At 71.7% G+C, this 230,686-nt stretch carries 202 protein-coding genes and 4 tRNA genes (1 of these 206 cut by a window edge); 140 read left to right on the plus strand and 66 right to left on the minus strand.

Translation table 11 applies throughout. The features are described 5' to 3' along the window. Positions 1 to 289: 289 nt before the first annotated feature. The 12 genes from MSA03_RS02100 to MSA03_RS02155 all read left to right on the plus strand — a co-directional run bounded on the left by MSA03_RS02100 (position 290) and on the right by MSA03_RS02155 (position 21,960). A complete protein-coding gene (locus tag MSA03_RS02100; protein WP_147049480.1) occupies positions 290 to 2,395 on the plus strand; it encodes an acyl-CoA dehydrogenase family protein in 2,106 nt (701 codons plus the stop codon). Positions 2,396 to 2,433: 38 nt separating this feature from the next. Further along, positions 2,434 to 3,003 (plus strand): DNA-3-methyladenine glycosylase I, encoded by a 570-nt coding sequence (locus tag MSA03_RS02105; RefSeq protein WP_147049481.1) that lies wholly within the window; start codon positions 2,434 to 2,436, stop codon positions 3,001 to 3,003. Between the two features lie 82 nt (positions 3,004 to 3,085). Continuing rightward, complete coding sequence (locus tag MSA03_RS02110; RefSeq protein ID WP_147049482.1) at positions 3,086 to 5,443, plus strand: ATP-binding cassette domain-containing protein; 2,358 nt, start codon at positions 3,086 to 3,088, stop codon at positions 5,441 to 5,443. A gap of 182 nt (positions 5,444 to 5,625) precedes the next feature. Next, positions 5,626 to 11,673, plus strand: a complete 6,048-nt coding sequence (locus tag MSA03_RS02115; RefSeq protein WP_147049483.1) for an Ig-like domain-containing protein — start codon at positions 5,626 to 5,628, stop codon at positions 11,671 to 11,673. Between the two features lie 55 nt (positions 11,674 to 11,728). After that, positions 11,729 to 12,700 (plus strand): AAA family ATPase, encoded by a 972-nt coding sequence (locus tag MSA03_RS02120; RefSeq protein WP_028496682.1) that lies wholly within the window; start codon positions 11,729 to 11,731, stop codon positions 12,698 to 12,700. Next, the gene (locus MSA03_RS02125; RefSeq protein ID WP_147049484.1) at positions 12,700 to 14,067 is read left to right on the plus strand and encodes a DUF58 domain-containing protein; all 1,368 of its coding nucleotides are present in this window, start codon (positions 12,700 to 12,702) and stop codon (positions 14,065 to 14,067) included. The genes MSA03_RS02120 and MSA03_RS02125 overlap by 1 nt, the downstream gene beginning before the upstream one ends. Continuing rightward, positions 14,064 to 16,370, plus strand: a complete 2,307-nt coding sequence (locus MSA03_RS02130; RefSeq protein ID WP_147049485.1) for a transglutaminase-like domain-containing protein — start codon at positions 14,064 to 14,066, stop codon at positions 16,368 to 16,370. Before MSA03_RS02125 ends, MSA03_RS02130 begins: the two co-directional genes overlap by 4 nt. Next, a complete protein-coding gene (locus MSA03_RS02135) occupies positions 16,367 to 17,479 on the plus strand; it encodes an RDD family protein (protein ID WP_244946285.1) in 1,113 nt (370 codons plus the stop codon). Before MSA03_RS02130 ends, MSA03_RS02135 begins: the two co-directional genes overlap by 4 nt. Next, positions 17,476 to 18,303, plus strand: coding sequence for a PP2C family protein-serine/threonine phosphatase (locus MSA03_RS02140; RefSeq protein ID WP_028496678.1), 828 nt, complete (start codon positions 17,476 to 17,478; stop codon positions 18,301 to 18,303). Before MSA03_RS02135 ends, MSA03_RS02140 begins: the two co-directional genes overlap by 4 nt. Next, on the plus strand, positions 18,303 to 19,631 hold the full coding sequence (locus MSA03_RS02145; protein WP_147049486.1) for an FHA domain-containing protein: 1,329 nt from the start codon (positions 18,303 to 18,305) through the stop codon (positions 19,629 to 19,631). Before MSA03_RS02140 ends, MSA03_RS02145 begins: the two co-directional genes overlap by 1 nt. Then, positions 19,628 to 21,211 (plus strand): serine/threonine-protein kinase, encoded by a 1,584-nt coding sequence (locus MSA03_RS02150; RefSeq protein WP_147049487.1) that lies wholly within the window; start codon positions 19,628 to 19,630, stop codon positions 21,209 to 21,211. Before MSA03_RS02145 ends, MSA03_RS02150 begins: the two co-directional genes overlap by 4 nt. Then, complete coding sequence (locus MSA03_RS02155; protein WP_036272901.1) at positions 21,208 to 21,960, plus strand: FHA domain-containing protein; 753 nt, start codon at positions 21,208 to 21,210, stop codon at positions 21,958 to 21,960. The genes MSA03_RS02150 and MSA03_RS02155 overlap by 4 nt, the downstream gene beginning before the upstream one ends. Before the next feature lie 6 nt (positions 21,961 to 21,966). On the opposite strand, the gene MSA03_RS02160 is transcribed toward MSA03_RS02155, so the two are convergent. From MSA03_RS02160 to MSA03_RS02170, 3 genes are all read right to left on the minus strand, one after another. Continuing rightward, positions 21,967 to 22,383, minus strand: a complete 417-nt coding sequence (locus MSA03_RS02160; RefSeq protein ID WP_147049678.1) for a recombinase family protein — start codon at positions 22,381 to 22,383, stop codon at positions 21,967 to 21,969. Between the two features lie 118 nt (positions 22,384 to 22,501). Continuing rightward, entirely contained in the window at positions 22,502 to 24,250 is a 1,749-nt protein-coding gene (locus MSA03_RS02165) for a cation:proton antiporter (RefSeq protein ID WP_147049488.1), read from the minus strand. Between the two features lie 3 nt (positions 24,251 to 24,253). Continuing rightward, positions 24,254 to 25,264, minus strand: coding sequence for a malate dehydrogenase (locus MSA03_RS02170; protein ID WP_028496672.1), 1,011 nt, complete (start codon positions 25,262 to 25,264; stop codon positions 24,254 to 24,256). A gap of 89 nt (positions 25,265 to 25,353) precedes the next feature. Here MSA03_RS02170 and ypfJ point away from each other — a divergent pair, with 89 nt between their 5' ends. From ypfJ to MSA03_RS02185, 3 genes are all read left to right on the plus strand, one after another. Beyond that, a complete protein-coding gene (gene ypfJ / locus MSA03_RS02175) occupies positions 25,354 to 26,220 on the plus strand; it encodes a KPN_02809 family neutral zinc metallopeptidase (RefSeq protein WP_147049489.1) in 867 nt (288 codons plus the stop codon). Further along, positions 26,217 to 27,194 carry a prolyl aminopeptidase gene (gene pip / locus MSA03_RS02180; RefSeq protein ID WP_147049490.1) on the plus strand — a complete coding sequence of 326 codons (978 nt, stop codon included), beginning with the start codon at positions 26,217 to 26,219 and terminating at the stop codon, positions 27,192 to 27,194. The genes ypfJ and pip overlap by 4 nt, the downstream gene beginning before the upstream one ends. A gap of 233 nt (positions 27,195 to 27,427) precedes the next feature. Then, a complete protein-coding gene (locus MSA03_RS02185; RefSeq protein WP_147049491.1) occupies positions 27,428 to 28,963 on the plus strand; it encodes a DEAD/DEAH box helicase in 1,536 nt (511 codons plus the stop codon). Positions 28,964 to 30,030: 1,067 nt separating this feature from the next. Here the strand turns inward: MSA03_RS02185 and MSA03_RS02190 are convergent. From MSA03_RS02190 to MSA03_RS02220, 7 genes are all read right to left on the minus strand, one after another. Continuing rightward, positions 30,031 to 31,623, minus strand: a complete 1,593-nt coding sequence (locus MSA03_RS02190; protein WP_244946286.1) for a GMC family oxidoreductase — start codon at positions 31,621 to 31,623, stop codon at positions 30,031 to 30,033. Positions 31,624 to 31,715: 92 nt separating this feature from the next. After that, positions 31,716 to 33,401: an aldehyde dehydrogenase family protein gene (locus MSA03_RS02195; RefSeq protein WP_147049493.1), complete on the minus strand. Its 1,686-nt coding sequence runs from the start codon at positions 33,399 to 33,401 to the stop codon at positions 31,716 to 31,718. A gap of 61 nt (positions 33,402 to 33,462) precedes the next feature. Further along, positions 33,463 to 34,920, minus strand: a complete 1,458-nt coding sequence (locus MSA03_RS02200; protein ID WP_147049494.1) for an MFS transporter — start codon at positions 34,918 to 34,920, stop codon at positions 33,463 to 33,465. A gap of 62 nt (positions 34,921 to 34,982) precedes the next feature. Continuing rightward, positions 34,983 to 35,240, minus strand: coding sequence for a glutaredoxin family protein (locus tag MSA03_RS02205; protein WP_028496665.1), 258 nt, complete (start codon positions 35,238 to 35,240; stop codon positions 34,983 to 34,985). Between the two features lie 4 nt (positions 35,241 to 35,244). Next, the gene (locus tag MSA03_RS02210) at positions 35,245 to 36,387 is read right to left on the minus strand and encodes a glycosyltransferase (protein ID WP_147049495.1); all 1,143 of its coding nucleotides are present in this window, start codon (positions 36,385 to 36,387) and stop codon (positions 35,245 to 35,247) included. 78 nt (positions 36,388 to 36,465) lie between these two features. Further along, positions 36,466 to 36,849, minus strand: coding sequence for a hypothetical protein (locus tag MSA03_RS02215; RefSeq protein ID WP_371863053.1), 384 nt, complete (start codon positions 36,847 to 36,849; stop codon positions 36,466 to 36,468). Between the two features lie 232 nt (positions 36,850 to 37,081). Next, positions 37,082 to 37,558, minus strand: coding sequence for a MarR family transcriptional regulator (locus tag MSA03_RS02220; RefSeq protein WP_170245438.1), 477 nt, complete (start codon positions 37,556 to 37,558; stop codon positions 37,082 to 37,084). A 159-nt stretch (positions 37,559 to 37,717) separates the two neighbouring features. On the opposite strand from MSA03_RS02220, the gene MSA03_RS14710 reads away from it, so the two are divergent. The 4 genes from MSA03_RS14710 to MSA03_RS02235 are packed head-to-tail and all read left to right on the plus strand — an operon-like array spanning position 37,718 to position 39,971. After that, on the plus strand, positions 37,718 to 37,840 hold the full coding sequence (locus tag MSA03_RS14710; RefSeq protein WP_503826265.1) for a DUF8730 family Cys-rich protein: 123 nt from the start codon (positions 37,718 to 37,720) through the stop codon (positions 37,838 to 37,840). Further along, positions 37,837 to 39,528, plus strand: coding sequence for an FAD-dependent oxidoreductase (locus MSA03_RS02225; protein WP_147049497.1), 1,692 nt, complete (start codon positions 37,837 to 37,839; stop codon positions 39,526 to 39,528). The genes MSA03_RS14710 and MSA03_RS02225 overlap by 4 nt, the downstream gene beginning before the upstream one ends. Continuing rightward, the gene (locus MSA03_RS02230; RefSeq protein WP_147049498.1) at positions 39,521 to 39,784 is read left to right on the plus strand and encodes a metal-sensitive transcriptional regulator; all 264 of its coding nucleotides are present in this window, start codon (positions 39,521 to 39,523) and stop codon (positions 39,782 to 39,784) included. The genes MSA03_RS02225 and MSA03_RS02230 overlap by 8 nt, the downstream gene beginning before the upstream one ends. A 25-nt stretch (positions 39,785 to 39,809) precedes the next feature. Continuing rightward, positions 39,810 to 39,971 (plus strand): DUF8730 family Cys-rich protein, encoded by a 162-nt coding sequence (locus MSA03_RS02235; RefSeq protein ID WP_147049499.1) that lies wholly within the window; start codon positions 39,810 to 39,812, stop codon positions 39,969 to 39,971. A gap of 21 nt (positions 39,972 to 39,992) precedes the next feature. Here MSA03_RS02235 and MSA03_RS02240 read toward each other — a convergent pair whose 3' ends face one another. Next, positions 39,993 to 40,292 carry a metal-sensitive transcriptional regulator gene (locus tag MSA03_RS02240; RefSeq protein WP_147049500.1) on the minus strand — a complete coding sequence of 100 codons (300 nt, stop codon included), beginning with the start codon at positions 40,290 to 40,292 and terminating at the stop codon, positions 39,993 to 39,995. 77 nt (positions 40,293 to 40,369) lie between these two features. Between MSA03_RS02240 and MSA03_RS02245 the strand changes: the two genes are divergently transcribed. After that, positions 40,370 to 42,829, plus strand: coding sequence for an HAD-IC family P-type ATPase (locus tag MSA03_RS02245; RefSeq protein WP_147049501.1), 2,460 nt, complete (start codon positions 40,370 to 40,372; stop codon positions 42,827 to 42,829). 75 nt (positions 42,830 to 42,904) lie between these two features. Here the strand turns inward: MSA03_RS02245 and MSA03_RS02250 are convergent. From MSA03_RS02250 to MSA03_RS02260, 3 genes are all read right to left on the minus strand, one after another. Continuing rightward, a tRNA-Phe gene (locus MSA03_RS02250) sits at positions 42,905 to 42,977 on the minus strand. Between the two features lie 71 nt (positions 42,978 to 43,048). Continuing rightward, positions 43,049 to 43,122 (minus strand) — tRNA-Asp (locus MSA03_RS02255). 26 nt (positions 43,123 to 43,148) lie between these two features. Continuing rightward, positions 43,149 to 43,221: transfer RNA gene (locus MSA03_RS02260), tRNA-Glu, on the minus strand. A 220-nt stretch (positions 43,222 to 43,441) separates the two neighbouring features. Between MSA03_RS02260 and MSA03_RS02265 the strand changes: the two genes are divergently transcribed. Beyond that, positions 43,442 to 44,857 carry a M23 family metallopeptidase gene (locus MSA03_RS02265; RefSeq protein WP_244946287.1) on the plus strand — a complete coding sequence of 472 codons (1,416 nt, stop codon included), beginning with the start codon at positions 43,442 to 43,444 and terminating at the stop codon, positions 44,855 to 44,857. 72 nt (positions 44,858 to 44,929) lie between these two features. Here the strand turns inward: MSA03_RS02265 and MSA03_RS02270 are convergent, their stop codons facing one another. Continuing rightward, positions 44,930 to 45,463, minus strand: coding sequence for an inorganic diphosphatase (locus MSA03_RS02270; RefSeq protein ID WP_028496649.1), 534 nt, complete (start codon positions 45,461 to 45,463; stop codon positions 44,930 to 44,932). Between the two features lie 155 nt (positions 45,464 to 45,618). On the opposite strand from MSA03_RS02270, the gene tilS reads away from it, so the two are divergent. After that, the gene (gene tilS / locus MSA03_RS02275; protein ID WP_147049503.1) at positions 45,619 to 46,620 is read left to right on the plus strand and encodes a tRNA lysidine(34) synthetase TilS; all 1,002 of its coding nucleotides are present in this window, start codon (positions 45,619 to 45,621) and stop codon (positions 46,618 to 46,620) included. On the opposite strand, the gene MSA03_RS02280 is transcribed toward tilS, so the two are convergent. Continuing rightward, on the minus strand, positions 46,617 to 47,147 hold the full coding sequence (locus tag MSA03_RS02280; RefSeq protein WP_028496647.1) for a DUF937 domain-containing protein: 531 nt from the start codon (positions 47,145 to 47,147) through the stop codon (positions 46,617 to 46,619). The two genes, tilS and MSA03_RS02280, sit on opposite strands and share 4 nt — an antisense overlap. Before the next feature lie 148 nt (positions 47,148 to 47,295). Here MSA03_RS02280 and hpt point away from each other — a divergent pair, with 148 nt between their 5' ends. The 11 genes from hpt to lysS all read left to right on the plus strand — a co-directional run bounded on the left by hpt (position 47,296) and on the right by lysS (position 57,175). Then, positions 47,296 to 47,847, plus strand: coding sequence for a hypoxanthine phosphoribosyltransferase (hpt, locus tag MSA03_RS02285; protein WP_028496646.1), 552 nt, complete (start codon positions 47,296 to 47,298; stop codon positions 47,845 to 47,847). Between the two features lie 67 nt (positions 47,848 to 47,914). Further along, the gene (gene ftsH, locus MSA03_RS02290) at positions 47,915 to 49,924 is read left to right on the plus strand and encodes an ATP-dependent zinc metalloprotease FtsH (RefSeq protein ID WP_147049504.1); all 2,010 of its coding nucleotides are present in this window, start codon (positions 47,915 to 47,917) and stop codon (positions 49,922 to 49,924) included. A 9-nt stretch (positions 49,925 to 49,933) separates the two neighbouring features. Further along, positions 49,934 to 50,524, plus strand: coding sequence for a GTP cyclohydrolase I (gene folE, locus MSA03_RS02295; RefSeq protein ID WP_147049505.1), 591 nt, complete (start codon positions 49,934 to 49,936; stop codon positions 50,522 to 50,524). Then, positions 50,521 to 51,318: a dihydropteroate synthase gene (folP, locus tag MSA03_RS02300; RefSeq protein WP_147049506.1), complete on the plus strand. Its 798-nt coding sequence runs from the start codon at positions 50,521 to 50,523 to the stop codon at positions 51,316 to 51,318. Before folE ends, folP begins: the two co-directional genes overlap by 4 nt. Continuing rightward, positions 51,315 to 51,683, plus strand: a complete 369-nt coding sequence (gene folB / locus MSA03_RS02305) for a dihydroneopterin aldolase (RefSeq protein ID WP_028496642.1) — start codon at positions 51,315 to 51,317, stop codon at positions 51,681 to 51,683. Before folP ends, folB begins: the two co-directional genes overlap by 4 nt. Then, positions 51,680 to 52,219: a 2-amino-4-hydroxy-6-hydroxymethyldihydropteridine diphosphokinase gene (gene folK, locus MSA03_RS02310; protein WP_028496641.1), complete on the plus strand. Its 540-nt coding sequence runs from the start codon at positions 51,680 to 51,682 to the stop codon at positions 52,217 to 52,219. Before folB ends, folK begins: the two co-directional genes overlap by 4 nt. Beyond that, positions 52,216 to 52,710 carry a DUF3180 domain-containing protein gene (locus MSA03_RS02315; RefSeq protein ID WP_028496640.1) on the plus strand — a complete coding sequence of 165 codons (495 nt, stop codon included), beginning with the start codon at positions 52,216 to 52,218 and terminating at the stop codon, positions 52,708 to 52,710. Before folK ends, MSA03_RS02315 begins: the two co-directional genes overlap by 4 nt. Next, entirely contained in the window at positions 52,655 to 53,281 is a 627-nt protein-coding gene (locus MSA03_RS02320) for a PH domain-containing protein (protein WP_028496639.1), read from the plus strand. The genes MSA03_RS02315 and MSA03_RS02320 overlap by 56 nt, the downstream gene beginning before the upstream one ends. Before the next feature lie 83 nt (positions 53,282 to 53,364). After that, positions 53,365 to 54,924 (plus strand): PH domain-containing protein, encoded by a 1,560-nt coding sequence (locus MSA03_RS02325; protein WP_307725221.1) that lies wholly within the window; start codon positions 53,365 to 53,367, stop codon positions 54,922 to 54,924. After that, entirely contained in the window at positions 54,921 to 55,628 is a 708-nt protein-coding gene (locus MSA03_RS02330; protein ID WP_147049507.1) for a DUF2520 domain-containing protein, read from the plus strand. Before MSA03_RS02325 ends, MSA03_RS02330 begins: the two co-directional genes overlap by 4 nt. Before the next feature lie 26 nt (positions 55,629 to 55,654). Beyond that, a complete protein-coding gene (lysS, locus tag MSA03_RS02335; RefSeq protein ID WP_147049508.1) occupies positions 55,655 to 57,175 on the plus strand; it encodes a lysine--tRNA ligase in 1,521 nt (506 codons plus the stop codon). A 10-nt stretch (positions 57,176 to 57,185) separates the two neighbouring features. On the opposite strand, the gene MSA03_RS02340 is transcribed toward lysS, so the two are convergent. After that, positions 57,186 to 58,316 (minus strand): DUF4192 family protein, encoded by a 1,131-nt coding sequence (locus MSA03_RS02340; RefSeq protein WP_147049509.1) that lies wholly within the window; start codon positions 58,314 to 58,316, stop codon positions 57,186 to 57,188. Between the two features lie 161 nt (positions 58,317 to 58,477). Between MSA03_RS02340 and MSA03_RS02345 the strand changes: the two genes are divergently transcribed. The 3 genes from MSA03_RS02345 to MSA03_RS02355 all read left to right on the plus strand — a co-directional run bounded on the left by MSA03_RS02345 (position 58,478) and on the right by MSA03_RS02355 (position 61,418). Next, entirely contained in the window at positions 58,478 to 58,669 is a 192-nt protein-coding gene (locus MSA03_RS02345; RefSeq protein WP_147049510.1) for a hypothetical protein, read from the plus strand. Between the two features lie 48 nt (positions 58,670 to 58,717). Next, a complete protein-coding gene (gene cls / locus MSA03_RS02350; protein ID WP_147049511.1) occupies positions 58,718 to 60,190 on the plus strand; it encodes a cardiolipin synthase in 1,473 nt (490 codons plus the stop codon). 280 nt (positions 60,191 to 60,470) lie between these two features. Further along, a complete protein-coding gene (locus MSA03_RS02355; protein WP_147049512.1) occupies positions 60,471 to 61,418 on the plus strand; it encodes an endonuclease domain-containing protein in 948 nt (315 codons plus the stop codon). 258 nt (positions 61,419 to 61,676) lie between these two features. Here MSA03_RS02355 and MSA03_RS02360 read toward each other — a convergent pair whose 3' ends face one another. After that, positions 61,677 to 61,907, minus strand: coding sequence for a helix-turn-helix domain-containing protein (locus MSA03_RS02360; protein ID WP_028496631.1), 231 nt, complete (start codon positions 61,905 to 61,907; stop codon positions 61,677 to 61,679). Further along, on the minus strand, positions 61,904 to 62,662 hold the full coding sequence (locus MSA03_RS02365; RefSeq protein WP_147049513.1) for a hypothetical protein: 759 nt from the start codon (positions 62,660 to 62,662) through the stop codon (positions 61,904 to 61,906). Before MSA03_RS02365 ends, MSA03_RS02360 begins: the two co-directional genes overlap by 4 nt. 232 nt (positions 62,663 to 62,894) lie before the next feature. Between MSA03_RS02365 and MSA03_RS02370 the strand changes: the two genes are divergently transcribed. Continuing rightward, positions 62,895 to 65,417: an ATP-dependent Clp protease ATP-binding subunit gene (locus tag MSA03_RS02370; protein WP_028496629.1), complete on the plus strand. Its 2,523-nt coding sequence runs from the start codon at positions 62,895 to 62,897 to the stop codon at positions 65,415 to 65,417. A 61-nt stretch (positions 65,418 to 65,478) separates the two neighbouring features. Here the strand turns inward: MSA03_RS02370 and MSA03_RS02375 are convergent, their stop codons facing one another. Then, positions 65,479 to 66,360, minus strand: a complete 882-nt coding sequence (locus MSA03_RS02375; protein WP_147049514.1) for a transglutaminase family protein — start codon at positions 66,358 to 66,360, stop codon at positions 65,479 to 65,481. Beyond that, positions 66,357 to 68,870 (minus strand): circularly permuted type 2 ATP-grasp protein, encoded by a 2,514-nt coding sequence (locus MSA03_RS02380; protein WP_147049515.1) that lies wholly within the window; start codon positions 68,868 to 68,870, stop codon positions 66,357 to 66,359. The genes MSA03_RS02375 and MSA03_RS02380 overlap by 4 nt, the downstream gene beginning before the upstream one ends. Before the next feature lie 151 nt (positions 68,871 to 69,021). On the opposite strand from MSA03_RS02380, the gene MSA03_RS02385 reads away from it, so the two are divergent. The 3 genes from MSA03_RS02385 (at position 69,022) to MSA03_RS02395 (ending at position 70,953) form a co-directional block, all read left to right on the plus strand. Then, positions 69,022 to 69,522 carry an amino-acid N-acetyltransferase gene (locus tag MSA03_RS02385; RefSeq protein WP_028496626.1) on the plus strand — a complete coding sequence of 167 codons (501 nt, stop codon included), beginning with the start codon at positions 69,022 to 69,024 and terminating at the stop codon, positions 69,520 to 69,522. Between the two features lie 46 nt (positions 69,523 to 69,568). Continuing rightward, positions 69,569 to 70,237 (plus strand): hypothetical protein, encoded by a 669-nt coding sequence (locus tag MSA03_RS02390; protein ID WP_187266713.1) that lies wholly within the window; start codon positions 69,569 to 69,571, stop codon positions 70,235 to 70,237. Positions 70,238 to 70,548: 311 nt separating this feature from the next. Continuing rightward, complete coding sequence (locus tag MSA03_RS02395) at positions 70,549 to 70,953, plus strand: hypothetical protein (RefSeq protein WP_028496624.1); 405 nt, start codon at positions 70,549 to 70,551, stop codon at positions 70,951 to 70,953. Positions 70,954 to 70,960: 7 nt separating this feature from the next. Here MSA03_RS02395 and radA read toward each other — a convergent pair whose 3' ends face one another. The 3 genes from radA to MSA03_RS02410 form a co-directional block, all read right to left on the minus strand. Beyond that, entirely contained in the window at positions 70,961 to 72,319 is a 1,359-nt protein-coding gene (radA, locus tag MSA03_RS02400) for a DNA repair protein RadA (RefSeq protein ID WP_147049516.1), read from the minus strand. 87 nt (positions 72,320 to 72,406) lie between these two features. Beyond that, entirely contained in the window at positions 72,407 to 73,360 is a 954-nt protein-coding gene (locus MSA03_RS02405; RefSeq protein WP_147049517.1) for an L-lactate dehydrogenase, read from the minus strand. 4 nt (positions 73,361 to 73,364) lie between these two features. Next, positions 73,365 to 74,027, minus strand: a complete 663-nt coding sequence (locus MSA03_RS02410) for a TetR/AcrR family transcriptional regulator (RefSeq protein ID WP_147049518.1) — start codon at positions 74,025 to 74,027, stop codon at positions 73,365 to 73,367. 86 nt (positions 74,028 to 74,113) lie between these two features. Here MSA03_RS02410 and MSA03_RS02415 point away from each other — a divergent pair, with 86 nt between their 5' ends. From MSA03_RS02415 to MSA03_RS02445, 7 genes are all read left to right on the plus strand, one after another. Beyond that, on the plus strand, positions 74,114 to 74,812 hold the full coding sequence (locus MSA03_RS02415; RefSeq protein WP_147049519.1) for a DUF899 domain-containing protein: 699 nt from the start codon (positions 74,114 to 74,116) through the stop codon (positions 74,810 to 74,812). A 48-nt stretch (positions 74,813 to 74,860) separates the two neighbouring features. Beyond that, a tRNA-Ser gene (locus tag MSA03_RS02420) sits at positions 74,861 to 74,951 on the plus strand. A 198-nt stretch (positions 74,952 to 75,149) separates the two neighbouring features. Then, the gene (locus MSA03_RS02425; protein ID WP_218028794.1) at positions 75,150 to 77,921 is read left to right on the plus strand and encodes an AAA family ATPase; all 2,772 of its coding nucleotides are present in this window, start codon (positions 75,150 to 75,152) and stop codon (positions 77,919 to 77,921) included. Positions 77,922 to 78,013: 92 nt separating this feature from the next. Then, positions 78,014 to 78,838, plus strand: a complete 825-nt coding sequence (locus MSA03_RS02430; RefSeq protein ID WP_147049520.1) for an alpha/beta fold hydrolase — start codon at positions 78,014 to 78,016, stop codon at positions 78,836 to 78,838. Positions 78,839 to 78,876: 38 nt separating this feature from the next. After that, a complete protein-coding gene (locus tag MSA03_RS02435) occupies positions 78,877 to 79,710 on the plus strand; it encodes an alpha/beta hydrolase (RefSeq protein ID WP_147049521.1) in 834 nt (277 codons plus the stop codon). Between the two features lie 65 nt (positions 79,711 to 79,775). Beyond that, positions 79,776 to 80,522, plus strand: a complete 747-nt coding sequence (locus tag MSA03_RS02440; RefSeq protein ID WP_371863060.1) for an MBL fold metallo-hydrolase — start codon at positions 79,776 to 79,778, stop codon at positions 80,520 to 80,522. 320 nt (positions 80,523 to 80,842) lie between these two features. Then, positions 80,843 to 81,025, plus strand: coding sequence for a hypothetical protein (locus MSA03_RS02445; protein ID WP_147049522.1), 183 nt, complete (start codon positions 80,843 to 80,845; stop codon positions 81,023 to 81,025). Positions 81,026 to 81,061: 36 nt separating this feature from the next. Here the strand turns inward: MSA03_RS02445 and MSA03_RS02450 are convergent, their stop codons facing one another. From MSA03_RS02450 to MSA03_RS02480, 7 genes are all read right to left on the minus strand, one after another. Then, positions 81,062 to 81,382, minus strand: coding sequence for a carboxymuconolactone decarboxylase family protein (locus tag MSA03_RS02450; RefSeq protein WP_244946288.1), 321 nt, complete (start codon positions 81,380 to 81,382; stop codon positions 81,062 to 81,064). 72 nt (positions 81,383 to 81,454) lie between these two features. Next, positions 81,455 to 82,708: a metal-dependent hydrolase family protein gene (locus MSA03_RS02455; RefSeq protein ID WP_147049523.1), complete on the minus strand. Its 1,254-nt coding sequence runs from the start codon at positions 82,706 to 82,708 to the stop codon at positions 81,455 to 81,457. Then, entirely contained in the window at positions 82,705 to 83,958 is a 1,254-nt protein-coding gene (locus MSA03_RS02460) for a metal-dependent hydrolase family protein (protein ID WP_147049524.1), read from the minus strand. The genes MSA03_RS02455 and MSA03_RS02460 overlap by 4 nt, the downstream gene beginning before the upstream one ends. Then, positions 83,955 to 85,574, minus strand: a complete 1,620-nt coding sequence (locus MSA03_RS02465) for a dipeptide ABC transporter ATP-binding protein (RefSeq protein WP_147049525.1) — start codon at positions 85,572 to 85,574, stop codon at positions 83,955 to 83,957. The genes MSA03_RS02460 and MSA03_RS02465 overlap by 4 nt, the downstream gene beginning before the upstream one ends. Continuing rightward, the gene (locus MSA03_RS02470) at positions 85,571 to 86,476 is read right to left on the minus strand and encodes an ABC transporter permease (RefSeq protein ID WP_147049526.1); all 906 of its coding nucleotides are present in this window, start codon (positions 86,474 to 86,476) and stop codon (positions 85,571 to 85,573) included. The genes MSA03_RS02465 and MSA03_RS02470 overlap by 4 nt, the downstream gene beginning before the upstream one ends. 1 nt (position 86,477) lies before the next feature. Beyond that, positions 86,478 to 87,458: an ABC transporter permease gene (locus MSA03_RS02475; protein WP_147049527.1), complete on the minus strand. Its 981-nt coding sequence runs from the start codon at positions 87,456 to 87,458 to the stop codon at positions 86,478 to 86,480. Positions 87,459 to 87,529: 71 nt separating this feature from the next. Then, a complete protein-coding gene (locus MSA03_RS02480) occupies positions 87,530 to 89,074 on the minus strand; it encodes an ABC transporter substrate-binding protein (RefSeq protein WP_170245439.1) in 1,545 nt (514 codons plus the stop codon). A 442-nt stretch (positions 89,075 to 89,516) separates the two neighbouring features. On the opposite strand from MSA03_RS02480, the gene MSA03_RS02485 reads away from it, so the two are divergent. Together MSA03_RS02485 and MSA03_RS02490 are read left to right on the plus strand one after the other, a co-directional pair. Continuing rightward, positions 89,517 to 90,272 (plus strand): helix-turn-helix transcriptional regulator, encoded by a 756-nt coding sequence (locus MSA03_RS02485; protein ID WP_147049529.1) that lies wholly within the window; start codon positions 89,517 to 89,519, stop codon positions 90,270 to 90,272. Positions 90,273 to 90,298: 26 nt separating this feature from the next. Then, positions 90,299 to 91,486: a MalY/PatB family protein gene (locus tag MSA03_RS02490; protein WP_244946289.1), complete on the plus strand. Its 1,188-nt coding sequence runs from the start codon at positions 90,299 to 90,301 to the stop codon at positions 91,484 to 91,486. 48 nt (positions 91,487 to 91,534) lie between these two features. On the opposite strand, the gene MSA03_RS02495 is transcribed toward MSA03_RS02490, so the two are convergent. Together MSA03_RS02495 and MSA03_RS02500 are read right to left on the minus strand one after the other, a co-directional pair. Then, positions 91,535 to 91,954: an alpha/beta fold hydrolase gene (locus MSA03_RS02495; RefSeq protein WP_244946290.1), complete on the minus strand. Its 420-nt coding sequence runs from the start codon at positions 91,952 to 91,954 to the stop codon at positions 91,535 to 91,537. A gap of 152 nt (positions 91,955 to 92,106) precedes the next feature. Further along, the gene (locus tag MSA03_RS02500) at positions 92,107 to 92,514 is read right to left on the minus strand and encodes an NUDIX hydrolase (RefSeq protein ID WP_244946291.1); all 408 of its coding nucleotides are present in this window, start codon (positions 92,512 to 92,514) and stop codon (positions 92,107 to 92,109) included. A gap of 49 nt (positions 92,515 to 92,563) precedes the next feature. Between MSA03_RS02500 and MSA03_RS02505 the strand changes: the two genes are divergently transcribed. The 4 genes from MSA03_RS02505 to MSA03_RS02520 all read left to right on the plus strand — a co-directional run bounded on the left by MSA03_RS02505 (position 92,564) and on the right by MSA03_RS02520 (position 95,649). Further along, entirely contained in the window at positions 92,564 to 94,042 is a 1,479-nt protein-coding gene (locus MSA03_RS02505) for an SDR family oxidoreductase (RefSeq protein WP_147049531.1), read from the plus strand. After that, positions 94,036 to 94,257 (plus strand): putative acetyltransferase, encoded by a 222-nt coding sequence (locus MSA03_RS02510; protein ID WP_147049532.1) that lies wholly within the window; start codon positions 94,036 to 94,038, stop codon positions 94,255 to 94,257. Before MSA03_RS02505 ends, MSA03_RS02510 begins: the two co-directional genes overlap by 7 nt. A 204-nt stretch (positions 94,258 to 94,461) precedes the next feature. Beyond that, positions 94,462 to 95,262 carry a DUF1206 domain-containing protein gene (locus MSA03_RS02515; protein ID WP_147049533.1) on the plus strand — a complete coding sequence of 267 codons (801 nt, stop codon included), beginning with the start codon at positions 94,462 to 94,464 and terminating at the stop codon, positions 95,260 to 95,262. A 105-nt stretch (positions 95,263 to 95,367) separates the two neighbouring features. After that, on the plus strand, positions 95,368 to 95,649 hold the full coding sequence (locus MSA03_RS02520; RefSeq protein ID WP_028496597.1) for a GlsB/YeaQ/YmgE family stress response membrane protein: 282 nt from the start codon (positions 95,368 to 95,370) through the stop codon (positions 95,647 to 95,649). 75 nt (positions 95,650 to 95,724) lie between these two features. On the opposite strand, the gene MSA03_RS02525 is transcribed toward MSA03_RS02520, so the two are convergent. The 3 genes from MSA03_RS02525 to MSA03_RS02535 are packed head-to-tail and all read right to left on the minus strand — an operon-like array spanning position 95,725 to position 98,558. Then, a complete protein-coding gene (locus MSA03_RS02525) occupies positions 95,725 to 97,374 on the minus strand; it encodes an MDR family MFS transporter (RefSeq protein WP_147049534.1) in 1,650 nt (549 codons plus the stop codon). Then, positions 97,371 to 98,015 (minus strand): TetR/AcrR family transcriptional regulator, encoded by a 645-nt coding sequence (locus tag MSA03_RS02530; protein WP_147049535.1) that lies wholly within the window; start codon positions 98,013 to 98,015, stop codon positions 97,371 to 97,373. The genes MSA03_RS02525 and MSA03_RS02530 overlap by 4 nt, the downstream gene beginning before the upstream one ends. A 42-nt stretch (positions 98,016 to 98,057) precedes the next feature. Then, positions 98,058 to 98,558: an SRPBCC family protein gene (locus tag MSA03_RS02535; RefSeq protein WP_371863054.1), complete on the minus strand. Its 501-nt coding sequence runs from the start codon at positions 98,556 to 98,558 to the stop codon at positions 98,058 to 98,060. A gap of 142 nt (positions 98,559 to 98,700) precedes the next feature. Here MSA03_RS02535 and MSA03_RS02540 point away from each other — a divergent pair, with 142 nt between their 5' ends. After that, complete coding sequence (locus MSA03_RS02540) at positions 98,701 to 99,606, plus strand: glycoside hydrolase family 43 protein (protein ID WP_244946292.1); 906 nt, start codon at positions 98,701 to 98,703, stop codon at positions 99,604 to 99,606. On the opposite strand, the gene MSA03_RS02545 is transcribed toward MSA03_RS02540, so the two are convergent. Next, a complete protein-coding gene (locus MSA03_RS02545) occupies positions 99,596 to 100,018 on the minus strand; it encodes a GIY-YIG nuclease family protein (protein WP_244946293.1) in 423 nt (140 codons plus the stop codon). The two genes, MSA03_RS02540 and MSA03_RS02545, sit on opposite strands and share 11 nt — an antisense overlap. A 47-nt stretch (positions 100,019 to 100,065) precedes the next feature. Here MSA03_RS02545 and MSA03_RS02550 point away from each other — a divergent pair, with 47 nt between their 5' ends. The 3 genes from MSA03_RS02550 (at position 100,066) to MSA03_RS02560 (ending at position 102,988) form a co-directional block, all read left to right on the plus strand. Beyond that, entirely contained in the window at positions 100,066 to 101,064 is a 999-nt protein-coding gene (locus tag MSA03_RS02550) for a tocopherol cyclase family protein (RefSeq protein WP_147049538.1), read from the plus strand. A 70-nt stretch (positions 101,065 to 101,134) separates the two neighbouring features. Next, positions 101,135 to 101,776, plus strand: a complete 642-nt coding sequence (locus MSA03_RS02555) for a hypothetical protein (protein WP_147049539.1) — start codon at positions 101,135 to 101,137, stop codon at positions 101,774 to 101,776. Positions 101,777 to 102,298: 522 nt separating this feature from the next. Continuing rightward, positions 102,299 to 102,988, plus strand: coding sequence for an SDR family oxidoreductase (locus MSA03_RS02560; RefSeq protein WP_147049540.1), 690 nt, complete (start codon positions 102,299 to 102,301; stop codon positions 102,986 to 102,988). On the opposite strand, the gene MSA03_RS02565 is transcribed toward MSA03_RS02560, so the two are convergent. Further along, complete coding sequence (locus MSA03_RS02565; RefSeq protein WP_147049541.1) at positions 102,954 to 104,150, minus strand: ROK family protein; 1,197 nt, start codon at positions 104,148 to 104,150, stop codon at positions 102,954 to 102,956. The two genes, MSA03_RS02560 and MSA03_RS02565, sit on opposite strands and share 35 nt — an antisense overlap. Before the next feature lie 136 nt (positions 104,151 to 104,286). On the opposite strand from MSA03_RS02565, the gene MSA03_RS02570 reads away from it, so the two are divergent. From MSA03_RS02570 to MSA03_RS02585, 4 genes are read left to right on the plus strand one after another with little or no spacing between them, the layout of a single operon-like run. Further along, the gene (locus MSA03_RS02570) at positions 104,287 to 105,564 is read left to right on the plus strand and encodes an extracellular solute-binding protein (protein ID WP_244946294.1); all 1,278 of its coding nucleotides are present in this window, start codon (positions 104,287 to 104,289) and stop codon (positions 105,562 to 105,564) included. Positions 105,565 to 105,569: 5 nt separating this feature from the next. Continuing rightward, positions 105,570 to 106,535 (plus strand): carbohydrate ABC transporter permease, encoded by a 966-nt coding sequence (locus tag MSA03_RS02575; protein WP_244946295.1) that lies wholly within the window; start codon positions 105,570 to 105,572, stop codon positions 106,533 to 106,535. Further along, entirely contained in the window at positions 106,535 to 107,428 is an 894-nt protein-coding gene (locus MSA03_RS02580; protein WP_028496587.1) for a carbohydrate ABC transporter permease, read from the plus strand. Before MSA03_RS02575 ends, MSA03_RS02580 begins: the two co-directional genes overlap by 1 nt. Next, positions 107,425 to 109,743: a beta-xylosidase/alpha-l-arabinosidase gene (locus MSA03_RS02585; protein ID WP_147049543.1), complete on the plus strand. Its 2,319-nt coding sequence runs from the start codon at positions 107,425 to 107,427 to the stop codon at positions 109,741 to 109,743. The genes MSA03_RS02580 and MSA03_RS02585 overlap by 4 nt, the downstream gene beginning before the upstream one ends. Positions 109,744 to 110,088: 345 nt before the next feature. Here MSA03_RS02585 and MSA03_RS02590 read toward each other — a convergent pair whose 3' ends face one another. Then, positions 110,089 to 111,093 (minus strand): LacI family DNA-binding transcriptional regulator, encoded by a 1,005-nt coding sequence (locus MSA03_RS02590; RefSeq protein ID WP_092896996.1) that lies wholly within the window; start codon positions 111,091 to 111,093, stop codon positions 110,089 to 110,091. A gap of 178 nt (positions 111,094 to 111,271) precedes the next feature. Between MSA03_RS02590 and xylA the strand changes: the two genes are divergently transcribed. From xylA to MSA03_RS02625, 7 genes are all read left to right on the plus strand, one after another. Next, the gene (gene xylA, locus MSA03_RS02595; RefSeq protein ID WP_147049544.1) at positions 111,272 to 112,459 is read left to right on the plus strand and encodes a xylose isomerase; all 1,188 of its coding nucleotides are present in this window, start codon (positions 111,272 to 111,274) and stop codon (positions 112,457 to 112,459) included. Positions 112,460 to 112,594: 135 nt separating this feature from the next. Then, positions 112,595 to 113,878, plus strand: coding sequence for a xylulokinase (gene xylB / locus MSA03_RS02600; RefSeq protein ID WP_174799838.1), 1,284 nt, complete (start codon positions 112,595 to 112,597; stop codon positions 113,876 to 113,878). Positions 113,879 to 113,980: 102 nt separating this feature from the next. After that, a complete protein-coding gene (locus tag MSA03_RS02605; RefSeq protein ID WP_147049545.1) occupies positions 113,981 to 114,454 on the plus strand; it encodes a glutaminase in 474 nt (157 codons plus the stop codon). Positions 114,455 to 114,508: 54 nt separating this feature from the next. Next, the gene (glgX, locus tag MSA03_RS02610) at positions 114,509 to 116,719 is read left to right on the plus strand and encodes a glycogen debranching protein GlgX (RefSeq protein ID WP_028496582.1); all 2,211 of its coding nucleotides are present in this window, start codon (positions 114,509 to 114,511) and stop codon (positions 116,717 to 116,719) included. A 4-nt stretch (positions 116,720 to 116,723) separates the two neighbouring features. Further along, on the plus strand, positions 116,724 to 119,159 hold the full coding sequence (gene treY, locus MSA03_RS02615; protein ID WP_081782760.1) for a malto-oligosyltrehalose synthase: 2,436 nt from the start codon (positions 116,724 to 116,726) through the stop codon (positions 119,157 to 119,159). Between the two features lie 151 nt (positions 119,160 to 119,310). Continuing rightward, positions 119,311 to 121,044, plus strand: a complete 1,734-nt coding sequence (gene treZ / locus MSA03_RS02620) for a malto-oligosyltrehalose trehalohydrolase (protein ID WP_147049546.1) — start codon at positions 119,311 to 119,313, stop codon at positions 121,042 to 121,044. A gap of 85 nt (positions 121,045 to 121,129) precedes the next feature. Next, positions 121,130 to 122,014, plus strand: coding sequence for a TspO/MBR family protein (locus MSA03_RS02625; protein WP_222706562.1), 885 nt, complete (start codon positions 121,130 to 121,132; stop codon positions 122,012 to 122,014). Here MSA03_RS02625 and MSA03_RS02630 read toward each other — a convergent pair. Then, positions 121,968 to 122,693, minus strand: a complete 726-nt coding sequence (locus MSA03_RS02630; protein WP_028496580.1) for a glutamine amidotransferase-related protein — start codon at positions 122,691 to 122,693, stop codon at positions 121,968 to 121,970. The two genes, MSA03_RS02625 and MSA03_RS02630, sit on opposite strands and share 47 nt — an antisense overlap. Before the next feature lie 115 nt (positions 122,694 to 122,808). Between MSA03_RS02630 and MSA03_RS02635 the strand changes: the two genes are divergently transcribed. The 4 genes from MSA03_RS02635 to MSA03_RS02650 all read left to right on the plus strand — a co-directional run bounded on the left by MSA03_RS02635 (position 122,809) and on the right by MSA03_RS02650 (position 128,191). Next, positions 122,809 to 123,450, plus strand: a complete 642-nt coding sequence (locus tag MSA03_RS02635) for an RNA polymerase sigma factor (protein WP_092896993.1) — start codon at positions 122,809 to 122,811, stop codon at positions 123,448 to 123,450. Beyond that, positions 123,440 to 123,913 (plus strand): hypothetical protein, encoded by a 474-nt coding sequence (locus MSA03_RS02640; RefSeq protein WP_231478675.1) that lies wholly within the window; start codon positions 123,440 to 123,442, stop codon positions 123,911 to 123,913. Before MSA03_RS02635 ends, MSA03_RS02640 begins: the two co-directional genes overlap by 11 nt. A 64-nt stretch (positions 123,914 to 123,977) precedes the next feature. Then, positions 123,978 to 125,660 carry a S8/S53 family peptidase gene (locus MSA03_RS02645; RefSeq protein WP_051526303.1) on the plus strand — a complete coding sequence of 561 codons (1,683 nt, stop codon included), beginning with the start codon at positions 123,978 to 123,980 and terminating at the stop codon, positions 125,658 to 125,660. Between the two features lie 53 nt (positions 125,661 to 125,713). Further along, positions 125,714 to 128,191, plus strand: a complete 2,478-nt coding sequence (locus MSA03_RS02650) for a CHAT domain-containing protein (protein WP_244946296.1) — start codon at positions 125,714 to 125,716, stop codon at positions 128,189 to 128,191. Between the two features lie 295 nt (positions 128,192 to 128,486). Here MSA03_RS02650 and MSA03_RS02655 read toward each other — a convergent pair whose 3' ends face one another. Then, positions 128,487 to 129,221, minus strand: a complete 735-nt coding sequence (locus tag MSA03_RS02655; protein ID WP_036272822.1) for a LysR family substrate-binding domain-containing protein — start codon at positions 129,219 to 129,221, stop codon at positions 128,487 to 128,489. 32 nt (positions 129,222 to 129,253) lie between these two features. Between MSA03_RS02655 and MSA03_RS02660 the strand changes: the two genes are divergently transcribed. After that, on the plus strand, positions 129,254 to 129,652 hold the full coding sequence (locus MSA03_RS02660; RefSeq protein WP_276523358.1) for a DUF1304 domain-containing protein: 399 nt from the start codon (positions 129,254 to 129,256) through the stop codon (positions 129,650 to 129,652). A gap of 29 nt (positions 129,653 to 129,681) precedes the next feature. Here MSA03_RS02660 and MSA03_RS02665 read toward each other — a convergent pair whose 3' ends face one another. Together MSA03_RS02665 and MSA03_RS02670 are read right to left on the minus strand one after the other, a co-directional pair. After that, positions 129,682 to 130,266 carry a thermonuclease family protein gene (locus tag MSA03_RS02665; protein ID WP_147049547.1) on the minus strand — a complete coding sequence of 195 codons (585 nt, stop codon included), beginning with the start codon at positions 130,264 to 130,266 and terminating at the stop codon, positions 129,682 to 129,684. Positions 130,267 to 130,317: 51 nt separating this feature from the next. After that, positions 130,318 to 130,725 carry a transferase gene (locus MSA03_RS02670; protein ID WP_028496574.1) on the minus strand — a complete coding sequence of 136 codons (408 nt, stop codon included), beginning with the start codon at positions 130,723 to 130,725 and terminating at the stop codon, positions 130,318 to 130,320. Between the two features lie 96 nt (positions 130,726 to 130,821). Here MSA03_RS02670 and MSA03_RS02675 point away from each other — a divergent pair, with 96 nt between their 5' ends. Beyond that, entirely contained in the window at positions 130,822 to 131,478 is a 657-nt protein-coding gene (locus MSA03_RS02675) for a YitT family protein (protein ID WP_028496573.1), read from the plus strand. Between the two features lie 138 nt (positions 131,479 to 131,616). Here the strand turns inward: MSA03_RS02675 and MSA03_RS02680 are convergent, their stop codons facing one another. Both MSA03_RS02680 and MSA03_RS02685 read right to left on the minus strand, forming a co-directional pair. Continuing rightward, positions 131,617 to 132,390 carry a DNA-formamidopyrimidine glycosylase family protein gene (locus MSA03_RS02680; RefSeq protein WP_147049548.1) on the minus strand — a complete coding sequence of 258 codons (774 nt, stop codon included), beginning with the start codon at positions 132,388 to 132,390 and terminating at the stop codon, positions 131,617 to 131,619. Then, positions 132,383 to 137,122 (minus strand): ATP-dependent helicase, encoded by a 4,740-nt coding sequence (locus MSA03_RS02685; protein WP_147049549.1) that lies wholly within the window; start codon positions 137,120 to 137,122, stop codon positions 132,383 to 132,385. Before MSA03_RS02685 ends, MSA03_RS02680 begins: the two co-directional genes overlap by 8 nt. Before the next feature lie 141 nt (positions 137,123 to 137,263). On the opposite strand from MSA03_RS02685, the gene MSA03_RS02690 reads away from it, so the two are divergent. Next, positions 137,264 to 137,668 (plus strand): GreA/GreB family elongation factor, encoded by a 405-nt coding sequence (locus MSA03_RS02690; RefSeq protein ID WP_028496571.1) that lies wholly within the window; start codon positions 137,264 to 137,266, stop codon positions 137,666 to 137,668. A 10-nt stretch (positions 137,669 to 137,678) separates the two neighbouring features. Here MSA03_RS02690 and MSA03_RS02695 read toward each other — a convergent pair whose 3' ends face one another. Next, a complete protein-coding gene (locus tag MSA03_RS02695) occupies positions 137,679 to 139,373 on the minus strand; it encodes an ABC-F family ATP-binding cassette domain-containing protein (RefSeq protein ID WP_028496570.1) in 1,695 nt (564 codons plus the stop codon). 248 nt (positions 139,374 to 139,621) lie between these two features. Continuing rightward, the gene (locus MSA03_RS02700; RefSeq protein WP_028496569.1) at positions 139,622 to 140,278 is read right to left on the minus strand and encodes an alpha/beta hydrolase; all 657 of its coding nucleotides are present in this window, start codon (positions 140,276 to 140,278) and stop codon (positions 139,622 to 139,624) included. A 68-nt stretch (positions 140,279 to 140,346) separates the two neighbouring features. On the opposite strand from MSA03_RS02700, the gene MSA03_RS02705 reads away from it, so the two are divergent. Then, positions 140,347 to 141,015 carry an NUDIX hydrolase family protein gene (locus MSA03_RS02705; RefSeq protein ID WP_028496568.1) on the plus strand — a complete coding sequence of 223 codons (669 nt, stop codon included), beginning with the start codon at positions 140,347 to 140,349 and terminating at the stop codon, positions 141,013 to 141,015. 208 nt (positions 141,016 to 141,223) lie between these two features. Further along, positions 141,224 to 142,552, plus strand: coding sequence for a DivIVA domain-containing protein (locus tag MSA03_RS02710; RefSeq protein WP_147049550.1), 1,329 nt, complete (start codon positions 141,224 to 141,226; stop codon positions 142,550 to 142,552). Between the two features lie 58 nt (positions 142,553 to 142,610). On the opposite strand, the gene MSA03_RS02715 is transcribed toward MSA03_RS02710, so the two are convergent. Beyond that, positions 142,611 to 143,348: an SDR family NAD(P)-dependent oxidoreductase gene (locus MSA03_RS02715; protein ID WP_028496566.1), complete on the minus strand. Its 738-nt coding sequence runs from the start codon at positions 143,346 to 143,348 to the stop codon at positions 142,611 to 142,613. 124 nt (positions 143,349 to 143,472) lie between these two features. Next, complete coding sequence (locus tag MSA03_RS02720) at positions 143,473 to 144,540, minus strand: threonine aldolase family protein (RefSeq protein WP_147049551.1); 1,068 nt, start codon at positions 144,538 to 144,540, stop codon at positions 143,473 to 143,475. Between the two features lie 82 nt (positions 144,541 to 144,622). Here MSA03_RS02720 and MSA03_RS02725 point away from each other — a divergent pair, with 82 nt between their 5' ends. Then, positions 144,623 to 146,095, plus strand: coding sequence for an MFS transporter (locus tag MSA03_RS02725; protein WP_147049552.1), 1,473 nt, complete (start codon positions 144,623 to 144,625; stop codon positions 146,093 to 146,095). Here the strand turns inward: MSA03_RS02725 and MSA03_RS02730 are convergent. After that, the gene (locus tag MSA03_RS02730) at positions 146,086 to 146,796 is read right to left on the minus strand and encodes an SDR family NAD(P)-dependent oxidoreductase (RefSeq protein WP_051526301.1); all 711 of its coding nucleotides are present in this window, start codon (positions 146,794 to 146,796) and stop codon (positions 146,086 to 146,088) included. The two genes, MSA03_RS02725 and MSA03_RS02730, sit on opposite strands and share 10 nt — an antisense overlap. Then, positions 146,789 to 148,210, minus strand: coding sequence for a DUF6421 family protein (locus tag MSA03_RS02735; RefSeq protein WP_147049553.1), 1,422 nt, complete (start codon positions 148,208 to 148,210; stop codon positions 146,789 to 146,791). Before MSA03_RS02735 ends, MSA03_RS02730 begins: the two co-directional genes overlap by 8 nt. 147 nt (positions 148,211 to 148,357) lie before the next feature. Between MSA03_RS02735 and MSA03_RS02740 the strand changes: the two genes are divergently transcribed. The 5 genes from MSA03_RS02740 to MSA03_RS02760 all read left to right on the plus strand — a co-directional run bounded on the left by MSA03_RS02740 (position 148,358) and on the right by MSA03_RS02760 (position 153,000). Next, positions 148,358 to 148,801 carry an Lrp/AsnC family transcriptional regulator gene (locus MSA03_RS02740; protein WP_051526342.1) on the plus strand — a complete coding sequence of 148 codons (444 nt, stop codon included), beginning with the start codon at positions 148,358 to 148,360 and terminating at the stop codon, positions 148,799 to 148,801. A gap of 71 nt (positions 148,802 to 148,872) precedes the next feature. Continuing rightward, complete coding sequence (locus tag MSA03_RS02745; RefSeq protein ID WP_147049554.1) at positions 148,873 to 150,030, plus strand: sensor histidine kinase; 1,158 nt, start codon at positions 148,873 to 148,875, stop codon at positions 150,028 to 150,030. Beyond that, a complete protein-coding gene (locus tag MSA03_RS02750) occupies positions 150,027 to 150,686 on the plus strand; it encodes a response regulator (RefSeq protein WP_147049555.1) in 660 nt (219 codons plus the stop codon). Before MSA03_RS02745 ends, MSA03_RS02750 begins: the two co-directional genes overlap by 4 nt. Positions 150,687 to 150,784: 98 nt before the next feature. Next, complete coding sequence (locus MSA03_RS02755; RefSeq protein ID WP_147049556.1) at positions 150,785 to 151,549, plus strand: ABC transporter ATP-binding protein; 765 nt, start codon at positions 150,785 to 150,787, stop codon at positions 151,547 to 151,549. Between the two features lie 32 nt (positions 151,550 to 151,581). Then, a complete protein-coding gene (locus tag MSA03_RS02760; RefSeq protein WP_231478702.1) occupies positions 151,582 to 153,000 on the plus strand; it encodes an FtsX-like permease family protein in 1,419 nt (472 codons plus the stop codon). A 29-nt stretch (positions 153,001 to 153,029) separates the two neighbouring features. Here the strand turns inward: MSA03_RS02760 and MSA03_RS02765 are convergent, their stop codons facing one another. Further along, on the minus strand, positions 153,030 to 153,554 hold the full coding sequence (locus tag MSA03_RS02765) for a hypothetical protein (RefSeq protein WP_028496558.1): 525 nt from the start codon (positions 153,552 to 153,554) through the stop codon (positions 153,030 to 153,032). Positions 153,555 to 153,647: 93 nt separating this feature from the next. Here MSA03_RS02765 and MSA03_RS02770 point away from each other — a divergent pair, with 93 nt between their 5' ends. Continuing rightward, complete coding sequence (locus MSA03_RS02770; RefSeq protein ID WP_147049557.1) at positions 153,648 to 156,119, plus strand: glycoside hydrolase family 3 protein; 2,472 nt, start codon at positions 153,648 to 153,650, stop codon at positions 156,117 to 156,119. Next, entirely contained in the window at positions 156,116 to 156,757 is a 642-nt protein-coding gene (locus MSA03_RS02775) for a 2-phosphosulfolactate phosphatase (protein ID WP_028496556.1), read from the plus strand. The genes MSA03_RS02770 and MSA03_RS02775 overlap by 4 nt, the downstream gene beginning before the upstream one ends. Before the next feature lie 16 nt (positions 156,758 to 156,773). Here MSA03_RS02775 and MSA03_RS02780 read toward each other — a convergent pair whose 3' ends face one another. The 3 genes from MSA03_RS02780 to MSA03_RS02790 all read right to left on the minus strand — a co-directional run bounded on the left by MSA03_RS02780 (position 156,774) and on the right by MSA03_RS02790 (position 158,790). After that, on the minus strand, positions 156,774 to 157,262 hold the full coding sequence (locus MSA03_RS02780) for a SprT-like domain-containing protein (protein WP_147049558.1): 489 nt from the start codon (positions 157,260 to 157,262) through the stop codon (positions 156,774 to 156,776). Positions 157,263 to 157,291: 29 nt separating this feature from the next. Then, the gene (locus tag MSA03_RS02785) at positions 157,292 to 157,819 is read right to left on the minus strand and encodes a hypothetical protein (RefSeq protein ID WP_028496554.1); all 528 of its coding nucleotides are present in this window, start codon (positions 157,817 to 157,819) and stop codon (positions 157,292 to 157,294) included. Positions 157,820 to 157,926: 107 nt separating this feature from the next. Then, positions 157,927 to 158,790, minus strand: coding sequence for a spermidine synthase (locus MSA03_RS02790; RefSeq protein WP_147049559.1), 864 nt, complete (start codon positions 158,788 to 158,790; stop codon positions 157,927 to 157,929). 198 nt (positions 158,791 to 158,988) lie between these two features. Here MSA03_RS02790 and MSA03_RS02795 point away from each other — a divergent pair, with 198 nt between their 5' ends. From MSA03_RS02795 to MSA03_RS02805, 3 genes are read left to right on the plus strand one after another with little or no spacing between them, the layout of a single operon-like run. Next, complete coding sequence (locus tag MSA03_RS02795) at positions 158,989 to 159,744, plus strand: LamB/YcsF family protein (RefSeq protein ID WP_147049560.1); 756 nt, start codon at positions 158,989 to 158,991, stop codon at positions 159,742 to 159,744. After that, entirely contained in the window at positions 159,741 to 161,411 is a 1,671-nt protein-coding gene (locus MSA03_RS02800) for a 5-oxoprolinase subunit B/C family protein (protein WP_244946297.1), read from the plus strand. Before MSA03_RS02795 ends, MSA03_RS02800 begins: the two co-directional genes overlap by 4 nt. A gap of 10 nt (positions 161,412 to 161,421) precedes the next feature. Continuing rightward, positions 161,422 to 161,994: a hypothetical protein gene (locus MSA03_RS02805; RefSeq protein ID WP_028496550.1), complete on the plus strand. Its 573-nt coding sequence runs from the start codon at positions 161,422 to 161,424 to the stop codon at positions 161,992 to 161,994. A gap of 28 nt (positions 161,995 to 162,022) precedes the next feature. On the opposite strand, the gene MSA03_RS02810 is transcribed toward MSA03_RS02805, so the two are convergent. Beyond that, positions 162,023 to 164,653, minus strand: coding sequence for an ATP-binding protein (locus MSA03_RS02810; RefSeq protein WP_147049562.1), 2,631 nt, complete (start codon positions 164,651 to 164,653; stop codon positions 162,023 to 162,025). Between the two features lie 313 nt (positions 164,654 to 164,966). Between MSA03_RS02810 and rpoB the strand changes: the two genes are divergently transcribed. From rpoB to MSA03_RS02825, 3 genes are all read left to right on the plus strand, one after another. Further along, positions 164,967 to 168,464 (plus strand): DNA-directed RNA polymerase subunit beta, encoded by a 3,498-nt coding sequence (gene rpoB / locus MSA03_RS02815; RefSeq protein WP_147049563.1) that lies wholly within the window; start codon positions 164,967 to 164,969, stop codon positions 168,462 to 168,464. A gap of 41 nt (positions 168,465 to 168,505) precedes the next feature. Then, positions 168,506 to 172,381, plus strand: coding sequence for a DNA-directed RNA polymerase subunit beta' (rpoC, locus tag MSA03_RS02820; protein ID WP_028496548.1), 3,876 nt, complete (start codon positions 168,506 to 168,508; stop codon positions 172,379 to 172,381). Positions 172,382 to 172,520: 139 nt separating this feature from the next. Further along, on the plus strand, positions 172,521 to 173,120 hold the full coding sequence (locus MSA03_RS02825; protein ID WP_147049564.1) for a hypothetical protein: 600 nt from the start codon (positions 172,521 to 172,523) through the stop codon (positions 173,118 to 173,120). On the opposite strand, the gene MSA03_RS02830 is transcribed toward MSA03_RS02825, so the two are convergent. Next, entirely contained in the window at positions 173,117 to 173,740 is a 624-nt protein-coding gene (locus MSA03_RS02830) for a hypothetical protein (protein ID WP_028496546.1), read from the minus strand. The two genes, MSA03_RS02825 and MSA03_RS02830, sit on opposite strands and share 4 nt — an antisense overlap. A 169-nt stretch (positions 173,741 to 173,909) precedes the next feature. On the opposite strand from MSA03_RS02830, the gene MSA03_RS02835 reads away from it, so the two are divergent. The 38 genes from MSA03_RS02835 (at position 173,910) to MSA03_RS03025 (ending at position 209,353) form a co-directional block, all read left to right on the plus strand. Further along, positions 173,910 to 174,956: an ABC transporter gene (locus MSA03_RS02835; RefSeq protein ID WP_028496545.1), complete on the plus strand. Its 1,047-nt coding sequence runs from the start codon at positions 173,910 to 173,912 to the stop codon at positions 174,954 to 174,956. Positions 174,957 to 174,960: 4 nt separating this feature from the next. Continuing rightward, the gene (locus tag MSA03_RS02840; RefSeq protein WP_028496544.1) at positions 174,961 to 175,434 is read left to right on the plus strand and encodes a DUF6121 family protein; all 474 of its coding nucleotides are present in this window, start codon (positions 174,961 to 174,963) and stop codon (positions 175,432 to 175,434) included. Positions 175,435 to 176,322: 888 nt separating this feature from the next. Further along, positions 176,323 to 176,988 carry a hypothetical protein gene (locus MSA03_RS02845; protein WP_028496543.1) on the plus strand — a complete coding sequence of 222 codons (666 nt, stop codon included), beginning with the start codon at positions 176,323 to 176,325 and terminating at the stop codon, positions 176,986 to 176,988. A 126-nt stretch (positions 176,989 to 177,114) separates the two neighbouring features. Beyond that, a complete protein-coding gene (locus tag MSA03_RS02850; protein WP_147049565.1) occupies positions 177,115 to 178,239 on the plus strand; it encodes a serine/threonine-protein kinase in 1,125 nt (374 codons plus the stop codon). Continuing rightward, positions 178,239 to 184,154 (plus strand): Ig-like domain-containing protein, encoded by a 5,916-nt coding sequence (locus tag MSA03_RS02855; RefSeq protein ID WP_147049566.1) that lies wholly within the window; start codon positions 178,239 to 178,241, stop codon positions 184,152 to 184,154. Before MSA03_RS02850 ends, MSA03_RS02855 begins: the two co-directional genes overlap by 1 nt. Positions 184,155 to 184,170: 16 nt before the next feature. Beyond that, the gene (locus MSA03_RS02860) at positions 184,171 to 185,136 is read left to right on the plus strand and encodes an AAA family ATPase (protein ID WP_028496540.1); all 966 of its coding nucleotides are present in this window, start codon (positions 184,171 to 184,173) and stop codon (positions 185,134 to 185,136) included. After that, positions 185,133 to 186,503, plus strand: a complete 1,371-nt coding sequence (locus MSA03_RS02865) for a DUF58 domain-containing protein (RefSeq protein ID WP_147049567.1) — start codon at positions 185,133 to 185,135, stop codon at positions 186,501 to 186,503. Before MSA03_RS02860 ends, MSA03_RS02865 begins: the two co-directional genes overlap by 4 nt. Further along, complete coding sequence (locus MSA03_RS02870; protein ID WP_092896989.1) at positions 186,500 to 188,938, plus strand: transglutaminase domain-containing protein; 2,439 nt, start codon at positions 186,500 to 186,502, stop codon at positions 188,936 to 188,938. Before MSA03_RS02865 ends, MSA03_RS02870 begins: the two co-directional genes overlap by 4 nt. Continuing rightward, positions 188,935 to 190,374, plus strand: a complete 1,440-nt coding sequence (locus MSA03_RS02875) for a DUF5684 domain-containing protein (RefSeq protein WP_147049568.1) — start codon at positions 188,935 to 188,937, stop codon at positions 190,372 to 190,374. Before MSA03_RS02870 ends, MSA03_RS02875 begins: the two co-directional genes overlap by 4 nt. Positions 190,375 to 190,632: 258 nt before the next feature. Beyond that, positions 190,633 to 191,001, plus strand: a complete 369-nt coding sequence (gene rpsL, locus MSA03_RS02880; protein ID WP_013584051.1) for a 30S ribosomal protein S12 — start codon at positions 190,633 to 190,635, stop codon at positions 190,999 to 191,001. A gap of 5 nt (positions 191,002 to 191,006) precedes the next feature. Then, positions 191,007 to 191,477, plus strand: coding sequence for a 30S ribosomal protein S7 (rpsG, locus tag MSA03_RS02885; RefSeq protein WP_028496536.1), 471 nt, complete (start codon positions 191,007 to 191,009; stop codon positions 191,475 to 191,477). A gap of 80 nt (positions 191,478 to 191,557) precedes the next feature. Beyond that, positions 191,558 to 193,672, plus strand: a complete 2,115-nt coding sequence (fusA, locus tag MSA03_RS02890; protein WP_147049569.1) for an elongation factor G — start codon at positions 191,558 to 191,560, stop codon at positions 193,670 to 193,672. A gap of 148 nt (positions 193,673 to 193,820) precedes the next feature. Continuing rightward, positions 193,821 to 195,014, plus strand: a complete 1,194-nt coding sequence (gene tuf, locus MSA03_RS02895; RefSeq protein WP_028496534.1) for an elongation factor Tu — start codon at positions 193,821 to 193,823, stop codon at positions 195,012 to 195,014. 184 nt (positions 195,015 to 195,198) lie between these two features. Next, a complete protein-coding gene (locus MSA03_RS02900) occupies positions 195,199 to 195,414 on the plus strand; it encodes an Rv0909 family putative TA system antitoxin (protein WP_028496533.1) in 216 nt (71 codons plus the stop codon). A gap of 760 nt (positions 195,415 to 196,174) precedes the next feature. Next, a complete protein-coding gene (gene rpsJ / locus MSA03_RS02905) occupies positions 196,175 to 196,483 on the plus strand; it encodes a 30S ribosomal protein S10 (protein ID WP_005050520.1) in 309 nt (102 codons plus the stop codon). A gap of 7 nt (positions 196,484 to 196,490) precedes the next feature. Next, positions 196,491 to 197,150: a 50S ribosomal protein L3 gene (gene rplC, locus MSA03_RS02910; RefSeq protein WP_028496532.1), complete on the plus strand. Its 660-nt coding sequence runs from the start codon at positions 196,491 to 196,493 to the stop codon at positions 197,148 to 197,150. 2 nt (positions 197,151 to 197,152) lie between these two features. Next, positions 197,153 to 197,815, plus strand: a complete 663-nt coding sequence (gene rplD / locus MSA03_RS02915) for a 50S ribosomal protein L4 (protein ID WP_028496531.1) — start codon at positions 197,153 to 197,155, stop codon at positions 197,813 to 197,815. Further along, the gene (rplW, locus tag MSA03_RS02920; RefSeq protein WP_036272814.1) at positions 197,812 to 198,123 is read left to right on the plus strand and encodes a 50S ribosomal protein L23; all 312 of its coding nucleotides are present in this window, start codon (positions 197,812 to 197,814) and stop codon (positions 198,121 to 198,123) included. Before rplD ends, rplW begins: the two co-directional genes overlap by 4 nt. A 22-nt stretch (positions 198,124 to 198,145) precedes the next feature. After that, positions 198,146 to 198,985, plus strand: coding sequence for a 50S ribosomal protein L2 (rplB, locus tag MSA03_RS02925; RefSeq protein WP_028496529.1), 840 nt, complete (start codon positions 198,146 to 198,148; stop codon positions 198,983 to 198,985). A 12-nt stretch (positions 198,986 to 198,997) separates the two neighbouring features. Next, on the plus strand, positions 198,998 to 199,279 hold the full coding sequence (gene rpsS, locus MSA03_RS02930) for a 30S ribosomal protein S19 (RefSeq protein ID WP_017201589.1): 282 nt from the start codon (positions 198,998 to 199,000) through the stop codon (positions 199,277 to 199,279). Positions 199,280 to 199,316: 37 nt separating this feature from the next. Next, entirely contained in the window at positions 199,317 to 199,712 is a 396-nt protein-coding gene (gene rplV / locus MSA03_RS02935) for a 50S ribosomal protein L22 (RefSeq protein ID WP_036272812.1), read from the plus strand. Beyond that, the gene (gene rpsC, locus MSA03_RS02940; protein ID WP_028496527.1) at positions 199,712 to 200,473 is read left to right on the plus strand and encodes a 30S ribosomal protein S3; all 762 of its coding nucleotides are present in this window, start codon (positions 199,712 to 199,714) and stop codon (positions 200,471 to 200,473) included. Before rplV ends, rpsC begins: the two co-directional genes overlap by 1 nt. After that, positions 200,473 to 200,892, plus strand: coding sequence for a 50S ribosomal protein L16 (rplP, locus tag MSA03_RS02945; RefSeq protein ID WP_018171451.1), 420 nt, complete (start codon positions 200,473 to 200,475; stop codon positions 200,890 to 200,892). The genes rpsC and rplP overlap by 1 nt, the downstream gene beginning before the upstream one ends. Further along, a complete protein-coding gene (rpmC, locus tag MSA03_RS02950; RefSeq protein ID WP_028496526.1) occupies positions 200,892 to 201,206 on the plus strand; it encodes a 50S ribosomal protein L29 in 315 nt (104 codons plus the stop codon). Before rplP ends, rpmC begins: the two co-directional genes overlap by 1 nt. 110 nt (positions 201,207 to 201,316) lie before the next feature. Then, entirely contained in the window at positions 201,317 to 201,619 is a 303-nt protein-coding gene (gene rpsQ / locus MSA03_RS02960; protein ID WP_147049689.1) for a 30S ribosomal protein S17, read from the plus strand. Between the two features lie 34 nt (positions 201,620 to 201,653). Further along, on the plus strand, positions 201,654 to 202,022 hold the full coding sequence (gene rplN, locus MSA03_RS02965) for a 50S ribosomal protein L14 (protein WP_028496524.1): 369 nt from the start codon (positions 201,654 to 201,656) through the stop codon (positions 202,020 to 202,022). A 4-nt stretch (positions 202,023 to 202,026) separates the two neighbouring features. Continuing rightward, a complete protein-coding gene (rplX, locus tag MSA03_RS02970) occupies positions 202,027 to 202,386 on the plus strand; it encodes a 50S ribosomal protein L24 (protein WP_028496523.1) in 360 nt (119 codons plus the stop codon). 2 nt (positions 202,387 to 202,388) lie between these two features. Further along, the gene (rplE, locus tag MSA03_RS02975; protein ID WP_028496522.1) at positions 202,389 to 202,979 is read left to right on the plus strand and encodes a 50S ribosomal protein L5; all 591 of its coding nucleotides are present in this window, start codon (positions 202,389 to 202,391) and stop codon (positions 202,977 to 202,979) included. Between the two features lie 67 nt (positions 202,980 to 203,046). Further along, positions 203,047 to 203,445, plus strand: a complete 399-nt coding sequence (gene rpsH, locus MSA03_RS02980; RefSeq protein WP_028496521.1) for a 30S ribosomal protein S8 — start codon at positions 203,047 to 203,049, stop codon at positions 203,443 to 203,445. 6 nt (positions 203,446 to 203,451) lie between these two features. Further along, entirely contained in the window at positions 203,452 to 203,988 is a 537-nt protein-coding gene (gene rplF / locus MSA03_RS02985; protein WP_028496520.1) for a 50S ribosomal protein L6, read from the plus strand. Positions 203,989 to 203,990: 2 nt separating this feature from the next. Beyond that, positions 203,991 to 204,350 (plus strand): 50S ribosomal protein L18, encoded by a 360-nt coding sequence (gene rplR / locus MSA03_RS02990; RefSeq protein ID WP_028496519.1) that lies wholly within the window; start codon positions 203,991 to 203,993, stop codon positions 204,348 to 204,350. Then, positions 204,347 to 205,027: a 30S ribosomal protein S5 gene (gene rpsE, locus MSA03_RS02995; RefSeq protein ID WP_028496518.1), complete on the plus strand. Its 681-nt coding sequence runs from the start codon at positions 204,347 to 204,349 to the stop codon at positions 205,025 to 205,027. Before rplR ends, rpsE begins: the two co-directional genes overlap by 4 nt. Beyond that, the gene (gene rpmD / locus MSA03_RS03000) at positions 205,027 to 205,212 is read left to right on the plus strand and encodes a 50S ribosomal protein L30 (protein WP_028496517.1); all 186 of its coding nucleotides are present in this window, start codon (positions 205,027 to 205,029) and stop codon (positions 205,210 to 205,212) included. Before rpsE ends, rpmD begins: the two co-directional genes overlap by 1 nt. Further along, entirely contained in the window at positions 205,212 to 205,811 is a 600-nt protein-coding gene (rplO, locus tag MSA03_RS03005) for a 50S ribosomal protein L15 (RefSeq protein WP_081782759.1), read from the plus strand. The genes rpmD and rplO overlap by 1 nt, the downstream gene beginning before the upstream one ends. Before the next feature lie 100 nt (positions 205,812 to 205,911). Beyond that, complete coding sequence (gene secY / locus MSA03_RS03010) at positions 205,912 to 207,237, plus strand: preprotein translocase subunit SecY (protein WP_147049570.1); 1,326 nt, start codon at positions 205,912 to 205,914, stop codon at positions 207,235 to 207,237. Next, positions 207,234 to 207,827 (plus strand): adenylate kinase, encoded by a 594-nt coding sequence (locus MSA03_RS03015; protein WP_147049571.1) that lies wholly within the window; start codon positions 207,234 to 207,236, stop codon positions 207,825 to 207,827. The genes secY and MSA03_RS03015 overlap by 4 nt, the downstream gene beginning before the upstream one ends. 2 nt (positions 207,828 to 207,829) lie before the next feature. Then, entirely contained in the window at positions 207,830 to 208,663 is an 834-nt protein-coding gene (gene map / locus MSA03_RS03020; protein ID WP_147049572.1) for a type I methionyl aminopeptidase, read from the plus strand. Between the two features lie 9 nt (positions 208,664 to 208,672). Then, positions 208,673 to 209,353 (plus strand): DsbA family protein, encoded by a 681-nt coding sequence (locus tag MSA03_RS03025; RefSeq protein ID WP_028496512.1) that lies wholly within the window; start codon positions 208,673 to 208,675, stop codon positions 209,351 to 209,353. A gap of 110 nt (positions 209,354 to 209,463) precedes the next feature. Here the strand turns inward: MSA03_RS03025 and MSA03_RS03030 are convergent, their stop codons facing one another. Next, positions 209,464 to 210,429, minus strand: a complete 966-nt coding sequence (locus tag MSA03_RS03030; protein ID WP_231478669.1) for a hypothetical protein — start codon at positions 210,427 to 210,429, stop codon at positions 209,464 to 209,466. A 467-nt stretch (positions 210,430 to 210,896) separates the two neighbouring features. On the opposite strand from MSA03_RS03030, the gene infA reads away from it, so the two are divergent. The 7 genes from infA to MSA03_RS03065 all read left to right on the plus strand — a co-directional run bounded on the left by infA (position 210,897) and on the right by MSA03_RS03065 (position 215,144). Continuing rightward, complete coding sequence (gene infA / locus MSA03_RS03035) at positions 210,897 to 211,118, plus strand: translation initiation factor IF-1 (RefSeq protein WP_028496510.1); 222 nt, start codon at positions 210,897 to 210,899, stop codon at positions 211,116 to 211,118. 68 nt (positions 211,119 to 211,186) lie between these two features. After that, positions 211,187 to 211,303 (plus strand): 50S ribosomal protein L36, encoded by a 117-nt coding sequence (gene rpmJ / locus MSA03_RS03040; protein ID WP_005050492.1) that lies wholly within the window; start codon positions 211,187 to 211,189, stop codon positions 211,301 to 211,303. A 153-nt stretch (positions 211,304 to 211,456) separates the two neighbouring features. Then, the gene (gene rpsM, locus MSA03_RS03045) at positions 211,457 to 211,831 is read left to right on the plus strand and encodes a 30S ribosomal protein S13 (protein WP_028496509.1); all 375 of its coding nucleotides are present in this window, start codon (positions 211,457 to 211,459) and stop codon (positions 211,829 to 211,831) included. Positions 211,832 to 211,870: 39 nt separating this feature from the next. Further along, positions 211,871 to 212,269 carry a 30S ribosomal protein S11 gene (gene rpsK / locus MSA03_RS03050; RefSeq protein WP_028496508.1) on the plus strand — a complete coding sequence of 133 codons (399 nt, stop codon included), beginning with the start codon at positions 211,871 to 211,873 and terminating at the stop codon, positions 212,267 to 212,269. Between the two features lie 145 nt (positions 212,270 to 212,414). Further along, the gene (locus MSA03_RS03055) at positions 212,415 to 213,404 is read left to right on the plus strand and encodes a DNA-directed RNA polymerase subunit alpha (RefSeq protein WP_028496507.1); all 990 of its coding nucleotides are present in this window, start codon (positions 212,415 to 212,417) and stop codon (positions 213,402 to 213,404) included. A gap of 56 nt (positions 213,405 to 213,460) precedes the next feature. Next, positions 213,461 to 214,036, plus strand: a complete 576-nt coding sequence (gene rplQ, locus MSA03_RS03060) for a 50S ribosomal protein L17 (protein WP_028496506.1) — start codon at positions 213,461 to 213,463, stop codon at positions 214,034 to 214,036. A gap of 79 nt (positions 214,037 to 214,115) precedes the next feature. Continuing rightward, entirely contained in the window at positions 214,116 to 215,144 is a 1,029-nt protein-coding gene (locus tag MSA03_RS03065) for a GNAT family N-acetyltransferase (RefSeq protein ID WP_147049573.1), read from the plus strand. Here the strand turns inward: MSA03_RS03065 and MSA03_RS03070 are convergent. After that, the gene (locus tag MSA03_RS03070) at positions 215,138 to 217,183 is read right to left on the minus strand and encodes an acyltransferase family protein (protein ID WP_051956223.1); all 2,046 of its coding nucleotides are present in this window, start codon (positions 217,181 to 217,183) and stop codon (positions 215,138 to 215,140) included. The genes MSA03_RS03065 and MSA03_RS03070 overlap by 7 nt on opposite strands. Before the next feature lie 659 nt (positions 217,184 to 217,842). On the opposite strand from MSA03_RS03070, the gene MSA03_RS03075 reads away from it, so the two are divergent. From MSA03_RS03075 to MSA03_RS03085, 3 genes are all read left to right on the plus strand, one after another. Beyond that, positions 217,843 to 218,736: a carbohydrate kinase family protein gene (locus MSA03_RS03075; RefSeq protein WP_147049574.1), complete on the plus strand. Its 894-nt coding sequence runs from the start codon at positions 217,843 to 217,845 to the stop codon at positions 218,734 to 218,736. Positions 218,737 to 219,979: 1,243 nt separating this feature from the next. Then, on the plus strand, positions 219,980 to 220,855 hold the full coding sequence (truA, locus tag MSA03_RS03080; RefSeq protein WP_028494764.1) for a tRNA pseudouridine(38-40) synthase TruA: 876 nt from the start codon (positions 219,980 to 219,982) through the stop codon (positions 220,853 to 220,855). 50 nt (positions 220,856 to 220,905) lie between these two features. Further along, complete coding sequence (locus tag MSA03_RS03085) at positions 220,906 to 221,592, plus strand: endonuclease/exonuclease/phosphatase family protein (protein WP_028494763.1); 687 nt, start codon at positions 220,906 to 220,908, stop codon at positions 221,590 to 221,592. A gap of 58 nt (positions 221,593 to 221,650) precedes the next feature. Here the strand turns inward: MSA03_RS03085 and MSA03_RS03090 are convergent, their stop codons facing one another. The 4 genes from MSA03_RS03090 to MSA03_RS03105 form a co-directional block, all read right to left on the minus strand. Continuing rightward, positions 221,651 to 222,202, minus strand: a complete 552-nt coding sequence (locus MSA03_RS03090) for an LPXTG cell wall anchor domain-containing protein (protein ID WP_147049575.1) — start codon at positions 222,200 to 222,202, stop codon at positions 221,651 to 221,653. Between the two features lie 184 nt (positions 222,203 to 222,386). Then, complete coding sequence (locus MSA03_RS03095; RefSeq protein WP_147049576.1) at positions 222,387 to 222,935, minus strand: cell wall protein; 549 nt, start codon at positions 222,933 to 222,935, stop codon at positions 222,387 to 222,389. Between the two features lie 25 nt (positions 222,936 to 222,960). After that, positions 222,961 to 224,769 (minus strand): DUF4012 domain-containing protein, encoded by a 1,809-nt coding sequence (locus tag MSA03_RS03100; protein ID WP_147049577.1) that lies wholly within the window; start codon positions 224,767 to 224,769, stop codon positions 222,961 to 222,963. Between the two features lie 43 nt (positions 224,770 to 224,812). Next, positions 224,813 to 226,258 (minus strand): tyrosine-protein kinase domain-containing protein, encoded by a 1,446-nt coding sequence (locus MSA03_RS03105; protein WP_147049578.1) that lies wholly within the window; start codon positions 226,256 to 226,258, stop codon positions 224,813 to 224,815. A 33-nt stretch (positions 226,259 to 226,291) separates the two neighbouring features. On the opposite strand from MSA03_RS03105, the gene MSA03_RS03110 reads away from it, so the two are divergent. Continuing rightward, entirely contained in the window at positions 226,292 to 227,758 is a 1,467-nt protein-coding gene (locus tag MSA03_RS03110; RefSeq protein ID WP_147049579.1) for a PqqD family peptide modification chaperone, read from the plus strand. Between the two features lie 82 nt (positions 227,759 to 227,840). Here the strand turns inward: MSA03_RS03110 and MSA03_RS03115 are convergent, their stop codons facing one another. The 3 genes from MSA03_RS03115 to MSA03_RS03125 form a co-directional block, all read right to left on the minus strand. Further along, positions 227,841 to 229,250 (minus strand): HNH endonuclease signature motif containing protein, encoded by a 1,410-nt coding sequence (locus MSA03_RS03115; RefSeq protein ID WP_147049690.1) that lies wholly within the window; start codon positions 229,248 to 229,250, stop codon positions 227,841 to 227,843. A gap of 74 nt (positions 229,251 to 229,324) precedes the next feature. Then, positions 229,325 to 229,885, minus strand: coding sequence for a hypothetical protein (locus MSA03_RS03120; protein ID WP_147049580.1), 561 nt, complete (start codon positions 229,883 to 229,885; stop codon positions 229,325 to 229,327). Between the two features lie 247 nt (positions 229,886 to 230,132). Beyond that, positions 230,133 to 230,686 carry the 3' portion of a hypothetical protein gene (locus MSA03_RS03125; protein WP_147049581.1) on the minus strand. It continues 73 nt past the right edge of the window, so only the last 554 of its 627 coding nucleotides appear in the window; its start codon lies off the right edge, out of view; the stop codon is at positions 230,133 to 230,135.

Below are 230,686 nucleotides of genomic sequence, written 5' to 3' on the forward strand. Positions count from 1 at the left end.
CGCCCACCCCGAGGCGAACACACGCCGCCATCCGGCCGCGCGCGCAGCAAACTGCAGGACCGGGCGTGACGGGTGAGGCGCATGGGGCTCACTGGCCACGCCAGTCACACCTCATCCTGCAGTTCGCACCGCTCGGCATCTGCGGGCGCCCACGGATGTCGGGACCGAACAACGCCGCGCGACCGCGCGACCCCGCGGCCTTGTCGAACCCATCCAAGCGACTTGGGGAGGCGTTGTGGAAGTTCTACCGTCAGGGCAGTCCACTTCTGTCAACGCCGAAAGGTTCGCGATGACCGACGCCGCCGTCCGTCCCAAGAAGCCCGCCACCGACAAGCGCACGCCCGCCGGGGGTGCGCCGACCGCTGCGCACAGCGCGGAGGAGGCCCACGAGGCCCGCATCCGCATCCCCGCCGTCACCGACCTGCTGCTCGGCACGTGGGCCGACACGCGCCGCGAGGCGCGGCAGCTGATCAAGGACCCCGCGTTCTGGCGCATCGAGGGCCAGCCGATGGCGGAGCACCGTGAGCGCGTCCTCGGGCAGCTGCGCCTGCTCGCGGAGAACGGCGGCTCGCGCCGCGCCTTCCCGAAGGAGTACGGCGGCCTGGGCGACAACGGCGCCAACCTCGCCGGCTTCATGGACCTCGTGCTGGCCGACCCGAGCCTGCAGATCAAGTCCGGCGTGCAGTGGGGTCTGTTCGGCTCGGCCATCCACCAGCTCGGCACGAAGAAGCACCACGACATGTGGCTCCGCGACGTCATCAGCCTCGACCTGCCCGGCGCCTTCGCGATGACCGAGACCGGGCACGGCTCCGACGTCGCCGCCATCGGCACCACGGCGACCTACGACGCCGATGCCGAGGAGTTCGTCATCCACACCCCCTTCCGCGGCGCATGGAAGGACTACCTCGGCAACGCGGCGCTGCACGGGCGCGCGGCGACGGTGTTCGCCCAGCTCATCACCGGCGGCGTCAACTACGGGGTGCACTGCTTCTTCGTGCCCCTGCGGGACGAGAACGGCGCGTTCCTCCCCGGCGTCGGCGGCGAGGACGACGGCGCGAAGGGCGGCCTCAACGGCATCGACAACGGGCGTCTGCACTTCGATCACGTCCGCATCCCGCGCGAGAACCTCCTCAACCGCTACGGCGACGTCGCGGCCGACGGCAGCTACTCGAGCGAGATCCCGAGCCCGGGCCGCCGCTTCTTCACGATGCTCGGCGCGCTCGTCCAGGGGCGGGTCTGCCTCGACGGCGCCTCCACGACGGCGACGGCGCTCGCGCTGCACATCGCCGTGACGTACGCCAACCAGCGCCGCCAGTTCGACTCGGGTTCGGGGACCGACGAGGTCGTGCTGCTCGACTACGGCAAGCACCAGCGGCGCCTGCTGCCCCGCGTCGCGCAGGTGTACGCGCAGTTCTTCGCCAACGACGAGCTGGTCCGCAAGTTCGACGGCATCTTCGGCGGCACGAACGATACGTCGGAGGAGCGCGAAGACCTCGAGACCCTCGCCGCCGCGCTGAAGCCGCTGTCGACGTGGAACGCCCTGGACACGATCCAGGAGTGCCGCGAAGCGTGCGGCGGCTCCGGCTACCTCGCCGAGAACCGTCTCGTCGGGCTGCACCAGGACCTCGACGTCTACGCGACGTTCGAGGGCGACAACAACGTGCTGCTCCAGCTCGTCGGCAAGCGCCTGCTGAGCGACTACGCGAAGCAGTTCCGCGGTGCGGATGCCGCGAAGCTCGCCAAGTACGCCGTCGGGCAGACGGCCGGCAAGGTCTTCCACGGCGCCGGTCTGCGCCAGCTGGGCCAGGCCGTCGCCGACTTCGGGTCGCCGGCGCGCTCGGTCGAGCTGGGCCTGCGCGACGAGCAGCAGCACGAGCTCCTCGCCGGCCGCGTCGAGCAGATGATCTCCGACATCGCGGGGCGCATGCGGCCCGCGGCCAAGGCGAGCCCCGTCGAGGCGGCGGCGATCTTCAACGCCAACCAGAGCGAGCTCATCGAGGCGGCGCGCGCCCACGGCGAGCTGCTGCAGTGGGAGGCGTTCTCGGATGCCGTCAACGCCGTCGACGACGAGGGCACGACGCAGGTGCTCACGTGGCTGCGCGACCTCTTCGGTCTGACCCTCATCGAGAAGCACCTGGCCTGGCACCTCATCAACGGCCGCCTGTCGACGCAGCGTGCGGCGACGGTCACGCGGTACATCGACCGGCTGTGCCTGCGGCTGCGCCCGCACGCGCAGGACCTCGTGGATGCCTTCGGCTTCGAGCCCGAGCACGTCCGCGCGCCGATCGCCTCCGGCGCGGAGCGCGCCCGGCAGGACGAGGCGCGGGAGTACTACGCCGCGCTCGCCGCGTCGGGCGAGGCCCCGGTCTCCGAGAAGAAGCTCCGCAAGAAGTAGGCGGCCCGGGCGTCGGGCCCGGTGCGTAGGGTGGGCGCGTGAGCGACACCCGCACCGGACCCGACGGCCTCCCGCGCTGCGCGTGGGTCGGCGACGACCCCGAATACCGCCGCTACCACGACGAGGAGTGGGGCCGCCCGCTGCACGGCGACCGGGCCCTGTTCGAGAAGATGAGCCTCGAGGGGTTCCAGGCCGGGCTCAGCTGGATCACGATCCTCCGCAAGCGCCCGCGGTTCCGAGAGGTCCTCGCGGGCTTCGAGCCCGCCGTCGTCGCGGCGTTCGGGCCGGACGACATCGAACGGCTCATGACGGATGCCGGCATCATCCGCAACCGGCTCAAGATCGAGGCGACGATCTCCAACGCCCGGCTCGTCGCCGACATGGCGCCCGGGGAGCTGGACGCCTTCATGTGGTCGTTCGCCCCGCCCGTGCACCGGCGCCCGGCGACCTTCGCCGACGTCCCGGCGACCACGCCCGACTCAGACGCCCTGAGCAAGGCGCTCCGCACGCGCGGGTTCCGCTTCGTCGGGTCGACGACGATGTACGCGCTCATGCAGTCCGCGGGCATGGTCGACGACCACGTCGACGGATGCCACCGCGCCGCGTAGCGGCATCCGCCACTCCACCGCGGACACGCCCTGTCCGCGGTGCGGGCGAGACTGTAGGGTCGCACCGATCGAGAGGACCCGCATGCCCGCCGAGCACGCTCCGCACATCGCCGATTCGCACGAGGTCATCCGCGTCGTCGGCGCCCGGGAGAACAACCTCAAGAAGATCGACGTCGAGATCCCCAAGCGGCGCCTCACGGTCTTCACCGGGGTCAGCGGGTCGGGGAAGTCCTCCCTCGTCTTCAGCACGATCGCCGCCGAGTCGCAGCGCCTCATCAACGAGACGTATCCGACGTTCGTGCAGCAGTTCATGGGCCAGATCGGCCGTCCCGAGGTCGACGCCCTGGAGAACATCAGCCCTGCGATCATCGTCGACCAGGAGCGGATGGGCTCCAACTCGCGCTCCACGGTCGGCACGGCGACCGACGCGCACGCCATGCTCCGCATCCTCTTCAGCCGCATCGGCCAGCCGCACGTCGGCTCGCCGCAGGCGTTCTCCTTCAACATCCCCTCCGCCTCCGGCAGCGGGGCGATGACGATCGACCGCGGTTCGGACAAGGGCAAGACCCAGCGCCGCAGCTTCGAGATCACCGGCGGCATGTGCCCGCGGTGCGAAGGGCTCGGCGAGGTCAGCGACATCGACATCGACGAGCTGCTCGACCGCACCAAGTCGCTCGCCGACGGCGCCATCAAAGTCCCGGGGTACAACGCGGACGGCTGGATGGTGCGCGGGTTCACCGAGTCGGGTTTCCTGGATGCCGACAAGCCCATCGCCGACTACTCCGAGCAGGAGCTCGCCGACTTCCTCTACAAGGAGCCGACGAAGGTCAAGATCCAGAACATCAACATGACCTACGAGGGGCTCGTCCCCAAGGTCACGAAGTCGATGCTGCAGAAGGACCGCGACACGCTCCAGCCGCACATCCGCGCCTTCGTCGACCGGGCGGTGAAGTTCACGGCGTGCCCCGACTGCGGCGGGACACGGCTCAACGACGGTGCACGATCCTCGAAGATCCGCGGGGTCAGCATCGCCGATGCCGCGGCCATGCAGATCTCCGACCTCGCCGCGTGGCTCGCCACGATCGACGACCCCGAGGTCGCCCCGCTCATGTCGGGCATGCGCCAGACGATCGACTCGTTCGTCGAGATCGGCCTCGGGTACCTGTCGCTCGACCGGGCGTCGGGGTCGCTGTCCGGCGGCGAGGCGCAGCGCACGAAGATGATCCGGCACCTCGGCTCGAGCCTCACCGACATCGCGTACGTCTTCGACGAGCCGACCGCAGGCCTGCACCCGCACGACATCCAGCGCATGAACGACCTGCTCCGCCAGCTGCGCGACAAGGGCAACACGGTCCTCGTCGTCGAGCACAAGCCCGAGGTGATCGAGATCGCCGACCACGTCGTCGACCTCGGACCGGGCGCCGGCCGCCACGGCGGCGAGATCACCTACGTCGGCGACGTCGCAGGGCTCCGCGCCTCCGGCACCCTCACCGGGCGCCACCTCGACCACCGCGCGACGCTCAAGCCGGCCACCCGCACGGCGACCGGCGCGCTGCCGATCCGCGGCGCGACGCAGCACAACCTGAAGTCGGTCGACGTCGACATCCCGCTCGGCATCCTGACCGTCGTCACAGGGGTCGCGGGCTCAGGCAAGTCGTCCCTCATCCACGGCAACGTGCCCGCCTTCGACGACGTCGTCGTGGTCGACCAGTCGCCCATCAAGGGGTCGCGCCGCAGCAGCCCCGCGACGTACACGGGCCTGCTCGATGTCATCCGCGCCGCATTCGCGAAGGCCAACGGCGTCAAGCCCGCCCTGTTCAGCGCGAACTCCGAGGGCGCCTGCCCCGCCTGCCGGGGGCTCGGCGTCATCGTCACGAGTCTCGGGATCACGGCGAGCGTCGAGACGACGTGCGAGCTGTGCGGCGGGACCGGGTTCAGCGACGCCGTCCTGGAGTACACCCTCGAGGGTCGCAACATCGCCGAGGTGCTGGCCCTGTCCGCCGCGGAGGCCGCCGAGTTCTTCACGAAGGGCCCCGCCCACACGACCCTCGCGAGGATGATCGACGTCGGCCTCGGCTACATCACCCTCGGGCAGTCGCTCAACACCCTCTCCGGCGGCGAGCGGCAGCGCCTCAAGCTCGCGATCGCGATGGCGAAGAAGGGTGCCATCTACGTTCTGGACGAGCCGACGACGGGTCTGCACCTCGCCGACGTCGACAATCTGCTCGCGATGCTCGACCGACTCGTGGATGCCGGCAACTCCGTCATCGTCATCGAGCACCACCAGGCGGTCATGGCGCACGCCGACTGGATCGTGGACCTCGGGCCCGGCGCCGGACACGACGGTGGCCGGATCGTGTTCCAGGGGACCCCCGCCGATCTCGTCGCGACCGGCGACTCGCTGACCGCCGTCCACCTGCGCGCCTACGTCGGCGGCTGACGCGCCCCGCCCGCAGGTGGGCACTCATGGGGAGTTCTGCCCATGTCAAGAGGCAAAACCGTTCGCGACCGTGACGTAGAGTGTCACAGTCCCACTCGTCCACCCCCCGCGAGCGGCTGATTCAGCGATCAGCTCCCGACGCAGCGCAAAGACAACACCCGACCGGAGGGGAGCCGGCCCACATGATGTCCTTCGCGTGGCTTCGTGCGCGCTCGCGCACCCTGGCATCCGTCGGCGCCCTCAGCGCTGCGGCCGTCACCATCGGCACGCTCGCCTTCTTCTACGAAGGCAAGCCGACCACCGAGGTCGACCTGCACGACGGCGGCGTCTGGGTGACGAAGCAGTCGAGCCTGCTCGTCGGACACTTCAACAACGAGTCGCGGGTCCTGGACGGCGGGCTGCGCACGAGCTCCGCCGAGTACGACATCCTCCAGTCCGGATCCCAGGTCCTCGTCGTCGACACCACCGGCTCGACGGCCACCGCGATCGACCCGGCGCGCGTCATCCTCTCCGACAGCGCCGACATCCCGCCCGGCTCGCAGGTCGCGATGGGCGGCGGCATCGCCGCGATCCTCGATCCGGCGGGGCAGCTCTGGGCCATGAAGTTCGCCGGCGTGGGATCGTTCGCGCCGGAGAAGGTCGACCCGCTCGCCGAACTCGGCAAGGGCACGGCGATCACCGTCGGCACCGACGGCGTCGTCCACGCCGTCTCCCCGGAGAAGGGCGCGCTGTACAGCTACGCGCGCGGCGACGACGATGCGATCGCGCAGACCTCCGAACGCGGTCTCGACGGCGTCGAGAAGGGTCACGACCTGTCGATCACGGCCGTCGGAGACACCGCTTTCGTCTTGGATGCCGACACCCGCACCCTGCTCGGCGGCAACGGCTCCCGCACCGAGGTCGGTCCCGACGCGGTGCTGCAGCAGGCGTCGGTCGCGACCGATGCCGTCGCGCTCAGCACCCCCACCGACCTCGTCCGCATCCCCGTCGGCGGCGGCGACGCGGCGACGCTCCCCTCGGAGGGCGCCGAGGGCACACCCGCCGAACCGGTGTTCGTCGCCGGCTGCTCCTACGCGGCCTGGTCCGGGTCCGGCCGTTTCGTCCGCGACTGCCCGGGCGAGGCGGACGACCTCCGGCAGGAGATCAAGGGCGTCGACGCCACCAGCGTGCTGCAGTTCCGCGTGAACCGCGACGTGGTGGTCCTCAACGACGTCTTCGGCGGCGCGGCGTGGATGGCCAGCGACAGCATGCAGCGCGTCGACAACTGGATGGACATCACCCCGCCCGAGGGCGAGGGCGAAGAGGAGGAGGAGACGACCGAGGAGACGGTCCAGACGACCCTCCCCGAGCGCACCGACCAGAACACCGCGCCGATCGCGAAGGACGACGAGTTCGGCGTCCGGCCCGGCCGCACCACCGTCCTGCCGGTGCTGGACAACGACACGGACGCCGACGGCGACGTCCTCGTCGCGTCGGCGGAGACCGAGCCGGGATTCGGGTCGATCGAGCCCATCCACAACGGCGCCGCCCTGCAGATCAGCATCCCCGAGGACGCCACCGGGTCGACGACCTTCACGTACCGGGTTGAGGACGGCCGGGGCGGGGAGGCCACCGCGAGGGTCACGCTCTCCGTGCACGGCTGGCAGACCAACGCCGCCCCCATCCAGAAGCGCACGACCGCGGTCACCGTCGAGACCGGTGGGGTCGCGTCGTACAACGTCCTGCCGGACTGGATCGACCCGGACGGCGACGACATCTTCCTGAAGACCGTGACGACCGACGGCGGCGACGAGGCCGACTTCACCTCGGACGGCCAGATCACCTACCGTGCGATCGGCGGCGTGCAGGGCCGCAAGGACGTGCCGATCGTCGTCTCGGACGGCACGAAGGACGGCGGCGGCATCGCCCGCTACGACATCCGGCCGCTCGGCACGACGCTCCCCGTCACCAACGCCGACCATGTCGTCACGCGCGAGGGCCGCAGCGTCAGCGTCTCGCCGCTCATCAACGACACGAGCTCCGGCCGTGAAGCCCTGCGCCTCACCCGCGTCGACGACGTCGAGGGCGCTCGCATCTCGCCGGACTTCGCCGACAAGACCTTCTCGTTCGTCTCGGACAAGGCCGGCACCTACTACGTGCAGTACCTCGTCTCGGCCGGCCCGAACTCGGTGCCCGGCATCGTCCGCGTCGACGTGCTCCCCGATGAGGACACCGACCTGCCGCCCATCGCGGTCCGGGACATCGCGCTCCTCCCCACCGGTGGCGACGTGCTCGTCAACGTGCTCTCCAATGACACCGACCCGGCCGGCGGCATCCTCGTGGTGCAGTCCGTCACCGTCGAGGCGGGGTCCGGCATCACGGCGGCCGTGCTCGGTCACGAGACGGTCCGCATCGCGGACCAGGCCTCGATCGACCAGCAGGTGCGCGTCACGTACACGATGTCGAACGGCTCGACCTCCGTCGAGGGCGAGATCGTCGTCATCCCGGTGCCGGCGCCCGCGAAGCTGCGCGCCCCCGTCGCCAACGACGACCAGGTCGTGGTCCGCGTCGGCGACACCGTCACCATCCCGGTGATGGAGAACGACTACCACCCCAACGGCGACACGATCCACGTCGCCCCCGACCTCGTCCCGCCGCTCATCGACGAGGAGGACGGGGAGATCTTCGTCTCCGAGGATTCCCTGCGCTTCCGCGCCTCCGACGAGCCCGGTACCGTCTACGCCACCTACGAGGCGGAGGACTCCACCGGTCAGCGCGACGCCGGCTACGTGACGATCCAGGTGCTGCCCCGCAACGACGAGGCCAACGCCGCGCCGCGCCCGCAGGATCTGACGGCGCGCACCCTGAGCGGCGCGAAGGTCACCATCCCGGTGCCGCTCGACGGCATCGACGAGGACGGCGACTCCGTCGAGCTCGTCGGGCTCGCCGAGGCGCCCGCCAAGGGCCGCATCGTGACCACCGACACGGCGGCCTTCACCTACCAGGCCTTCGACGAGGCGACCGGGGTCGACACCTTCACCTACCGCGTGCGCGACGCGCTCGGCAAGGAGGGGACCGCCACGATCCAGGTCGGCATCGCCCCCGCCGAGACCACCAACCAGGCGCCGTACGCCCTGCGCGATTCCGTCATCATGCGCCCCGGTCGCGAGGTCGCGCTCCCCGTGCTCGTCAACGACTCCGACCCGGACGGCGACGCGTTCGGCTTCGCGAAGGACGCCGTCGAGGTCCCGGACGTGCCGGGCCTGGGGGCCAAGGTGTCCGGCGAGTACCTCGTGATCACCTCGCCCGACGAGGAGATGAACACCAGCGTCCAGTACACGATCGCCGATGCGCGCGGCCTCCGCGCGACGACGACGGTGCAGATCACGGTCGACGAGGACGTTCCGCTGCTGCGGCCCACCGCGCGGGATGACCGCGTCCGCGCCGAAGACGTCGCCGAGGACGGCACCGCCGACGTCGCGGTGCTCGAGAACGACGACGACCCGGACGGGACGAAGAGCGCGCTCGCCGTGACGCTCGGCGCCGGCGGTTCCGCCGCCCGTGTCATGGCCGATGGCGTGGTGCGCGTGACGCTCGGCGAGAAGGCGCAGCTGATCACGTACACGGTGCGCGACCAGGACGACCAGACCGCCGCCGCCTTCATCCGCGTCCCCTCGCTCGACTCGCTGCCGCCGAGCCTCATCTCGACGGCCGCCGTCGAGGTCAAGAGCGGTGAGGAGATCGAGCTTCCGCTGAAGAAGTACGTGCGGGCCGCCGGCGGCAAGGATGTCGTCATCACGGAGGCCGGCAAGGTCTCCGCCGGCAACAGCAACGGCGCGGGGCTCGTGAAGGACCAGACGACCCTCGTCTACACGTCGAAGGACCGCTACCACGGCGCCGATGCGCTGACGTTCGAAGTCACCGACGGCACCGGACCCGACGACCCGAAGGGCCGCAAGGCGACCCTGACGATCCCGATCACGGTGCTGCCGCCGGACAACCAGCCGCCGACCATGGTCGGCGCGACCGTGAACGTCGCCCCCGGCGAGGACCCGTCATCCCTCGACCTGGCCTCGCTCGCCACCGACCCCGATCCGGGTGACAAGCTCAGCTTCTCCCTCGTCGGCGGTTCCCCGTCCGGCATGTCCGTCTCGGTCAGCGGGTCGACGTTGAGCGCGTCCGCCGAGGCGAGCACACGCAAGGGAACGAAGGCATCCGTCGTGGTACGCGTGAGCGACGGTGAGACCGAGCCGGTCGAAGCGACCATCACCGTCCTCGTGTCCGCCTCGACGCGCGAGCTGGCGAGCGTCAACGACGACGTCATCGAGGAAGCCGATCAGGGTGCGACCATCTCGGTCCCCGTGCTGAACAACGATGTGAGCCCGTTCCCGGACAAGCCGCTGAAGCTCTCCAGCGCGGTCGTGGAGACCGGCAGCGCGGACGCACGGGTCAACGGCACCTCCGTCGACGTCACGAGCGGGTCCGACTTCGTCGGCACCGTCGTCGTGCGCTACCGGGTGCTCGATGCCACGGAGGACGTCGACCGCGCCGTCGAGGGACGCATCCGGATCACGGTGCAGGGACGCCCCGACGCACCCGGAAAGCCGACGGTCTCGAGCGTGCAGAGCCGCACCGTCGTCATGTCGTGGACGCCGTCGAGCGACAACGGCACGCGCATCACCGGCTACACCGTCACCTCGACGGCGGGCAACTACTCCAAGGAGTGCGCGTCGACGACGTGCACGCTCGACGGGCTGACGAACAACGTCGAATACAACTTCGTCGTCACGGCCACCAACCGCGTCGGCACCTCCGACCCGTCGGTCCCGTCCGAGACCGCCCGCCCCGACGTCCGCCCGGAGACGCCGGCGGCCCCGTCGCTGAACTTCGGCGACCGGAGCCTCCAGGTCGCATGGGCGACGCCGCGCACCGAGGGCTCCCCGGTGGAGAGCTTCACGCTCGAGATCTCGCCCGCGCCGCCCTCCGGCGTCGTGCAGAAGACCGGCGTCACCGGCAACGCGCTCGTCTGGGACGGCCTGGAGAACGGCGTCGCCTACCAGGTGCGCGTCCAGGCCATCAACCGCGCGCCCGAGCCGTCCGGCTGGAGCCCGTGGTCGGCGACGATGGTCCCGGCGCGCGCGCCGGAGGCGCCCGGCGCTCCGACGACGGCGCGTCTGGAGCCCGTCGGCAGCCAGGCGCAGATCCAGGTCGCGTGGAACGAGCCCGCCAACAACGGCGACGCCGTGGCCGGCTACCAGCTGAACGTCATGCAGGGCTCGAGCGTCGTGCGCTCGGTCGCCGTGCCGGCCGGTCAGACGAGCCAGGCCGTCGTGGTCAACGCCTCGGAGACCGACTACACCTTCACCGTCCGTGCGCAGAACAAGGCCGGCTGGGGCGCGTTCAGCCCGCCGTCGGCACCGCGCCGCGGCTTCACGGCACTCGGCGCACCGGCGATCGGCGCGGCCAGCGCCGGGAACAACCAGGTCAGCGTCACGTGGACCGGCGGCGATCGCGGTGGCGCGAGCGCGAGCGAGGTCAGCTACCAGTACTCCGTGAACAACGGCGGCTGGCGCGGCGACTGGGTCGCCGGCGGCAACGGCAGCGGCACGATCGGCAACGGCCAGGTCAACAACAACGGCACGTACTCGATCCGCATCCGCGCCGTCGCGACGGTCGACGGTGCGACGTACTCCAGCGGGCCGTCCGCCGCGTCGAACCAGGTGGCCCCGTACGGTCCGATCGGCAGCCCGTCGGCACACGCGACCGCGAGCGGCACGACGATCACGATGAGCTGGTCGTCGCCTGCCCGCAACGGCCGCGACATCACGACCGAGATCCGCACCGGCGACGGCCGAGGGTGGCGCACGGTCGCCGCGAGCGGCAGCGAGAGCTACAACGTCGGCTACTCCACGACCCGCACGATCGACGTCCGCACCACGGCGGCCGGGCAGACGACGACGGCCTCCGACTCGGCCACCACGGGTGCGGAGCCCCAGCCGGATCCGCGCGCGTGGGTCTCGCACGGCAGCTCGGCGCCCGCCGGCTACTACTTCGCCATCAACACGCGGGACTTCGCCGCCGGCAACTACACGTACGAGTGCTGGGGTGACGGCCGTCAGTTCAACGACTGGGAGGGGCCGGTCTACCTGCCCGCGAACGGCAAGACCCAGGTGCAGTGCTACTGGGGCTACCCCGGCAAGCAGGTGTGGGTCGTGCTGAACGGCAAGAAGTACGAGACGACCACCTGGTGACGCCTTCAGCCGAAGGCGCCCGTGCCCCCATCCCCCCGAACAAGGACACGAACGAATGAGCATGACCCCTGAACAGGCGGCCTGGTTCCGCGACACCTTCACACGGCTCGTCGACAACGTCGACATCGCCCTGATGGGCAAGCGCGAGGTCGTCGGCCTCGTGCTGGCCGCGATGCTCGCCGAAGGGCACGTGCTCCTGGAGGACGCCCCCGGCACCGGCAAGACGAGTCTCGCGAAGGCGCTCGCAGCGAGCGTGCAGGGCACGTCGAACCGCATCCAGTTCACGCCCGACCTGCTGCCCTCCGACGTGACCGGCGTCACGATCTACGACCAGCAGAACCACAAGTTCGAGTTCCACCGCGGACCCGTGTTCGCGTCGATCATGCTCGCGGACGAGATCAACCGCGCCTCCCCGAAGACCCAGTCGGCCCTGCTGGAGGTCATGGAGGAGTCGCGCGTGACGGTCGACGGCGTCGCGCACGACGTGGGCCGCCCGTTCCTCGTCATCGCGACCCAGAACCCCATCGAGCAGGCGGGCACGTACAAGCTTCCCGAGGCGCAGCTCGACCGCTTCATGATCAAGACGTCGATCGGGTACCCCTCGCTCGCGATCGCCGAGCGCATCCTCGCCGGCGCCGTCGACCGGAACCCGTCCGCGCAGCTCACGCCTGTCATCACGACCGGCGCCGTCGCCGACATGGCCGACCTCGCCGCGTCCGTGCACATCGACCCGGCCGTCGCCCGCTACACGGCGCAGCTCGTCGAGGCGACCCGTGCCGCCGAGGCGACCCGCCTCGGCGTCTCCGTCCGTGGTGCGATCTCGATGATCCGGATGGCGAAGGTCTACGCGGCCGCGCAGGGCCGGCATTACGTCATCCCCGACGATATCAAGACGCTCGCCCTGCCGGTCTGGTCGCACCGTCTCGTGCTCGACCCGGAGGCGGAGTTCTCCGGTGTCACAGCCGAGAAGGTCGTCCAGCGCGCTCTGGACGACGTGGAGGCGCCGCTCGCGAGGGCGACCGCCTGATGACCCTCACGCCGGAGAAGCAGACACCGACGCGCCGCGCGCGCCGGGACTCCGGCGCGCCTCCGACTCCTCCGGACGGCGCGGTCTCCGCCCCGCAGGAGGCGGAGACGGCGCCGCCGCCCGTCGGCGCCTCCCCGCAGGTCACGCGCGCGCAGCAGCTGCGTGAGGATGCCGCGGCGTTCGCGGCACTCGCGGGACGCCGGGCCCGCGCGGTCGCGGCCGTCGTGCGACCGGTCGGCTGGGTCATCCTCGCGTCGGCGGTCGTGCTGTGGGTCGTGTCGACGATGCTGGGATGGGAGGAGGTCATGATCGCCGCGGCCGTCCTGACCGCCGTCGTCCTGATCAGCCTCGTATTCCTCTTCGGCCGCACGACCTACGACGTCGAGCTGGATCTCACGCGCTCGCACGTGGTCGTGGGGGAGCGGGCGGTCGGTGCACTGACCCTCACCAACAGCACGGGCCGTGCCATCCTCCCCTCCCAGGTCGTGCTCCCCGTCGGCAGCGGCCGCGGTATCTTCCAGGTTCCGCGCCTCGCGCCGGGCGCCGCGCACGAAGAGCTCTTCGCCATCCCCACCAGTGCGCGCGGCGTGCTGGCCGTCGGCCCGGTCAGCGTGCTCCGCGGCGACCCCCTCGGCCTCTTCGAACGGACGCACGACCGCCGTCAAGCGGTCGACCTGTACGTGCACCCGCGCACCGCCTCGCTCGAGGGTCTGTCGCTCGGGCACCTCCGCGACCTCGAGGGCCTGCCCTCCCAGCACCTGGCCCGCGACGACGTGTCCTTCCACGCGCTCCGCGAGTACCAGCCGGGGGATGACCTCCGCCACGTGCACTGGAAGTCCACGGCACGCGTCGGCTCCGTCATGGTCCGCCAGTACGAGGAGACGCGGCGCTCGCACTTCGTCGTCGGACTGTCGACCCACCCCGACGAGTACCGCGTCGCCGACGAGTTCGAGCTCGCGATCTCCGTGGCCGGGTCGATCGGCCTGCGCGCGCTGCGCGACTCCCGGACGCTCGACGCCCGCGTGCAGAAGGGCGCTCTGCGCTCTCAGAGCGGGCGGCGCTTCCTCGACGAGCTGTCGGCCCTGGAGCACTCCCGTCCCCGCGAGGGCGGCATCGTCGCGCTCGCGGGCGCGATCGCCGCGCACGCACCGCAGGCCGCCGTCGTCGTGCTGGTGACCGGGTCGAAGACCGACAGCAACGACCTGCGCCTTGCGTGCTCCCGCATCCCGTTCGGTGTACGGGTGCTCGCGGTCGTCGCCGACACCCGCGTGGATGCTCCCGCGCTGCGGCGCATCGGAGACGCCGACGTGCTCACCCTCGGCGCGCTCGACCAGCTCGGCGGCGCCGTCCGGAAGGTCCTGTCGTGACGGCCGCCACGGCGTCGAACGCCGCGCCGCTGCGCCCGCTGCGCCTCGTCGTCCTCGACCTCGCCGCCGTCGCTCTGCTGCTGCTCGTCGCCGTCATCGGGTTCGGCCCGACCTTCGAGGGTTCGCAGTACCTCGTCGCCGGTCTCGGCGGTCTCGTGATCGGCCTCGCGATCGCGTGGGGCACCGCCCGCCTCCGCTGGGGCGTGCTCGAGGCCGCCGGGCTCACGGTCGGCGCCTACTTCCTCCTCGGCGGCCTGTTCGCCCTCCCGCACACCGCGATCCTCGGCGTCATCCCCACGATCGAGACGTGGCGCCAGCTCGCAGTCGGCACGGTCACGGCCTGGAAGCAGATGCTGACGACCGTGCCGCCCCTCGCGGCCTCCGACGGCCACCTCCTCGTCCCGTTCCTCCTCACGCTGCTCGCCGCCGTGATCGCCGGGTCGCTCGCGCTGCGCGTGCGCCGCGCGGCGTGGGCGCTCCTGCCCGCGGTCGCGCTCCTCGCGGCGCAGATTCTGCTCGGCGTGACCGAGCCGGCCGCTCCGCTCGTGCAGGGCATCCTGTTCGCCGTCGTCGCCGTCGTCTGGCTCGCGCTGCGTCATGCCTGGGAGAACGACGGCGCCGCCGTGCGCGTCGAAGCCTCCGGCGCGGCCGACGAGGGTGCCGTGCGCCACTCCCGCTCGCGGCGGCTCATCGCCGGTTCCGCCGTGCTCGCCCTCGCCGCCGGCGTCGGCGTCGCGACGGCCGCGTTCGCGAGCCCGCCGGTCCCGCGCTATGTGCTCCGCGACTTCGTCGTTCCGCCGTTCGACATCCGGCAGTACCCGAGCCCACTGCAGTCCTTCCGTGCGTTCGTCCGCGACGATGCCGACGAGACGCTGTTCACGGTGACCGGTCTCCCCGAAGACGGTCGCATCCGGCTCGGCACGATGGATGCCTACAACGGCATCGTCTACAACGTCTCCGACGACGGTGCCGGATCGTCCAGCTCCTTCACCCCCGTGCGATCGAACATGTCGCCGCAGGTCGAGGGTGCCACGACGACGCTGCAGGTCGCCGTCGACGGACTGTCCGGTGTGTGGCTGCCCGATGCCGGCGCGGTGCGCGAGATCACGTTCGACGGCGACCGCGCCGAAGACCTGCGTCGGTCCGCGCACTACAACGACGCCACCGGCACCGCCGTGGTCACGAGCGGCATCGCCGCCGGCGACACCTACACGATCGACACGGTGTTCCCCGAGCTGCCGAGCGACGCGGCGCTGTCCGAGACGCCGTTCGCGCCGCTGAAGATGCCGAAGCAGACCGGCATCCCGGAGAACCTCGCCGAGTTGGCCTCGAAGGCCACCGCCGACGCCGAGACGCCCATCGAGCAGGTGCGGGCGTTGGAGAGCTGGCTCAGCACGGACGGCTTCTTCAGCCACGGGCTGGAAGGGGAGGTGCTCTCCCCGTCCGGCCACGGCGCCGCCCGCATCATGTCCGTGTTCTCCGGTGATCAGATGATCGGCGACGACGAGCAGTACGCCGTCGCCATGTCGCTCATGGCGCTGCAGCTCGGCATCCCCGCCCGCGTCGTGATGGGCTGGTACCCGGGTGAGGACGAGGAGTCCGGCCGTGTCTTCACGGCGACCGGCGACAACCTGCACGCCTGGGTCGAGATCGCGTTCGAGGGGTACGGGTGGCTCCCGTTCACGCCCACTCCCGATGAGGACAACGAGCCGAACGACCAGACCACGAAGCCGCAGGCGAACCCCAAGCCGCAGGTGCTGCAGCCACCGCCGCCCGCGCAGGAGCCCGCCGACCTGCCTCCCGCCATCGCGGAGGACCGCGAACAGGAGGACGAGGAGGACTCGCCGTTCGACTGGCTCGGCCCCGTGCTCCTGTACGGCGGCATCACCGTCGGCATCCTGGGTCTGCTCGCCGCGCCGTTCATCGTGCTCGGCGCGATCAAGGGCGCCCGGCGCACGCGCCGCCGCCGCGCGGAGCGCACCGCCGACCGGATCTCCGGCGGGTGGGACGAGCTCGTGGACTCCGCGGTCGACATGCGGGCGCCGGTCGCCCACGGTGCGACGCGCGCCGAGAGCGCCGTGGTCGTGGGCGAGTCCTTCGCCCAGCCGCGCGTCGCGACCCTCGCGCAGCGAGCCGACGCGGACGTCTACGGTCCCGGCGATCCCACGCCGGAGCAGGTCGAGGAGTTCTGGCGGGAGGTGGACGATATCGTCGGGGAGATGAAGGGTTCCACGTCGGTGTGGCAGCGGATGCAGGCTCGGCTGAGCCTGCGGTCACTCCGCCGTCGAGGGGGATCGGCGTGAGCCGGCAGCCGGCGGACCTCCGCCGTCGCATCGGCGCGTACCTCCTGGACAGCGTCATCGCCGCCGCGATCGCAGGCGTCGGCGCCGGTGTCTTCGCGGGGATCTCCCTCGGCACCGGCGGGGCGTTCCCGCTGCCGGTCGCGCTCGTCCTGGCATCCCTCGTCCCCCTCGCCTGGCTGCTCGTGTACTCCGCGATGCAGGGCGGCGACGGGTCGCTGGGCATGCGGATGCTGGGGCTCGAACTGCGCCACGCCGACGACGACGGCGCGCTCGGCTTCGGTCGCGCGCTCGGCCGCAACCTCGTCTGGGGCGTCGGCGCCGCCGTCGTCGTGGGGATGTTCTCGCCGCTCTTCGACCGCTCCCCGTGGCGGCGCGGCTGGCATGACATCGCCGTCGGCTCCGTCATGATCGACGCGCTCGACGCCCCGCCGCCCGCGCCGCCGGTGCGCGCCGAGGAGATGGCGCCGCCGGTCCCCATTCCGCCGATGGCGGGCTTCCCCTCCGCGCAGAGCGCGGCGGCCCCATCACCGAGCGCCGTCGTCCCTCCGGCTGCGCCCACCGCTCCCGCTGCCGTCCCGGCATCCCCGGCCGCGGCCGCGAGCCCGGTCCGCCCCGCCGAGACCTCGCCGGTCGCGACGACCGTCTCTGCCCCCGCCGCGGGCGGCGTCATCTCGTTCGTGCCCGGGGTGACCCAGCAGTCCGCCAAGCCGGTCGCAGCTCCCGCACCGGAGACCATCGTGCCGGCCGCCGTGCCGCTGGAGGACACCCGCATCGCGACCGGCCAGCGCGCGCTCGCCACCATGGTGTGGGATGACGGCACCCGCCAGGCCGTCTACGGGACCACGGTCTTCGGCCGCAATCCCGCCCCCGAGACCGGGGTCCACGTCGCACCGATCCGGGACGAGACCCTGTCCCTGTCCAAGACGCACTTCGAGATCGGCTCCGATGACGGCCGGCTCTGGGCGCTCGACCGGCACTCCACGAACGGTGTCGTGATCCGCCGCGGCGCGCAGCGCCAGACGCTCGTCGCGGGGCAGCGCACTCCCATCCACGCCGGCGATGTCCTCGAGATGGGCGACCGGCACGTGACCGTGGAGGTGGCCCGATGACCGCGACCCCCATCGACGTCGCCTTCGGGACGGCGACGCATCCCGGCATGCGCCGCCGCGCCAACGAGGACGCCCTGCTCGCCGAGTCGCCGCTGTTCCTCGTCGCCGACGGCATGGGCGGGCACGACGCGGGGGCTCGCGCGAGCGCGGCCGTCGTCGCCGCGTTCGCCGTGCTCGCCGGGCACGAGAGCCTGAGCGTCGACGAGATCCGGGTCGCTCTCGGTCATGCCCGCGAGCAGGTCGACGCCATCGCGAGCGGCGAGCGTGCCGCCGGCACGACGCTCAGCGGCGTCGCCATCAGCGATGTGGGCGGGGTCGGCTACTGGCTGACCGTCAACGTCGGCGACTCCCGCACCTACCGATACGCCCGCGGGATGCTGACGCAGATCAGCGTCGACCACTCCGTCGTGCAGGAGCTCATCGACGCCGGGGCGCTCGACGGCGTCTCCGCGGCCCACGACCGGCGCCGCAACGAGATCACCCGCGCCATCGGGGCGGGCAGCGACGGCGAGGCCGACTACTGGATGGTGCCCGCCGAGCCCGGCGACCGGATCCTCGTCTGCTCGGACGGACTGTCCGGCGAACTGGACGCCGCGCGGATCGCCGGCATCCTCGGCGACGAAGCCGACCCGCAGGCCGCCGCGACCCGCCTCGTGCACGAGGCGCTCGTGCACGGCGGACGCGACAACATCACGGCCGTCGTCGTCGATGCGCTGGCGGTCAACGGCCATGACGACATCTACGACACCGCCCCGGCGGGCGGTCGCGGCGGCGACGTCGATGAGGACACCCGCCCGCGCGCGGGCACGAAGGGGAACCGCTGATGGTGGATGTGCGATACCGGCCGGCCGGCTCTGCGGAGTCGTGGCTCGCGGTGGTGTCCGGTTCCGCGCTCGCGGTGCTTCCCGCCGAGGTGACGCCGCACACGGCCGAGGCCGCCTGGCGCCGGCTTGCGCAGGGCGGCATCGCCGGGCTGCTGGAGGCGCTCACGGGCGCCTTCGGCACCTCGCTCACCGCCATCCCGCCGTTCGCGCTCGTCGTCGTGGAGGAGGGCGCCGTGCGCGTCGCCGTCCGTGGCGGACTGGAGCTCGTCGTCGAGTCGGGCACCGGCGCGGAGGAGATCTCCGGTCGCGGCGTCTCGACCTGGGTCGAGCGGGTGATCCCCGATGTGCACCGGGTGTCGCTGGCACTGGATGCCGGGGCCGACGGAGCGGGCACCCTCCCGCTCGCGGACGGCATCGCCCCCGTGTCGGCCGTCGTCGTCACCGTCGGCGCCGTCCCGGCCGCGGTGGCGGCACCGGCGACCGCCGCGGAGATCCCCGCCGAGTCCCCGCCTCCCACGTCCGATGCCGTGGAGTCCGCGCCCGAGGTAGCGCCGGAGCCGGAGGCTGCGCCTGCGCCGGAGGCCGCGCCGCCCGCGGAGCCCGCCCCCGAACCGGAGCCCGCCCCCGAGCCCGAGCCTGAGCCGGAGCCCGCCCCCGAGCCGGAGCCCGTCGCCGGCGCCCCGGCCGACGACGAGACGATGATCACGGGCGTCCCCGTCGGTCCCGCGGTCGCCGAGACCTGGCTGCCGGCCGCGACCGCCGTCCCGGACGACGCCCCCGACGACGATGTCGTGTGGGGCGAGACGATCGCCCGTCCCCGCGCCGCGCACGCGGAGCCCGCGGAGCAGCAGGCGACTCCTGACGCGACCGGCGACGATCTCGGCGACCACGACGGCGAGACGATCGCCGTCGCCGACCTGCGCGCCATGCGCCAGGCGGAGCGCGAGCAGTACGAGTCCACCGACAACGTCCCGCCGCGACGGCCCTCCCGGGGTCGCATCCGCCTGTCCACGGGGCGGGTCGTCGAGCTGGAGCGCCCCGTCGTCATCGGCCGGCGCCCCAAGTCGACGCGGGCCTCCGGCGCCGACCTCCCGACGCTCATCGCCGTGGACAGCCCCGACCAGGACATCTCCCGCAGTCACATCGAGATCCGTGCCGAGGGCGAGCACGTGCTCGTGACCGACCTCGACACGACCAACGGCACCGTGCTGCTGCGCGGCGGCAACGATCCCGTCCGCCTGCACCCCGGTGAGGCGACGATGGTCGTCACGGGCGATGTGCTCGACATCGGCGACGGCATCACGGTCGTCTTCGAGGATCTGCCGTGAGTACGAAGCGCGTCCCCGCGCCGCCTCCGTCCCTCCCCGGGTTCACGTACGTCGAGCTGCTCGGCTCCGGCGGATTCGCCGACGTCTACCTGTACGAGCAGCAGCTGCCCCGGCGCCGCGTCGCCGTGAAGGTCCTGCTCCCCGACCGGATGGCGGGGTCCTCGGCCGAGCAGTTCGCGGCGGAGGCCAACGTCATGGCGCTGCTGTCGACGCATCCCGCGATCGTCACGATCTACCAGGCGGGCGTCTCCGAGGACGGCCGCCCGTACCTCGTGATGGAGTACTGCCCGCGCCCGAACCTGCAGGTCCGCTCCCGCGCCGCCGCCTTCTCCGTCGCGGAGGCGCTGCGTGTCGGGGTGCAGGTCGCCGCCGCCGTCGAGACGGCGCACCGTGCCGGCATCCTGCACCGCGACATCAAGCCCGCCAATATCCTCGTCACGGAGTACAACCGTCCGGCCCTCACCGACTTCGGCATCGCGACCACCGCGGAGGCCGCCGACTCCTCCGCCGGCATGTCCATCCCCTGGTCGCCGCCGGAGACCTTCGCCGACACCCCCGAATCGGGCGTGCGATCCGACGTCTACGCGCTGGGGGCGACCGTCTACACCCTGCTCGCCGGGCACTCGCCCTTCGAGGTCCCCGGCGGGCGCAACGGCGGCGCCGACCTCATCCGCCGCATCGAATCGCAGCCGCTCGCCCGCCTCGACCGCGCGGACGTCCCGGAGTCGCTCCAAGCCGCCCTCGAGCGGTCGATGGCCAAGCGCCCCGGCGACCGATACGACACCGCGGTCGCGTTCGCCCGCGCCTTGCAGCGCGTGCAGATCGAACTCGCGCATTCCGTCACGCCCATCGACATCCTCGACGACTCACCCGTCGACGAGGACGGCGACGAGGACGACGGGGAGCTGACCCGCGTCCGCGGGATCGTCAGCATCGAGCCGCAGACCTCGCCCGCTGCCGGACAGACCCGCCAGCGGGACACGGCCGCCTTCGCGCCCCTGCCCGGCGCGGCGCCGGCCGAGGCGCCCGTCGAGTCGACGATCCTCCGCGCCCCGACACCCATCGCCACCATCGAGGACGTCTCGGCGACGGTCCGCCGCCCGCCGGCGCCGCCCGCCGGAGACACCACCGTCCCCGAGGCGGCGGCGCCGGCGATGCCCGCCCCCGCCCGCTCCCGGAAGGGCGTGTGGGTCGGTCTCGGCGTCGGGGTCACGGCCGCGCTCATCGTCGGCGGCGTCGCGCTCGCCAGCGCGTTCACCCCGGCCCCCGTATCGACCCCCACCCCGACCGGTTCCGTCGCGCCGCAGGACCCCATCGCGGGCTACGTGCCGCCCCCGGCGGACGTCGTCGGCGACGCGGCCGACGGTCAGGTGCGGTTCACCTGGACCAACCCCGACCCCGAACAGGGCGACACGTTCGCCTGGTATCCGTTCACCCTGGAGGGCAACGGCACGACGCAGAGCACGTCCGAGACGACGGTGACCCTCCCCGCCGACCCGTCCGGGCGGACGTGCATCGCCGTCCAGCTCGTGCGGGCGAACGGCACGACCGGCGACGAGACAAGGAAGTGCGCACCGTGACCGACATCATGGACACCGTCCCCCCGCCCTCCGACACCCCGGTCGGGGTGACGGTCGAGTTCGCGGGGGAGTACTTCACCCTCGCCCCGGGGGAGCGCTTCACGATCGGCCGGGAGGGTGACCTCACCCTCGACGACAACCGGTTCCTGCACCGGCACTTCCTCTCCATCGAGGATGCCGGGGGCCTGTGGTGGCTCGTCAACATCGGGTCCCGCCTGTCGGCGACCGTGACCGACACCGAGGGCCGCGTGCAGGCCCAGCTCGCACCGGGCGCACGCCTGCCGATCGTCTTCGCCGCCACGACCGTCGTCTTCAGCGCCGGACCGACGACCTACGAGCTGTCGGTGCACACCGAGCAGCCGGCGTTCCGCGAGAACGTCCCGAGCCTCGACGACGACGGGCTCTCCACGATCGGCGCGGTGCCGCTGACGGTGAGCCAGAAGCTCCTCATCCTCGCGCTCGCCGAGCCCGTGCTCCGCCGCGAGGGCACCGGCATGAGCGAGCTGCCCAGCTCGGCGAAAGCCGCCGAGCGGCTCGGCTGGACGCTCACGCGCTTCAACCGCAAGCTCGACAACGTGTGCGACAAGCTCGACCGGCAGGGCGTTCCCGGTCTCCGCGGGGGTGTGTCCGCCTCCGCGACCAACCGGCGTGTGCGCCTCGTCGAGCACGCCATCGCCTCACGTCTCGTGGTCCGCGAGGACCTCGCGATGCTCGATGACCCGGAGCTGGTCGGCGAACGGAGCCGCTGACCGAGCTCACGCCCGGTCGTGCCCGAGCACCTTCACGATGACGCCGCGGCGGCGCAGTTCCGCCACGGTGCGGATCTCCTCGTCCACCCCGCGGCCCAGGGCGTGCTTGTCGGCGACCACGACGACGTCACCGCTCCCCAAGCGGCCGAACAGCCGGGTCAGCCGCTCGATCCAGCCCTCCCCCGTCTCCGGCGCGGGATGGCGGAATCCGTCGATCGGCACGCCGAACTGCGCGAGGGCCTCGCGCTGCGCGGCGACGCTCGGCATGTCGTCCCGCACGACGACGAGCCCGACGAGCCGGGAGTCGGCGGGGCGCGCCGCCCACCACTCGGCGCTCGGCTGCAGCGCGGGGAAGGTCGCCGCCAGCGCGTCCGCATCCGCGGGGAGGGTCACCGTGTGCGTCTCGGCGTCTTCGCCCGGCATCCCGCCGACGGCATCCACCCGGTCATCGCTCACGACGTCGCCCCTGTCCTCGGCCCCTCGGCCTGCCTCGTCGGCACCACTGTGCCCCTCCCATTGTGACGCGCCGACGCCGCGCCGGTCACTCCGACTCCGGCCCGCGCCGCAGCTCGATGCTCAGCTGATCCGCGTCGAGGACGGCGAGCTCGTGCCGGAGCGCCGCGGAGGAGAACGCCCCCTCATGGGAGAGCGTGATGAGACGCTCGCGCATCGCCTCGATCAGCAGCACGCGCAGCTCCAGGAGACCGTCGGGTCCCGGCAAATCGTCCCGGGGCTGCCCGGCGAGGCGCTCACGCGCCGCCGCGACGAGCGCCTCCGGCACCGGGGCGCCCTGCGCGTCGAGGAGTCCCGGCCGGTCCAGCCTCTCCAGCGCGGCGGCGCGCAGCTCCCGGTCGAGCTCCTCCTGCTCTTCGACGGAGAGGGTCTCGTCGCCGGCCGCGGGGATGCGCAGGAGGCGGATGACGAACGGCAGGCTCAGCCCCTGCAGCAGGAGGCTGATGAGGGCGACGAGGAAGGCGATGAGGATGAGCAGCTCGCGCGCCGGCGTCTCGGTCGGGAGCGTCTGCGCGGCGGCGAGGGTCACGACGCCGCGCATGCCCGCCCACACGATGATGGTGCCGTGCTTCCAGCCGAGCGGGGAGGCCTGGTAGTAGTCCAGGTCGTTGAGCCCGCGCGTGATGCGCGCCCGGACCTCGCCGACGCGCCGTCGCCGCGCCTCGGGGTTCTCCCGCTGCAGCCGGCGGCGCAGGAGCGGATGCCGTCCCGACCCGGAGGGCGCCGGCCGGTCGGCATCGAACGCCTCCAGGCGCTCGTCCAGGTCGAGGAGGCGTTCCCGCTGCCGCTGCCGCGCCCGATGCCCCTGCAGTGCGACGATCAGCGTGACGTAGCCGGTGCGGACGACGAGCACGATGCCCAGCGCGGCCAGCGCGAGCCCCACGGCGATCCACGGCCCGTCGTGCTTCTGCACGGTCGCCGTCACGATGTCGCGCAGCTCGAGGCCCATGATGAGGAAGACGGCGCCTTCCAGCAGCAGCTCGACGGTGCGCCAGTTGATCCCGTCGGACACGCGCTGCTCGGGGGTGGAGAAGCGGGTCGTGCCCTGGCCCGTCGTGATGCCCGCCGCCACGGCCGCGACGAGGCCCGAACCGCCGAGGTGCTCGGTGGGGAGGAAGGCGAGGAACGGGACGACGAAGCCGAGGGCGGTGTTCGCGGCGACGCTGGGGATCCAGCGCCGGACGCGGAGGTTCAGCATCCCCATGACGACGCCGATGACAACGGCGACGGTGACGCCCCACGCGAACGAGCCGACCGTCCCCCAGAACGAGAACCCCGCCGCGACCGCCGCGACGGCGCTGCGCAGCAGGACGAGCGCGGTGGCGTCGTTGAGCAGGCTCTCGCCCTCGAGCATCGTCACGACCCGCGGTGAGATGCCGAGCTTCTTCACGATCGAGGTCGCGACGGCATCCGTCGGGCTGAGGATCGCGCCCAGCGCGACGGCCAGGGGAAAACCGAGCTCGGGGAGCGTGAAGAAGAACAGCGTCCCGAGCAGCAGGGCGCTGACGGCGACGAGGATGACAGCGAGCCCCGTGATCGGGAGCGCGTCGCGGCGGAACTCGATCGCCGGCATCCGCACGGCCGCCGCGTACAGCAGCGGGGGGAGGATGCCGACGAGGATGAGCTCCGGGTCCACCGCGAACGGCGGGAGGAACAGGGATGCGATGAGGCCGACGGCGACGAGGATGAGCGGCCCCGCGACGCCGAGCCGGCGCGCCAGCACCGTGGAGATCGCGATGACCACGATCCCGACGACGAGCGCCGGCAGCAGGTCCATCGGCTAGAGCACGCCCATCTCGCGCACGGCGTCGCGCTCGGCGGCGAGCTCCGCCACGGACGCGTCCAGTCGCGCCCGGCCGCGTGCGTCGAGCTCGAGGCCCTCGACGATCCGGTAGCCGGAGCCGTCGCTCGTGACGGGGAAGGAGGAGACCAGTCCCTCGGGCACGCCGTACTCGCCGCGGGAGACGACGGCGGCCGACGTCCAGCCGGCCGTCGTGCCGAGCACGGCGTCGCGCACGTGGGAGATGGCGGCGTTCGCGGCGGACGCCGCCGACGACGAGCCGCGCACCGCGATGATCTCCGCGCCGCGCTTCGCGACGCGGGGGATGAACTCGTCATCCAGCCACGCCGCGGCGCGGTCACGACCGCCGAGCCGGTCCGCGAGGGCGTCGAGGACGGGGCGCCCGTCGACGGTCGCGTGCGCGACGTCCGGGAACTGCGTCGCGGAGTGGTTCCCCCAGATCGCGACGTCGCGGATGGCGTCGGCCGGCACGTCCAGCGCGACCGCCAGCTGACCGAGCGCGCGGTCGTGGTCGAGGCGGGTGAGGGCGTGGAAGCGGTCCTGCGGGATGTCGGGGGCGGATGCCGCGGCGATGAGCGCGTTGGTGTTCGCGGGGTTCCCCACCACGAGCACGTGCACGTCGTCGGCCGCGACCTCGTTCAGCGCGGCGCCCTGCGGGCCGAAGATGCCGGCGTTCGCGGCGAGGAGGTCGCCCCGCTCCATCCCGGCGGTGCGGGGACGCGCGCCGACGAGGAGGGCCACGTTCGCGCCATCGAACGCGGTCCGCGGGTCGTCGGTGATCTCCACGCCCCGCAGAAGCGGGAACGCGCAGTCCTGCAGTTCGAGTGCCGCGCCCTCGGCGGCTGCGATCCCCTGCGGGATCTCCAGGAGCCGGAGCCGCACGGGACGGTCGGGGCCCAGCATGGCGCCACCGGCGATCCGGAACAGCAGGGCGTAGCCGATCTGTCCGCCGGCGCCGGTGACGGTGACGGTCGTGGGGGTGGCGTTCATGGGTCGAGCCTATTGCGGTGGCCGAGCACGAGGCGTCCGCCCGTGTCAACGCCTTCGTCCGGTGTCGACGGCGGGGGTACGGTGAGCGCATGACGTTCAATCCCAACGCCGATGTCGGCGGAAACACGGCCCGGAAGCGCGGCGGCGGCGCGGTCGCCGGCGGCGTGGGAGTCGCGGGGCTCGGCGGCCTGGCGATCCTTCTGCTGCAGCTGTTCACCGGCGGCGACTTCAGCAGCCTCCTCGGCGGCGGCGGAAGCGCCCCGCAGGGGCAGGAGACCGAGATCGCCGGGTGCGAGACGGGCGCCGACGCCAACGCGAACGACGAATGCCGCATCGCCGCGACGCAGCTGGTTCTCGACGGCTTCTGGGAAGGCCAGCTCGAGGGGTACCGGGCGCCGAAGCTCGTCATCGTCGACGGGCAGACCTCCACGGCGTGCGGCACGGCGTCGAACGCGACGGGGCCGTTCTACTGCCCGCCGGAGGAATCCATCTACATCGACCCCACCTTCTTCGGCATCCTGCGCCAGCAGTTCGGTGCGGAGGCCGGGCCGCTGTCGCAGATGTACGTCCTCGCGCACGAGTGGGGCCACCACATCCAGCAGATCACCGGCGTCATGGACCGCTACCCCAGCAACGGCACCGGTCCGGAGAGCAACGGCGTGCGCACCGAGCTGCAGGCTGACTGCTTCGCCGGCGCCTGGGTCGCGAACGCGTCGCAGGAGAAGGACGAGAACGGCGTCGCCTTCCTCCAGGAACCCACCGAGGCGCAACTGCGCGACGCGCTGGAGGCGGCGGGCACCGTGGGTGACGACCACATCCAGGAGCAGTCCGGCCAGGTGAACCCGGAGACCTGGACGCACGGTTCCAGCGAGCAGCGGCAGCGCTGGTTCGCCACGGGCTACAAGTCCGGCGTCGGCGCCTGCGACACGTTCCGGGTGTCCGGGGCCGACCTGTGAGCGCCGCGGCGCACCTGGACGGCATCCTCTACCCGCCCCTCGAGCCGTACGAGACCGGCTACCTGCTCGCCGGCGACGGCCAGCGCGTGTACTGGGAGCAGTCCGGCAATCCGGAGGGCAAGCCCGTCGTCTTCCTGCATGGCGGGCCCGGGGCGGGGACGAGCGAGTGGCACCGCCGGTTCTTCGACCCCGAGCGGTATCGGATCGTCCTGCTCGACCAGCGGGGCTGCGGCAAGAGCACCCCGCATATGAGCGCGCCCGACGCCGACCTCCGCTACAACACCACATGGCACCTCGTCGCCGACATCGAGCTGCTGCGCAAGAACCTCGGGATCGAGAAGTGGATGGTGTTCGGCGGCTCGTGGGGGAGCGCGCTCGCGCTCGCCTATGCGGAGACGCACCCGGCGGCCGTGAGCGAGCTCGTCCTGCGCGGGATCTTCACGCTCCGCCGGCACGAGCTGGAGTGGTTCTACGAGGGCGGCGCCGAGGCGGTGTTCCCCGACCTGTGGGAGCAGTTCCTCGAACCCATCCCCGTGCTCGAGCGGTCGCGGCTCATCGAGGCGTACCACCGGCGCCTCACCGACCCCGACCCCGAGGTGCACCGCCCGGCCGGGCTCGCCTGGACGACGTGGGAGGCATCGACCCTGACGCTCCTGCCCGACCCCGGCCTCGTGGAGTCGATGACCGAGCCGGATGCCGCGGTCGCCTTCGCGCGCATCGAGAATCACTACTTCGTGCACGGCGGCTGGTTCCGCGAGGGGCAGCTCATCGCCGACGTCCACGCCATCCGCCACATCCCGGCCGTCATCGTGCAGGGCCGCTACGACATGTGCACGCCGATCATGACCGCGTGGGATCTGCACCGGGCGTGGCCGGAGGCGGAGTTGGTCGTCGTGCCGGACGGCGGTCATTCGGCATCCGAACCGGGGATCGCGACCGCGCTCCGGGCGGCGACGGACCGGTTCGCGAGCTGACGCTCCGGGGTGACGACGGGCGGGTTCCGTGGCATCCACGGGGTCTGCCCAGCCGCTCCTGCTAGGGTGGGAGGACTTGCAGCGCCTTCCCTGGCGTTTCTCGCGTCGTAGAACGCTTCCCTCGCCGCCGATCCACGGATCGAAGTCGGCTGACATTCTTCGTACGGCGACCCCGTGTGCGCACCCGCACCCGGGCCACCGACTCGGGCGTTCGCGCCCAGAAACACTCACTCATGTCTGAACTGACTTTCCGCACGCTCGGCGTGCCCGCCCCGCTCCTCGAGGTCCTCGCCGCCGACGGCAAGACCTCCCCGTTCCCGATCCAGGCCGACACCCTCCCCGACACCCTCGCCGGGCGCGACGTCCTCGGCCGCGGCAAGACCGGCTCGGGCAAGACCCTGGCCTTCTCGATCCCGATGGCTGCACGCCTCGGCGGCGCGCTCGCCGGCGGCTCGCGCCGCCAGGGCCGCATCCTCGGCCTGATCCTCGCCCCGACCCGGGAGCTGGCGACGCAGATCAACGCCGTCCTCGCGCCGATGGCCGCGGCCTACGGCCTCAAGACGACGACGATCTTCGGCGGCGTGAACCAGAGCCGCCAGGTCGCCGCGCTCCAGGCCGGCGTCGACATCGTCGTGGCCTGCCCCGGGCGCCTCGAGGACCTCATGAAGCAGCGGTACGTCTCGCTCGACGCCGTCGAGATCACCGTCATCGACGAGGCCGACCACATGGCCGACCTCGGATTCCTCCCCTCGGTCACCCGCATCCTGGACAAGACCCCCCGCGACGGCCAGCGCATGCTGTTCAGCGCGACGCTGGACAACGGCGTCGACAAGCTCGTAGGCCGCTTCCTGCAGAACGAGGTCCTGCACTCCGTCGACGAGGCCAACTCGCCGGTCGCCGCCATGACGCACCACGTGTTCCACGTGGAGGGCGCCGATGCCAAGAAGGAGCTCGTCCGCACGCTCGCGTCCGGCACGGGCCGCCGCATCCTGTTCATGCGCACGAAGCACCACGCCAAGAAGCTCGCGCAGCAGCTGACCGCGCAGGGCATCCCGTCCGTCGACCTGCACGGCAACCTGTCGCAGCCGCAGCGCGACCGCAACCTCGCGGCGTTCTCGACCGGGGCCGCCCGGGTGCTCGTCGCGACCGACGTCGCCGCCCGCGGCGTGCACGTCGACGACGTCGAGCTCGTCATCCACGTCGACCCGCCCATGGAGCACAAGGCGTACCTGCACCGCTCCGGCCGCACCGCGCGCGCCGGCGCCGAGGGCTCGGTCGTCACGCTCGTGCTGCCCGGCCAGGAGAAGGACGTCAAGGACCTGCTCCGCAAGGCCGCGATCACGGTCACGCCCGTCCGCGTCACCGCCGAGTCGGCCGAGGTCGCCGACCTCGTCGGCGAGGTCGCCGCGTACGTCAAGCCCGTGCCGAAGGCCGAGCCGCAGCGCGGTGGCGGCCGGAGCCAGGGCGCGAACGCGCAGCGCAAGCGCGCTGCGCGCGAGGGCCAGGGCGGCGGCGGACGCGGCCAGGGTCAGGGCGGCCGTGGTGGTGCTGCCCGCACCGACCGCTCGGGTCGCCCCGCGGCATCGGGTCGCCCGGCGGCCTCCGGCCGTCCGGCGGAGCGTTCGCACGCCGCGGACCGTCCCGCCGCGCAGCCCGCGGCATCCGGCAACGCCCGCACGGCGGGTCGCCGCGCCAGCCACGGCGGCGGTGGCCTCACGGTCGGATCGGTCGTGCGCCAGAACGGCGGCAACCGCCGCGGCGGTCGCTGACCGGCGTTTCTCATGATGCGGCGCCCCGGGCTTCGGCTCGGGGCGCTTCGTCGTTCCCGGGTGGGACCGGGGCGGGCTCGGCGGCGGCCCCGGGTGAGGGGGATCTCTTGGTTCGCCCGCGCCGAATGGGGGGTGTGCGGGGCCGCGACCCGCACTTTGGCGCGGGCGAAACGCGGGGATGCTGTTCGCCGGCGCCGAATCGCGGGTGCGGGGCGTGGGGACCCGCACTTTGGCGCGGGTGAAGATCCGAGGGGGGGAGGGGGGAGTCGCAGCCTGGGCCTTGGAAGTTGCCTGCGGGGGCTCGAGGTGGCACGGCGCGCCTCGCGGCCGCGATGTGGCGCAGGTGAAACACGGGGATGCCGTTCGCCCGCGCCGAATGGCGGGTGCGGAGCATGGGAACCCGCACTATGGCGCCAGTGAAGTTCGAGGACGCCGTTCGTCCGCGCCAAATGGTGGGTGTCGGGCGCGGCGACCCGCACTTTGCCGCGGGCGAAGTTCGGGGATGCTGTTCCCCGGCGCCGAATCGCGGGTGCGGGGCATGGGGACCCGCACTTTGGCGCGGGTGAAGTTCGGGGACGCTGTTCGCCGGCGCCGAATCGCTGGTGCGGGGCGTGGGGACCCGCACTTTGGCGCGCGTGAAGATCCGAGGGTGGGGGGAGTCGCAGCCTGGGCCTTGGAAGTTGCCTGCGGGGGCTCGAGGTGACACGGCGCGCCTCGCGGCCGCGATGTGCGCTCGTTCGTCCGCGCCGAACGGTGGGTGTCGGGCGCGGCGACCCGCACTTTGGCGCGGTCGAAATACGGGGATGCCGTTCGACCGCGCCGAACGGTGGGTGTCGGGCGCGGCGACCCGCACTTTGGCGCGGGTGAGATTCGGGCTGCCGTTGGCCGGCGCCGAATCGCGGGTGTGCGGCGCCGCGACCCGCATCTTGGCGCGGGCGAAACACGGGGATGCTGTTCGCCGGCGCCGAATCGCGGGTGCGGGGCACGGGGACACGCAATTTGGCGCGGGCGAAACGCAAGGATGGTGAACCCCGCGCTGCAGCCCAGACCAGCCTCACCCTCCGGGGTCAGCGACCGCGGCGGATGAGGTCGGCGGCGACCTCGCCGATCACGATCGCCGGGGCGTTCGTGTGGCCGCGGATGACGGTCGGCATGATCGACGCGTCCGCGACCCGCAGGCCCGTGACGCCGCGGACGCGGAGCTCCGGATCGACCACGGATGCCGCATCCCGCCCCATCCGGGCGGTCCCGACCGGGTGGTACAGGGTGTGCGAGTAGCGTCGCAGCGACAGCTCGATGCGCTCGTCGGCCGACATCCGCTCGCCGCCGACGGGCATGACCCAGCCGCCCGTCGTCACGGCCGCGAGCGCCCGCGTCGCGATGAGCCGCTCGCACTCCTCGAGTCCCTCCCGCAGGGTCCGCTCGTCGATCCCGTCCGGGTCGCTGAGATACCCCGGGTCGATGAGCGCGGCCGCCGCAGGATCCGCCGACGCCAGACGGATCGTGCCGCGACTGTGCGGCCGGAGCAGGATCGCGGCGACCGTGAGCCCCTCGGCCGGCAGCGGCACGAGGCCTTCGCCGACGTACGGCGCCGCGGCGAAGAGGATCTCGACGTCCGGCAGCCCCGCGCCATGCCCGGCCTCATCGGCCAGCGGCGTCCGGATGAACCCGTACGCCTCCGCGACGTTCGAGGTCAGCATCCCGCGGCGCTGCGCGAGGTATCGCGCGAGTTCGACGGCGCGTTCCGCGCCGAACAGCGTGCCGCCGCGCGCGGCCGGCGCGAGCCCCGCGACGAGGTGATCCTGCAGGTTCGCGCCGACGTCGGGTGCGTCCACGAGCGTACGGATGCCGTGGGCGGCGAGGTGCTCCGCCGGGCCGATGCCGCTCAGCATGAGCAGCTGCGGCGTGTTGATCGCCCCGCCGCTCAGCACGACCTCCCGCCGCGCGTTGACCTCCCGCACCACGCCGTCGAGCTCGAGCTCGACGCCCGTCGCGCGCGGGACGTCGCCAGATGCGTCGAAGAGCACCCGCCGCACCAGCGCCCCCGTCACGACGCGGAGGTTCCGGCGTCGCCGCGCGGGGCGCAGGTACGCGTCCGCCGTCGAGGCCCGCGCGCCGCGACGCTGCGTGACCATGGTCTGCGAGAACCCCTGCCCGGACGGAAGGTTCGCGGCCGTCACCTCGTGGCCCAGCTCGCGGGCGGCGTCGAGGAACGCCGCCGTCTGCGGCCGTGGATGCCGCTGATGCTCGATCGCCTGTGCGCCGTCGAGGCCCTGGCTCGGGTCCGCGGCATCCTGCGTGCGCTCGACCCGCCGGAAGTACGGCACGAGCGCGTCCCACGACCACGCATCGCCGGCGATAGTCGCCCACTCGTCGTAGTCCGCCGCGAAGCCGCGCACCCACATCATCGCGTTCAGCGACGACGATCCGCCGAGGGTCTTGCCGCGCGGCCAGTACACGCGCCGGCCCTCGAGCGCCGGCTGCGGCTCGGTGTCGTAGTTCCAGTCGTACACGCCGCGGAAGAGCTTGGAGAACGCCGCCGGGACGTGCAGCTCGAGCGCCCGGTCGGGCGGACCGGCCTCCAGGAGCAGCACCGAGACGGCCGGGTCCTCGCTCAGCCGTGCCGCGAGCGCCGCCCCGGCCGATCCCGCGCCGACCACGATGACATCGGCATCGCACGCCCGGTCCCGAGCCCCGTCCCAGGCCCCATCCCGCGCCCCGTCCCGCGCACCCCCGCGCCCCCGTACCCGGCTCATGCGCGGAACGCGCGGACGAGGGTCCCGAGGACCTTCACCCAGTTGCCGTCGGCGCGGAACCGCGTGAAGCCCTCCGACACGGCGGCGCCGGTGCGCGAGGAGACGAACCACGGCGGCTTCGGCAGCACCGAGAACGTCCCACCGCGCCGGAGCTGCCCGATCGACCGCGGGAACGGGTGGAACGGCCCGCGCACGACCGTGCGCTCGACGTCGTCGAGGAGGAACGCGTTGTGCACCACGCCGATGCCGCTCGGTGCATCCTCGACGGTCCCGCCGGGGAACGCGCCCCACGTGGCGGTCGGGGTGAGGAAGCCGAAGGCGGTCCAGGCGTTCACGGCGATCGTGCCGTAGCGCAGCTCGACGAGCGCGTCCTCGAAGTCCGCCCCGAGCTGCGCGAGCGTGTCCGGGTCGATGAGGATGTTCGCGCCCAGGGTGCCGACGAGCGCGTCGTTCGCGTGCGCGACGGCGGCGTCGACGAACTCCTGCCCCAGGCCGGGCAGCTCCACGACGCCGAGGACCGGGGCGAAGTACTCGGTCCGCTCCAGGGCGGCGGCATCCTCCCCCGCCTCCGCATGTACCAGCAGCCGGGATCCCGCGCAGACCGTCGCGTCCGGATAGTCCGCGCGCGCGGCATCCAGCTTCGCCGCCGTGTTCGGGTACCAGCCCGGCCGCTGCGGCGCGCGCTCGTACGCCGCCGTCAGCTCCCGGAGGAACTCCGCGCGCTGCGGCCAGTCGGCGCTCATCAGCACCACCTGGCCGGCGATGCAGTTGTGGCCGTTGTTCTGCAGCCGCATCGTGACGATGTGCTCCGCCTGGTAGCGCAGGTCGGCGCGCGACCAGGCGCCCGGCACCACGATGATGGGCGCCACCCCGCCGAGCTCCGCCGTGATCGGCACCGACAGCTGGGGCACGATGGCGCGGAAGGTGGCCTCGGCACCGGTGATGTGGACGTGATCGACGAGCGGATGCCGCGTGAGATACGCGCCGACCGCCCCGCCGCCGCGCACGATCCGGAGGAATCCCGGCTCGATGAGCGGCGCGAGTGCGCGCTCGAAGACGGGGACCAGGGCATCCTGGGTCGGGTTGACCTTCAGGATCGCCACGCGGTTGAACGCCAGGAGCTCGTACAGCACGTCGAGGAACGGGATCGACGTCACGTTGCCGGCGCCGAGCACGAGGCCCACCCCGCCCGGCGTCGCCGGCGTCCGCTGCCCCAACCCGGCCGCCGCGCGCGCCTGCGTGTCCGAGACGCCCGGCCTCAGCCAGACTTCGGTGGAGAACCCGGACAGCAGCACCCGGTCGGCGATCGACAGCGGCGACGTGTGCACGGCCACCCGGCCGCCCGGGGCGGCCGACGTGCGCACCGTCGCGAGGGGGCTCTTCCCCTCGGCGAGACGGGCGAGGGTGTCGGCGTACGCGTCGAGCGCGACGAGCGCCCCGTAGGGGCCGCCCAGCCACTCCTCCCCGCGCAGCGGATGCCCCGGCTCGAGGCCCTTCGACGTCGAGGCGACGTCGGCCCATTCCTCCGCGACGGCGACGACGGCCGCGCGGATGCGGAGGAGCAGCGTGCGCCGCTGGCGCAGCGTCAGGAAGCTCCACGTGCGCGCGCCGGCGCTCAGCTCGATCAGCGCGGCGTCCAGGCGCGCGCGCTCATCCGTATCGGGCTCGGCGGTCGCGGTCACGGCACTCTCCTCAGACACCCATCCGGGTGAGGATCAGCATACGTCCGCGCGACACCGCGTCTCAGACGAGGCGCGACTCGATGTCGGCGCGGCGGAGGCGGTAGCGGGCGAGCGGCACGAGGCTCAGGAGCACCAGGGCGGCGGGCAGGACGCTGAAGCTGAGCACGATCCCCGCGATCGCGCCCTCCGGCTGGACGACGGTCTCGTCGGCCGTGCGCGCGAGGTAGCCGGTGGTGGCGAGGACGATCGACAGGACGGTCGCGCCGAGCGCGAAGCCCGTCGTCTCCCCGGCCGTCCACACGCCGCCGAAGGCCCCGGCGCGGCCGGTCCCGTGGCGGGCGGCGTCGTGGCTGATGACATCCGGGAGCATCGCCATCGGCAGCGACTGCAGTCCGGCATACGCGGCGCCCGCGACGGCCACCGACACGTACAGCCAGGCCCCCGGCGACCACAGGGCGAACACGGTCGACAGCGCCGCGACGGCGAACACGCCGCTCGCGAGCCCGAACGCGCGCTCCTTCCCGATGCGGCGCGCGATCACGCCCCATCCCGGCGCCGCGATGAGGGCCGGCGCGATGAGCGCGACGAACAGCAGCGTCACGGCATCCTCGGAGCGCAGCACCCAGGTCGCGAGGTACTGCGCGCCGGCGAGCATGAGACCCGTGGCGAGGGCCTGCAGGAAGAAGGTGGCCAGCAGCGCGCGGAACGGCTGGCTGCGCTGCAGCGTCTCCCACGCGGCGCGGAAGTTGTCGCGGATGCCGCCGCCCGGCGTCGAGGCGTCCTTCCCGATCTGCGGGTCGGCCCGCTCGCCGACGCTCTCGGCGAGCATCCCGCCCTGCTCGGCGGCGCTCGTGCCGGCTGCGGCCATCGCCGAGGTCGCGCGGCGCGCGCGACCCGCGACGCCCGTGGCGATCAGCATCCCGAGCCCGATGACGACTCCCGCGACGATGCCCATGAGCAGGTAGCCCGTCGTCGGGTCGCCGGTCAGGGAGCGCAGCACCGGGCCCCCGGCGCCGAACAGGAGGATCGCGAACGTCAGGACGACGACGCGCCACGTCAGCAGCGTCGTGCGATCGTCATAGCGCTCGGTCAGCTCGGCCGGCAGCGCGATGTACGGCACCTGGAAGAGGCTGAAGGCGGTCGCGGTGAGGAGGAACGCGACGAGGACCCAGATGGCGCCGGCGACCGGGCCGATGGCCGGCGGAACCGCGAACGTCAGCGCGAACAAGACCGGCAGCGCGAGAGCCCCGACCATCATGAGGCGGCGCCGCGAGCCGTGCCGGGCGAGGTCGCGGTCGGTGAGGGCGCCCACGACGGGGTCTATGACGACATCCCAGATCTTCGCGACCGTGACGATGACGCCGGCCATGAGCGCCGCGACGCCGAGGTTGTCGGTGAGGTAATAGGTCAGGACGAGCCCCGGCAGCGTGCCGAAGCCGCCGGTGCCGATCGAGCCGATGGCGTAGCGCGCGGTCGTGCTGCGGGTCACCGTGCGGTCGGGTGGTGCGTCGATGCCCATGCGAGTCACCCTAACGGGAGGGCGCGTGGATGCCGGGAACCCGCCGACCGGAGGGGCGGGCGTCAGATGAGGGCGAGCTCGCGGAGCTTGGCGTCGACGTCGGCGTTGGACGGCTCGACGTGATGCGTGGAGTCGGGGTAGACGACCACGGGGATGTTGGTGCGACCGGAGATGTCGCGCGCGACGTCGGCGGCGGCCGGCTCGGCGACGAGGTCGACATAGGTGTAGGTGACGCCGAGGCTGTCGAGCTGGGCCTTCGTGCGGACGCAGTCGCGGCACCAGTCCGCGCCGAACACGGTGATCGAATCGGGGGAGATCATCCCTCTATTGTTCACCCGGGATCTTGAGTGGAAGCCGTGAGGGGGCCGGCTCGACCGGTACCGGCGTCTCGACGCGGGCCTTCCGGGGCGCGTAGACGACGAGCGCGTGGAAGACGAAGCGCACGACGAACGCCGCCACGAGGGTGAGGCCCGCTGCGAGGACGCTCGGGATGTGCGCGCTCTCCACGAGCACCCAGAGGACCGGGATGCGGATGACCGCCTCGGCGTTGTTGAAGGCGAACGACGTCAGGAACCGGGTGCGCATCCGGCCGGACTCCGCGCGCATGTCGGCGAAGACGAGGTATTCCAGCAGCAGGAAGTTGCCGATGATCGTGAGCTCGCTCGCGATGATCGCCGCGACGACGTAGTCGAGGCCGAGGCGGATGAGCCCCCACATGATGATGAGGTTCGCGATCGCGCCCGCACCGCCGACGAGGGCGAACGCCGACATCCGGCCGAAGCGGAGCAGCGTGAGCTGGGTGAGGAACCGGATGCCCTGCCGGAACGACGCCTTCGACGCGCCCGCGAACCGGGCCGCGAACGCGAACGGGACCTCCGCGATGCGCAGCTGGCGACGCGCGAGGATCTCCAGGAGGATCTTGAACCCGCGAGGCCGCAGCGCGTCGATGTCGACGGCCTCCCGATCGACGAGGAAGAACCCGGTCATCGGATCGGAGCACCCGTGCAGCTTCCGCGGGAACATCGACTTCGTCAGCAGCGTCGAGACGCGCGAGACGCCGGTCCGGGTGGAGTTCGCCAGACCCTTCGAATCGCCGCCGGAGATGTAGCGCGACGCGACGACGACGTCGGCATCGCCGGCCGCGGCGCGTTCCAGGAGCCGGGGGATGTCCTCGGGCGGATGCTGCAGGTCACCGTCCATCACGAGGCACCAGCGGGACGCGGCGAGGTGGAAGCCCTCCACGACGGCGCCGCCGAGACCCGCCGTCGCGACCTCGCGGTGCAGCAGCCGCACCGGGAAATCCGCGGCCGCGGCGGCCGCGACGATGATCGCCGGGGTGTCGTCGGTCGAGTCGTCGACGAAGATCACCTCGAAGTCATGACCCGCCAGCTGCGCGCCGATCCGGCGCAGAAGCTCGTCGACGTTCGGACCTTCGTTGAAGGTCGGAACGATGATCGACAGATCCATGGAGCGCTCGCGAACGGTCGGCGGGCCGGGGTCTGGAACAGACTACCCGGGGGTGCGGAGCGGAAGCTGAGCGCAGGATCAGCGCCCGCCGCTCCCGGGCTCCTCCACGACGCCGGTGACACGGATGGCGCGCCCCGCGACCCCCGCGACGCGGAACACCGTCGCGTCTTCGGGCGTCTCCAGGTCGAGCGGGACGATTCTGACCTCGATCTCGGTCTGGCGGACGGTGAGGTAACCGTGCCCGGGGCCGTCGGTGATGACCGAGTACGTCTTGGGGCGTACGGCTCTGCCGGGGCGCCGCCCGGTGTTCGCGGCAGGGGGCTGCAGGCTGCGCGGGAAGATGCGGCGCAGCCGCGTGCGGGAGAACTCGTCGGCTCGGGGGCCCGTCACCCGGAGCGGGATGAGCGCGATCACCTGCCCGACGAACAGCTCGACCCCGCCGGCATCCGTGTTCATCAGCACCGCGCGATCACAGCGCGCGTGTTCATCGCGCGCCTCCACGGCCCGTCGACTGCGTACGCATCGTGCCCCCCAGCACCCAGCGGTCGGGGCAACCGGCCGAAGCCGCCTGCTCCCCCCGAGAACGCCGTGGTCCGGGACCACCGCGACGACCCCACTCGTCTCGCGCTGCGTTCGGGGTCACTGTACCGCTCACCCCCGAGCCTGCGCACCCCCGAGCCGGCGGCGCGCGTCGTCACGCGTTCTGGTGCTCCGCCGGCTCCACCGCGCGCGCACGCTGCGCGACGAGCAGATCGTGCAGGTGCTCGAGGGCCGGAAGGGCTGCGGCCAAGGCAGCCCGCTCTCCGGCGGACAGTTCCGCGGCGGCGTCCGCGACGATGGCGGTGGACACCGCGTCGAATCTGTCGGCCAGGGCGAGCGCCTCGGCGGAGGCCACGACCTCCACGTGCCGTCGGTCGTCGGCCCGCGGTCGACGCGCCACGAGACCATTGATCTCCATCGCGGTCAGGAGGTTGCTGACGGTGGTGCGATTGAGCCCCAGGAGGATCGACAGATCACCGGGCGAGCGCACGGTGCCGCGCGGCAGGGCGCGGATGACGTCCACGTGCGAGTCCGGAATGTGCGGCAATCGATCCCGTTGCCGGGCCGCCGCGGCCAGTGCGCGGCGAAGCGGTGAGATGACGGCCGCGAGCCGTGCAGCATCGAAGCTCATGTGAACCCCCCTTGGCACACGATGAGCCATCGTCGCCCACGGGGCGCGGTTTGTCGAGGGGGCGCGTCGAGACGCGTGCCTGCGATCGTGCGAGCTCGGGGAAAGATACCCCCGGGGGTATGTTAGTCTGATGCCGAGCCGATCAGAAGGGGCGAGATCATGTGCAGTCGAGTGACGTGCGATGTGTGCGGGAAAGCGACGTGGGCCGGTTGCGGTCAGCATGTGGAGGAAGCGCTCTCGGGCGTTCCGGAAGAGCAGCGCTGCGCGGGGCACGTGCGATGAGGATCGTGATCGTCGGTGGTGTCGCCGGCGGGATGAGCTGCGCGGCGCGAGCCCGGCGCCTCGACGAATCCGCCGAGATCGTCGTCCTCGAACGGGGCGCCCACGTGTCCTTCGCGAACTGCGGCCTCCCCTACTTCGTCGGCGGTGAGATCACCGACGAGCGCGCACTGCTGGTCCAGACGCCGGAATCGTTGCGCAGTGCGCTCGCGCTGGATGTCCGTCCACGCAACGACGTCATCGCGGTCGACGCGGACGCCCGCACCGTCACCGTCCGCACCGACGACGGCCTTGAGCAGATCAGCTATGACGCGCTCGTGCTCTCGCCCGGAGCGTCCGCTTTCGTGCCGCCCATCCCCGGCGTCGACTCGCCGCGTGTGCGAACGCTGCGCTCGGTCGAGGACGCCATCGCGCTGCGGGACAAGGTCACCGGCGGAGCCCGTCGGGCGGTCGTCCTCGGGGCGGGATTCATCGGCGTCGAAGCCGCGGAAGCGCTCGCGGCGCAGGGGCTCGAGGTCTCGGTGGTCGAACTGGCGCCGCAGCCCCTGCCGCCCGTGGAGCCGGAACTGGCATGGCTGGTCTCCGAAGAGCTGCGCGCACTCGGGATCGATCTGCACGTCGGCGTCGCCGCCACCGCCATCCAGCACGGTCCGGATGCCGACACGGTCGTCCTCGCCGACGGCTCGGAGCTCGCGGCGGATCTCATCGTCATGTCCGTCGGGGTCCGTCCCGACACGGCGGTCTTCGAAGAAGCCGGCGTCGCCTGCGAACGGGGCGCGATGATCGTCGACAGCCACGGCCGCACCAGCATCCCCGGCATCTGGGCGGTCGGCGACGCGACGCTCAGCGTCGACCCGATCACCGGCACGCGACGCCCCGTCGCCTTGGCGGGCCCCGCCAACCGGGCCGGCAGGCTCGTCGCCGACGACATCGTCCGGCCGGGCACCGCGCGGGAGATCCCGCAGCCCGTCGGGACGGCCATCGTGCGCGTCGGGTCGCTCACCGCCGCGCTCACGGGGGCGAACCGTGCGACGCTCGATGCCTCCGGCGTCACCTACCGGACACTGCACCTGCACGCGAACCAGCACGCCGGGTACTTCCCGGGGGCCAGCCAGATCCATCTGATCGTGCACGTCGCCCCCGGCACCGGTCGGATCCTCGGCGCGCAGGCGGTCGGCACCGAAGGCGTCGACAAGCGGATCGATGTCCTGGCGACCGCCATCCGCAGCGGCCTCACCGTCGACGAGCTCATCGACCTGGATCTCGCCTACTCGCCGCCCTACGGGCAGGCGAAGGATGCCGTGAACCTGACGGGCATGGTCGGCGAGAACGTCCTGAACGGAACGCTCGACCTCTGGTACGCGCAGGATCTCGACGAGGTCCTCGACACCGCGCTGGTCCTGGACGTCCGGCGCCGTGACGAGTGGGTGACGGGACACCTGCCGGGCGCGCTCCACATCCCGCACACCGAGCTGCGTGAGCGCATCGACGAGGTGCGTGAGCGTGCCGAGGGGCGTCCGGTGCGGGTGATGTGCGCGTCGGGCGTTCGCTCGGCCATCGCCCACCGGCTGCTCGCCCAGTCGGGCATGGACTCCGCATCCCTGTCGGGGGGCATGCTCACGTTGCGCGCCACGCTGGGCGCGCGGGCGGCGCACATGCTCGCGACCGAAGCGGTGGTGCAGGGTGGCTGACGCGCAGCGGCTCATCTCGAACAGGCTGCGCCGAGCGCGCGGGCAGCTGGATGCGGTGATCGCCGCGGTCGACGATTCCGGGTCCTGCCGTGACGTCGTCACCCAGCTCGCGGCCGTCTCCACCGCGCTCAACCGCGCCGGCTTCGCGGTCGTCTCGACCGCGATGAAGGAATGTCTCGCCACCCCCGAGGGTGAGCGCAGCGATGCCGACCCGACCACGGAAGAGCTCGAGAAGCTCTTCCTCATGCTCGCCTGACCACTCATCAAGAGGAGAAAAGCCCATGTGCTACGCCGTCACGTGCAAGAAGTGCGGAAAGACGACCTGGTCCGGATGCGGCCAGCACGTCGACCAGGTCATGCGCGGTGTCCCGAAATCCCAGCGCTGCGAAGGCCACGCGCACGAACCGTCCAACGGGTTCTTCGCCCGCCTGTTCGCACGCTGACGGCAGGCGCGCGCCGAGGGTTCAGGCCAGCGTCAGGAAGAGCTTCTCGAGCTCTTCGGGCGTCATCGACTGGTCTTCGGGGTCGGCCAGGCAGGTGCGCATCGCCGACGCCACGATCGCGTAACCGGCCCGATCGAGCGCTTTCGAGACCGCCGAGAGCTGGGTGACGACGTCGCGGCACTCAGCTCCGGCCTCGACCGCCCTGATGACCGCGCTGAGCTGGCCCTCGGCGCGGCGCAGGCGGTTCACGATCTTGCGCTGCTGGGCCGCCATGTCTGCTGCGCGGTCGGCATCGGACACCGCTGCTTCGATGCTGTTCATGGGGATCCTCGCTCCGGTTCGTTCGGTACCGCACCAGGATACCCGCCCGGGTATCTTGCGGGGCCTAAGGTGTCGGCATGGACCCCACGGCCGCTCCCGCGCCTCCGGTACCGGCCGGCCTGACGCCCGCCGAGGTCCCGCGGCGGGTCGCCGACGGCCGGACGAACGACTTCACCGTGCCCACGAGCCGCTCGTGGGGGTCGATCGTCCGCTCGAACGTCTTCACCCTGTTCAACGGCATTGTGTTCGCGTGCTTCGCCGGGCTCCTGGTGCTGGGTCGGTGGCAGGACGCCCTGTTCGGTTTCGCGGCGATCGGCAACACGCTGATCGGGTCGTATCAGGAGATCCGCGCCAAGCGGGCGCTCGACAGACTGGCGCTGCTCAACGCGCCGCGGTCGTGTGTCCGCCGGGCCGGCGCAGAGTCCGAGATCGCGCCCTCGCAGGTGGTGCTCGACGACATCCTCGTCCTGCGGGCCGGGGATCAGGTCGCCGCCGATGCCCGCACGCTGCAGGGGCAAGGCCTCCAGGTGGACGAGTCCATGCTCACGGGGGAGTCCGACCCGGTCGACAAGCAGCCCGACGACGAGCTGCTGAGCGGCTCGGTCGTCGTCTCGGGGCATGGAGCGGCGGTCGTCACGAGGGTCGGCGCCGACTCGTATGCCAATCGGTTCGCCGCCGAGGCGAAGAAGTTCTCGATGATGCGCTCCGAGCTCAAGGAGAGCGTCAACCGCGTCCTGAGGTGGGTGGCGTGGGGTATCGGGCCGGTCGCCGTGCTGGTGACCAACGCCCCGGTGCAGGTGCGGGGGGGCTGGCGGAAGGCGTTCGCGGACGGGTCGTGGAATCAGGCCGCCGTCGACTCGATCGCCGTCATCATCGCCATGATCCCGCTCGGGCTCGTGCTGCTCACGAGCATCGCGTTCGCGATCGGCGCCGCGCGCCTCGCCCGGGAGATGGTGCTCGTGCAGGAGCTGCCGGCGGTCGAAGGGCTCGCGTGCGTGGACGTGGTCTGCCTCGACAAGACGGGCACGCTGACCCTCGGCGACATCGCGTTCGATGCCGAGTACCCGCTCGACGAACGCGGGGCGTCGGGATGGCGGGATGTCCTGGCCTGGTTCGGCGCGGCACCGGAGGCCAACGCGACGGCGCGGAGCCTCGCAGGCGGTTTCGCGGTGTCGACGCCGCTGACGCCGGCGCGGCAGATCGCGTTCTCCTCCCGGCGCAAGTGGACTGCCGTCTCCTTCACGGGCTCCCACGACGGCACGTGGGTGCTCGGCGCGCCGACCATGATCTTCCCGGATGCCGGAGACCGCTCCGTGCCGTGGGCCGGAGCGAGCGCGGCCGGCGGACTCGGATCGCTGGAGGACATCGTCGCCGAACTCGCCTCGACGGGACGGCGAACGCTGCTCATCGCCCACTCCGCACATGAGCTGGATGCCGTCTCCGAGAAGACCGAGGCGCTCCCGGAAGGGCTCGATCCCGTCGCGATCGTGACGTTGTCGGAGCGGCTGCGCCCCGATGCGGCCCAGACGCTCGGCTACTTCGCCGACCAGGGCGTCGACGTCAAGATCATCTCGGGGGACGACCCGAACACCGTGGCGGCGATCGCGCGACAGCTCGGACTCGCGGTTCCCGAGGGCATCGATGCTCGCACGCTGCCGGGCGACGCCGTCGCGCTCGGCGATGCGCTCGAACGGCACACCGTCTTCGGGCGGGTCGCGCCGGAGCAGAAGAAGGACATGGTCATCGCGCTGCAGCAGCGTGACCATATCGTCGCGATGACCGGTGACGGCGTCAATCATGCTCTCGCGATCAAGCAGGCCGACATCGGCATCGCCATGAACTCCGGCTCCGCCGCGACCAAGGCGGTTGCGCGTCTCGTGCTGCTCGACGGTCGCTTCTCGCACCTGCCGACGGTCGTCGCCGAGGGGCGACGCGTCATCGCCAACATCGAGCGCGTGTCCGTGGTCTTCCTCACCAAGACCGCCTACGCCACGGGCCTCGCGATCCTCTTCGGACTCATGCTGATGCAGATCCCGTTCCTCCCGCGGCAGCTGTCCGTCACCGACGGGCTGACGATCGGCATCCCCGCGTTCTTCCTCGCCCTCCTCCCCAATGTCCAGCGTTACCTGCCGGGCTTCCTCCGCCGCACGCTGAGCTTCGCGATTCCCGCAGGCACGGTGATCGCGCTCGCGCTCACGGCCTACTCGCGCATCGCCGGGGACGGGTGGGACGTCCCGATCGAGGAGATCCGCACGGGGTCGGTGATCCTGCTCGGCATCCTCGGCCTGTGGGTTCTCGCGCTCATCTCGCTGCCGCTCACCTGGACGAAGTTCGCAATCCTCGCCGCGATGGTGCTGGGGTTCTTCCTCGCCCTGAGCGTCCCCGTCGCCATTCGGTTCTTCGAGCTCGTCCTGCCGCGGCCGGAGGCGATGGTCCTGCTCCTCTGGGTTGCCGCTGGCGGCATCGCCCTGATCGCGATCGCGCGCATCGTGCAGCAGTCGTTCTTCCGCCGCCCCGGCACGCGGCGTCGCGGGTGAGGTGGACACGAGAAACCGCGCCTGACCGCGGGCATGAAGAAACCCCCGGGAGTAGAAGCCTCCCGAGGGTTTCAGTGGCTCCGACGGGCGTCGATCCCGTGACCTCACGATTTTCAGTCGTGCGCTCTACCAACTGAGCTACAGAGCCGAGCGGCATCCGAAGAATGTCACTCCCGAGACGAAGGGCCCTTCTCGATGAAAAGGGCCCGTCGCTCGAAGCGACCCTGACGGGACTTGAACCCGCGACCTCCGCCGTGACAGGGCGGCACGCTAACCAACTGCGCTACAGGGCCATGCTTATTCAGTTGTGTGGAAAGGGTGACCCCAACGGGATTCGAACCCGTGCTACCGCCGTGAAAGGGCGGCGTCCTAGGCCGCTAAACGATGGGGCCGAGCGAACCCGGAGGCTCACGCTTACCGACGCTCAAGCATACGCAATCCCTCGCCGAATCGGAAATCGCGGGCGCGGCAGCCGCTCTCGAGGGGCTGTCCGGGTGAGGATGTGGGTGCGCTGCACCTCCTTCGGCGAGAAGATGGCTCTGGGAAACACTGGGCTCGTGTGACAGCTGTTGCTAATGTGAAAGCTGTTGCCCGATGACGAGAGGTGGTTCCGTGCGGTCTGAAACCTCGGAATCTGCTGAGGAATGCGGTTGCGCTCCCACGCCGAAGGAATGGCGTGCCTTCCGCAGTCCCCTGTCGCGCCGCGGCGCCATCGGCCTGGGTGTCGCCGGGATCGCCGGCGCCGGCCTTCTTCTGGCATCCCCCGCGTGGGCCGCGTCCTACCCGTCATGGGACGACGTTCAGCGCGCCAAGGCCAACGAGACCAGCAAGGCATCCGAGGTCAGCCGCATCGAGGGACTGATCTCCCAGCTGCAGCGCGACGTCGCGGACAAGCAGGCCATCGCCGAGCGGCTCGGCTACGAGTACGACCTGGCGCAGCAGGCGTTCGAAGAAGCCGCGGACCGCGCCCGCTCCCTGCAGGAGCAGGCCGATGCGGAGGAGCGCCGCGCAGCTGAGGCCGCCGGCAAGCTCGGTCGCCTGGCGGCACAGCAGTACCGCACCGGCGGCGACGACACCTCGCTCCAGCTGTTCTTCTCCGACTCCGCCGCGAGCGCCGACGACCTGCTCGCACGTCTCGGGACGATGGACCAGCTCCTCGCCGCGAACAAGAACGTCTACGCGGCCGCGATGGCAGCGCGCGACAACGCGCAGAGCCTCAGTGATCAGGCCTCCGTCGCCCGTGACGAACGCGACCGGCTGCAGCGCGACGCCGAGCAGAAGATGGTCGCCGCGCAGAACGCCGCGATCGCCGCGCAAGCCGCACTGGACGCGCAGACCGAGCACCTCGACACCCTGCAGGCGCAGCTCGCCGCACTGAAGGACACCACCGCCAAGACGATCGCCGATTACCAGGCGGGTGTCGAAGCGGAGCGCAAGGCCCGCGAGGAACGCGAGCGCCGCGCCCGCGAGGAGGCGGCACGCAAGGCCGCCGAGGAGGAGGAGCGCCGTCGGCGCGAAGCCGCGGCGGCCGCGGCCGCCAATGCCGGCAACAACGGCGGCGGTGGCGGCGGTGGTGGCGGCGGCGGCAGTCCCGCCGGCGAGGTCCAGAGCTCCGGGTGGGTCCGTCCCGCGGCCGGGTGGATCAGTTCGTGGTTCGGCGCCCGCGGCACGATCTGTGCCAACGGGCACTGCACGTCCAGCGGACACCGCGGCATCGACTTCGCGCCCGGCTGCAGTGCGCCCATCTACGCCGCGGCGTCGGGAACCGTCGTCTTCGCCGGGCTGAGCGGCAGCTGGGGCAACTTCGTCAAGGTCGACCACGGCGGCGGCATCGTCACCGGGTACGCGCACATCAAGCCCGGCGGGTTCAACGTCTCGTACGGCCAGCGCGTCTCGGCCGGTCAGGTCATCGCGTACGTCGGCAACACCGGCGCCTCCACCGGATGCCACCTGCACTTCGAGGTATACAGCGGCGGCGAACGGATCGACCCCGCGTCCTTCCTCCGCGCCCGCGGCATCTCCGTCTGACGCCGGGCGGCGACCCCCGAACGCAGAAGAGCGGATGCCGTGGCATCCGCTCTTCTCGTGTGCTGAGGGGTCTCAGAGGGTCTTCGGCGCGTGGCCCTCGCCCTGCGTCGCGGTCTGCGCGTCGTGCTCCTGGAAGCGGTCGAACGCCTCGGACACGAGACGCTCCGCCTCGGCGGCGTCGCCCCACTGGTCGACCTTGACCCACTTGCCGGGCTCGAGATCCTTGTAGTGCTCGAAGAAGTGGTTGATCTCGCCCTTCGTCCACTCGTCGAGGTCGCCGACATCCTGGATGTGCGCCCAGCGGGGGTCCTTCGCGAGCACCGCGACGACCTTGTCGTCGCCGCCGGCCTCGTCGAGCATCTTCAGGACGCCGACGGGGCGGACCTTGGCCATGACGCCCGGGTACAGGTCGCGGTCCAGGAGCAGCAGGACGTCCAGCGGGTCGCCGTCCTCGCCGAGGGTGTCCTCGAAGAAGCCGTAGTTGGCGGGGTAGCCCATCGGCGTGAACAGCACGCGGTCGAGGAAGACGCGGCCCGTGCCGTGGTCGACCTCGTACTTCACGCGGCTGCCGCGCGGGATCTCGATGACGGCGTCGTAGGCGCCCATGTGGTTCTCCTTCGGAAGTGCGGAATGCCGCGCACCAGCCTAGTCGGCGGCCGTCCGGGCCGTAACTCCGCCCGGATCGACCCTTGCGGCCGCCGTGGGCAGCGCTACGACCGCAGAGGCGGAGTTACGACACCCCCCGGCGGTACCGTGGCCTCGTGGAGCACCGTCCGAGCCTCGATCCCGCCGTCGCCGAGATCCGCCGCGCGGTGCGCGCCGCCCTCGCGGAGATCGACGGCCCCGTGATCGTCGGGCTGTCCGGCGGGCCCGACTCCCTCGCGCTCGCCGCCGCCGTCGCGTTCGAGGCGCCGAAGGCCGGGCGCACCGCCTCGGCTGTCGTCGTCGACCACGGGCTGCAGGCCGGGTCGGCCGGCGTCGCCGACCGCGCCGCGCAGGCCGCGGAAGCCCTGGGGCTCCCCGCCCGCATCGTGCGTGTCGAGGTCGGCGGGGACGGTGGCCCCGAGGCCGCGGCCCGGGACGCGCGCCGCGCGGCCCTGCGCAGCGCTGCCGACGACGCCGGGGCCGCCGCCATCCTGCTCGGTCACACGCTCGACGACCAGGCCGAGACGGTGCTGCTGGGCCTCGCACGCGGCTCCGGCGCCGCCAGTCTCGCCGGCATGGCCGCGGCGCGGGACGACGACGGCGTCGTCTGGCTCCGTCCCCTGCTGGCCGTCCGGCGCGCGACGACGCGCGCGGCGTGCGCGGCGGAGGGCCTCGAGCCGTGGGAGGACCCGCACAACCTCGACCGGCGCTTCCTCCGCGTCCGGGCGCGGCACGATGTCCTGCCGCTCCTGGAGACCGAGCTGGGTCCGGGCGTCGCGGAAGCCCTCGCCCGCACGGCGGAGCAGCTGCGCGAGGATGCCGACGCGTTCGCCGAGATGATCGAGGAGACCATCGAGGACATCGTGGAGCCCGCCGAGGCGGGCATCGCCGTCTCGGTTCCCGCGCTCGCCGCGAACCCGCCCGCGCTCCGGCACCGCATCATCCGGCACGTCGTGGCGAGCGAGTTCGGCGCGAGCCTGACGCGCTCCCAGACCCTCGAGGTTGCCCGGCTCGCGACCCACTGGTCGGGTCAGGGCCCGATCGATCTGCCCGGATGCCGCGCGACCCGCAGCGGAGCGCGCATCGTGTTCACGGCATCCGGGAACGCGATCGTCTAGCGCTTCCCGCCGAACAGGCCGCCGAGCAGGCCGCCGATGTCGATCCCGCCGGCCTTCTGGCCGCCGCCGGACCCGCCGCCGAGCAGGCCGCCGATGAGGTCGCCGATGCCGCCGGAGGATTCCTGCGCGGCCCCGCCGGTCTGCTTCTTCTTCGCAAGGAGCCCGAGGATGATCGGGGCGAGCATCGGCAGCAGCTTCCCGAAGTCGATGCCGGCCGTCTGCGGCTCGGAGGTCAGCGTCTGCGCGACCTGGTCCTTCTGGCCGCCGAAGACATGTCCGAGGATCTTCTCGCCGTCGGCCGTGTCGACCTGGTCGAGGTCGACGGAGTCGCCGAGTCCGGAGTGCTTCGCGAGCGCCGCGTCGATCGCGGAGGCGCCCTCCGGGGTGGCGGCGTTGCGCTGCAGACCGCCGAGGATCGCGCCGCCGCCTTCCTGCACCGCCTGCGCCGCGGTCGCGGGGTCGACCCCGAGCTTCGCGGCCACCTGGTCGATCGGCAGCATGCCGAGGATGTCATCGAGTCCGGCCATGAGGGCTTCCTCCCGTGTCGTGAACGGGCGGCGTTGCCCGTCGCGGGTCAGCCTAGGCCCGCCGCCATCCGATCCGCCTCCCCTTGCGGGGGAGGTGCTCGCCTCGCTAGCGTCTCGGCGCCCGGACGCGAGTGCCTAGACTCGGAGCATGCGCGCGGCCGACATCGCTGACCAGCTCTCCACCGTTCTCGTCACCGAGGAGGAGATCCAGAAGAAGCTCCTCGAGCTCGCGCAGCGCGTGGATGCCGAGTACGAGGGCAAGGATCTGCTCCTGGTCGGCGTGCTGAAGGGCGCCGTCATGGTGATGGCCGACTTCGCCCGTCACCTGCAGCGCGACATCACGATGGACTGGATGGCGGTGTCGTCCTACGGCGCGGGGACGAAGTCCTCCGGGGTCGTGCAGATCCGCAAGGACCTCGACACCGACCTGCACGGCAAGCACGTCCTCATCGTGGAGGACATCATCGACTCGGGTCTGACGCTCAGCTGGCTGCTGGAGAACTTCCAGTCCCGAGGCGCGGAGTCGATCGAGGTGCTCGCGCTGCTGCGCAAGCCGGATGCCGCGAAGGTCGTCATCGACTGCCGCTACGTCGGCTTCGACATCCCGAACGAGTTCGTCGTCGGCTACGGCCTGGACTACGCGGAGCGGTTCCGCAACCTCCGGGATGTCGCGGTGCTCGCGCCGCACGTCTACAGCTGAGCGCCCGGTACGCCGTGGGCGAATGCACAGTCGCCGCATAGATGCTGCGCGGTAGCCTTTTCGGACCATGGACTTCAAGAAGCTCTCGCGCAACCCGTTCGTCTACGTGTTGCTCATCGGCGTCCTCCTCCTGATCGGCATGACGCTGATCTCGAGCCTCACCGGCGCCAAGCAGGTCACGACGCAACAGGGACTCGAGCTGCTCGAGGGCGGCACCGTCACCGAGGTGACCACCACCGACGGCGACCAGCGGGTGGACATGACCCTGTCCAAGCCGTTCGAGGGCGCCACGCAGGTGCAGTTCTACTACGTCGAGCCCCGCGCCGACGAGATCGTCGCCGCCGTCGACGCCGCCGACCCGAAGGAGGGCTTCAACGACGTCGTCCCGCGGGCCACCTGGTTCGACGGGCTGCTCTCCCTCCTGCTCCCGCTGATCCTCCTGGGCCTGCTGTTCTGGTTCCTGCTGTCCTCCGCGCAGGGCGGCGGCAACAAGGTCATGCAGTTCGGGAAGTCCCGCGCGAAGCTCGTCAACAAGGAGACCCCCACCGTCACCTTCGCCGACGTCGCCGGCGCCGACGAGGCCATCGAGGAGATGCAGGAGATCAAGGACTTCCTGAAGGACCCGGCACGCTTCCAGGCCGTGGGCGCCCGCATCCCGAAGGGCGTGCTGCTGTACGGCCCTCCCGGAACCGGCAAGACCCTCCTCGCCCGCGCCGTCGCCGGCGAGGCCGGCGTGCCGTTCTACTCGATCTCCGGTTCGGACTTCGTCGAGATGTTCGTCGGCGTCGGCGCGAGCCGCGTCCGCGACCTGTTCAACCAGGCCAAGGAGAACTCCCCGGCCATCATCTTCATCGACGAGATCGACGCCGTCGGCCGTCACCGCGGCGCCGGCATGGGCGGCGGGCACGACGAGCGCGAGCAGACGCTCAACCAGATGCTCGTCGAGATGGACGGCTTCGACCCGAAGGTCAACGTCATCGTCATCGCCGCGACGAACCGTCCCGACATCCTCGACCCGGCGCTGCTGCGCCCCGGTCGCTTCGACCGCCAGATCGGCGTGGACGCGCCCGACCTGAAGGGCCGTCAGCGCATCCTCGAGGTGCACGGCCGCGGCAAGCCCCTCTCCCCGTCGGTGGACCTCAACGTCATCGCGCGGAAGACCCCGGGCTTCACCGGCGCCGACCTCGCCAACGTCCTCAACGAGGCCGCGCTGCTCACGGCGCGCTCGAACGCGCAGCTCATCGACATGCGCGCCCTCGACGAGGCGATCGACCGGGTCATCGCGGGTCCGCAGCGCCGCACGCGTGTCATGCGCGACAAGGAGAAGCTGATCACCGCCTACCACGAGGGTGGGCACGCGCTCGCCGCGGCGGCGATGAACCACACCGATCCGGTCACGAAGGTCACGATCCTCCCGCGCGGCAAAGCCCTCGGCTACACGATGGTGCTGCCGATCGACGACAAGTACTCGATCACCCGCAACGAACTCCAGGATCAGCTCACCTACGCGATGGGCGGCCGTGTCGCCGAGGAGATCGTCTTCCACGACCCGACCACCGGCGCCTCCAACGACATCGAGAAGGCCACCGGCATCGCCCGCAAGATGGTCACCGAGTACGGCATGACCACCGACGTCGGCCCCGTCAAGCTCGGCTCCGCCTCCGGCGAGGTCTTCATGGGCCGTGACATGGGCCACGGCCGGGACTTCAGCGAGCGCATCGCCGAGCGCGTCGACGGTCAGGTGCGCGAGCTCATCGAGCAGGCGCACAACGAGGCCTACGAGGTCATCAACGCCAACCGCGACATCCTCGACAAGCTCGCCCTCGCCCTGCTGGAGAACGAGACCCTCGACCACCTCGAGCTCGAGGCCATGTTCAAGGACGTGAAGAAGCTCCCGCCGCGCCCGCAGTGGCTCTCCAGCGCCGAGCGTCCCGTCTCCACGCTGCCGCCGATCGACGTGCCGCAGCGCCAGGACGAGGCCGGGCTCGCCGCTGCGACCGAAGCGGCGGAGCAGACCGCCACGCAGAAGGCCCCCGCGCTCCGCGCGACGGGACAGGCGCGCCCCGCGACCGCCTAGGCTCGGGTCGTGGCCGTCGACCGTGACCGCGTCGCCGCTCTGGTGCGCGAACTGCTCGAGGCGATCGGGGAAGACCCGGATCGTCCCGGACTGAAGCTCACCCCGCAGCGCGTCGCCGACGCGTACGCGGAGTTCTTCGCCGGTGTCGGCGAGGATGCCGCGGCTCCGCTCGCGCACACCATCTCGGTGACCCGCGGGCCCGCGCCCGACACCCTGCCGTCCGGGGCCGTGATGCTCCGCGATGTGCGGTTCCGCTCGGTGTGCGAGCACCACCTCCTGCCCTTCGCCGGCCACGCGCACATCGCGTACCTGCCCGGCGAGCAGGTGGTCGGGCTCGGCGCGCTGCCCCGCGTCGTGGACGTGCTCTCCGCCCGGCCCCAGGTGCAGGAGCGGCTCGGCGAGCAGATCGCCGACGTCATCGCCGCGTCCCTCGACACCCGTGGTGTCCTCGTCATCCTGGACGCCGTGCACGAATGCGTGACGATGCGCGGTGGCCGGCAGCCCGACGCCTCCACGGTCACGATCGCCGCTCGTGGTGAGCTGGCCGAGCCCGCCGCCCGCGCCGAGGTCATCGCGCTCCTCGCCGGGGGCGCCGCATGACGCTCGTCATGGGGGTCGTCAACGTGACCCCCGACTCGTTCAGCGACGGCGGCCGGCATCTCCGGGAGGACGACGCCGTCGCGCACGGCGAAGCGCTCCGCGTCGACGGCGCCGACATCCTCGACATCGGGGGCGAGTCGACCCGCCCGGGCGCCCCGCGCGTGGACGCGTCCGTCGAACAGGAGCGGGTCCTCCCCGTCATCGCCCGGCTCGCCGCGGCCGGCGCGATGCTCAGCGTCGACACGATGAACGCGGCGACCGCGGTCGCGGCGGTGGCCGCGGGGGCCCGCATCGTCAACGACGTCTCCGGCGGTCTCGCCGACCCCGACATGCTCGCGGCCGTCGCCGGCACCGACGCCGACATCATCCTGCAGCACTGGCGCGGCCACTCCGCTGCCATGTACGAGCCGGCACACTACGCCGACATCGCAGCGGAGGTCATCGGCGAACTCCAGCAGCGGGTGCAGGCGGCGACGGATGCCGGCATCCCGGCGGAGCGGATCATCCTCGACCCCGGATTCGGCTTCGGCAAGCAGCCCGCCGACAACTGGGTGCTCGCCCGCGACCTGCCGCGCCTCGTGGGGCTCGGGTTCCGGGTGCTGGTCGGGACGAGCCGGAAGCGCATGCTCGCGGTCGCGACCGGCGACGATGCGACCGAGCAGGCCAAGGATCTCGCGACCGCCGTGACGAGCGTCCTGGCCGCGCAGGCCGGGGCGTGGGGCGTCCGCGTGCACGACGTGGCGGCCACCCGCATCGCCCTCGCGGTGCGCGACGAATGGGAGGGACGCGGATGACCGACCGCATCACGCTGACCGGCATCCGCGCGACGGGACACCACGGGGTGTACGACGCGGAGCGCCGCGACGGCCAGGAATTCATCGCCGACGTCGTGCTGGGCATGTCGCTGCGGGCCGCCGCGGCGAGCGACGACGTCGCCGACACCGTGCACTACGGCGAGTTCGCCGAAGAGGTCGCCGCGATCCTCTCCGGCGACCCGGTCGACCTCATCGAGACGGTCGCCGAGCGGATCGCCGACGCCGCGCTGCGGCATCCGCTCGTGGAGACCGTCGCCGTCACGATCCACAAGCCGAGTGCGCCGATCGCCGTGCCGTTCGGCGACGTCTCTGTGACGATCGAGCGGGAACGGGGCGCATCATGAGCCGCCGCCTGGCACAGGGCCCGGGCGACCCGCCGCCGCCGGCCGCCGGGACGCCCGTCCGCGCCGTGGTCGCGCTCGGCGCGAACCTGGGCGATCGCGCGAAGACGATCGTCGCGGCCCTCGCCAACCTCGGTCGGCTGCCGCTGACCGACGTGGCGGCATCCGCGGAGCCCATCGAATCCGTCGCCGTCACGCTCGACGGGCCGGACACCTCGGCCCCCGCCTATCTCAACACCGTCGCCCTGCTGGAGACGCGGCTCGCGCCGTCCGTGCTGCTGGCCTACCTGCACGCCATCGAACTGCACCACGGGCGGGAGCGCCGCGAACGGTGGGGCGATCGCACGCTCGACCTCGACCTCGTCGCCTACGGCGATGTGCGCAGCGACGCACCGGAGCTGACCCTGCCGCACCCGCGCGCCGCGGAGCGCCACTTCGTCCTGGAGCCCTGGCTGCGGATCGACCCCGACGCCGAGCTCCCCGGCGTCGGACGCGTCGCGGACCTGCTGGCCGCGCTGCGATCGGGAGGCGACGGGTGAAGCGGACCGGAGCGAGCCTCCTCCTGACCGCCGCCCTCGTCGGCGCGGTCGTCGGGTTCGTCGCCGACCAGCTGCTGACCGCCGGCGGGCGGCCGACGTTCACCCCGTCGCTCATGCTGCCCGTGCTCCTCGTGCTGCTCGGCGTCATCATCGTGGTCCTCGCGCTGCCCATCCGTCGCGCGATCACCGGCTCGGGCACGGCGCCGGTCGATCCCTTCCGCGCCGTCCGCATCGCGATGCTCGCGAAGGCGTCGAGCATCGTCGGCGCGTTCGTCGCCGGGGTGGCGCTCGGCCTCCTCGCCTTCCTGCTCACCCGACCGGTCACGCCCTCGTTAGGCTCGACGGGTGCGGTGGTGGCCGCCGTCGTCGGCGGTGTCGTCCTCGTGGCGGCCGGCCTCGTCGCCGAACACCTCTGCATCATTCGGAAGGACGACGATGACGAACAGCCCGGACCCGACGAGCCCGGCTTCGGACTCTCCCACCACGACTGAGGCGGGTGCCGACCCGGCGCCCGCCCACACGGGTGCCGACGAGGTGATGGATGCCGGAACCTTCCGGCGCATCGTGGAGCCCCGCAGCGCGAACCGGCTGCCGCTCGGCGACGGGACGTGGCACCAGGTGTCCCCCAAGTACCTCGTCGTGCAGTTCATCTCCAACGGCGTCGTCCTGGCGCTCATCCTCGCGGTCGCGCTCGTGCTGTTCTTCGCCCTCGACCAGGCCTGGGTGTGGATCCCCGCCGGCATCGCGCTGGTGGTCATCGGGCTCACCCTCGCCGTCCTCCCGCGTCAGGCGCGGTCGATCGGCTACCAGCTGCGCGCCGACGACCTCGTCTTCCGCCGCGGCATCCTGTGGCAGCGGATGGTCGCCGTCCCGTACGGCCGGATGCAGCTCGTCGACATCACGCACGGCCCTCTGGACCGCGGCTTCGGCATCGCCCAGCTCAAGCTCGTGACCGCCGCGGCATCCACCGGCGTGACCATCCCGGGGCTCAGCCAGACGGCCGCCGAGCGTCTGCGCGATACCCTCATCGACGTCGCCGAGACCCGCCGGACCGGACTGTGACCTTCCCCACCGACCCGGCGGCCCAGGCCGCGCCCCCACCAGCGCACGCCGGGGCGGGCGCCGCGGCGCCCCCGCCTGCGCGGGTGCGCTCGCCGCTCAGCGACGGCGAGTGGCACCGGCTGCACCCGCTCACCCCCGTGATGCGCGGGGGGCTCTTCATCCTGGTGCTCACCGGCATCGTCGTCACCAACCTCCGCGACCGGCTGATCGGGCTGTTCCTGCCCGCGATGGGGCCGGACGGGGAGAGGTTCGATGACTACGAGGGCGACCCCATCGACTTCATCGTCGCCAACAACCTGATCCTCGTCGCGCTCGCCGTGGTCCTCGGCGTGCTCGTCGTGCTGCTCGCGGTCTTCTGGATGTCGTGGCGCTTCCACACCTTCCGCATCACGGGCGACGACGTCGAGGTGCGCAGCGGCGTGCTGTTCCGCACCCACCGGCGGGCGCCCCTGGACCGGGTGCAGGGTGTGAACCTCACGCGGCCGATGGTCGCGCGGCTGTTCGGGATGGCGAAGCTCGAGGTCGTCGGGGCGGGCCTGGACTCGAACGTCAAGCTCGAGTACCTCTCCACCGGTAACGCCGAGACGATCCGCGGCGACATCCTCCGGCTCGCGTCGGGCCGGCAGCTCGGCGACGCCGTGGCGCCGGGGGCGGCGGGGATGCCGCTGGGCCGTGCCGCCGTCGCGACCGTCGGGGCGGGGATCACCGGGCTCATCGACGGCGCCGAGGAGCCCGTCGCCGAGCCGGCATCCGTCGTGCACATCCCGCCGGCGCGGCTCATCGTCGCGCACCTGCTCTCCGGCTCGACGATCTGGCTGGTCCTGATGGTGATCGCGGCCATCCTCGGCTCGGTCTTCGGCACCCCGTGGATCCTGTTCTCGCTCATCCCGACGATCATCGGCTTCGGCGCGTACTGGTTCCGGCAGATCACGCGGTCGCTGCGCTACTCCATCGCCCCGACGCCGGCGGGCGTGCGCGTCACGTTCGGGCTCTTCACGACCATCACCGAGACGCTGCCGCCCGGCCGCATCCACGCCGTCGAGATCCGGCAGCCCATCCTGTGGCGCCGCTTCGGCTGGTGGGCCATCCGGGTCAACCGGCTCTCCGGGCGCGCCGCGACGGACACGCAGAGCCTGCAGTTCGCCGAGGTGCTGCCGGTCGGGACCCGCGCGGACGTGGAGCGGGTGCTCGGCCTCATGCTGCCCGCGCTCGACGCGCGATGGGAGGACGTCGCCGACCACGGCCTGTGGGGGCCGACGGGCGACGACCCGTACACGACGACCCCGCGGCGCGGCCGGTGGCTGCGGCCGCTGTCCTGGCGGCGCAACGGATTCCTGCTGACCCCGGGCGCGCTGTTCCTCCGCCGCGGCTTCCTGCAGCGGGCGCTCGTCATCCTCCCGCTCGCGCGCCTGCAGTCCATCCGCGTCAGCCAGGGCCCCGTCGATCGGCGCCTCGCGCTCGCGAACATCACGGGGCACACCGTCGTGGGGCAGGTCAACGGGCACCTCGGCATCCTCGACGTCGGCGATGCGACGGGCATCTGGCGGGCGACCGCCGACGCCGCCGTCGCCGCCGCCGCGGGCGACCGCTCGCACCGGTGGGATGCCGAGGCGCCCGGGGCCGACGCGGAGGAGAGCCCGTGAACCGCGGGGGACGCCTCGGCGTCGGCGTCATCGGCGCCGGCCGCGTGGGACCTGTGCTCGCGGCGGCGCTCGCGGGTGCCGGGCACGCGCTGACCGGCATCACCGCGGGGTCCGACCCGGAGCGGGTCGAGGCCGTGCTCCCCGGCGTCCCGACGCTCACGGCGGATGACGTCGTCCGCCGCAGCGAGCTCGTCATCCTCGCCGTGCCGCACGACGAACTGCCCGGACTCGTGACAGGACTGGCTGAGCTCGGGGCGTGGCAGGTCGGCCAGCTCGTCCTGCACACCGACCCGGCGTACGGCATCGATGTGCTCGCGCCCGCCGCCGCGCGCGGCGCCATCCCGCTCGCCGTCCACCCGGCCGTGGCGTTCACCGGCACGAGCATCGACCTGCGTCAGCTGCACGACGCGTACGCCGCCGTGACCGCGCCGGCCGCGGTGCTGCCGATCGCGCAGGCGCTCGCGGTCGAACTCGGCTGCGAGCCGATCGTCATCGCCGAGTCCGACCGTCCCGCGTACGGCGAGGCCATCGCCACCGCGACGGAATTCTCGGCATCCATCGTGCGGCAGTCCGCGGCCCTCCTCGCGCAGGCGGGCGTCGACGAACCCGGCCGGTACCTCTCCGCCCTCGTGCACTCCACGATCGACCGGGCGCTCACCGACGCGGGCGGCGCAGGAGAGCCCGAGGTACCGCCGATAGACTGAAGGGTCGATTCCGAGGAGCCCTGAACATGACCGACGCGTCTGCGCCCGTGACCGCCGAGCCCGAAGAGGACGTCTTCGAGCAGAAGGCGGTGCGCCTCGCCAAGCGGGAGCGTCTCCTCGCGGAGCGCACCGACGCCGCCGGCGGCGCCTACCCGGTCGCGGTGCCGGTCACCGACACGATCGCCGCCCTGCGCGAGCGCTTCGCCGACCTCGAGGCGGGGGCCGAGACCGGTGTGACGGCATCCGTCGCCGGACGCATCGTCTTCAGCCGCAACACGGGCAAGCTGTGCTTCGCGTCGCTGCAGGCCGGTGACGGCAGCCGCATCCAGGCGATGGTGTCCCTCGCCGAAGTGGGCGAGGAGTCGCTGCAGGCCTGGAAGGACCTCGTCGACCTCGGGGACCACGTCTCCGTCACGGGCCAGGTCATCTCCAGCCGCCGCGGCGAGCTGTCGATCATGGTGTCGGACTGGACGATCGCGGCCAAGGCGCTCCTGCCGTTGCCGAACCTGTACACGGAGCTCAGCGAGGAGAGCCGTGTGCGCTCCCGCTTCCTCGACCTGATTGTCCGCGACGAGGCCCGCGCGACCGTGCTCGCCCGCGCGAAGGCCAATGCGAGCCTGCGCGCGACCTTCGCGCGCCACGACTTCGTCGAGGTCGAGACACCCATGCTGCAGGTGCAGCACGGCGGTGCGGCGGCACGCCCGTTCGTGACCCACGCCAACGCGTTCGACGCCGACCTCTTCCTGCGCATCGCGCCGGAGCTGTTCCTCAAGCGCGCCGTCGTCGGCGGCATCGACCGGGTCTTCGAGATCAACCGGAACTTCCGCAATGAGGGCGCCGACTCGACGCACAGCCCGGAGTTCGCGATGCTCGAGGCCTACCAGGCGTACTCCGACTACAACGGCATCGCCGATCTCACGCAGGAGCTCATCCAGAACGCGGCGGTCGCGATCGCCGGAACGACCGAGGTCACCTGGGCCGACGGGACCGTCTACGACCTGGGCGGCGAGTGGGACCGCATCTCGATGTACGACTCCCTCTCCGCCGCAGCCGGCCGCGCCGTCACCCCGGAGACCACGTTCGAGGAGCTGCAGGCATTCGCCGCCGAGGTCGGCGTCGAGGTGCCGGAGAAGATCGCGACGCACGGCAAGCTCGTCGAGGAGCTGTGGGAGCACTTCGTGAAGGGCGACCTCGAGCGCCCCACGTTCGTCATGGACTTTCCGCTGGACACGAGCCCGCTCGTCCGCGAGCACCGCACGATTCCGGGCGTCGTGGAGAAGTGGGACCTGTACGTGCGCGGCTTCGAGCTCGCGACCGGGTACTCCGAGCTCGTCGACCCCGTCATCCAGCGCGAGCGCTTCGTCGAGCAGGCGAAGCTCGCCGCCCGCGGCGACGACGAGGCGATGCGGGTAGACGAGGAGTTCCTCCGGGCCCTCGAGCACGGCATGCCCCCCACGGGCGGTATGGGCATGGGCATCGACCGGCTCATGATGGCCATCACGGGTCTCGGCATCCGCGAGACGATCCTCTTCCCGCTGGTCAAGTAGTCCCGGGCATTCACACGGCGCCGCCCGCGGGGCGGCGGAATGCCCAGTCCGGCAGGTGCCCGGCGGTCACGAACGACTGGACGATGTCCGAGAGCCCGTGGTCGGGTTCGATCTCCATCGCCAGCTGGGCGTATCGCTCGGCGTGCGTCGACCGTCCGAGCGCCCACGACAGCCAGGCGCACGTCGCCAAGGCGCCCGCCCGCAGCCGTTTCGGCGCGAGCGCGGCGATGTGCCGGGCCAGCTCGACGGCCGTCTCCAGGCGGTCGGGATCGGGCCGCGGCCCCTCGCCCCACATGACCGACGCCAGGTCGGCGGGATAATCGGCGCCGTCCTCCCACCGCCGCTGGGCTTCGAGGGCGTCCTCCCCGCCGACGACGTCTGTCGCCCACTGCACCAGCGCGATGTCGCGGAGCGCGGGCCGGGCGAGGCACCAGGCGAGCAGGGCCGCGCGCATCGGGGGCAGCGCTGCGGCATCCCACCGCAGCGCGCGCTCGAACAGGCGCGGCAGATCGTCCAGCTCGCACGCCGCCTCCAGCGCCGCCGGATCGACCCGCGCGACCCGCGCGGAGTCGGACGGGATGCCGCACAGCACCTCCAGCGAGGTCCGCAGCGACTGCACCGCCGCGCCGACGACGCGTCGCTCGGCGGCGCGATGCGGGGGGAGGGTGGCGCCGGTGGACTGGTCGCCGACGGCGGCGGGCAGATCGAGGGGCGGCGTGGTCGCCAAGGCCGAGAGAGGGCGCCCGCCCTGGGGGTGATCGGAGTCGAGGTGCGACCCCCAGCCGTCGCAGGCGACGACGAGCGCATCGACGAACGCGAGGCCGCCGGCCTCGGCCCGGCGGCCCAGTGCGTCGATGAGCCGGGCGTGCGGGAGTCCGACCGCCGCGGACTCGTCGGTGTAGGCGACGGCGACGAACGCCTCGGCCCCGCCGATGCGGCACACCATGCCGACGATGCTCGAGGCGAGTCGCTCGACGGTGTCGAGGTCGTCGCCGGGCGGGAGGTCGACGCGCATGGCGCCGACGCTGCGGTGGCCCGCCATCGGCACGACCACGAGGCTGCGCGCGGGCGTGTAGCCCAGCAGGCGCGGAACGAGAGAGAGGAACTGTGCCGCGTCGGCGGCCTTCACGGTGGTGGGCATGCCCCGAGGGTGGCGGCCGCCGGGAGCGTATGGACCGGCGTGGGTGGCATCGGGGAGAACCGCGCCCGCCCCGCGGGGTGGGGAGGAGGCGCTGCGCATCGGGCACCAGGCTGCGCCGGCTCACGGCATCCGCTCTGGGGAGGGCCGCGTACGATGGAGGTATGGGTGAGTACTGGGCCGCGGTCGTCTGGTCGCTGCTGCCGACCGTGGTCGTGCTGGGCCTGTTCGTCTTCCTGCTCCGCTCGATCCTGCGGATGGACCGCACCGAACGCCGCGTGTACGCGCAGATCGAGGCCGAAGAGCGCGCCAAGCGGGGCCTCGGGCCCGCTTCCGGTGACGCCGCCGCTCACTGACCGCCCTCCTCGCTACGCTGAGCGCAGGCGAGAGGCGGGGGATCGGGCGTGCTGAGCATCACCGTGGACTGGACCTGGACGTGGTGGGTGTTCGTCGTCCTCGCGTTCGACATCACCGTCCGCATCCTGGCCGTCATCATCGTTCCGCGGAACCGCCGTCCCACGGCCGCGATGGCGTGGCTGCTCGCGATCTACTTCATCCCGATCATCGGCATCCTGCTGTTCCTGCTCATCGGCAACCCGCGCCTGCCGCGGAAGCGCCGCAAGAAGCAGCAGCAGATCAACGACTACATCCGGGGGACCAGCACCGGACTCGACATGGGGACGCTGCGGCCCAATGCGCCGGAATGGTTCCGGGCGCTCGTGCGCCTCAACCGCAACCTCGGCGCACTGCCGCTCGCCGGCGACAACGGAGCCCGGCTGATCTCCGACTACCAGACGAGCCTCGACGAGATGGCCGACGCCATCCGGCAGGCCCGGCGCTATGTCCACGTCGAGTTCTACATCCTGCAGGCCGACGCCGCGACCGACAACTTCTTCCGTGCGCTCGAGGAGGTCGCCGCGCGGGGCGTCGCCGTGCGGGTGCTGCTCGACCACTGGGCCAACCGCGGCAAGCCGAAGTACAAGGAGACGCGCCGCCGCCTCGACGCGATGGGCGCAGACTGGCGGGTCATGCTGCCGGTGCAGCCGTTCAAGGGGCGCTACCAGCGCCCCGACCTGCGCAACCACCGCAAGCTCCTCGTCGTCGACGGCCGGGTGGCGTTCATGGGCTCGCAGAACGTCACCGACTCGACCTACAACCTGCGGAAGAACCTGCGGCGCGGCCTGCACTGGGTCGACATGATGGCGCGACTCGACGGCCCCGTCGTGGCATCCGTCAACGCGGTCTTCCTGTCGGACTGGTACAGCGAGACCGACGAGACCCTGACCGATGAGATCGACCTGTTCTCCGTCGAGGCGGGAACGGGTGAGCTCGACTGCCAGGTCATCCCCTCCGGGCCGGGGTTCGAATTCCAGAACAACCTGAAGCTCTTCATGACGCTGCTGTTCGCCGCACGCGAGAAGATCATCATGGTCAGCCCCTACTTCGTCCCCGACGAGGGCCTGCTGCTCGCCATCCAGACCGCCTGTCAGCGCGGGGTCGCGGTCGAGCTGTTCGTCTCCGAAGAGGGCGACCAGGCGATGGTCTACCACGCGCAGCGCAGCTATTACGAGGCGCTGCTCCGCTCGGGTGTGCGCATCTGGATGTACAAGCGGCCGTACATCCTGCATTCGAAGTCGATGTCGATCGACGACGAGGTCGCCGTCATCGGGTCGAGCAACATGGACATGCGCTCCTTCGGTCTCAACCTCGAGGTCACGATGCTCTCCCGTGGGGCGGAGTTCGTGTCGCAGCTGCGGGCCGTGGAGGACCAGTACCGCGCGCTCAGCCGCGAGCTCACGCTGGATGAATGGCTGCAGCAGCCCCTGCGCTCCCGGGTGCTGGACAACCTCGCGCGTCTGACGTCCGCACTGCAGTGAGACGGATGCCGGTGGGCTGACGCTGCGCCTCGGGCGGTGCGCCCCGGTTCGACCGCGCCACAGTGCGGGTGTGCGGTGCCACGACCCGCGCTTCGGCGCGGTTGAAATCCGCGCCGAGTGTTCGTGGGCGCCGAAGTGCGGGTGCGTGAGCCGCCCACCCGCAGTTCGGCGCGGGTGAACCCTGCCCGTGGCCCTCTGCACAGCTGGGGAGTCGCGCGGACTCGGGTGTCGGGGCTGTGGAGAGCCGGAGAGAACGGCATCCCGGCGGCACCGTTGAAGGATGCTGCGCAGTTCCCTTCCCGTCGATCTCGGCGAATCGTTCTCCACGGCCGCGGCGCTCGCCGCCGGCGTCAGCCCGTCGCGACTGCGATCCCTCGACCTGCTCCGGCCCTACCATGGCGTCCGGACGCGCAGTCCGCGCGATATCGAGCCGGAGCGGTCGGCGGAGCTCCTCCTGCTCGACCGGATGCGACAGTACGCCGAGCGGATGCCGGCCGCGCAGTTCTTCACGCACGTGGCTGCGGCTGCGGCCTGGTCGATCCCCCTGCCGCTGAGCGTGGTCGTGGGGAGGCCCATCGACGTCGGTGTGTTCGCGCCGCATCGCGCGCCCGCCGGGCGCGGGGTGATCGGCCATGCCGTGAAGCCCTGCCTGGCGCATACCGTCATCCATCCGGCACTCGGCTTGCCGGTGACGACGCCGGCATCCACGTGGGCGATGCTCGGCGGCCTGTTGTCACGCGTCGAAGACGTCGTGGCGGCGGCCGATGCCGCACTGCGGCTGCCGATGCACACCGACGACCCGCCGGCGCTCGCCACGAGGCCGCAGCTGGAGGCGGCGCTGACGGCGGGGCGGCGCCGGGGCGCCGCGCTCCTCCGCGAAGCGCTGCCCCGGGCGATCGCGCGGTCGCGCTCGCGCCCGGAGACGTGGATGCGACTGGTCATCGTGGATGCCGGGCTGCCCGAGCCGCACGCGAACCTCGACGTGTTCGACGCAGGCGCCTGGCTCGCGCAGGTCGATCTCGCCTATCCGCGGCACAAGCTCGCGATGGAGTACGAAGGCGATCATCATCGGACGGATCCCCGGCAGTGGGCGGTCGACATCCAGCGCGTCGAGCGCCTTGCCGAGGCGGGCTGGCGCGTCATCCGCGTCACCCGCGAGGACATCTTCGTGCAACCGTCGCAGTTCGTTGCCCGCGTGCGGCGCGCGCTGGGCGAGGCCCGGCGCTGACATCCTCTTCGTCGCAGGCCCGAACGTCACCCGCGCCGAATGGTGGGTCATGGCCCGCGCCACCCGCACTTCGGCGCGGCTGAACCCGAGGCCCCTGCTTCGGCCGCGCCATGTGGCGGGTGTGAGGGCGCGCGACCCGCGCTTCGGCGCGGATGAACCGGGGCCCGGTCTTCACCCGCGCCGAATCGTGGGTCATAGCGCGCGGCACCCGCACTTCGGCGCAGATGAACTCCTGCGCCCCCGCGCCTGGCGCGCCGCTCAGTCCGCGCGCACGAGCAGCTCGCCGACCTCGCAGTCGAGCGCGCGGCAGATCGCCGACAGGGTCGAGTAGCGGATCGCGCGGGCCCGGTCGTTCTTGAGCACCGAGAGGTTCACGACCGAGACGCCGACGAGGTCGGACAGGCGCGTCAGGGTCATGCCCCGCTCGGCGAGCAGCTCATCGAGACGGCAGTGGATGCCGGTGAGCTCGTCGTCGTCGGCGGGACTCACACGAGCCCCGCCGTGTCGCGCTCGAGCCGGGCGCCGTGCCGGAGGATCGTCGCGAGAGCGGCGAAGCCGAGTCCGGCGGCGATCGGCCAGAACGGGAACGTGATCCCGAAGGCGGGCTTCGGCCACCAGGCATCCAGGACGTCCTCGATACCGGCAACCTCTTCGTAGCCGGCACCGCTCCACTGCAGGACCTCGGCCGCGGCCATGCTCCCGGCGATGTCGCCGAGCACCTGCGCCGCGACGCCTCCGACCATGACGACGACCGCGGTGACCATTGCCATCCGCGCGACGACCGGCGCGAAGGCCCGTCCGGCGAGCAGCTGGAAGCAGGCGACCGCCAGGAGCCCCGCGATCGCGCCCGGCACGAGCCACGACAGTGCCTGGCCGATGCCCCAGCAGACGCGGACGCCCAGGCTCAGGTCCGCGACCATGCCGCCCACGCTCGTGAAGCCCCCCGAGACGAGTGTGGCCGTCGGGCCGTCGATCGTCGTCCCGTCGGGCAGCTGCGGCCAGAACTCGCGGACGGGGAAGGCGATGGCGACCTCTGGGCTCCCGAGCGTGAGTGCCAGGGTCACGATCGCCGCGACGACGGAGAACCCGGCCCAGAGCGCCGCGACGACAAGGGTGACGGTGATGACGGGGGAGACCTCGTCCGCCCGGCGCGCCCGCAGCGCCGCCCGGGCGAAGACGAAGACGACGCCGGCGACGACGAGCACCACCGGCACGGCGACGAGGTAGATCCAGGCAGAGCCCATGCCACACCATCCATATCGGTAATCGTTGTTATCGAGAAACGATATGGACGTATCGGATGCCGTGTCAAGGGCCCGCGTCTCGGGACGGGCGCGCGCAGCCCCGCCATCCGCGGCCCCTCCCACCTGACGTTCAAGGACGGTGCGCCGACGGCGAACACGGGCATGCCGGCATCCGGTGGTGGTTATCGTCTTTCGTAAGCACCGGAACACTCGGTGCGCGGAGGAGTCGACGATGTTCGAGAGATTCACGGATCGTGCCCGTCGTGTGGTCGTCCTCGCCCAAGAAGAGGCGAAGATGCTCAACCACAACTACATCGGCACGGAGCACATCCTGCTCGGTCTCATTCACGAGGGCGAGGGTGTCGCCGCCAAGGCGCTGGAGTCGCTGGGCATCTCGCTGGACGCCGTCCGCGAGCAGGTCCAGGACATCATCGGCCAGGGCCAGCAGCAGCCGACCGGCCACATCCCCTTCACGCCGCGGGCGAAGAAGGTGCTCGAGCTGTCGCTGCGCGAAGCGCTGCAGCTGGGCCACAACTACATCGGCACCGAGCACATCCTGCTCGGCCTGATCCGCGAGGGCGAAGGCGTCGCCGCGCAGGTGCTCGTCAAGCTCGGCGCCGACCTGAACAAGGTGCGCCAGCAGGTCATCCAGCTGCTCAGCGGCTACCAGGGCAAGGAGCCCGCAGGTGTCGCGACCGGCGCCGGCGAGCAGAACCAGCCCGCCCAGGGCGGCTCGGCGGTGCTCGACCAGTTCGGCCGCAACCTCACGCAGGCGGCGCGCGACAACAAGCTCGACCCGGTGATCGGGCGCGAGAAGGAGATCGAGCGGGTCATGCAGATCCTCTCGCGTCGCTCCAAGAACAACCCCGTCCTCATCGGCGAGCCCGGCGTCGGCAAGACCGCCGTCGTCGAGGGCCTCGCGCAGGCGATCGTGAAGAACGAGGTGCCCGAGACCCTGAAGGACAAGCAGGTCTACTCGCTCGACCTCGGCTCGCTCATCGCCGGGTCCCGCTACCGCGGTGACTTCGAGGAGCGCCTGAAGAAGGTCACCAAGGAGATCCGCACGCGCGGCGACATCATCGTCTTCATCGACGAGATCCACACCCTCGTGGGTGCCGGTGCCGCCGAGGGCGCGATCGACGCCGCCTCGATCCTGAAGCCGCTGCTCGCACGCGGCGAGCTGCAGACGATCGGCGCGACCACGCTCGACGAGTACCGGAAGCACTTCGAGAAGGATGCTGCGCTGGAGCGCCGCTTCCAGCCGATCCAGGTGGCCGAGCCGAGCCTCCCCCACGCGATCAACATCCTCAAGGGCCTGCGCGACCGGTACGAGGCGCACCACAAGGTGCAGATCACCGACGGCGCGATCGTCGCGGCGGCGAACCTGTCCGACCGGTACGTCTCCGACCGCTTCCTGCCCGACAAGGCCATCGACCTGATCGACGAGGCCGGCGCCCGCCTGCGTCTGTCGATCCTGTCGTCCCCGCCGGAGCTGCGCGAGTTCGACGAGAAGATCGCGAAGGTCCGTGAGGACAAGGAGCGTGCGAGCGAGGAGCAGGACTTCGAGAAGGCCGCGTCGCTGCGCGACGAGGAGAAGTCGCTGCTCGCCGAGCGTCTCCGCCTGGAGAAGCAGTGGCGCTCCGGCGACGTCGCCTCTCACGCGGTCGTCGACGAGGGCCTGATCGCCGAAGTGCTCGCCCAGGCCACCGGCATCCCGGTGTTCAAGCTCACCGAGGAGGAGACCAGCCGTCTCGTCTTCATGGAGAAGGCGCTGCACCAGCGCGTCATCGGCCAGGAAGAGGCGATCGCGGCACTCTCGCGCACGATCCGCCGCCAGCGTGCCGGCCTCAAGGACCCGAAGCGCCCCTCCGGCTCGTTCATCTTCGCCGGCCCCACGGGCGTCGGAAAGACCGAGCTCGCCAAGGCGCTCGCCGAGTTCCTCTTCGACGACGAGGGCGCGCTGATCTCCCTCGACATGTCGGAGTTCGGCGAGAAGCACACTGTGTCGCGTCTGTTCGGTGCCCCTCCCGGATTCGTCGGGTTCGAAGAGGGCGGCCAGCTCACCGAGAAGGTGCGCCGCAAGCCGTTCTCCGTCGTGCTCTTCGACGAGATCGAGAAGGCCCACCCGGACATCTTCAACTCGCTGCTGCAGATCCTCGAAGAGGGTCGCCTGACCGACGGTCAGGGCCGTGTCGTCGACTTCAAGAACACCGTGATCATCATGACGACGAACCTCGGTTCGTCGGCGATCGCCGGTGGCCCGGTCGGCTTCCAGGTCGAGGGCAACGCCCAGACCAGCTACGAGCGGATGAAGGGCAAGGTCGACGAGGAGCTCAAGCGTCACTTCAAGCCGGAGTTCCTCAACCGCCTGGACGACATCATCGTCTTCCCGCAGCTGAACAAGATGGAGCTGCGTCAGATCGTCGGCCTCTTCACGAAGCGCCTCGCCGAGCGACTGCTCGACCGCGACATGACGGTGGAGCTGACGGATGCCGCGAAGGACAAGCTCATCGAGATCGGCTTCGACCCGACGCTCGGTGCGCGGCCGCTCCGCCGCGCCATGCAGCGTGAGGTGGAGGACCAGCTCAGCGAGCGGATCCTGCACGGCGAGCTGACCGCGGGCGACCACGTCACGGTCGACGCGCAGGACGGAAAGTTCGTGTTCGAGAAGGCGCCGCGCGGCGACAAGGTCGCGATCGGCGTCGGGGCGGCGGGCGAGATCGCCGCCACGCCGGACATGGCGACCGGCTCGTAAGCCACCTGATCGACAAGGGGGTGGATGCTGCGGCATCCACCCCCTTCGTCGTTTCTCGCCGCTACTCGATGGGCGCGACGTCGACCGAGACCCGCAGCGTGGAGGTCTTCGCCTTCGTGAAGATGATCCCCTTCACGGGGGAGACGTCGCCGTAGTCGCGGCCCCAGGCCACGGTGACGTAGCGGTCGTTCGCCCACTGGTTGTTGGTCGGATCGATCGCGAGCCACTCATCGGTGCCCGGCAGCCAGACCGCCACCCACGCGTGCGACGCGTCGGCCCCGAAGACCCGCTGCTTCCCCGGCGGCGGCTGGGTCGCGAGATACCCGGACACGTAGCGTGCCGCGACGCCGTGCCCGCGCAGGCAGGCGAGCGCGACGTGCGCGAAGTCCTGGCAGACCCCCGCGCGTTTGCGGAACGCGTCGGCGACGGTGCTCGTCACGGTCGTCGCGGTCTTGTCGTAGTCGAAGTCGCGGAAGATCCGCTGCATGAGATCGGTCGCAGCCTCGCCGATCGGGCGCCCGGGGGTGAGCGACTCGGCCGCGTACGCCGTCGCCTCCTCCGCGTGGCGCACGCGCGCCGACTCGAGCGCGTACTCGGTCGCCGCCCACGCGCCGGGCAGGTCGGGCCGCAGCAGCGGCCGCGCGTCCTCCCAGGGCCGGGCGAGGGCATCCGGGTCGTAGACGGGCTCGTGCACCGTCACGTCGCTCGTCGACTCGATCGTGAGCTGCGGATGCGGGTCGGTGAGGTGGAAGTAGGTCGCCGCGTTGCCGAAGTAGTCGACGTCCGGCTCGTAGTCGCCGGGAACCGGGTCGACGGTGACCGACGCCGAGGAGACCTCCTGCCAGGGCAGCGACCGGGGGAGGAGGTGGAAGAGCCCGACGCTGTCCTGCACGGGCTTGCTGTACGTGTAGGCGGTGCGGTGCCAAACGCGGTACTGCTTCACGGGAGCGCCTCCGTCAGCTCGATGAGGGAGAGCTCCGACAGCGAGACCGCCGGCGGACCCATCTCGAAGTGCAGATGTGCGATGGCATCGGCGAGCTGCTCGAGCTGGGCCTGGACGTCTGCGAGGAAGTCGGCGAGAGCCGCGCGACGGCCGCCCGTGACGGCCCCGAGGGATGCCGCGTCGACGGCGAGGAGCTCCGTCTCCAGGTGATCGAGCAGCCGCTCGGCCCGCGTCGACCCGGTGGATGCCGGCATCGCCGCCAGGTGCGAGCGGAGCCCCGCGAGCGCGAACGACAGCGACCGCGGATTGTCCCGGTCCAGCAGCAGGAGGTCGAGGGCGTCGGCGACGCGCAGCGACCCGCGGTAGCGGCGGCGGTAGGTGACGATGCTCTCCGCCGTCGTCAGCAGGCTCTCCAGGGAGGCGCGCTCGACGCGCGGCGTCCGCACCTCGATGAGCCCTGCGCTCAGCAGGTGGCAGAGCTGCAGGCCGCGCTCCAGCGCGCGGCCGGCCTCGATCATGTGCCAGCCCGTATCGCGGATCATGTTCGCCGTGACCCCGTACAGCACGAGGATGGCGGCGAGCATGCGACCGGCGGACTCCGAGGTGCGGTGCGTGTGCGCGGAGCTGCGGAGGGCCCGCGTGGCACGGTCGACGTTCGCGAACACGCGCCAGGTGTCACCGGAGAGCTGATCGCGGACGCCCTCCAGCGCGTCCCGGAGGCGGGCGAGGGAGTGCGCGACCGAACCGGGCCGCGCGGCGTCGAGCAGGAGGGAACGGAACTCGGCGTCCGGGTCGAGGAAGCGTGCGCCGGAGAGGCGGTGCAGCGCGCCCAGCAGCACCTGCGCGGCGCCGTCCACCGCCGCCGCGTGCGCTCCGGGCTGATCCAGCTCGGCCTGCGTCGCCAGGAGGAGCCGGAGCAGGTCCTCGGCGCGCTCGGCGTACCGCCCGGTCCAGAACATGTCCGCCAGCGCGCGGGGAGCGAGCGCCGGGATCGAGCGGGCGGAGGGGAGCGGGGCGATCTCGGTGAGACCCTGATCGGGGTCGGCATCCGAACTCTTCAGGACCCAGACGTCCTTCGTGATCGGGGCGGAGTCGATCGTCTCGCGGAAGGCCGCGAGCCCCCCGACGAGGGGCCGGTACGCGGAGCCGTAGCGCAGCGTGAACGCGCGGAGCGTGAGCGGCATCGCGGCAGCCCGACCGGTCCCGCTCCACACCGGCGCCTGCGAGAGAGGGAGGAGGTCCTGGCCCACGAAGCGGTGCGGTGTCGCCTCGATCCGTGCGGTGAGCTCGGTGGGGTCCAAGCCTGCCGTCGCGGCGCGCGGCTCGTCGATGGGGCGGACGATGAGCGCGGGATCCTCCGCGGCGATGCGCTGCAGGACGCTCGCGCGGGCTTCGGGGTCGCCGCACCACCAGGTCGGCGTCGACGGGAGCCGCAACTGCTCGCCGAGCAGATGCTCGCAGGCGGCCGGGAGGTAGGGCATGAGCCCCGGGTTCTCCAGCACCCCGGCGCCCAGCCCGTTGACGAGGCGCACCCGCCCCCGGCGCACCGCCTCGGAGAGTCCCGCGACGCCGAGGCGGGATTCGGCGCGCATCTCGAGCGGGTCGCACCACTCGGCATCCACTCGGCGGATGATGACGTCGATGCGCTCGGTGGGCTTTGTCGACGGCCAGCGGGCGGGCTTCATCCACACCCAGCCGTCGCGGACGACGAGGTCGGAGCCCTGCACGAGCGGGAAGCCGAGGGCGCTCGCGAGGAAGGCCTGATCGAACGCCGTCTCGGACAGGGTGCCCGGCGACATGATCACGATGCGCGGGTCTTCGATGTGCTGCGGGACCGCCGACAGCAGCGCCGCGCGGAGCGCCGAGAAGTACGGGTCCATCCGGTGCAGGCTGCTCTCCTGATACAGATCGGGGAGCACCTGCGAGAGGACCCGACGGTTCTCCGCCGCGAAGCCGAGGCCCGAGGGCGCCTGCACCCGGTCGGCCAGGACGTGCCATTCGCCGTCGCCGTCGCGGCCGAGGTCCGCGGCCGACAGCAGCAGCGGGCTGGTGTCGAAGGCGCTCGCGCGCGCCATCGGCCGGGCGAAGCCGGAATGGCCGACGACGACGGCAGCCGGCACGATGCCCTCCCGCAGGAGGGTCTGCGGGCCGTACAGGTCCAGCAGCATCGCGTTCAGCAGCTCGGCGCGCTGGGCGAGCCCGACGTCCAGGCGCGCCCATCCGGGCGCGTCGATCACGAGCGGCATGGGGTCGAGCTGCCACGGCTGGGAGCCGGAGTCGCGGCGGGTGTACGAGACGCCGTCGTCGGCGAGGAAGCGGGTGATCTCACCGTCGACGCGGTGCATCTCGTCCGGCGTGACGGCGAGGGCGAGCGAGGCGAGCGTCTTCCACGCGGGCCGGAGGGTCCCGTCGGCCTCGACCACTTCGTCGTAGCGGACCGGCCGGCCGGGTGCGTCGAGGGGCAGTGTGGGCTGGGACACCGCCGTCGAATAGTCGCGGAGGACGCTCACGCGGCGCGGGTCCTCTGCGGCGCAGGATGCCGCTCGCCGGCGTGGCTCGGGCGGGCGACGCGGAAAGGCATGACCCCAGCTTGGCGGATCCCTGTTGCGGGCGGGTTACGGCGCACCGGTCCGGCGGCACCGCCGGGCATAAAGTGGTGCGGTGACCTCGTTCGTCGTCCGACCCGCCCGCACCGGGGATGTCCGCGGCATCCTCGAGATGCTCGACCCGTGGGTGCAGCGCCGCATCCTGCTCGGCAAGGAGCCGGTCACGCTCTTCGAGTCGGTGCAGGAGTTCGTCGTCGCCGAGGCGGAGGGGCGACTGATCGGATGCGGTGCGCTCCATGTGATGTGGGAGGACCTCGGCGAGATCCGCACCCTCATCGTCGTCGAGGACTGGCTCCAGCACGGGGTGGGCGGCGCCATCGTGGCGCGGCTCGAGGAGAACGCGCGCGCGCTGGGTCTTTCGCGGCTCTTCTGCCTCACCTTCGAGGTCGACTTCTTCACGCGACGCGGCTTCGCCCCCATCGGCGAGCAGGTCGTCGACTCCGACGTCTACTCGCAGATGCTGCGCAGCCCCGACGAGGGCGTCGCGGAGTTCCTCGACCTCGCGCACGTCAAGCCCAACACCCTGGGCAACACCCGGATGCTGAAGCAGCTCTAGGCGTGCCGCCGCGGACCGGAGCCGTCCCGCGGCTTAGCCTGAAGAGGTGAGCACCCCCGCACGTCGACGCCCGAGTCCCGCGGTCTACCGCCGCCGGCGTCTCGCCGTGCTGCTGGCGGTCCTCGCCGTGGCCGCCATCGTCGCCCTCCTGATCTGGCAGCCCTGGCGGGGTGCGGCAGGGGATGCCGCGAAGCCGGCGGCCACCACGACCCCGACCGCGACGCCGAGCCCGACGCCGTCAGCGGCGCCGACGACGCCCGCGCCCGCGCCATCCACCCCCGCCCCCGATCCGAGCGAGACCGCAACGGCCATCGCGCCGTGCAGCACGAGCGACATCTCCGTGTTCGCGGTGACGGACAAGGACTCCTACGGCAGCGGCGAGCTGCCGAAGCTGTCGATCACGATCTCCAACGACGGCGACGTGCCGTGCCTCATGAACGTCGGGACCACGACGCAGAAGTTCGAGATCACGAGCGGCAGCGACGTGTGGTGGCGGTCGACGGACTGTCAGACCGAATCCAGTGACCAGGTCGTGCAGATCGCGCCCGGCCAGACCGTCTCCAGCGCCACGCCCCTGGAATGGAGTCGCACCCGGTCGTCGGTGGACACGTGCGACGCGACGGACCGGCCCACGGCGGGTGCCGGTTCGTACCACCTGTCCGTCTCGATCGGGGGCATGGAGGCCGCCGACACCCGTTACTTTCAGCTTCGCTGATGCTTTCGCGGGCATAAACCGCTCGGAGGCCACGCCTCCGTGCGGCATCCGTCCGATTGCTGAGGGTTACCTGACCTTCCTGAGAACATTCTCATGAATTGTCCGCCGAATGGGGGACGCGTGTTCCGGCCAGGATGCGTACCCTGTAATCAGCTCCCGCGGCGACCCCCGTTGTCCCCAGCATCGGTCGTCGGGCCAACCCCAGAGGCCCGACTCGGATCCTCCGCCCGGTGAGCAATGGGCCCTCTCGATTTCCCCAGTCCCCAATGGGGGGACCGAGAGGGCCCCTCACTTTCTCTAGGCTTGTCGTCATGGCCGGGAAGAAGCGCTCCGCGAAGGAGCCTCTGGAGTTCCGCAATACGCAGCTGGCGGACGCGCTGCAGACCCAGGACATGGCGGCCCTCGCGTTCGCTCTCCGGCACGGCCCTACGGTCGTCCCACTGCTCCGTCCGGGGCAGCGCGACAACCCGCTCGACGGCGGCGAGGTGTGGACCTACCGCGACCCCCGGACGGGGGATGTCGCGCTCCTGCTCTTCAGCGATGCGACGCACAAGCCGGCCACGCTGCCGCCCGCCGTGGCGCTGCAGTCGCCGGGCTGGCTCCGTGCATTCCTCAGCACGCATGAGTCGGAGATCACGACCGTGTTCTTCGACATCGCTGGCCCGCATCCGATGCAGGCGACGCCGGCGGATCTGCTCGCCGCGCTCGACGCGTAGCGACCGATCAGAACCCCGGCGCGTCGCCGCGCTCGGGCGTGTGCAGGCGCGCGAGGTCACCGAGCGCCCGCCGCAGGTCCTTCGATGCCGTGTCGACGACCGAGCGATAGCCGAGGCGTGCCGCCTCGCCGCGCCGCTGATCGTGCTGCGTGACGGCACGGATCTCACCGGAGAGGCTGAGCTCGCCCACGGCGGCGAGGTTCGGCGGATTGTGCCGCCCCGTCACCGCGCTCGCGACGGCCAGCGCGATCGCGAGGTCGGCGGCCGGTTCGGTGAGCCGCACACCGCCCACCGTGGAGACGTAGACGTCCTGGTCGGACACCCGGATGCCGGCGCGCTTCTCGAGCACCGCGAGGACCATCGCGACGCGCGCGCCGTCGACCCCGCTCACGATGCGGCGCGGGTTCGGGCCGGTGGCCGTCAGAGTGAGGGCCTGCACCTCCACCGGGAGGGCGCGTCGCCCCTCGAGCGCGATCGTGACGCACGTGCCCGGTTCGCGCGAGCCGTGCCCGAGGAAGAGCGCGCTCGGATCGCTCACCTCCTGGATGCCGGAGCCGGTCATGTCGAAGCAGCCCACCTCGTCGGTGGCGCCGAAACGGTTCTTCAGGGCGCGGACGAAGCGCAGCGAGGTCTGGCGGTCTCCCTCGAACTGGCAGACGACGTCGACCAGGTGCTCGAGGATGCGCGGGCCGGCGATCGACCCGTCCTTCGTCACGTGGCCGACGATGATGACGGGCAGGTCACGCTCCTTCGCGACGCGGATGAGGGTGGATGCCACCTCCCGCACCTGACTGGGGTGACCCGCGACACCGTCGCTCATCGACGAGGAGACGGTCTGGACCGAGTCGACGATGAGCAGCTCGGGACGTGTCTCGTCGATGTGCCCGAGGATCGTGGCGAGGTCGGTCTCGCTCGCGAGGTACAGCTCATCGTGCAGCGCTCCGGTACGCTCGGCGCGCAGTCGCACCTGCCCGAGCGACTCCTCCGCGCTCGCATACAGGACGCGGCGCCCCGCGCGGGCGCTCTGCGCGGCGACCTCGAGCAGCAGCGTCGACTTGCCGACGCCGGGTTCGCCGGAGAGCAGGATGGCGGCACCCGGCACGATCCCGCCGCCGAGGACGCGGTCGAACTCGCCGACCCCGCTCGTGCGGCGCGGCGTCTCGCTCGTGTCGATCTGCGTGATGGGACGGGCGGAGCGGGTCGGCGCAAGCGCCGACACCGCGTGCACGATGCCCGTCGCGGTGGCCGCCTCGACGACCGTCCCCCACTGCTGGCACTCGCCGCAGCGACCGACCCATTTCGCGGCGGTCCAACCGCACTCGGTGCAGCGGAACGCGGTCGTCGCCGCGGGTCGTCGGGTTGCCATGGGATCAGCGTACGTCTCGCCCGCGACACGCCACGTCCGCGCGCGGGTGGGTCAGTGCAGTGGTCTCGGTGAGGCCGGCGGTGGGGTTCAGTGCAGGGAGGCGGCCACGTCGCGCAGCGCGTCCGCCGATCGGCGGAACAGACCGAGTTCGCTGGGTGAGAAGGCGGTCGTCCGGATCGGGGCGGCACCGGTGCGGCTCACCACGGACGGCACCGAGAGGGCGACGCCGCTGACACCGTGGAATCCGTCGAGCACCGTGGAGACCGGCATGACGGCGTGCTCGTCGTTCAGCACAGCCTCGACGATGCGGGCACTGGAAAGGCCGATCGCGTAGTTCGTGGCGCCCTTGCCCTGGATCACCTTGTAGGCGGAGTCGCGCACGTCGACGGCGATCTGGTCGAGCTCGTCGACGCTGAACTTCGGCTGACCGTCCAGCGGCTCCCAGTCGAGGATCGGGACGGTGCCGATGGTCGCGTGCGACCAGAGCGGGAACTCGGTGTCGCCGTGCTCGCCGACGATGTAGGCGTGGACGCTCGCGATCGACACGCCCGCGCGCTGCGCGAGCTTCCAGCGCAGCCGCGAGGTGTCGAGCACGGTGCCGGAGGCGAAGATGCGCTCGTACGGGAGGCCCGTCGCCTCCTGCGCGAGGACGGTGAGGACGTCGCAGGGGTTCGTGACGATGACGTAGGTGGCGTCGGGGGCGACATCCAGGAGGCGCGGCATCATCGACTTGAGGATGCCGGCGTTGACGCCTGCCAGCTCGATGCGGGTCTGTCCCGGCTTCTGCTTGGCGCCCGCCGTGATGACGACGACGTGCGATCCGGCCGCGACCGAGATGTCGGCGCCGCCGACGATGTCGCTGGAGCCGGTGAACTGGGCGCCGTGCGCCAGGTCGAGCACCTCGGCCTCGGTCTTCTCCGCGGCGATGTCGTATAGGGCGACGTGGCGCGCCGATCCGCGGATGAGGGCCGCGTACGCCACGCTCGATCCGACCGCTCCGGCGCCGACGACGGTCAGTTTCGAGTTCTCGATAACGCTCATGCGTTCAGTCTGGCAGGGCCGGGTCGTCGCTGCCACCGCGCGCGGCACCCCGGCCCCCGTCGCCGGGTCGACGTCGGAGCAGGACGCCGTCGACGACGGCGTCCACGGCGCGTTCGGCGGAGGCCCACACTTCGCTGCGCGGATGCGCGCGGAGCGGCCCGTGCAACGCCAGCAAAGCGAAGCCGTGCACCGTCGACCAGCACGGCCATTCCGCGCCCGCGCGCGCATCCGGCGGCAGCTCGCCCGCGGCGACGAGGCCGTCCAGTGCCTCCACGAGGAGGGCGAGCGGTGGCGGGGCTGCCGTGCCGGGCTGTGCGGTGATGTCGGAGAAGGCCGCATCGAACCAGCCCGGTTCGTCGAGGGCGAAGGCGATGTATCCGAGCCCCACGGCACGCAGGCGGTCCCGGGCGACGCTGCCGGTGGTGGGCGTCGATGATTCGAACCCGAGCATCCGCTCGGCCATCGCCTCCTGCGCCTGGCCCGCCACGGCCGCGAGCAGGTCGTCACGGCTCGCGAAGTGGCGGTAGACGGCGTTGGGGGAGACCGCGGCGCGTCTCGCGGCATCCCGCAGCACGACGGCATCCCGTCCGCCTCCTCGCGCGAGCTCCATCGCCGACTCGAGCAGCGCGCGGCGGAGGTCGCCGTGGTGATAGCCCGCCCGGATCATCCCGTCTCCCTCTTGACGCACGCCCCCCGATGTATACGCTGTCAACATACCGCGGAACAGTGTCGTTCGACCGCTGAGGAGGGCTCATGGCCACCACCGAAACCCACGCTCTTCCCCCCATCGTCGATGTCGGGACGTGGCAGCGCGAACTCGCCGCCCTGCGTGTGCGGGAGAAGGCGGCGACCCGCGAGCTCGATGCGATCGCCGCGCAGCGTCGGCGGCTGCCGATGGTCGAGCTGCCGGATTACACGCTCGTCGGCAAGGATGGTCCCGTCCGACTTGCGGACGTCTTCGAGCGGCGATCGCAGCTGATCATCTATCACCACATGTGGCGCGACGGCGCGGAATGGCAGTGCGGCGGGTGCACGGGATTCACCTCCCAGTTCACGCGCCTGGACTTCCTCGACCCGTACGACGCCCGGTTCGTGATCGTGACGCAGGGCCCGATCGACGAGGCGCTCGCCTACCGGGACAAGGTCGGCAACCGGATGGAGTGGTACTCCACGGCCGACAGCCCGTTCGGGGCCGACATGGGCGCCCCCGCCGGTGGAGGGTTCGCCGTCAACGTCTTCCTGCGCGACGGCGATCGGGTGTACCGCACCTGGCACACCGCCGGCCGCGGCACAGAGCAGTTGAGTCACACCTTCCCGTTCATCGACCTCCTGCCGTGGGGGCGGCAGGAGGAATGGCAGGACTCGCCGGAGGGGTGGCCGCAATCGCCGACGTACGAGCGGTGGCTCGATTCGCCCGACATCGCGCGCCTCTACGGGCCGGATGCCGGCTGAGTCGGCGCGCGTTCGCGGCATCCCGCGGCGTGTCGTAAGCTATACGGCGGTGACGTGTCCGAGCGGCCGAAGGTGCAACTCTCGAAAAGTTGTGTAGGGTAACCCCCTACCGTGGGTTCAAATCCCACCGTCACCGCCAGCGTCGAAGCCCCGCATTCCCCTGTCAACACGGGGATTGCGGGGCTTCGCTTTCGCCGGGGCCACCCCGTTCCACGAAGATCGGAGAGCGCGCTGACCACGATGTGGGCCTCCCGCGACCGGGATGTCGGCCCGCTGACGATGCTCACCGGCGAGGAGTGCGCGCGGGTAGTCGACCTGCTGTAGCGGTGCGCCCAGGGTGACGGCGCGCGAGGCCCTCGACTACACTCCGGCCATAGACACCGCGAATTCCGGTCTGATCGGCCGGTCATCCGAACTCGAGCGCTTGAGCGCCCTTGCGGTCGGAGCGCGCAACGGTCACGGCGCGTCCCTGCTGATTCGAGGAGAGCCTGGCATAGGAAAGACCGCGCTCCTGTCCGCGTTCTCTCGTGCCGCACACGGTGCCCGGCTGCTCCGAGCCGACGGCTACGAGGCCGAGTCCGAGATGCCCTACGCAACGCTTCAGCGCATCGGCCGGCCGCTCGTCGCCCACCTCGATTCTCTGCTGCCGACACACTCAGCGGCGTTGCGAATCGCGGCGGGGGTGGCCGAGGGTGCACCCCCGGATCGTTACCTCGTGGGGTTGGGCATGCTGTCGCTGCTCGCAGCGGCGGGGGAAGAAGAGCCGATCACGTGCCTCGTCGACGACGCGCACCTCGTCGATACGGAGTCGCTGGAAGTCCTGGCGTTCGTCGCTCGGCGTCTCCAGGCGGAGCGCGTGCTCCTGATACTGTCGGGCCGCCCTGACGAGCGGATGGATGTCGCTGCTGCCGGTGTGCCCGTCCTCGAGCTCGGAGGACTCGACACACTGATGTCCGCTCGGCTGCTGAACCGGTCGGCGCCTGCGCTCATCGACCCGCTTCTGGCGACACGGATCGCAGAGGAGGTGGGCGGCAATCCGCTCGCGCTTGTCGAACTCGCCCACGAGTTCACCCTCCCCCAGCTCACGAGCTCCTGGGTGACGCCGGAGCCCGTGCCCGTCGGGTCCCGCCTCGAGTCGCACTATCTGCAGCGCATCACGGACCTTCCGCCCGACTCACGGCTGTGGTTGCTCGTCGCCGCCGCCGAGTCCACCGGCGACATCGCCCTCATCAGCGGCGCGGCGGCACAGCTGGGGATCCCGTCAAACGCCTCAGTCGCAGTGGAACAGGCCGGACTGGCTTCCGTGCGGGACCAGGTCGCTTTCCGGCATCCGCTCGTTCGATCCGTCGTCTACAACGCGATGCCGGCGGACGATCGGCAGCGCGTGCACGATCTGCTGCGAGTGGAGGCGGATGCGGTCGGACGCGGAGATCTGGCGGTCTGGCATGCGGCCGCTGCCACCACCGGCTCCGACGAGGCGGTCGCAACGCGACTCGAGCGGGCCGCGGACGTTGCCGGCGAGCGTGGCGGGAGTGCTTCGCGGGCACGGCTGCTCACGCGCGCCGCGGAGCTCACCCCGGAAGGCCCCCTGCGCGGGGCGAGGCTGCTCGCTGCGGCCGAGTCGGCAGCACAGGCCGGAGCCGCGAGGCTCGCCCTCACGCTGATCGGTCGGATCGACACGCGCACCCTGGATCCTGTCAGTGCCGGCCGGGTTGTTCAGCTGGAGACGCTGGTGGGGTTGTTCATCGCAGATCGGGAGCGGATCCTCAGCGGCGCCGCCGACATGCTTCGCGCCGCTGAGCTGTTCAGCGGCGCTGCTCCCCAGCTCGAGCAGCGTGCGCTGATCCGGGCCTTCGAGGTGATGCTGACGGCCGAATGGGCGACACAGGACGTGACGCTGCCCCAGCTCGGGGAGCGCCTCGCCGCCGGCGTCGATGTCGCCGATGGCCCCATGTCGATCATCCTGCGGGGGCTCAGCGCGCACATCCTCCTCCCGTATCAGGATGCCGTCCCCCACATGCGGGAGGCATTGGTCACCCTGGCCGAGATGGACGATGCGGATGTCCTGGAAAGCGGATCAGTCGCGGTTGCCCTGACGATGGCGTTGTGGGACGAACGCGCCTCCGTGACCCTCCTCGAGAGGTCCCTCGGCGTGTCCCGGGCCCGCGGGAGACTCCGCGACGCCGACACGTCGCTCTGGCTGCTCGGGCTGATCGAACTCGTGCGGGGTGACCCGGCGGCGTCCGCACGATACATCGAGCAGATCCGGGAGCTGCGGCGGGCGATCGGCTACGACGCCGAGCAAGTCGTCAACGCGGCATCTCTCGCCTGGGCAGGTGCCGCCAATGCCCACGTCGAGCTCGTCGCGGATGCCGCCCGCGCGGTGGGGTTCGCGGGAGCGTGGACCATTGCGATGACCGGGCTCAGCATCCGTGAGCTCGCTGACGGGCACTACCGCGATGCTTTCGAGCGGCTGCGCCCGATGATCGAGCGCCCGTTCCTGCAGGTGACCTATCAGCAGCTGCCCGAGTTCGTCGAGGCGGGCGTGCGCAGCGGGAACGCGGATCGGGTCCGCGGATCAGCCGACACGCTGGCCGGGTTCGCGGCCCACGCAGGTACCCCCTGGATCAGGGGGCTCTCCGCTCGCTGTGCGGCCCTGCTGGCGGACGACGGGCACGCGGAGGACCTGTACGTGGAAGCCATCGCTCACCTCACCGAATCGACGGTGGTCGCCGATGCCGGACGTGCGCACCTCCTCTACGGCGAGTGGCTGCGGCGGGCCAAGCGTCGCCACGACGCTCGAGAACACCTGCAGCGAGCCCTGCTCATCTTCGAGCGGTGCGAAGCGCCGGCGTTCGCCGCCCGCGCCCGGCGCGAGCTCGAGGCGACGGGGCTGAAAACGGGTGCGGATGCACCGACATCGCTGCACGACCTCACCCCGCAAGAGTCCGCCGTCGCACGCCTGGCCTCGACCGGGCACACGAACCCCGAGATCGGTGCAGCGCTGTTCATCAGCGCGAACACCGTGGACTACCACCTGCGCAAGGTCTTCCGGAAGCTGGGCGTCGCCTCCCGGCGCCAGCTCTCCGAGAGATTCCCGCGGGACTGACGGTCACGACTACGCGAACCACGTGATTCGCGCCGCGCCGACGGCGCGGGAGCATGGGCACCCCACCACCCCACGCTGAGGAGGGACATCCCATGTCCTACGTAGTGACCGACGACGGTGCGCAGATCTTCTACAAGGATTGGGGTCGTGGGGGATCACCCGTCCTCCTCAGCCACGGGTGGCCCCTGAACGCGGACGCGTGGGAAGCAGCGGCGCTCTTCCTCGCCGAGCATGGGCACCGCGCGATCGCCCACGACCGCCGCGGCCACGGTCGGTCCTCCCAGACCTGGGACGGCAACGAGATGGACACGTACGCCGACGATCTCGCCTGTCTGATCGCCCACCTGGACCTCGCCGAGATCACGTTGGTCGGGCACTCGACCGGCGGCGGCGAGATCGTCCGCTACATCGGCCGGCACGGCACCGATCGGGTATCCAAGCTGGTGCTGGTCTCCGCCGTGCTGCCGCTGATGCTCGAGCAGGAAGACAACCCGCACAGTGTCCCGATCTCGGTCTTCGACGGGATCCGCGCGGGGGAGGCATCCGACCGTTCTCAGCTGTACCGGGATCTCGCGGACGGGCCGTTCTTCGGGCACAACCGCAACGCCGACATCTCGCAGGGTGTGCGTGACGCCTTCTGGCTGCAAAGCATGGCGTGCGGCCACCGGGCAGCGTACGAGTGCATCGCCGCCTTCTCGGCCACGGACTTCCGGCCCGACCTCGCCAAGTTCGACGTCCCCACCCTCGTCATCCACGGGGATGACGACCAGATCGTGCCGTTCGAGGTCGGCGGAAGACGAGCCGCTGCGGCCACCTCCGGCGCCCGGCTCCTCGTCTACGAGGGCGGCGCCCACGGACTCCCGGACACCGACCGGGAACGGCTTCACGCAGACCTGCTCGCCTTCATCGACTCCTGAGCACGACGAACCCGCCTCCACCCGAAAGGAACAGCGCCATGACTGAAGAGACAGACGCCCCCGACACGATCGTCCTCGTCCACGGGCTGTGGATGACCCCACGCAGTTGGGAGGGCTGGAAGGAACACTTCGAGGCGAAGGGCTTCACCGTCCTCACACCCGCCTATCCCGGATTCGAGATCGAAGTCGAAGCCCTCCGAGAGAACCCCGACGTCATCGCGAACGTCACGGTGCCCGAGACGGTCGCGCACATCGCCGCGCAGATCCAGTCGCTGCCGAAACCCCCGATCATCATGGGTCACTCCTTCGGCGGGACGCTGACGCAGCTGCTGGTCGCTCGCGGCCTCGGAGCCGCGGCGGTCGTCATCGACTCCGCGCCCACGGAGGGCGTGCGGGTGAACCCCCTCTCGCAGGTGCGGTCCCTGTTCCCGGCGCTGAAGAATCCGGCCAACATCCACCGCGCGGTCGCCTTCACCGCAGACGAGTTCCACTACGCGTTCGCCAACACGCTGTCCAAGGCGGAATCCGACGCGGTGTGGCGGCGGTATGCGATCGCGGCGCCCGGCAACTGGGTGTGGGCGTACGGGCTCATCGCGAACTTCAAGCCCGGCCCGCAGGAGACGTGGGTCGACTACTCGCAGGAACGGGCACCGCTGCTGTTCATCGGCGGCAGCGAGGACCACATCATGCCACCGTCGGTGAACAAGTCGAACGCCAAGCACTGGGCGAAGTCGCCGTCGCTCACCGAGTATCACGAGTTTCCCGGGCGCTCGCATTGGATCTGCGCCGAACCCGGGTGGGAAGAGGTCGCCGACTACGCACTGGAGTGGGCGCTCGCACACGCCGAACCGACGCGCAGTCTGACCGCCTGACCGCTCCACGGACCACGGATCGGACGCGACGGCATGCGTGTGACACGTATCGGGGGCCGACGATCCTGGTCGAGTTCGACCACTGGCGCATACTCATCGACCCGACCTTCGACCCGCCCGGCCGGAGATACCCCTTCGCACTGGGCACGTCCAGCGTGAAGACTCGTGGGCCGGCGCTGCAGCCCCACGAACTCGGCCGCGTCGACCTCATCCTGGTCAGCCACGACCATCACGCCGACAACCTCGACCGAGCTGGACGAGCGCTCCTTCCTCGCGCGACGCATGTCCTCACCACCGCAAGCGGGGCACGACGGCTCAACGCGGCCAACACGCAAGGGCTCACGACCGGGCAGACGATCGCCCTGACGATGGACGGCAAACCGCGGCTGAACATCACCGCCACCCCCTGTCGTCACGGACCGCCCCTCAGCCGCGCGATCGTCGGCGATGTCATCGGCTTCGCCATCCGCGGCGAGGGGGCTGCTGACGTCGCACTCTGGGTGACGGGGGACACCGTCCTCTGCCGTGCGGTCCTGCGCACCGCACGGAACCTCGATGTCGACGTGGCGATCGTGAACGCGGGCGGCGTCGGATTCCCCCTCACCGGCCCGCTGAAGTACACGATGACCGGGGTCGACGCGGTGCGGCTGATCACGGAGCTCGCGCCACGCGTCGCACTCGCAGCGCATTACGACGGATGGTCACATTTCCGCGACGGCGAGGAAGGGATGCGCCACGCCGTCGACGGTGCGCCCGCGTCGACCCGCGCCCTCATTCGTTGGCTTCCCGACGGCGAACCCGTCGACATCTGAATCGGCAAGACCACGGAAGACACAACGAAAGGAACGATCATGATCACACGTCAACTGCGGGGCATGGCGGCGCTGGCAATCGCCGCTGCGCTGTCCCTCGTCGCACTCGCGGGAGCCGCGCCGCCCGCCGTCGCCTCACCGGCGTCGATGTCCCAGGCGGCGAAGGCGCCTTCGTCCGCGGCGGCCAAACCGACGGTGGTGCTCGTGCACGCGATCGCGCGGTCCAGTACTTCACCTACCCGGACTGGCCGTTCGACCGGCTCCGAGACGACTTCCCCGGCGGCTACGAGGCGGGCGCCGACATCGAACCGGACACCTGGATGCGCCTCCGCGTCGACATCGACGACGATCAGATCCTGGCGAGCGTCGACGGCGCCCCGATCCTCTCGATCACCCGCCCGCTCGAACCGCCGCAGCGGGGGACGGTCGGGCTGCTCGTCGACATCGGCACCGAAGCGTTCTTCTCCGACCTCACCGTCACGGCGGTCGACGGCACGGCCTGAGACCGCGTCCGTCGCCGCCGTCGTGGGACGCGATACCTACGCGACTGAGGTGCGCTGAACGGCGCCCAGGGCTTTGATGCCGTGGACGATCCCGCCACCGGCGCGCAAGGCGGCGGTGATGTAGGTCGTCTCGGCCAGTTCCTCATCTGTCGCGCCGTGCTCGACGGCGGCGCGCGCGTGGCCCTTCAGGCAGGCGTCGCACTGTGTCGTCAGGGCGACGGCGAGCGCGATCAGCTCGCGGTACTTCCGGGGGATCTCACCCGCCCCGTTGAAGACGGCATCGTCGAACGCGACGAAGGCGCGTCCCATCTCGCCGGCCAGGTCGCCGAGGGGTGCGGGGTGGTTGTGCTCGGTCATCGTGCTCTCCATTTCGTGGGTCGGCGACTCCGGAGCCCGTCGGGGCACCGGCGTCGTCCGGAGGGGGATCCGTCAGTGCTCGTGGAGCACAGCCCCGGGTCCAGCCGGAGCCGGTACCGCGAGCGCTTCGAGGTCGGGGTAGGGATCGGGGGCGAACTCCTCGCCCCCGGCGACGACGAGGGTCGGGCGCCGTAGGCAGGTCAGATCGGCGAGCGGATCGCCGGCCACGCCGATCAGGTCGGCCGCGAGGCCTGGGCGGAGCGCTCCGATCTGATCTGCGAGCCCCATCGACTCGGCCGCGACGACCGTCGCGGCCATGAGCACGTCCTCCGCCGGCAGTCCGAGCGCGGCGTGCACCTCGAGGGTCGCCGCGTAGGCGTGATGCGGGGCGCGGTCGATCCCGGCGTCGGTCCCCGTGACGATGCGCACGCCGCGCGAGCGGAGTTCGCGCACCACCATGGCGAAGTGTTCGACGAAACCGCCGGTCCCCGCACGGAGCATCTGCCACGCGAGCACGTTCATCGTGAACGAGACGAACACGCCACGGGCGGCGATCTCGTCGGCGAGCTCGGCATCGAAGCCGAGTGAGCCGTCGGACGCGACGAACGTGCAGTGCTCGAGAGCGTCGATGCCGGCACGCACAGCATGGCGGATGCCCTCGATCCCGTGGGCATGCGCGACCGCCTTCTTCCCGAGGCGGTGCGCATCCGTGATCGCGAGGGCGAGCTCGTCCTGAGAGTACTGCGCGAACCACGGCGCGCTGCCCTTCGTCATGAACCCGCCCGTCGACATGATCTTGATCGAGTCGACACCCTGTTCGTGGTGGCGTCGTACCGCGGTCCGCAGCTCGTACCCGCCGTCCGCCTCACCGCCCATGAACCAGCAGTGCCCGCCGGTCGGGGTGAGCGGCGCACCGGACGCGATGAGACGGGGGCCCCGCGCATCCCCCCGCACGATCGCGTCGCGCACGACGACGTCGAGATAGTTGCGCGCGCCGAGGTCGCGAGCGGTGGTGACCCCGGCGCTGAGGAGCTGGCGGGCGCTGCGGAGCATGAGGACGAGCTGTTCCGCGTCGCTCTCGGACATCATCCGCTCGACGGGGTTCGGCCCGCCGTCGAAGCCCAGGTGCACGTGCGTGTCGATGAGACCGGGCATGATCGTCCCCTCCACGCGGGTACGGGGCAGATGGGCGTGCACGGCCGGGAGCTCGTCGGTCGGGCCGACCCAGGCGATCAGGCCCTCGTCGTCGGTGACGACGCTCGCGTCGGCGATGGTCCCGGCCGCGGCGTGGGTGCGCACCCGATCGGCGGAATAGATCCTGCTCACGAGAGCACCTTCTCTGCGGTTCGGGCGGACAACGCGTCGGCGTAGGACGGATCGGGGAGCGCGACGTCGACGGGGTCCGGTGCGAACTCCGCACCCCTGGCGAGGACGAGGCGGAGGTCGCGCACGGCGGAGATGTCGGCCAGGGGGTCGCCCTGCACCACGAGCAGATCGGCCGACGCTCCGGTCGTCAGCTCACCGGTGACCCCGGTCAACCCGAGTGCAGCGGCGGCGCGGGACGTCGCACCGACGAGGACCTCCTCGATCGGCACGCCGAGGATGACGGAGGTCTCGAGGCCACCGGCGTAGTTGCGGTGCGGCACGCCGTCGATGCCTGCGTCATTGCCTGCGATGAGCAGCACGCCCCGCTCGTGCAGGAGGCGCACCGGCGGCTGGGAAGCGGGGTTGTCGCGCATCATCGACGGCAGGTTCCAGGTCGCGGTGGCGCAGACATGGATCCCGCGCGCCACGATCTCGTCGATGAGCCCGATGTCCGGCGCCACGACCGCGCCATCGGCCACGAAAGTGCAGTGCTCGAGCGTGTCGACGCCCGCGGCGACGGCCCGCTCGATGCCCTGGACGCCATGGGCGTGCGCGGCGACCCGCTTGCCCAGGCGGTGCGCCTCCTCCACGACAGTCGACAGCTCCTCGACGGAGAACTGAGCGAACCAAGGGGCGCTGCCGGCCGTCATGAAGCCGCCGGTCGCGTTCACCTTGATGAGGTCGACGCCCGCCTTGTGCTGCGTGCGGACGAGTTTGCGCAGCGCGTCCGGGGAATCCGCACGGGCGTGGTTCTGCCACGTGTGGCCGCCGGTGGTCGTGATCTGCGCGCCGGCGACGAGGATGCGGGGGCCTCGTACGAGGCCCTCGTCGACCGCGTCGCGCACCTCGACGCTCAGGTTGTCGCGGGCGCCGAGGTCGCGCACCGTGGTCACACCGACGCTCAGGAGCTCCCGCGCGGAGGCGATCATGACGGCGACGAGGTTCGGAGCCGAGCGCGCGAAGGAGCGCTGCTTCGTGCCGGGCCGACCGTCGTAGGAGAGATGCGCGTGCGACTCGATGAGGCCCGGCATGATCGTGGCGCCGGGGAAGTGCCGCGCGGGTGCTTCGGCGAACTCGGCAGGGAGGTCCGCCTGCGCGCCCACCCACGCGACGGTGTCGCCGCGGACGACGACCGCGCCGTCGGAGATCGCGGATCCCGTCGTCCCCCTCCAGACCGCGTCCGCTGTGAAGACCTTCGTGGTGTCGGTCATGCGACCAGCTCCTTTCCCGGAATGGCAGCGAGAAGCTCTCGCGTGTAGGCGTCGGCGGGTGCCGTGAAGACCTGCTCGACGTCGCCCACCTCGCGCAGGACGCCGAATTGCATGACGGCGACACGATGCGACAGCTGGCGCACGACCGCGAGGTCGTGGGAGATGAACAGGATCGTGACGCCCAGGTCGTGCTGCAGTTCTGTCAGCAGCTCGAGCACTTGCGCCTGGACGGACACATCGAGCGCGCTCGTCGGCTCGTCGCAGACGAGCAGCTCGGGCGACAGTGCCAGCGCACGCGCGATCGCGACGCGCTGGCGCATGCCCCCGGAGAGCTCCTCCGCCCGCCTGCCGGCGGTGTGCGCCGGCAGGGCCACGCGGTCGAGCAGTTCGAGGGCTCGTGCCCGCTGCTCGCGGCGGCCGCCGACGCGGAACGCGCGCAGCGGCTCCTCGATGATCGACGCGACCGTGTAACGCGGATCGAGCGAGGCGTACGGGTTCTGGTAGACGACCTGCATACGGCGGCGGAGGGCCCGGAGCTCGCCGGCCTTGAGTCCGGACATCGCCTGTCCGTCGATCCGGACCTCGCCCGAGGTCTGCTTCTCGAGCTGCAGCACGATCCGCGCGAGCGTGGACTTGCCCGAGCCGGACTCGCCGACGAGGCCCAGTGTTTCGCCGCGACGGATGTCGAGGCTGACGTCGTCGACGGCGGTGAGGGTTCCTCCGCCGGGGAGCGCGAACTGCTTGGTGACGTTCTCGAGACGCACCACGCGGTCATCGGCGTCGGCATCGTCGCGCCGAGGAGGGGCGAGCCGTACCGACGGCGTCGACAGACTCGGGGCGGCCGCCAGCAGCTTGTTCGTGTACGGATGCTGGGGGTTGGCCATGATCTCGTCCGAGGGCCCGTGCTCGACGATCTCGCCCTGGCACATGACGATCACGCGCCGAGCGCGCTCGGCGGCGACCGCGAGGTCGTGCGTGATGAGAAGCATCGCGGTGCTGTGGACGGCGATCATGTCGTCGATGTGGTTGAGGATCTGCCGCTGCACCGTGACGTCGAGCGCGCTGGTCGGCTCATCGGCGATCACGAACCGGGGCGTGCACGCGAGCGCCATCCCGATCAGCACGCGCTGCCGCATGCCGCCGGACAGCTGGTGAGGGTACTGCTCGGCGCGCTGCTCGGGATCGGTCAGTCCCGCGTCGCGCAGGATGCGCACGGCTTCGCGTGCGGCATCCGACTTCGACAGCCCCTGATGGATGCGCAGCGGCTCGGCCACCTGGGGGCCGATCCGCATGACCGGGTTCAGGGAGACCGTCGGGTCCTGCGGAACGAGCCCGATCGCGTCGCCCCGCAGTCCGCGCCAGGCGCGGTCGCCGAACCGCGTGACATCCATCCCGTCGAAGGTGATCGACCCGCCGGTGATCGCACCGTTGTGGGCGAGCATGCCGATGAGGGACTGCGCGACGGTCGTCTTGCCCGAGCCGGACTCGCCGACGATCGCGACGACATCGCCCTGTGCGATGTCGAACGAGACGCCGTGCACCGCCTCGCGGGTGATGCCGCGCGAGGTGTACGCGATCCGCAGATCGCGAACGCGGAGGAGGGGGGAGGAGCTCACTTGCGTCCTTCTTTCTCGAGGGCGCGGGCGACGCGGTTGGCCGCGAGTACCAGCAGGGTGATGACGAGGCCGGGGAAGGTCACAAGCCACCAGGCGGTGGCGATGAAGTCGCGACCCTCCGAGACGAGACGCCCCCACTCGGGTGTCGGAGCAGGCGCGCCGTAGCCGAGGAAGCTCAGCGCCGAAACGGCCAGGACGGCTGTGCCGAATTCGAGCGCGGCGACGGCGACGACAGACCCTGCCGAGTTGGGGAGCACGTGGCGGAAGAGGATGGTCCACCACCGGCATCCGGCAGCCCGCGCGGCTTCGACGTACAGCGACGTCCGAACCCGGAGCACATCGGCCCGCATCAGGCGGGCGAAGTTCGCGACGCTCGCGAGACCGACGGCGATCGCGACGTTGACGAGTCCGTACCCGAGGATCGTGATGAGCGCCATCGAAAGCAGGAGCGACGGGATCGCGAGTACGACGTCGACGATGCGCATGAGCACGTCGTCGACCCATCGGCCGAAGAACCCGGCGGCGAGGCCGAGCAGCGAGCCGACGACGAGGGCCACGCCGACCGCGATGAGGATGGCTTGGATCGAGTACTTCGCGCCATGGATGACACGCGAGTAGACGTCGCGCCCGAGCGCGTCGGTGCCGAACGGGTGATCGGCCGACGGAGGGAGAAGACGCTGCGTGAGCTCTCCCGTGAGCGGATTCGCCGATGAGAAGAGTTGCGGCGCCGTCACCCACGCGACCACCGTCAGCAGGAAGAGAACCGCGATGAGGAGGCCCGGCTGTCGTCCGGCCCACGCGAGGGCACGTCGGAACAGGGTCGGGTCCGTGCCCTCGCGGGGCGCGGGCACGCTGACGGGGGCGGATGTCGCCGCCGGCGCGGCGGTGAGGGTGCTGGTCATGTCAGGCCGCCTTTGCGAGCTGCGTGCGGACGGGTCGGAGGTTCTGCCGGATACGCGGATCCAGCAGCGGGTAGAGGAGATCGACGATCAGGGTCGCGACGACGAACACGATCGCGGAGAAGACGACGACCCCCATCACGACCGGGATGTCCTGGGCGTTGACCGCGTCCACGGTCGTGCGCCCGAACCCCTGACGGCCGAACACCGTCTCGATCACGACGGCCCCGCTGAGGAGGGCGCCGAAGATCATGCCGACGATCGTGAGGACGGGCAGGAGCGCATTGCGCACTGCGTGCCGGAGCATCGCGCGCAGCCGGGTCGCGCCCTTCGCGCGTGCCGTGTCCAGGTACGCCTCGGCCATGACCGTGCGCAGGCTCTTGCCGAACACCTGCGCGATCATCGCGGAGACCGGGATCGCGAGGGCGACCGCGGGCAGGATCGTCGACACGAAGCCGTCGTTGCCGAACGCGGGGAAGATTCGGAGGCTGAAGGAGAAGACCTGAATCAGCAGGAGCGCCGACCAGAACGTCGGAATGCTGGCGCCCACGGACGGCAGGGAGAAGAGCAGCTGCCGCAGGGGGCCGAAGCGGGTGTACGTCGCGACGAACCCGAGGACCATGCCGACGACCACGGCGATGGCGAGTCCGAGGACGGCGATCGCGATCGTCGGCGGGAGGGCCTCGGCGAGCATCGCGGTGACCGGCTGACCGGTCTGGTACGACACCCCCCAGTTGCCGGTGGCCATCGCGAGCATCCGCGTCACGTACTGGACGAGGACGGGCTGGTCGAGCCCCATCTCGGCGCGCAGCTCCTCGAGCTGCTGCCGGCTCGCCTCGCTGCCGGTCTCGCCCTGCAGACCACCGCTGGCGATGATCTCGGCGGGGTCCGAGGGCATCAGGTACAGGATGACGAAGGCGAGCGTGAAGGCCGCCCAGACCACGACGGCGGCTTGGCCGACGCGTGACACGAGGTATCTGATCACCGGTGGTTCCTTTCGGGTCGTGGAGGGGCGGGCGGGGTGCGACCGACGGATGCCGGTCGCACCCCGGACGCTCAGGGGGTGATCCAGGTGTCGTACATGTTCAGACGGGTCGACGCCTCGAACTGGAAGGCGTTGACCCCGTCACGTACGGCGTAGGCGGCGGCGAGCGCGTGCAGCGGCACCACGTACGCATTTTCGAGGACGCTCTCCTGGATGTCACCGGCGAGCTCGGCACGTGCGGTGGGGTCCGACTCGCCCGCCTGTGCCTCGAGGAGCGTCTGCAAGTCGGCGTCGGAGAGTCCGTACCAGTTGGCGCCGGCATTGGTCAGCGTCGAACGGAGTACATCGATGTCCGCGCGGGTCAGGTTGCCCACGGTGGCGTCGAACGCCCCCTCGCCCAGCGCCGTGATGAAGTCGGCGGTGGTGATCTGCGAGATGTTCAGCCGGATGCCGAGCTCGGCGTACTCCTGCTGCAGAAGCTCGACGACGGGGCCGTCGAAGAAGTACGGGAAGTCCAGCTCGAGCGCCGCGCCGTCCTTCTCGCGGATGCCGTCGGCACCCTCGATCCAGCCGGCGTCCTCAAGGATCTCCACCGCACCCTCGGGGTCGTAGGCGAAGTAATCGGTGAAGTCGGCCGATCCCGGGGTCGTGCTCGTCAGGACGCCGGGCGTGGCCGCGCCGGTGGGCCCGAGGACGGTGAGCACATCGTCACGGTCGACGCCGATCATCATGGCCTTGCGCACGGCAGGGTCGGCGCCCGGCCCTTCGGCCTGGTTGAACATGACCGAGACGGCGAAACCGGGGTTGGCCCGCGTCACGAGGCTGAAGCCCCCCGTGGAGACGGATGCCTCGTCCTGCTGCTGCACGTTGTCCATCGCGTCGATCTGGCCAGAGAGCAGTGCGCCGGTGCGGACGCTGTTCTCGGGAAGCACCTGGAAGGTGATCTTGTCGAGGTAGGCCTCGCCGTCGTGGGCGGCCGAAGGCGGTGCCCAGTCGTAACCGTCGCGCTTGACGAGGACCGTGGCGTCGTTCGCGACGTAGCTGTCGAGGACGAAGGGGCCGCTGCCGATGACGCCTGCGGCGCACCGCTCGTCCGCGGTCATCGCGGCGGTCTCGCTGGACACCATGCCCAACGCGATGTTGGCCGTCGCCTGGAGGAACTGGGCGTTCGGCTGGGCGAAGGCGATCTCGACCGTCTTCTCGTCGACGACGGTGGCTGCTTCGAGGCCGGCGAGGTACGGACCGGCGACCGGTGCCTGTGCGCCGAGCGCGACGATGCCGTCGATGTTGTCCTTGACGACCTGCGCGTCGAACGCCGAGCCGTCGCTGAACGTGACGCCGTCCCGCAGCGTGAAGGTGAACACCGAGCTGTCGTCGTTCACCTCCCAGGACTCGGCGAGCCAAGGCTCGACCTCTCCCGTGTCCGGGTTCTGTTCGGTGAGCGAGTCGGTGAGCTGGCGCGAGACGCTCAGTGACGCGTTCGTCCCGATCTGCTGGTTGTCCACGCAGGTCGGGTCGAGGTAGGTGCCGATGACGAGCTCGCCGCCGGCCGTCGGCGCGGCGGTGGCATCGGTCGCTACCGACGCGCCACCGGCGCAGCCGGCGAGAACGGCCACGGTGGCCAGGGTGGCTCCGGCGACGGCGAGTGGTCGCCGGGGGCGAGAGTCTCGGAATGGGGTGTGGGACGGGTTCATGACGTGCTCCTCCGGATGCGGGTGGGGCCCGGAACGGGTGAGCACGATCAGTCGGTCCGATCATGCTCAGCCGACTGCGCCTCAACAGTGCGTTCAAATTACGTCAGGTGAAATCAACTGGAAGAACAGATCCGCATTCTTTTACACGTCGGTTACAAGACCGCAACAAGGCGTGGATCCTGAGCGCTGCCAATCCCGGTCAGTTTCAGCGTCCGCAGAAAGATCTATTGATCAGGCATAAAGACCGGATTGATCGCGCGCAGTACCGTTCATTGGTTCTTCAACCCACGAAAAGATGTGGCAGAACAGCGCAACAATGTGTTGAGATACATCCACACCTCGTCACACACCCCAGGAGACAACCGTGGCTGACTCCACCCCCGCGCTCGGCGGCGACATCGCCGACTTCCGCGCGCCGCGCCGCACGCTCGACGGCGAACGGCTGATCACCGTGTTCTCGCGCCTCGTCGAGCCGATCGGACGCGCGCTGCCGACATCGAGCGAAGTCGTGCTCCATGACCTGAGCCTGCTGCCGAACTCGATCGTCGCGGTGTTCGGCGATGTCACGGGACGTCGCGTCGGCGATCCGTCTACGGACCTTCTCCTGGAGCAGGCCGTCGCCGGGTTCGCCGAGCACGACCTCGGCTATGAGACGGTCCTCTCGGACGGCCGTCGGATGCGGTCCTCGACCATGATCATCCGCGACGTCGCAGGCCATCCCGTCGCCGCGCTGTGCATCAACACCGACATCTCGGCGTGGATGGCGATCAAGCAGGTCGCCGACGCGATGGTGTCGGTGGCCGGCATGAAGGAGGGGGACCGGCCGGTCGCGCTCCCGTCGACCTCGACAGCGGAGTCGAAGGAGATGTTCGTCCGCGACGTCGACGAGCTGGCGTCGTACCTCATCCATCAGACGATCACGGCTGTCGGCATTCCCGTCTCGCAGATGAAGAAGGAGCACAAGCTCCAGGTCGTCGCCAAGCTCAAGGCGCGTGGGCTCTTCCTTCTGCGGGAGGCGGTGGAGATGATCGCCGAATCGCTCGACGTCAGCCGGTTCACCATCTACAACTACCTGAACGAGCTCGCGAGCTCCGAGGACGGCGACGGAGCCGAGCAGTGACCCGCCACCCCAGAGAGGAAGACAGCGTGCCCAGAATCGACTTCGACGCCATCACCGAGACGGAACTCCGCGACGCGGGCAGCGTCAAATGGACGATGTTCCCCGGCACGATCGGAGCCTTCGTCGCCGAGATGGACTTCGGCTTGGCGCCCGCCATCAGCGGCGCGATCAAGTCCGCCGTCGATCGAGGCGTCACCGGCTACCTTCCGCCGCAGGTCGCCGCCGAGATGTCGCTGGCGACGGCGACGTGGTACAGCGAGGCCTACGGCTGGGACGTCCCCGCCGACCGTGTGCACCACATGCCCGATGTGATCGCCGCGTTCGAGCTGTCGATCGAGCGGTTCACCGAGCCGGGCTCGGCCGTCATCGTGCCGACGCCCGCCTACATGCCGTTCCTCATGGTGCCGCCCATGCTCGGACGACGGGTGATCGAGGTGCCGAGCATCGAGGTGGACGGTCGAATGACGATGGACCTCGAGGGCATCGCGCGAGGCTTCGACGACGGCGCCGGTCTCGTCGTGCTGTGCAACCCGCACAACCCGCTGGGAACCGTGTTCACCAGGGACGAGCTGGCCGCCTTGGCGGACGTGGTGGCGGCGAAGGGTGGACGCGTCTTCTCGGACGAGATCCACGCACCGCTCGTCTATGCGCCCGCTTCCCATGTGCCGTACGCGTCGGTGTCCGAGGCTGCGGCCTCGCACACCCTCACGGCGGCCTCCGCGTCCAAGGCTTGGAACCTCGCCGGCCTCAAGTGTGCGCAGGTGATCCTCTCGAACGATGCGGATGCCGCGGCGTGGGAGTCGTTCGGCTTCTGGGCCGGCCACGGTACCGCAACCCTCGGCGTGCTCGCCAACACGGCCGCGTACTCCGCCGGCGGGCAATGGCTGGACACCGTCGTCGACTACCTCGATGGAAACCGGCGCCTCCTGGCGGAACTCGTCGCCACCCACCTCCCGCGCGCGCGGATGAGGATGCCGGAGGGCACCTACATCGCCCTCATCGACTTCCGCGCGTACGGCATCGAGGGCGATCTCGCCGTCTGGTTCCGTGAGCACGCCGGTGTGGCCATGACCGACGGCGCGGCCTGCGGGGAGGCGGCGATCGGACACACGCGGTTCGTGTTCGCCCTTCCGCGTCCCCTGATGGCCGCGGCCATCGAGCGGATGGGCGCCGCCCTCGCAGCGCGAGAGCACGCCGCGCAAGCCGCGGCCTGACCGCAGGTCGGTTCGGGCGCTTCGCCCGAACCGACTCCGGCGGAGCGCTCAAGCGGTGTGCGGGACCCCCACCGCGCTGGCCTGTGCCGCCGCGGTGATCACGTCCGCGACGGTCTGCGGCTGGGTGACGTAGAGCGCGTGGCTCGCGGGCACCGTGGTGATCCGTGCGCCCGCCCGCGTCGCCATGTGCTGCAGCATCGCCTGGTCGAACGACTTGTCGTCCTGCGCGATGACGGCCCAGCTCGGCTTGTCGCGCCACGCGGCGTTCTGGACGACGGTCCCGAAGACCGACATGTTGATCGGCACCTGCGTGTCGCGGAGGAAGGCGGCATCCGCGTCACTGACATCGGCGGCGAAACCGGCCTGGAACTTGTCGTGGTTGAGGAACCCGTACCCGTCGTCGCCGACGTCGATGACGAAGTCCGGGGTGGGGGCGAAGCGATTGGTGTGGTCGCGGCGGGGTGTCACAGCTCTTGCGGGTGTGCCCGGCGATACCCACCGGTGCTGTGACATGCCACGCGCGAGTGTCACAGTGGATGCCGGTCGCCCCGGCGACGACCGCAGGTGCTGTGACACGCCGCCCCGCCAGCACGGCGGAGGGGGGCGGTGACGGCCGCCGCTCAGCGGGGGAGGAAGTACTCCCGGGCGAGCGGAGCGATCTCGAAGCGGTCCGCCTCGCCCGGGCCCACCCACGCGAGCTCGGCGATCTCCGCTCCGACCGCGGGCTGCTGGTCGCCGATGTCGGCGGCGAAGACGTCGGCGACGACGACGAACCCGGGTTCGTTCGCGGCGGCCGCGGTGAAGGACCCCAACCCGCGCAGCGCGTCCGCCGCGACGTGGATGCCGAGTTCCTCGGCGAGCTCGCGGCTCAGTGTCTCGCTGGCCGTCTCGCCGGGCTCCGGTTTTCCGCCGGGCTGCATGAACGCCGTGGTCCCGGCCTTGCGGACGAGCAGGAGACGACCCTCGTCGTCGCGGATCACCGCCGCCGAGACGTGGATGCGGCGGGTGCCGGCGGTCGGTGAGCTCACCGTGGCACGGTAACAGGTTCCGCCCATCCGGCCCGACGTAGAATCGCGTGTGCCTCCCGAGACCTCTTCCCTCACCGACCTGCCCAGCGGCATCGACCCGGACGAGCTCGCCGTCACGCTCAAGGTGCTCCGCGAGATCGCCGATGTGGACCAGTCGCACCCCGACTTCATCACCGTCCGTCGCGCCACCGCGCACATGTTCAAGGCCGCGAAGCGCGTGCGGCGCCGGGAGATCCGCGACGCGATCGCGCAGGCCGATCGCGAGGTCGTCGCCGCGACGGCGACGGGTGCCGCCGACCGCATCGACGATGAGACCCGCGGCATCCCGATCAGCACCGCCACCACCGCGCCGACCGCCGGCACACTCCGCAAGGCGCGCGGCTGCTACATCTGCAAGCAGCCCTACACGCTCGTCGACGCGTTCTACCATCAGCTCTGCCCCTCCTGCGCGGCGATGAGCCACGCGAAGCGCGAAGCGCGTACCGACCTGACCGGCCGGCGCGCGCTGCTGACCGGCGGACGCGCGAAGATCGGCATGTACATCGCGCTGCGCCTGCTCCGTGACGGCGCCCACACGACCATCACGACCCGCTTCCCGCGCGACGCGGTGCGCCGCTTCAGCAGCCTCCCCGACGCGACGGAGTGGATCGATCGACTGAAGATCGTCGGGATCGACCTGCGCGATCCCGCCCAGGTGATCGGCCTGGCCGACGACGTCGCGGCGGCCGGCACCCTCGACATCCTCATCAACAACGCGACGCAGACCGTGCGACGCTCGCCCGGCGCGTACCAGCCGCTCGTGGACGCGGAGCTCGCTCCGCTGCCGCACGGCCCGCTGCCCGAGCTCGTCACGTTCGGGCACACCAACGACCAGCATCCGCAGGCCCTCGAGCGGTCGGTGACCGCCCACCCGATCCTCGCGGCGGCGGCCTCGCGCGCCGACGAGCTCACCGAACAGGCGATGGCCGCCGGCTCCAGCTCGCTGGAGCGCCTCGCCGCGGGCACGGCGATCGATGCGGGGGGTCTCATCCCCGACCTGCACGACGTCAACTCCTGGACGCAGCGCGTCGGCGACGTCGACCCGCTCGAGATGCTCGAGGTGCAGCTGGCCAACACGACCGCGCCGTTCCTGCTCGTCTCGAAGCTGCGGCCCTCGCTGGCCGCGAGCCCGGCCCGCCGCACGTACGTCGTCAACGTCAGCGCGATGGAGGGCGTGTTCGGCCGCGGGTACAAGGGACCCGGCCACCCGCACACGAACATGGCCAAGGCCGCCGTCAACATGCTGACGCGCACGAGCGCACGCGAGATGTTCGAGACCGACGGCATCCTCATGACGAGCGTCGACACAGGCTGGATCACCGACGAACGCCCGCACCCCACCAAGGTGCGCCTCGCGGAGGAGGGCTTCCACGCCCCGCTCGACCTCGTCGACGGGGCCGCGCGCGTCTACGACCCCATCGTGCGCGGCGAGGCCGGCGAGGACCTGTTCGGCGTGTTCCTCAAGGACTACGCGCCCGGCGCATGGTGAACCTCCCCGCGCCGGGACGCCGCGTCGTCGTGCGCTACCTGCTGCCGACCGGGCAGGCGACCGACGCGCTGGGCGAACTCCTCAGCGCGGATGCCGAGACGGTCGTCGTCGACGGCACGCGCGGGGTCGAGCGGATCCGCGTGACCGACATCGTCGCGGCCAAGGAGGTCCCGCCCGCCCCGGCGCCCCGCATCCGCCGCCCGTTCGCCGACTGACGCGCTGCGGCGCGCCGGGCTTCGTCGCAAAGGTGTCACCTCCGGTCGCCTCGACGCGCGCGAAGCGGCGCGAAGCGCCCCCATTCCGCTGCGCCCCGCCGGGCTTCGGCGGAAAGGTGTCACCCCTGGTCGCCTCGACGCGCGCGAGGCGGCGCGACGCGACCCCATCCCGGCGGCGACCCCGGCGTGGATTACGCTTCGCGGATGAGCACACCTCAGGACGCCGCCCGCGCGGCGCAGGATTCGTCGGTGTTCCGCCGCCTCGCCCGGGTGGGATACGTCGTGCTCGGCATCCTGCACATCGTGATCGGCGGCATCGCGATCTCGATCGCGACCGGCGGCGGGGGCGAGGCCGACCAGGGCGGCGCGATGGGGCAGATCCGCAGCACGCCCGCCGGCGTCGTGATCCTCTGGATCATCGCCGTCGGCCTGCTGGCCCTCGCCGCGTGGCAGATCGCCGAGGCTCTGCTCGAGCGTGACCCGGACGCGAAGAAGGCCTGGGCGCACCGCGCCAAGTTCCTCGGCACGGCGGCCGCCTACGTCGCCATCGCGGTGACGGCGGTCGGCGTCGCGGTGGGCTCCCGGTCGGGGTTCGCGGACTCGGCGGAGACCTTCAGCGGCCGCCTGATCTCGACGCCGGGCGGCGTGTTCCTGCTGGTCATCGTCGGTCTCGGGGTGGCCGCCATCGGCGCGGCGTTCATCATCCGCGGCATCACGCGGGCGTTCGAGAAGCACCTCGACCTCCCCTCCGGCACGGCGCGGCGCGGGATCGTCGCCCTCGGCATCGCCGGCTACGTCGCGAAGGGGCTGGCGATCGGCGCGACGGGCATCCTGCTGATCGTCGCCGCCGTGGCGCAGGATCCGGAGACGGCGGGGGGATTGGATGCCGGGCTGCGCGCGCTCGCCGCCCTGCCGTTCGGAGCTGTCGTGCTGTGGATCGTCGGGGCGGGGCTCATGCTGTACGGGCTCTTCTGCATCGCGCGGGCGCGCTACAGCCGCATGTGACGGGCGCCATACGCACGAATCCGGCTCAAAATCAAGGGCCTACCGGTGCCCGCGCAGATGGAGGAAAGTCGTCCGCGCCAACACCATCAAGAAAGGTGCAGACACATGCTCGGACTCATCATCAGCATCATCATCATCGGACTGATCGCCGGCGCCCTTGCGCGGCTGCTCGTCCCCGGCAAGCAGAACATGGGCATCGGCATGACCATGCTGCTCGGAATCATCGGCTCCTTCGTCGGCGGCTTCCTCGGCAAGCTGCTGTTCGGCGCCGACGCGGGCGACGGCTTCCTGCAGCCGGCCGGCATCATCGGCTCCATCATCGGTGCGGTCATCGTGCTGCTGCTCTGGATCGCGTTCTCGAAGCGTCGTTCCGGCAACCGCGTCTGAGGCGCAGACGACAGAGCCCTCGCGGACCGTTCACCCGGTCCGCGAGGGCTCTTCCCCTGTCCGCCGAGCGGACGGTCAGGATGCGGAGGGTGCGCCGGAGCGTTCCGCCGCCGCCGCGCGCTGTTCCGCCTCGAGGCGCTCCGCCTCCTCACCGCCGATGGCCTCTCCCCGCGCGACGAGCCCCGCGACGTCCGACAACGGGATCTGCTTGAGGAAGATCGCGAGCACGAGGGCGACGGCGATGAACGGGATGAGGTACCAGAAGACCGGCGCGAGGGCGTCCGCGTACGCCGTCACGACGCGTTCGCGCACCGCGTCCGGCAGCGCGCTCAGTCCGGCCGGATCGATGGTGGAGGCGGCCTGGTCCGCCTGGGCGGCCGACGCGCCGGCATCCGCGAACACCGATGTGAGGTTGTCCGTCAGGCGAGTCGTGAAGATCGTGCCGAAGACGGCGGTGCCGAGCGCGGCGCCGACCTCGCGGAAGTAGTTGTTCGTGCTGGTCGCCGTGCCGATCTCGCTCGCCGGCACCGCGTTCTGCACGACGAGCACCACGACCTGCATGATGAGGCCCAGCCCGGCGCCGAAGACGAACAGGTAGACGCAGATCAGCCAGATGGGGGTCGCCGCGGTCAGCGTCGTCATCGCGAGCATCGCGATCCCGGTGATGATCGTGCCGAGGATCGGGAACAGCCGGTAGCGGCCGGTCCTGGTGATGAGCAGACCCGATGTGATCGACGTGCCCAGGAGGCCGACCATCATCGGCAGCATGAGCAGACCGGATGCCGCCGCCGAGGTCCCCGAGGACATCTGCAGGAACGTGGGGATGAACCCGATCGCGGCGAACATGCCGATGCCGAGCGCGAGTCCGATCGCGGTCGCGTTGACGAACACCGGGTTGCGGAACATCGACAGCGGCATGATGGGGTCGGCGGCGCGCGACTCGGTGAAGACGAACGCGGCCGCCGCCGCGAGGAGGCCCAGGCCCCACGCCCACGTGGCCATCGAGTCCCAGCCGAAGTCGGCCGAGCCGCCGAAGTCGGTGAAGAAGATGAGGCAGGTCGTGGCGGCCGAGAGGAACAGGACGCCGAGCCAGTCGATCGGCTTGTCCGCCCGCTTGTTCGGCAGGCGCAGCGCGAACGCCGCGATGAGGAACGCCGCGACGCCGACGGGGATGTTGATGTAGAACGCCCACTGCCACGACAGGTGGTCGACGAAGAAGCCGCCGAGGAGCGGGCCGCCGATCGCGGCGAGCCCGAAGATGCCGCCGAGCGGGCCGAGGTACTTGCCGCGCTCGGATGCCGGGACGATGTCGGCGATGATCGCCTGCGACAGGATCATGAGGCCGCCGCCGCCGAGACCCTGGAGGGCCCGGAAGACCACGAACATCCAGAAGTCGGTCGCGAACGCGCAGCCGACCGAGGCGAGGGTGAAGATCGCGATGGCGAGCATGAAGAGCCGCCGGCGCCCGAGGACGTCGCCGAACTTGCCGTAGATCGGCATGACGATCGTCGTCGCGAGGATGTAGGCGGTCGTGATCCAGACCTGGTGCGAGACCCCGCCGAGCTCGCCGACGATCGTCGGCATAGCGGTGGAGACGATCGTCTGGTCGAGGCTCGCGAGGAGCATGCCCGCAATGAGCGCCGAGAAGATGATCCAGATGCGCCGCTTCGTCAGCAGGAGGGGAGCCGCGCCGCGCGGGGCGGTGCGGACGGTGGTCGTCGTCATGGGCGGGGTCCTGTCGAGGGGGAGGGGAGGGTGAGGAGATCCCGCGCGGCCCGGATGCGGCGCGCGAGGATGTCGGAGAACGATTCGGAGTCCGCCGAGGTCAGGAACTCCTGCGTCGCGCCGCGCGCGATGGCGCCGATCAGCTGGGCCGCGACCTGCGCGCGAACATCGCCCGCCGGGAGGTCCTCCCGCTGCGCGACGAGGCCCGCGTCCAGGGCTTCGCCCTCGAGTTCGAGCTGCACCATGCGTCCGACGAGGCGGGGTTCCCTCTCGGCCGCCGCGACGAGGTGCGCGACGCTGTCCGGGTCCATGTCGAGATCGCGCCAGCGCGCCTCGGCGAGGACGGCGAGATCGTCCAGAAGGGACGCCGAGAGGCCGGGGCCGTCGACGGGTGGGCGCGTCAGGAATCGCGCGACGGCGTCCTCGTCGTTGCGGACGAGCGGCATGCCGAGGACGGCATCCTCCTTGGAGGCGAAGTAGTTGAAGAAGGTGCGGCGGGACACGCCCGCGTCGGCGCACAGCTCTTCGATCGTGAAGCCGCTCAGTCCGCGATCGGCGGCGTACGCCCGCGCGGTCCGGACGAGCGCGCGCGTGGTGATCGTGCGTTTGCTCTCGCGGGACGGTGTTGCACTCTGGGACATGAGGTGCAGTATTGCACCATGCGCCCTAGGGTGCAAACTCGTTCAGGATGCCGTCGGCGGCGGCGCCTGATCCGACGCGGTTTCGATGTCGGGGTCTTCGCCCGGGGCTGTGCCGCCGACCCCGCTGCGGGCGCGCCCCTCGGCCAGGTAGGCGAGGCGGCGGAGCGTCTCGGTGTTCCGCCCGTGCAGCAGGACATCCCGGATGGGCTTCGGGATGACGCGGGCGGGCCCCGAGACGGCATCCTCGCCGATCCGCACGATGCAGTGCGCGTCGCCGGACGGCCGCACCTCGATCGTGACGCGCGCCTCGCCGATCGGCCACCCCCGCGCCGTCATGACCATGCGACGCGGCGGCTCCCACTCCTCGCTCACCGTGACGTCGTCGATGAGCATCGGCCAGGGGCCCACCGAGTGATGCAGCTTCGCGCCCGCCTGCGGCCAGAGGGCGTCGACGGCCCGCATCCGCGCGGCGCCGACGACCCAGACCGGGTACACCCAGCCGTCGCGCAGCACGTCGAAGACGTCCTCGGGTCGGCAGTTCATCCTGCGCACGTTCTGTGACATCGGCCACTCCCTTCCGGTGCGGCCACGATAGGCCGGACGAGCACTCCCGCGCCCCGGCCTTGACGGACGCGCCACGCCGTGCTTGCCCGCGACACCCGCGGCATCCGGTATGCATGGGAGGGTGACCGCGCTCTCGCTCGCCGACATCCAGATCCGGGATCCCTTCGTGCTGACCGTCCCCGACGAGGGCGCGTACTACCTCTTCGGCAGCACGGATGCCGACATCTGGCACCCGCCGGCGACCGGGTTCGACTGCTACCGGAGCACCGACCTCGAGGCATGGGAGGGCCCGATCCCCGCCTTCCGCCCGCCCGCGGGGTTCTGGAGCGACCGGAACTACTGGGCCCCCGAGGTGCACCTCCACGGCGGCCGGTTCTTCATGTTCGCGACCTTCACGGCCGAGGGGCGGCGCCGCGGCACGCAGATCCTCGTGGCGGACGCCCCGGCCGGGCCGTACGCACCCTGGAGCGACGGGCCCGTGACTCCCCGTGACTGGGAGTGCCTCGACGGAACTCTGCATGTCGACGACGGCGGCCGGCCATGGATCGTCTACTGCCACGAGTGGGTGCAGGTCACCGACGGCGAGGTGGTCGCACAGCGCCTGTCGGACGACCTGCGGGCGGCGATCGGCGAACCACGGCTCCTCTTCCGCGCCTCCGCGGCGCCGTGGGCGCGCCGGGTCGACCATCCCCGGGTGCCGCCGGGGGTCGACGCGTACGTGACCGACGGGCCGTTCCTGCACCGCACGCGCGACGGCGCCCTGCTCATGCTGTGGTCGAGCTTCGGCGACACCGGCTACGCGATGGGCATCGCCCGATCGGAGAGCGGGCGCATCGAGGGGCCGTGGCTGCAGGATGCCGACCCGATCTGGGCCGCGGACGGCGGGCACGGGATGATCGCGCGCACTCTCGACGGCGGGCTCCTGCTCACGCTGCACCAGCCCAACACGACGCCGCTCGAGCGCGCCGTCTTCCGCCGGCTCCGGGAGGCCGGCGGCACCGTCGTGCTCGACGCCGTCACGGACTGAGGGCCGCCGCCACCCAGCGCGCGTACGCGCGCCACGGATCCTCCCCGGCCGCGATCGACGCCGCGTGGTCGAGCAGCGCGTCGTCGGCGCGGAACCATTCGCCGCCGAGCCGCAGCGCCGCGAACTGCCGGTGCCGCTCCTGCTCCACCGCCCGCCCGCCGGGCTCGAAGGCGAGCAGCGCGTCGTGCCACAGCGTGGCCAGGCGCTGCCGGGGCCGCGAGGAGGTCCCGATCTTCACGCGATCGGCGTAGCGGATGTAGTACACGACCTCCACGCGCGGCCGCGGCAGATCAGGGTCCGGGACGTCGCCGGCTCGCCATCCGCAGACGGCGCACCGCCAGCCGTCGGCGGCGCGCACCCCGTCGCCCGCGCCGCAGAGCAGGCACGGGCCGGGCATCGCGCCGATCGTCACGCCCGAAGGGTACGTCGCACCCCCGACGCCCGGGCCTAGGGTGAAGCATGCGATCACCGGCGGCGTACCTGCGCGGCGTGCGACACCCCGAGGCCTATCACGGCGACGGCGTCACGCAGCGGTTCTTCGAGGGCTGGTACATCAAGCTCGTGAGCGCCGACCGTGCGCACCGCTGGGCGGTCATCCCCGGCATCTTCCGGGGCACCGGCTCGGGCGGCGACTCCCGCGACGAGGCGTTCGTGCAGGTGCTGGACGGTGTCACCGGCCGCTCCTGGTACCACCGCTTCGACGTCGCCGACTTCGCGGCCTCCGACCGGCGGTTCGACGTCTCCGTCGGAGGGAACCGGTTCACGGCGGAGGGCGTCACGCTCGACCTGCCGCAGCTCTCCGGGCGGATCGAGGCGGCCACGGCGCTGGATCCCTGGCCGGTCACCATGCGCGAGCCCGGCATCATGGGCTGGTACGGCCTCGTGCCGCTCATGGAGTGCTTCCACGGCCTCATCTCGTTCGGGCACGATCTGGCCGGGACGCTGCAGGTCGAGGGCGCACCGGTGTCGTTCCACGGCGGACGCGGCTACAGCGAGAAGGACTGGGGGCGGGCGTTCCCCGCCGGCTACGTGTGGCTCGCGAGCAACCACATCGACGCGGATGCGGGCGCATCGCTGACCGCGTCGGTCGCGATCATCCCGTGGCTGCGAGGGCGCTTCCGCGGGTCGATCGTGGGTTTCCGGCACGGCGGATCGCTCTACCGCTGGACGACGTACAACCGCTCCCGGACCACGCGGCTCGAGATCGACGATCATCGCATGCGCTGGACGGCCGAGGGGCCGGCCGGTCTGCTGGAACTGGATGCCGAGCGGGTGCGCGGAGGGCTGCTGCACGCACCCCTGCGGACGGCGATGCACCGGCGGGTCGAGGAGACCCTCGACGCGCGGGTCGCGGTGCGGCATACCGGCCCGGACGGGACAGTGCTGCTCGAGGGGACCGCGTCGTGCGCCGGGCTCGAAGTTTTCGGCGACCTCGCGGAGCTGCAGGCGCTGCGCTGACGGCGGTCGCCGCCGGGGCGGCGGACGCCTCGGGCGTGCGTGCGAGGCCGGACACTGCGCGTTCCAGGAGGTGGAGCCAGGTCAGGACCGCGCCGAACGCCATCGCCTCGTACAGGGCCAGGTTGATCACGCCGGAGATCATTCCGGCGATGCCCGCGACGAGGAGCACCGTCGCGACGGCGCCCACGCGGCGCACGTGCGGCGGGAGCTCCGGCAGGAACCGGCGGGTCACGAGCTGCAGGGCGCCGAAGGCGAGGATGACCCCGTTCGCGGCGCGCTCATGCAGGAACTCGTTCAGGGTGAGCGGGATGACGCCGATCAGCAGCAGGCAGATCCCGAGCGTCGCCACCAGGACGGGCGTGACGCGGACGGCGCGGGCGTCGCCGACGGCTCCACGGCCGGCGGCCCGGGTCAGACGCACGTGCGCAGAGACGCCGGTGGAGGCCGTCACCGCGCCGCAGGCGATGACGCCGGCGTTGAACGTGGCGCCCGACGCGTCGGCGAACATCCCGAGGCGGCTGAAGTGCAGGTGCCACCACAGCGGGTCGGATGTCGTCAGGGCGGCCACCCCGGTCATGAGGCAGAGGACGGTGGCGGCGAGGAGGATCCCGGGGGCGCGCAGTCGCCTGCGCGCGCGGGAGGAGGAGGTCAGGTCGCTGTCGGCTGGAACGGCGGTCTGTGTACGGGTTGGCATCGGGTCCCCATCATCTGAAATCCCCCATCCGCTGCCCCATGCAGCGGATGCGTCACCCCAGTGCGATTTCTTGTGTTGTCGCGTCGTCCCAGATCGCCGCGTCGTGCTGCACACATCTTATGAAAATTCGTGGCCGCCGATCTTGTCCCCCATATGGTGGACAAGCTAGAGTGGCGCCCGGGACCAAGAGTGAGCATCCGGGGGGAGCTCCTCAGGACGTCCCATTGGGGGGATCAGGGAAGACAGGCGACGTCCGGACGTCGCCTCCCTGTGTTGCGGCGAAGGGTTCCCCTCAGGAGCACGCGTGGAGAACTCGGCTCTTGAGGGGAACCCGGATCCAGAACGCTCGCCGTGGACCATGCTGGGGGGTAAGGCCGCATCCCGATGCTGGGGACATCGGGAGCGCGAGGCGCTCGCAGATCCATCTCGAACTTAGCGCGGGAACAGGCGCCATTACCAGCTTTTTCCGGTACTCGCGCGACCCCGACCGGGTCGGCGCCCGGTTCCGCGCCGCGTGGGACGCGGTGGCAGGATGGCGGGATGACCCAGATCCACGTCCTCACCGGGGCCGGCTCCGGCATCGGCCTCGCCGTCGCACGGCGCCTCCTCGACCGGGGTGACCGGCTCATCGTCGTCGCCCGCGACCGCCGGCGCGCGAGCGAGGTGGAGGCCGAGCTGCCCGGCAGCCGCGCCGTCGTGGCCGATCTTTCGCGGCCGGAGCAGATCGCGGCGGCCGTGGCCGACCTGCCGGGCCACGTCGATTCCGTCATCCATGCCGCCGGCATCGTCGACCTCGGCGAGGTCGCCGACGCCCCCCTGCTCTCGTGGACCGACCAGCTCACCGTGAACCTCGTCGCGCCGGCCGAACTCACCCGCGTCCTGCTGCCGAGCATCCGCGCGGCGCGTGGCCAGGTGCTCTTCATCAACTCCGGCGCCGGCCTGACGGCGCACCCGGGCTGGGGCGCCTACGCCGCCTCGAAGCACGGGCTGAAAGCGCTCGCCGATGCGCTGCGCGGTGAGGAGGCGCCGCACGGCGTGCGGGTCACGACCGTCTACCCGGGCCGCACGGCCACGCCCATGCAGGCGCGGGTGCATGAGCAGGAGGGGCGCGACTACGACCCCGGCGCGTTCATCGACCCGGAGTCGGTGGCCGACGCGGTGATGACCGCGCTGACCCTCCCTCGCGACGCGGTGATCAGCGACCTGACGGTGCGCCCGGGTCCACGCTGACCCCGGTCGGGTCGCTCAGCAGCTCCGCGAAGGCGGCCTCGGCGGCGCCGATGAGCAGGCGGTGCTCGGCGAGCCCGGCCGCGCGGATGTCGAGGTCCTCGGCGCACGCCGGCATCGACTGCGCCCGCACGGCTTCGACGAGACCGGGCATGTCGAGGTCGGCGAGGATCGCGAGGAAGCCGCCCAGCACGACGATCGACGGATTGAGGACGTTGACGGCGTTCGCGAGGGCCGTCGCCAGGATGCGGCGCTCCCGCTCGATCTCCGCCGTCGCATCGGGGGCCGTGGCGGCCGCGAGAGCCGCTCCGAGCTCACGGTCGTCCGCGCGGCTCAGTCCGATGGCCGCGAGGAGCCGCGCGCGGCGCACTTCGTCCTCGAGCACCCCGCCCTGCGCGCGCCGGTCGGCCAGGGTCGCGATGCCGGGGCGGTTCTGCCCGAATTCCCCGGCGTAGCCGCCGACGCCGCCCACCGGCATCCCCTGGACGATCAGCCCGCCGCCGATGCCGCTCGCGCCGCCGTTGAGGTAGACGACATCGTCGTGCTCCTTCGCCGCTCCGAACAGATGCTCGGCGATCGCGCCGAGCGAGGCGTCGTTTCCGACCGTGACGAGGAGCCCGGTCGCCTCCGCGACGAGATCGCGGACCGGCGCGTCGGTCCAGTGCAGGTGCGGCGCGTTGCGGACGAGTCCGTCCGCCGCGCGCACCAGGCCGGGGACCGCGAGGCCCACCCCGACGATCCGTGCTCCGTCGAGGTCGGTGCGCCGCCAGTGCTCCACCTGCTCGGCGACGAGCCGGGCCGTGTCGGTGGGGGAGAGCAGTTCGTCGCGCGGGATCCGCTCGACGGCGCGGATGCCCTGATCCAGGCCGACCGCGGCGATCTCGAGCGCGTCGACCTCCGGGTTGACGGCGATCGCGACGACCTGCGGGTCAACGGCGACGACCGGCGAGGGCCGCCCCACCCGGTTCGACGGATCCGGCGAGCGCTCGTGCACGCAGCCGACGCGGACGAGCTCGCCGACCAGGTCGGCGATGGTCGAGCGGTTGAGGCCGGTCTCCTCCGTCAGCGCCGCCCGCGACTGCGGCCCGCGCAGATGGACGATCCGGAGCAGATGCGCCAGATTGGCGCGACGAACGGACTCGATGGTCCGTCCGCTCTGGCTCACGTGCCCACTGTAGCGAACTCCCGGTATTTGTTGCTCTTGACCTCAAAACCTCTGACTCCTATATTGAAGGCGTCCAGATCACTTTTCGACGTAGCAGTCGAAAGTTTCGAAAGGTTCGAAGATGAACAGACGCAGCATGACGAGGCTGTCCGCGGGCGTCGCGGCCGGCGGTCTCGCGATCGCCGCCCTCACCGGGTGTACCGGCAGCACCGACACCGGCGACGACGCCGGCGTCACCATCACGTGGTGGCACAACGCCACCTCCGACCCCCTCCAGGGCCTCTGGGCGGACGTCGCCGCCGAGTTCGAAGAGGCCAACCCCGGCGTCACGGTGGAGGTCACCGGCTACCAGAACGAGGAACTCCAGCGCACGCTCATCCCGAACGCGCTGCAGAGCGGCGACGCCCCCGACGTGTTCATGGTCTGGCCGGGCGGCGAAGTGCGCTCGCAGGCCGAGGCCGGACACCTCATGGACCTCACCGAGGTCGCCGCCGCCGAGATCGCGGCCCTCGGCGCCACCGTCAAGCCGTGGGAGGTCGACGGCAAGCAGTACGCACTGCCGTTCACGTTCGGCGTCGAGGGCTTCTGGTACAACACCGACCTCTTCGAGCAGGCCGGCATCTCCGACCTGCCCGAGACGCTGCCCGAGCTCGAGGACGCGAACAGCAAGCTCAAGGAGGCCGGCGTGGCGCCCATCGCCGTCGGCGCCGGCGACCTCTGGCCGGCGGGCCACTGGTGGTACCAGTTCGCGCTCGCCGCGTGCTCGACCGAGACGCTCGAGACCGCCATCCCGGCCCTCGACTTCAGCGACCCGTGCTGGCTCGAGGCCGGTGAGCTCCTCCAGGACTTCGTGGCCACCGAGCCGTTCCAGTCCGGCTTCCTCGCCGCCTCGGGGCAGCAGGGCGCCGACAGCTCCGCGGGCCTCATCGCCAACGGCAACGCCGCGATGGAGCTCATGGGCCACTGGAACTCCGGCACCATCGGCTCCCTCACCGCGGACGGCGAGGTGCCCGGGTTCCTCGGCTGGTTCCCCTTCCCGAGCGTCCCCGGCGCCGCCGGCGACCCCACCATCACGATGGGCGGCGGTGACGGCTGGGGTGTCCACAAGGACGCACCGGAGGAAGCCGTCGACCTGCTGAAGTACATCATGAGCGCCGACGTCCAGAAGCGCTTCGCGGAGACCGGTGCGGGCATCCCGACGCACCCGGAAGCCGCGGACAGCGTCACCGACCCGAACCTCAAGACGATCGCCACCGCCCTCGCCGAGTCGTCCTACGTGCAGCTCTGGCTGGACAGCGCCCTCGGCCCCACATTCGGACAGCCCCTCAACCAGGCTGTCGTGAACCTCATGGGCGGCTCGGGCACCCCCGAGGACATCGTCAAGACGCTGGAGGACACGGCGGCCGCGCTGTAACCGACATGACCACCAGCATGATCGAGACGGGGCCCGCGCTCGCCGCGGGCCCCGTCCCCACCCCCCGTCCCCGCCGAGGCACCGACGGCCGGAAGTGGCTCGAGATCGGCCTGTTCGCCGGCCCCGCGCTGATCGTCTTCCTGACCTTCGTGATCCTGCCCGTCGTCCTCGCGGCGGTGTACAGCTTCTTCAACTGGAACGGCCTGACCCCGCTCGAGCGGTTCGTCGGCTTCGACAACTACATCCGAGCGCTCACGGATCCGCTCTTCCTCAAGGGCATCGGCAACAACGCCGTCATCCTCGTCGCCTCGGTCCTCATCCAGGGCCCCCTCGCGATCGCGATCGCCCTCCTGCTGAACCGGCGCCTGCGCGGGCGCACTCTCATCCGCGCCCTCATCTTCATCCCGTACGTCCTCGCCGAGGTCGTCGCGGGTCTGTCCTGGAAGCTTCTGCTCTCCCCGCGCGGCGGCGTGAACGCGGTGCTCGAGTCGATCGGCCTGGGCGACCTCGCCCGGCCGTGGCTCGCCGAGCCGGCCATCGCCCTGTGGGTCATGTTCGGCATCCTCACCTGGAAGTACCTCGGCTTCGCGATCCTCCTCATGCTCGCGGGACTGCAGGGAGTGCCGGAGGAGCTCACCGAGGCGGCCCAGCTCGACGGCGCCAACTGGTGGCGCATCCAGTGGCACATCACGCTGCCGCTCATCGCGCCCACCATCCGCATCTGGATCTTCCTGTCGATGATCGGCTCACTGCAGCTGTTCGACATGGTGTGGGTCACGACCCGTGGCGGCCCCGTCGGCGCGACGAACACGATGGCCGTGTACATGATCCAGTACGGGCAGACCCAGCCCGGCTTCGGCAGCGCCGTCGCCGTCATCCTCTTCATCATCTCGCTGGCCGTCGCGCTCGTGTACCAGCGCTTCGCCCTCCGCCGCGATCTCGCCGGCGCCACCACGACAGGAGTCCGCTGATGGCCGCCGTCGCCGTGACCGCCCCGACCGAGCCGCGTCGCCGGGACCGCCCCGCCGGCTCCGGTTTCGACTGGGGCCAGCCCTTCGTCTACCTCGTCGCGCTGATCGCCGTCCTCATCTCGGTCGTGCCCGTCGCGTACGTCTGGATCGGGGGATTCCGCAGGACCGCCGACATCAACGCGAACCCGGCGGGCTGGCCCGACCCGTGGACGCTCGACAGCTACCTCCGGGTGCTCGGCTCGAGCCGCTTCTGGGGGTCGGTGTTCTCCTCGTCCGTCGTCGGCATCGGCACGACCGCCGGGGTCGTGCTGCTCGGCGTCATGGCGGCGTTCGTGATCGCGCGGTACGACTTCCGCGGCCGCGGCGCCCTGTACTCGCTCTTCGCGGCGGGACTCATGTTCCCGCTGACCGTCGCCGCGCTGCCGCTCACGATCCTGCTGCGCGACATCGGGCTGCAGGGCAGCTTCCTCGGGGTCATCATCCCGCAGGTCGCGTTCGCACTGCCGACGACCGTCATCATCCTCGTGCCGTTCCTGCGGGCCATCCCGGCGGAGCTCGAGGAGGCCGCGGCGATCGACGGGACCAGCCGCATCGGCTTCTTCTGGCGGATCATGCTGCCGCTGTCCGTTCCCGGCCTCGTCACCGTCGGCGTGCTCGCGTTCGTCGGCAGCTGGAACGCGTACCTCCTGCCCCTCCTCGTGATGGCGGCGGGCGGCATGCCGCAGGACCTGTGGACCCTGCCGCTGGGCGTCCAGCAGTTCTCCACGCAGTACTCCGCCGACACCGGCGCCGTGCTCGCGTACACGTCGCTCGCCATGCTGCCCGCCCTGGCGTTCTTCCTGTTCGCCGAGAAGCGGATCGTCGGCGGTCTCACCGGGGCGGTGAAGGGATGACGCGCGTGGACGAGCTCGTCGCGGCGATGACCCTCGACGAGAAGATCGCCCAGCTGTACGGCGTGTGGGTCGGCGCGTCCGACTCCGGCGGCGACGTCGCCCCGCACCAGCACGACATGGACGACGTGGTCGACCTCGACGCGCTGCTGCCGCACGGCCTCGGCCAGCTCACGCGGCCCTTCGGCACGCGACCCGTGGACGCCGCCGTCGGAGCTCTGTCGCTGGCCCGCACGCAGGAGCGGATCCGCACGGCCTCACGGCACGGCATCCCCGCCCTCGCGCACGAGGAGTGCCTCGCGGGCTTCGCCGCCTGCGGCGCGACCGCCTACCCCGTGCCGCTGTCGTGGGGTGCGACCTTCCACCCCGACCTCGTGCGGGAGATGGGCCGCCGCATCGGCGCGGACATGCGCCGCGTCGGCGTGCACCAGGGCCTCGCGCCCGTCCTCGACGTCGTGCGCGATGCCCGCTGGGGCCGCGTCGAGGAGACGATCGGCGAGGACCCGCTCCTCGTCGGCACCGTCGCGACCGCGTACGTGCAGGGCATCGAGTCGGCGGGCGTCGTCGCGACGCTCAAGCATTTCGCGGGGTACTCCGCCTCCAAGGCGGGGCGGAACCTCGCGCCGGTGTCGATCGGACCCCGCGAGCTGCAGGACGTCATCCTGCCGCCCTTCGAGATGGCGGTGCGGGACAGCGGCGTGCGCAGCGTCATGAACTCGTACTCCGACATCGACGGCGTCCCGACGGCCGCCGACCGGTCGCTGCTCACCGAGCTGCTGCGCGACACGTGGGGCTTCACCGGCACGGTCGTCGCCGACTACTTCTCGGTCGCGTTCCTGAAGCTGCTGCACGGCGTCGCCGACTCGTGGGCGGATGCCGCCGGCCAGGCCCTCGCGGCCGGCATCGACGTCGAGCTGCCCACCGTCAAGACCTTCGGGGAGCCGCTGCGCCGCGCCGTCGAGGAGGGCGTCCTCGACGCCGGGCTCATCGACACGGCGCTCCGCCGCGTGCTGGCGCAGAAGGATGAGCTCGGGCTGCTGTCCCCGGACTGGTCCCCGGTGCCGGAGGCTCTCGCCGGCCGCGACCTGTCCGACCCGGAGGCGCTGCGCGGGGTCATCGACCTCGACCCGGCGGAGAACCGCGCGCTCGCCGCTCGACTCGCCGAGGAGGCGATCGTGCTCGTCCGCAACGACGGCACGCTGCCCCTCGATGCGCCGGCGAGGATCGCCGTCGTCGGCCCGAACGCCGACGACCCGTACGCCATGCTCGGCTGCTACTCGTTCCCGACGCACGTCGTCTCGCAGCATCCCGGTGTCCCGCTCGGCATCCGCATCCCGACCCTGCTCGAGGCGCTCCGTGCGGAGTTCCCCGAGGCCGAGGTCACGCACGTGCAGGGCACGAGCGTCGACGGCGGCGAGCGCGACGGCATACCCGAGGCCGTCGCGCTCGCCCAGGCCGCGGACGTCGTCATCCTGGCGCTCGGCGACCGGGCGGGGCTGTTCGGCCGCGGGACGAGCGGGGAGGGATGCGACGCCGAGTCGCTCGCGCTGCCCGGCGCCCAGCAGGACCTCGTCGACGCCGTGCTGGATGCCGGCACGCCGGCTGTCCTCGTGCTGCTGGCCGGGCGACCCTACGCCCTCGGCCGCGCCGCGGACGAGGCCGCGGGCATCGTCGAGGCGTTCTTCGCCGGCGAGGAGGGCGCGCCCGCCGTCGCCGGTGTGCTGAGCGGCCGCGTGAATCCGAGCGGACGCCTGCCCGTCAGCATCCCGAAGGCCCGCGGATCGCAGCCGTCGACCTACCTCGCGACCCCGCTCGCGCGGAGGACCGGGGTGTCGAACATCGACCCCTCGGCGGCGTTCCCGTTCGGGCACGGCCTGTCGTACACGACCTTCGAGTGGGGCGAGCTGGCGGCCGATGCCGCCGAGATCGCGACCGACGGCGCCGTCGGGCTGACGCTGCGCGTCGCGAACACGGGCGACCGGGACGGCGTCGACGTCGTGCAGCTGTACCTGCACGACCCCGTCGCCGAGGTGCCCCGCCCCGTGCAGCGGCTGATCGGCTACGCCCGGGTCGAGGTGCCCGCGGGCGCTGCCGTCGAGGTGCGCTTCACGGTGCCCGCGGACCTCGCGGCGTACACGGGCCGGGCGATGGCCCGCATCGTGGATGCCGGCGAGCTCGTCCTCGGTGCGGCGCGCTCCAGCGGCGACATCGCATCGTCCCAGGCGGTGCGTCTCGTCGGGCCGACGCGCGTCGTCGACCACACCCGGGCCCTCGTGCCGGGCGTCGAGGTGCGGGCGGCCGCGGCGTCGGTCGTCTGAGGAGGCCGGGGCGGGCGGCGCGGGTGGCGCCGCCGGGTGCAGGCCGGGCGGCCCGGGTGCAGGCCGAGGTCAGGCGATCAGTCGAGGTCAGGCGGATTCGGCGCGCATCCGCCTGAGCCGGGCAGATCGCCTGAGCCGGGCCGGGGCGGGCGGCCCCGGGGCACGGCGTAACGGCGGAGATCGTGCACGGCAGCACGGCGTAACGGCGGAGATCGTGCGTGCGGCCCGGGCCGATCGGCATCCTGGGCGGGGATCGGGGCCGATCTCCGCCGTTGGGTCGCGTCGTCCCCGCCGCGTCACCCGCGCATGGCGAGCCGGACCCGCCGGACCGACCCACCCCGCGACTCAGGCGGGCGGGGCGGTGCTGCCGCGCACCACAAGGTGCGTCGCGAGGTCCATGCGCAGGGTGTCCACCGTCTCGCCCTCGGCGAGGCGCAGGACGATGCGCGCCGCCTCCTCGCCCATCCGGCGGAGCGGCTGGTGCACCGTGGTCAGCTGCGGACTCAGCCACCGCGCGAGCGCGATGTCGTCGTAGCCGACGACGGAGAGGTCGTGTGGGACGCTCAGTCCCGCCGCCGTCGCCGCGGCGATGACGCCGAGGGCCTGCAGGTCGCTGCCGGCGAAGACGGCCGTGGGCCGGTCGGGCCCGGCCAGCAGGTCGCGGGCGTGGCGCTCGCCGCCTCCGGGGTGGAAGTCCCCGAAGCGGATCCAGGCCGGATCGATGGGCAGGTTCGCGGCGCTCATCGCCGAGCGGTAGCCGTCGACGCGCGCGAGGGAGCACATCATGTCCTCGGGGCCGGTGATGGCCGCGATGCGCCTGTGGCCGAGGTCGATCAGATGCCGGGTCGCCATGAGGCCGCCCGACCAGTTGGCCGATCCCACCGACGGCACGTCGGGTGCGGGGTCACCGGCCGGGTCGACGATCGCGAAGGGCACGCCCCGCGAGCGCAGCTTCTCCCGGTGCGCGCGAGGCAGGTCGGAGAACACCAGCACGACGCCGACGGGCCGGCGCCGCAGCACGCCGTCGATCCAGTCGGAGGAGGGTGCGTGCCGGTCGCCGCTCACCGTCAGGACGACGGAGAGGCCAGCCGCGTGGGCGACCTCCTCGACCCCCTCGATGACCTCCATCGACCAGCTGGCCTCGAGCTCGTGGAAGACGAGTTCCAGCGTCTCGGTGCGCTGTGCCGGCGTGCGGCGGTGGTAGCCGTGCCGCTTCAGATGCTCTTCGAGGCGGGCGCGGGTGGCCGGGGCGACGTCCGTGCGGCCGTTGAGCACCTTCGACATCGTGGCGACCGAGACCCCCGCCTCGGCGGCGATGTCGGCCAGGGTCACGCGTGGAGCGGTGGTCATGGAGGGTCCTCGGTGCCGGGCGCGGGCTGCGCCGTACGGGCGAGGCGATTCTTGCACGTTTCGTTCGTCGTAGCGATAGTTTCGGATGCCGGATCTCCCGCGCGAAGGGGTGGCGTCCGGCCCACCCATGGTATAGGTTGTGTATCGCAACAATTCCTCGACGTCGAGCAGGAGCATCATGGTCACCCCCACCCCCGCGGACAAGTTCACCTTCGGTCTGTGGACCATCGGCTACAACGGCACCGACCCGTTCGGCGGCCCCACCCGGCCCCCGCTCGACGTCGTGCACGCCGTCGAGAAGCTCGCCGAGATCGGCGCCTACGGCCTCACCTTCCACGACGACGACCTGTTTGCCTTCGGCTCGACGGATGCCGAGCGGCAGAAGCAGATCGACCGGCTCAAGGCCGTGCTCGATTCCACCGGGCTCACCGTCCCGATGGTCACGACGAACCTCTTCTCGCCCCCCGTCTTCAAGGACGGCGGGTTCACCTCCAACGACCGCGCCGTGCGCCGCTTCGCGCTGCGCAAGGTGCTGCGTCAGCTCGAGCTCGGCGTCGAGCTCGGCGCCAAGACCTTCGTCATGTGGGGCGGCCGCGAGGGCGCCGAGTACGACGCCGCCAAGGACGTCCGCACGGCCCTGGAGCGCTACCGCGAAGCGGTCAACCTCCTCGGCCAGTACGTCATCGACAAGGGCTACGACATCCGCTTCGCGATCGAGCCGAAGCCCAACGAGCCGCGCGGCGACATCCTGCTGCCCACGGTCGGTCACGCCCTCGCCTTCATCGAGACGCTCGAGCACCCCGAGCTCGTGGGTCTGAACCCCGAGGTGGGGCACGAGCAGATGGCGGGCCTGAACTTCGCCGCCGGCATCGCGCAGGCGCTGTACCACGGCAAGCTCTTCCACATCGACCTGAACGGCCAGCGCGGCATCAAGTACGACCAGGACCTCGTGTTCGGCCACGGCGACCTCCACAACGCGTTCGCCCTCGTCGACCTGCTGGAGAACGGCGGCCCGAACGGCGGCCCGTCCTACGAGGGCCCCCGTCACTTCGACTACAAGCCGTCGCGCACCGAGGACGAGACCGGCGTGTGGGACTCCGCCGCCGCGAACATGCGCACCTACCTCCTCCTCAAGGAGCGGGCCGCGGCGTTCCGCGCCGACCCCGAGGTGCAGGAGGCCCTCGAGGCCGCCCGTGTCTTCGAGCTCGCGCAGCCGACCCTGGGCGAGGGGGAGTCCTACGACGACCTCCTCGCCGACCGCTCGGCCTACGAGGACTTCGACGCCGACGCGTACTTCGGCGCGAAGGGCTTCGGGTTCGTGCGGCTGCAGCAGCTCGCGACCGAGCACCTCCTCGGCGCTCGCTGACCTCCACCCCGGCCCCAACCCCGGCCACACCCCCGGCACACCTCTGCCGAGCGTCCGCAGCACGCGGATCACGCACCCGAGCGTCGCGTGCGTCCCGGACGCTCGGCAGAGGGAGCGGGACAGAGAGGATGCCGCATGGCACTCGTGATGGGCGTCGACTCGTCGACGCAGTCGTGCAAGGTCGTCATCGTGGATGCCGGCACCGGCGCCGTGGTCCGCTCCGGTCGCGCGGCGCACCCGGACGGCACCGAGGTCGACCCGGCCGCGTGGTGGACGGCGCTGCAGGCCGCGATCGCGGAGGCCGGCGGCATGGACGACGTCGCCGCATGGGCGGTCGCCGGGCAGCAGCACGGCATGGTCGTGCTGGGCGCGGACGGCGACGTCATCCGACCCGCCCTGCTGTGGAACGACACCCGTTCGGCCGGCGCCGCGCGGGACCTCATCGCCGAGATCGGGGCCGAGGAGTACGCGCGTCGCACCGGCGTCGTGCCGGTCGCCTCCTTCACGGCGACGAAGCTCCGCTGGCTGCGCGACCACGAGCCGGACGCCGCCGCGCGCGTGGCAGCCGTCGCGCTGCCGCACGACTGGCTCACCTGGCGGCTCCGCGGCTACGGCCCGGAGAACCCGCGCCTCGACGAGCTCGTCACCGACCGCTCCGACGCCTCCGGCACCGCCTACTGGGGTCCCGATGGATACGATCGCGACCTCCTCGTCGCCGCCCTCGGCCACGGCGCGACCCTCCCGCGCGTCCTGGGCGCCGACGAGAGTGTCACCGACGATGCGGGCCGCGTGGTCGCGCCCGGTGCCGGCGACAACGCGGCCGCTGCCCTCGGGGTCGGCGCGGGCGTCGGCGACGTCGTCGTCTCGATCGGCACGAGCGGCACGGTCTTCGCCGTCTCCGCCGAGCCGACCGTCGACCCGTCCGGCACGGTCGCGGGGTTCGCCTCGGCCGACGGGCACTTCCTGCCCCTCGTCGCGACGCTCAATGCGGCGCGCGTCCTGGACGTCATCGGGCGGCTCCTCGGCGTCGACCACGCCGAGCTCTCCCGCCTCGCCCTGCAGGCCGAACCCGGCGCGGGCGGTCTCCGGCTCGTGCCGTACTTCGAGGGGGAGCGCACCCCGAATCTGCCCGACGCGACCGCATCGCTCGAGGGCATGACCCTCGCCGCCACGACGCGGGAGAATCTCGCCCGCGCCGCCGTGGAGGGGATGCTGTCCGGCCTCGCCGCCGGCCTCGACGCGGTCCGCGGGCTCGGCGTGCCGATCCGGCGCGCTCTGCTCATCGGCGGCGGCGCGCAGTCCGAGGCGGTGCGCCGCATCGCGCCGCTCGTCCTGGGCGTCCCCGTCGAGGTCCCCGAGCCGGCGGAGTACGTCGCGCTGGGCGCCGCCCGGCAGGCGGCGGCGATCCTCGGACGCTGACGCGGGCGCGGACGCTGACGCTGACGCTGACGCTGACGCGGACGCGGGCGCGGGGCGTGATGCGGCCCGCACGTCGGCGCGACCCGGTGCGAGGATGAGACGGTGACGGATGCCACGGCTTCGACCCTGCTCGCCGCCGCCCGCGAGCGTCTGCGCGGCTCGCCGCAGGAGCGCCTCGGCGAAGCCGTCGCGCCCCGCCGCGTCTTCGGACTCGGCCGCGCGGCGCGCGTCGTGCCGGTGCACGAGGCCTGGCATGTGGGGGTGCTGCTGCTCTCCGACGACGCCGCCTTCGCGACGGGCGAGATCCTCCGGGCGCGGTCGGAGGCGATCCGCGGATTCACGGCGGAGTCCCAGCGCGCCCGGGCCGAGCTCGCCGCCGCCGCGCGGCGCGGCGGATTCGGCGAGGGCGAGGTCGTCCATCTGGCCTGGCAGCCCCTCGACATCCCCCTCGTGGACCGGGGCGGCACGTCCGGTCCGCTCTCCGTGGCCGGCGGCGTCGTGCACGTCCGCTGGAGCGCGGCGGGCGCCACGCGTCCACTGGCGGACTATCTGGCCGAACAGCTCTCCCTGCGGTGACCTTTCCGGCTTCCCGGCCGAAGTAGGGTTGTCGTCACGACTCAGGAGGTCTGCATGCAGGTTTGGCCCGGTTCCGCCTATCCGCTGGGGGCGACCTTCGACGGGAACGGCACCAACTTCGCGCTGTTCAGCGAGTGCGCCGAGCGCGTCGAGCTCTGTCTCTTCGACGAGGATGGCGCGGAGACGCGCGTCGAACTGCGCGACGTCGACGCGTACGTCTGGCACGCGTACCTGCCGACGGTGCAGCCGGGCCAGCGCTACGGCTACCGCGTGCACGGGCCCGAAGACCCGACGCAGGGGCAGCGGTTCAACCCGAGCAAGCTCCTCCTCGACCCGTACGCCAAGGCGGTCGAGGGCGAAGTCGAGTGGGGGCAGTCGGTCTTCGGCTACACGTTCGGCGACCCGGACTCCCGCAACGAGGACGACTCCGCGCCCCACATGATGAAGGGCGTCGTCGTCAACCCGTTCTTCGACTGGGCCGGCGACCGCCTCCCCAAGACGCCCTACGCCGAGTCGCTCATCTACGAGGCCCACGTCAAGGGGCTCACCGAGCTGCACCCCGACATCCCCGATGAGATCCGCGGCACCTACAGCGCCATCGGCCACCCCGCCATCATCGACCACCTGAAGAAGCTCGGCGTGACCGCCATCGAGCTCATGCCGGTGCACCAGTTCGTCAACGACTCCACGCTGCAGGACAAGGGCCTGTCGAACTACTGGGGCTACAACACGATTGCCTTCTTCGCCCCGCAGAACACCTACGCATCGGCGGGCGACCGCGGGCAGCAGGTGCAGGAGTTCAAGGGCATGGTCCGGGCGCTGCACGCGGCCGGCATCGAGGTCATCCTCGACGTGGTCTACAACCACACCGCCGAGGGCAACCACATGGGCCCCACGCTGTCGATGAAGGGCATCGACAACATCGCGTACTACCGCCTCGAAGACGACGACAAGCGGTACTACACCGACTACACCGGCACCGGCAACAGCCTCAACGTCGGCAACCCGCACACGCTGCAGCTCATCATGGACTCGCTGCGCTACTGGGTGCTCGAGATGCACGTCGACGGCTTCCGCTTCGACCTCGCCGCGACCCTGGCGCGGGAGTTCTACGAGGTCGATCGCCTCGCCGCCTTCTTCGAGCTCGTGCAGCAGGATCCGGTGGTCTCGCAGGTCAAGCTCATCGCCGAGCCGTGGGACATCGGGCCCGGGGGCTACCAGGTCGGCAACTTCCCTCCGCAGTGGACCGAGTGGAACGGCAAGTACCGCGACACCGTCCGCGACTTCTGGCGGGGTGAGCCCTCCACGCTCGGCGAGTTCGCCTCCCGGCTCACCGGATCGGCCGACCTGTACGAGCACTCGGGGCGCCGTCCGGTGGCATCCATCAACTTCGTCACCGCGCACGACGGGTTCACCCTCCGCGACCTCGTGTCGTACAACGAGAAGCACAACGACGCCAACGGCGAGAACGGCAACGACGGCGAATCGCACAACCGCTCGTACAACCACGGCGTGGAAGGCGACACCACCGACCCCGAGATCCTCACGCTCCGGGCGCGGCAGCAGCGCAACTTCCTCGCGACGCTCCTGCTCAGCCAGGGGGTGCCGATGATCGCGCACGGCGACGAGCTGGGCCGCACCCAGAAGGGCAACAACAACGGCTACGCGCAGGACAACGAGCTGACCTGGGTGCACTGGGACAGCGTCGACCAGCCGCTCGTCGAGTTCACGGCCGCGCTCGCGCGGCTGCGCCGGGACCACCCGACGTTCCGGCGCAGCCGGTTCTTCAACGGCCGGCCGATCCGGCGCGAGGAGGGCTCGCCCGTCCCCGACATCGCGTGGGTGCGCCCGGACGGCACCGAGATGCAGCCGGAGGACTGGGACAGCGGCTTCGGCCGCGCCGTCGGGGTCTTCCTCAACGGCGAGGGCATCCGCGAGCGCGACCGCCGCGGTGAGGAGATCAGCGACCGGCACTTCCTGATCTTCTTCAACGCCGGCGACGAGGGCGTGGACTTCACGATCCCGACGGTGGACCTCGGACCCCGCTGGGAGGTCGTCATCGACACGTCCGGCGACCTCATCGACGGGGAACCGCGCGACGGCGGCCACGTGCTGAGCCTGGCGTCGAAGTCGCTCGTCGTGCTGCGCGACTACGAGGCCGTCGAGCCCGACGTCGATCACTCCGTGGCCGCCTCGCTCGCCGCGCGGACCACCCCCATCGACACGATCCCCGCCCACGCGCCCCAGATCGAGCTGCCCCACTGACGCCATGACGCATCCGGTCTCGACCTATCGTCTCCAGATCCGCGCCGACTTCGACCTGGATGCCGCGGCCGACGTGACCGCCTACCTCCGGGCGCTGGGGGTCGATTGGGCGTACCTGTCGCCGATCCTCGAGGCGGCGGCCGGCTCCGACCACGGCTACGACGTCGTCGACACGTCACGGGTCGACCCGGCCCGGGGCGGGGCGGAGGGACTCGTCCGCTTCCACGGTGCGGCCCGCGCCGCGGGTCTCGGCATCCTCGTCGACATCGTGCCCAACCACATGGGCGTCGCCGACCCCTCCCGCAACGCCTGGTGGTGGGACGTGCTGACGCACGGGCGGTCCTCCCGGCACGCGGACGCGTTCGACGTCGACTGGGCGCACGGTTCCGGGCGGCTGCGGCTGCCGATCCTCGGCGCGGAGATCGAGGACGTCCTCGCGGCGGGGGAGCTGACGGTCGACGCCGAGGCGGGCGTCGTGCGCTACTTCGACACCGCCCTGCCCCTGGCCCCGGGTTCGCTCGACGCGGACGCGGACGACATCCGGGGCGTGCTGCAGCGCCAGCACTGGGAGCTCGTCCACTGGCGCCGCGACGCCGACCTGAACTACCGCCGGTTCTTCACGGTGACGAGCCTGGCCGGCGTCCGCGTCGAGCGGGAGCCCGTCTTCGCGGCTACGCACGCCGAGGTGGGGCGCTGGTTCCGGGACGGCCTCGTCGACGGCCTCCGCATCGACCACCCCGACGGTCTCGCCGACCCGGGCGGGTACCTCACCCGCCTCGCCGAGCTGACCGGCGACGCCCACGTCGTCGTGGAGAAGATCCTCGAGCACGGCGAACAGCTGCCCGGCTGGTGGGCGACCGCCGGGACGACGGGCTACGACGCCATGGCCGAGATCGACCGCGTGCTCGTCGACCCCGCCGGCGCCCCGGTCCTCGACGCCCTCGATGCGCGACTGCGCGCGGAGAGCGGGATGGCGCCGGTGACCTCGTACGCCGACCTCATCCACGACACGAAGCGCGCGATCGCCGACACCGCGCAGCACGCCGAGGTGCGGCGCCTCGTCCGGCTGCTGCCCGCCGAGCTCGCAGGTGCGGGCGACGCCGACGCCGTCGACGCGCTGGCCGAGCTGCTGGCGAACTTCCCGGTCTACCGCGCCTACCTCCCCGCCGGTGCCGGCCACCTCGAGCACGCCGTCGCGGAGACCGCGCGGCGCCGCCCCGACCTGGCCGCACGCGCCGCCGCCGTGGCGGACCTGATCGTCGCCGACCCGCACGGCGAGCTCGCGACCCGGTTCATGCAGACCACGGGCCCGGTCATGGCCAAGGGCGTCGAGGACACCGCCTTCTACCGGTACACGCGACTCGGGACGCTCACCGAGGTCGGCGGCGACCCGTCGGTCTTCGCCCTCGACGTCGACGGGTTCCATGCCGCAGCAGGGATGCGGCAGTCCGGCTGGCCGCACGCCTCGACGGCGCTGTCCACCCACGACACCAAGCGCAGCGAGGACGTCCGTGCGCGGCTGTCCGTGCTCGCTGAGCTGCCGGAGCGCTGGGCGGAGACGCTCGATCGGCTGCGCGCGGTCGCCTCCACCGGCAACGGGCCGTTCGATGCCCTGCTGTGGCAGGCGATCGTCGGGGCGTGGCCCGCATCCCCCGGCCGGCTGCACGCCTACGCGGAGAAGGCGGCACGGGAATCCGCGGAGAACACGACCTGGGCGGACCTGGACGCCGCCTTCGAGGCGCGCGTGCACGCCGTCGTGGATGCCGCGTTCGGCGCAGCGCGGGAGCTCGTGGAGTCCTTCGCCGGCGAGATCGTCGGCTTCGGGCGCTCGAACGCGCTCTCCGCGAAGCTCCTGCAGCTCGCGGCACCCGGCGTCCCCGACGTCTACCAGGGCACGGAGCTCTGGGACCTCTCCCTCGTCGACCCCGACAACCGCCGCCCCGTCGACTACACGGTCCGCCGCGACCTGCTCGCCCGGATCGACGGCGGCTGGACGCCGGAGATCGACGAGTCCGGCGCCGCCAAGCTGCTGGTGACCTCCCGCACGCTGCGGCTCCGCCGCGACCGGCCCCACCTGTTCACCCGCTATACCCCGCTCCCGGCCGCGGGACCCGCCGCCGGCCACGCCGTGGCGTTCGACCGCGGCGGCGCGATCGCGGTCGCGACCCGGCTTCCGGTGGGCCTCGCCGCCCGCGGCGGCTGGGGCGACACCGTCCTGCTCCTGCCGCCCGGGGAATGGCGGGACGAGCTGACCGGACGCCGGCACGCCGGCGGCGAGGCGCCGCTGTCCGAGGTCCTGGCGACCTACCCCGTGGCCCTCCTGCGCCCCGCCGCCGAGGCGGCATCCGGCGCCGCACGCGCGGCATCCGGCACCGCGGACACGGCATTCGGCAACGCGGCATCAGCCGCCGCCGGGAGCAATCCGCAGGAGCAGGTGTGACCAGTGTGGCCGGTGAGGCTCGGCAGTCACAGGAGCCACAGCCGATCCTGCCGTTTGCACGGCACCACACCGGCGCCGGATCGCACGACCGGTCCGAGATGACGACGGGATGCCGGGACTCCGGCACGCCGCACCCCCCGGGAGGACGACGATGATCGAGGTATGGGCGCCGCGCGCGGAGCGCGTGCGGCTGCGACGTCCGGGCCGGGCCGACCTCGAGCTGGCCCGCCGCGCAGACGGCGACGGCTGGTGGGAGGGCGACGCCGTGCTGGCGGACGGCGACGAGTACGGCTTCGTGCTCGGCGACGGCGACGACCTCCGGCCCGACCCCCGGTCGCGGCGGCAGCCGCGCGGCGTGCACGACGCGTCGGCGCATCACGACCCCGCCGCGTTCGCCTGGACCGATCGGCACTGGACCGGGCGCCAGCTCGCCGGCGGCCTGATCTACGAGCTGCACATCGGCACGTTCACCCCCGAGGGCACACTCGATTCCGCGATCGGCAGGCTCGGGCACCTCGCCGACCTCGGCGTCACGCACATCGAGCTGTTGCCCGTCAACGCGTTCAACGGCACGCACAACTGGGGCTACGACGGGGTGCTCTGGTACGCCGTGCAGGAGACCTACGGCGGCCCCGCCGCCTATCAGCGCTTCGTGGACGCCGCGCACGCGGCCGGTCTCGCCGTCATCCAGGACGTCGTCTACAACCACCTCGGACCCTCCGGCAACTATCTGCCCGGGTTCGGCCCCTACCTCCGCGACGGCGTCGAGACGACGTGGGGGTCGAGCCTCGACCTCGACCAGCGCGCCGTCCGCGACCACATCGTCGGCAACGCCCTCATGTGGCTCCGTGACTATCACGTCGACGGGCTGCGCCTGGATGCCGTGCACGCGCTGCACGAGAGCCAGGACAGCCCCGTGCACATCCTCCGCGAGATCGCCCAAGCGGTGGACGCCCTGAGCGCCCACCTCGGCCGCCCGCTGTCGCTCATCGCGGAGAGCGACCTCAACGACCCCGTCATGATCCTGCCCCGCGAGGCGGGCGGCCACGGGCTCGCCGCGCAGTGGTCGGACGATTGGCACCACGCCGTGCACGTCGCCCTGACCGGGGAGACCGACGGCTACTACGCCGACTTCGCCGACCTCGGGGCCCTGCCGAAGGTGTGGACGGGCGGGTTCTTCCACGACGGGACGTGGTCCTCCTTCCGCGGCCGCGACCACGGCGCGCCGATCCCCGCGGATGTGCCGACCTCGCGTCTCGTGACGTTCGCGCAGGATCACGACCAGATCGGCAACCGTGCCGCCGGCGACCGCCTCTCGGCGACCCTGTCCGCCGACCGGCTCGCCGTCGCGGCGGTGCTCACGCTCACGACGCCCGGCACGCCGATGCTCTTCATGGGAGAGGAGTGGGGCGCCTCCACCCCGTGGCAGTTCTTCACGTCGCATCCCGAACCCGAACTCGCCGCGGCCACGGCGAACGGCCGCAAGGCGGAGTTCGCCGCCATGGGGTGGGACGAGTCGCTCGTCCCCGACCCCAACGACCCGGCCACGTTCGCGCGGTCCAAGCTCGACTGGGACGAGGCATCCGAAGGCCACCATGCGCGCCTTCTCGCCCTGTACCGCGACCTCGCGCGCCTGCGGCGTGAGCGGCCCGAGCTCACCGATCCGGCGTTCGGCTCCGGGGGCGCGGCGTCGGCCGAGGCCATCGGCGGACGCGTGTACGAACTCGACCGGGGCGCCGCGCGCGTGCTCGTGAACCTCTCCGCCGTGCCGTGGGAGGCGCCACTGGGCGGCGCCGTGGTGTGGCTCGCGACGACGGACCCGCAGCGACACGGCGGGGCGCTCCTGGTCGCGCCGGACTCCGCCGTCATCGTCGGACCGGCCTGACGGCCCAGGCGCGCCCAGCCCGCGCCCGCTCGCCAAAGCTGTCAACCCCCTCCCGCCCCGCGGTCCGCGCGGTTAGCGTGCCGGTATGACCGACGACCATCGCCCCCCGCTTCCTGCCGACCTCGTCCGGCAGATCGTTGTCATCTCCGCCGTGAGCTTCATGCTCGTCGCCGCCCTGTTCGGCTCCGGCTTCTTCGGCGGCACCGACGTCAGCGAACTGCAGGACGGGAACCTCGCCGCCGACTCCACCTACCTCGCTCCCGGCAGTCCCGCGTTCTCCATCTGGAGCCTCATCTACGTCCTGATGATCGCGTACGCCGTGTGGCAGGCGCTGCCGTCCCAGCGGGCCCGGGAGCGGCAGCGCTACGCGGGCTGGTGGATCGCGCTGACCGCGGTCCTCAACGGCTTCTGGCTGCTCGCCGCCCAGTATCTGAACCTCCTGGCGACGGTCATCGCGATCGTCCTGCTCCTCATCGCCCTCGCCGCCACGATCCGGGTGCTCGTCGTGCGCCCTCCGCAGCGGGTGTCGGATGTCGTCTTCACCGACCTCACCGTCGGCTTCCACCTCGGCTGGGTCACCCTGGCGACCGTCGCGAACGTGACGGCGTGGCTCACCGCCGACGTCGCCCCCGCGTCCTGGGGCGATGCCGCGGTCCCCGTGGCGATCGCGGTGCTCGTCGTCGTGACGGTCATCGGCGTCGCCCTCGCGTACGGCACCCGCGGCCGCCTGGCCCCGGGCCTCGCCTCCGGCTGGGGGCTCATGTGGATCGGCATCGCCCGGGCGACGGACGAACCGGCATCCATGACGATCGCCGTCGCCGCATGGATCGCGGCAGCCGTCGTCGTGCTCGCGCCGATCATCATGATCGTCACGGGTCGGCCCGGGCGGGGCGAGTTCGACCGGCGCCCCGACGGCGACGGCGTCAGAACGTCTGCGCGAACCGCTGCAGGATCCGGGCGGGCTCGGTGAGCGAGGCCGCGAGCACCCGCGCCGCAATGGCGTCGTAGTCCCCGGCGGCGAAGTACCCGTCGTCGCGGTACACCGCCATCCGCTCCGTGAAGGCCTGCGCCGTCGGCTCCGGATGGAACTGCGTCGCGTACAGCCGGTCGCCGACGCGGTAGGCCTGCACGGGGCACGCCTCGTTCGTCGCGAGCAGGACGGCCCCGGCGGGAGGCTGTGCGACCCCCTCCTTGTGCGCCGTCAGTGCGGTGAACGTGTTCGCCAGGCCGCCGAACAGCGCGTCCCGTGACCCGTCGTCGGTCAGCGAGACCGTCGTCGGGCCGGTGTCCTCGGGATACGCCCGCGTGACGCTCCCGCCGAGGGTCCGCGTCGCGATCCCGATGCCGTAGCAGGTGAAGAGGGCCGCCGTGCGTCCGTCGGCCGCACGCTCCGCGATCCGCGCGAGCGCTCCCTCGAGCCGGCGCTGCACGTCGGTCTTGGTCGATTCGGGGTCGGTGACGTTGAACGGGCTGCCCCCCACGACGAATCCGCGCCAGCGCTCGAAGGCGTCCTCCGGCAGCTCGTGTCGCACGAGATCCAGCTGGTCCAGCTCGCCGTCGCCCAATCGCGCACCGGAGCGGAACGACTCGTATTCGGCGGCGGCGGCGCCCAGCTGCGGACGGACGCAGACGTATACGAGCGGTGCCATGCGCCGAGTCTAGGTGGATCGGCGTGCACCGGGGAGGGGACGCCGGACCCGGTCGGCCCGTGATGTATCACAGGGGTCTCGCCAGGCTCCTGTCCATGTGGCAAGAATGGGCGCTATGACCGATGCCGACCCGCCGCCCGTCCGAGATCCGTCGGAGGGCGACGGGGACCTCGGCGCACCCGTGACGATCTGGGAGCGCGCCGCCACGGCGTTCCACGGCTGGCGGGAGGGGGACCCCCGCGCCATGGACGAACTGGTGCGCATCATGACGCCTGTCCTGTGGCATGTCGTGCGCGCGTACGGTCTCGAGCACATGCTGGCCGAGGATGTCGTGCAGGCGACGTGGATCACGCTCGTGCAGCGTCACGAGACGATCGCCGACGAGCGGGCCGTCGCCGGGTGGCTCACGACGTGCGCCCGCCGCGAGGCGTGGCGTGCGGGGCGGGCGCATCAGCGCGTCCGCGCGACCGACACCGTCGACCTCGAACCGAGACTGCCCCCGGCCGATTCCGCCGAAGACCTCGCGCAGGTCGCCGACCGCGACCACCGGATCTGGGGCGCCGTGGGCCGACTCGACGACCGCTGCCGCCGCCTCCTGCGGATCGTGGCGTTCGAGGACCGCCCCGACTACGCCCGGATCGCCCAGGACCTGGCCATGCCGATCGGCTCGATCGGCCCGACCCGGCAGCGCTGCCTCGGCAAGCTGCGCACCGCCCTGCTGGCGGATGGATGGAGAGGGGATACTCGTGACCTCTGAGATGCCCGCGGCGGATGCCGCACTGTTCCGCGCCCTCCGGCGCACGTGGGAGGCGGTCGATCCGGTCCCCGCCGACCTCGTCGACCGGATGGTCGCCGCCGTCGCGACGGCCGACCTCTCCCGCGAGTACGCCCTGCTCACCCTCGTCGAGAGCGACCGCCTCGCCGCCGTGCGGGGCGACGCCGACATGCTGACCCTGCAGTTCAGCGACGGCACGACCAACGTGCTCATCCATGTGACGGCCGCCGAATCCGGAGCCCGCCGCATCGACGGCTGGGTCGACGGCGACGCCCTCCGGGTCGAGCTCGTGCAGGACCGCGCCACCTTCCCGACGGTCCCGGAGGGCGGACGCTTCGCGTTCGACGATGTGCCCGCCGGCGTCTCGCGGCTGCGCATCCTCCTCGCCGCATCGCCCGTGCCGGGCACCGCCGCGGACGTCGTGACGCCGCGCTTCGAGGTCTGACGGCCGCACCACCCCCGAGTCCACACCACGACGTCGCGTCCACGCGACCAGGAGAGGAGCGACCATGGTCGCCGACATCCCCGACGAGCAGACTCCGCCCGAACCGGGCCCGCAGCCGAAGGGGTGGTCGTGGCGTGACCGGGCCCGCGGCTCGGTCGTCAAGGGCACCGTCCTCGACCCCGGCACCGAGCCGCTGGACGGGATCGAGGCGTTCCAGACCGCGTACGTGCCCGATCGGCTCCTCCTCTCCGGCGGGGAGAAGGGTGCGCTGCTGCCCGACAACCTCGAGCGGGTCCGCCGTGCGGCGGGTGCGTTCGGCTGGGGCGTCGAGCGCGAGGCGCTGGACGGCAGCGAGACGGACGACGACGCGCCGCCGCCGGAGCCGCGGTTTCCCGGTGCACCGGTCGTCATCCGCGTGCGCCTCACGACGCCGGACGGCGACCGGGGGGTCTCACCCGCGCTGCCGGACGCCTGGCGCGTGCTGCAGCAGGTGCGGCGCGACGCCCTCGGCGGCGATCCGGTGCGGTCCCGGGACGGCCGCGTGGACGCCGCCGCGACGCTGCGGGCCGCGGGCCTCGACCGCGTCGGCCTCGACCACCTGCTCACCGTCGACCCCGTCGGGCTGAACCCGTACACGAAGTCCAACCCGTACACGAAGTCCAACCCGTACACGAAGTCGAACCCGTACACGAAGTCGAACCCCTACACGAAGTCCAATCCCGTCGGCGAGTACGGCGAAGCCGGCCTCGGCGGGCGGCAGCCCGTCGCGTGGGTGGGCCCGCCGCTCGTGCGCACCGAGCCGGCGAAGGGGCGCCGTCGCGCGGTGGTGGCCGTGCTCGACACGGGCGCGGGCGTCCACTCCTGGCTGCCCGACGACATCGTCGACCGGGACGTGCAGATCGACGGACGCCCTCTGGGGCTCACCGACGAGGCCGACCCGGAGGTGTACCCCGACCTCTACGGTCCGCTCGACGGCGAACTCGACCCCGTCGCCGGGCACGGCACGTTCATCGCCGGCATCGTGCGGCAGGCGGCACCGGATGCCGACATCCTGGCGATCCGTGTGGCCGACGCGCTGGGGATCGTGGAGGAGTCGGCGCTCCTGCGGGTGATCGAGGACCTCGGCGTGCTCGTGCACCGGTACCGCACCGGGCAGGGCGGGGGGCGACCGGTCGACGTGCTGAACCTGTCGCTCGGGTACTACCACGAGACCCCGCAGGACGGGCTGTACACCCGCGACCTGTACGACCTGCTCGCCGCGCTCCGCGCGCTCGGGACCGCGGTCGTCGTCTCGGCCGGGAACGACGCGATCGACCGGCCGACGTTCCCGGCGTCGCTGTGGCCGTGGCCCGGGTCCGACAACGGGATCCTGCCGGACGGCGGCGCCGCGCACGTCTCCGTCGGGGCGCTCAACCCGAACGGCTGGACGACGGCGCTGTTCTCCAACGTCGGCCCGTGGGTGCGCACCTACGCCGTGGGCGCCGGCGTCGTCAGCACGATCCCCGACTTCCGCGGCGGCATCCAGGCGACGGCGCGCGACGACCAGTACGGGCGCCGCCGGCTCACGATCGGCCCCGAGGACTTCCGCGGCGGGTTCGCCGTCTGGAGCGGCACCTCCTTCGCGGCGCCGCTCGTGGCGGGCCGGATCGCGGCGGCCCTCACCGATCTCCCGGCCGAACCGGAGAAGGCCGAGGACGCGGTGGCGGGCATCGCGAAGGCGGCGGAGGCGGTGATCGCCCCGGACTGAGGCCGGCGCCGGAATCGTCGCGCAGGGGGCGCGAGGCAGGGCATGCTGTCAGGGTGACCCCCACCGCGGACGAGCTCCACCGACGGGGCCTCCGTCTGACGAACGAGCGCCGCTACGCCGACGCGCGGCGTGTGCTCGATCAGGCGGCGGCGGCCGCCGTCGACCCCGATCTGGCTGCGCGCATCGCCGGGACGCTCTCCTATGTCCTCGTTCAGACCGGCGACCCGCAGGCCGCGGAACGACTGTGCCGCGACGCGGTCGCCGCGGACGGGCTGAGCGCCCACACGCGGGGTGTGCTGGCCGGGCAGCTCGGGAGTCTCCTGGCCAATCAGGGCCGGCTCGATGAGGCGCTCGTGTGGCTGGAACGGGCCATCTCCACCATCCCGGACGATCCCGTGGCGGTGGCCAACATCCGCATGAACCGCAGCGTGCTGCTCATGCAGCGCGGCGACCTCGTCGCCAGCACGGCCGACCTCGAGGAGGCCGTCGCGGCCTTCGCGGAGCACGGCGACGCGGTGGACGTCGCCGAGGCCCAGCACAACCTCGGCTACGTCTCCCTCCTCGGCGGCGACATCGTGCGCGCGATGCGGGAGATGGCCGCGGCGCGACCCGCGATCGCCGCGGCCTCACCCGCGAACGCCGCGATCGGCGACGTCGACCGGGCGGAGGTGCTCCGCGACGCCGGCCTCGTGACCGAGGCGGAGCGGCTGCTGGCACGCGCCGCATCCGTCTTCGGCGAGAACCGGATGCCGCAGGCCCGCGGCGAGGCCGAGTTCCACCTCGCGCGCTCGCTGCTCCGGCACGACACCGCCCGGGCCGCCGCCACCGCCCGCGCGGCGGCCCGCCGGTTCAAGCGGCTCGGCAACCGGCTCTGGGCCGCGCGGGCCGAGGCGATCCTCCAGCGCGCCGCATTCGCCGGGGGAGCGCTGGACCGCGCGGGCCGGCGCTTCCCGGAGATGCGCCGCCGCCCGACGCCGGAGGACGTCCGCCGCGTCGCCCGGGTCCTCGATGCCGGCGGGCTGCGCAGCGACGCCGCCGCCCTGCGGCTCGCGCAGGAGCTGTGGCGCGCACGGCGGGACGCCCCCGCCGGGCGGCTGCCGCGACTGCCGGCATCCGCATCGGTCGAGGTCCGCCTCCTCGCGGACGAGGTCCGCGCGGCACGCGCCCTCCGCGCCGGCCGTGTCGCCGAGACCCGCCGGCACGCGGCGCGCGGCCTCGATGAGCTCGCCGCATCGCAGGCCTCCTTCGGCAGCCTCGACCTGCAGACCTCCCTCGTCATGCACGGCAGCGGGCTCATGCTCGCCGGCCTCGACGCCGCCGTGCAGTCCGGCCGTCCCGATGTCGTCTTCGAGTGGTCCGAGCGCGCCCGGCACCTCAGCATCCAGGTGCTGCCGCTGCGCCCGCCGCCCGACCCGGAGCTCGCCGGCGACCTCGCCGAACTGCGCGTCCTGCGCGCGGATCTCGCCGGCGCCGACTGGCTGTCCGACCCCCGCGCCGTCGAGCTCGGCGAGCGGCTCCGGCAGCGCCAGTGGACGACGACCGGCGCGCGCGGCGTCGAGGAGCGCGTCGGCCTCGGGGCGGTGCGGGCGACGCTCGACGCCGATACCGCCGTCCTCTCCTTCGTCTTCAGCGGGAAGGACATGCACTGCCTCGTCGTCACCCGCGACGCGGAGGCCGTCGTCCCCCTGCCGGGATGGGACGATGCGCGCACCGCGCTGGCGGGCCTCCGCTCCGACCTCGACGTCGCGGCGTCGGTGCGCTCCGGCCCGATGGTCGCCGTGATCCGACGTGGGCTCGACGCCCGGCTCGCCGCCCTGTCGGCAGCCCTGCTCGACGGACCGCTGCGGCGCACCGCTGCCCGGCGCCTCGTGCTGACCGCGCCGGGCGTCCTCGCCGGACTGCCGTGGGGGATGCTGCCCGCGCTGCAGGGCCGCGCGTTCACCCTGGCCGGCTCGGTGACGCGGTGGGTGCGCGGCCGCTCCGCCGCCGCGCCGATCACGAGCGCCGGGTTCGCCGCCGGCCCGCGCGTCGCCCGCGGCGAGGAAGAGGTCGCCCGCGCGGCATCCGCGTGGCCCTCACCGCCCCTGCTGCGCGGGGGCGACGCGACGGTCGATGCGGTCTCGGCGCTCGGCGGCGAGGTGGACCTGCTGCACGTCGCCGCGCACGGCCGGCACGCCGTGGACAACCCGCTCTTCTCCGGTCTCGAGCTCGCCGACGGCGTGCTGTTCGGCTATGACATCGACCGGATGCCGCGCGTCCCGGCCACCGTCGTCCTGTCGGCCTGCGAGGTCGGCCGCTCGGCGGTGCGCTGGGGGGAGGAGGCGGTGGGGATGACGCGGTCGTGGCTGCACGCCGGCGCCCGGTGCGTCGTCGCCGCCCCGGTCGTGGTCGCCGACGACGAGGCCTGCGAACTCCTCGCGGCCATGCACGAAGGCCTCGCGGCGGGTCGTCGGCCCGCCGACGCGCTCGCCGACGCGACCGCGCGCACCGGCATCCTCGCGCCCTTCCAGGCGCACGGCGACGGCCTCTGATCGCCTCGCTCCTCGCCGCCGCAGCCGATTCCGCGGCGCGTGTATCAGGGTGGGTGCGGACTGCTCTTGATGCATGGAACGACAGTGCGGGCGGATCGGCTGGATCCCGCCCCGATCACCTCTGGGGGATCGCCGCCCTGCTGGGGGCGCGCTGGTGAGTCATTCCGAGGACGGCCGTCCGGGGGTTCACGCCCGTCCAGGGGCCGGTGGCATTGGGGGATGCCATCGGCCCCGGTCCGGCCACCGGCCGGGGCCGGACGGCGACGCCCCGGTCCGGCCGGCGACGCCCGGCGGGTCAGGAGCGCGACGAGTTCGCGGTGCGCCCGCGCACGATGCCGATGAAGGCGTCCACGAGCGGGGAGGCCTCATCGCGCGGCCACGCCAGCGCGACGGTGGAGGTCGGCCCGTCGGTCAGGACGCGGTGGTCGGCGTCCTTCCGGTGGTGCAGGCGCGCCAGCGACATCGGCACGATCACGATCCCGACGCCGGCCGCGACCGTGGCGATCGCGTCCGCGGTCGTCTCCGGCGGCGCGAAGGCGGGAGCGACGGCATCCGGGACGTGCACAGCCAGCACGTCGTCCTCCGGGACGATGAGGATCTCACCCGCGAGATCGGCGAGGGTCAGCTCGTCGGCGGCGGTGAGGTGCGAATCGGCGGCGCAGACGACGACGGGCAGCTCGTCGTACAGCGGGATGACGTGCAGCGCCGCCCCGTCCACGGGAAGACGCACCAGGGCGACATCGGCCCCGCCGCCGCGCAGCGCGTCGAGCTGCGTCGCGACGGAGAGCGGGACGAGTTCGACCGCGATGCCCGGCATCCGCTCCTGCCACCGGTCGATCCACGAGCCGACGGTCGCGCCGGGGATCGTCCCCAGCCGGAGCGGCCCCGCGGGCAGCGATGTCGCCTCGACCGGCTCGGGCTTCTTCGGGGTCTTGACCGGCCGCGGCGCGCCCTGCGGAGACTTCCGCCGGACGGCGCCGGGCCGCGCCGGTCGGCCGCGCCCCCGCTGAGAACCTCCGCCTGCCGCCATGGGTTTCAGCGTAGCCGCGCTATCGTCTGCTCATGGTGCCCCTCATCGCGACGGTCGTCGCGGCCCTGGCCGCTCTGCTGCACGTGTACATCTTCGTGATGGAGAGCATCCAGTGGACCCAGCCGCGCGTGTGGAAGCGGTTCGGCGTGCCCGACCAGGCGGCGGCCGAGACGACCCGACCGCTCGCGTACAACCAGGGCTTCTACAACCTGTTCCTCGCGATCGGCGTCATCATCGGGCTCGCCCTGTTCTGGGCGGGCGGAGCGGGAACGGTCGCCGATGTCGCGGGCCGGACGCTCGTGCTGTTCGGCCTGGGCTCCATGCTCGCCGCCGCGCTCGTGCTGACCACGAGCGGCGCGAAGTACCTGCGGCCCGCACTGATCCAGGGCACGCTGCCGCTCATCGGCTTCGTCCTGATGCTCTTCGCCTGAGCCGCGGGCCGCCCCCGCGTCGAGCCCCGTCACCGGCACGCTGACCACTGCCCGCGCCCGGCCGTCTCCGCGTCGGCCTCGAGGGCGGAGAGGAGCGCGGCATGCGTCACGTTCGGGGGGACGCGGAGCGCCGCCGCCTGGCCCGCTGCGACGAGCTCACCGGCGACGAACCGGCCGTCGTCGGTCCACAGGTGCAGCAGCCGGCGGCCGTACCGGTCCTGCGGCTCCGCCTCGACGGCCGCCCACACCCGCGCTCCTTCGAGGAGCAGGCGGGCAAGGTGATCGCGCGCCGCATCCGCGCCGCAATCGAGGGTGGGCTTCCCCTCCGGGGCGTCGATGCCGATGATCCGCACCCGCACGGCATCCGTCGGCCCGAGGAGTTTCGCCCGATCCACGGGACGCGCCCGGATGGTGTCGCCGTCGTAGGCGTACTCCATCGTCATCGCGATGGCGTCGGCGGGCCGGGGCGGCGTCTGGATCGCGACGGGGACGTCCGGCGGTGCCGCGTCCGGTCCGGAGCGGCGCTCCACGGCGATCCACGCGGCGAAGAGGATCGCGGCCGCGAGCACGAGCACGCCGAAGAGGCCTGCGCGAGGGTGCGGACGCCGTGCCATCCGCCGATGCTGGCGGCGGCCGGTGACGTCGTTCCGGGGGGATGCCGGCGGTCAGGCCGCCAGGCGCAGGCCGCGCGGATCGGTGGCGACGCGCTCGTTCTCGCCGACGCTCTCGTCGTCGCGGATCAGGGAGCCGACCGCCACGCGGGCGTTCGCGCCCACGTACGCGCGGACGCCGATCTTGGCGCGCGCGCCGATGGCGGCACCCGGGCCGATGTGCGCGTGCGGCGCGATCTCCGCCTCGGGGCCGATGACGGCATCCGGCTCGATCCAGACCCCGCGGCCGATGTGCGCGCCCGCGGCGACCTGCACGCCCGGCTCGACGTACGCACCCTGTTCGACGAGCGCGGTCGGGTGCACCTTGGCGCCGTTCGCGATCAAGCCCCGCCCGTTGACGTGCTTGCGGTATCGCAGCGTCTCGCCCCGGTCGTTCTCGATGTCGACGTAGTTCTTGCCCACTGGTCCTCCTAGATGAATGACAACCGTGTCAGGGGGCCGGGCATTCCCCGCGGGCCCCCGTTCCGCAGGTCCATAGGGATTTGTCAGGATGGGCTGATGAGCGATCCTTCCGGCGGTTCCGAGACGACGACCGGACCCTCCCTCGTCTTCGAGGGGACCACCGCGCCCCACACGCTCGCCGACGATGTGCTCGGCATCCTCACCGGCACCTTCGCGGCATCTCTGGGACTGCACCTGCTGCACGCCTCGGAGGCCGTCACCGGCGGCACCGCGGGGCTGTCGCTCCTCCTCGGCTATGCGACACCGTGGCCGTTCTGGGTGCTCTTCGCCGTCATCAACATCCCGTTCGCGGTGCTCGCGGTGGTCAAGAAGGGCTGGGACTTCACGATCCGCACCGTCATCTGCATCGCGCTGGTGTCCGGGTTCGCGCTCGTCCACGAGACCTTCTTCGCGATCGAGCGGCTGCAGCCGCTGTACGGCACGCTCGCCGGGAATCTGCTGGCCGGCATCGGGATGCTGATCCTGTTCCGACACGGCGGCAGCGTCGGCGGCATCCACGTCGTCGGCCTCCTCATCCAGGAGCGCACGGGCGTGCGTGCCGGATGGACCCTCATGCTGTTCGACGTCCTCGTGATCCTGATCGCACTGCTCGTCGTGCCGTGGCCGAACGTGCTCATGAGCGCGGCCGGGGCGGTACTGCTGAACCTCGTCCTGGCGCTCAACCACCGCCCGGGCCGCTACATCGGCCGCTGAACCGGGTGCCGTGCGAACGGCAGGATCGGGTGTGACTGGTGAGGCCAGTGACCGCTCATCCGCCCCAGGAGTCACGTCGGATCCTGCGGATCGCCTCGCGCCCCGCGCCGAATCGGCGCGCCGGCCGCGCGGCCGGGGTCAGCGCTGGCAGGACGGGCACCAGAACACGTTGCGCTCGCTGGTCGCGCTCGCGCCCAGCTGCGCGGCGCGGATGAGCGTCCCGCACCGCCGGCACGGCTTCCCCTCGCGCCGGTACACCCACATCCGCTGGCCGGGCCGGTTGTCGCCGGTGAAGGTGCGGCCGCTGCGGTCGCGGTTGAGGAGGATCATGCGCGCGCCGGTCTCCAGGAGGCCCGCCGCGTCCACCTGCGACGCGGGCGTGGTGGGCAGGATGCCGCGGACGAAGAGCAGCTCGTTCGCGTAGACGTTGCCGAACCCGGCGACGTTGCGCTGATCCAGGAGCGCGACGTGCACGGCGCGATCATCGGCGTGGAGCCGCCGTGCGGCCTCGGCGGCGTCCCAGTCAGGGCTGAGCGGGTCGGGGCCGAGGTGGCCGACGATGCGGTCCTCGTCGGCGGTGGGCAGCACCTCCACCATCGCGAGTTCGAAGCCGACCGCCTCGGCACGGGCCGTGCCGACGATCGCGCGCGCCTGGAAGGCGGGCTTCCGCCAGCGTCCTCCGGGCCGGTACACGTGCCATTCGCCCTCCATCTTCAGGTGCGAGTGCAGCGTGTGCGCGCCGACGCGGATGAGGAGGTGCTTGCCGCGCGGCACGACCTCGTGGACGCGCGCTCCGGTGAGGTCGGCCGTCGCGCTGCCGGGCACGCGGATGTCGAAGCGCGTCACCTCGCCGCCGGCGAGCGCGTCGTGCAGGTTCCGGGCCGTCCGGAAGACGGTGTCGCCCTCAGGCATGGCCCGCCGCGGCGGCGCGGGCGCCCGCCGTCACGCGTCGCAGCGTGAGCCCGCGCGCCGACTCGACGAACCCCGCCTCCCGCAGGGCGCGGCCCGCGGGCGTGCCGTAGACGAACGCGCCGCCGACCTGCTCGATCGTGAGGGTGTCCAGGCGCCGGGCGCGGGCGGTCTCGACGAGGCTGCGGGTCGCGGCGGTCAGCACGTCCTCCTCGTCGGTGAACGCCAGCGCCGAGCGGCCCCCGCGTTCGAGGTACAGCACGAGGGCGCCGTCGACGAGCACCACGAGGCCGCCCGCCTTGCGCCCGGGGCGGTGCGCGACGCCGTCCAGTGCGGGCCACGGCAGCGCGGCGCCGTAGGGGTTGGCGGGGTCGGTCGCCGCGAGCGTGCGTGCGAGCAGCGGGGCGGGATCGGCGATGGCCGCGAACTCGCGCAGCCGGTCGACGGTGGCCGAGGTGGCGAACTGCGCGGCGCCCAGCTTCTCGATGAAGTACCCGCGGCGGCAGTGCCCGGCATCCTCGAAGCCGGCGAGCACGCGGTACGCCTGCGCGAACCCGCCCGGGAGCCCCTCGGCCTGCACGGAGCCGCGCGTGACGACGCCGTACCGCTCGAGGAGGAGGCTCGCGGCCGCGGCCGCACGCAGCGCCGGATCGGGTTCGGCGGCCGGCAGCAACGACCAGCGGCCGCCGACGAGCGGCGGACGCTGCGGCGCGGTGCGGGGTGCGGCCGCCAGCGGCGTCCCCCGGAACATGCGGCTGCGCGGCGTGCGGCGCGCGACACGGTGCGCCTGCGAGCCCCCGCCGAGCAGCGACCGGACCGGCGCGAAGGTGTCGTTCGTGACCCGGCCGCCCCACGTGAGGTTCCACAGCGCCTCGACGACGGACTGCTCGTTCTCCGCGCCGATCATGGGGACGAGCTGCGCCGCGAAGTACGCGCCGCCCGCCGCGAGGGCGTCGAGGATCCGCTGCTCGAACGGGGTCGGCTCCTCCTCCGGTGGGGCGAGGGTCAGGGCGGTGGTGTCGGCCGGGTGCAGCGCGATCCAGCCGTCCCGCCCGGGGAGCGACCCGTGCCCGGACCACAGCACCTCGCCGGTCGCGGTCAGCTCGTCGAGCATGGCGGGCGTGTACCCGGTGACCCGCGAGGGCAGCACGAGCGACTCCCACGCGCTCGCCGGCAGCGGCACCCCGGCCAGCTGCTCGATGGTCGCGAGGACCCCGTCCACCCCGTCGAGAGGCCGGGCGAGGTGCTGCCAGACCGGCAGGAAGCGCGCGAACGCCTCCGGGGAGACCGGTTCCACGGCGCCGCGGATCGCGGCGAGGGAGCGCAGCCGCAGCCGCCGGAGCACCTCGCTGTCGCACCACTCGAGGTCGTCGGAGCCACCGGCATCCGACCGCTCGGGCAGGAAGAACCCGCTCGCGATCCGCCCCTGCGACTCGAGACGCTGCAGCGCCTGGCGGGCGACGGCGGCGCCGATGCCGAGACGTTCGGCGACGTCGGCGGTGCGGAACGGCCCGTGCGTGCGTGCGTGCCGGGCGACGAGGTCGCTGAGCGGGTCGACGACGGGCTCCAGGAACGCCGTCGGGATGCCGACCGGCAGCGCTGCGCCGAGCGCGTCGCGCAGGCGACCGGCGTCTTCGATGCCCGCGACGCGGGCGGCGCCGGCGATCGTGACGCGGATGGCGCGGCGGGCTTCGACGAGGTCGTCCAGAAGAGCCTGCGCGGTCCCGACCGGCGCGGCGTCGGCGGCGCGTGCCGCCGGCTCGCCGCCGGGATCGTCCACGGCCGTCGTGTCGGGCTCGAGGCGCGCCGCCACCTCCGCGGCGTCGAGGGGCCCGAGGAGACGGAGCAGGTCGGCCACGCCCTCGAGCCCGCGCACGCGCCGCGAGGGGTCGAGGCGCTGCACCTCCCGCTCGAACTGCGCGATGATGCCGGGGTCGAGGAGTTCCCGCATCTCCACCTTGCCGAGGAGTTCGCTCAGCAGGGCCGGGTCGACCGACAGAGCGGCGGCGCGGCGCTCGGCGAGGGGCGAATCTCCCTCGTACATGAACGCGCCGACGTAGCCGAACAGCAGGTCGCGGGCGAACGGGGAGGGCTGGCTGGTCGTCGTCTCCACCAGCCGGATACGGCGGTCGCCGATCGAGCGGGCGATGCGGAGCAGGGCCGGGAGGTCGTAGACGTCCTGCAGCACTTCGCGCAGGGTCTCCAGGATGATCGGGAACGTGGGGTGCTTCTTGGCCACTTCGAGCAGCTGCGCCGACCGCTGCCGCTGCTGCCACAGCGGCGACCGCCGGTTCGGGTTCAGCCGGGGCAGGAGGAGGGCGCGGGCGGCGCACTCCCGGAACCGCGAGGCGAAGAGCGCGGACCCGCCCACCTCGTCGGTGACGATCTGCTCCAGCTCGTCGGGTTCGAAGACGAAGAGCTCGGCGCCGGGCGGCTCGGTCTCGGCATCCGGCACCCGCGCGATGATGCCGTCGTCGCTCGCGACCGCCGACCCCTCGACGCCCAGACGCTCGCGGATGCGCGCGTTCACCGCGAGCGCCCACGGCGCGTGCACGTGCATGCCGTACGGGGAATGCAGGATGACGCGCCAGTCGCCGACCTCGTCGCGGGACCGCTCGACGGTGAGTGTCTTGTCCGTCGGGAGGCTCCCGGTGGCCTCGCGCTGCTCCGCGAGGTAGGCCAGCAGGTTCCCGATCGCGTTGTCGTCGAGTCCGGAGTCGCGCAGTCGCGCCGTCGCCTTCTCCGAGGTCGCGGCGGAGACCTCGCGGGAGAACTTGCCGAGCGCCTCGCCGAGTTCCGCGGGACGGCCGAGGCCGTCGCCGTGCCAGAACGGGAGCTTCCCGGGCTGCCCGAACGCCGGGAGGACGTTGACCCGGTCGTGCGTGATCTCCACGATCCGCCAGCTCGTCGTCCCGAGCGTGAACACATCGTTCACGCGGGACTCGTAGACCATCTCCTCGTCGAGCTCGCCGACGCGGGCGTTGCGCGTCTCGCCGGCGACGAAGACGCCGAAGAGGCCGCGGTCGGGGATCGTGCCGCCGCTCGTGACGGCGATCCGCTGCGCGCCGGGGCGGCCGGTGAGGGTGCCCTGGTCGCGGTCCCAGATGACGCGGGGCCGGAGTTCCGCGAACTCGTCGGACGGGAAGCGCCCGGCGAGCAGGTCGAGGGTCGCCTCGTACGCGGAGCGGGGGAGGGAGCGGAACGGCGCCGAGCGCTTGACGGTCTCGTACCAGCCCTCCACGTCGACCGACCCGGTCGCGCACGCCGCGACGGTCTGCTGGGCGAGGATGTCGAGCGGGTTCTGCGGGACGGAGATCGCCTCGATCTGGCCGGACAGCATCCGCTCGGTCACGACGGCGGTGTGCAGCACATCGCCACGGTGCTTCGGGAAGAGGGCGGCGCGGCTCACCTCGCCGACCTGGTGGCCGGCGCGGCCGACGCGCTGCAGCCCGGAGGCTGCCGACGGCGGCGCCTCGACCTGGATGACGAGGTCGACGGCGCCCATGTCGATGCCGAGCTCGAGGCTGCTGGTCGCGACGACGCAGCGGAGCACGCCGGATTTCAGCTCGTCCTCGACGATCGCGCGCTGCTCCTTCGAGACCGAGCCGTGGTGCGCCTTCGCGAGGACGGGGTCGGCGCCCGCGGTCGCGCCGGCCTGCGCTGCGTGGGCCCGCATGGCCGCGGGTGTCGCCGGATCCGGCAGATCGAGGCCGAGCCGCTCCGCATAGATCTCGTTGAGGCGGCCGGTGAGCCGCTCGGCGAGGCGGCGGGAGTTGGAGAACACGATCGTCGAACGGTGCGCGAGGATGCGGTCGACGATGGCCTCCTCGACGTGCGGCCACACCGAGCCGGTGACCTCGGTCGTCTGCGGTGGGGTGTACCAGGCGTCGCCATCGCCATCGCCATCGCCATCGTCGTCCGTCGCCGGGGGCGCCGATTCGGCACCGGGCGGCGGCGGAGGGTTGAGCATGTCGTCGATCGGCACCACGACGGACAGGTCGAACGCCTTCGTGGCGCGCGGCGCGACGATCTCGACGGGGGCGGCGCCGCCGAGGAAGCGGGCGACCTCGTCGATCGGCCGGACCGTCGCGGACAGCCCGATGCGCTGCGCGGGCCGTTCGAGCAGGTCGTCGAGCCGCTCGAGACTGACCGCCAGGTGGGCGCCCCGCTTGGTGGCGGCGACGGCGTGCACCTCGTCGACGATGACGGTGTGGATGCCGCGGAGCGTCTCGGCGGCCTGCGAGGTGAGCATGAGGTACAGCGACTCGGGGGTAGTGATGAGGATGTCGGGCGGGTCGGCGACGAGCTTCCGGCGATCCGCGGACGTCGTGTCGCCCGAGCGCACGCCGACCGTGACCTCGGGGACGGCGATGCCCAGCCGCCGCGCGGACTGCCCGATCCCGACGAGCGGGGAGCGCAGGTTCCGCTCGACGTCGACGCCGAGGGCCTTCAGCGGCGAGATGTAGAGGACGCGCGTGCGCGGCGCCCGGTCCTCCTTCTTCCTCTTCTGCTTCTTGACCGGGGCCGGCGCGGCATCCTTGTCGTGGAAGATGCGGTCGATGGCCCAGAGGAACGCGGACAGCGTCTTGCCCGAGCCGGTCGGCGCGACGACGAGCGCATGGCGGCCGGCGGAGATGGCATCCCATGCCCCCGTCTGCGCGTCGGTCGGGCGCGCGAAGGCGGAGCGGAACCAGTCCTGCGTGGCGGGACCGAACCGCTCGAGAACATGGGCCATGACCCCATCTTCCCCCGGGCCGCCGACACACGGGCGGGGGTTGCGTCGGCGGGCGGTTTCGTGCGTTTCGGCCCGACCGCGCGCGGTCCGGGCTATGGTGGGGGATTCGCCGTCGACCGCCGGCGGGAGGGAGAAGCAGCCATGCAGGACCAGACCGAGACCGTGTGGATGACCCCCGCGACCCTCGCCGCGCTCGAGGCCGAGCTCGCGACCCTCACCGACAGCGACCTCGACCGCGCCCGGGCCATGGAGGTCCGGGAACTGATCCGCCGTGCCGAGGTGGGCACGAAGCCCGACGACGGCCTCGTCGAGCCCGGCATGACCGTCACGGTCCGCTTCGAGCGCGACGGCTCCACGGAGACGTTCCTGCTCGGCAGCCGCGACCTCGTCCGGCAGGACGCCGGCCTCGACGTCGACGTGTACTCGCCGACCTCGCCGCTCGGCGCGGCCATCACCGGCCGCTCGGTCGGCGACAGCGTGACGTTCGAGGCGCCGAACGGCGCGACGCTCGCCGTCACCGTCGTCGCGGCCGTCCCCTACGCCTGACCCGGCCCGCTCACCCGAGGCTCACCTCCGTCAGCGACCCCGCCCGCAGCTCCAGCGTCCGGTCCACGCCGAGACGGCGCAGGAACGCGTCGTCGTGGCTCACCACGAGCACCGCGCCGCGGTAGGCCGCCAGCGCGCCGATCAGCTGGTCGACCGTGTCGAGGTCGAGGTTGTTGGTCGGCTCGTCGAGGATGAGCAGCTGCGGCGCCGGGTCCGCCAGCAGCAGCCGGGCGAGGGCCACGCGGAACCGTTCGCCGCCGGAGAGCGCCGCCACCGGCCGGAGCGCGGCGTCACCGCGGATGAGGAAGCGCGCGAGCCGGTTCCGCAGCTCGACGTCGCCGACGCCCGGCGCGGCCGTGCGCACGTTCTCGAGCACGGAGGCCGCGTCATCCAGCCCGTCGACCCGCTGCGACAGGTAGCCGATCCGGTCGGTGTGCGCCTCGGCCGACGGGCCGGGTGTGTCATGACTCCGCCTGGACGGGGTCCGTGCGGCCTCGTCCGGTGCGTCCGCGGGTGCTGAGGCGGAGTTGTGACCCGCCTCCCCGCCCGCCGCGGGACCCGCCGAGGCGACGAGCCGCTCGAGCAGCGTCGTCTTCCCGGCGCCGTTGGGTCCGATGAGGGCGACGCGCTCCGGCCCCTGCACGATCCACGACCGTGACGCGTCGCGCAGGGTCGCGATGCGCCGGCCCGCCGAGACCGCAGGGTCCGGGAGGTCGATGCGGACCGCGTCGTCGTCGCGGACGCGCCGTTCCGCCGCGTCGTGCGCCGCCCGGGCCGCGGCCTCCTTCCCGGACGCCTCGACCCGCAGCCGCCCCGCGGAGACCTGCGCTGCGCGCTTGCGGGCGCTCGCGACGATCCCCGGCACCCGCTTCTCCACCTGGGCCTTGTGACCCATCGCCGCGCGGGTGGCGAGCACCGACTCCTGATGGATGCGGTCGCGCTTCTCGCGCCGCACGAGCTGCGCGGCCGCCGCCTCGGCCTGCCGCGCCGCGGCCTGCTCCGCGTCGAGCCATGCGCGCCATGCCGTGTACGGGCCGCCGAAGACCGAGAGCTCGTTGTCGTACAGCTCCGCCGTGTCGTCCATGAGGTCGAGCAGCGCCGTGTCGTGGCTCACCACGATGAGGGTGCCCCGCCACGCGCGGACGAGGTCGTGCACGCGCCGCCGCGCGTCGCGGTCGAGGTTGTTCGTGGGTTCGTCGAGGAGGGCGATCGGCGCCGCCCGCAGTCGGACGCCGACGAGGGCCGCGAGCACGCCCTCACCGCCGGAGAGCTCGCCGATCCGGCGATCGAGCGCGTCGGCGGGCAGGCCCGCCTCGGCGAGGGCGGCGGTCGCGCGCGCCTCGACATCCCAGTCGTCGCCGACCGCGTCGAAGTGGCGCGGGTCGACGTCCCCCGATTCGATGGCCCGCACCGCGTCGAGCGCCCGCGCGACCCCGAGCGCCTCGGCGACCCGCAGACCGACGTCGAGGGTGAGCTGCTGCGGCAGCAGATCGACGGCGCCGACGCGGGCGAGCGTTCCGCCGGTCGGCTCGAGCGCTCCCGCGATGAGCTTCAGCAGCGTCGTCTTGCCGGAGCCGTTCCGGCCGACGAGGCCCGTGCGTCCCGCGCCGAACGCGCCGGACAGCCCGCGCAGGGCGACGGTGCCGTCCGGCCAGGTGAAGGTGAGGCGGTCGAGCGTGACCGCGGAGGTGAGGGTGGTGGGCATGGTGTCTCCGTGTCGGTGGGTGCACTGACACGGGGATGCCGAAGGGCCGGGGATCCCGGGAGGTGGACGGCGGGTCGACGTGTCAGCGCGGATGGGGCGCGAACACATCGGGACCTCGGAGGAGGGGACGGCTCAGCGCGGATTCACAGCGCGGTGGCGTCGATACCCTTCAACGGTCTTCCTCACACTCGGGGACGAGAACTCGGAAACGCTATGCCACCCGGCATCCGCTGTCAAGGGCGGGCCGGTCAGCTCTCGATGCGCTCGAGCTGCTTGTCGAGGAACACCCGCACGTCGCGCAGCTCGTCCTCCGAGACGCTGTGCGTCAGGCCGGGGTACACGCGGCCGCTCAGGTCCACCCGCCCGGGCAGCCAGTCCACGGTGTGCTCGACGAGCGCGAGCGGGATCGTCTCATCGTGCGAGCCGCGCCCCCAGAACACCGGCGGGCGCACCTCGGCGAGCTCGGCATCCGTGTCGAGCGCTCCGGGCGTGACATACCCGGAGAGGTTCACGGCGAAGGCGATGCCCCGGGGTCGCAGCCGCAGCGCCTGCAGCGCGACCGCGGCGCCCTGGGAGAACCCGAGCAGGCCCACCGGACGACCCTCGGCGACGCCGTCCAGCCAGCCCAGCAGCACCTCGGCGGCGATCGTGACCTGGGTGGGGTCGCGCCCGTCGAGCCCGTCGATCGGATACCAGGAGTACCCGGGCAGGGGGAACGGCGGCGGCAGCGGTGCCCGTACGGCCGCGACGACGAACCGGTCCGGCAGGTACGGCACGAGGCCGAACAGGTCGCGTTCGTCCGAGCCGTAGCCGTGCAGCAGCACGAGCAGGGGCCGGCCCTCCCGCTCGGCGGGCTCGGCAGACCACAGCACCGCCGTGGGATCCAGCGCGGAGGGGGAGACCATGGCATCCATCTTCGCAGGGAGGTCCGACGGCGCCGCCGCCCCGACGGGGTTCGGGGTATACATGAGGCATGGCCGTCCGCACCCCCGATCCCGATCCGAACGAGCGCGACGACGACGGCGAGCCGCGTGACCCGCTGCGCGGACTCGACTCGACGTTCGACCGTCCCGGGCACCCCGGCGGCGAAGGGTCGTTCGGCTCGGGCGGCCGGGGCGCGGCGCGGAACCCCGCGTGGCTCTCCGACATCGAACTCGCCGAGGCGCGCCGCCGCCTGCCCATGCTCTACGTGGAGGCCGTCCCGGTCCGCACCGATGGGATGGGGGCGGTGACCGAGGTCGGCATCCTGCTGCGCGCGACCCCCGTCGGGGAGATCACCCGGTCGATCGTCAGCGGCCGCGTCCGCTACGGCGAGCCGGTGCGCGACGCCCTGTTCCGCCACCTCGAGAACGACCTGGGGCCGATGGCCTTCCCGCTCCTCCCGCCCCAGCCGGTGCCCTTCACCGTCGCGGAGTACTTCCCGATCCCCGGCGTGAGCGCCTTCCACGACGACCGGCAGCACGCCGTCTCGCTCGCGTTCGTGGTCCCCGTCACGGGTACGTGCGAGCCCCGGCAGGACGCCCTCGAGGTCACCTGGATGACGCCGGAGGAAGCCTGCTCGGACGCCCTCGCCGCCGAGATGGAGGGTGGCCGCTCGACCCTCGTCCGCCTGGCCCTCGCCTCGGTCGGCGCCCTGCGCTGAGCCGCGTCCGCACGGCGGCCTCCGCCCCCGTCCGGGCGCGGGGCGCCGGCGGGCGTGTCGGGGGTCGTGCGCCGGCCCCCGCGAGCACTATTCTCGATTCACCGGTGACACCCGCACCGGCCTTCCCCGGTCGCTCCTCCCCCCGCGACGCACCCGGTCCGTCCGATGCCGCGATGCTGCCTGCGACCGCGCGACACATCGGAGACCCGTGAGCGACCAGACCCCCACCGACGACCCCTCCGCGTTCGATCAGCTGCTCGGCGCCGGCTCCGCCGCCTCGTTCACGACCGGCTTCCGCGGCTACGACAAGGACGAGGTGGATGCCGCGATCGCCGACCTCACGCGGCGGCAGGCGGCGCAGGCCGACGAGGTCGCACGCCTGAAGGACGCGCACCACCGGGTGACCCTCACGGCCGGCGCGGGGGCGCGGCGGATCGAGGAGCTCGAGGAGCAGGTCGCACTGCTCACGGCCCAGGCGGCCACCGCGGAGGACCGGGTGCAGACGCTCAGCGACGAGCTGCTCGCCACCGGCGGCGAGTCGGTCGCGCGGCAGCGGTTCGAAGAGGTGCTCCACGTCGCCGAGGAGCAGGCAGGCGTGCTGATCCGGAACGCGACGGTCCAGGCCGAGCGCCTGCTGGCCGCCGCGCACGAGGAGATCCTGGCCCGCCGCGCGGAGGCGCAGGCCGACGCCGAGGCGATCGTCGCCCGCGCGGAGCACGACGCCCAGCAGGCGCGGCTGCGCATCGACACCGAGCTGACCGCGCATGAGGCGCAGCTCGAGCGCGAGCGGACGCACGCGGCCGAGAAGGTCGCCCAGGCGGAGCGGGAGGCGGCGGCGATCCGCACCGAGGCCGAGAAGGGCGCGGCGGCGCTGCGGTCGATGACGGCGCGCGAGGCCGAGCGCACGCGGGCCGAAGCCGAGGAGGCCGTCCGGCAGCTGCGCGTGCGCGCCCTCGAGTTCGAGGAGTCGCTCACCCGCCGGCAGGACGACGCGCAGCAGGAGTTCCTCGTCCTGCACAACCAGGCGGTCGCGCACGCCGAGCGCATCACGCAGGACGCAAACGACCAGGTCGCCGCCTCGCTCGAGCACGCACAGCGCGTCGCAGGGAAGGCCGACGACTTCGAGCGGCTGATGCGGGCGCAGGCCCAGCAGATCGAAGCGGATGCCGCGGCGCGCGCCCGGGAGACGCTCGAGCGCGCGCGGGTGAAGTCGCAGAAGATCATCGACACCGTCACGAACCACTCGCAGGCTGTGCTCCGGGATGCGGAGGACCGCACGCGTGCGCTGCGCTGGCAGCAGCATCAGCTGACGAGCTTCATGGCCGAGGTCAGGGAGCTCATGCGCACCGACGTCCTCGGCGGCGCCGAGGCGCTGTCCGCGGAGGACGCCGCCGCGATCGAGGCGGTCGTCTCCGTCGAGGAGGCGGTTGCCGTCGAACTCGCCGACACGGTCGCGGAGATCCAGGGGGAGTCCGGCCGGGACGGCGACGCCGCAGCGGGCACCGCGGACGCCGAGGGCGAGCCGACGCCGGTCTGACGCCGGTCATGACGCGGCGCCGAGCCCGCGAGGGACCCGGCGCCGCGGATGACGTCGATCAGCCGGCGGTGTATCCGCCGTCGGCGACGAACTCCGCGCCCGTCGCGAAGCTGGCATCGTCGCTGGCGACGAACGCGATGAGGGCGGCGATCTCCTCGGGGCGTCCGAGGCGCCCCATCGGGGTGCCGGCGATGAGCGCGTCGCGGTCGGTCTCGCCGAGGATGGGCGTGTCGATGAATCCGGGGTGCACGGAGTTGACGCGGACGCCCTCCTTCGCCCAGCCGAGCGCGGTGGTCTTGGTGAGCAGTCGCACGGCGCCCTTCGCGGCGTGATACGCGGGGCTCACGCCCGAGCCGACGATGCCGTACATCGAGCTGATGTTGACGACCGCGCCGTTCCCGCTGGCCTTCAGCGCGGCGGCGGCGGCCTTCATCCCGAGGAAGACGCTCGTCTGCGTGACGGCGACGACCTTGTCCCACGTCTGCGAGGTGGTGACTTCGAGCGGCTCGGTGTCGCCGATGCCGGCGTTGTTGACGAGGACGTCCAGGCGCCCGTGCCGATCGAGGACCGTGGCCACCGCGGAGGCCCAGCCGTCTTCGCTCGTGACGTCGAGGTGGACGAAGGACGCCGACCCGCCGTGGGACTGGATCTCAGTGACGACGGCAGCGCCGGCGTCATCCTGCAGGTCGGCGATCACGACCGTCCCGCCCTCGGCGGCGATGCGCTTCGCGGTCTCCTTGCCGATTCCGCTCGCGCCTCCGGTGATGAGTGCGACGCGGCCTTCGTAACGAGTCATGATCTTCCTCTCTGTCGATGGTCCGACCCGGGGTCGGCGATCACAGACGACAACGAGGAAGAAGAGATATCTATTCCAATGAATAGATTTGGCGGAGCGTCGCGGTGTCCGGCGGAGGGCGCGGTCAGGCGGTCGTGAGGCGCGACAGCTCCGCGACGAACGCGTCCACGTCGTCGGCGTGCGTGTCGAACGAGCACATCCAGCGCACCTCGTTGCGCGCGGCATCCCAGTCGTAGAAGCGGAAGCTCTCGCGCAGGGCGTCGGCCACCCCGTCGGGCAGCGTCGCGAAGACGCCGTTGGACTGCGTCGGCTGCGTGAAAGCGACGCCGCGGATCGAGCCGTCCGCGATGCCGGCCTCCACCTCGGCGCGCAGGCGGGCCGCCATCGCGTTGGAGTGCCGGGCGTTGCGCAGGTACAGGTCGCCCTCCAGCAGCGCGATGAGCTGCGCCGAGACGAAGCGCATCTTGGAGGACAGCTGCATGTTGAGCTTCCGCAGGAAGATCAGGCCTTCGGATGCCGCCGGCTCGAGCACGACGACCGCCTCGGCGCCGAGCGCGCCGTTCTTCGTGCCGCCGAAGCTCAGCACGTCGACGCCGACGTCGCGCGTGAAGGCCCGCAGCGGGAGGTCGAGGGCGGCGGCGGCGTTGGAGATGCGGGCGCCGTCCAGATGGACGCGCATCCCGAGGCCGTGGGCGTGGTCGGCGATCGCGCGGATCTCGTCCGGCGTGTAGAGGGTGCCGAGCTCGGTGGACTGCGTGATCGACACGACGAGCGGCTGCGCGCGGTGCTCGTCGCCCCAGCCCCAGGCCTCGCGGTCGATGAGCTCGGGGGTGAGCTTCCCGTCGTCGGTGGGGACGTTCAGGATCTTGATGCCGGCCACGCGCTCCGGAGCGCCGCCCTCGTCCACGTTGATGTGGGCGGTGTATGCCGCGACCACGGCGCCCCACCGGGGGAGCATCGACTGCAGACCCGTCACGTTGGCGCCGGTGCCGTTGAAGACCGGGAACGCCTGGACGCCCTCGCCGAAGTGCTGCGCGAAGACCTCCTGCAGCCGGGCGGTGTACGCGTCCTCGCCGTAGGCGATCTGGTGTCCGTCGTTCGCGGCGCCGATCGCGGCGAGGATCTCGGGGTGCACGCCGGAGTAGTTGTCGGAGGCGAAGCCGCGGACGGCGGTGTCGTGGAGGGTGCTCACGAGCATCCAGCCTAGTTCTCGGGGCCCGCCCCCTCGCCGATCCCCCCTCGCCGATGTCGGTGCCGGCGCGTACCCTCGCGGTATGTCCGACGATCTCCGTCCCGACATCGATCCCGCCGCCGCGGCCGACGCGACCGCCGGCGCCTCGCGCCTGGCCCCGCCCGGGGGTGAGCGGACGTTCCTGCACGTCCTGGTCAACACGGCCGCCGCCAACGTCACGACCAGCTTCCTGTGGTTCGCGCTGACGTTCTGGGTCTACATCGAGACCGAGTCGGTCCTCGCGACCGGCATCATCGGCGGGGCGTACATGCTCCTCCTCGCGATCTTCGGCATGGTCTTCGGCACCCTCGTCGACCGGCACCGGAAGCACCGGGTCATGGTGGTCTCCGCCCTCGCGACGCTCGCGGCGTTCCTGATCGCCGGCGCCCTGTACCTCGCCCAGCCCGAGTCGGCGCTGCTCGACCTCGGCGGCCCGTGGTTCTGGCTGTTCTCGGGCATCATCCTCGCCGGTGCCGTCGTCGAGAACCTCCGGAACATCGCGCTGTCGACCACGGTGACGCTGCTGATCCCCGTCGAACGGCATGCCAATGCGAACGGCCTCGTCGGCACGGTCCAGGGTCTCGCGTTCCTCGTGACGAGCGTCTTCTCCGGCTTGTCGATCGGGCTCCTCGGCATGGGGTGGACGCTCGTCATCGCCATCGTCATGACGGCGCTGGCGCTGCTGCACCTGCTCACGATCCGCGTCCCCGAGGACCAGCCGGAGCGGGACGGGACGGCGAAGGCCGTCGACGTGCGCGGGGCCGCCCTCGCGATCCGCGCCGTGCCGGGACTGTTCGCGCTGATCATCTTCTCGACGTTCAACAACCTCATCGGCGGCGTCTACATGGCGCTCATGGACCCGTACGGGCTGACGCTGTTCCCCGTCGAGTGGTGGGGCGTCGTCCTCGCCATCGGATCGACCGGCTTCCTCGTCGGCGGCGGCATCATCGCCGCCAAGGGCCTCGGCCGGAACCCCATCCGCACCCTCCTCGTCGTCGTCATCGCCATGGGCGCCCTGGGCGCGCTCTTCACGATCCGCGAATGGGGCTGGCTCTACGCGGTCGGGATCTGGATGTACATGGCACTCGTGCCGGCGGCCGAGGCCGCCGAGCAGACCGTCATCCAGAAGGTCGTGCCGTTCGAGAAGCAGGGCCGGGTGTTCGGCGCGGCGACCGCGCTGGAGGTCTCCGCGGCGCCCATCACGTCGTTCCTGATCGCGCCGATCGCGCAGTTCTGGGTCATCCCGTACATGCGCAGCGACGCCGGGTCCGACGCCTGGGGCTGGCTCCTCGGCGAGGGCGAAGCCCGCGGCATCGCCCTCGTGTTCCTCTTCGCCGGCCTGATCATGATCGTCTTCGGCGCGCTGGCGTTCCTCACGAGGTCCTACCGCGTGCTCTCCGCGGAGTACGCCGAGGCGCCGGGATCCGCGCCGGCCGGCGGGGAGACCGGCCCGCCGGCGTCGTCCCGCGAAGCGATGGGCGGCGTCGCCGGCGGCGGTGGTGGCGGTCAGTCCTGACCGAGCGTGCGGATCGTGTCGTTGACGCTCGCGGCATCCGCGTCCCACAGCGCGGCGAAGCGTTCGGCGAGGTCGTCCTCGAGACCGGCGAGCGCCTTCGCGCGGAAGACGACGGCGGCCGCCCGCAGGGGAGCCTGCTCGTCGCGTGCGGCCTTGGCGAACCCCTGCGCGACGGCCCGCGTCCACGCCTCGGAGGCGGCCTTGACCGCGGCGTAGTTGGCGCCGCCCGCGAGGGGACGCGCCACGGCGGTGGACGAGACGATCGCGAGGCGTGCCGCATCCGAGGCCCGCAGGTCGGCGTCGAAGGCGCGTGTGACGTGGCGGAGCGCGGTGAGCCCGCGCTCGAGGAACCGGTAGTCCTCGTCGCTCTGGCCGGCCAGGCCCCCGCCGCCGCGCCAGCCGCCGACCAGGTGCAGGATGCCGTCGGCCCGAACGCCGTCCGCCCGCAGCCGCTCCGCCAGCCCCGCGACCTCCCCCTCGTCGTCGAGGTCGCACCGCTCCACGCACACCGGCGGCGCGAGGTCGCCGGCGGCGCTCGCCGCCCCCAGGGCGAGCGCCGCCAGCTTCTCCGGGTCGCGGCCGACCGCGATCACCCGCGCCCCGGCCCCCGCCAGGACGCGGCATGCGGCCGCTCCGCTCGTGCTCGTGGCCCCCGCCACCAGCACGGTCCGCCCCGCGACACCGCGGGGGGAGTCAGGCATCCGTTCCCCGGATGCCCGCGGTCGATTCGATGATCGGCCGCATCTTCTTCTCCAGCGCCTCGAAGAACATCGACAGCGGGAACTCGTCGTCCAGCACTGCGTCGGTGTACCCCTTCGGAGCTCCCGTGAGCACCTCATCCGGGAGGCCGCGCGCCCACGCCGAGGCGGGGTGCGGGGTGAGGGTGGCGCGGACGAGGTCGTACGCCGCGAGCCAGTGCGCGACCTTCGGCCGGTCGATCGACTCCCAGTAGAGGGCATCGATCTCGTCGGCGAGTGCGACGACGGCGGCCGGGACCTCGTCCCAGTCGAAGGCGAGCGCCGTGTCGGTCCAGTGCAGCACGCCGCGCCGGTGCAGCCAGGCGAACAGCAGCTGACCGCCGACGGCGTCGTAGTTGCGCACGCGTGCGCCCGTGATGGCGAAGCGGAAGATCCGGTCGAAGATCACGGCGTACTGCACGAGACCCGCGTGCTCGAGCATCTCGCGCTCGGTCGCCGTCGGGTCCTCGCGCGCGGCGAGGCGCTGCTCGATCGCGACGCACTCCCGGAACGCCGTCAGATCGCAGCGCAGCTCCTCCAGCGAGTACAGGAAGTACGGCATCCGCTGCTTGATCATGAACGGGTCGAACGGCAGGTCGCCGCGCATGTGCGTGCGGTCGTGGATGAGGTCCCACATCACGAACGTCTTCTCCGCGAGCGTCTGATCCTCCAGCATCCGCGCGGCGCCGGCCGGCAGGTCGAGCTTCGTGATCCCGGACGCCGCGCGCACGACGCGGCGGTAGCGGGCGGCCTCGCGGTCCTGGAAGATCGCCCCCCACGTGAACGTCGGGATCTCGCGCATCGCGACCGTCTCCGGGAAGAGCACGGCCGAGTTGGTGTCGTACCCGGGCGTGAAGTCGATGAGCCGCAGCGAGACGAACAGGCGGTTCGTGTACTCCGTCTCGAGCCGGGCGATGAACTCCGGCCAGATGACCTCGACGAGCACCGCCTCCACGAACCGGTTCCGCGACCCGTTCTGCGTGTACATCGGGAACACGACGAGATGCGGCAGGCCGTCGATGCGGTGCTCCTGCGGCTGGAACGCCGAGAGGGAGTCGAGGAAGTCGGGCACACCGAAATCGCCCTCCGCCCAGCGGTCGAAGTCGCGCACCGACGCGGCGAGATAGGCGGCGTCGTGCGGGACGTGCGGGGCGAGTTCGTCGATCGCGCCGGTGATGTCGGCGACGAGCCGCCGCGCGGCGGGACGATCGACGGGGTCGGCGACCGAGCCGTCCTGCGCCTGCAGGGCCTGCAGCGCGGTGGCGGCGGACTTCAGCGACAGCCACGCGGGGTGGCCGGCGAGGGAACGGGCGTCCTCGACGACCTCGGGCTCGCCGATGACGGCCTGCTCCGTTGCGGGGGCGTGGCTGATGGTCATGAGTCCTCCGTTCGTCGCTCGCGGTTCCCGAGATTCTACGGGACTTCTTCCGCCGGAGAAATCCGCAGACAGGAAGATTTCCGGTAACCTGGCCCGGTGAGCACCCCGGACCAGCCCCACGCCGAGACGGGGCACCTCGACGACGAGATCGACGTCCAGATCGTGCGGGAGGTCTCGCGCGACGGGCGGGCGACGCTCGCGCATCTCTCGGCCGCCGTGGGGCTGTCGGTCTCCGCCGTGCAGACCCGACTGCGCCGCCTGGAGGCGCGGGGCGCCATCCGCGGCTACCGCGCCGTCGTCGACCCGGACGCCGTGGGCCGCCCGCTCGCCGCCTTCATCGAGATCACGCCCCTCGACCCTGCCCAGCCCGACAACGCGCCGGAGATGCTCGAGCACCTCGACGCCATCGAGGCGTGCCACTCGATCGCCGGCGCCGCCAGCTACATGCTGTTCGTGCGGGTGGCCGCCCCGCGGGACCTCGAGGTCCTGATCCGCGACATCCGCCAGGCGGCATCCGTGAGCACCCGCACGACCGTCGTGCTGCAGACCTTCTTCGAGAACCGCCCCATCGAGCCGGCCCTCACCCGCTGAGCGCGCACACGGGTCCGGGATACATCTCCCGGCGGATGCCGGCGGGCCCGGCGCTCGCGTAGCGTCGAGGCGTGCTCCGCCCGATCCGCAGATACCAGCTCGTCGTCGACCTCGCCCTCGCGGGCCTGTTCGCCGTCGTCGCGCTGCCCATCGAGCTGCGCGTCGACCCGTCCCTCTCGTTCAACGGACTCGGGACGACCCTGGTCGTCGTCGCCATGTCCGGGGCGCTCGCGGTGCGCCGGCTGTCGCCCGGACTGGCGCTCGGCATCGCGTGGGCGGGTGCCGTGATCCAGATGGCCTTCGGCCGCACGCCGGGCTACGTCGACCTCGCGATCTTCGCCGTCCTCTACGTCACGGCGGCCTACGGGTCCCGGCGGGTGTTCTGGGCGGGCTTCGCGTCGGTCATCGTCGGCGCGGCCGTCATCACGCTGTACGTCTTCCTCCCGGTCTTCGGCGGCGGCGGGTTCAGCCTGTCCTCCGTCACGACGGCCTTCGCGGTGCTCATCGCCGCACTGTTCGGCCTCGGCCTGGCCTGGACGATCGGCGCACTCGTCCGGACCGGCGTGCGTGCCCGCGAGACGCGGCGCGCGCAGGAGCGCGCCGAGACCGCCGCCGCGACCGAGGCCGAACGCACCCGCATCGCCCGTGACATGCACGACGTCGTCGCGCACTCCCTCGCCGTCGTCATCGCCCAGGCCGACGGCGCCCGGTATGCCGCGGCCGCCGACCCGAACGCCGCGACGGCCGCGCTGGGGACGATCTCGGCCACCGCCCGCGCCGCCCTCTCGGACGTGCGGATGCTGCTCACGCAGCTGCGGCACAGCCAGGCCGACGGCCCCCAGCCGACCCTCGCCGACCTCGAGCAGCTGTACGCGCACGTCCGGGGCGCGGGCGTCGACCTGCGCGTCGACGTCGACCCCGCGCCGCGCGCCGACCCGCCGGCATCCGTGCAGCTCGCCGTCTACCGCATCCTGCAGGAGGCCCTCACCAACGCGCTGCGCCACGGCGGCGACGGCCCCGTCGAGGTGTCGCTGGCATGGCATCCTGACCGGGTGGAACTCCGCGCCGTCAACCCCGCCGCAGCGGCCCGCGCCGATGATCAGCCGCGCGGGCACGGCCTCATCGGTATGCGCGAACGCGCGCAGCTCGTCGGGGGCACCTTCGACGCCGGCATCGACGGCGCCGCCTTCATCGTCCGGGCGACCCTGCCGATCGGAACCGCCGCGTGAGCGCCCCCATCCGCGTCGTCCTCGTCGACGACCAGGCGCTGTTCCGGGCGGGCATCCGCATGGTCATCGACTCCCAGCCCGACCTGGTGGTCGTGGGGGAGGCGGGCGACGGCGCCGAGGCCCTGCGCGTCGTGCGCGCGACGCGCCCCGATGTCGTCCTCATGGACATCCGGATGCCGGTCATGGACGGCCTCGCCGCGACGGCCGAGCTGCTGCAGGACGCCTCGTTCGGCGACAGTCCGCCGCGCATCGTCATGCTGACGACGTTCGACCTGGATGAGGCGGCAGCCCGGGCGATCCGGCAGGGGGCGAGCGGATTCCTGCTCAAGGACGCCGACCCCGAGTTCCTCCTCGCCGCGATCCGGACGGTGCACGCCGGCTCGGCGGTGATCGCCGCCGCCGCGACCCGCGAGCTGTTCGCCCAGTTCCCGCAGTCCGCGGCCGCACCGGTCCCCGCCAGCTTCGCGACACTCACCGACCGCGAGCGCGAGATCTTCGCGCTCGCCGCCCGGGGGCTCTCGAACGCGGAGATCGCGGCGAGGGAGTTCCTGTCCGAGGCGACCGTCAAGACGCACATCAGCCGCATCCTCACGAAGCTCGCGCTCCGCGACCGCGTGCAGCTCGTCGTCTTCGCGTTCGAGCACGGGCTCGCCTGACCGCGACCGGTGACGGCCCCGGGATCATCCTTCCGATGTACGCCCGCGCGACTGCGGGCGGACGCGCCCGCACCCGGTGTCTTCGTAGCGTCGGAGACATGGAGATCACATCGACCGACCTGGGCCTGGCTGCCCGGGTGCAGCAGCTGACCAAGACCTACGGGACGGGCGAGTCCGCCGTCCGCGCCCTCGACGGCGTGACCGTCGGCATCCGCCGCGGCGAGTTCACCGCGATCATGGGGCCCTCCGGCTCCGGCAAATCCACCCTCATGCACATCATGGCGGGCCTGGACGCGCCCACCGGGGGCCGCGCGTGGATCGGGGACACCGACATCACCGGCCTCTCCGACCTCGAGCTGACGATCCTGCGCCGACGCCGCGTCGGGTTCGTGTTCCAGTCGTTCAACCTCGTCCCGACCCTCGACGCGCTCGGCAACATCCTGCTGCCCTTCGCCCTCGACGGCCGGGAGCCCAGCGCCCTCGAGCGCTCGCGCATCGACGGTCTCATCGCCTCGCTCGGCCTCGGCCCTCGCCTGACGCACCGCCCGCACGAGCTCTCCGGCGGCCAGCAGCAGCGGGTGGCGATCGCGCGGGCGCTCGCGACCGCGCCCGACCTCGTCTTCGCCGACGAGCCGACGGGGAACCTCGACTCCCGCTCGGGCCGCGAGGTGCTCGCGCTGCTCGCCGCCGCGAGCCGCGAGCACGGCCAGTCCATCGCGATGGTGACGCACGACCCGGTCGCCGCCGCGTACGCGGACCGCGTCCTCTTCCTCGGCGACGGGCGCATCGTCGCCGACAAGACCGCCCAGACCGCCGAGGCGATCTCGGCTCACATGCTCGCCGCCGAAGAGGTGCCCGCGTGACCGCCGTCACCGTCGCGGCGCCGAGCCGGCGGATGCCGGCGGCCGTGCCGGTCTGGCTGCGGGAACGCGGCATGGGCGCCACCGTCCTCGTGGCGGCGATCTCCGCCGCGTTCGGCGTGCTGCTCATCAGCGTCACGGGCTTCCTCGGCGCCTGGCTGAAAGCCGACCCGTACATCGGCGGGGGCGAGACGGTGGCCGTCGTCGTCGGCATCCTGAGCGCCCTGCTCGTCGGTGTCGCCGTGTACGTCGCCGCGATCGTCACGGCGAACACCTTCGCGACGATCGTCGCCGGCCGCACGCGCCGCATCGCCCTCCTCCGCCTCATCGGCGCGTCCGCCCGGTCCCAGCGCGCTGAGATCGCCCGGCAGGGGCTCGTGGTCGGCGCGATCGGCGGACTCGTCGGCCTCCTCGGCGGCACGTTCGCGGCGTGGGGGCTGCTCGCGATCGGCTCGCGGCTCCTGGGCATCGAGGTCGCCTACACCGTCGTGCAGCCGCTCCTCCTGATCCCCGCGGCGATCGTCGCGCTCACCACGTGGGCCGCCGCCTGGGCGGGCTCGCGCCGCGTCCTGTCGGTGACACCGCTGCAGGCGCTCTCCGGCTCCGTCGAGCGCACGCACGAGGAGGTCTCCGCGACCCGCGGTCGCACCGTCGTCGCGATCGCGCTCTTCGCCGTCGGTGCCGCGCTGCTGGCGCTCGGCATCGTGGTCGGCATGATCAGCCCGTTCGGCGTGATCGTCGCGTTCTTCGGCGGCCTCGCGTCCTTCACGGGACTCACGCTCGGCGCCGTCCTCGTCATGCCTCCGCTGCTGCGCCTGACCGGCCGCCTCTTCGGCCGGTCCGTCCCCGCGCGACTGGCCGCGGAGAACGCCCTCCGCTACCCGGAGCGCTCGAGCCGCATGGCCATCGGCGTCGTCATGGGCGTCGCCCTCGTGACGATGTTCGCCGTCGCGAACGAGTCGGTGAAGATCGTCGTGGCGGCCTCCGGCGGCGGTGCGCTGCCCGCCGACCTCGGGCAGCTCCTCGACACGTTCGCCGCTGTCATGATGGGGCTCGTCGCGGTCTCCGCCGTCATCGCGGCCGTCGGCCTCGTCAACCTCCTGACGATCGGGATCGTGCAGCGCCGTCGTGAGCTCGGCCTGCTCCGCGCGCTCGGGCTCACGTCCGCGCAGGTGCGGCGGGTCGTGCTGTTCGAGGCCGCGCACGTGACGGTCACGGCGCTCGTCTTCGGGCTGGCGCTGGGCGTCGCGTACGGGTGGGCGGCGGCGCAGTCGCTGTTCGGGTCGATCCCGATCCCGCCGGACTGGGCGTCGCCGACGTTCGTCCCGCCGGGGATGCCGTGGGTCCCGTTGCTCGTCGTCGTCGTGGCGACGGCCGTGCTCACGCTCGTGGCCGCCGTCACGCCGACGCGCCTCGCGACGCGCGCCGCACCGGTGGAGGCGCTGGCCGAGTGATCTGATCGGGCGGGGCGGGGATGCTGCGGTCAGGCCGCGGCATCCCCGTCGCCGTGCGCGGCGGGCTCGGGGTCGTGCGCCCAGGACGGCGCCACCTGCCGCAGCCGCGCGCCGCGCCACTGCCACGTCGCCCACAGCACGGGCCAGAGCGGCAGCGCCGCGGCACCGCCGACGACGAGCCGGTCGCGCCACAGAGTCTTGGTCGGGTCGCCCGGGGCCGGGGAGACGGCCATCTGGTGGTCCCAGACATCCAGCGCGGCCAGCGGTCCGGTGAGCGGGATGCCGCTGTCCCGCAGGATCCGGACGGGGCCGCGCGCGTCCTCCGTGTAGCGCTCGCTCACGTGGATGAGCTGCCGGCCGACCGGGATGGCGCCGGCGAACGTCAGCTGCACGGGCACGTCGGCGCCGACCGTCATCGACGTCGCCGGGTGCGCCTCGAGCGGCTGCATGCCCAGCAGGGGTGCGTACAGCTCGGCGACGGCCCGGGGGGAGTGCAGCGCCCGCCACGCGGCATCCGCGTCGCAGTCGAGGACGAGCTTCAGAAGGATCCGCATGGTCCAGTGTCGCATCACGCCGAATCCGTCTAGAGTGAGAGATCGGATGGGAGCGCTCCCATGACGACCGCCACGACACACCCTTGGACACCGATGCCCCTCTCTCCCGCCATTGAATCCGGTGACCGCTCGCACGCTGTGACGCCGGTCGAATCCGTCGCGCAGATCTCCACGCTGCTCGAGGACACCGATCCCACCCTCGACCCCGCCCTCGCCGAGGTCGCGCGGCAGGCGGCCGCCGACGGTCTCGTGCTGCTGCACAACGACGGCACGCTGCCGCTGGCGGGGCGCCCCGTCGCCGTCTTCGGGCGCGTGCAGATCGACTGGTTCGCCGTCGGCTACGGGTCGGGCGGCGACGTGAAGGTGCCGTACGTCTGGAACCTCCTCTCCGGCCTGCGCGACGCGGGCGTGGCGGTGGATGCCGCGACCGCCGAGCTGTACACCGCCTGGTGCGCCGCCCACCGTCCTGCCTTCGAGGGCACGTGGGGGCAGTGGCCCCACCACTTCCCGGAGATGCCGCTGGACCCGGCCGTCGCCGCGGCGGCCGCCGAGCGCGCCGACACGGCGGTCGTCGTGATCGGGCGTGCCGCCGGTGAGGCGCGGGAGAGCGTCCGGGCTCCCGGCAGCTTCCACCTCACGGGCGACGAGCGCGCCATGCTGGACGCCGTCACGGCATCCTTCCCGCACACCGTCGTGGTGCTCGACGCCGGCAACGTCATGGACCTCTCGTGGATCGCGGACTACGGCGACCGCATCGGCGCGGTCCTGTACGCCTGGCAGGGCGGCATGGAGGGCGGGCGCGCGGTGGCCGCCGTGCTCGCCGGGGAGGTCTCGCCGAGCGGCAAGCTGACCGACACGATCGCGTGGTCCTACGAGGATTACCCGAGCGCCGCGAACTTCGGCGACCCAGACGCCAACGAGTACGCCGAGGACATCTTCGTCGGCTACCGCTGGTTCGAGACCTTCGCGCCCGAGCGCGTGCAGTACCCCTTCGGGCACGGCCTCGGCTACACGACCTTCGACGTCACGGTCGCCGAGACGACCGTGGACGAGGCCGGCCTCCGGCTCGCCGTCGACGTCCGCAACACCGGCGCCGCGCACAGCGGGCGCGAGGTCGTGCAGGTCTACGTCGCCGCGCCGGACGGGCGCCTCGGGCAGCCCGCACGCCGCCTCGCGGCGTTCGCGAAGACCGGCGAGCTGGCCCCCGGCGCCGCCGAGCGGCTCGAGCTCGCGGTCCGCCTCGACGACCTCGCCTCCTACGACGACTCGGGAGCCACGGGACATCGCAGCGCGTGGGTGCTCGAGGCCGGCCACTACCGCTTCCTCGTCGGCACCGACGTGCGCTCGGCGGCGCCGGCGGCCGTCGTGACGATCGATGAGCTCCGCGTCGTCCGCCAGGTGTCCGAGGCCGCGGCGCCCTCGCCGTCGGCCCCGTTCCGCCGGATGACGCTGGCCCGCGACGAGGACGGCCGCGCCGTCGTGGCGTGGCAGGACGCGCCGACCGCGACCGTCGCACGTGCCGAGCGCATCACCGCGGGCCTTCCCGCCGAGACGCCGATGACGGGGGACCGCGGCATCACACTGGACGCCGTCGCCGCCGGCGCCGCGAGCCTGGACGAGTTCGTCGCGCAGCTGAGCGCCGAGGAGCTCGCCCTCCTGGCCCGCGGCGACGTGACGATGCACAGTGCGCTGGGCGCCGCCGGGAACGCCGGCGTCCTCGGCGGGGTGTCCCCCTCGCTGCGCGCGAAGGGCGTGGCGCCGGTCACCACGACCGACGGACCCAGCGGCATCCGCCTCTCCGCCTACGCGTCGCTCCTGCCGTCCGGCACCGCCCTGGCATCCACGTGGGACACGGCGCTCGTCCGTCGGCTCACGGCGCTGCACGGCGAGGAGATGATCCGCAAGGGCTCCGACGTCCTGCTGAGCCCGGGCATGAACATCCATCGCGACCCGCTCTGCGGCCGCAACTTCGAGTACTTCTCGGAAGACCCGCTGCTGACCGGCCGGATGGCGGCCGCGGTCGTCACGGGCGTCCAGTCCAACGGCGTCGCGGCCTGCCCGAAGCACTTCGCCGCGAACAACCAGGAGACCAACCGCACGCGCAACGACTCCCGCGTCTCGGAGCGGGCGCTGCGCGAGATCTACCTGCGCGGGTTCGAGATCTGCGTCCGCGAAGCCGAGCCGCTTGCGCTCATGACCTCGTACAACCAGGTCAACGGGGTGTGGTCGCACTATCACCACGATCTCGTCACGACGATCCTCCGCCAGGAGTGGGGGTACGCCGGCTGCGTCATCACCGACTGGTGGATGGAGGAGGCCGTGGACCCCGACTTCCCGGCGCTGGCGGACAACGCCTACCGCGTCCGCGCGCAGGTCGATGTGCTCATGCCCGGCGGAGTGAAGACCGAGGCCGGACCGGGCGACTACGCCGACGACACGATCCTCGAGTCGCTGGCGCGCCCGGACGGCCTGACGCTCGGCGAGCTGCAGCGCTCGGCGCGCAACGTGCTGCGCCTCGTGCTCGCGCTCAAGCCGGTCATCGACGCCCGTAGCCTGGAGGCGTGAGCTCCCCCTTCGACCAGTCCCGCTACCAGGTCCGTCTCGACTGGGGCGTGGCCGGTTACGACCGCCTCGCTCCGGCCGACGTCACGGTCGTCGTCGACGTCCTGCGCTTCTCGTCGACCGTGATCGACCGGGTCGCGGCAGGCGAGTCGGTGGCGCTGGATGCCGACGCGCACGCCGTGTCGCTGAACGGCGCGGCGGTGGCCGCGCACGCGGCCGCGTCCGGCACCGTCGTGATGCTCGGGGCCCTGCGCAACGCCGCCGCCGTCGCGGACGCGATCCTCGCCGAGCAGCGGCGCCGCGGCGCCCGGACGAGCATCGCGCTCATCGCGGCGGGGGAGCTGGCCGGCCGTGCGGCCGGCGCGCCGCTGCGGTTCGCGGTCGAGGACCTGCTGGGGGCCGGCGCCGTCGTCGACGCGCTCGGTGCGCTCGGCCTCGACCACACGTCGCCGGAGGCGGCCGCGGCGGGCGAGGCGTTCCGCGGGCTCCGCGGTGCGGTGCGGCACCTCCTCACGGCGAGCGGCTCCGGCCAGGAGCTGATCGACCGCGGGGTGCGGGACGAGGTCGTCGCCGCGGCGACGACGGATGCCGCGACCTGCGTCCCGGTCTTCCGGGGCGGCCGGTTCACGGCGTACGCCTGAGCCCCGGACGTCGGGCTCAGCGCGGCGTCATCGCGGCGAGCCGCGTCGCGGCGGTGATCTCGCGTCGCCGCCAGCTGAACAGGTGCCGCTCGTCGAAGACCGGCGAGCACTTCGCGCACGATGTCGCCCGGGTGGCGCGGCGGTGCCGGTAGGCGGTGTGCCCGGCGGGGCAGACGCCGACCCAGGGCGCGAGCTCCGTGGCCGTCTGGCCGTGGTGCGTCACGCCGCCGGTGTACCCGATCGAGCGCGCCGTCCGCTTCCAGGCGGCGCCGTGCGCGGCCTTCGCCCCGGCGAGCGCATGCGCGACCTCATGCAGCAGTACCTGCCGGTTCTCCTCGTCGTCGAACCGGGCGGCGAGGTACCGCGACACCGTGATGCGCTTGCGGGTGTAGTCGCAGGCGCCGGCGCGGCGCTTCGCGTTGTCGAACGCGAACGACCACGACGCGTCGAGGTGCGCCGCGATGAGGGCTTCCGCCTCGCGGCGGACGACGTGCAGATCGGTCATGCCGGGACGATAGAGCGTGGGTCGGACACTCAGCTGGCGACGGATGCCGCGTGCCGACGCCGGTCGGCGGCCTCGATCGCGAGGAGCGTGGACTCCAGCTGGTCCTCCGGCGCTCCGGACTCCTGCCTCAGGAACAGCGCCCGCTTGAAGTCGGCGCGCGCGGCGCCGTAGTCGCCGGCGTCGTAGTGGACCTTGCCGCGGTGCTGGCAGGCGAACGCCGCGAGGGCCGTCCAGCCCTGCCCTTCCGCTTCCTCGGTGCACATGTTCAGCTCGTGCACGGCGGCCGCGTAGGCGCCGCGGAACTGCTGCACCGTCGCGTGCAGCACACGGGCGCGGAGGAGGTCCTTGCGGGTGCCGGCCATGCGGGCGACCCGCACCGCCTGCTCCGAGACGACGAGCGCGTCCTCGAGCTTGCCGAGGACCTTCAGCAGCCAGACGCGCTCGAGGAGCGCGGGGAGGCTCCGCTGGTCGCCGAGCTCGTCGAGACGGTCCTTGCAGCGGCGGAGATCTACCTGCTCGCGCAGGGTGTCGGGGTCGTACCCGAGGATGTAGCTCACCGTCGTCTCCCTTCGCGCGTGCCGGTTCGCGCCTCCAGTGTCACCCGAGGTCCGCCGCATCCGGCGAGGCACGCCGCGTGCCGTCGACCTCGGCGTCGGAACCGGGTTCAGCGTTCGAACACGGACGTCGCGGGCTTCGGCGACGGGGCGGCATCCGCATCCGTCATGACCCGCGCGCCGCGCGCGAACTCGTCCAGCTCGGTGCCCTGCGCGACCTTCGCCGGGTGCGGGCCGGCGGCCATGAGACGCGGCAGCCACTCGACCGGGAGGGGAGCAGGCGACGCCGCGATCACGAGGTTCCCGAACCGGCGGCCCTTGAGCGTCTGCACCTCGGCGAGCACGATGACCTCCGGCAGGACGGCGCGCACCGTCGCGACCTGGCGTCGTGCGAACGCGAGCCCGGCGCCGTCGGCGACGTTGACGAGCAGGACGCCGGCGGGGGCGAGGAGGCGCGTGAGGATGCGGTAGTACTCGACGGTCGTGAGGTGCGCGGGGGTCTGCGCCCCGGCGAAGACGTCGGAGACGACGAGGTCGGCGGCGCCGATCAGTCCCGGCGGCATCTTCTGCGCGACGGCCCGCGCGTCGCCGATGCGCATGCGCACCTGGGCGCCGCGGGGGAGCGGCAGGTTCTCCCGCACGAGGTCGGCGAGCGGCTGCTCGAGTTCCACGACCTGCTGGCGGGAGCCCGGGCGGGTGTGCTCGAGGTAGCGCGGGAGGGTGAGGGCGCCCGCGCCGAGGTGCACGGCGGTCAGCGGCTGCCCCGGCATCCCGAGCAGGTCGATGACGGCCGCCATCCGCGCGATGTACTCGAAGTGCAGGTGCGTCGGATCGTCGAGGTCGACGTGCGACTGCGGGGTCCCGTCGACGTCGAGCTCGAAGCCGCCGGCGAAGCGGCTCGGGAGGATGCGCGCGATCGTGCCGTCGGACAGGCGCCGCGACGGCCCCGCATCCTCCAGGTGTGCGCGCGCCATCCCCCCACGCTACCCGCCGCCCCGGCCCGCCCCCTCCGCCCCCTCTGTGCCCTTCGCGCCCCGAGAAGCCACATCCGGCACGAGAAACCACATCCGGCGTGAGAAACCGCGTGTGTCGTGGTGTCTCGTGCTCGATGTGGTTTCTCGGCGCCGCCGGGTCCGCCACTCCGGCTGCGGACGCGGCGCTACCGTGGGTGCATGGCGGCGATCGACCTCAACGCGGACCTCGGCGAGACGGTCGATGGGATGCCGACGGCCGACGACGAGGCGATGTTCGAGGTCGTCTCCAGCGCCTCCGTCGCGTGCGGCGGCCACGCGGGAGACGCCGCCTCGATGCGCGACGCGGTCGAGCGCGCCGCGCGCCGCGGCGTCGCCGTCGGGGCCCACCCGTCCTACCTCGACCGCGCGGGATTCGGCCGCGCCGCGCAGGACGTCGACCCCGCCACGCTCCGCGCGCAGGTCGCGGCGCAGCTGACCGCGCTCGTCGGCGCCGGCGCCGACCTCCGCTACGTGAAGCCGCACGGCGCGCTCTATCACGCGGTCACGGCGGATGCCGCTGCCGCCGCCGCCGTCGCGACCGCCGTCGCGGACGTCGCCGCGCGCCTCGGCCGCCCGCTGCCCGTCCTGGGCCTGGACGGCGCGATCGCCCGTGCGGCGGAGTCCCGCGGGCTGCCCTTCCGCCGTGAGGCGTTCCTCGACCGCGGGTACCGGGCCGACGGCTCGCTCGTCCCGCGCGGCGAGCCGGGCGCGCTCCTGCACGACCCGGATGCCGTCGCCGCCCGCGCCGTGCGGCTCGTGCGGGAGGGCGTCGTCGAGGCGGCGGACGGGACCCTCGTGCGGGTGGATGCCGTGTCACTCTGCGTGCACGGCGACACCGCGGGCGCCGTCGCGATGGCGCGGGCCGTCCGTCTGGCGCTGGACGCGGCGGGTGTGGCGGTGCGCGCGCCGTGGTGACCGGCCTCCGCCTGCTGCCGTTCGGCGACCGGGCCGTCCTGGCCGAGGTCCCGAGCCTGCACGCCGTGCTCGACCTGCACGCACAGCTGACGGCGGCGCCCCCGCCCGGGGTCGTCGACATCGTCCCCGCGGCCCGCACGGTCCTCGTCCGCGTGGACCCCGGCGCGCTGCCGCTCACGGCGGCGCGGGCGTGGATCACCGCCGCCGCGGAGGCGCCGGCCGCCGCGCCGGCGCCCTCCTCCCTCGTCGAGCTTCCGATCACGTACGACGGCGCCGACCTGGCCGAGACGGCCGACCTGCTCGGCCTCACCCCCGCGGAGCTCACCGCCCGGCACGCCGCCGCAGAGTGGACGGTCGCGTTCACCGGTTTCGCCCCCGGCTTCGGCTACCTCGTGAGCGAGGAGTGGCCGTTCGACGTACCCCGCCGCGCGACTCCGCGCACCCGCGTGCCGGCCGGCGCCGTGGGGCTCGCCGGCGCGTTCAGCGGGGCGTACCCGCGCGAGACGCCGGGCGGCTGGCAGCTCATCGGCACGACGCCGGCCCCGCTCTTCGACCCGGATGCCGGCACCTCGGCCCTCCTCGCACCGGGTGCGCGCGTGCGGTTCGTGCCGCAGGTTCCGGATGCCGTGAGCGGCGCCGCACCCGTGACCGGCGCCGCCCCTGCCGACCGTGCCGGCACGGCCGGTGCGCCCCCGCCTCCCGGTTCCACCCCCTCCGCGTCTCGCGGCCGCGCCGACTCCACCCCGCCCGTGCCTCGCGTCCCGGCGACCCCGAACCTGACCCCCACCCCCGCCCTCACGATCCGCGAGCCCGGGCTCCTCGCCACCGTCCAGGACCAGGGCCGCCCCGGTCACGCCGCGGAGGGGGTCGCCGTCTCCGGCGCGCTGGACCGCGCCGCGCTGCGCACCGCGAACCGGCTCGTCGGCAACGACGAGGGCGCCGCGGGGGTCGAGATCACGCTGGGCGGGTTCCGCGCCGTCGCGCACACCGACCTGTGGGTCGCCGTGACCGGCGCGTGGGGTCCGATCCGCTGCGCCGGTCGCGAGCTCGCGCCGTACGAGGCGCACCTGTGGCCGGCCGGCGCGGAGCTGCAGGTCGACTGGTTCACGCGCGGCGCGCGCGGCTACCTCGCGGTGCGCGGCGGCCTCGACGCCCGCGCGGCGCTCGGGTCCCGGAGCACCGACATCCTGTCCGGGCTCGGCCCGGCCCCCCTCGCCGCCGGCTCCGCGCTCGCGCTCGCCGCCGCCGCGGCGCGCCCCGTCCCGCCCGACGACCTGCACCCGTGGAGCCCGCCCCGAGACGACCTCATCGAGGTGGAGCTCGCCCCGGGGCCCCGCGCCGACTGGTTCGCCCCGCCCGCGCTCGCCGCCCTGTTCGAGGCGGCCTGGACCGTGACCGGTCAGGCGGACCGCGTCGGCATCCGACTCGACGGACCGCTCCTGGACCGCGTGCGCACCGACGAGCTCCCCAGCGAGGGGATGGCCCCCGGCGCCCTGCAGGTCCCACCCGCCGGCCGCCCTGTCATCCTCGGCGCGGACGGGCCGGTCACCGGCGGCTATCCCGTCATCGCGGTGGTGACGGATGCCGGACGCGACGCGCTGGCGCAGGCGCGCCCCGGCACGACACTGCGCTTCCGGCACGCGCGGACCGGGCCCTGGCCCGCCTAGGGTTGACCGCATGTCGCGCACAACGAAGTCCGTCCCCCTCGTCCTCGTCGCCCTGCTGGCACTGGCGGGATGCTCGTCGTCCCCCGCCGTGGAGGCGGACCCGACGGATGCCGCCGACCCCGGCACGTCCGCGGCGACCGGCGACACGATCTCCGGCACCGGCTACTCCTTCCAGGTGCCCGAGGGGTGGGGCGAGCCCGAGCAGGAGATCGAGGGCTTCGACCCCGACGCGTTCGCCGCCGACCTCGACGACGCCGACGGGTTCTCGGACAACGTCAACGTGATCCTCTCGCCGGCCGGCGAGGTGACGCCCGAGCAGGTGGAGACCCTCGGCGTCGAGGAGCTCGAGGGCGTCGGCGCGACCGACGTCGAGATCGGCGACCGCATCACCGTCGCCGGCTCCGAGTCGGCGCACCTCTCCGCCGCGCTGGCGTCGGAGGGCACCGAGTACGTGGTGGACCAGTTCTACGTCACGGCGGACGGGCAGACCTACGTCGTCACGTTCTCCTTCAGCCCCACGGTCTCCGACGCCGACCGGGACGAGATCGCCGAATCGGTCCTCGCCTCCTGGACCTGGAGCTGACCGGACCCGCCGCGAGCGCCGGCCTCGGTCACCAGCGCGCGAGCTGCTCCTGCGCCGTGGCGAGCTCGCGCGGGGGCAGCGCGCGGGCGACGGCCTCGGTGAGGGTGAGCTCCGCGCCGCTGGCCTCGCCCTCGGCGACGAGGGCCGGAGCCTTCGCGCGGGCCGCGTCCAGCGACAGCGCGTGCACCGTGAACGCCTCGACGTCGAAGACGCCCACGCGATGGCGGATGGTGGTCGCGGCGGCGGAGAGCTCGCCGGCGCGCCGCGCGTCGCCGCGCGCCGCGGCGACGGCGCACAGTCCCTCGAGGCCGTAGGCGACGCCCTCCTCGTGATGCAGGCGCAGCGAGTCCAGCAGCGTCCGGACGAAGACCGCCTCCGCCTCGTCCACGGCGCCTCCGACCATGAGCAGCCGCCCCTTCTGGTTGCCCGCGATGGACCGGGTGAAGAGGTCGCCGCCCGCGTCGGCGATGGCGCTCGCCCGCTCGAAGTGCGCGAGCGCGTCTTCGCGTGACCCGCGGAGCCACGCGACCCTCCCGAGGGAGACGCGCGTGATCGCCTCGCCCCACGCGTTTCCGACGGCGTGCAGCCGCTCGACCGCCTCGTTCAGCTCCCGCTCGGCGAGATCGATGTCGGGGTCGGGCAGCTGCACGCGCGCGGTCGCCCGCGCCGCGAACGCCATGGCGGCGGCGTCCTCGTCGCCCGCCTCGCCGAACAGCCGCGCCACCTCGCCGAGGCCGGCGACGACCTCCTGCGCGGGGCGCTGCCACAGCTCCCCCCACAGGGCGTAGAACCATGCGACGGCGCGGGTGTGCTGCGTCATCGGCTTGTCCTTGCCCAGCAGCTCCAGCATCCACACCCGCACGCCGGCGAACAGGCCCATGATCCACCAGTAGATCAGGAGCGCCCACGCGAGGTCGCCGGCGTCGTCGAGCCGGTCGATGTAGACGAGATGCCGCACCGCGGCCCGGAGGTTCGCCAGCTGCAGGCCGAGCTCGGCCAACGCCGCCTCCTGCCCGGGGCCCCGCAGTTCCGGCGCGATCCGCCGCACGAGGGCCAGGTGGTAGTCGGCGTGCGCGGCCCGCATGAGGTCGGCCTCGCCGCGCTCCTTGAGCCGGTCGATGGCGTACTCGCGGACGATCGCGAGGAGCGACAGGACGCTCCGCCCGTCGATGTCGGTCTGTGTGACGAGCGAACTGTCCACGAGCGCCGCGAGGCCGTCGATGACCTCGGCCTCCCAGTCGCGTCCGGCGCCGATGGCCTCGACGGCCTCGAACGTGAACCGCTCCGCGAACACCCCGAGGTCCTCCAGGAGCGCCCGGTGCGCCGGGGTCAGCAGGCTCACGCTCCACTCCAGGGTGGCCCGCATCGTGCGGTGCCGCTCCGGCATGTCGCGGACGGCCGCCGTCAGGAGGGGGAGGGCACGGCTCAGCCGCTCCGCGATGGCCTGCGGCGACAGCATCCGCACCTTCGCGGCGGCGAGCTCGATCGCCAGCGGCAGCCCCTCCAGGCGCCGGCAGATGTCCATGACCGCGCCGGCGTTGTCCTCGGTGAGGGCGAAGCCGGGCTTGGCGGCGAGGGCGCGGTCGGCGAAGAGGGCGCACGCCGTCGACATCCCCGCCCGTTCCCGCGTGGCGGGGGCCCCGTCGGCAGGCGTCGTGAGCGCGCGCAGGTCGTAGACCCGCTCCCCGCGGATCCGCAGCACGATGCGGCTCGTCACGAGGAACGTCGCCTGCGGCGCGAGGTCGTACAGTCGCACGAGCAGCGGGGCGGCGTCGACGATCTGCTCGAAGTTGTCGAGCACGATCAGGACGCGCCGGTCCTCCAGCGCCCGTGCGATGCGGCCCTCGAGCGCGGCTTCGCCGTTGTCGCGGATGCCGAGACCGTAGGCGATCGTCGGGATCAGCAGCGCCGGCTCCAGGACGTTCTCCAGCGCCACGAAGTACACCCCGTCGGGGAAGAGGTCCCGGGCGCCCAGGGCGAGCTCGATCGCGAGACGGCTCTTGCCGATGCCGCCGGGGCCGATGAGGCTCACGACGCGGTCGTGGCCGCGCGCCAGCATCTCCCGCACGGCGGCCAGGTCGTCCTCGCGCCCGATCGTCGTCGTGTACGGCACGGGGATGCGCGCCGCCGGCGAGGCGCCGGCGGCGGCCGGATCGTCCCCTTCCGGCGTGCGCCGCGACTCGTCGAAGCGCTCCGCGAGAAGCGTCGCCAGGTCGGCGGCGACCCGGGACTCCAGTTCGTCGGCCGCCGTGAACGGGAGGTAGGCGGCGGTGTCGTCGGCCTGGATGCGGGCGATGAGCTCCGTCAGGCGCTCGTCGCGGTGGTCGGTCGCCTTGATGTAGATGAGCTTCGGCATGTCCCGCGGCGCGAGGTTGTACTCGTCCTCCAGCCCCGACACCTCCTCGTCCGGTGCGACCCAGCCGTAGCTGGCGCCGTAGATGCCCACGAACACGTCGCTCTGCTCCAGGTACGAGCGGTACAGCTCGCGCGGGGGATGCGGGCGGGCGCCGAGCTCGAACATCACCGGCGCGAGGTGGAGGCGCTCGATCGCCGACCGCGCGGCGCGGCGCTCATCGACGAGCTCGCGCAGGGTAGAGCTGACGAAGACCCGGATCCGCTGGTCGGGCGTGCGGATCACGGGGCGGATGACCCCAGTCATGGGGACATCATGGCCTTCCGTCCGCGCTCGCGCCACGGGTTTCCGGCGGATCTCGCGGCCCGACGCCGCGTGATCGCGCGGTTATACCGCAGCATCCGGGACAAATCAAGAATCTCGCTGGACATGGCGCGTCGCCCGGGCTATAGTGGGTAGTTGCGCTCCCTTCCCCCTGCCCTCATATGGTGGTCGGCTTGTGCCTGTTGTGCCCCCGTCGTATTCCGGCGGCGCGTGCTGCGCAGGTTTTCGGGTTCGGGAGCACTCCACCTGACGACAAGGAAACCAGCCCCTGCCCGGGCTCACGGAGGTAATCCCCTTGGCTGCTGCGCGCAACGCAACCAATTCCACCACCACCCCCAAGAACGGCCGTGACGCTTCGCGTCTCACGTTCGCCAAGATCTCCGACACGCTGGCGGTCCCCGACCTCCTGGCGCTGCAGACCGAGTCCTTCGACTGGCTCGTCGGCAACGAGACGTGGAAGGCGCGGGTCGCAGAGGCGAAGGCCGCCGGCCGCACCGACGTGCCCGAGACCAGCGGCCTCGAGGAGATCTTCGAGGAGATCTCCCCGATCGAGGACCTGGGCGAGACGATGCAGCTCTCGTTCACGAACCCGTACCTGGAGCCGGAGAAGTACTCGATCGAGGAGTGCAAGGAGCGCGGCAAGACCTACGCCGCCCCGCTGTACGTCGAGGCCGAGTTCATGAACCACCTCACCGGTGAGATCAAGACCCAGACGGTCTTCATGGGCGACTTCCCGCTCCAGACCACCAAGGGCACGTTCATCATCAACGGCACCGAGCGCGTCGTCGTCTCGCAGCTCGTCCGCTCGCCCGGTGTGTACTTCGACAAGACCCCCGACAAGACGAGCGACAAGGACATCGTGTCGGCGCGCGTCATCCCGAGCCGCGGTGCGTGGCTCGAGTTCGAGATCGACAAGCGCGACCAGGTCGGCGTGCGCATCGACCGCAAGCGCAAGCAGTCGGTCACCGTGTTCCTGAAGGCCCTCGGCCTCTCCAGCGAGGACATCCTCAACGAGTTCGCCGGCTTCGACTCCATCGAGGACACGCTTTCCAAGGACACGATCCTCACCAAGGAGGACGCGCTCCGCGACATCTACCGCAAGCTCCGTCCAGGCGAGCAGGTCGCCGCCGAGGCCGCCCGCGCGCTCCTGGACAACTTCTACTTCAACTCCAAGCGCTACGACCTGGCGAAGGTCGGCCGCTACAAGATCAACCAGAAGCTCGGCCTCGACAAGCCGCTCAGCGACTCGGTCCTGACCGTCGACGACATCGTCGCGACGATCAAGTACCTCGTCCGCCTGCACCGCGGCGACGTCACGTTCGAGGGTCTCCGCGGCGGCAAGACCACCGACATCCGCCTGGACGTCGACGACATCGACAACTTCGGCAACCGTCGCATCCGCGCCGTCGGCGAGCTCATCCAGAACCAGGTCCGCACGGGTCTGTCCCGCATGGAGCGCGTCGTCCGCGAGCGCATGACCACGCAGGACATCGAGGCCATCACGCCGCAGACCCTGATCAACGTGCGCCCCGTCGTCGCCGCGATCAAGGAGTTCTTCGGAACCTCGCAGCTGTCGCAGTTCATGGACCAGAACAACCCGCTCGCGGGTCTGACCCACAAGCGCACGCTGTCCGCGCTCGGCCCCGGCGGTCTGTCGCGCGAGCGCGCCGGCGTCGAGGTCCGTGACGTCCACCCGTCGCACTACGGCCGCATGTGCCCCATCGAGACGCCGGAAGGCCCGAACATCGGTCTGATCGGCCGTATGGCGACCTTCGGCCGCATCAACGCGTTCGGCTTCGTCGAGACGCCGTACCGCAAGGTCATCGACGGCCGGGTCACCGACCAGATCGACTACCTCACGGCCACGGAGGAGAGCGACTTCATCGTCGCCCCCGCCAGCACGCCCCTCAAGGACGGCCACTTCGCCGAGGACCGCGTCCTCGCCCGTCGCGGTCAGGGTGGCGAGGTCGACCTGTTCCACGTCGAGGAGATCGGCTACATCGACGTCTCCCCGCGCCAGATGGTCTCGGTCGCGACCTCGCTCATCCCGTTCCTCGAGCACGACGACGCGAACCGCGCCCTCATGGGTGCGAACATGCAGCGTCAGGCCGTCCCGCTGCTGCGCAGCGAGTCGCCCGTCGTCGGCACCGGCATGGAGGGCCCCGCGGCCATCGACGCCGGTGACGTGATCATCGCGCAGAAGGCCGGTGTCGTCACCGAGGTCTCGGCCGACGTCGTGACCCTGCAGCTGGACGAGGGCGGCACGCAGGACTACTTCCTGCGCAAGTTCGACCGCTCGAACCAGGGCACCTCCTACAACCAGCGCGTGGTCGTCTCGGCCGGCGAGCGGGTCGAGGTCGGCGAGGTCATCGCCGACGGCCCGGCGACGGAGAACGGCGAGCTCGCGCTCGGCAAGAACCTCCTCGTCGCGTTCATGATGTGGGAAGGCCACAACTTCGAGGACGCGATCATCCTCAGCCAGGAGCTCGTCAAGAACGACACGCTCTCCTCGATCCACATCGAGGAGTACGAGGTCGACGCGCGCGACACCAAGCTCGGCAAGGAGGAGATCACCCGTGACCTCCCCAACGTCAGCCCCGACCTGCTGAAGGACCTCGACGAGCGCGGCATCGTCCGCATCGGCGCCGAGGTGCGTCCCGGTGACATCCTCGTCGGCAAGGTCACGCCCAAGGGCGAGACCGAGCTGTCGGCCGAGGAGCGCCTGCTCCGCGCGATCTTCAACGAGAAGAGCCGCGAGGTCCGCGACACGTCCCTGAAGGTGCCGCACGGCGAGCAGGGCACGATCATCGCGGTCAAGGAGTTCAACGCCGAGGACGGCGACGACGAACTCGGCTCGGGCGTCAACCGCCGCGTCGTGGTCTACATCGCCCAGAAGCGCAAGATCACCGAGGGTGACAAGCTCGCCGGCCGCCACGGCAACAAGGGGGTCATCGCGAAGATCCTCCCCGTCGAGGACATGCCCTTCCTCGCCGACGGCACGCCGGTCGACATCGTCCTGAACCCGCTCGGCATCCCGGGTCGAATGAACTTCGGCCAGGTGCTGGAGACCCACCTCGGGTGGATCGCCCAGCAGGGCTGGAAGGTCGAGGGCGACCCGGAGTGGGCCAAGCAGCTCCCCGAGTCCGCTCGCCAGGCCGCGCCCGGCACGAAGGTCGCCACCCCGGTGTTCGACGGTGCCGCCGAGTCGGAGATCGCGGGTCTGCTCGACTCGACGCTCCTCACCCGTGACGGTGAGCGCCTCATCGACCGCTCGGGCAAGACGAAGCTGTTCGACGGTCGCTCCGGCGAGCCGTTCCCGGCTCCGATCTCGGTCGGCTACATGTACATCCTGAAGCTGCACCACCTCGTGGACGACAAGATCCACGCGCGCTCGACCGGCCCGTACTCGATGATCACCCAGCAGCCGCTCGGTGGTAAGGCGCAGTTCGGCGGTCAGCGCTTCGGTGAGATGGAGGTGTGGGCCCTCGAGGCCTACGGCGCCGCGTACGCGCTGCAGGAGCTCCTCACGATCAAGTCCGACGACATCGTGGGCCGCGTCAAGGTCTACGAGGCGATCGTCAAGGGCGAGAACATCCAGGAGCCCGGCATCCCCGAGTCCTTCAAGGTGCTCATGAAGGAGATGCAGTCGCTCTGCCTGAACGTCGAGGTCCTCTCGGCCGACGGCACGGCGGTCAACCTCCGTGACACCGACGACGAGGCCTTCCGCGCTGCTGAAGAGCTCGGCATCAACATCTCCACCCGGTTCGAGACCACGTCCATCGACGAGATCTGACCCGGCCAGGCTTACAAACGATTTTCGACACAGGAGAACTAGTGCTCGACGCAACCACTTTCGATGAGCTTCGCATCGGCCTGGCCACAGCTGACGACATCCGTCGTTGGTCCTTTGGTGAGGTCAAGAAGCCCGAGACCATCAACTACCGCACGCTGAAGCCGGAGAAGGACGGCCTCTTCGGCGAGCAGATCTTCGGCCCCTCCCGCGACTGGGAGTGCGCCTGTGGCAAGTACAAGCGCGTCCGCTTCAAGGGCATCGTCTGCGAGCGCTGCGGCGTGGAGGTCACCAAGTCCTCCGTCCGCCGTGAGCGCATGGGCCACATCGAGCTCGCCGCGCCGGTCACCCACATCTGGTACTTCAAGGGCGTCCCCTCGCGTCTCGGCTACCTGCTGGACATGGCGCCGAAGGACCTCGAGAAGGTCATCTACTTCGCCGCGTACATGGTCATCTCGGTCGACGAGGATGCTCGTCACCGCGACCTGCCCACGCACGAGTCGAACCTGCGCCTCGAGCTGAAGAACCTCGCCGACCGTCGTGACGCCCGCGTCGCCACGCGTCTGGCGAAGCTGGAGGAGGAGCTCGCCGCCCTGGAGGCGGAGGGTGCCAAGGCCGACCAGAAGAAGAAGGTCAAGGACGCCGCCGAGAAGGACATGGCCGGCATCCGCAAGAGCTCCGACGAGCAGATCGGCAAGCTCGAGCGCGTCTGGGAGGAGTTCCGCAACCTCTCCGTCGGTCAGCTCAAGCAGGAGGACGACGTCTTCCACGAGCTGCAGGACCGGTTCGGTCAGTACTTCGAGGCCTACATGGGCGCCGAGTCGATCAAGCGTCGCCTCGAGGCGTTCGACCTGGCCGCCGAGGCCGAGTCGCTGCACCTGCAGATCTCCGAGGGCAAGGGCCAGCGCAAGATCCGCGCGATCAAGCGCCTGAAGGTCGTCAACTCGTTCCTGCAGACGGGCATGAGCCCGGCCGCGATGGTCCTCGACGTCGTCCCGGTGATCCCGCCGGAGCTGCGCCCGATGGTCCAGCTCGACGGTGGCCGCTTCGCGACCAGCGACCTGAACGACCTGTACCGCCGCGTGATCAACCGCAACAACCGTCTCCGTCGCCTGATCGACCTCGGTGCCCCCGAGATCATCGTCAACAACGAGAAGCGGATGCTGCAGGAGGCCGTCGACGCGCTGTTCGACAACGGCCGCCGTGGTCGCCCCGTCACGGGCACCGGCAACCGTGCGCTGAAGTCGCTGTCCGACATGCTCAAGGGCAAGCAGGGCCGCTTCCGTCAGAACCTCCTCGGCAAGCGCGTGGACTACTCGGGCCGTTCGGTCATCATCGTCGGTCCCCAGCTCAAGCTGCACCAGTGCGGTCTGCCCAAGCAGATGGCGCTCGAGCTGTTCAAGCCGTTCGTGATCAAGCGCCTCATCGACCTCGGTCACTCGCAGAACATCAAGGCCGCCAAGCGCGCCGTCGAGCGGACCCGTCCCGAGGTCTGGGACGTGCTCGAGGAGATCATCCGCGAGCGCCCCGTGCTGCTCAACCGTGCGCCCACGCTGCACCGTCTCGGCATCCAGGCCTTCGAGCCTCAGCTCGTCGAGGGCAAGGCGATCCAGCTGCACCCGCTCGTCTGCGCCGCGTTCAACGCGGACTTCGACGGTGACCAGATGGCCGTCCACCTGCCGCTGTCGGTCGAGGCCCAGGCCGAGGCCCGCATCCTCATGCTGGCGTCGAACAACATCCTGAAGCCGTCCGACGGCCGCCCGGTGACACTGCCCTCCCAGGACATGATCATCGGTCTGCACCACCTGACCACGGTCATCGAGGGCGCAGCAGGCGAGGGCCGCGTGTTCGGCTCGGTCGGCGAGGCGATCCTGGCGAAGGACGAGGGCACCCTCGACCTGCAGGCCAAGGTCCGCATCCGCGTCCCGGGTCTGACGTTCCTCGAGGGCGAAGCCCCCGAGGGCTACGAGCGCCACGGTCTCGTGGACGCCTCGCTCGGCCAGGCGATCTTCAACGACACGCTCCCCAAGGGCTACCCGTTCGTCCGCGAGCAGGCCGACAAGGGCAAGCTGTCGCAGATCGTCAACAAGCTGGCCGAGGAGTACCCGAAGGTGGAGGTCGCGGCTTCGCTCGACCGCATCAAGGACGCCGGCTTCTACTGGGCCACCCGTTCGGGTGTGACCGTCGCGCTCAGCGACGTCCTCACGCCGCCGAACAAGGCCGAGATCGTGGCGGGCTACGAGAAGCAGGCCGCGAAGGTCCAGGGCCAGTTCGAGAAGGGCCTCACGACCGACGCCGAGCGTCGCCAGGAGCTCATCAAGATCTGGACCGAGGCGACCGACGAGGTTCAGGGCGCGATGCGCGCGAACTTCCCGGCCGACAACACCATCAACCGCATGGTGAGCTCGGGCGCTCGTGGTAACTGGCTGCAGATCCGCAACATCGCGGGTATGCGCGGCCTCGTGAACAACCCCAAGGGTGAGATCATCCCCCGTCCGATCATCTCCTCGTACCGCGAGGGTCTGTCGGTGGCGGAGTACTTCATCGCGACGCACGGTGCCCGTAAGGGTCTGGCCGACACGGCTCTCCGTACCGCCGACTCGGGCTACCTCACGCGTCGACTCGTCGACGTCTCGCAGGATGTCATCATCCGCGAGGAGGACTGCGGGTCGAACAAGGGCCTGGAGTTCACGATCGCGGCGCCCGGCGCCGACGGCACGCTGGTGAAGGACGCGAACGTCGAGAACTCGGTGTTCGCCCGTACCCTCGCCGCGGATGTCGTCAGCCCCTCGGGCGAGGTGCTCGCCTCCGCCGGCGACGACGTGGGCGACGTGCTCATCAACGCGCTCGTCGAGGGCGGCGTGGAGTCCATCAAGGTCCGCTCGGTCCTCACCTGCGACTCGGCTGTCGGCGTCTGCGCGAAGTGCTACGGCCGTTCGCTCGCGACCGGCAAGCTCGTCGACATCGGCGAGGCCGTCGGCATCATCGCGGCCCAGTCGATCGGTGAGCCCGGCACCCAGCTGACGATGCGCACCTTCCACACGGGTGGTTCGGCGTCCGCCGATGACATCACGCAGGGTCTGCCGCGCGTGCAGGAGCTGTTCGAGGCCCGTACCCCCAAGGGTGCGTCCCCGATCGCCGAGGCCGACGGTGTCATCAAGATCGACGAGACCGACAAGGCCAAGAAGGTCATCCTGACGCCCGACAACGGCGACGAGCCGCACGTCTACCCCGTCCTCAAGCGCGCCACCCTCCTCGTCGAGGACGGTCAGCGCGTCACGGTCGGCCAGCCCATCCTGGTGGGCACGCTCGACCCCAAGGAGGTCATGCGTGTCATGGGTGCCCGCGAGGTGCAGAAGTACCTCGTGAACGGCGTCCAGGGCGTGTACCGCTCGCAGGGTGTGCCGATCCACGACAAGCACATCGAGGTCATCGTGCGCCAGATGCTGCGCAAGGTCACCGTCGTCGACCACGGCGAGACCACGCTGCTGCCGGGTGAGCTGGTGGACTTCAAGCGCTACCAGCAGATGAACCGCGAGGCGGTGGCCGAGGGCAAGCGTCCCGCGTCCGGCCGTCCCGAGCTGATGGGTATCACGAAGGCGTCGCTCGCGACGGAGTCGTGGCTGTCGGCGGCATCGTTCCAGGAGACCACCCGCGTTCTGACGCAGGCGGCCATGGAGGGCAAGAGCGACCCGCTCGTCGGCCTCAAGGAGAACGTCATCATCGGAAAGCTCATCCCCGCCGGCACCGGCCTTGCGAAGTACCGCAACGTCGTGGTCGAGGCGACGGAGGAGGCCAAGAGCGAGCGGTACCCCAACCGCATCTTCGCCTCGGACGGCGCGTACAGCGACGCCGACCTGAGCTTCGTCGACTTCGACAGCTTCTCGACGGACGACTTCACGCCCGGCACGTACAACTGAGGCGGATGCCGGTGGTCACCCACCGGCATCCCTCACTCGAAGGCCCTCGGCATCATGCCGGGGGCCTTCGGCGTTCCCGTTCCGCGGCTCCTCGGAGCGCCGGTGCGGGCGCCGGGGCCGGGGCGCCTACCGTGGGAGCATGACCCGGGTCGGCGGCAGGAATGCGATCTTCGCGTGGGTCGTGGGGCTCATCAGCGCCGCGATCGTGGCGGTGCTCGTCGTCCTCGCGCTGCCGATGCTCCCGACATCCCTCGCGTGGCTCGGCGATCAGGTGAAGGGCCCGGTATCCGCCCCGGAGGCCCGCGACGAACCCGCCGAGGGCGGCGCGCCCGCGGAGTGCCGCGATCTGTACAGCCAGCCCCTGTGGGCCTCGCTCGTCTGGGCGCCGGACTCGGTGCTCACGCCCTCGCGCGACCTGCCGACCACGACGGCGACAGGACTCGTCGAGGCGCTCGCCCCGACCGTCCGGATGACCTGCACCTGGCGGTCGGCGGAGGGCGAGATCTCCACGACGCTCGCGGAGGTGGCCACGGATGCCGGCGCGATCGCCGCGACCGCCCTCCCCACCGCGGGCTTCGCGTGCGCCGCGTCCGACGGACGCACGCGCTGCACGCGCACCGACGGCGAACTCGTCGAGACGATCGAGGCTGGCGGCGGGCTGTGGCTGTCGACATCCCAGACGTCCTGGCAGCCGGCGGACTACCCGGGGCGGGTCGCGGACGCCGTCTGGGCGGATTAGAGCGCGGACGGCCAGATCGCGCGGATGACGGCGGTCGTGTAGCCGGTCGGCGCGAGGTTCGAGTACTGCGTGTCGATGAGCACGCCGTCACGGTAGAACAGCGTCCGGCCGTCGGTGACCGGGAAGTCGGCGTTCTCCCACGTCTTCTCGCAGCGGAGCCCGCCGGCCGGCTCGTAGCAGACGAAGCCTTCGTCCATGCGGGCGTTGAAGTAGTCGAGGACGTCGTTCTTCGGCGCGTAGTTGATCGTCGTCTCGAGCCGCGTCGTGTCGGCGCCGGGCTGCCCCCAGACGCAGCGCAGCGACCGGTCCGGGAGGACGCCGGTCTCCCCGAATGCCGGGTCGTTCAGGGGAACGCCCTCCAGCTGGGTGCGGACGGCGTCGTCGACGATCGCCTCGCAGTCCGTCGGCAGCACCGTCATGGACAGCACGGGGCCGGACGGGACCGGCGGGACGCCCGTGGGCGTCGCGGTGGGCGTCGGCGTCGGGGTGGCGGCGGCCGTCGTGGGGGCATCGGACGGCGCCGCCTCGGGGGTCGGCGCGCAGGCCGCGAGGAGCGCAGCGAGGAGCACGGCCCCGGCCGGAGCGGCGAGGAGCGCGCGGCGTGCGGACGGGGACGACATGTCCTCCACGATAGGCGGGAGGTTCCCACCCGACGCCCCGACACGTCGCGGGGCTCGGCCCTGCACGGGACACGTCCCGACACGTCGGCATGGCTCCCGGACTGTGTGCGGCGGGCGCGTTACGCTCACTGTGCGGCGGCGAACGCCTTCGCGTGAGGAGCACATCGCAATGAGCGACCCCAAGTACGGTGAGCCCGTCGACGACAGCACTCCCGCTCGTGACGACCGGTCCGTCGATGACGTGGTCGGCAGCGCCAACGCCGGTCTCGCCGAGGCCGAGGCGGCCAAGCGCGACGCCGTGACCCCCGAGGAGCAGGCCGCTGCGGCGCGCTCCGACGAGGCCGCCCGTGACGACCTCGCCGCCGACGCCGCGCGTGACGACCGCCCCGTGGGCGCCGCGTACGACGACCGCCAGGATGCCGTCTACGGCGACCGCGGGACGCGCGACGCCGCGACGACCGGCGCCGCGCACGACCGGTCCGCCGACGACGACGGCCTCGACTACCTCCGCACGGGCCCGGCCGCGACCGGCTCCTCCGTCGACGCCTCCGCCGACGACCGTTACTCGATGGCTCCCTCCGCGGCGCCCACCGAGACGTACCGTCCGGTCGAGAGCGAGCCGGTCGCGCCCGTCGCCGCCCCCGCGCCCCAGCCGATCTTCGTCCAGGCCCCCGAGGCCCCGCGCGCCCGCGGCAACCGCGGCGCCGCCGGCGCCATCGGCCTGCTCGCCGCGCTCTCCTTCGCCGTGCTGTACCTCGCGGCCGCGCTCGGCTTCGGCGCGATTCAGGGCGACGTCACCCTCGAGAACGTCGGCGAGGAGGCGCTCGCCGCGCTCACCACGTGGTGGTTCTGGGTCCCCGTCGTCGTCTTCTTCCTCGGCTTCTGGATCCTCGGTGCGGTCATCAACCGCGGCCGCTGGGGTCTGTGGGTGATCTTCGGGATCATCGTCGGCGCCGTCGCGTACGTGGGCCACCTGCTGGGCCAGCTGTTCCAGGCGCCGTTCTGGACGCTCACCGCCAGCGAGGGCGCGGAGATCGTCAACGACCAGCTGCTCGCGCCCCTGGCCATCGCCGCGTTCGTCTTCGGCCGCGAGCTGACGATCTGGTTCGGCGCCTGGGTCGCGGCACGCGGCAAGCGCGTGACCGAGCTGAACTACGAGGCGCAGCGCGAGTACGAGCGGACGCTCGAGGCGGGCCCGCAGCTTCACCGCGTGTGATGCCATGACCGGCCGTGGAGTGGCGCCGCCGGTGGCGGTGGCGCTCGCGACGGTGGCGTTCGTCGCGCTCGCGATCGGCGGCCTCGGGATGGCGAGCCTCCTGCTCGAGGCCGACGTCATCGCGACACCCGGCGTCGGCCAGCTCGCCGGCATCCTGGCCCTCACGGTCTCGACGGGGGCTTTCGGCGGCCTGCTGTGGGCGTATCTGCGTCGCCCGCAGCCTTCGTACGTCGCCGCGCTTCCGGTGACGGTGGCCGCCATGCTCGCGTACCTGGTGGGCTTCGGCCTGGGCGCGATGCTGCAGGGGACGGATGCCGCGCTCGCGCTCGCCGCCGCGGGCGGATTCGCGACCTCGTGGTTCGCGCTCGTCCTGGCCGGGGCCGCGTTCGTCGCGGCCTGGTCGGCCGTGGCTCTCGTGCGCACGCGCGCGGAACGTCCGCGCTGGCCGTGGGAGCGCGACGACCTCGACGAGCCCTGACCCGCCGCTGCGCGCGTCGTCGGCGTGGCTCGGTCGCTGGGGCTCTGGCGGCGGCCGCCCGCCGCGGTTCGCTCGCGCCGAATGGTGGGTGTGCACGCGTCGCACCCGCACTTCAGCGCGGATGAATATCCCCGCTCAGGTTCACTCGCGTCAAATGGCGGGTCTCGACGCCCCGCACCCGCACTTCGGCGCGGATGAATATCCGGGCTCAGGCTCACTCGCGTCAAATGGTGGGTCGCGACGCCCCGACCCGCACTTCGGCGCGGGCGAAGATCCCCGCTGAGGTTCAGTCGCGCCAAATGGCGGGTCTCGACGCCCCGCACCCACACTTCGGCGCGGGTGAAGTGCTTAGGGTCGCCGGGCGGCGACGCCTGGCGCCGCGGACGCTACGGCGAGCTCGCTCATCCGCGCCGCATGGCGGGCCCCGCTGGCACGCACTCGCAATCTGGCGCGGATGAGTGCGGGGCCGGGAGCGTGTGGTGCCCCGCGGCCGATTCACCCGCGCCGAATGGCGGGTGCCCTCGCCCCCAACCCGGGTTTCGGCGCGGATGAAGACCCCGCGGCCGATTCATCCGCGCCGAGTGGCGGGTGTCTTCGCCCTGGACCCGCGTTTCGGCGCGGGTGAAGATCCTGGCGAGCGCTCGCCCCGGCGAGCGCGGCCCCGAACGGCTCCGACCGCTCCCGGCGCGCCCGCCCCACCGCCCCGGCCCGCCCCGCCCACGCCGCGTGGCGCCAGCCCCACCGCCCCGGCCCACCCCCGGCGGCCCCGCCCCCGCCCACGCCGCGTGGCGCCCGCCCCACCGCCCCGGCCCATCCCCGGGGCGCGGCGCGGACGCGGTTTCCGCGGCGCATACAGCGAAACGCCGCGCCGCACGGAACAATGGTCCCGTGGAGCGGTCGATCGAGACCCAGGTCAGCCAGGCGGTGGACGCCTGGCTGAAATGGCTGCCGCGCTGGGAGCCGGCGACGCACCGCGGCCGCGTGGCCCCGTGCCGCCGCTGCTTCGGGTCTCCCGTGCTGTCGGCGGCGGGGCTCGGCGCCGACGTGCCGCACGGCGTGCAGCACGGCCTGTCCACGCGAGTGAAGACCATCGTCGACCGCGCCGTCGCCGAGTACACGGCGCGGAACCTCCCGATGCTGCAGGCCGAGCTCGATCAGCAGGCGGCGCGCAACCAGGCGCGCAGCTACCGCCCCGCCGAGGGCCTCGACCCCGAGTTCGAGGGACTGCCCATGGACCCCGACCCCGTGCCCGGGTCGCCGTTCCTCTTCACGATCTCCGGCCTCGCCGAGGAGGCCGCGGCCGCGGTGCCCGACCTTCCCCCGCTGTCCGAAGAGGCCAAGAGCGCCCTCCGCCAGGAGGTGCGCCTCGCCGACGACTACGCCAACATGATCGGCCGCGAGGTGTGCACCATCCTCCTGCACCACCGCCTGCGCATCCAGGCGGCCGTGGGCCAGTACGTCGAACCGCAGATCGCGGCGATGCTCGAGGAGCTGACGCGTTCCCTCGACGCACCGTTCGACCCGGGCGCCGAGCCGGGGCTGCCCGACCTGTAGCCCCGCCCGCAGCGCCCCGCCCGGCGCGGCCCGCCTTTGTTAGCATTGGCCGGACTCGCCGCAGAGGACGGCCACCCGGCATCCGCGTGGCACAGCGTCTTTTTCCGTCGACCGGTGAGGGGTGGCATGGCACAGAGGCTCCCGTCGTCGCCGCCCATCCTCCCCGGCCTGGATTACGTGCGGCCCCTCGGATCGGGCGGTTTCGCCGACGTGTTCCTCTACCAGCAGGACATGCCCCGTCGCGCCGTGGCCGTCAAAGTGCTGCCGACCGATGAGCGCGACCCCGACCTGCTCCGCATGTTCAACGCCGAGGCCGACGTCCTCGCGCACCTGTCCGCACATCCCGCCATCGTCACGGTCTACCAGGCCGGCATCTCCGCCGACGGACGGCCGTACATCGTCATGGAGTACTGCCCCGGCTCGCTCGCGCAGCGATACCGCATCGAGCGGATCCCGGTCGAGGAGGTCATGACGATCGCCGTGCGGCTCGCCGGCGCGCTCGAGTCCGCGCACCGGGCCGGGCTCATCCACCGCGACATCAAGCCGAGCAACATCCTCGTCACGACGTTCGGCGCGGCCGTCCTCGCCGACTTCGGCATCTCCGCCTCGCTGCTGCGGCACACCCCGGGGGAGGTGCTGGCCATGTCGATCCCGTGGAGCGCGCCCGAGGTGATCGCGGAGCAGACCGCCGGCACGGTGGCGAGCGAGGTCTGGAGCCTCGGCGCCACCGTGTACTCCCTCCTGGCCGGGCACAGCCCGTTCGAGCGCCGTGAGCGCGGCCAGAACACCCGCGAGCACCTCCGCCGGCGCATCGCGCGCGCCACCTTCATCCCCGTCCAGCGCCCCGACATGCCCGACGATCTGCAGCGCGTGCTCGCGACGGCGATGGCGCGCGACCCCGCCCAGCGGTACCGCACGGCCCGCGAGTTCGGCGAGGCGGTCCGCGATGTGCAGCGGAGTCTCGGCATCGCCCCGACACCGCTCGAGGTGCCGACCGAGGAGTGGACGCCGGTCTCGGACGAGGTCGACTTCGCCGACGCGCGCGTCCGCGGTCCCGTTCGCACCACCGTGCCGCACGAGACCCGCCGGCGCCGCGGGACGGACTCGGGCCCGCCCCGCGGGCGTGATGAGGACTCCGCGATCTCCGGCGGCCCGCCGCCCCGGCGGCTGATCTGGCCGTGGGCGGTGGGCGCCGTCGTCGTCGTCGCGGTGATCGTCGTCGTCGCGGCCGTCCTCCTGGGCGGGCGCTGATGCGACGCCGCACCGTCGTCGGCCTCGCCGCGAGCGCCCTCGCCGTCGCGCTCGTCACCGGGATGAGCATCGTGTGGCCCGGCCTCGACGCGCAGGACACACCCCCGAAGGATGCCTCGGTGTGGGTGCTGCAGAGCGACGGCCTCCGCTACGCCCGCGTGAACACGGCCATCGGCGAGCTCGACACGGTGCGAAGCGTCGCCAACCCGACGCGCATCGTGCAGGCCGACACCGGCGCCTACATGTTCACCGACAGCGACAGCAAGGTCATCCGCATCGACGAGGCGGCGCCGGTGGACCTCGATGCGCAGGGACTCGAGCAGGCGGACTCCGCCCCGGCGGGGACGCGCGAGGCGGTCAGCGCGGGGGACTTCGTCGCCTACCGCACCGACACCGGCGCCGTGTACGCGGGCCGGCTCTCCACGGGGTCCTTCGCCCGGGTGGACCCGTTCGGGTCACCGGATGACGAGGACCGCGTGCCGTACACGGCGGACGCCATCGCCGTGGACCCGGAGGGGATGCTGTTCGGCTACTCGTCGACAGCGGATGCCGTGCTGCGCTTCGACGTCGTCTCCTCGACCGTGCGGGGCGAGGATCCGGTCGCCGCCGACCCGGATCTTCCGGCGCTGACCGCGGCCGGTGAGGACTGGGTCCTCGTCGACGCCGGCGACGGGCGATTCTGGGCCCGCGGCGCCGACGAGGGCGGGCAGGCCCCGACGCAGGGCGCGGTCGTGCTGAGCCGTCCCGACCCGGACGGCGACGCCGTGTATCTCGCGGATCAGAGCAGCCTCGTGCGGGTCGGCGTCGACGGCGGCACCGAGCAGATCGTGCCTCCCGGAACCACGGTGCGGGGGACGCCCGCCCGCCCCGTCATCCGGGACGGCGGGGTGTACGCCGCCTGGCTTCCGGAAGGCGCGGGGCCCGGCGCGCTGTGGGACGCCGGACGGATCCGTCCCCTCGAGTACGCCGGGGCGGAGCTCGGTCCGCAGCGTCGCCCCGTCTTCCTCGACACCGGTGACGCCCTCGTGCTCAACGACGCCCGGTCCGGGTGGGTGTGGACCGTGGAGGATGCCCGGCTCCTGCCCTCCAGTCAGCGCTGGGACATCGAGAAGGTGACCGAGACGGCCGCCGAGACCAGCGAGGAGGAGCCGCCGGCCGTCATCGACCCGCGGCCGCCGGTCGCGGTCCCCGACGCGTTCGGCGTCCGCCCGGGTGCGCTGGTGCCGCTGCCCGTGCTGCTGAACGACCACGACCCCAACGAGGATGTCCTCGCCGTCGACCCGACCTCCGTGACGGGCCTCGACCCGGGTTTCGGCGTCCTGACCACCACCGATGACCGCCAGCGCCTCGCGGTGCGCGTCGCGTCCGACGCGCGCGGCACGGCGACCTTCTCCTACGCCGTCTCGGACGGGACCGCCGAGAAGGGCCTCACCTCCGAGCCCGCGAGCGTGACGCTCACCGTCGCGGCGGAGGCCGCCAACTCCGCGCCGGTCTGGTGCGGAGTCCCGGGATGCCGGCAGAGCGCCGTGACGCCGCAGCTGCCCCGCGGCGGGACGCTCACGCTGCCCGTCCTCACCGACTGGGTCGACCCCGAAGGCGACGCCATGCTGCTGAGCAGCGTCGTGAACACCTCCGGCATCGGCAAGGTGGCGTGGGTTCCGAGCGGCGAGCTCGTCTACCAGCACAGCGACGCGACCGGCCGGGACGAGAGCATCACCCTCAGCTACACGGTGTCGGACACGCACGGTGCGAGCGCGACGCGGACGCTCGTCATCCGCGTCGTCGGCGAACCGGAGCCGACGGTGCAGTCCTTCGCCGTCGTCGACATCGCCGGCTCGCGCCTCACCGTGGATGTCGCGCCGCATGTGACCGGCGCGGCGGGGGAGATGACGCTGACGGCCGCCCGCGTGCTCGACGACGCCGCCGCGACCGCCACCGTCGTCGGCGGCACGACGCAGTTCGACTTCTCGACGACCGAGCCGGGCACGTACCGGGTGGCGCTCACCGTCGCCGTCGGCGGCGGCGAGGCGACCGGCACCGCCCGCATCACGCTGCTCCCCGCGGACGCCCCCGCCCAGCTGTCCACCGCACCCGTCATCGCGTTCGTCCGCCCGCAGGCCGACGCGACCATCGACGTGTTCGCCGCCGTGTCCAATCCCACGCGGCGGGTGCTGCTGCTGAGCGACGTCGTGGCGTTCCCGGCACCGGGGGCGACCCTGTCGGTGGATGCCGTCGCGCAGAGCCAGCTGCGGGTCTCCGGCACGACCGCGACGGCGGAGCCGGGGCTCCTCGGCACCGTCGCCTACCGGGTCAGCGACGGCACGAACGACGAGGGTGCGTCGGTGGAGGGGCTCGCGACGGTCTACCTGCTGCCCCCGCCTCCGGAGATCGCCCCCATCGCCGTCGACGACACCGTCGTCGTCCGGGCCGGGTCGCAGGTCGACATCCCCGTGCTCGCCAACGACTTCGCGCCGTCGGGGGCCCGCCCCCGCATCGACCCGGAGTCGGTCGTGTCCTCCAGCGAGGGCGCCCTGGCGTTCGCATCCGGCGACCTGCTCCGCTACCTCGCGCCCACCACGCCCGGCACCTACACCGTCGAGTACGACGTCTTCACGACCGGTTCCCCGACCCTGACCGACACCGCCACCGTGCGTATCCGCGCGCTCGCCGACGATGCGAACCGTCCCCCGCTGCCCGCGAACCTGTCCGGCCGGGTCGTCAGCGGGCTGTCCTCGACCATCCCGTTCGACGGATTCGGGATGGATCCCGACGGCGACGTCGTGCGCCTGGACCGTATCGTCGACCAGCCCGATGTGGGGTCGGCCGCCATCTCGGCGGACGGCGCATCGATCGTCTACACGAGCGTGGCCGGCGACAGCGGTCAGCACTCCTTCCGCTACCGCGTCGTGGACGCCGCCGGCGCGACCGGCGAGGCGACGGTGCGGGTCGGCGTGCTCACCGGGGATGCCAACCCGGGACCGGTGACCTACACCGACTACGTGCACGTCCAGCAGGGCGACGGCAACGTCATCCACGTCCGGCCCCTGTCCAACGACCTCGACCCCATGCGGGGGAAGCTGACGCTCACGGACGTGCGACCGGACGTCCCCGCTGCCGCGGCCGATGGAACGCCCTCCGAGGAGTACGCGCTGCTGGAGAGCCGCATCCTCTCCGTCACCGACGACACCGTCACCATCGCCGCGGGGACCGAACCGACCACGATGGCCTTCCTGTACGACGTCGAGTCGTCCTCGCGCAACACCGCACGGGGTCTCATCGTCGTGCGCGTCGTCCGGGAGCGTGTGCCGGACTACCCGATCGTGGCCGACACCGTCCTCACCGTCGAGGACCGTGAGGACTTCGCGACCGGCGTGGATGTGCTCGGCGGCAAGGTGACCTGGTCCGGCGGCGAGGTGGACGAGCTCGCGCTCGGGCTGTGGCGGTCGCCGCGCGGCGTCGAGGTCGACGGCGATCGCCTGCGGGGCGAGCTCACCGAGCAGGCGCGCATCATCCCGTTCTCCGTCACGGGGCAGACATCCGACGGGCCCGTCACGACCTACGCCTTCCTGCGCCTGCCGGCCGAGGCCGACCCGCCGCTGACGCTCCGCTCCGGCATCCCGCCGCTCGTCGTCGGGGAGGGCGAGGCGGAGACGGCCGACATGGCCGACCTCGTCGCCCGCCCCCGCGGCACCGACCTCGAGATCGGCGACGTGCGCGCGTCCGGCGCGCGCGCGGCCGCCGTCTGCGAACGGGTGCGGGGCACGACGGTGCGCTACACGGCCGGGGAGGGGGCGCCGTGGACGGACGCCTGCCTCGTGTCGGTGCGTCTCGCCGGTCAGGGCGGCTGGACCGTGCTGCCGGTGCCCGTCACCGTGACGCCCCTCGACCCGCAGCCGACGCTCAGCCCCGCCTCCATGACGGTCGCACCGGGGGAGTCGCAGACCTACGACCTCGGCGAGCTCACGACCTGGCAGGGACGCGCGGAGGCGATCGAGTACCGCGTCGAGGACACCGCCGCCTCGTTCGACATCGAGCTCCGCGGCGCCGTGCTCACCGTCGCGGCACGCGACGACGCCCGACCCGGCACGTCGGAGTACGTGACGGTCGAGGTCCTGAGCCACGCCGGCGTTCCGCCCGCGCGCATGATCCTGCGGGTCGGCGCCGCGCCCTCCGTGCTGCCGCAGGGCGGCACGGTGCAGCAGCTGTGCAGCCAGTCCAGCGGGACCCAGTGCACCATCACGGTGATCGGCGCGGCCGGCGAGGTCAACCCGCTGCCCTCCACCCCGCTCGAAGTCGTGGCCGTCGCCCCCCGCGGCGTCTGCACGGGGGTCACCTTCACCGTCGCCTCGGCGCGCACGGTCACCGCCTCCTGGACCGCGGACGCGCCCGGCGCGACCTGCGCAGCCTCCTTCTCGGTCCGCGACGCGCAGGACCGGCTGAGCGCCGGGGAGCGCGACGGCGCCATCCTCCTCGACCTGCAGGGGTACCCGCAGGCGCCGGCGAGCGTCGTCCAATCCGCCTACGGCGACGCCTCCCTCACCCTGCGCGTCGACCCCGGCGCCGCGCGCAGCGCCTATCCCGCGCTCCGCGGCTTCGAAGTGCGTCACGGCGGGGTGGTCGTGGCGCAGTGCACGGACGCCGGCGTCTGCCCCGCCCTGACCGCGCCGAACGGGGAGCGGCGCGAATTCGAGGTCGTGGCCGTCAACGCCGTCGGCGTCTCGCGGACGTCCGTCCGCACGGTCGCCTGGGCGTACGACCCGCCGGTGCCGCCGCGCGCGGTCACCGCGGCCCCGCTCGTCACGAGTGGCGAGGGCGGCCTCGTGTCGCTCGCCATCACGGGCGTGGATGCCTCCGACACGGGGTCGCTCCAGATCGCCAGCCCTGCCGGCGAGACCATCACGGTGGCCGTCGCGGAGGGGCAGACCGCGGTGACCGTCCCGTCGTTCCGGGTGGGCGCGAACACGGCGACACCCATCACGGTGACGCCGCGCTCCCGCTTCGAGGTGCCGCCGGTCGCCGGCGCCGCCCCCGTCATCGAATCCCTCACGGCCAGCGCCAGCGGCATCGGCGCGCCGGTCGACCTCGGGCTCGCGCTGACGGCGACGGCCGCGGGCGGCGGGCGGACCGATGTCTCCGCAGTGGGCTCGGCGAGCCTGAACGGCGACGGGTCCGAGCTTCGCTGGGGGATCGTGCGGGACGGTCAGCCGTGCGTCGCCTCCCCCGGCGGGCGCACCGCGGAGTTCCGCGGGCTCCCCGACGGACGCCTCTACACCTTCGTCCTGTGCGTCGAGTCGTGGTTCGACGGCCGGTCCTTCGGGCGCTCGACGACCACCGCGGAAGTGCGCGCCGTGCAGTCCACGGCCGCCCCGGAGGGCTTCACCTTCGTCGTCGGGCCGACGCCGCATGTGGACGGTCAGCGCGCCCGGTGGACGATCGACTCCGTCCCCACATCGCGGGAGACCCCGCCCTATGACAATGTCGCCGCCTTCCGCGGCTACCCCTCGGGCGTCTTCGACACCGACCCGGGCATCACGGTCCGCTACGAGCACGTCTCCGGGTGGTGGCAGTCCGCGTGGGGCGCGGTGACCCCCGCGCGCGGCAGCGCCCCCTACCAGGTGCAGGCGCGCTGGTGGGTCGACGCCTGCAACGGCGGTGCCCGCCTCGTGCCGCAGGCCGCGTCGACGGACTCCCTCGCACGAGTCGACTTCACCGCCGTCGGCATGCGGTACTACGACGCGGCCGGCGCCGAGCTCGCCCCCGGCACCGACCCCTGGATCGTCCCGGACGCCGCGGTGCGCGTCACCGGCATCGGGGTCGTGGTGGACTGGGTGGAACGCGGCTGGGGTCTGCGTCCGGCGGCAGCCGAGTTCTCCGCCACCTGCAGCCCTGCCCCATCGCCTCCCCCCGGCGACTGACAGACGAGGACGACGAATGACCATCACGCAGGAGCAGGCGACCTGGTTCGCGCAGACCTTCGGCCAGCTGGCCGACAACGTCGAGCGCGCCGTGCTCGGCAAGCGTCATGTCGTGGAGCTGATCCTGACCGCGATGCTCAGCGAGGGGCACGTGCTGCTGGAGGACGTCCCGGGCACCGGCAAGACCTCGCTGGCCCGCGCCGTCGCGCAGTCCGTCCAGGGCACCACGACCCGCATCCAGTTCACGCCCGACCTGCTGCCGGGCGACATCACCGGCATCACGGTGTACGACCAGAAGACCGGCGCCTTCGACTTCCACGCCGGGCCCGTGTTCGCGAACATCGTGCTCGCCGACGAGATCAACCGGGCGAGCCCCAAGACCCAGGCGGCGCTGCTGGAGGTCATGGAGGAGTCGCGGGTCACGATCGACGGCGTGACCCGCGCGGTGGGGCGTCCCTTCCTCGTGCTCGCGACGCAGAACCCCATCGAACAGGCGGGCACGTACCGGCTTCCCGAGGCCCAGCTCGACCGCTTCCTCATGCGCACGTCGCTCGGCTACCCGGACCACGCCGCGACGGTGCGGATCCTCGACCGCGCGGCCGTCGCGACCGACGACCTCCCGCCCGTCGTCACGCCCGCCGCGCTGGTGGGGATGACGGAGCTCGCGGCGGACGTCTATGCCGACGCGCTGGTCCTGGATTACATCGCCCGGCTCGTGGAGGCGACGCGCTCCGCCGACGAGGTGCGCCTGGGTGTCAGCATCCGGGGGGCGCTCGCCCTCACCCGCGCGGCCCGCGCGAGCGCCGCCGCGCGGGGACGCACCTACGCGACCCCCGACGACGTCAAGCGCCTCGCCGTCGCCGTGCTGTCGCACCGCCTGATCCTGCATCCCGAAGCCGAGTTCGACGGGGTCACGCAGGAGGCCGTCATCGGCCAGGTGCTCCTCGACGTCCCACCCCCGACCCGCCGAGACATACCGTGACGAGCCTCGATCAGCGCGGGACCGACAGCCGGGTGACCCGCACGCTCACCTCGACGGGGTCGGGGGAGCGCACCGAGGTGACCACCCCGCGCTCCCGCGCGCTCGTCGGCCTCGCCGTGTGGGCGACCGGGCTGTGGCGGATGCTGCGGCGCGCGGCGCGCCTGACCGCCGCCGCGGCGGGGCGCACGGTGCGGCCCGCGGGGGCGCTCGTCCTCCTGGCCGCGACCGTCGGGCTGACCGCGGGCCTCGCGCTGGGCTGGGTCGAGTGGATCGCCGCGGGCGTCGTCGCGCTCGTGCTGCTCGCGATGACGGTCCCGTTCCTCTTCGGCGCCCGCGCGTACGACATCGACCTGGCGCTCGCGCACGAGCGCGTCGTCGCCGGGACCGGCGTCGCCGCCCACGTGGTCGTCCGCAACGCGGGGTCCCGTGTCGCGCTGCCGGGACGCATCGACGTGCCCGTGGACGCCGGGCTGGTCGAGTTCGGGGTGCCGATGCTGCGTCCCGGGCAGGAGATCGTGCACGCGTTCGACATCCCGCCGCAGCCGCGGGGGATCGTGCCGGTGGGTCCCGCGACGACGGTGCGCTCCGACCCCATCGGCCTGCTCCGCCGGGAGCGCGCGTTCGAGGACCGGCACGACCTGTACGTGCATCCGCGGACCGTCGCGCTGCCGTCCACGAGCGCCGGGCTCATCCGCGACCTCGACGGCAGCCCGACGCGGCGGCTCGTGGATGCCGACATGAGCTTCCACGCGATCCGCGAGTATGCGCCCGGCGACGCCCGTCGGCAGATCCACTGGAAGTCCACCGCCAAGACCGGCCGGCTCATGGTGCGGCAGTACGAGGAATCCCGCCGCTCCCGCATGGCCGTCGTCCTCGGGCTCGCCGAAGCGGAGTACGCGTCCGCGGACGAGTTCGAGCTCGCCGTCAGCTGCGCCGCGTCCCTGTCCGTCCGCGCCGTGCAGGACGCGCGAGACCTCGACATCGTCGTCGGTGCCGAGATCCCGCGCGTCGTGCGCGGCCGCCTGCGCGCCATCCGGCATATCCCGTCCGGGGCGCCCCGGCCGCTCCTGGACGGGTTCAGCGGCGTGGCGCGCCTCGCCAACACGATGGCCCTCGAGGACGTCTGCCGGCTGACGGCCGAGGCGAACGAGCGGCTCTCCATCGCGGTGATCGTCACGGGATCGACAGGCGGCCCCGCGCGGCTGCGCCGCGCCGCGCTCGCGTTCCCCGCCGACACGGCGCTGCTCGTCGTGGTGTGCGACGAGCAGGCGCATCCGCGCTCCCAGGTCTTCCGCCCGTTCACGGCCATCACGGTGGGCACCCTCGACGACCTCGCGGGCCTCCTCCTCCGATCGGCGACGTCGTGAGCGGCCCGCGCCACGCCGCAGCGCCCGAGGAATGGCGCGGCCGCTACGTCGCCGGCACCGCATACGTCATCGTCATGATCCTTCTGGCGGCCGTGGCGGCCTGGCCGATCTACCGCGCCCCGGCGTTCGTCCTCGTCGTCGGCACCGGGTCGCTGCTGGGTGCCGCGCTCGCCGTGCTCATCGCCCGTCGCGGCTGGAGCGGCTGGGCGACCGCGGGCCTGCTGGCCCTCACGCTGCTGATCGTCGGCGTCCCGCTCGCCGTCCCGGGGCGCACCGGCAGTTCCGGAGAGCTGCTGCGCGGCCTGGGGGAGCTGGCCGCGGGGGTCGTCGTCGGGTGGAAGGACCTGCTGACGGTCCCTCTGCCGGTCGGCTCGTACCGGAACCTTCTCGTACCCGCGCTCGTGGTCTTCCTCTGCGGCACCTGCGTCGCGCTGCAGCTGGCGTGGCAGCACCGTCGCATCGCCTACGCGGCCGTCCCCATGGCCCTCGCGATGACCGGGTTCGGGCTGATCTTCGGCCGCCGGTCCGTCAGCGGACCGTGGGACTTCGGACCCCTCACGATCGCCGCACCCGCCGAGACGATCGTCGGCGTCGCGGCGCTGCTCGCGAGCGTCCTGTGGCTCGCCTGGCGCGGCCGGCACGAGCGGCAGGACGCGCTGCAGCGTGCGGCGCATGCCGGGGGCGGGCGGCTCCGCCGCCGCTCGCGCGCGGACGCCCGGCGCGCGGCGCTCGGCGTCGGGATGGTCGCGGTGGCCGCGCTCGGCGTCGCCCTCGTCGTCCCCGGGGCGGCGCAGTCCGCCGACCGGCACGTCCTCCGCGACGCCGTCGGCCCGGAGGTCGAGCTGTCGCGGGCGCTCAGCCCGCTCGCCGCGTACCGCACGCTCTTCACCGACGACGCGATCGACGACGTCGTCTTCACCGTCACCGGCCCCGCCCTCCCCGATCGGATCCGGCTGGCGACCCTGGACACCTACGACGGCGCCGTGTTCCGCACCGGCTCGTCGGGCGCCGGGGGCCGCTTCGCGCGCGTCCCGGCCATGCGCGACCCCGGTCCCGGCGATGCCGTCGACGCCGTCGTGGAGGCCGGCTCGCTGACCGGGATCTGGATGCCGACGATCGGGGCGCTCGCCTCGGCGCGGTTCGACGCCCCCCGCGCCGCGACGCTGGCGGACGGCTTCTACTACAGCGCCGAGCTCGGGGCGGCCGTGCAGACGGCGGGATGGCGGGAGGGCGACAGCTACCGCCTCCGCGGGACCGAGGTCCCGGCGACGACCCTCGCCGAGGCCGCCGCGCCGGGCGGCGTGACATCCCAGGTCGAGGCGCCCACGAGCCTGCGCCGCTGGGTCGACGAGCACGCCGCCGGCACGGGCGGGGCGGCGCTGCAGGCGCTCGTCGACCTGCTGCGCACCCGCGGCTACCTCAGCCACGCCCTGACCGACGAGACCGACACCGCGTGGATGGGGCGCCTGGACGGCTACCGGTTCGTGCCCTCCACCTCGGGCCACTCGCTCGGACGCGTCGACGACATGTTCGAGGCGCTGCTGGAGCGCGAGAACGAGGTCGACGGCGGCCTCGTGGCGGCGATCGGCGACGACGAGCAGTTCTCCGTCGCGGTGGCGCTGATCGCCCAGGAGCTCGGCTTCCCCGCTCGGATCGTGTACGGCGCGCGGCTGACCGCCGAACCCGGGCTCCCCGTCTGCACGGACGGCGTCTGCCGCTCGGGCGACCTCGCCGCGTGGGTGGAGGTGCGCTCGTCGGCGGGGGAGTGGATCGCCGTCGACGTGACGCCCCAGCACACTCAGCCGCCGTCGCTGCAGGTCGCCGAGCAGCGCGACCCGCGCGTCGCGACGGAGGTCCGCCCCGACGTCGTCGAGGAGGTCGTGCCGCCGCGCCCCGGCCAGGACGACACCACCCGCGCCGACCGCGGCGACCCGGCCCTCGACCTCACCTGGCTGTGGGCGACCCTGCGCGGGCTGGGCGTGGGGGTCAGCGTCCTCACGATCCTCGTCGGGCCGCTGCTGCTCATCGTCGCCGCGAAGGCGCTGCGCCGCCGCGGCCGCCGCCGCGCGGAGGATCCCGTCGCCCGCGTCGCGGGCGGCTGGGAGGAGTACGTGGATGCCGCCGCCGACGCCGGCCGCGCGACCCCCGGGCACCTCACCCGGACGGAGGCCGCAGGGGTTCTCGCGACGCCCTCCGGGACCGTCCTCGCCGAAGCCGCCGACCAGGCCGTCTTCTCGCCGGTGGGGATCACCCCCGCCGAAGCCGACGAGTTCTGGCGCATCGTCGAGACCGAGCGCCGCGGGATGGCGACCGGTCTCTGGCGCCGCTGGCTCGCCGCCGTATCGTTGAGATCGTTCGCCCGCCTCGGCGGGACCCGCGCCCAGACAACCGAGAGGGGGAGCCGTCGGCCCGCAGGCCGCCGGACCGAACCATGATCAGCCCGCTCCTGGATGACTCGCTGACGCCCCTCCTGGGCCTCCTCTCGCTCGCGATCGGCGTCGCCCTGTACGTGTGGACCGCGCTGGCGCTGGCCGCGATGTTCCGGAAGATGGGCGAGGAGCCGTGGAAGGGCTGGGTGCCCCTCCTGAACCAGGCGACCGTCCTGCGCTGGGGCGGTCTGAACCCCTGGCTCGTCCTGCTCGTGTTCCTGCCGCTCGTCGGTCCGCTCGCCCTGTGGGTGCTGCAGACCGTCGCGGCGCACCGCCTCAACCCGGGCTTCGGCTACGGCACGGAGATGACGGTGCTCGCCGCCGTGCTGTTCGTCGTCTGGGCCAGCATCCTCGGGTTCGGGCCGTCCCGCTGGCTCGGCGCGCGCGCCGCCGCCTCCGCGGCCCCGCCGGCGGGGTCGCGGGCCGTCCCGCCCGTCCCGTCCGTCGCCGACCCGGCGACCGCACCCGGAGCGCCCGCTGCCGCCTTCGCGCCCGCGGGCGACGCGGGGGAGCCCGCCCAGGCGTGGCGCCCGCCGACCGCGCCCATCGCCATCGTGCCGGGCCCCATCGCGCCCACCCCCATCGTGCCCGGCCCCAACGGGCCCGCCCCCATCGCGCCCGGCGCCGACGACGCCGCCGCCGCGGAGCGCCGCACGCCCCCCGCACCCGTGGCCGCGGCGCGCGACGACACGTCGTGGCCGTCCGAGGTCGACGAGGTCTCCGCGGTGCACCCGTCCCCGTTCCCGCCGAGCGCGGCCTCCGCCCGCCCGTACACCCCGCCGCCAGTGTCCCCCGCCGCGGGCCCCATCACCTTCGTGCCGGGCCGGAAATCCGCCGTCCCGAGCATCCACGGCGACGCGCCCGTGACCCGCGTGCCCGCGACCGATCCCGCGGCGCCGCCGCCCGCATGGGCGCCCGCGCGCTCGGCGGAGTACGACCCGGACGCCTTCCCGGAGATGTCCGGCGAGGTCTCCGCCGTCGTGGGCTCCCCGGCCGCGGGGACCCCGCTGTCCGCCCGGCGGTCGGTGTCCGCGCAGCAGCGCCCGCCCGAGCCGGAAGGCGAGGATGACGACGACGACGCCGAGCAGACCGTCATCGCGCGCCGCCGCCGGCCGACCTGGAAGCTGACCGCCGCCGGGCGCACCGTCGCGCTCGTCGCGGATGTCGTGATCCTCGGTCGCCAGCCGGCGCCCGACCCGGCGTTTCCGCGGGCGCAGCTCGTCGTCGTGGACGACCGCACCCGCACCGTCTCCAAGACCCACGCGCGACTCGAGCTGAAGGGCGACGGGTGGCACGTGACCGACCTGCATTCGACCAACGGGGTCCTGATCCCGACGCTCATGGGCACCGAGGAGGAGATCGGCCCGGGCTCGCCGGTCCCCGCCGGCGATCGGTTCCGCCTCGGCGACGCGCAGGTCACGCTCGCGCGCGCGGACCGCTGACCCCGCCCTCGTTTGACCGCCTCCCGCGGGGAGCGTATGATTGACCGGGTGTGCGCTCACGCGCGCCCTGCGTCGCGCCTCGGCCCCGAGCCGAGTCGCCAGGCAGGGAGACCGAGGCGCCGCATCTCAGGGAATGATCTGCGAACAGATCACCCCCACGGCATATCCACCACGAAAGCACGGCGCGTTCGCGCTGCGCCGGTGGATCTGTGGTGAAACCACGACGCTGTCACCGTGCAGCATTCACAAGGAGAGAACGTGCCAACCATTCAGCAGTTGGTTCGCAAGGGCCGTTCGCCGAAGGTCTCGAAGACCAAGGCGCCGGCACTGAAGTCGAACCCGCAGCAGGCCGGGGTCTGCACCCGCGTCTACACGACCACGCCCAAGAAGCCGAACTCGGCCATGCGCAAGGTCGCCCGTGTCAAGCTCCGCAACGGCACCGAGGTCACCGCCTACATCCCCGGCGAGGGCCACAACCTGCAGGAGCACTCGCTCGTGCTCGTCCGCGGCGGCCGTGTCAAGGACCTCCCGGGTGTGCGTTACAAGATCGTCCGCGGCGCCCTGGACACCCAGGCCGTCAAGAACCGTAAGCAGGCTCGCAGCCGCTACGGCGCGAAGAAGGGTTAAGGAACATGCCTCGTAAGGGACCCGCACCTCGCCGCGTCGTCGTCAACGACCCGGTCTACGGCGCTCCGATCGTCACCCAGCTGGTGAACAAGATCCTCGTCGACGGCAAGAAGTCGATCGCCGAGGCCATCGTCTACGGCGCCCTCACCGGCGTCGAGGCCAAGAACGGCCAGGACGCCGTCGCGACGCTCAAGAAGGCGCTCGACAACGTCCGCCCCACCCTCGAGGTCAAGAGCCGCCGCGTCGGCGGCTCGACCTACCAGGTTCCGGTCGAGGTCAAGCCGCACCGCGCGAACACGCTCGCGCTGCGCTGGCTCGTCTCCTACGCGAAGGGCCGTCGCGAGAAGACGATGACCGAGCGTCTGCAGAACGAGATCCTCGACGCCTCGAACGGCCTGGGTGCCGCGGTCAAGCGCCGCGAGGACACCCACAAGATGGCCGAGTCGAACCGCGCCTTCGCGCACTACCGCTGGTAAACCGGCGAATCGGCGACCGGCCGGCGCACCCCGCCGGCCGGTCGCCCCGCGACATCCGTCACTACACGTAAGGACACCCCGTGGCACAAGAAGTGCTCACCGACCTCAAGAAGGTCCGCAACATCGGCATCATGGCTCACATCGATGCCGGCAAGACGACGACGACCGAGCGCATCCTGTTCTACACGGGCGTCAACCACAAGATCGGTGAGACGCACGACGGCGCCGCGACCACCGACTGGATGGAGCAGGAGCAGGAGCGCGGCATCACCATCACGTCCGCCGCTGTGACGTGCTTCTGGGACAAGAACCAGATCAACATCATCGACACCCCCGGTCACGTCGACTTCACCGTCGAGGTCGAGCGCTCGCTGCGCGTCCTCGACGGCGCCGTCGCCGTCTTCGACGGCAAGGAGGGCGTGGAGCCCCAGTCCGAGACCGTGTGGCGTCAGGCCGACAAGTACGACGTCCCGCGCATCTGCTTCGTCAACAAGATGGACAAGCTCGGCGCGGACTTCTACTTCACCGTCGACACCATCATCAACCGCCTGAAGGCCAAGCCCCTCGTGCTCCAGCTGCCCATCGGCTCGGAGAGCGACTTCGTCGGCGTCGTCGACCTCGTCGAGATGCGCGCCCTGGTCTGGCCCGGCGACTCCAAGGGTGATGTCACCATGGGCGCCAAGTACGAGGTCCAGGAGATCCCCGCCGACCTCGTCGACAAGGCCGCCGAGTACCGCGAGATGCTGCTCGAGACCGTCGCCGAGTCCGACGAGGTGCTCCTCGAGAAGCACTTCAGCGGCGAGGGCCTGACGGTCGCCGAGGTCAAGGGCGCGATCCGCAAGCTCACCGTCGCCGGCGAGCTGTACCCCGTGCTGTGCGGCTCGGCGTTCAAGAACCGCGGCGTGCAGCCGATGCTCGACGCGGTCGTGGACTACCTGCCGTCGCCGCTGGACGTCCCCGCCATCGAGGCGAAGGACCCCAAGAACGAAGAGATCATCATCGAGCGGCACGCCGACCGCGACGAGCCGTTCGCGGCGCTCGCGTTCAAGATCGTGACGCACCCCTTCTTCGGCCGCCTCACCTACATCCGCGTCTACTCGGGTCACCTCGACTCCGGTGCGCAGATCGTCAACGCGACGAAGGGCAAGAAGGAGCGCATCGGGAAGATCTTCCAGATGCACGCCAACAAGGAGATGCCCGTCGACTCGGTCACGGCCGGCCACATCTACGCCGTCATCGGCCTGAAGGACACCACCACCGGTGACACCCTCTCCGACTCGGCCAACCAGGTCGTCCTCGAGTCGATGACGTTCCCGGAGCCGGTCATCGAAGTCGCCATCGAGCCCAAGACCAAGGCCGACCAGGAGAAGCTGGGTCTCGCGATCCAGAAGCTCGCGGAGGAGGACCCGACGTTCCGCGTCGAGCAGAACTCCGACACCGGTCAGACCGTCATCAAGGGCATGGGCGAGCTGCACCTCGACATCCTCGTGGACCGCATGAAGCGCGAGTTCAAGGTCGAGGCCAACGTCGGCAAGCCGCAGGTGGCGTACCGCGAGACGATCAAGAAGACCGTCGAGCGTCACGACTACACGCACAAGAAGCAGACCGGTGGTTCGGGTCAGTTCGCGAAGATCCAGTTCGCCCTCGAGCCCCTCGAGGTCACGGCCGACAAGATCTACGAGTTCGAGAACAAGGTCACCGGTGGCCGCATCCCGCGCGAGTACATCGCGCCGGTCGACCAGGGCTTCCAGGACGCCATGAACGTCGGCGTGCTCGCCGGCTACCCCATGGTGGGCGTGAAGGCCATCCTCATGGACGGTGCGTCGCACGACGTCGACTCCTCCGAGATGGCGTTCAAGATCGCCGGCTCGATGGGCTTCAAGGAGGCCGTCCGCAAGGCGAACCCGGTCATCCTCGAGCCGCTCATGTCCGTCGAGGTGCGCACGCCCGAGGAGTACATGGGCGACGTCATCGGCGACCTGAACTCCCGTCGCGGCCAGATCCAGTCGATGGAGGACGCCCAGGGCGTCAAGGTCGTCCGGGCCCTGGTGCCGCTGTCCGAGATGTTCGGCTACATCGGCGACCTGCGCTCCAAGACCTCCGGCCGTGCCGTCTACTCCATGGAGTTCGACAGCTACGCCGAGGTCCCGCGCAACGTCATGGACGAGATCGTCCAGAAGACCAAGGGCGAGTAACCCTCCCCTTCGGATGCCGGGGGCTCCGGCTCTCGGCATCCGCCCAAACTGAATACTGAACTGTCAACTACACTGACTACATCCCCGTAGAGCACCGGTCGCAATCCAGCGACCGGATCCTCTACACGACCGTCCTGAGGAGGACCTAGTGGCTAAGGCCAAGTTCGAGCGGACCAAGCCGCACGTGAACATCGGAACGATCGGTCACGTCGACCACGGCAAGACGACGCTCACCGCGGCGATCTCGAAGGTGCTCGCTGACAAGTTCCCGTCCGCGACCAACGTGCAGCGTGACTTCGCGTCGATCGACTCGGCTCCCGAGGAGCGTCAGCGCGGCATCACGATCAACATCTCGCACGTCGAGTACGAGACCCCGAAGCGTCACTACGCGCACGTCGATGCGCCCGGTCACGCTGACTACATCAAGAACATGATCACCGGTGCGGCCCAGATGGACGGCGCGATCCTCGTGGTCGCCGCCACCGACGGCCCCATGGCGCAGACGCGTGAGCACGTGCTGCTCGCCAAGCAGGTCGGCGTGCCGTACCTCATGGTCGCGCTGAACAAGGCCGACATGGTCGACGACGAGGAGATCCTGGAGCTCGTCGAGCTCGAGGTCCGCGAGCTGCTGTCCAGCCAGGGCTTCCCCGGCGACGACGCGCCGGTCGTCCGCGTCTCGGGGCTGAAGGCTCTCGAGGGCGACGAGCAGTGGACCCAGTCCATCCTCGACCTGATGGACGCCGCTGACGAGTCCATCCCCGACCCGGTGCGTGACAAGGACAAGCCGTTCCTCATGCCGATCGAGGACGTCTTCACCATCACCGGCCGTGGCACGGTCGTCACGGGTCGCGCCGAGCGCGGCACGCTCGCGATCAACTCCGAGGTCGAGATCGTCGGCATCCGCCCGACGCAGAAGACCACGGTCACGGGTATCGAGATGTTCCACAAGCAGCTCGACGAGGCCTGGGCCGGCGAGAACTGCGGTCTTCTCCTCCGTGGTCTGAAGCGCGACGATGTCGAGCGCGGCCAGGTCGTCGTGAAGCCGGGCTCCGTCACGCCCCACACCAACTTCGAGGGCACGGCGTACATCCTGTCCAAGGAGGAGGGTGGCCGTCACAACCCCTTCTACACGAACTACCGTCCGCAGTTCTACTTCCGGACCACCGACGTCACCGGCGTCATCACGCTGCCCGAGGGCACCGAGATGGTCATGCCCGGTGACACCACCGACATGACGGTCGAGCTGATCCAGCCGATCGCCATGGAGGATGGCCTCGGCTTCGCGATCCGTGAGGGTGGCCGCACCGTCGGCGCCGGCACGGTCACGAAGATCCTGAAGTAGGTCTTCCGACACCTCACGAAGCCCCCCGGGTCCGCCCGGGGGGCTTCGTGCTGTCCGGGGGGGATGCCGTCGGCCGGGAGCGCGCCTTCTGGTCTTGCCGGGCGCCGGGCGTTCGGGCCAGACTGTCGGCAGCGGCCGGCACCGTCCGGTACCGTCCAGCACCACCCCACCGAAAGGGACAGATATGGGCATCGACGATCTGGTCAACCAGGGCAAGGACTTCCTGGAGCAGAACAAGGACAAGATCGAGGAGACGCTGAACTCGGACCAGGCCGAGGACGTCAGCGACAAGGTCCTCGACGCGGCCGCCGAGTTCGTCAAGAGCGTCGCGCCGGATTCGGTCGACGCGAAGGTCGACGAGGTGCGCGACGGGATCGATGCGAAGATCGGCAACGAGTAGCCCGGAGTGCAGCAAGGGGGATGCCGGCCGGCATCCCCCTTTTGCCATCCCTCCGCGGGAAAATCCTTGACGGCGCGGCCCTCGTCCTTCTAGCCTCGCCTGTGGCGGTTCTCGTCCGATCCGGGGGGTGAGGGCGGGCCGCCGGTGGGCTTGGGAGCTCATCCGTCGTCGTCGGGACTTGGGGCCGGCGGCAGTTGGGGGCAGGTGGGGGATGGGCGCTGCACGCGTCGCTGGGGTAACGCTGTTGCGCGCCCGCCGCGTCGACTCATCGTCGACGCACCTCGCCGACCCCCGCGGATGTGTCTTCGGAGGCCGCGGGGCTCTGCCTCGCACCTCGTGAGCGGGGCGGGCGTCCCCCAAGGCCCGTCCCGCTCACACCCTTCCGCCCGGTTCGGCGGGAGACACGCCGAACGCGACACGCCCGAGTTTGCGACACGCCCGGGCGACACGTAGACTAGGGAAGTTCCACATTCTGATGCCGCTTCGGTGTGCGTCGGATCACTGCCAGGGCAGTGCATAGGCGGCGCATGAGCGCAGGGTCCTAGGCCGCGGGCAGTCAGAACACCAATCCAACACCCCACCCGGAGACGGGATCGCCTGTGTGCGTCCGGGGGAGCGGATACCGCAGGGTGACCTGCGGATTGACATCAGAACAGCGGTGCAGCATCCATCGCCACCGCGATGGGAAGTGCCCGGCGCGCAAGCGCCCCGTGCGTCCGATGCCCCAGAGGTATGACGCGAGAAAGAGAGTGAGCAGACAATGGCGGGACAGAAGATCCGCATTCGCCTGAAGTCGTATGACCACGAGGTCATCGACACGTCGGCGCGCAAAATCGTCGACACCGTGACCCGTGCGGGCGCGACGGTTGTGGGCCCCGTGCCCCTTCCGACCGAGAAGAACGTCGTGTGCGTCATCCGGTCGCCCCACAAGTACAAGGACAGCCGCGAGCACTTCGAGATGCGCACCCACAAGCGCCTCATCGACATCATCGACCCGACGCCCAAGGCCGTCGACTCGCTGATGCGACTCGACCTCCCGGCAGACGTCAACATCGAGATCAAGCTCTGAGGTCGACATGGCTGATATCAACTCCAAGGTTTCCAAGGGCCTGCTGGGCACGAAGCTCGGCATGACCCAGGTCTGGGACGAGAACGGCAAGCTCGTTCCCGTCACCGTCATCGAGGTCGCCCCGAACGTGGTCACCCAGGTTCGCACGCCCGAGAAGGACGGCTACAACGCGGTTCAGATCGCCTACGGGCAGATCGACCCCCGCAAGGTGAACAAGCCGCTCACGGCCCACTTCGAGGCCGCCGGCGTGACCCCGCGTCGCCACCTCACTGAGATCCGCACGGCGGACGCTGCTGACTACTCACTCGGTCAGGAGCTCACCGCTGACGGCGTCTTCGAGGCCGGCCAGCGTGTCGACGTCGTCGGCACCAGCAAGGGCAAGGGCACCGCGGGTGTCATGAAGCGTCACAACTTCAAGGGCGTCTCCGCTTCGCACGGTGCGCACCGCAACCACCGCAAGCCCGGCTCGATCGGCGCATCGTCGACCCCGAGCCGCGTCTTCAAGGGCATGCGCATGGCCGGCCGTATGGGTGGCGAGCGCGTGACCGTCCTCAACCTCACAGTGCACGCCATCGACGCCGAGAAGGGTCTGCTGCTCGTCAAGGGCGCCGTCCCCGGTGCGCGTGGCCGCATCGTCTACGTCCGCAACGCAGTGAAGGGTGCCTGATCATGGCTGACTCGACTCTCGCGCTCGACGTCCACAGCGCCGACGGCAAGAAGGCCGGTTCGGTCGAGCTTCCCGCCGCGCTGTTCGACGTCAAGACGAACATCCCCCTCATCCACCAGGTCGTCGTCGCGCAGCTCGCGGCGGCTCGCCAGGGCACCCACTCGACCAAGCGTCGCGGTGAGGTCTCCGGCGCCGGCCGCAAGCCCTTCAAGCAGAAGGGCACCGGTAACGCCCGTCAGGGCTCGATCCGCGCGCCGCACATGACCGGTGGTGGCATCGTGCACGGCCCCAAGCCGCGCAACTACTCGCAGCGCACCCCCAAGAAGATGATCGCCGCCGCCCTGCTGGGCGCGCTCAGCGACCGTGCTCGCGGTGGCCGTCTGCACATCATCGACTCGTTCGGCATCGAGGGTGCCCCGTCGACGAAGGCCGCTGTGACGGTCCTCTCGGCGCTCGCCCCGACGAAGAACGTGCTGGTCGTCATCAACCGCGACGACGAGCTCGCCACGAAGAGCGTGCGCAACCTCGCGTACGTGCACGTGCTGACGTTCGACCAGCTCAACGCCTACGACGTGCTCGTCTCCGACGACATCGTCTTCACCAAGGCCGCTTTCGACGCGTTCGTCGCTGCGAAGGCCGGCGTCACCGAGGAGGTCTCGGCATGAGCACCGCGAACATCGCAGTGAACAAGGACCCGCGCGACATCATCCTGAAGCCGGTCGTCTCGGAGAAGAGCTACTCGCTCATCGACGAGGGCAAGTACACGTTCCTCGTGGACAACCGCGCGACCAAGACCGAGATCAAGCTCGCCATCGAGAAGATCTTCGGCGTCAAGGTGGCTTCGGTGAACACGCTCAACCGCGTCGGCAAGGCCCGCCGCACCCGCTTCGGCATGGGCAAGCGCAAGGACACCAAGCGCGCCATCGTCACGCTGAAGTCGGGCACCATCGACATCTTCACGGCAGTCGGCTGACGGTCGGGATAGAGGACAGAAAATGGCTATTCGCAAGTACAAGCCCACGACCCCGGGTCGTCGCGGTTCGTCGGTCGCCGACTTCACCGAGATCACGCGGTCGACGCCCGAGAAGTCGCTGCTGCGTCCGCTGTCGAAGACCGGCGGTCGCAACAACCAGGGTCGCATCACGACCCGTCACATCGGTGGTGGCCACAAGCGCCAGTACCGCGTGATCGACTTCCGTCGCAACGACAAGGACGGCGTCAACGCCAAGGTCGCGCACATCGAGTACGACCCCAACCGCACCGCGCGCATCGCGCTCCTGCACTACTTCGACGGCGAGAAGCGCTACATCCTCGCGCCGAACAAGCTGTCGCAGGGCGATGTCGTCGAGTCGGGTCCGTCCGCGGACATCAAGCCGGGAAACAACCTCCCGCTGAAGAACATCCCGACCGGTACCGTCATCCACGCGATCGAGCTCCGTCCCGGCGGCGGCGCGAAGATCGCCCGCTCGGCCGGCGTCTCCGTGCGCCTGGTCGCGAAGGACGGCCCGTACGCCCAGCTGCGTCTCCCCTCGGGCGAGATCCGCAACGTCGACGCGCGCTGCCGTGCGACGATCGGCGAGGTCGGCAACGCCGAGCAGTCGAACATCAACTGGGGCAAGGCCGGCCGCATGCGCTGGAAGGGCGTCCGCCCGACCGTGCGTGGTGTCGCCATGAACCCGGTCGACCACCCGCACGGTGGTGGTGAGGGCAAGACGTCCGGTGGTCGTCACCCCGTCACTCCTTGGGGCCAGGCTGAGGGTCGCACCCGCCACGCCAACAAGGAAAGCGACAAGTACATCGTCCGTCGTCGCAACGCCGGCAAGAAGCGCAAGTAGGAGTAGAGGAAGATGCCTCGCAGCCTTAAGAAGGGCCCCTTCGTCGACGAGCACCTGCTTCGCAAGGTGGTCGTGCAGAACGAAGCCGGTACCAAGAACGTCATCAAGACCTGGTCGCGCCGTTCGATGATCATCCCGGCGATGCTGGGTCACACGATCGCCGTGCACGACGGACGCAAGCACATCCCCGTGTTCGTGTCCGAGACCATGGTCGGTCACAAACTGGGCGAGTTCGCGCCCACCCGCACCTTCCGCGGCCACGAGAAGGACGACAAGAAGGGGCGCCGCCGCTAACGCGGGGCGTTCCCAGAGAGGACAGAGGAGGAGACAAATGGTGGAATCCATCGCACGCGTCAAGCACATCCGCGTGACCCCTCAGAAGGCTCGTCGTGTCGTCGCGCTCATCAAGGGCAAGCCTGCTCAGGAGGCCCTGGCCATCCTGAAGTTCGCCCCGCAGAGCGCCAGCGAGCCGATCTACAAGCTCGTCGCTTCGGCCATGGCCAACGCCCGCGTGAAGGCGGACAAGGACGGCGAGTTCCTGGACGACCAGGACCTGTACGTGGCCAACGCGTACGTCGACGAGGGCACGACGCTCAAGCGTTTCCAGCCCCGTGCCCAGGGCCGCGCGTTCCAGATCAAGAAGCGCACGAGCCACATCACGGTCGAACTGGCAACCCCCGCGGTCGCCGAGACCGCGACCACGACCGACAAGAAGGCGAGCAAGTAATGGGACAGAAGGTCAACCCCTACGGCTTCCGCCTCGGCATCACCACGGACCACGTGTCGCGCTGGTTCTCCGACTCCACGAAGCCGGGCCAGCGTTACGCCGACTACGTGGCCGAGGACATCAAGATCCGCAAGCTCCTGCAGACGCAGCTGGACCGCGCCGGCGTGAGCGGGATCGAGATCGAGCGCACGCGTGACCGCGTCCGCGTCGACATCCACACCGCCCGCCCGGGCATCGTGATCGGCCGCCGCGGCGCCGAGGCCGAGCGCATCCGCGCCGACCTCGAGAAGCTCACCGGCAAGCAGATCCAGCTGAACATCCTCGAGGTCAAGAACCCCGAGGCCGACGCACAGCTCGTCGCGCAGGGCGTCGCCGAGCAGCTCTCCGCCCGCGTGGCCTTCCGCCGCGCGATGCGCAAGGGTCTGCAGGGCGCGCAGCGCGCCGGCGCCAAGGGTGTCCGCATCCAGGTGTCGGGCCGCCTCGGCGGCGCCGAGATGAGCCGGTCGGAGTTCTACCGCGAAGGCCGTGTGCCCCTGCACACCCTCCGCGCGAACATCGACTACGGGTTCTACGAGGCCAAGACCACCTTCGGCCGCATCGGCGTGAAGGTCTGGATCTACAAGGGCGACCTCACCAACAAGGAGCTCGCGCGCGAGCAGGCCAACGCACCGAAGGCACCGCGCGGTCGTGACGACCGTGGCGGCGACCGTCGTCGTGGCCCGCGCAGCGAGGCCCCTGCCGCAGAAGGAGCATCGGCATAATGCTTATCCCCCGCAAGGTCAAGTACCGCAAGCAGCACCACCCCGGCCGTTCCGGCCAGGCGACCGGCGGCACGAAGGTCTCCTTCGGCGAGTTCGGCATCCAGGCCCTCACGCCCGCGTACGTGACGAACCGTCAGATCGAGTCCGCTCGTATCGCGATGACGCGTCACATCAAGCGTGGCGGCAAGGTGTGGATCAACATCTACCCCGACCGTCCGCTCACGAAGAAGCCGGCCGAAACCCGCATGGGTTCCGGTAAGGGTTCGCCGGAGTGGTGGGTCGCGAACGTCAAGCCGGGTCGCGTCCTCTTCGAGGTCGCCGGTGTCAACGAGGAACTCGCTCGCGAGGCCCTGACCCGTGCCATTCACAAGCTGCCCCTGAAGGCACGCATCATCAAGCGCGAGGAGGGCGACGCGTAATGTCTGTCGGTACCAAGACGCTCGCTCCGAGCGAGCTGGACACGTTCGAGGACCAGCGCCTCGTCGAGGAGCTCCGCAAGGCCAAGGAAGAGCTGTTCAACCTGCGCTTCCAGTCGGCCACCGGTCAGCTCGAGAGCCACGGCCGCATCCGTGCGGTCAAGCGCGACATCGCGCGGCTCTACACCGTGATCCGTGAGCGCGAGCTCGGCATCCGTGCCACGCCCGCCCCCGCGGAGGTCGCGACGAAGGCGAAGAAGACGAAGGCCAAGAAGGCGGATGCCGCCGACGACGCCGCGAAGGAAGAGGCCGAGTGATGGCTGACACTGAGAAGAAGGCCCCCGCGCCCAAGGCTGCCCCGGCAGCGAAGAAGGCGCCCGCCAAGAAGGCCGCTGCCAAGGTCGAGGCCCCCGTGGCCGAGGCTCCCGTGCAGGCCAAGGGTCACGAGTCGGCGTCGTCCGACGTCCGTGACGCCGACGCCCGCGGCTACCGCAAGGCCCGCCGTGGCTACGTGGTCAGCGACAAGATGGACAAGACGATCGTCGTCGAGGTCGAAGACCGCGTGAAGCACCCGCTTTACGGCAAGGTCATCCGCCGCACGTCGAAGGTCAAGGCCCACGACGAGTCGAACAGCGCCGGCATCGGCGACCTGGTCGTCATCAACGAGACCCGCCCGCTGAGCGCCACCAAGCGCTGGCGTCTGGTCGAGATCCTCGAGAAGGCCAAGTAAGGCCTCGGCCTTCTTGGAACCCAAGGAGTAAAAAGTGATTCAGACAGAGTCCCGCCTCAAGGTCGCCGACAACACCGGCGCCAAGGAGCTGCTCACGATCCGCGTGCTGGGTGGCTCGAGCCGCCGCTACGCCGGTCTCGGCGACACCATCGTGGCGACCGTCAAGGACGCGATCCCCGGCGGCAACGTCAAGAAGGGCGATGTGGTCAAGGCCGTCATCGTCCGCACCGTCAAGTCCACCCGTCGTCCCGACGGGTCCTACATCAAGTTCGACGAGAACGCCGCCGTCATCCTGAAGAACGACGGGGAGCCCCGCGGCACCCGCATCTTCGGTCCGGTCGGTCGTGAGCTTCGCGACAAGAAGTTCATGAAGATCGTCTCGCTCGCACCGGAGGTGATCTGACCTCATGGCCAAGATCAAGAAGGGTGACCTGGTTCAGGTCATCACGGGCGCCAAGCCCGAGCGCGGCGGCGACCGTGGGAAGCAGGGCAAGGTCCTCGAGATCCTTGTCGAGCAGAACCGCGTCATCGTCGAGGGCGTGAACTACGTCACGAAGCACAACCGCGTCGGCCAGTCCCAGCGCGGGACCAAGACGGGCGGCATCGAGACGATGGAAGCCCCGATCCACATCTCCAACGTCGCCGTCGTCGACCCCTCGACCAAGAAGCCGACCCGTGTCGGCCACCGGGTCGAGGACCAGACGAAGGACGGCGTGAAGCGCACCGTCCGCGTGCGGTACGCCAAGAAGTCAGGCAAGGACCTCTGAACATGAGCAGCACCACTGCCGCGGCGGCTGGCAAGATCCAGCCCCGCCTGAAGCAGAAGTACCAGGCCGAGATCAAGAAGGCCCTGCAGGAGGAGTTCGGCTACCCGAACGTCATGCAGATCCCCGGTCTCGTGAAGGTCGTCGTGAACACCGGTGTCGGCGAGGCAGCTCGCGACAGCAAGGTGATCGATGGCGCGGTCGACGACCTCGTCAAGATCACCGGCCAGAAGCCGGTCGTCACGAAGGCCCGCAAGTCCATCGCGCAGTTCAAGCTGCGTGAGGGCCAGGCCATCGGTGCGCACGTCACGCTCCGCGGCGACCGCGCCTGGGAGTTCATCGACCGTCTCGTGAACCTCGCGCTGCCCCGCATCCGCGACTTCCGGGGCCTCTCGCCCAAGCAGTTCGACGGGCACGGCAACTACACGTTCGGTCTGCAGGAGCAGTCGGTCTTCCACGAGATCAACCAGGACAAGATCGATCGCGTCCGCGGCTTCGACATCACGATCGTGACCACGGCGAAGACGGATGAGGAGGGCCGCTCGCTGCTGCGTCAGCTCGGCTTCCCCTTCACCGCTCCCGAGGTCAAGGCGTAACACCACCCACCACAGGTCGGATGCCGTGTAACGGCATCCGAAACCTGGTGAACAAAGGAAAACACTCATGACAATGACAGACCCGGTCGCAGACATGCTGACCCGTCTGCGCAACGCGAACTCGGCGCACCACGACACCGTGTCGCTGCCGAGCTCGAAGCTCAAGACGCACATCGCCGAGATCCTCCAGCGCGAGGGCTACATCTCCGGCTGGGAGGTCTCCGACGCCCGTGTCGGCCAGACCCTCACGCTGACCCTGAAGTACGGCCCGAACCGCGAGCGGTCCATCGCCGGCATCAAGCGCGTCTCCAAGCCCGGTCTGCGCGTGTACGCACGCTCCACCGAGCTGCCCACGGTCCTCGGTGGCCTGGGCGTCGCGATCCTGTCCACCTCCTCCGGTCTCCTCACCGACCGTCAGGCCGAGCAGAAGGGCGTCGGCGGGGAAGTCCTCGCCTACGTGTGGTGATCTGACATGTCGCGTATCGGACGTCTTCCCATCGACATCCCCGCCGGCGTCACCGTTTCGGTGAACGGCCAGGATGTCGCAGTCAAGGGCCCCAAGGGCGAGCTCGCGCTCACCGTGTCGAAGCCCATCGAGGTCAAGGTCGAGGAGAGCCAGGTCCTGGTCTCCCGTCCCGACGACGAGCGTGAGTCGCGCTCGCTGCACGGGCTCACCCGCACCCTGATCCACAACAACATCATCGGCGTCACCGAGGGCTACACTAAGGGCCTCGAGGTCGTCGGAACCGGTTACCGCGTGGCCCAGAAGGGTGCGGCCGTCGAGTTCGCCCTCGGCTTCTCGCACCCGGTGCTCATCGAGCCCCCGGCCGGCATCACGCTGACCGTCGAGGGCAACAACAAGCTCACCGTGAGCGGGATCGACAAGCAGGCGGTCGGCGAGGCCGCCGCCAACATCCGCAAGATCCGCAAGCCCGAGCCCTACAAGGGCAAGGGTGTGCGGTACGCGGGCGAGGTCGTCCGCCGCAAGGCCGGAAAGGCTGGTAAGTAATCATGGCTGTGAAGTCGAAGACCGACGCCCGCGCGCGTCGTCACACCCGCCTTCGCAAGAAGGTCGTGGGCACCGAGGCGCGTCCGCGTCTGGTCGTCACCCGCTCCGCCCGCCACGTCTTCGTGCAGGTGGTCGACGACAGCAAGGGCCACACGCTGGCATCCGCCTCGACCCTCGAGGCCGATCTGCGTGCGTTCGACGGTGACAAGACCGCCAAGTCCCGCAAGGTCGGCGAGCTCGTCGCCGAGCGCGCGAAGGCTGCCGGTGTGGAGGCCGTCGTGTTCGACCGTGGTGGCAACCGCTACGCGGGACGAGTCGCGGCGATCGCCGACGGCGCCCGCGAGGGAGGTCTGGACCTGTGAGTGAGAACAAGGAGAACGAAGTGACCGAGACGACGGCACCGGCTGCGGCCGAGGCTCCCGTCGAGCGCGAGGCTCGCGAGCCCCGTCGCGGCGGTCGTGAGCGCAACGCCAACCAGCGTGACCGCGGGTCGCGTGACGCCGACAAGAGCCAGTTCCTCGAGCGCGTCGTCACGATCAACCGCGTGTCGAAGGTCGTCAAGGGCGGTCGCCGGTTCAGCTTCACGGCGCTCGTCGTCGTGGGCGACGGCAACGGTCTGGTCGGCGTCGGCTACGGCAAGGCCCGCGAGGTCCCCCTGGCGATCTCGAAGGGCGTCGAAGAGGCCAAGCGCAACTTCTTCCGTGTGCCGCGCGTCGGCTCCACCATCCCGCACCCGGTGCAGGGCGAGGCCGCTGCCGGCGTCGTGCTCCTGCGTCCGGCCGCGGCCGGTACCGGTGTCATCGCCGGTGGTCCGGTGCGCGCCGTGCTCGAGTGCGCCGGCATCCACGATGTCCTCTCCAAGTCGCTCGGCTCGTCGAACACGATCAACATCGTGCACGCGACCGTCGCGGCTCTGAAGAGCCTCGAGGAGCCCCGCGCCGTGGCCGCCCGTCGTGGTCTTGACTACGACCAGGTCGTGCCGGGCATCATCATCCGCAACGAGGCCAAGGCCGCGGCTGCGCAGAAGGCAGGTGTCTGATGGCTAGCCGCCTGAAGGTGACCCAGGTCAAGTCCAAGGTGAGCGAGAAGCAGAACCAGCGTGACACGCTGCGTTCCCTCGGTCTGAAGCGGATCGGCGACTCCGTCGTCCGTCCCGACGACGCGCAGACGCGCGGCTACGTCAAGACCGTCGCGCACCTCGTGAAGGTTGAGGAGATCGACTAATGGCTGAGAAGAAGGACGAGACGGTCGAGGCCGTCGCGGCCGAGAAGGCCGCCCCGAAGAAGGCCGCCGCGCCGAAGAAGGCTGCCGCCAAGCCGGCTGCCGCCAAGGCGGAGAAGGCCCCCGCGAAGAAGGCCGCGTCCAAGGACGCGCCCGCCTCGCGCCCCGGTGTGCTCAAGGTGCACCACCTGCGTCCGGTCCCCGGATCCAACACCGCGAAGACCCGTGTCGGTCGCGGTGAGGGCTCCAAGGGCAAGACGGCCGGCCGCGGCACCAAGGGCCAGAAGGCCCGGTACCAGGTCAAGGCCGGCTTCGAGGGTGGGCAGATGCCCCTCCACATGCGCACGCCGAAGCTGCGCGGGTTCAAGAACCCGTTCCGCGTCGAGTACCAGGTGGTCAACCTCGACAAGCTCGCCGAGCTGTACCCGTCCGGTGGCGACGTCACCGTGACCGACCTCGTCGCCAAGGGTGCGGTCCGCAAGAACGAGAAGGTCAAGGTGCTCGGCACCGGCGACATCTCGGTCAAGCTCACCGTGGCCGTCGACAAGGTCTCGGGTTCCGCCGAGCAGAAGATCGTCGCCGCGGGCGGTTCGATCAAGTAGTCCAGCGGCAGGGGTCGGAGGCATGCCTCCGGCCCCTGTTGCCGTACTCTGGTAGACGGTGTCTCCCGAGGCACCGGCCACCCCACTGGAGGAAATGCCCTTGTTCAGCGCCATCGCGCGGGTCTTCCGCACTCCGGATCTCCGGCGGAAGATCGGCTTCACCCTGGCGATCATCGCCGTCTACCGCTTCGGTGCGCACATTCCGACGCCGTTCGTGGATTTCCCGAACGTGCAGTCGTGCCTGGACCAGTCCAGCGGGACCGAGGGGCTGCTGTCCCTCGTGAACCTGTTCTCCGGTGGCGCCCTCCTGCAGCTGTCGATCTTCGCCCTCGGCGTCATGCCGTACATCACGGCGACGATCATCGTGCAGCTCCTGCGCGTCGTCATCCCGCACTTCGAGACCCTCTACAAGGAGGGTCAGGCGGGCCAGGCGAAGCTGACGCAGTACACGCGGTACCTCACGATCGCGCTCGCGCTCCTCCAGTCGACGACGCTCGTGACCGTGGCCCGCTCCGGCCAGCTCTTCGGCAACACCGGCATCGCCGAGTGCCAGACGCTCCTCACCAACGACGCATGGTGGGCGCAGCTGCTCATGATCATCACGATGACCGCCGGCACCGGCCTCATCATGTGGTTCGCCGAGCTCGTCACCGAGCGCGGCGTCGGCAACGGCATGTCGATCCTCATCTTCACCTCGATCGCCGCGACCTTCCCGGCCGCGATGTGGTCGATCGCCCTCGCGCGCGGCTTCGAGGTCTTCCTGCTCGTCCTCGCCGTCGGCATCGCCGTGGTCGCCCTCGTCGTCTTCGTCGAGCAGTCCCAGCGCCGCATCCCGGTGCAGTACGCCAAGCGCATGGTCGGCCGGCGCACCCTCGGCGGGACGAACACCTACATCCCGATCAAGGTCAACATGGCCGGCGTCGTGCCCGTCATCTTCGCCTCGTCGCTGCTGTACATCCCGGCGCTCATCGCCCAGTTCAACCAGACGCCCGCCGCCGACGGCTCGGTCCCGGGATGGGTGGCCTGGATCCAGCAGTACTTCACGACCGGCGACTCGGCGCTGTACATGCTCGTGTACTTCCTCCTCATCATCGGCTTCACGTACTTCTACGTCGCGATCACGTTCAACCCGGTCGAGGTCGCGGACAACATGAAGAAGTACGGCGGCTTCATCCCCGGCATCCGCGCCGGTCGCCCCACGGCCGAGTACCTCGACTACGTGCTCACCCGGATCACGCTGCCGGGCTCGATCTACCTGGGCCTCATCGCCCTCCTCCCGCTCATCGCCCTCGCGACGGTCGGCGCCAACCAGAACTTCCCGTTCGGCGGCGCGTCGATCCTCATCATCGTCGGCGTGGGCCTGGAGACGGTGAAGCAGATCGACGCCCAGCTGCAGCAGCGACACTACGAAGGACTTCTGCGATGACCTCAGCCCCCGCTCGCCTCCTGATCATCGGACCCCAGGGTTCCGGCAAGGGCACCCAGGGTGTCCGCATCGCAGAGGCGCTCGGGATCCCCGCCGTCTCCACCGGTGACGTGTTCCGCGCGAACGTCAAGGAGGGCACCGAGCTGGGGCTGAAGGTCAAGGCCATCATCGACGCCGGCGACCTCGTCCCGGACGACCTGACGAGCGCGATCGTGCGCGACCGGCTGGCCGAAGCGGATGCCGCGGGAGGGTTCCTCCTCGACGGGTACCCGCGCAACCTCGGCCAGGTCGCCGACCTCGACGCGTTCCTCCAGGAGCGCGGCGAGGCGCTGACCGCGGTCATCGAGCTGTCCGTGCCGCGCGAGGAGTCGATCCAGCGCCTGTCGCTGCGTGCCGCCGAGCAGGGCCGCGCCGACGACAACGAGGAATCCATCGCCAAGCGCCTCGCGATCTACGAGTCCGAGACGGCACCCATCCTCGACGTGTACCGCGCCCGCGGCATCGTCGACGAGATCGACGGCGTCGGCTCGCTCGACGAGATCACCGAGCGCATCACGGCGGCCCTCGCCGCGCGCGCCATCTCGGCCTGATCGTGGGTCTTCGCCGCTCCCTGTACAAGACCCCCGCCCAGCTGCGGGCGATGGTCGAACCCGGCCTCATCACCGCCGCCGCCCTCGACGCCGTCCGCGCGCTCATCGCGCCGGGTGTCACGACGGGTGAACTGGATGCCGCCGCCGCCGACGTCATCCGTTCACGGGGTGCCGAGTCGAACTTCCAGCTGGTCCGCGGCTACCGCCACACGACCTGCATCTCCGTCAACGCCGAGGTCGTCCACGGCATCCCGGGGGAGCGCGTGCTCGAGCCGGGCGACATCGTGTCGATCGACTGCGGTGCGCAGTACCAGGGCTGGAACGGCGACTCGGCGATCACCGTCGTCGTGCCCGACCCGGCGCGGCCTGAGCTCGTCGCCGCGCGGCAGCGTCTGTCGGACGTGACCGAGACGTCGCTGTGGGCCGGGATCGCGGCGCTCGCGTCGGCGAAGCGCGTCGGCGAGATCGGCGACGCCGTGCAGACCTCGATCGAGGGATCCGGCGAGAGCTACGGCATCCTGCGCGACTATGTCGGGCACGGGATCGGCCGGCGCATGCACGAGGGGCCGACCGTGTTCAACTACCGCGTCGCCGACCTCGGGCCCGAGGTGCGGCCGGGGCTGTGCCTGGCGATCGAGCCGATGGTCACCGGCGGCTCTGACGAGACGTTCGTCGAGGACGATGACTGGACCGTCACGACGGTCGACGGCAGCGACGGCTCCCACTGGGAGCACAGCGTCGCCGTGCATGATGGAGGCATCTGGGTGCTCACCGCGCCCGATGGCGGAGCTGCCGGACTCGCGCCCTTCGGCGTCGTGCCGGCGCGGATCGGTTAAGGGGTTCTCATGGCAACGGCAGGCAAGACCAACTGGTTCGCGATCTGGGTGAGCGCAGCGGTGCTCGTCGTGCTCGCGCTCGTGATCGGCCTGGTCGTGTGGATGAACAACGCCGCGACCGACCCCGGGACGCCGCCGAGCGGGTCGGGGGTCAACCAGGAGACCGGCGCCGTCGTCGTTGGCGACGGGGAGCAGACCCTCGACACCTACATCGACTTCATGTGCCCGATCTGCGGCCAGTTCGAGGAGGCGTACGGCGAGGAGATGCTGAGCCTCGTCGAGGACGGCACGATCACGCTGAACATCCACCCCATCGCGATCCTCGACCGGTACTCGCAGGGCACCGCGTATTCGACCCGCTCGGCCAACGCGATGTACTGCGTCGCCGAGGCGGACCCCGACGCCGCCGTGCCGTTCATGCAGGCCCTGTTCCAGAACCAGCCCGAGGAGGGCTCGACCGGCCTGACCGACGACCAGATCCTCGAGATCGCCGCGGGCGTCGGCGTCGACGGGATCGACGAGTGCGTCACCGAGGTCCAGTACGAGAAGTTCGTGGCCGCGAAGACCGAGGAGACCCCGGTGCAGCCCGGCGCCTCCGGCATCGGCACCCCGACGCTCGTGGTCAACGGCGAGGTCATCGCCAACTCGACGATCCCCGCCGTGGGCGAGTTCGCCTCGCTGTTCGAGTAGGTTCCGGGGGGTCGGGGTCGGGGTCGCGGCGGACCTTGCATGGCGCCGAGAAACCACATCCAGCACGAGACATCACGCGAGGCGTGGTTTCTCACGCCGGATGTGGTTTCTCACTGTCCGGGAGGAAGTGAGCGCGGGTTGCGGCGCAGCGTCGCGAGGAGCGCGGGTCGCGGCCGGCGCACCGCAGGAACCCCGGCGCGCAGCAGGGCGAGGCGCAGCGGCTCGACGCGGACGGCGTCGGCGTAGTCCCAGCGCGCGAACGCGTGGCCGTGGCGGCGGAGGCGATCCTCCCGGCGCTTCTCCTCCCGGAGGCGCTGCTGAGCTCCCGCCGGATCGTCGAGGCCGTACTTCCCCCACCCGTCGGACTCGCCGATGACGCCGACCGAGGCGAAGAAGAAGTCGACGCGGTCCAGTGCTCCCTCGTAGCGGAACTCCCGCTGCAGTTCGGGCGCCTCGAGGCCGCTCCAGAGGATGACGGCGCGGCTGATGCTCTCACCGGGGGACTCCGACCGCGAGTCGATCATCGGCCAGAGGAGCTCGAGGCGCGCGCGGCCGCGGCGCGTGCACTGCGTCGAAGCGCGGCCGCGCAGCTCGTCGACGTCGAGCGACCCGCCCTGCGCGGGGGACACCGCCGCGTCGGCGACCGCCAGCGCATGCGCCGGCGGGAGGATGCGGGCCAGGTCGACCACCGTGTCGGCCACATCGGTCACCGCGATGCCGGCGACGAGCTGCACCGCCCGGCCGTCGGCGCTGGTGTGCACGGCGACGTCGCCGAATCGACGGGATGCCGCGCGGTCGGGGTCGTAGACGTGGATGTCGCGCGGGTGCCCGAACAACGGGAGGTCGTGCACGACGGCGGCAGACTCGAGGCAGAGGATCGCATCCGGGTGTGCACGGGTGAACGCCTGCACCCGGACCTGATACCGCTGCCACCCGGCCAGAGACTCCCACACCCGGCCCTCGATGTAGATGCCGGGACGCACTCGGCGGTAGGCCGGAGAATGCACCCGCGTCCCGAGCGCGCGGGCTTCTTCGATGGTGATGAGCGGGGCGGGCGACAGGAGGGTCGGAGCCATCGGCATCCGCTCATCGTCGTCGCTCCGCGGCGCGCACGCACCGCATCCGCCACGCCGGTGGACGGGATCCGTCTCCGCCTCGCCCTGTGCAGGAGACGCCGGACACCCTTGCTCGGCCCGCGTCCGGCCTCGTCGGCGCCCTGAGAAACCATTTCCTGCACGAGAAACAGCGACAGCCGTGGTTTCTCATGCCGGATGTGGTTTCTCATGCCAGATGTGGTTTCTCGGCGCGGCGGCGGGCGGGGCGGGGCCCGGCAACGCGGCGCGGCTACGCGGGGCGGCGGCGCGGCGGGGGAAACGTGCCCCGCACACGCACCGCGGGGCGGGGGCGAACCGGGGCCGAGTTGCCGGAGGCCCCGATACCACGTACACTTGATCTTTGGTGCCTTGCGCCTTTATTGGCGTGTCGAGGCACCGAACCCCATCCACCCGCAGACCGGCCGGTCTGCACAAGCGACAACGAGGCTATGGCTAAGAAAGACGGTGTCATCGAGATCGAGGGCGTGATCTCCGAAGCGCTGCCCAACGCGATGTTCCGCGTCGAGCTCACCAACGGACACAAGGTCCTGGCCACGATCTCGGGCAAGATGCGGCAGAACTACATCCGCATCATCCCGGAGGACCGCGTCGTCGTGGAGCTCTCGCCCTACGATCTCACGCGCGGACGCATCGTCTACCGCTACCGCTAGACCGGCTGAGAAGTAACGGCCCGAGCACGTCTGTGCCCGGGTACGAAGACAGCGAAACAGGAAACATCATGAAGGTCAACCCCTCCGTCAAGCCCATCTGCGACCACTGCAAGGTCATCCGCCGCCACGGGCGCGTCATGGTGATCTGCAAGTCCAACCCGCGCCACAAGCAGCGCCAGGGCTGACGTGAAGCGGATGCCGTCGGCATCCGCCCCGCGAACCCACAACTCAATACACACACAGGCAGGAACAAGAACCGACCTCGGTCGGGGACACCTCGGGCGGAGGCCCGGGCACCGATCCTGCTCCACACCTCCATCACTCCCTAGGAGAACCGCATGGCACGTCTTGCCGGCGTTGACATCCCGCGCGACAAGCGCGTTGTGATCGCGCTTACCTACATCTACGGCGTCGGCCGTACCCGCTCGGTCGAGATCCTCAAGGCAACGGAGATCGACGAGAGCATCCGGGTCAAGGACCTCACTGACGAGCAGCTCGTCACGCTCCGCGACCACATCGAAGGCAACTACAAGGTCGAGGGTGATCTCCGCCGTGAGGTCGCCGCCGACATCCGCCGCAAGGTCGAGATCGGCTCCTACGAGGGCGTCCGTCACCGCCGCGGCCTCCCGGTGCGCGGTCAGCGCACGAAGACGAACGCGCGTACCCGCAAGGGTCCCAAGCGCACCGTCGCCGGCAAGAAGAAGGCGCGCTAGGCCTCCGCCGGCGCCCCAAGGATTTAGGGAGAACGCAAAATGGCACAGGCCAAGAACGCCGCGCGCAAGCCGCGCCGCAAGGAGAAGAAGAACATCGCGCTGGGCCACGCCCACATCAAGTCGACGTTCAACAACACGATCGTCTCGATCACCGACCCGTCGGGCGCCGTCATCAGCTGGGCGTCCTCCGGTGGCGTGGGCTTCAAGGGCTCGCGCAAGTCGACCCCGTACGCGGCCGGCATGGCCGCCGAGTCGGCTGCCCGCCAGGCCGCCGAGCACGGTGTCAAGAAGGTCGACGTCTTCGTGAAGGGTCCGGGCTCGGGCCGCGAGACCGCGATCCGGTCGCTGACCGCCGCCGGCCTCGAGGTGGGGTCCATCCAGGACGTCACCCCGCAGGCGCACAACGGCTGCCGTCCCCCGAAGCGCCGCCGCGTCTGATCATTCGGAGCCGGGGCACCTGACGGTGCCCCGGCTGCCGCCGTTTCCCGGAGGCCGCGACTCATGCGGCATCCGACGACAAAAACTCAAAACCTCACCAACTGCACGTGTCAAATAGCGGTCACGTGACTGAAAGGAACACATAGTGCTCATCGCACAGCGTCCCACTCTGACCGAGGAGAAGATCGGCGAGTTCCGCAGCCGGTTCGTCATCGAGCCCCTGGAGCCCGGTTTCGGTTACACCATCGGCAACGCGCTGCGTCGCAGCCTGCTGTCCTCGATCCCCGGCGCCGCGGTCACCAGCATCCGCATCGACGGTGTGCTGCACGAGTTCAGCACCATCCCGGGCGTGAAGGAGGATGTCACCGAGATCATCCTCAACATCAAGCAGCTCGTGGTCTCCTCCGAGCGCGACGAGCCCATCACGGCGTACCTCCGCAAGACGGGCGCCGGCGAGGTCACCGCGGCGGACATCTCCGCTCCCGCGGGCGTCGAGGTGCACAACCCCGACCTGGTCATCGCGACCCTGAACGACAACGCGAAGTTCGAGCTCGAGCTGACGATCGAGCGTGGCCGCGGCTACGTCTCGGCGACGCAGAACCGCAACGAGTACGCCGAGGCCGGTCAGATCCCGATCGACTCGATCTACTCGCCCGTCCTCAAGGTCAGCTACCGCGTCGACGCGACCCGTGCCGGGGAGCGCACCGACTTCGACAAGCTGGTGCTGGATGTCGAGACGAAGTCCTCGATCTCGGCTCGGGATGCCGTCGCTTCGGCCGGCCGCACGCTGACGGAGCTGTTCGGTCTCGCCCGCGAGCTGAACGTCGAGGCCGAGGGCATCGAGATCGGCCCGGCGCCGGTCGAGCAGGTCCTCACCAACGAGCTGTCGATGCCGATCGAAGACCTCGACCTGTCGGTGCGTTCGTACAACTGCCTCAAGCGCGAGGGCATCAACACGGTGTCCGAGCTCGTCGCCCTCTCGGAGACGCAGCTCATGAACATCCGCAACTTCGGCCAGAAGTCGGTCGACGAGGTGCGCGACAAGCTCATCTCGCTCGGCCTGTCGCTGAAGGACTCGGTCCCCGGGTTCGACGGCGCGCACTTCTACGGCGGATACGACGACGAGACCGTTTGAGTCGACTCCGGCTCGCCCGGGTCTCTCGCTGACACTTTTCAACTGGAGTAACTGACATGCCCAAGCCCACCAAGGGTCCCCGCCTCGGAGGCGGCCCCGCCCACGAGCGCCTGCTGCTTGCGAACCTCGCCGCGGCCCTCTTCACGCACAAGTCCATCACCACGACCGAGACCAAGGCCAAGCGCGTTCGCCCGCTCGCCGAGCGTCTCATCACGTTCGCCAAGCGCGGCGACCTGCACGCGCGTCGTCGCGTGCTCGGCGTCATCGGCTCCAAGGAGGTCGTGCACGTCCTCTTCACCGAGATCGCGCCGCTCGTCGCCGAGCGTGAGGGTGGCTACACCCGCATCACGAAGATCGGCAACCGCAAGGGCGACAACGCCCCCATGGCCGTCATCGAGCTCGTCCTCGAGCCGGTGAAGCCGAAGGCGAAGTCCGCCAAGAAGGCCGCCAAGGCCGCTCCCGCCGCCGAGGCTCCGGCCGAGGAGACCCCGGTCGAGGAGGCTCCCGTCGAGGAGGCCGCCGAGGCTCCGGTCGAGGCCGACGAGACCGCCGCCGCCGGCGCCGAGTCGCAGGAGGAGGGCGCTGCCGCTGAGGCCGCCGCCGAGGACGCCGTCGAGGAGAAGTCCGCGTAAGGCTCCGCACCGTGTGAAAGGCCCGCTCCCTTCGGGGAGCGGGCCTTTCCGCGTCCGGGCGGCTCGGTACGCTGGAACGGTGAGCACTGACGACCTGCCTCTCGCCGAGCGTCTCGGACCGACGCCGGATCCCGCCCCGCCGGCGCACCCGGACGTCGCGGAGTGGCGCCCCGCGAGCCTGGGCGAGATCGACGCGATGCACAGCGTCTACGCGGCCGCGGCGCCCGTCGATCACCCCACCTACACGACGCCCCGGGAGGAGCTCGAGGAGACGCTCGAGCTCAGCCACGTCGACTCCATCCGCGACACCCTCGTCGGCTTCGCCGCGGACGGCACCGCCGTCGCCGTCGGCATCGCGATGCCGCACGCCGACCGCTCGTCGGTGGTCCGCGCCTACCTCGACGGCGTCGTGCACCCGCAGTGGCGGCGGCGCGGGATCGGCACCGCGGTGGCCGAGTGGGAGCTCGCACGGGCACGTCAGCAGTTCGCCGAGTCGGGCTCCCCGCTGCCGGCGGAGGCCGTCATGTACGCCGATGAGCGCGACGCCGGCGCGGTCGTCATCGCGGAGCGGCTGGGGCTGCAGACCGAGCGCTGGTTCACGAGCATGGTGCGCGACAGCGCGGCCCCGCTCCCGGATCTCCCCGAGCCCGACGGCATCCTGGTCGTGCCCTTCACCCCCGAGATGCGCGACGCGGGGCGCGCGGCGCGCAACGACGCCTTCCGCGACCACTGGGGGAGCCTGCCGACCGACCCGGAGCGCTGGCAGCAGTTCGTCGGCGGCCCGTTCTTCCGCCACGATCTCTCGCGCGTCGCCGTGGTGGGCGACCGCATCGTGGCGTTCTGCCTGGCGTCGGTGAACGAGGACGACTGGGTGACGCTCGGCGCCTCGAACGCGTACATCGACCTGATCGGCGTCGTGCGGGATCACCGCCGGAGGGGCCTCGCGCCGCTCGTCGTCTCGCGCACGCTGGCCGCGATCGCGGAGACGGGCCTGGAGAAGGCGGTCCTCGATGTCGACACGGAGAGCCCGACGGGCGCGAACACGCTCTACGAGCGGCTGGGCTTCACGGCCACCGACCGCTCACGCGCTCTCGTGAAGCACTACTGAGGCCGGCCGCCCTCCCGCACCGGGATCGCGTGGCGGATCGACCACAGCAGGTCGGCGGCCTCGTAGCGCGCCTGCAGCTGCTCGTCCTCGACGCGCTGCACGGCCGTCGCGACGGCATCCGCGAACACCTTCCCGCCCGCCGCGCCCGGATGGATCCGGTCGCTCGCCAGCAGGTCGGTCCGGTCGTCGATGGCCGCCGACCAGTCGGCGATCGAGACGCCGCGATGGGATGCCGCGAACGCGGCGATCTCCTGATTGACCCCGGGGATCCAGTCGCGGGGTGCGAAGGCATTGACGAGGACGAGGTGGCGGGCCGGTCCGACGATGCGGGCGACGTCCTCGAGGGTGGCGCCGTCGACGGGGCCGTTGGTCCCGAGCGCGACGACGACGTACTCGCGCAGCTGACCCTGGTCGGCGAGGCGGGTGAGGATCTCGGGCGCCGTCCACATCGACCGGGACACCTCCGCATCGACATGGATGCCGGGGAAGGTCTCGAGCAGTCCGGGAGCCGATGCCAGCATGACGGAGTCGCCGATCGCCGTGACGCGGTCGCCGGCGACGTGTGCGGATGCCGGCGGAGCCGGGCGGTCGTCGGCGAGGCGGCACGGGGCCGCGGTATCCCCGGCGGGCAGCTGCGGGCCGGGCGTGGCGCAGGGGGTCGGGCTCGGGGCCGCGGCCGCGGGTGGGGCGGCGTCGGGGGCGGCGGGGACGGTCGGGGCCGGGGGTGCGGCGGGGGCGGGCGGGGCTTCGGGCCCCGCTGCCGCGTCGGCGAGGGCGCGGTCGAGTGCGTCCTGACCCGCTTGCACGACGGCCTCGCTCGAGGTGGTCTCCGGCGCCGCCGCCACGGCGGCCGTCGTCCCACCGAGCAGCACGGCGCCGGCCACGATCGATGCGACGGCGCCGAACCGGCGCGCGGGGGACGACGCCAGCCGCGCGCGCACCCGCCGCCCGACCCCGCGGAACCCGTGCACGCGCACCGGCTGCTCGACGAACCGGTACGACAGCTCGGACAGCACCAGGGTCAGGACGGCGGCGGTCGCGCCCGCGGCGACGGGCACACCGGCATCCGCCGTCGTGCCGCTGCCTGCCGCCGTCACGAGCACGACGAGCGGCCAGTGCCACAGGTAGATGCCGTAGGAGCGTTCGCCGATCCAGCGCAGCGGCGCGATGTCGAGCGTGCGACCGAAGAGTGACCCCGGCCGCACCGACACCACGATGACGACGCCGGCGAGCACGGATGCCGCGACGAGGGCGCCGGGGAAGGTCACGGCATCCGTCGTGGGCGTCATGGTGGCGAGCGCGACGAGAGCTGCGAGCGCGGCCGTGCCGAGGACCGGTCCCATGAGGCGGACCGCGAGCGGCGGCGCCGTGCGGGTGGTGGCGCCCTGCAGGGCGAAGGCGAGGGCGACGCCCAGGAGCAGTCCGAACGCGTGGCTGTCGGTGCCGTAGTAGGTGCGGGTGGGCTCCGCCGTCGCGAGGAGCGTCACGGCCCACGCGGCCGACCCGGCGCCGAGCGCGAGGGCCGCGGCGGTGCGCAGCCAGCGTCCGGGCAGCAGGAGGAAGAGGGGGAGGAGGAGCGGCCAGAGCAGGTAGAACTGCTCCTCGACGGCGAGCGACCAGAGGTTGCGGAACACTTCGGGCTGCGAGGCCGTGAAGTACGAGGCGCCGGTCGCGAGCGACAGCCAGTTGTAGGAGAACGTCGCCGCCCCGGCGACCTGCAGGCCGAGCCCGACGAGCACGTCGCCGCCGATCAGCCAGGCGGCGGAGGCGCACACCGTGACCACCGCGACGAGCGCGGGGACGAGGCGGCGGGCGCGGCGGATCCAGAACGGGCCGAGCGCGATGCGGCCGTTCCGCTCGCGCTCGCGCAGGAGCAGCGAGGTGATGAGGAACCCGGAGATCACGAAGAAGACGTCGACGCCGATGAAGCCGCTCTGCAGCAGCCAGGCGGGGAACAGGTGGTAGATCACCACCAGGAGGACGGCGACGGCGCGCAGGCCGTCGAGGCCCGCGAAGCGCGCGGAAGCGGAAGAAGTCATAGGGGGGGGAGGAGGTGCGACGGAGGCTCGGAGACGTCCCATCCAGTCTACGTTTCGACCCTGCCCTGGTCGGTGCCCGGCGGCGCGCGTCGCGGGGGTGCGCGTGGTGCCGCCGCGGGGTGCGCGGCGCCGAGAAACCACATCGAGCGTGAGACATCACGCGTGCCGCGGTTTGCGATGCTGGATGTGGTTTCTCACGGGGCGGGGGATGCCGGGCGGCCGGGGCGTGCGCGGGGCGCGGCCCGGGCGCCCGGCGCCGCCACCGGGCCGAGCCCCCGGGCCGAGCCCCCTGGGCCGGGCCCCCACCGGGCCGAGCGCTCACCGGCCCGGCGCCCCCACCGGGCCGAGAAACCACATCGAGCGTGAGACATCACGCGTGCCGCGGTTTGCGATGCTGGATGTGGTTTCTCACGGGGCGGGGGATGCCGGGCGACCGGGGCGTGCGCGGGGCGCGCCGGGGTGCGGCGGGGCGTGCGCGGGGCACGTGCCGCGGTGTGCGCCCCGTCCCGGGCCGAGAAACCACATCGAGCGTGAGACATCACGCGTACCGTGGTTTGCGATGCTGGATGTGGTTTCTCACGCGGCGGGAGATGCGGGGCGGCGGGGGCGTGCGCGGGGCGCGTGCACCTGGGAGACTCGGAGCGACGCAAGGAGGCGCGGTGGAACAACGGGTGCTCGTCATCGGCGAGGCGCTGATCGACATCGTCGAGAGCGCGGACGGCTCGCGCGAGCTCGTCGGCGGGAGTCCGGCGAACGTCGCGGTCGGTCTCGCGCGTCTGGGCCACCTCACGGCGCTGCAGACGCGCATCGGGCACGATCCGCGCGGGGCACGGATCGCCGAGCACCTCGCCTCGTCGGGCGCGGCCCTGACGCCGCAGTCGTGGGGGGATGCCGCCACCTCGACCGCCCGCGCGCGGCTGGGTGCCGACGGGTCGGCCTCCTACGTGTTCGACATCGACTGGCGGATCCCCGTACCGAACCTCGATGGGATCGGCCTCGTGCACTCCGGGTCGATCGCGCTGTTCCTCGAGCCCGGCGGGGCAGTGGTGCTCGAGGCGCTCCGGCATGCGGCGCGGGGCGCCGCGCTCGTGTCGATCGACCCCAACATCCGGCCGGCGCTCGTCGGCGACCGCGACGCCGCGCTGGCCCGGTTCGGCGACGCGGTCCGTGCCGCGGATCTCGTCAAGCTCAGCGACGAGGACGCGGCGTGGTTGTATCCCGGCAGCCAGCCCGAGGAGGTCCTCGCGGACATCGCCGCGCACGGCGCGCGGCTCGTGGTCATGACGCGCGGATCCGCCGGGGCGATGGCGCTCGGGCCGGACGGCATCCTGGAGGTGCCCGCCTGGCCGGTCGACGTCGCGGATACGATCGGCGCGGGCGACGCGTACATGGCGAGCCTCGTCTCGAGCGCCCTGGACGATCCGATGCTGTTCACCTCCGAGGCCGCGGTGGAGCGCGCGATGCGCCGCGCAGCGGTCGCCGCGGGCATCACCGTGTCCCGGGTGGGCGCGAATCCGCCGACGCGCGCCGAGGTCGACGCCGCGCTGCGCTGACCCGAGAACCGCGGGCTGCGCTTCGCCGCCGGGCATCGCCGCGTTGCCACGACGCGTCGGGCGCAGCATCCCGCCGTCGCGCAGCCGACCCAACGGCGGAGATCCTGCGTGCGTCGGCGGGCAACCGCATCCGATCGGTGTGCCCGGGCACGGAATCCGCCGCTCGGACGAGGGACCGGCGCCGCGATCCCAAGAGCCCGATGCGACATACCGCGCATGGATTCGTCCTCAGCGCCGAACATCGGACATGCTGGGAGCAGCGCTCGACGTGAGACGACCCCTCCCCCCAGTGAGGTCGACGGCGGCGCCGCGACAGCGCCATCCCGCTCTGCGGGCTGGAGACGCTCTCGCTGGTTGTGGCCGGCGCGTGCGGGCACCCCCCAATGGCCCCCGCGCCGGTCACAACCAGAAGCCCCGGCAGAACCGTGCTCCAACGTGGGCGACGATGTACGCATCATCGCCCACGTTGCGGCTGGCAATTCCCCCCGGACACCAACCGTATGAGCGACCCCTCCCCAGCGGGGCGTGAGAGAAATGTAACCCCGGGCCCGGACATGGCCTACCACCGGGGGAACATCTTGCGAGGCTCTTGCGCTGATCTTGCGCTTCCTGCGGTTGGGTGTCTGAGCCTTGCTCTGCGCCGACCTGCGGATGCGTGGCCGCGCCTTCATCCGCGCCGAAGTGCGGGTGCGTGGCCGGGCGACCCGCACTTCGGCGCGGGCGAAGAGTCGGTCGTGGATTCATCGGCGCCGATGTGCGGGTGTGCCGTCCGACCCGCACTTCGGCGCGAACAAAGGATCGGCCGGGGGCGAAGGGTCACGCTCCCGCGGCACGCGCAGGGCTCCCGAGCTTCATCCGCGCCGAACTGCGGATGCGTGGCCGCCTGACCCGCACTTCGGCGCGGGCGAGGAGTCGGTCGTGGATTCATCGGCGCCGATGTGCGGGTGTGCCCGCGCCTGACCCGCACTTCGGCGCCCGCGAACCGCGAGGCGGGGCGGGTCGGCGCGAGCGAACCGCGAGGCGCGAGGCGGGGCCGGTCGGCACGAACGAACCGCGAGGCGGGAGGCGAGGCCGGTCGGCGCGAGCGAACCGCGAGGCGCGAGGCGAGGCGGGTCGGCGCGGGGCGAACCGCGAGGCGGGGTCCAACCCGCGGCAGCGCCCCCGCCCGCCACACGGCCCCGCCCCGCCCCGCCAACCCCGAGCCGAGGCGGGGCCCAACCCGCGCCCGCCGTAGGCTGGGTGTGTGCGCATCCGCCTCGACATCGCCTACGACGGGACGCATTTCCGCGGGTGGGCGCACCAGCCCGGGCTCCGCACCGTGCAGGGCACGATCGAGGGCGCGCTCGGCCGCATCCTCGGCGGCAGCCCTCGCCTCGTCGTCGCGGGCCGCACCGACGCCGGCGTGCACGCGAGCGGCCAGGTCGCGCACGTCGACCTCGACGAGGCGCAGCAGGGGCGGCTCCTGCAGCGGCGCCCGCGGCACGACGCGACCGACCCGGTCGACGCCCTCGCCCCGCGGATCGTGGGCGTGCTGGGCCAGTATCCCGACGTGACGGTGCGCCGCACGTCCCTCGCGCCCGAGGGCTTCGACGCCCGCTTCAGCGCCGTGTGGCGGCGCTACGCGTACCGCATCGCCGACCGCCGCACCGGCTACGACCCCATGGAACGGCATCGCACCACGACCGTCCGCGCGCACCTCGACGAGCAGGCGATGGATGCCGCGGCCCGCTCCCTCATCGGGCTCCACGACTTCGCGGCCTACTGCAAGCCGCGCGAGGGCGCGACGACGATCCGCACGCTGCTCGAGTTCGACTGGCACCGCGACGCCGCCGGCATCCTCATCGCCAACGTCAAGGCCGACGCGTTCTGCCACAGCATGGTGCGGGCGCTCGTGGGCGCGTGCGTCGCGGTCGGGGAGGGGCGCCTGGACGTGGAGGATGTCGCGTCGCTCCGCGACGACGGCGTGCGCACGAGCGAGTTCAAGGTGCTCGCCGCCCGCGGCCTCAGCCTCACCGAGGTCGGCTACCCCGCGGACGACCTGCTCGCCCTGCGTGCCGAGCAGACGCGCGCCCGCCGCGTGCTCGGCGACGGCAACGACGACACCGACGACGACGACTGACGGCACGCGTGAAGCCCGCCCATAGGGCGTGCGCATAGGGTGGGAGGGTCATGAAGGTCATCTCGTACAACCTCCGCAAGCACCGCGCCGCGGGCGAGCTCGCCGGCCTGATCGGGCAGCACCACCCGGATGTCGTCTGCCTCCAGGAGGCCGACACCAGCGACATCCCCGACGAGATCGGCGGGCTGCGGCTGGCCGACGCGACATCCCGCAACCGGCTGGGCCTCGCGGTCTACTACCGCGAGAACACGTTCCGGCTCATCGAGGCGAGGTCGATGTCGCTGAAGAAGTCGCTGCACGACCGCGTGCTGAAGCCCGCGGAAGAGCGGATGCTGGGCGTGCGCCTGCACGACATCGACCACAACCGCGAGCTCATCGTGGCGTCCTTCCACGCGGCGCCCCTCACGGCACTGAACTCGCTGCGGCGCCACCAGATCGGCGCGGCGCTCGCGGAGCTGTCGACCCTGGGCGACGATCTGCCGATCCTCATGGTCGGCGACTACAACTACCCCGTGTTCAAGGAGAACCTCGGGCAGAAGGTGCGCGCGCAGGGCTACGAGCTCACGCTCAGCGATGTGCGCACATACACGCGGTACAAGTTCTTCCGCGGGCACTACGACTTCGCCACGTCGGTGTCGTTCGACATCGAGACGGTGCGCACCCTGCCGCAGGGGCAGAGCGACCACCTGCCGATCCTCGTGGTGGCGGAGCCGGTGGCGGCCAGCGCCGTCGCATAGACGATCACAAACAGAAACGCCCCCGAGCCGAAGCTCGGGGGCGTTTCGCGTACGTAGATCAGGCCGTGGCCTGGCCGCGCTGACGACGGACCGTGGTCGCGACGGCGATGCCGCCACCGGCGAGCAGCAGGGCGCCGCCGCCGATCCACAGGCCGAGGAGCTGGCCGCTGTCGCCGCCCGTGTTGGGAAGCGTCGAGCCACCCGACGCGGCCGCGACCGTGATCGTGGCCGTGGCGGACGCGGTGGAGGTCGCGCCGGTCGCGGTCAGCGTGTAGCTGCCGGTCGCGTTGCTCGGGAGCGTGACGGTCGGTGCGACGGCGCCGGCGGCGGTCGCGGTCTTCGAGCCGATCGGGACGTTGGTCTGGTAGACGAACTTCGCCGCGGCGAGGGTCGCACCGGAGGCGTTCTCGCCGGTGAGGAAGAAGCGCACCAGTTCGTTCGGCGCGAAGCCGGTGAAGGTGATGGTGACGGGGGCGCCGGGGGCGATGGTCACGGTGCTGCCCGAGGGGACCGTCGGGTTGTAGGTCGTCGCGTTGGCGGCGATGGGGGCGAACACGAGGCCGGCCGCGAGTGCGACGGTGGCGACGGCCTGGGGGAGACGGAGCTTCATGAGCATCCTGCTTTCAGTTCGGGGAGGGGGGAGTCCCTGACCATCAATGCATTGTGGAGCGGTCAGCCAAGGAATAGGTTCGTCCCGGCAAGTATTCAGGAATGCGGCCGGATCCGCAAATCCCTTGGGTTACGCTCACGTAAACTTCCGGCCGGTCGCGGAAACAATCGTTGCGTGCGACCCGTCAGGAATCGCGTCGACGCGAGCGCCGTACGGCGGCCGCGATCGCGATCGCGGCACCGGCGACGACGAGGACCCCGCCGCCGATCCAGAGGCCCAGCAGCTGGGTGCTGTCGCCGCCCGTCACGGGCAGCTGGCCGTCCGCCGCGACGGTCGCACTGGCGACCCCGCCGGCCGACGTCGCGGAGATGGCCTCGATGTTGTAGACGCCGCTCGCGTTGCTCGGCAGCGTGATCGACACGGGCGCGAGCGCACCGGTGGCGGTGGAGGTGCGCACCGTGCTGCCGGTGGAGACCGCGAACTTGACGAATGCGAAGCTCGCCCCGGCGCCGTTCTCCCCTGTCACGGTGATCGTGACGGTCTCGTTCGCGCCGAAGGTCGCGCCGCCGCAGGAGAAGTCGAGGGTCTCGTTCGCGCCGGCGGCGCTCGGGCTCACCGAGCACGCGTCCGACGGCGGGTAGATGACGCCCGCGGCGACCGCAGCTTGGGGCAGCGCGAGGGCAGAGCCCACGACCACCGCCGCCGCGAGGGCGAAACGAGTCAGTCGGCGCATGGGGGAGTCACTTTCCGGGGGGAGGTTACGGTGTATCGTACGCGGCCGCGCACTCAGCGCCAATTCGCGTGGGGACGTCGGCATCGACAGTGGGCGTGACGTCCGCCGTCACCGTCGCGGCCCCCGGTTCAGGCGGCTGCACCGTGATGGTGGCGGTCGCCGATGCGCCGGGCTCCAGGTCGGTGCTGAAGGTGAGCACCTGCAGGCCGCGGTGGAAGCCGCCGCCGAAGCCGCCCGCATCGGTGCGCGACGCCTGGATGAGCGTGTACCCCTCGGGCAGGTAGAGGTACGCGACCGTGCGCGCGACGCCTGCGGGCACGCCGAAGGAGCCGCCGCCCGTGATGTACTCCGGCAGCGACGTGGCGGCATCCGCCGGGGCCGTGTTCGTCAGCGTGAGCGTCAGCGTCACGGGGTCGGCGGTGCGATCGCGGGCGTCGACCGTGCAGGCGTCCCAACCGACGGTCGTGTCGGCCGTGACGTAGTAGTCCATCTTCGAGCCGGTGCCGTCGTTCAGGAACACGCCGAACCGGGCCGTCTCGTGGTCGGTGACCGGCAGGCCGCCGGCGAGGGTGGTCTCCGCGATGACCGCCTGGTCCTCCGGCGTCGCGCTCCACATCAGCAGGCGACGTTCATCGCCGGCGCGGCCGAGCGCCGTGACGAGCGCGGTCGGGTTCGCCGACCCCGTCGCGAGGGTGTCGAACACGGCGGCGGCGGCGGCGGCGAAGAACGCATCCTGGTCGGCCGGCTTCTCGTAGCGCTCGTAGACGTCGTTCAGCAGGAGCTGCACCGCGTTGTCGGAGGTCAGCAGGTCACCGGTCGGCAGCGTGACGGGGCCCGTCGCCTTCAGGAGGTATGACAGCGCGACGGGGTCGAGCGCGAGCACGCCGTCGACCTCGACGCCGGTCTCGCGCTTCCACATCTCCCGGGCCAGTTCCCCCGTGATGGAGAAGTCGGGCACCTGGGTGACGTTCTGGATCCACTGCGCGGGACGCTTCTCGAAGATCCGCGTGATCTCGGGGTCGAGGGTCACGACCGGCTCGTCGTACTTCCGGAAGTCGCCCGAGGACCCCTGCGCCGTCATCGACATGGTGCCGGCGTCGGTGTGGATGACGGCCATCGCGCCGACGATGCCGCCGAGCGATCGCCACTCGGCGTTGTTCTGGAAGACGACGAGGTAGTCGCGGGCCCCGTCGGCGCCGAGCATCGAGGGGAGGAGGGCGCTCGCGCGAGCCAGGGCGTCGGTCGCCTTCGCGCTCGTTTCGAGCATGTCGGCGACGTCGGAGACGGCCTCCCGCACGGGCCCCAGCAGGAGGTCGCCATCGAGGGCCGAGACGGATGCCGAGGCGGCGGCCACCCCGTCCGCGCCGAGGCGCGCGGGCTCGGCGATCTCCGCGAACATCGCGGTGTCGATCTTCCCGCCCGTGGGCCGGAACGAATCGATGGAGAAGCTCGCCGCGACGCCGGCGAGCGGCTTCAGCGCGGAGCCGGCGACGTTGTCGGCGGCCGCCGCGACCGTCGACACGGCGTGCAGCTGCGGGCCGATCCAGGGCATGCGCTCCGCGACGGCCCAGACCGGGTCGGAGGTGAGCGCGCGGGCGGCGGAGGTGTCGGCGGCGAGGCGGTCGATGAGGCCCGACGCCTGGGCGGGGTCGCTGATCTTCGTCACGGTCTCGCGGGCCGTGGCCTCGGCATCCCGCAGGTGTCCGTACGCCTCCAGCCCCCGGACGCCGACCCATGCCGTGGCGCCGATCGCGGCGACGAGCAGCGCCCCGAGCAGCCACCCGAAGACGATGCCGGCGACGCGCAGAGGCTTCGGCAGGACGGGATCGCTCACCCGACCACTCTAGGGTCGGCACACCTGGGAGACCGGCCCGGGGTCAGGGTGCGGGCGTCGCCGCGGCCGTTGCCTTGCGTCGTTCCTTGCGGGTGAGCGTCTCGACCTGCGACGTGTAGGAGCCGTGGTACTGGTAGCCGTAGTAGGCCGCGGCCGACCCGCGCTTGGGTACCTTGTTGAGCACGACGCCCAGCACGCGGCCGTTGGCCTTCGCCACGTTCTCGAGCGCCTTATGCATCATCTCGTAGGTTGTGCGGCCGGCCGAGACCACCAGCAGGACGCCGTCGGCGGCCGTGGACAGCACGGCGGCATCCGTCACGGGGATCGTCGGGGGAGAATCCACGATCACGGTCGCGTCCTCGCGCAGCACGGCGAGCAGGTCGCGCATGCGCTGCGAGCCGAGCACCTCGCTGGGGTTCGGCGGGATGCGCCCCGCCATGAGCAGCGTCAGGTTGCCGCTGACGTCGCCGGTGTGCACGACGTCGGCGTACTCCGCGCGGCCGGCGAGGACGTCGGTGAGACCGGCGCCGTCCGGCAGGGCGAACAGGGTGGACAGGACGGGGCGCCGCAGGTCGGCATCCACCAGCACCACCTTCTGGCCTGCGGCGGCGAGGCTGATCGCGAGGTTCGCGGCGGTGGTCGACTTGCCGTCGCCCGGCAGGGGGCTGGAGACGACGATGACGCGCGGCGGATTGTCGACATCCATGAACTGGAGGTTCGTGCGCAGTTCGCGCATCGCCTCGGTCATCGCGGTCGAGTTCTGGTTGCCGGTCGGGCCGTCGAAGATGAGGATGCGGCGGTCCTGCGTGAGGTCCTTCTCCAGCGGCAGCGTGCCGACCACCGAGACGCCGGTCTCGCGCTCGATGTCGCGCGGGTTGCGCACCCGACGGTCGAGGACGTGCCGGATGACGGCGTACCCGATGCCGAGGGCGAGCCCGATGAGCGCGCCGAGCGCGACGTTGAGGCGGGTGTTGGGCAGCGACGGGCTCGTCGGGAGGCGCGCGGAGTCGCCGGGGATGAGCGTCACGGCGGCGGAGCCTGCCGTGCCGTCGCCTTCGATCTCGTCGATCTGCTCGACCATGCCGCGGATCCACGCTTCGGCGAGGTCGCGGGCTTCCTCGGGGGAGCCGGCCGACGCGCTGACGTGGATGATGACGGTGTCGAGCGGGCTCGACACGTCGACGCGGGTGACGAGCTGCTCCGGGGAGTCGTCGAGGCCGAGGTCGGAGATCGCGTACTCGGCGACCGCGCGCCAGCCGCCGATATCGACGTAGGAGGTCACCTTGCCGCGGGCGAGCTGGTCGCCGACGAGGCTGGAGCCGGTGTCGCTGCCGGTGTTCGCGGCGGCGACGTAGCCGCTCGCCGACGCCGTGTACACGCGCGGCTGCAGGGCGCTCCACCCGAACGCGACGCTGCCGCCGAGGACCGTCAGCAGCACGATCGCCAGCCAGTGCGCGCGCAGAATGCGCAGGTAGTCCTGCAGTTCCATGGTGTCCCCTAGTCCGCACGTACACTATCGCGTGTGCCCTGGACCCTGCGCATCGCCGCGATCGGCGCGATCGTGCAGGTCGACGGCGGCGCGCTGACGGCGGCGCAGCGCAACCTGGTTACGGCGGCTTGGCGGGATGCCGTTGCTGACGACATGGGCCGGGTGGATGCCGTGGTGACGCCGCTGCTCGGTGTCGACGACGCCGCGATGCTCGCGGATCTGTCGCAGCGGGTGACGCTCGCGGCCATCGATGCGCGCCGCGGTGAGGTGTGGATGCTGCATGCCGCCGGCCTCGCCCTCGACGACGGGCGCGTCGTCGCGCTCGTCGGCCCGTCGGGGCGGGGCAAGACGACGGCGGCAATGACTCTGGGGCGCGCATTCGGGTACGTGTCCGACGAGACGGTCGCGATCGATCTCGCGGGGCGCGTCTGGCCGTACCGCAAGCCGCTGTCGGTCATCGACGATCCGGCGGCGCCGAAGCATCAGCGCACGCCGACGGATGCCGGGATGCGGGCCCTGCCCGATGCTCCGCTGCAGCTGGCGGCGGTGGTGCTGCTCGACCGGCGGTCCGATGCGCCGGAGGAGCCGGTGATCGAGGAGGTCGACCTGGGCGATGCGCTCGCGGACCTCGTGGAGCAGACGAGCTACCTGCCGTCGCTGGAGACGCCGTTGCAGCTGCTGGCCGGGCATCTCGCGCGGGTCGGCGGCGTCCAGCGGGTGATCTACCGGGAGGCGTCGTCGCTCGTCGATGTGCTGCCGGCGCTCGCCCGCGGGCCCGCCGTGGCGCCTGCCGGCGCGCTCGCTGGTGTGCCCGCTGGCGCGCTCGCTGGGACGCCCGCTGGGATGCCCGCTGGCGCGCTGGTTGGCACGCATGTTGGCGCGCCGGCTGGGACAGCGTCACTGGGCGCGGTGCCGCCGGACGAGGATGCGCCGTCCCTCGCCCCGGATGTGCCGGGATACTTCCGCACGCCGACCGAGGATGCGGTGGCGCTCGTCGATCCTGACCGCATCGCCATCCTGCAGGTCGACGCGGAGGGTGCCGGGACGGTGCGGGTGCTCGCCGGTGTCGCGCCGGCGCTGTGGCGCGCAGCGCGCGGGGCGAGCGTCGACCAGCTCGTCGCGGCGGCCGTCGATGCGTACGGGACGCCGGGCAGCGCGCGGGACGCGGCGGTCCTCGTCGGCGCGGCGCTCGCCCAGCTCGTGGAGGCGGGTCTCATCGAGCACCGGCTGCCGCGGTGGCGCATCGAGTCGACCGTGCCGTGGGTCGACAGTGGCGACCGGGTGGTGCTGCTGCCGCCGAGTGGTGACGGACTGGCGCGCGCGCTCGACCCGTCGGGCACGATCATCTGGCGCGAGCTGTACGAGCGAGGACCGATCGCGGTGGACGCGCTCGCGGATGCCGTCGCCGAGGTCGCCGGGGTATCCACGGACGATGTCATGCCGACCTTGCCTCCGTTCCTCGGTGAGCTGGCCGACGTGGGCGTGGCGCGACTCGCCTAGGGCTGGCTGACGGCGCACGTGCTGTGCGCCTCGGTCTGGACCTCCACCTCGACCTCGACCTAGGGCCGAGCGCCGAGCGAGCTCAGAACGGGGCCGGGTCGTCGGCGTATGGCACGGCAGCAACGAACGCGACGGCTGGGATGGGAGCGTCTTCGCGGTAGGTTCTGCCGGTGGGCGAGGTCCAGTGGAGGACTCCGCCCGGGAGTTGTCGGACGCGCCAGGCGGTGAACTGCTTCATCGAATGGTGGCGCTGACAGAGGTGCCCCAGGTTGCGGTGGTCGGTCGGGCCGCCGAGGGCATGGTCGTGTGTGTGGTCGATTTCGCAGCGGATTGCGGGCACCCGGCATCCGGGAAACCGGCAGTGCTGGTCGCGGGCTTGCAGATATCGGCGCATCGCGAGGGGCACCCGGTAGCTGTCGACGGCGAGGACCGTACCAGTGAGGGGATGAGTGAGGAGTCGCTCCCAGATGTGTGCGCCGCCGGCGAGTTCGCGGGCGGTGGCAGCGTCGACGGGGGCCGAGCCGATCAGATCTGCAGGGCCGTCGTCGGCGCCGCAGAGTGTCGTCGCCGACACGACGACCTGCACATGCCCGCGGATCGCACCGAGCGGACCCACCCCGTCACCGGTGCCGGTCGGATCGAGTGCGGGAGTCCCCGCGAGCAGCAGGTCGGCGAAGATGTCGGCACGCACCTGATCGGTGCTGCGGTGATCCGTCGCAGCGAGCTCGGCGGCCGTCGGCGCCCCGTCCCTGTCGAACCCGTCGTCTCCGTCGGCCACGTCATCCCCGATGCCGAAGGCGGATCCGGTGGTCATTCGCCCGGCGTTCGCGATGGCGTCGCGGCTGTCGATGACGGTGCGGGCTTGCTGGGTGAGGCGGTCGTGGATGCCCGCAGCGATGACGGTGGGCAGGGTCGCGACGAGGTCGGACATCCCATCCCGCCCGGGCACGAGGCGGACGCAGCGGGCGGCCGCAGCATCCGCATGCCGTTCAGTCAGCGGGCGGGGGTGGATGCGCTGCGCGAGGATCTCCAGTTCGGAGCGGACGCGGTTCGGTGTGTCCCGCTCGCACCGTGCGATCGCAGCGGATTCGAACTCGCCACGCAGGTCGGGGGGAACGACGGCGCCGGTCTCGACGATCACCAGGACGTGACCTCGGGCGATGCGTCCGGTCTCCCATGCGCTCAGCGCAGCCGGATAATCTTCCACGATCGTGCGTGCTTCATCGATCCGCCGCTGCACCGTGCGATCGGTCGCGCGCAGCACGCCACCGACTTCGGCGGCGATCGCCCGCAACGCCATGTCGTGCGCTCGGACCCGGGCCGCGGCCCCCTCCGCCTGCGTCGCGGCAAGCTGACCCGCGCGTGCCAGCACCCGCAACTGCGCAACCTGCGCGACGGTCACGTGACGCTCGGTGGCCTCGATATCAGCCACGATCCCGGCCAGCGATGCCAGGTAGGCATCGCTCCCGGAGGCTGGCGTCGAGGTTGTCATACCCCTAATTGTGGTGGGGGGTTCCGACATTGGTGCGTGGGGTCCAGCGCCCGTGGCGCTGCGGGTCACCGTCGTCAGGACGGGAACGTCACGTAGACGTGGGCGTAGCTCGTGCGGCCCCACGACGGCATGACGAACGTGAGACGCCAGACCCCGGGCTCGAACACCGCCGTCATCGACGAGAAGTTGCTGCCCTCCATCGTCCACGTCCACGTGGCCGGGTTGGCGCGATTGAGGGGAGCGGTGGACGTGGGGACATAGAAGTACATCGTCACCGTGCGCGCCGTCGCGATATGCGGGATGCCGGAGACATTGATCTCGAAGCCCGCACGGTGCGGGTTGGCCGGGTCCATGAAGGGAGTCCCGTGCTTCCAGTACGGCTTGGCGGTGACGCCGGTCGCGCCGATCAGGTAGGTGGGGAGGGCACCCCTCCCGCCGCCGGGAACCGCAATGGCGCTGGGTGGGGGTGTCACGACGGGCGACGTCGAGGCGGCAGCGGCCGGCGCCGCCGTGGCCAGCACGAGCGCAGGCGCGGCCCACACTCCGGCGCGCAGTAGCTGGCGGCGGTTGAGCCCGGCCGGCTTCCCGGCCTCGAGTGCGGCGCTGGAAGGCGCGGACGCGTCGTTGTCTCCCATTGTGAAATCCCCAGATCACGTTGGAGATCACGACGGCCGGATGCCTTCGGGTGACGGTCAGTCGGCAGCGGCCTTCGGGTGACTGCTGCAGAGGTCGTCGTGCCTCATTCGCGAAGTAGGGGCGGGTTTCCGTCGTCCTGCGGGACTTCGGAGCTTCTTATGCGGGATTTCTGCCGGCGCTGCGTTCCCTGCGTTTCTTGCGTTCCCGGCGGCAGAGCTCCCCGGGCAGCCTGCTCAGAAGCGGACCTTACGGCGCCGGTGCCGACGCGGCTCCGACACCGATATTGGCTATCTGGGGGGAGATGAGTGAGAACGACAGCGGCTTCGGGAAGGAGATCCCGGCTGCGTTGGAACCGTCGCCGGGCAACGTGTAAGTCAGCGGGAACTGACGGTTCCCGGTGGTGGAGATGGACCCCGTCCAGCTGAACTTGTACAGGATGTGACCGCCGACCGTCGTGGCGCTCTCGGCCTTCCACCCCGGGCTGTTCGCGCCGACCGTCGGCACTTCGGCGCGCATGCCGGCTTTAGGGATGGAGATCGTGAGTATCGCGTACGTGATGAGGCCGACGTTGACGCCGTCGTACCGGACTTCGGGGTACGCGCCACCGTAGACGCCTGTGACGCGGGTGAAGCCGGCTGCCCCGTCCCACATCCCGGACGTGCTGGCCCACGTCGAGATCGTGCTCTGCTCCCAGCCGCCGGTCCCACCGGGCTGAGTATCCACCGAAGCGGCAGCGGCCGGCGCAGCCGTGGCGAGCACGAGCGCGGGCGCAGCCCAGGCGCCGGCGCGCAGCAGCTGAC

This window comes from Microbacterium saccharophilum, from assembly GCF_007992455.1.
Taxonomy (GTDB): domain Bacteria; phylum Actinomycetota; class Actinomycetes; order Actinomycetales; family Microbacteriaceae; genus Microbacterium; species Microbacterium saccharophilum.

Bases quoted from the DNA above. Each gene is read 5' to 3' on its own strand.
- MSA03_RS02100 (WP_147049480.1), top strand. From the start codon at position 290: ATGACCGACGCCGCCGTCCGTCCCAAGAAGCCCGCCACCGACAAGCGC.
- MSA03_RS02110 (WP_147049482.1), top strand. From the start codon at position 3,086: ATGCCCGCCGAGCACGCTCCGCACATCGCCGATTCGCACGAGGTCATC.
- MSA03_RS02115 (WP_147049483.1), top strand. From the start codon at position 5,626: ATGATGTCCTTCGCGTGGCTTCGTGCGCGCTCGCGCACCCTGGCATCC.
- MSA03_RS02120 (WP_028496682.1), top strand. From the start codon at position 11,729: ATGAGCATGACCCCTGAACAGGCGGCCTGGTTCCGCGACACCTTCACA.
- MSA03_RS02125 (WP_147049484.1), top strand. From the start codon at position 12,700: ATGACCCTCACGCCGGAGAAGCAGACACCGACGCGCCGCGCGCGCCGG.
- MSA03_RS02140 (WP_028496678.1), top strand. From the start codon at position 17,476: ATGACCGCGACCCCCATCGACGTCGCCTTCGGGACGGCGACGCATCCC.
- MSA03_RS02145 (WP_147049486.1), top strand. From the start codon at position 18,303: ATGGTGGATGTGCGATACCGGCCGGCCGGCTCTGCGGAGTCGTGGCTC.
- MSA03_RS02160 (WP_147049678.1), bottom strand. From the start codon at position 22,383: ATGCCGGGCGAAGACGCCGAGACGCACACGGTGACCCTCCCCGCGGAT.
- MSA03_RS02165 (WP_147049488.1), bottom strand. From the start codon at position 24,250: ATGGACCTGCTGCCGGCGCTCGTCGTCGGGATCGTGGTCATCGCGATC.
- MSA03_RS02170 (WP_028496672.1), bottom strand. From the start codon at position 25,264: ATGAACGCCACCCCCACGACCGTCACCGTCACCGGCGCCGGCGGACAG.
- ypfJ (WP_147049489.1), top strand. From the start codon at position 25,354: ATGACGTTCAATCCCAACGCCGATGTCGGCGGAAACACGGCCCGGAAG.
- MSA03_RS02185 (WP_147049491.1), top strand. From the start codon at position 27,428: ATGTCTGAACTGACTTTCCGCACGCTCGGCGTGCCCGCCCCGCTCCTC.
- MSA03_RS02200 (WP_147049494.1), bottom strand. From the start codon at position 34,920: ATGGGCATCGACGCACCACCCGACCGCACGGTGACCCGCAGCACGACC.
- MSA03_RS02205 (WP_028496665.1), bottom strand. From the start codon at position 35,240: ATGATCTCCCCCGATTCGATCACCGTGTTCGGCGCGGACTGGTGCCGC.
- MSA03_RS02210 (WP_147049495.1), bottom strand. From the start codon at position 36,387: ATGGATCTGTCGATCATCGTTCCGACCTTCAACGAAGGTCCGAACGTC.
- MSA03_RS02220 (WP_170245438.1), bottom strand. From the start codon at position 37,558: ATGAGCTTCGATGCTGCACGGCTCGCGGCCGTCATCTCACCGCTTCGC.
- MSA03_RS14710 (WP_503826265.1), top strand. From the start codon at position 37,718: ATGTGCAGTCGAGTGACGTGCGATGTGTGCGGGAAAGCGACGTGGGCC.
- MSA03_RS02225 (WP_147049497.1), top strand. From the start codon at position 37,837: ATGAGGATCGTGATCGTCGGTGGTGTCGCCGGCGGGATGAGCTGCGCG.
- MSA03_RS02235 (WP_147049499.1), top strand. From the start codon at position 39,810: ATGTGCTACGCCGTCACGTGCAAGAAGTGCGGAAAGACGACCTGGTCC.
- MSA03_RS02240 (WP_147049500.1), bottom strand. From the start codon at position 40,292: ATGAACAGCATCGAAGCAGCGGTGTCCGATGCCGACCGCGCAGCAGAC.
- MSA03_RS02245 (WP_147049501.1), top strand. From the start codon at position 40,370: ATGGACCCCACGGCCGCTCCCGCGCCTCCGGTACCGGCCGGCCTGACG.
- MSA03_RS02270 (WP_028496649.1), bottom strand. From the start codon at position 45,463: ATGGGCGCCTACGACGCCGTCATCGAGATCCCGCGCGGCAGCCGCGTG.
- MSA03_RS02280 (WP_028496647.1), bottom strand. From the start codon at position 47,147: ATGGCCGGACTCGATGACATCCTCGGCATGCTGCCGATCGACCAGGTG.
- hpt (WP_028496646.1), top strand. From the start codon at position 47,296: ATGCGCGCGGCCGACATCGCTGACCAGCTCTCCACCGTTCTCGTCACC.
- ftsH (WP_147049504.1), top strand. From the start codon at position 47,915: ATGGACTTCAAGAAGCTCTCGCGCAACCCGTTCGTCTACGTGTTGCTC.
- folP (WP_147049506.1), top strand. From the start codon at position 50,521: ATGACGCTCGTCATGGGGGTCGTCAACGTGACCCCCGACTCGTTCAGC.
- folB (WP_028496642.1), top strand. From the start codon at position 51,315: ATGACCGACCGCATCACGCTGACCGGCATCCGCGCGACGGGACACCAC.
- folK (WP_028496641.1), top strand. From the start codon at position 51,680: ATGAGCCGCCGCCTGGCACAGGGCCCGGGCGACCCGCCGCCGCCGGCC.
- MSA03_RS02320 (WP_028496639.1), top strand. From the start codon at position 52,655: ATGACGAACAGCCCGGACCCGACGAGCCCGGCTTCGGACTCTCCCACC.
- lysS (WP_147049508.1), top strand. From the start codon at position 55,655: ATGACCGACGCGTCTGCGCCCGTGACCGCCGAGCCCGAAGAGGACGTC.
- MSA03_RS02340 (WP_147049509.1), bottom strand. From the start codon at position 58,316: ATGCCCACCACCGTGAAGGCCGCCGACGCGGCACAGTTCCTCTCTCTC.
- MSA03_RS02345 (WP_147049510.1), top strand. From the start codon at position 58,478: ATGGGTGAGTACTGGGCCGCGGTCGTCTGGTCGCTGCTGCCGACCGTG.
- MSA03_RS02355 (WP_147049512.1), top strand. From the start codon at position 60,471: ATGCTGCGCAGTTCCCTTCCCGTCGATCTCGGCGAATCGTTCTCCACG.
- MSA03_RS02365 (WP_147049513.1), bottom strand. From the start codon at position 62,662: ATGGGCTCTGCCTGGATCTACCTCGTCGCCGTGCCGGTGGTGCTCGTC.
- MSA03_RS02370 (WP_028496629.1), top strand. From the start codon at position 62,895: ATGTTCGAGAGATTCACGGATCGTGCCCGTCGTGTGGTCGTCCTCGCC.
- MSA03_RS02395 (WP_028496624.1), top strand. From the start codon at position 70,549: ATGGCCGGGAAGAAGCGCTCCGCGAAGGAGCCTCTGGAGTTCCGCAAT.
- radA (WP_147049516.1), bottom strand. From the start codon at position 72,319: ATGGCAACCCGACGACCCGCGGCGACGACCGCGTTCCGCTGCACCGAG.
- MSA03_RS02405 (WP_147049517.1), bottom strand. From the start codon at position 73,360: ATGAGCGTTATCGAGAACTCGAAACTGACCGTCGTCGGCGCCGGAGCG.
- MSA03_RS02410 (WP_147049518.1), bottom strand. From the start codon at position 74,027: ATGATCCGGGCGGGCTATCACCACGGCGACCTCCGCCGCGCGCTGCTC.
- MSA03_RS02415 (WP_147049519.1), top strand. From the start codon at position 74,114: ATGGCCACCACCGAAACCCACGCTCTTCCCCCCATCGTCGATGTCGGG.
- MSA03_RS02430 (WP_147049520.1), top strand. From the start codon at position 78,014: ATGTCCTACGTAGTGACCGACGACGGTGCGCAGATCTTCTACAAGGAT.
- MSA03_RS02435 (WP_147049521.1), top strand. From the start codon at position 78,877: ATGACTGAAGAGACAGACGCCCCCGACACGATCGTCCTCGTCCACGGG.
- MSA03_RS02445 (WP_147049522.1), top strand. From the start codon at position 80,843: ATGCGCCTCCGCGTCGACATCGACGACGATCAGATCCTGGCGAGCGTC.
- MSA03_RS02450 (WP_244946288.1), bottom strand. From the start codon at position 81,382: ATGACCGAGCACAACCACCCCGCACCCCTCGGCGACCTGGCCGGCGAG.
- MSA03_RS02460 (WP_147049524.1), bottom strand. From the start codon at position 83,958: ATGACCGACACCACGAAGGTCTTCACAGCGGACGCGGTCTGGAGGGGG.
- MSA03_RS02470 (WP_147049526.1), bottom strand. From the start codon at position 86,476: ATGACCAGCACCCTCACCGCCGCGCCGGCGGCGACATCCGCCCCCGTC.
- MSA03_RS02510 (WP_147049532.1), top strand. From the start codon at position 94,036: ATGGTGAACCTCCCCGCGCCGGGACGCCGCGTCGTCGTGCGCTACCTG.
- MSA03_RS02515 (WP_147049533.1), top strand. From the start codon at position 94,462: ATGAGCACACCTCAGGACGCCGCCCGCGCGGCGCAGGATTCGTCGGTG.
- MSA03_RS02520 (WP_028496597.1), top strand. From the start codon at position 95,368: ATGCTCGGACTCATCATCAGCATCATCATCATCGGACTGATCGCCGGC.
- MSA03_RS02525 (WP_147049534.1), bottom strand. From the start codon at position 97,374: ATGACGACGACCACCGTCCGCACCGCCCCGCGCGGCGCGGCTCCCCTC.
- MSA03_RS02530 (WP_147049535.1), bottom strand. From the start codon at position 98,015: ATGTCCCAGAGTGCAACACCGTCCCGCGAGAGCAAACGCACGATCACC.
- MSA03_RS02535 (WP_371863054.1), bottom strand. From the start codon at position 98,558: ATGAACTGCCGACCCGAGGACGTCTTCGACGTGCTGCGCGACGGCTGG.
- MSA03_RS02550 (WP_147049538.1), top strand. From the start codon at position 100,066: ATGCGATCACCGGCGGCGTACCTGCGCGGCGTGCGACACCCCGAGGCC.
- MSA03_RS02560 (WP_147049540.1), top strand. From the start codon at position 102,299: ATGACCCAGATCCACGTCCTCACCGGGGCCGGCTCCGGCATCGGCCTC.
- MSA03_RS02570 (WP_244946294.1), top strand. From the start codon at position 104,287: ATGACGAGGCTGTCCGCGGGCGTCGCGGCCGGCGGTCTCGCGATCGCC.
- MSA03_RS02575 (WP_244946295.1), top strand. From the start codon at position 105,570: ATGACCACCAGCATGATCGAGACGGGGCCCGCGCTCGCCGCGGGCCCC.
- MSA03_RS02580 (WP_028496587.1), top strand. From the start codon at position 106,535: ATGGCCGCCGTCGCCGTGACCGCCCCGACCGAGCCGCGTCGCCGGGAC.
- MSA03_RS02585 (WP_147049543.1), top strand. From the start codon at position 107,425: ATGACGCGCGTGGACGAGCTCGTCGCGGCGATGACCCTCGACGAGAAG.
- MSA03_RS02590 (WP_092896996.1), bottom strand. From the start codon at position 111,093: ATGACCACCGCTCCACGCGTGACCCTGGCCGACATCGCCGCCGAGGCG.
- xylA (WP_147049544.1), top strand. From the start codon at position 111,272: ATGGTCACCCCCACCCCCGCGGACAAGTTCACCTTCGGTCTGTGGACC.
- xylB (WP_174799838.1), top strand. From the start codon at position 112,595: ATGGCACTCGTGATGGGCGTCGACTCGTCGACGCAGTCGTGCAAGGTC.
- glgX (WP_028496582.1), top strand. From the start codon at position 114,509: ATGCAGGTTTGGCCCGGTTCCGCCTATCCGCTGGGGGCGACCTTCGAC.
- treY (WP_081782760.1), top strand. From the start codon at position 116,724: ATGACGCATCCGGTCTCGACCTATCGTCTCCAGATCCGCGCCGACTTC.
- treZ (WP_147049546.1), top strand. From the start codon at position 119,311: ATGATCGAGGTATGGGCGCCGCGCGCGGAGCGCGTGCGGCTGCGACGT.
- MSA03_RS02625 (WP_222706562.1), top strand. From the start codon at position 121,130: ATGACCGACGACCATCGCCCCCCGCTTCCTGCCGACCTCGTCCGGCAG.
- MSA03_RS02630 (WP_028496580.1), bottom strand. From the start codon at position 122,693: ATGGCACCGCTCGTATACGTCTGCGTCCGTCCGCAGCTGGGCGCCGCC.
- MSA03_RS02635 (WP_092896993.1), top strand. From the start codon at position 122,809: ATGACCGATGCCGACCCGCCGCCCGTCCGAGATCCGTCGGAGGGCGAC.
- MSA03_RS02645 (WP_051526303.1), top strand. From the start codon at position 123,978: ATGGTCGCCGACATCCCCGACGAGCAGACTCCGCCCGAACCGGGCCCG.
- MSA03_RS02655 (WP_036272822.1), bottom strand. From the start codon at position 129,221: ATGGCGGCAGGCGGAGGTTCTCAGCGGGGGCGCGGCCGACCGGCGCGG.
- MSA03_RS02660 (WP_276523358.1), top strand. From the start codon at position 129,254: ATGGTGCCCCTCATCGCGACGGTCGTCGCGGCCCTGGCCGCTCTGCTG.
- MSA03_RS02665 (WP_147049547.1), bottom strand. From the start codon at position 130,266: ATGGCACGGCGTCCGCACCCTCGCGCAGGCCTCTTCGGCGTGCTCGTG.
- MSA03_RS02675 (WP_028496573.1), top strand. From the start codon at position 130,822: ATGAGCGATCCTTCCGGCGGTTCCGAGACGACGACCGGACCCTCCCTC.
- MSA03_RS02680 (WP_147049548.1), bottom strand. From the start codon at position 132,390: ATGCCTGAGGGCGACACCGTCTTCCGGACGGCCCGGAACCTGCACGAC.
- MSA03_RS02685 (WP_147049549.1), bottom strand. From the start codon at position 137,122: ATGGCCCATGTTCTCGAGCGGTTCGGTCCCGCCACGCAGGACTGGTTC.
- MSA03_RS02690 (WP_028496571.1), top strand. From the start codon at position 137,264: ATGCAGGACCAGACCGAGACCGTGTGGATGACCCCCGCGACCCTCGCC.
- MSA03_RS02695 (WP_028496570.1), bottom strand. From the start codon at position 139,373: ATGCCCACCACCCTCACCTCCGCGGTCACGCTCGACCGCCTCACCTTC.
- MSA03_RS02700 (WP_028496569.1), bottom strand. From the start codon at position 140,278: ATGGTCTCCCCCTCCGCGCTGGATCCCACGGCGGTGCTGTGGTCTGCC.
- MSA03_RS02705 (WP_028496568.1), top strand. From the start codon at position 140,347: ATGGCCGTCCGCACCCCCGATCCCGATCCGAACGAGCGCGACGACGAC.
- MSA03_RS02715 (WP_028496566.1), bottom strand. From the start codon at position 143,348: ATGACTCGTTACGAAGGCCGCGTCGCACTCATCACCGGAGGCGCGAGC.
- MSA03_RS02725 (WP_147049552.1), top strand. From the start codon at position 144,623: ATGTCCGACGATCTCCGTCCCGACATCGATCCCGCCGCCGCGGCCGAC.
- MSA03_RS02730 (WP_051526301.1), bottom strand. From the start codon at position 146,796: ATGCCTGACTCCCCCCGCGGTGTCGCGGGGCGGACCGTGCTGGTGGCG.
- MSA03_RS02735 (WP_147049553.1), bottom strand. From the start codon at position 148,210: ATGACCATCAGCCACGCCCCCGCAACGGAGCAGGCCGTCATCGGCGAG.
- MSA03_RS02755 (WP_147049556.1), top strand. From the start codon at position 150,785: ATGGAGATCACATCGACCGACCTGGGCCTGGCTGCCCGGGTGCAGCAG.
- MSA03_RS02760 (WP_231478702.1), top strand. From the start codon at position 151,582: ATGCCGGCGGCCGTGCCGGTCTGGCTGCGGGAACGCGGCATGGGCGCC.
- MSA03_RS02765 (WP_028496558.1), bottom strand. From the start codon at position 153,554: ATGCGGATCCTTCTGAAGCTCGTCCTCGACTGCGACGCGGATGCCGCG.
- MSA03_RS02770 (WP_147049557.1), top strand. From the start codon at position 153,648: ATGCCCCTCTCTCCCGCCATTGAATCCGGTGACCGCTCGCACGCTGTG.
- MSA03_RS02780 (WP_147049558.1), bottom strand. From the start codon at position 157,262: ATGACCGATCTGCACGTCGTCCGCCGCGAGGCGGAAGCCCTCATCGCG.
- MSA03_RS02790 (WP_147049559.1), bottom strand. From the start codon at position 158,790: ATGGCGCGCGCACACCTGGAGGATGCGGGGCCGTCGCGGCGCCTGTCC.
- MSA03_RS02795 (WP_147049560.1), top strand. From the start codon at position 158,989: ATGGCGGCGATCGACCTCAACGCGGACCTCGGCGAGACGGTCGATGGG.
- MSA03_RS02805 (WP_028496550.1), top strand. From the start codon at position 161,422: ATGTCGCGCACAACGAAGTCCGTCCCCCTCGTCCTCGTCGCCCTGCTG.
- MSA03_RS02810 (WP_147049562.1), bottom strand. From the start codon at position 164,653: ATGACTGGGGTCATCCGCCCCGTGATCCGCACGCCCGACCAGCGGATC.
- MSA03_RS02825 (WP_147049564.1), top strand. From the start codon at position 172,521: ATGACCCGGGTCGGCGGCAGGAATGCGATCTTCGCGTGGGTCGTGGGG.
- MSA03_RS02830 (WP_028496546.1), bottom strand. From the start codon at position 173,740: ATGTCGTCCCCGTCCGCACGCCGCGCGCTCCTCGCCGCTCCGGCCGGG.
- MSA03_RS02835 (WP_028496545.1), top strand. From the start codon at position 173,910: ATGAGCGACCCCAAGTACGGTGAGCCCGTCGACGACAGCACTCCCGCT.
- MSA03_RS02840 (WP_028496544.1), top strand. From the start codon at position 174,961: ATGACCGGCCGTGGAGTGGCGCCGCCGGTGGCGGTGGCGCTCGCGACG.
- MSA03_RS02850 (WP_147049565.1), top strand. From the start codon at position 177,115: ATGGCACAGAGGCTCCCGTCGTCGCCGCCCATCCTCCCCGGCCTGGAT.
- MSA03_RS02855 (WP_147049566.1), top strand. From the start codon at position 178,239: ATGCGACGCCGCACCGTCGTCGGCCTCGCCGCGAGCGCCCTCGCCGTC.
- MSA03_RS02860 (WP_028496540.1), top strand. From the start codon at position 184,171: ATGACCATCACGCAGGAGCAGGCGACCTGGTTCGCGCAGACCTTCGGC.
- MSA03_RS02875 (WP_147049568.1), top strand. From the start codon at position 188,935: ATGATCAGCCCGCTCCTGGATGACTCGCTGACGCCCCTCCTGGGCCTC.
- rpsG (WP_028496536.1), top strand. From the start codon at position 191,007: ATGCCTCGTAAGGGACCCGCACCTCGCCGCGTCGTCGTCAACGACCCG.
- MSA03_RS02900 (WP_028496533.1), top strand. From the start codon at position 195,199: ATGGGCATCGACGATCTGGTCAACCAGGGCAAGGACTTCCTGGAGCAG.
- rpsJ (WP_005050520.1), top strand. From the start codon at position 196,175: ATGGCGGGACAGAAGATCCGCATTCGCCTGAAGTCGTATGACCACGAG.
- rplC (WP_028496532.1), top strand. From the start codon at position 196,491: ATGGCTGATATCAACTCCAAGGTTTCCAAGGGCCTGCTGGGCACGAAG.
- rplD (WP_028496531.1), top strand. From the start codon at position 197,153: ATGGCTGACTCGACTCTCGCGCTCGACGTCCACAGCGCCGACGGCAAG.
- rplW (WP_036272814.1), top strand. From the start codon at position 197,812: ATGAGCACCGCGAACATCGCAGTGAACAAGGACCCGCGCGACATCATC.
- rplB (WP_028496529.1), top strand. From the start codon at position 198,146: ATGGCTATTCGCAAGTACAAGCCCACGACCCCGGGTCGTCGCGGTTCG.
- rpsS (WP_017201589.1), top strand. From the start codon at position 198,998: ATGCCTCGCAGCCTTAAGAAGGGCCCCTTCGTCGACGAGCACCTGCTT.
- rplV (WP_036272812.1), top strand. From the start codon at position 199,317: ATGGTGGAATCCATCGCACGCGTCAAGCACATCCGCGTGACCCCTCAG.
- rpsC (WP_028496527.1), top strand. From the start codon at position 199,712: ATGGGACAGAAGGTCAACCCCTACGGCTTCCGCCTCGGCATCACCACG.
- rplP (WP_018171451.1), top strand. From the start codon at position 200,473: ATGCTTATCCCCCGCAAGGTCAAGTACCGCAAGCAGCACCACCCCGGC.
- rpmC (WP_028496526.1), top strand. From the start codon at position 200,892: ATGTCTGTCGGTACCAAGACGCTCGCTCCGAGCGAGCTGGACACGTTC.
- rplX (WP_028496523.1), top strand. From the start codon at position 202,027: ATGGCCAAGATCAAGAAGGGTGACCTGGTTCAGGTCATCACGGGCGCC.
- rplE (WP_028496522.1), top strand. From the start codon at position 202,389: ATGAGCAGCACCACTGCCGCGGCGGCTGGCAAGATCCAGCCCCGCCTG.
- rpsH (WP_028496521.1), top strand. From the start codon at position 203,047: ATGACAATGACAGACCCGGTCGCAGACATGCTGACCCGTCTGCGCAAC.
- rplF (WP_028496520.1), top strand. From the start codon at position 203,452: ATGTCGCGTATCGGACGTCTTCCCATCGACATCCCCGCCGGCGTCACC.
- rplR (WP_028496519.1), top strand. From the start codon at position 203,991: ATGGCTGTGAAGTCGAAGACCGACGCCCGCGCGCGTCGTCACACCCGC.
- rpmD (WP_028496517.1), top strand. From the start codon at position 205,027: ATGGCTAGCCGCCTGAAGGTGACCCAGGTCAAGTCCAAGGTGAGCGAG.
- rplO (WP_081782759.1), top strand. From the start codon at position 205,212: ATGGCTGAGAAGAAGGACGAGACGGTCGAGGCCGTCGCGGCCGAGAAG.
- MSA03_RS03015 (WP_147049571.1), top strand. From the start codon at position 207,234: ATGACCTCAGCCCCCGCTCGCCTCCTGATCATCGGACCCCAGGGTTCC.
- MSA03_RS03025 (WP_028496512.1), top strand. From the start codon at position 208,673: ATGGCAACGGCAGGCAAGACCAACTGGTTCGCGATCTGGGTGAGCGCA.
- MSA03_RS03030 (WP_231478669.1), bottom strand. From the start codon at position 210,429: ATGGCTCCGACCCTCCTGTCGCCCGCCCCGCTCATCACCATCGAAGAA.
- infA (WP_028496510.1), top strand. From the start codon at position 210,897: ATGGCTAAGAAAGACGGTGTCATCGAGATCGAGGGCGTGATCTCCGAA.
- rpmJ (WP_005050492.1), top strand. From the start codon at position 211,187: ATGAAGGTCAACCCCTCCGTCAAGCCCATCTGCGACCACTGCAAGGTC.
- rpsM (WP_028496509.1), top strand. From the start codon at position 211,457: ATGGCACGTCTTGCCGGCGTTGACATCCCGCGCGACAAGCGCGTTGTG.
- rpsK (WP_028496508.1), top strand. From the start codon at position 211,871: ATGGCACAGGCCAAGAACGCCGCGCGCAAGCCGCGCCGCAAGGAGAAG.
- rplQ (WP_028496506.1), top strand. From the start codon at position 213,461: ATGCCCAAGCCCACCAAGGGTCCCCGCCTCGGAGGCGGCCCCGCCCAC.
- MSA03_RS03070 (WP_051956223.1), bottom strand. From the start codon at position 217,183: ATGACTTCTTCCGCTTCCGCGCGCTTCGCGGGCCTCGACGGCCTGCGC.
- MSA03_RS03085 (WP_028494763.1), top strand. From the start codon at position 220,906: ATGAAGGTCATCTCGTACAACCTCCGCAAGCACCGCGCCGCGGGCGAG.
- MSA03_RS03090 (WP_147049575.1), bottom strand. From the start codon at position 222,202: ATGAAGCTCCGTCTCCCCCAGGCCGTCGCCACCGTCGCACTCGCGGCC.
- MSA03_RS03095 (WP_147049576.1), bottom strand. From the start codon at position 222,935: ATGCGCCGACTGACTCGTTTCGCCCTCGCGGCGGCGGTGGTCGTGGGC.
- MSA03_RS03105 (WP_147049578.1), bottom strand. From the start codon at position 226,258: ATGGAACTGCAGGACTACCTGCGCATTCTGCGCGCGCACTGGCTGGCG.
- MSA03_RS03115 (WP_147049690.1), bottom strand. From the start codon at position 229,250: ATGACAACCTCGACGCCAGCCTCCGGGAGCGATGCCTACCTGGCATCG.
- MSA03_RS03120 (WP_147049580.1), bottom strand. From the start codon at position 229,885: ATGGGAGACAACGACGCGTCCGCGCCTTCCAGCGCCGCACTCGAGGCC.